The sequence below is a fragment of the Bacillus sp. RIT 809 genome (assembly GCF_016892495.1).
Lineage (GTDB): Bacteria > Bacillota > Bacilli > Bacillales > Bacillaceae_G > Bacillus_A > Bacillus_A cereus_U.
Genome location: NZ_JAFEMR010000002.1, coordinates 230,685 through 392,923, shown reverse-complemented (window position 1 = coordinate 392,923; position 162,239 = coordinate 230,685). Strand labels below are relative to the sequence as shown.

Below are 162,239 nucleotides of genomic sequence, written 5' to 3'. Positions count from 1 at the left end.
AGGAAATAAACATATAACCCCTGTTATGTAAGGAGTTTATTTAATGAGAAAAATCCCTATCGTATTCAAAGTTCCCCCGAATTCAAAGCTAAAAGTTACATTCTACGGTCCTTGTAACGAAGTAATTACAAATGTGTCTTTAATTAATCAACTACCCACCCCTACCTGCCAAACTGTATCTCAATATCCAGACTTTAAGAAATATATAACTGAAGTCCGATCATTATCAAATTGTTAATCGTATAATTTTATGATTTATCATTTCGAACAGTACGATAACAAAATAGTAAAAAGAGCCGCATCTTTCAAAAGAAACGGCTCTTTTTCATTTCACAAAAACATGACTTCATTAAAAAACTAAAATAACTCATTAATTGATATTCTATTGATATTTTGTTGATATTTTACACATATTAATGAAATGAGCATATATTATCGTATGGAGATTCTCCACTCATAAAACCTATCTTTTTTGAGCATACTTTGTTTGTATGTTCTTTTTTTATTCTTTACTTAACGGATTATCTTGTTAACATTTCCAAATATCCATCTAACTAAACATTGAATATTTCAAAAAAACATTTTCTTATAATGCACTATGAATATAAGTTTAATAATTTATCTGTAGCTACATTTTCAGTATCACTTAAATCGACAAAATAATGAAGTTGCCACAGTTGACTCTTCTTAGCTTGATTACTAACAGGTTTATCCCAAATAGGGTAAACCCTCATAGCCATTTTCCCTTTTTGGTTTTGCGTTTTTAATATTTTTTCTTTTAGAAGAATCTCTTTTGGAAAAATAAATTGTCCTAGTTTATTATCCGCTATACAAGTGATAACTAAAAGATTAGGAGCCGAATCATAAAAAAATGCCTGATTGCTCATAGAGGCATTTTTCTCCCAAAAAGAAACAAATTGTCCAATCTTATTAGGCGTAATTTTCGATACCCTAAATCGTATGCTTCTATTATTTAGCTGGAATACCCATCCTGCATATTCTGAATTTTGCTTTTCTTCTTTTCGTTTAGTAATTAATAGATTATTAGGTTTATAAATCATTTCATCTAGTTTTTCAATTATATTACTAAAATTTGTCATGTAAACGCACCTTTTTTATTTTTCAGTATACCAAGAACATTCGTTCTTGTATATCAAACTTAAACAAATGATGACTTTGAATAGTCTTTCAAAGATCATTTGATCTACTCCATCCATAACTTCAAATTTACTTTTATAGTATTTATTACATTACTCTTCCAATTTATTGTATTTTTCATTATTATATTAATATACCAATAAAAAACGAGGTACATATTACATGAATCCATCCAAAATTGACTTCGGCTCCATAGAGCAACCTTTCTTCCTATTAGTTTTATATCTTATCGCAATTCTTTTAACACTCGGCATTACATTTAATATATGTCATTCCCTTTTACTAAATTTAAATGCACCGAGATGGGTAGCAAAACTGTTAGCTATCGTATTAACTCTAGGTGTTGCTTATCAAGTATTTATGAACTTATTTTAATATATTACCTTCTAAATAACTTAAACTAAAAGGCCCTACCATAAGGTAGAGCCTTTTTTAAAAAAATAGTCCATAAATCACAAACATGTCTTTTATTTTATTGGAGATGGGAATCTTGCAGCTTCAAAATGCGTACTAATAAATCCTGGATCATTTTGTATAATCAATCCATCTACATCACTCTCAGCAAAAATTTCAACTACATCTCCTGCATGTAATTGAAGTATTGTTGAAACAGCTACGACATTTGCAAAATTGGGTGGACCAAAAAAGTCATTATCTATCGCTATAGCTGGATTATCATTTACCCGAATTTCTACACGCGCTCTATAATTCGTATTACTATCATTAGGTGCAAAGCTGATTGTACCAATAATAGAATAAACTCCTCTAGTCTTCGGAATAAACTCTGATGTTACTGGATTATATTCATTCGCTAAATCAAACTGTTCATTTGGGAATAATACTTTAACAAAAGTATTTGCAGTGACACTTTGATCTACTGTACTAACAGCTCTAAAAGCAGATGCCCTTACAAGCTTATCTTTCTCATTATCACAACACTTATCGTAATAATCTGTACTCTTCTTACAACAAGTATGCTGTAACAGCACATTTTCCATTTTGCATAGAATATCTCGACATTCTGTTATCTGTATACTCCACGCTCTGCCCTTTATTGAATGATAGCAACATCTTCTGCATTTCATTGGCAATGTTACCTTTTAGGCTTTTGATGAGTTTTTGTCTACCTTTTATAGTGTAGTTACATATGTCTTGACTGAAACTTTGAGGGAATCTTGTTTGTATGTCCGCTAGTAGGCGTTGATGACAGTTTCTTGCTTACCACGTTCCGATTGACCTAGCTATACATATATCCTTAGGTGCTTGCTGTAAGCCTGTTATCTTTACATCATCATCGTTAGATGTTCCGAATTTCATATCCTTTAATCTTACTTTTCGGTAGATAACATCGTCATTGACGACATACATATTTCTTATGTATTAATAATTTAGACCCGTATATTCGCAAGTTCGCCAGTCCGTTATTTGGACATTCTCACCATAGATATTTTGTAGCATCCCGATCTATCCATTACCATATGATTTCTCACTTAGGTTTTGTTCAGCCGACTTCACCTAGCTACATACAATTTGTGACTACTATCACGCCTTGCATGTAGGAGTATTAGATAAGTAGTTTCAGCTCAACCTGACGGCTTTCATTCCTACTTTCAGTCAATCAGTTGTTGTTATCAAATTGATGACCCTCCTATTTCGTGTTTACACACTTATAAGGAAACGTGTCGCGCAAAGGATTATTTTGTTCAGTTTTCGATACGAAAGCTTTATATTAACTTTTGTCATTATGTTGGATCATCTGTAAATTATTGATTACTTTTGTAAAACATAACATTTATCTATTAACTTATTTATCTTAATTGGTTATTATTTGTTTGAGATTAATTCTCAATTAAAAACCAAAAGGAATGTTTATCTTGAAGAAATTATTAGCTATTCCTGCAATTGCTGTATCACTTATCGGATTAGGTCAAACTGCCACATTCGCAGCAACAAAAGAAACAAATGTAAGTCAAAAAATCACTGAGCCTAACAAAGTACAGATTCCGCCAATTCAATATGCTTTAGAGGCAAATGAACCGTACGCTTTTTATGGATCAGGAGTTTTTAAGTTTTATCATAAAGGTGGAATAGACCTAAGAGTTTTCCTAAAAAACACTGGTGATGAAACTTTCAGTTATGATTTATACAATTCTAAAAATGGTTGGTTATCAAATGGAAAGCTAGCTCCTGGACAACAAACTATAAATGAATTCAGTACTAATTGGTCTGACTGGCTTCCTGATGGTGAATATAGGATTGTATTTAGAAATAATAGCGGTGCATTTTCTAAAGTCCAAATTGCTGCACGAGCATTAGATGAATAAGCGTCTTAATATTCATAATTTTTGAACTAACAATTTTATCAAGAGTAGCTAGTGAAATCTAGCTACTCTTTTCTACAAAATGAAATTTTTATACTAACTTGCTACCAACTGTCATTGCAGCATATCAAGTAACACTTCAAATATCGCTTCTAAAACATCAACTACTATACTATTACCAGCTAATGCATATAACGTTGCATTTCGTTTTCCCGGCTTAGTTGGAAATTCTTTTAACATACATCACCGAATCCTAATAACCTCCAACACTCACGCTCTGTTAAATACCGATACTGCGGATTGCTCAATCGAATAATCCCTGCATTCGGACAACGATCTTGTCTTTCAGTTATGGTGTAGCAATACTCATCAATTACATCCAGTTGCCGTTTATAACTCCCTGTAGGATTCGGATTAAACTCTTTAATTTTGTTCAGCATCGATGGAATATTAATTAAATACTGCGACGGAATTTCATCCTATGGTCCATACTCCATAAATTCTTTAATATCCCTCATTAGTTTAAATCTTAGTTTATTAAAATCTAACGCTTTGCCACCTAATGGCGAAATGCAAAATACTCGCTCTCGTGCATGCGGCACTCCAAATTTCCTAGCAATCTAGTACATCAAATGAATTTGTATAACCCAGCTTCTCCATTTCTTCCAAATAGTAATTGAATACTGGTACTACATTACGATCTAACACGCCTTTCACATTCTCCCAAATGATGACTTTAGGTCGCCATTCACCCATTTCTTTAATTATCCGCAGCGTTTCCAACATCAATTGAGATCGTGAATCTTCAGTATTACCTTTACGTGCCTTATTTGCTCTACTGTTATCTTGGCAAGGTGACCCGTGAACTAAAATATCAGGCTTTAAATTCCATCCTCTTACATCCTGCGGTTTATGCAGGTGGTCATATAGAGCGTTATATGCTTTCACTCTATTAGCTTGCCATTCTACGTAATCAATCGCTTTATGATCTATTCCTAAATTAACAAGTGACTTTCTGGGTGCTCCGATTCCCCCAAACAATTCAAGTATTTTAATCAAAGCCACCCCTCCTTTCTTTTCAAATAACGATTTTGTTTAGTTTTCTCTAAATAAATTAACTGCAGCTTACAAACAACGATACCGAGCTCTTCCTCGATGCATTCAACTGTAGTTTTAAAATACAATTAAATCCAAATAATTCATAAATAGTGATAGTATTAAATATAAATAATACGGGGGTGTTTTTATTTGGAAAAAGCGGTGAAAAAAGATTTAATTAAAGTTATATCCATAACTGTTATAGGCTGCATTCTTGTATTATTAGCCCCATTTATTTTTCAATATTTACCAGATTTTTAAAGTCATTGAAAAATGACTTTTTTATTTAAATAGCTATTTTGTTATAAAAACGCTGATAATAATTCTGCCTTCAATTTCTCTTGGAATCTCACAAACGTTTCATTTGAGAATCGAACAGCTGTACTTGGATACTTATATTGATAAAAACCATCATCGAATTGTATCTTTGTTTTGTCGTACCAATATTAAAACGCTACATCATTTGAGTACTCGTCCAAATCTACTTGTAATTCCTCAATGAGTTTCCATTCTGCCCTTGTATCCTCGTCTGTAAAGCGCCCTTCTCTACAATCGTAAAGTAAATTCTCTTTAAGATATTTAATGGTTCCTTCAATATCAACTACATCTTCATTTGCGATTTTACAAAGCATCTGATCCGGTCTTCTGCTAAGTAAGAATTCTCCTATGCTTTCGTTTTCTCTTAATCGAATTAATAATGTTTGGAAAGGGGGTGTAATATGGCAGAAATTAAAGTAGGACTTACACAATTTTTAGACTTCACACTGAAAAGTAGTGCAGCTAAAACAAACTTTGTAAAAAATCTAAAATCTCAACCTGAATACCAACCAGCTTTTGATTACTGGAAACAATTACGAGACACTGTTATTAAATTTCATCAAAACGAACTACCTTTTGAATGTTTTGAAACATTAGTACAAACGGTTGATCAGAAGAAAAAGCAAAACTACATTGATGTTATAAAGCAGTACAAAAAATTTATTAAAAACAAAGACGTCTCTTGGTTCGATCCAGGTAAATCACATTGGATATCAGATAATTTAATCGTCCGCTCATCACCTGAACTCGGTTTGCTCATTAATGATGAGCCGCATCTTATCAAACTGTTTTTCAAAGGAAAAAAAGAGCGAATTGATAAATACAACATCAACTCAACACTGACATTATTAAATGAATCAACATTTTCAAATGAACATAACGATGTGAATTATACGGTCCTTAACATCCAAAAGAACAGAATGTATACGAATAACTCTATTAACAATAATCATTTAATAGCGCTTGAATCAGAAGCTAACCAGCTTTGTTATATATGGAATAAGATGTGAAGGGTACTATTCATCTCTTTCAATACACTGTTCATGCATAATTTGGGCACAATTTTCACAACTCCAATCATTTTCGTTTATAGGAACTTTTTTTGCTGGTATGAAAGAATTCTCTAAAGTAGATAATTGGATTTCAATACTTAGAAGCATAGTAACAGTTCTACTAACACTTACTTTGGTTGTTGGATATGCATTGAGTTAACAAGCATTCCTTCAGTATCTCCCTCTGAATAAAACTCAATATTCCGTCCATACTGTAGATAAGCTGGTAAACAGCCGGAAATCTCTTGTGTGTAACCGTACTATTCGAGACTTCCTTCAAGACTGAGCAGTTAGCTTTTGCTAGCTGCTCTTTTTTCAAATACTAATTAATTTATCCCAGCACATTTTGAAAAAAAACGTATGGTATGGCGTATCCTTTCTTTGAGAAAACGAAACTCGTCACGAGAGCACTTTATTAAGTGCTCTTTTTCATATATAAATAACCCTACAAAATGAAATTTTTATATTAATCTAAATTACACATTTAATTGAATATTAATTCATCAGACACATATCATTTCTTATAAGAGCGTTCTGTACTTGCGCCCTTATATAAATACTCAAATTTATTCCCCCGTATATTTTTATAAATTGTATACAGTTCCATATGGAATTGTTGAAAAAGAAATTCCATATGGCGTAATATGATGCATTGGGTAATAATATTCCATAGATGAATAGTACGGTTGTATACCTTGCTGCATTTGCTGCTGTGCTTGTAACGCTTGTTGAACAGCGTGAATTGTACTTTGTGCTCCGCTATACGTAATACCCGCCGTACCATACGGACGCATTCTAGCTCGGGTATCAAAATATGAATAAAACATTATTATTCAACTCACTTCCATATAAGTTATTACAAAGTATGTTATGATTCTTAATTTCAGTGAGTGTTAAAAACTGGTTCACTAGCCTTTATTCAAATAGCGTTTTTGTTATAGCCTTTTTAACTTGTCTTTTCCTTTAATCTTTACTTTCCAACCCAAGATTTTAATTGATAGTACTTCCGCTTTTCTATCATTAGGAGCATAAATTTCATCTCCTACTTTCAAATCACCATCTTGTATCATTAACTCAAAATCATAGATCAATTTTTCCATTTAGTTCTCTTCCTTCTCAAATAACGATTTTGTATTAAATCTACACAACCCTAAGAAGCATACATACGATATCTTTTTCAATATTAATTTTGGTCAGAGAGCGCATTGGAAAGCGCTCTTTTATGTTTAAATAAGGATTCTGTTCTGTTTTTTTATTTACGCTGTTTTCGTAAGAATTGTTGCTATCTTGACCATACTGATAAAAGGTTGACTTTCAACTAGTAAATTGGATTTAAAGGAGGGTTAACATGAAAGATGAATTAAGTATAAATATTTATTTAGATGAAACTGATACTCCGTTTTCAAGATATTATAGCTCAGATGATGTTCACCTAAGCTCTGACCTTGAAGATTTTATTTTGTCAAAGCTGCACAGTGGCAAAATAAAAGAAGTAGAAATATTTTTTTCAGGTCAGAATGATTTTGACGAAAAGTCATTGAAGACTGCCACATTTAACACTTTTTCTAACCTCTTGAACGAAGAGGAATATACATATGAAAGAAATGTCAAAAAGGCTATTGTTTTGTTTGTGCTTGGTATTATTGTTGGGTTAATATTCTTGAAACTTTCAAGCACTCATGCCTATGTTGCAGGAGTATTAAGCATTGTGTGTTGGGTTTTTATTTGGGCAGGTACAGAGGTTTATTTTTTTGAAAATCAGCAAATCAAACGAAATATCAGAAAATGCAAGAATATTCTAAATGGTAATATGCACAAAAAATAGAATTTTAGTAAATATTTATATTTATAAAGCTGATTTTCGGATTCTACCTTGTGCATTTATTTAGGTTATTGTTTGGACTTGGAAATCGTGTTGAAGATTAATAGCGTCATACGAAGAAAGCTTTCATAAATACTTAAGACCTGGATTTAATCTAAGGTCTTATTTTCATCGCAAAAAAACAACAATCTATACGAAAAGGGCCTTTATTTAAAACATATAAATAAAGGAAAGTAATTATCTTGATCATTACGCACGCCCTATCATGTCACCTATACAAAGTGCTCTTTTTTTGTTTGTATAATTAATTAATTAATGCTTGTTTAAACTACAAATAGTTGGTCCTTTCCAAACACCAGCTTGCTTCCATTGTTGTTTCATTTCCCCTACATAAGAGGGGCTACAATCATACATAATGCTAATATCTTTATCTGGGATGCCTTGTTGATTCAATTCGCGTACACGCTCCGGAGTAAGCCCAATGGGTATATCTTTTCGTTTTCCAACTTAAACGATCATCACGAAGACCTGTATTATTGATGGTTGTATAATTTTTATCCTTACTAACTCTAAAAGTTGCCATCCCATCTACCCCCTTATGCAAATCGCGATGTAAAACTCATTTTCCTTAATGACTTTCTCTATCCGATAACCTGGATAACCAATTTGTATATAACGTGCAATCAACTGTTTTAATTCATCTGTTGATTGTGCTCTCTCCCACAACTTGCGAGAGAGAAGCACCTTTGATGTATTACTCACCTTCAATCACAAATTCAGCTTGTCCGTTACCTTCAGTTGAGTGTTCTACTTCAATTGGATCTGCTTCAATGAATACTGGTTCTTCCGTGATATCTTTGCGAACCACTTCGTCATGCTGCGCTTGTGACTGAACTTCAATACTGATTGGTAAGTATTTAAACATGTAACGAACCACTGTTTTCTTCGCCATTTCGTCATAGTCACTTGCCCATGGACTATAGCTTGAATTAGCAGCTGCAGAACGTTGACGACGTTTTTCAATTTCACTTTTTGGCATAAATTCCATTTGATGCCAACCACCCTTGAAATGAGCGACTGCGGATGTAATCCCAGTTCATATTCGAATTCATCATTTTCATATACTGCATGAGCGTAAATGCTTTGGATATGACCTGAACGTCTTGCAAGGTCAATCATCCCTTTGTAGCCAATGATGAACTGTACTTATACCAAAACTCGGAAACATTCCACTGCAAAAATTAAAAGGTGTTGATCTTGAAAAGTTTTATGGCGATCTATCTGAAACTATGAAGCCTGTTACAGTTCGAAGTATTCACCAAATTATTCGTACCGCGCTTTCTTACGCTATGAGACATGAAATTGTAAAAAAGAATGTAGCTGATGTAGTAAGCCCTCCTAGAGGTGAAGAAAAAACAGTAAATACTTGGTCCGAGGAACATGTCCTTTGCTTTTTAGACAATGCAAAAGATAGTAGGTACTATGTTGCATACCTATTAGCTATTACTTGCGGAATGCGTAAAGGAGAAATCTTAGGGCTTCAATGGAAGGATATTGATTTTGAGAGAAGAATTTTATCAGTTAACCGTTCCCTCTCTCATATCACCAAAGAATTTCATGAACCTAAAACATCTACAGGAAAGAGATTAATTGTTCTGCCTGAAATTACTTTACAGTCTCTTCAAGAACATCTCCAGAAGATAAATGAAGAAAAAGAACGGCATGGCAATGGATATAATAATTATGATTTAGTTTGCCCAACCTATAATGGTAACCCCTGCAATTTCAGAAGTTTGACACAGCTCTGGAAAAAGCTTATAAAGAAAAGTGGGGTTCCTGATATTCGGTTCCATGATCTGAGACATACCCACGCAACATTAATGTTGAAACGAGGTATTCATCCGAAGATTGTTAGTGAACGATTAGGACATAAAAGAGTAGGTATCACACTGGACACCTACTCACATGGTGTACCAGGACTTCAGGAAACTGCGGTGGATTAATTTCCAAACGAATTATTCGGAAAGAAAAACTCTCGTTAGAATTTCGTTAGAAGTTTTCGTTTCCAGGCAAAAACGCCGCCTAAATAACCCAAAATATTATAAGTGAAAAAGGAGCAACAAAACATGAGAGAAATCAAGTCTGACAAGGAATTCAAAGACATCATCGCAAGCGAGGAGCCAGTAGTTGTTAAGTTCTTTACTACATGGTGCCCAGATTGCGTGCGTATGGACAACTTTATCGGAGATGTAATGGAAGAGTTCAATAAGTTTGAATGGTATTCTATTAATAAAGATGAGTTCCCAAGTATTGCTGAAGAGTATCAAGTAATGGGTATTCCAAGCCTACTTGTATATCAAAATGGCGAAAAGTTAGGTCACTTACATAGTGCAAATGCAAAAACGGAAGAGCAAGTTACTGAGTTTTTAGAAGCATACTAAGAAACGAAAAACCTCTGAAAAATCATCAGAGGTTTTTTTCGTTTTCAAATTGGTCTTTGCCTTTGTCTCTTTCTGGAAAGTGAATATTATAATGCTTTCTCCTCTTCTTATTGAAGAATTTTTTTATCATTTCTTATATATTACTCACACGGGGAATTACAAAGAGTCATTTTGTGAAAAATATATATGAAAGAAATTATGAGAATCATTATTCTCGCCCTCTTTCCTTTTGCCATAATCAGCATTAATTGTTTAATAAATTTCCACTTTGTGCTTTTCAACATATTTTTCCTTAACGAAACTTTGTTATCCCCTTCTTAAAAAGCTATAAAACGTCAACAATGTTTGTATAGACCCACACGAGTTTCGTTTGATACTCTATGTATAGAAAGAAACTCCTTGTAGAAAGGCGAGTGATTAAAATGGATTCTCTTTCTCATAAAGAAGCTGATAAAGGTGCTATTGTCAGCATTATAGCCTACATATTTTTATCCTCTTTGAAAATCATCATCAGTTATATTACCCTCTCTAGCGCATTACGTGCTGACGGTTTGAATAACTTAACGGATATTGGTGCTTCTTTAGCAATATTAATTGGCCTAAAAATTTCTCGTAAGCCTCGTGACCCAGATCATCCATATGGGCATTCGCGTGCAGAACAAATCGCATCACTTGTTGCTTCCTTTATTATGGCAACGGTCGGATTAGAAGTTGTGATTAGTGCAATTCAATCGTTTTTAAATCCGAAACAAGCAGCGCCTAATGTACTCGCTGCGTGGGTTGCTTTATTTTCTGCCGTCGTAATGTATTTCGTATATAAATATACGAAAAAGATTGCGATTCAAACAAAGAGTAAGTCGTTAGAAGCCGCTGCAAAAGATAATTTATCAGATGCTCTCGTAAGTATTGGTACAGTAATAGGTATTGTCGGAGCACAGTTCAAAATGCCTATTTTAGACCCTATTGCTGCTTTAATTGTCGGTTTTATTATTTGTAAGACTGCATGGGAAATTTTCGTAGAAGCTTCTCATATGCTAACGGATGGAATCGATCCTGAGAAAATGGATGAATATGCTGATGCTATCGAGCATATTTCAGGTGTAGAACATATTGTAGATATTCGCGCTCGTATGTATGGGAATCAAACGTATGTAGATATTACAATTGAAGTAGATGCTCGAATGGATGTTAGCGAAAGCCATTGTATTACTGACAATATTGAAGATATGCTTCGAAAGAAATTCGGAATTTACCATGCTCATATTCATGTGGAGCCTATGCAAAAAGAACCTATTATGACATAGGTTCTTTTTTAATGAACGCCTTATGAAATATAACACATAAAACGAGCCAGCTACCGCCCGCTGCCCATCCGGCTAATATGTCAGATGGATAGTGCACGCCAAGATAAATTCGGCTAACTGAAATAGATAATACAACGAAGCTTGCTATAAAAATAAGCAGCAACTTTTTATGCAATGAAATACGATCTTCTGTAATTGTGACGTATGCAATAAATCCTAAAAAAGCAGTAGCGTTCATCGTATGACCGCTCGGAAAGCTATATCCAGTTGCTGTAACAAGCTGCGTCACATCAGGTCTTGCTCGTTCGTACCATAGTTTGAGCATACTGTTCAAATAACGTGATCCGTAATAATTAATTGTTAGAAGTAATGCACTTAATATTTTTTTTCTAAGAAGAAAATACATTACAAGTATAATGAGTAACGGGAAATATATTCTTTTTGAACCGATAAAGGATACCCAAGTAAAATAGGTTGTCAAATAATCGTTTCGGAAACTTTGAATAAAGTGTGCGACTACATTATCAAATTTTTCAATACAAGCGGTATGATACGAAAGTGATAGTGCGACAAAACAAATGAGTAGTGTACAACTTAACAAGTATAAATGTCGGTATCGTTTCACATACATAACCTCACTATGCAAAAAAATGGAGCGGTTGTTTTAGTTTTCCTCTCCATTTCTTTTTTATGCATAGTTTATTAAAAAATATTATTGTTAATTTTTTGCTGCATCGTTGGAATATCTTCGTTTGTTACTGTAAAGCGAATAACCTTCTCATCAAGATCAAGCGCTTCTGCGAATAAACCAGCCAATCCACGTGATTTTCTATCTACTTCCATAATGATTTCTAATCGGTCGTGGGCACTTGGCAAAATTAATAATTCTAATTCATCTAATTTCCCATAATACTCTCCGGAAACTGGAATAAACTCAAATTCTTGCGCGAATGGAACTTGCTTACGTAATCGATACGGTAATTCTTCGCATTCTATATGACGCGCTTTAAAACCTAATTGATTTACACTAGCTAATACACTGTTCAATAGCGCATTCGGCAATACTTGAATATAATCACGGTCACTTGGATCAATACTACGTTTAATATCAAGACCTGTATGAACCCAAACCGTTTTCATTCCAAGTGTTAGTGGTGCTTCAATTGGCATTAAAAACGAAAATGGAATTTCCACTTTTTCATTTGGCTCTACAGAAAATGGATCTGTTAAACGAACTCGCTCTAAATCATACGATGCAGTTACTTTTTTATCATCCACTTCTCTTACATATGACGTCGACAACGTTAAGTAAATGCTTTCAATTTCTTGGCTAACTGAACCTCCAGTTATATGAACCTTCCCTACTATCTCTTCTCCAACTGTATACTCATCTCTTTCAAGAACAGTATCTACTTTTGCACTTCCAATTCCAACGCTTGCTAAAAACTTTTGAAACATGGGGTCTCCATCCTTTCTAAAGCGTAAGCTACATCTTTTTTCAAATCTTGTACATTTTCATAGTATGGCGCTTTCATTTGTAACATTCGCATTAGCATGTCGCGATTATATTCTTCCAGCACTAACTCTTCATACCAAGGTTTTTCCTTTTTTTCAGTCGATTCATAACCAGCATACAATAAAAATAATACGAAATGACCGAGCGCATAAAAGTCGCTACGAAAGTGAACTTCTCGCATCAAAGCTTGTTCACCTTCATAAGTTATAGCTCGCTCATCACCCTCACCTTTCAATTTAGCCAATCCAAAATCAATAATACTAATCTGATTTTCTTTCATTAATATGTTTGGAATACGTAAATCTCGGTGAATGATACCTTTACTATGAAAATACGAAACAATTCCTAGTACTTCATATAAAATTTCAAAAACTTCACGTTCATCATATACTTGCCCATCTAAGAAAATATGATCTTCGAAATTTTCCCCCGGCATATACTCCATCACAAAAAAGTTCTTTTTCTCCCATATGAAATGATCATGTAGATTAGGAATTGACGCATGATTTAATGTTTGTAAAATCACTTTCTCTTGCTCAAATGATTTTCTACCAGACTCATATCTTTGTTTACTTTTCCTTAATTGTTTTAAGACCTTATATTTATTTATTTGTAAATCATTAACGACATATGTAACCCCATAACTGCCCATTCCAATTACTGATTCAATCTTATAACGCTCTGCAACGATTGTATTTTTTCGCAGTGGTCTATCAAATAAAGCTAGTATACGACGCCATTTCATCAGCTACTTGAAAAGAAGCTACGGCTTTTACGTTTTCTTTTATAATGCTGATGCCCATAACCAGATGAACGTCGTTTATTATCGCTACTTGAATACGAGCGCCCTCTATGACGATAATCACTACTTGAATACGAACGATGTTTTTTCTTTCCTAATAAAGAATCAATAATTTTTTTGAACATCCCTTCACCTCTTGTATAAAATTTTCTTTTAATTATACCAACAATTCTTGTCTATATTTGTGACAAGTTTGTAAAGAGCAAAAAACGACGAGTTAAGCCCGCCGTTACTTTCAATCTTCCTCTTCATCAAAAACTTCATCAATCATGCATTTCTCTAATAAATACTCAAATGTAATATCTGCCAGGTCCTCAATTTCTTCTCTTTTTGGAACGTACCCTCTTTCAATTAGTCGCTCATAAAAAAACTCCGCAATCTCTTCCGTGTCAATTACGACTTCAATTTCCTTCATGAGCATCACTCCTTTATTTCTGTTTTATGAAAAAATCTCAAAATTATGTATATGAGATTAGAAAAATAGTTTTTTCTTTTTTATAAGTCATATCATGTAGGCAAAGGGCATACGATGTTAGTACAAGCTATCCAAAGGGGGAAATAATAATGGAATACCAATACGAAGTAGAGCAAACAAAAGAAGCGTTCATGCATGAAGATCAATGGGCAGACTCTCTTATTAAATGGCTTTTTATTTTTTTAATAATTGTAGGCATACCTTATACTGCATATGTTGTTGTTCAATTTATTCTCTCTTTCTAGTTAACTATTTTTTCTCTGTCAATTTAACTAAATAATTTTGAACAACATCCATAACAATTTTATATTCTTCATCTTTAAATGTATCGAATAATAAATGATAATCATTATAAATATCTAATAACCCATCAATAATTTCTTGGCGATTCGTCTTTACACTTACTTTTTTCGAATTGTTAATTGACTTCAATTTTCCTAAATCCAATTTATTCATACCAGCTTTATCTTGTTTCATTTTCTTCAAAATTGCATTTGCCGTTTGTGCATTGGCAAGTAATGTTAAATCAGATTCATCAGCTTCTAACCATTCACCATCAGTAATTCGTGACAATTCATATATAGTATCTTCCCATGCATCATTTTTATATCTCCATACTTCTGTACGAAAACCAACAATACGAAAAACATCTTTATCATATCCAGTTACTTGCACGAGATCACCAAACGTAAAGTTATAATTTAATTCAATCCACTCTGTGTCGCCCTTTTTCATTTCTTGCTCTGTTACATGCTGTAAAGTTTGCTCAACGTAAAACCCATCGTGATTATTTACTTCGTATACGTAAACTCCATCTAAAATCTTCATATTTGTGATTTTTCCAACGGTTCCATATAGCGTAATCACGACTATGTCCCCTACGTTGTATTTAGGTTGTTTTTTTCTTGCCATCTCTATCTCTCCTTTTTTTGACGTCGTGATTTTGATAACAGTATATGCAACCTACATAAAAACGCTTATCACAGAAGCTTATATTCATAAATTTTTTCAATAAAAAAATATCACTACATAAAAATTTATGTGAAACGCAAAAAAAGCTAGTAAATAGACTAGCTTCAAATCAAGAAATTTCGTATAAAAAAACATACAGAATACATTACTTTTTTAAAGTGAAGTATTCTGTATGTTTTTTTATACTTTCTATCTCTCTTGTATATACAAATCCCATGCATCATCAAATATAGACATACTTTCTAGCATTCCACTTAACTCTAAGTATGAACTAATTACATCATAGTCTTCAGATTGCTTCGGAAAACTTAAATCATCATACATCGCCTCTGCTAAATCTGATATTTCATTTTTAAATAAAGCTGCACGGTGCTTCATCATATAATGGTAAAATGTCTTTTTCAAAAATATTCCCTACCTTTCTAACTTGGGTACATTATACAAGGCAAAAAAGAAAAAAACCAGCATAAAAGCTGGTTAAAAGTCGAAATAATTCCTTTTTAATAAACGTGGTCTTCCCATCAACTCTTCGTATGTTAGTTGTTTTGGCAAATCTTTCGTATAAATTAAAAACAACTGATCTTCAATTTCTTTTACAGTATGGTCTGCTTGATAGTCCATTCCACATGAGGAACAAGTAATACATGGTGTCTCTTGGATTTCAATGGCTTTCGTACCATCTGGTAATTCCCAATATACAGTATTCAAGCTTTCTTTCGCTTCTGTACTGTCACACCACATACAATTCATACTACGTCACCCTCATTTTTTTTGTCATCATCTAACTTTGCTATTTGTGCTTGATATTTTTTATCTTTTAATTGATCACGCTTATCACGTTTATCTTTTAAAGAAGCATGCGTTTCATTGACTTCATAATCTTTACGGCGATTCATACGTTGTAAATCATCTGGAACAAGATTAAATTTCCTATCACTCATCAATCCTGCAACGCCGATATCAGAACGTTTCTCTTCATAAGTCGGATAAATTTCTTTAAAGTAGCCTTCTGCTCTTCCTGGGATATAGTTTTCTGGTTCTGGATACGTTGTAATAACCCCTTCAAAGTTACGAAGAACAACTTTATCCGCACTTTGTGAAATTAAATAGTTTGGCTGAAGCGCAATTTTTCCGCCTCCGCCCGGTGCATCAACAACGAATGTCGGTACTGCATAACCAGATGTATGTCCACGTAAGCCTTCAATAATTTCAAGACCTTTCGAAACTGGTGCACGGAAATGACCGATACCTTCTGATAAATCACATTGATAAATATAATATGGACGAACACGAATTTTCACTAAATCATGCATAAGTTTTTTCATAATTGGAACGCTGTCATTAATTCCAGCTAAAATTACAGCTTGGTTTCCAATTGGAACACCTGCATTCGCAAGCATTTCACATGCTAGTTTCGATTCTTCTGTAATCTCAATAGAAGTGTTAAAATGCGTATTCAACCATACTGGATGGTATTTTTTAATAATGTTACACAGGTTTTCTGTAATACGCTGCGGGAATACAACTGGTGCTCTCGTTCCGATACGAATAATCTCGACATGCGGGATTGCTCGTAAATTCTTTAATACATATTCTAAAATTTTATCATTAATTAGAAGTCCATCACCGCCAGAAATTAAAACGTCACGTACTTGTGGTGTTTCACTAATATAAGCAATCGCATCATCTAATTGCTTTTTCGGTACGCCCATTCCAATTTGTCCACTAAAACGACGACGTGTACAGTAACGACAATACATAGAACATTGATTCGTTACTAAAAATAGTACGCGGTCTGGATAGCGATGCGTTAATCCTGGAACTGGTGAATCTTCATCTTCATGAAGAGGATCTTCTAAATCATATTTTGTTTTATATAACTCTTCCGAAATCGGTACTGATTGCATCCGAATCGGACAGCGTGGGTCATCAGGATTCATTAGCCAAGCATAGTACGGTGTAATGTTTAACGGGATCGTCTTCGTTGAAATTTTAACACCTTCTTCTTCTTCAGGTGTTAAGTTAATTATTTTCTTTAAATCATCTAAAGTTTTGATCGTATTCGTTAATTGCCAAACCCAGTCATTCCATTGTTCTTCTGTAACATCTTTCCATAATTCAATATCCTTCCAGTGACGATTTGGTTTGTATACATCATGTAACATTGCTATTCCCCCTTTTTATACGCTCATCCTTTATATAAGCAATAATTATGCCAACTTCATATACTTGATAAGTAAATACGAGAAATACCCTATTATATAAGAGAATAAATATTTTTAAGTGCTGTACTAAAACGATATTTACTATCATATTCATTACTCGTTATATATGTAAACGCTCTTTTATTGGTGCAAACACACAAAAACCGCCGATTATTCGGCGGTTTTGTCGTACTTGCTCAGTTTATATTGAAGCGTTTGACGCGGAATACCTAACATTTTTGCTGCTTGCAAAATATTCCCTTCCGTTTCAATTAATGCTTGATCTATTAATTCCTTTTCCGTTTGATGAAGAGCTTCCCTAAGTGGTAATATACTTTTCTTCTTCGGAAGTTTCTCTTTCCGAAATGTTCGTGGTAAGCAATTTGCTGTTAACGAATTCCCTTCCGTAATAATGACAGCATGTTCAATCGTATGTTTTAACTCACGAACATTTCCAGGCCATTGATAAGCTTGTAATCTTTCTTTCGCTTCCTTATCAATTTGAAGTACACCTTTTTTATAACTTTTATTATATTCTTTCAAAAAGTAAGACGCTAATAACAGTACATCCTCAGTTCTTTCGCGAAGCGGCGGAATATATAATGAAAACACATTTAATCGATAGTATAAATCAGTGCGAATTTTATTTTCTCTTAAACATACTTCTGGAGGCTGATTCATTGCAGTAATAACGCGAACATCTACTTTTCTCGTCTTATTATCACCAATGCGACGAATAACTCCATCTTCTAATACACGTAGCATCTTCGCTTGTAAATCAAGTGGCATTGAATTAAGTTCATCTAAAAACAATGTTCCTCCATCTACAAGTTCAAATAATCCCGCTCGTTCAATTGCCCCTGTATAGCTTCCTTTTGTAGTTCCAAACAATAAACTTTCTAATAGCGACTCTGGCAAAGCTGCGCAGTTTTGTGCAATAAATGGCTTGTTTTTCCGTTTAGAAGCTTCATGAATTGCTTGCACAAATAGCTCTTTCCCTGTTCCTGTTTCACCATATATTAAAACATTTGCATCAGTTGGAGCTACTTTTTGAGCTAACTCTTTCGTCTGTTTAAAGCGGGAATCATTTGTTACAATTGTCTCGAATGCAACATGCTTTTTTACCATTTTTTTGCTAGTCGACCGTTTTATTTTCGATTGTAAATCTACGATTGTGTCAGTAAGCGTTTGAATTGTAGAATAATCTTTCGCAATTTCAACAGCACCGGCAATATTTCCATCTATAAAAATAGGTAGCGTCGTATTTACCGTACAAACGTCTTCCCCATTTAAATTTTGATAATGCTGAACTTGATGTACAATCGGTTTTTTCGTATGTAACACTTTCATTAGTGTACTCGTTTCCCTAGATAATGAAGGGAATGCTTCTAATAAATGTTTTCCTAGCACATTCTCAATTTTCGATCCATCATGTTTTGCAGCAACTGTATTATAAAAAATTGTAATACCATTTTCATCCACTGCATGTATAGCCTCATCAATACTGCCCAAAATCGCTTCAATGACTTCTTGTGTCGAAACTGCTAGCAATGTCATCCCCCCTCTTGCCGAAAATCTGGCAAATGCATGCCGGATTTCCGGCATCCCTCTGTACGATTATAAGCATGACGATTCCGTTCTATGATTTTGATGAAATTTATATATATTTCTATTGCTTATTTATGGTTAAATGAAACTTTAATCAGTGGGGCTTTATTCATCCCCACTGATTATTAACCCGACTCCCACCTAACTTCTTTGCTTTACAGCCGAATTTTGAGGCGGGAGTCTTACTGCTTTCGAATAGCTGGATAAATCTTTCACCCATATATTCATATCTTCCAACTTATCAAAAATGTAGCAATTATTCGCAAGCCTTCCCGTATATGTATAGCCTAATTGATGAAAGGCTGCATTCATACCGAAAGATAGCGAGCGAGCAATTGTATAAGAACAAAAAATAGATTTTTCTTGGAGCTCTTCCTCCAATTTAATTAACAGACTTTTCATGAAACCATGTTTTCGATATTCAGGTAATGTAGCACAATTCGTTAATTCTGCATTTCCTTCTTTCACGTTCATTTCAGCAGATGCTGTACTAATAATTTTTCCCTCGAATTCATAAACATAGTAAATTGTATCGTCTTCCTTCATCGTCTGCTTTACATAACTCGCATCATTTAAAGGTGTCGGATAAACTTCAAATACTTTCCCAAAGACAATTGCTAATTCTTCCGCATCCTCTTCTGTCGCTTTTCTTAACACAAATTCCTCTGGGACTATTTTTTCTTTCACTTCTTTTGCTTTTACACCACTTAAAATGGTATCTTCCTCAGTCCAATGAATACTATTTCGTCTTTCATCATTATGATATTTCACGAAGAAGTGCGCATCGTGTCCTTGAAAATAATGAGGTATCGTTGCTTCCAGTAAGAAACCGAAAGAGAGCCATGTTGAAACATGCTCTCCCTTTCCTTTAATAATACATTTAGTGAAAGAATGTTTCTCTGCTAATTCATCGATTGTTTGTATAATACTTTCAACATTTCCTGTATAGTGATCAACTCTAACACGTTTATTAAAATAATCTAAAACCCCTTCTACTGTGTAATGCTTTGTCTGTTCACTAAAAGATTCATAGTATTTCATTTCTTCACCTCACACCAATCTAGTAATGTACATGCAATTATTTTTGCGGCAGCAATCATTTTATCAACTTCTATATATTCGTTTGGATAGTGTGCTACTTTCGTCTCTCCTGGACCAAATACTATCGTTGGTACGTTAGCGATTTGTGTGAACAAACCTCCATCTGTTCCCCATGGCGAAGCTTCTATAATCGGTTCGTTCCCTTCGATTTCAACAAAGTTATGTTGAAGCGTTGTAATAAGTGGATGATTTTCTTCTAGTTCACCAGGAACCCATCTCGCTCCAAACCATTCTACTTCTACAGGATTTTTTACAAACCAACTATCCACTTCTTTTAATTCACCAATCCAGCCTTCAAACTCTTCTTTTGCTGCCTCTATAGTCTCATTCGGCGCAATACCACATCTTCCTTCTAAAATTAATGAATCGGGAACAGAACTTGGCCAGCTTCCTCCTTCAATTTTCCCAACGTTAATTGGAATTGGAATCGGAATCCCCTTAAATAACGGATCTGTAATTCGACCGTTTCTCTTCTCTTCTAATTTTCTCAAATGATCTACAACAAACATACTTTTTTCAATTGCACTTACTCCTTCATAACGTGTACCACCGTGTGCTGCTTTGCCTTTTATATGTAGACGAAACCACATTGACCCTTGTTGTTTCGGGAAAAACTTCATATTCGTCGGCTCAGGAATAATAACGCCATCTGCCTTATATCCTCGTAAAATAGCGGCTAATGTTCCTGCCCCACCGCTCTCTTCTTCTATTACACTTTGAAAATGTATATCACCTTTTAGTTCAATACCAGATTCAACAATCGCTTCCATCGCAAGCATAAGTGAGACATTGCCGCCTTTCATATCTGTTGTTCCACGTCCATATATGCGGTTTCCTATTTTCTCTCCACTGTATGGATGATGATCCCACTGATTTACATCCCCTTCTGGCACGACATCAATATGCCCGTTCAAAATCATAGATTTCCCTTCGCCACTTCCTTTTAAAGTCGCTACAATGTTCGGGCTATCTGTAAAGCTTGTACGAGGTGATACGAAATAAGGGTGCTCTTTCATTTCATTAAAAGCAGGCTCCCAAATATCAAGGTCTAGACCTAACTCACGCAACTTTTCAATAACAATTGCCTGCGCACCACTTTCATCACCAGATACGCTCTTTTCTTGAATTAATCGTGTTAAAAATTTTACGCTCTCTTCTTCATGACTCTCAATATAATCACAAACTTGTTTTTTTAATTGCTCCATATATTACAACTCCCCTCATTCAATTACTAGTAAATTTGAGCTTATATGAAAATCAGCTGTCGTATGTCGTTTTACATCTTCTACAGTGTACGGACTCATTAATTCTTGTAAGACAAGTCCTCTTGGAGTCACTTCCATGACAGCCATGTCTGTAATAATTAAATCTACACATTTTTTCGAGGTTAATGGCAATGTACATTCCGAAACAATCTTTGCATTTCCGTATTTATCAACATGATTCATCACAACAACGACCCGCTTCGCTTTTTGCGCTAAATCCATCGCTCCTCCAATACCTGGAACACGTTTTCCTGGTACAATCCAGTTCGCTAAATCACCATTTTCACTTACTTGTAACGAACCAAGTATCGTAACATCAAGTAATCCTTTTCGAATCATGCCAAATGCCATGCAGCTATCAAAATAACTTGCTCCTGTAATGAGAGATGTTGGTAAACCGGCTGCGTTACATAAATTCTCATCTTCATTCCCTTTACTTGGCGTTGGTCCCATACCAACAATACCGTTTTCCGCATGAAACATAACATTCATATCTTCTGGCAAATGATTCGGTACAAGCGATGGAATCCCAATACCTAAATTTACAAGCATACCATTTTGAATTTCTTTCGCTGCACGTCTTGCAATCTTATCTCTTACTTCTATGCCCATACCCATTTCCAATTCACTCCTTCCGATGGCACGATATAATTTACAAATACACCTGGGACGACAATTTCTTCTGGATCTAAACTTCCAAGTGGAACAATTTCTTCTGCTTCTACAATCGTTATGTCACCAGCCATAGCTACGTGTGGATTCATATTACGAGCGCTTTTATCAAATACAAGATTGCCAAACGGATCCGCCTTTTTCGCGTATACAATTGCGACTTCAGCCGTTAAAGCTGTTTCAACTAAATATATCTTTCCATTCATTTCAACTGTACGCTTTCCTTCTTCTACAATCGTATCAACACCAACATCAACTAAAATACCACCAAGCCCTACACCACCAGCGCGAATACGCTCTGCGAGTGTTCCTTGCGGAGAGAATTCAATTTGCAATCTTCCTTCATTTAATTGTCTTCCCGCATTTGGATTTGAACCAATATGAGAAGTAACTAAAGATTTAACCCTTTCATTCGTAACAAGACGACCGATTCCTACATCAGGAAATCCAGTATCATTTCCTATTAAATTTAAATTTGTAATACCTTTATCTAAAACAGCTTGAATTAAAGATGGAGGGGATCCGATTCCTCCAAATCCCCCAAACATTAATGTCATATCATCATGGAACAAAGAAATTACTTCCTCTATTTCTTTTAATTTACCGAATGTATTTGTAATGGTTGTCATGCGATACTATGCCCTCCTTTTTGCATCATCTCTTCCACGCTCTGTACAAAAATTGAAAGTAATTCATCTAACTCAGAATATGTAGTTGTCATTGGTGGTGCAACAAGCAGTGCACTATCCTCTTTTCCTGCTTGCCCTGAAACAGCTTGGTATAAGAGCAGTCCATTTTTAGCAGCAACTGAAATAAGCTCCGACGCTTTTGTAAACGGTTGCAATTCTATTCCAATTAGCAATCCTTTTCCACGCACATCGGCAATGATTGTAGATTGTTGCTGAACTTTCTGCAAACCTTTTAATAAATACTCTCCCTTTTCTGCTGTTTTTTCAGGTAAATTATGTTTCTCCATATATTCAATAACAGCTAAAGCCGTTGCTGCAGACAATGGATTTGCGCTAAGCGTATGCCCGCTCATTACAGAACGTGATCCATGTAAAATCGGCTCCATAACACGGTCACTTACAATTGTCGCTGCCATTGGTGTATAACCCGCTCCTAGCCCCTTACCAAGCGTCATAATATCCGGTTCTACACCCCAGTGCTCCATAGCAAACCATGCACCAGTACGACCAAGTCCCGTCATTACTTCATCCGCAATAAATAATATATCGTAATGACTACAAATATCTTTAATTACTTTATAGTATTCTTTCGGTGGGACAACCGCGCCTCCAGCAGCTCCGATAATCGGTTCAGCAATAAAAGCTGCAATATGTTCTGCACCAATTCGTTCAATCGCTCTTTCTAGTTCAGTCGCACAAGCAAGCTGACATGTTGGATATACCTTCTGCATCGGACATCTGAAACAATATGGAGCTGGAATAGTCGGATAATCTTCCAAAATTGATACGAAACGTTGTCTACGTAACGGATGCCCCGACATAGATAAAGCTCCCATCGTAATACCATGATAGCTCATCCAGCGCGACAAAATTTTGTGTTTCCCTTGAATGCCACGCTCCTGAAAATGCTGAATTGCAATTTTCATAGCTGTTTCATTTGCTTCCGTACCACTATTCACAAAAAAGCTCCAGTTCAAATCTCCTACACTTAAATCACTCAACTTCTTCGCTAATTTTTCAGCCGGTTCACTCGTAAACTGTGATCTATAAACGAATGCAATCTCCTCTGCCTGTTTTTTAATAACTTCCGCAATCTCTGTTACGCCATGTCCAATACCTGCCGTAATCGCTCCTGACGAACCATCAAAATATTTATTTCCGTTTTGATCATATAAATAAACACCTTTTCCATGTGAAATCATTGGATACGGCTGACCAACAAGTGGTTTAATTAAGTAATCGCGCATAGCGCTCCCCCATTTCTCCAATTTGTATATATATATGAAGAAAATTGACGTTTCTTTCATAAAAAAGAACCCTCTGCGAAAGCAGTGAATTTATCAAAAAACTATTATAAAATATACAAATGAGTGCTAAACATTATTTTAAAAACAGAAAATTCAGAACTTAAAATGAAGACCAACCCTTACCTGTATGCTTAAATCCCCCTCTCTGATTTAAGATAACAACAAATTGAATGTTTTTTTAACATAATATCAGCTCCCCCTCAATTGCTGACATTGTGTAAACTTCGACGGAACTCCCGTTATTCTCCTTCCTATTATCCTACTTTATATTGCATATTTTCAAACAAAATTCGACATTTTACTTCGCCATATTTATTGTAACTATTACTTAATAAATAGTATCACCTGTTTAGAACAATAAAAAAAGAACCGATTAACCATATTAATCAGTTCGGCACGACGCTCTTTTATCGGTATTACCTTATCCAACGCATCACTAAAATTAATAGAAATACTCATAATGCAAATCCATAATTCGTCCCACAGCCTATTGCACCAAATCCTCCATAACTTCATTCCCAATAACTATTGGGATATCCCCATCCCTAGGGTTCCACTCCTTCCATAAAAGTCAAACTACCTTTCCTTTATAATTTATGTAGGACAATTATCGATTTGTATGTGTGTTTGCCTATAAATAAAAAAATCCCCATTTTAACTTTTCCTTCTAGAAAGGTAAGTTTTTTGCATAACCTCTTTCTAGCTTCGCATATATTTGTAATGATGATAAAGGAGGAATGTTCATGACTCAATCCGAAATTGAAAAGTATGGACAAGAAGCTGCACGTTACGAACAGCTCGCTCGTTACTATCAATATAGCAATCCTAAAAGATATGTAGAACTCTATATGAAATACCATGATGCAATTACAAAACTTGTACAAGCATATGAAAAGAGAGATTCACAAGAAGCAACTTTACCGTCGCATATGAGAATTTTTCACACAGCTCCCCATACACCAGCAGTTGATATTATAATAAACGGACAAAAGGTTATTAAAAATATTTCTTTTAAACAATTCAGTCCTTATTTATCATTAGTACAAGGTAAATACCGTATTGATATTGTCCCTGTCGGAAACGAAACTCCAATATTCTCAGCATTAGTACCAATAATGGGGAATCACGCTTATACCCTTGCAGCAGTCAATAGCGATAATCATCTCCAATTACAACCTATTCTTGATAATACTCATTTACCATCTGGTCAAGCAAAAATACGGTTTGCACATTTTTCACCAGACACTCCAGTAGTAAATGTAAATTTAAAAGATGGGGATCATTTATTTGAAAATGTACTCTTTAAACAAATAACAGATTTTTTACAGGTTAGCCCTGGTACAGCAGATATTGAAGTTTCACTTGCGGATACAAAAAAAGTACTATTAACCATTCCGAAATTCAACGTTGAACCAAATACAATTTACACAATTTCAATGGTAGGTTATTCAACTGAGGATCCAAAATTAGAGACCGTTATACTTACAAATTAAAACAGTCTACACCATTCGTATGGTGTAGACTGTTTACTTGTGAAACGTAATTTGAAATTCTGTCCAATCGTTATTCGAACGGCACAATATGGATCCATTATGTTTTTCTACAATTTGTTTACATACAAATAATCCGATACCAGTTCCTAGCTTTTTAGTAGTTACAAATGGCTCAAAAATAGTCTCTACATTTTCTGCTGGAATCATAGGTCCATTATTTTTTATAACAATGCGCACAGCCTGATCCTCTTCAAATACATCAATGATAATTTTCCGCTCTTCTTTCACCGATTCAAGAGCATCAATCGAATTCATTAAAATATTTAAAACTACTTGCCTCACTTCACTCCGGTAACCAACGAGTGGAATAGGATACGGCAAATTCTTTTCAATCAAAACATTTGCATTAACTAAACTTGGATATAAGAATTGTATAGTATCTTGAAATAAGTCATTTAGCCAAAAACGTTCCGATTCATTCCACATTTCTTTTTTCGATACAAGTAAAAATTGCGAAATCCTAAAATTCAATTGATCTAATTCATGTGAAATAATATCTAAATACGATAGATGAGGATGGTCTGTCTTCAATAGCTTGACAAATCCCATAATCGAAGTTAGCGGATTACGAAATTCATGCACAAAACTAGCCGACATTTGCCCTAGAATCGTAAGCCTTTCTTTATGTGTTTCATTTATATATTGCTGTTTTTCTTCTAAATTCCTCGATATAATTTCTGAGTATTTTAAAACGGTATAATAAATTAATTTGTCAAAACAAGTATGTATTTTGGCCATAATCGGTTTCAATTCACGGGCGCTTACATCCAATTCGCACATTGCTTCAAAAAGTTCATTTCTTCCCACATTTGCATTGTAAACAAAATCTCCAATATTCGCATCTGCACCTGCACGCTCAATAGCCATTTTCTCACATAATGGCTGAAGATAATTAATGTCTTTATCTTCCATAATAAGTTCGATAATTAACTCTAATAAATTTTCTCCATTTTGAACAACTTCTTGTTTAAATGGATCTTTTTCGGAAATTATCATTTTGTTTTTCCAGTTCTCTACGAATTGGTGCCTGTTGTTTTTCAAGTGCGAACAAAATACTTCTTTAATATCCTTATCGATTGGAAAAACCTCCATTCCCTCCATTTCCATACGACGAATACCCTTTATATTTTGAATATTAACACAAAAAATACATTTCGTTAATAGATTTTTGTCACATTTTGTTAATTTCTGTTGATAAAATTTATTTTTCCTTTCTTATTTAAATAAGTTGTATTCATATATCCCTTTTCCCTTCTCATTTTTTAAATTATTTTCCTGTTCAAAACTACTTTTTTTGCATCCTTTTTAATTCTTGCGTACAATAAGAAGTGAAAGGTGTGAAAAATATGGTAAATAAAAATGTGGAAGACTATCTCCAAGAAGGCATATATGGCCAAAAGCAAAACAAACCAGAAGAACGTAATATGTACTTAACTACATTACGTGAGCGTGTAGAAATCGCTTTAACCATCGGTCAAGTAATGCAAAGTAATGTGTATACAGAAGTAACAGGTAGCATGCGTTCTTCTCAATCATTACAACTATTCCTAAATGGTAGCATTGCTTACCCACATTTATCAAAATACATTAAATTAGCAAATGAAAAAAATGTTCCTTTTACAATTGTTCAAAATAAAGGCACAGAAACACCAATCGGTTTAGTACTATCTCATAGCACTGCTGTAGATAAAGAACACATTTATGCCGAAGATGATATTTTCAAACAAGAAATGAAGTAAAATAAAAAGTACACTTGATTAAAAAAGTGTACTTTTTATTTTTTAATACATATTAATTTCATTTCTGTCATTTCTTCTATTGCATATTTAATCCCTTCACGGCCTGTGCCACTCTCTTTTACACCACCATAAGGCATATGATCTACCCTGAACGTTGGAATATCATTAATCATGACACCACCGACTTCTAATTCATCAATTGCACGCATTGCTTTACATAGATTGTTTGTAAATACACCTGCTTGTAATCCATAACGTGAATTATTTACTTGTTCTAAAGCCTCATCAAATTCTTTAAATGTATTTACAGTCATAAGTGGACCGAATACTTCTTGGCACTGAACAGATACATACTCTGGAACATTTGTTAATACAGTTGGCTCAAAAATCCTTGCATCACGTTTGTTACCACCGTATACAACATTTGCTCCTTCCTTAACTGCCTCTTCCACCCATGAATTTATACGTTCTACATCGTTTTTTGAAATAAGTGCCGATACATCTGTTTCTTCATGAAGCGGGTCTCCTACTACAACGTTTTCCATTGCTTTCGTTAATTTTGTAATAAACTCCTCCATTTTGCATTCATGCACAAAAACACGTTGTACTGAAATACAAACTTGTCCATTATTCACAAACGCGCCCCATTTTACACGTTCAATTATTTCGTCTGTCAATTCAACATCTTCATCAATAATTACAGCAGCGTTCGATCCTAATTCTAACGTCACTCGTTTCAATCCAGATTTTTCCTTAATTCCAATACCTACTTTCGGACTTCCTGTAAAAGTAATACTAGCAACGTTCTCATCTTTTACTAATGCCTCACCTACAACAGATCCAGGTCCAGAAATTATATTGAAAGCTCCCTTTGGTAAACCAGCTTCTTCAAATAATTCTACCAATGCATACGACGAAAGTGGCGTTTGGTCTGCTGGCTTTAGCACAATAGTATTTCCAGCCGCAATTGCTGGACCCACTTTATGTGCTACTAAATTAAGTGGAAAATTAAACGGTGTAATAGCACCAATAACCCCGATTGGTTGTCGAATTGTATACGCTATACGACCCTCTGCTCCTGGCGCAGCATCTAATGGTAACGTCTCACCATATATTCGCTTCGCTTCTTCAGCTGCAAACTTATATGTTTGAACAGTGCGATCTACTTCTCCCCGTGCAGCACGAATTGGTTTTGCAGCTTCTTTTGCGATAATCTCTGCAAACTCTTCTCTTCTCTCATCCATTTTTTGTGCAACCTTTTCTAAAATAGTTGCACGGTCGTATGCAGATAATTTTTTCATTTCTTTCATTGCATTTTTAGCCGCAACTACTGCTTCCTTAACGTCATCTTCTGTACCTTGCGCAATCTCCGCTAATGTTTCTTCAGAATATGGTGCATACAATGGTTTATACGTTCCTACTGATTTCCATACCCCATTTATATATAAATGCTTTTTCATATTGGTTCTCCTTCCGAATATATGTATACAATAATGCATTGCATTTATTTCACCTGGTGAAAGGTCTGACTTATGTAATTGTATCATAGCCCTAATACATCAAAAAACATTTTGCTCAAAAAAACTCTGCTACAAAGCAGAGTTTACGAACTAATTTGTTCTTGGAGCGAAATCTTTTTTTCATCTCCAACAATAACAATCGATTCTGAAGGTTTCGTTACTTCTAACCTCTTAATATAGTGTCCATCTAATTTTTTCACACAAAATTTATAATTTTCAATTTTAATGGTATCGCCTTCGGAAATCTCAATATTTTTTGTTAGAATCCAACCGCCAATCGTATCGACATCATCGTCATCAATAGTCAAACCTAATAATGCGTTCACTTCACTAACAAGTACTTTCCCCTCAAAAATCGTTTTCGTCTCACTAACTTGTTGGATCTCCGGTTGTTCATCAGTATCGAACTCATCTTGAATATCCCCTACAATTTCTTCTAAAATATCTTCAACGGTTACAAGACCTGATGTACCACCATATTCATCAATTAATATAGCGATATGTGTCCTTTCTCTTTGCATTTTTAAAAATAGATCATGAATTGGGATAGATTCAATAACTAAAATAATTGGCCTAATATATTGCTCCACTGTCTTTTCACTAACAACTCGATGCTTCACAAAATCTGTAAATATATCTTTAAAATTCACAAAGCCTATTACATGGTCCTTATCACCATCAACAACCGGATACCTCGTATATTTTTCATGAGACATTTTTTGTAAAGCCTCTTCAGCAGGCATTTCTTTATTTAAAATATTCATCTCTGTTCGTGGTACCATTATTTCTTTCGCAATACGATCATCAAATTCAAATATTTTATTCACATACTTATATTCAGATTGATTAATCTCACCATTTTTATAACTTTCTGAAACTAACAACCGCAATTCTTCTTCTGAATGCACTTCATCATGCCCTTTTGGTGGTTTCAACCCAAAAAACTTTGTAATTAACCGAGCTGATCCATTTAAAATCCAAATGAATGGGAATGCAATCCGATAAAACAAAATGAGTGGCTTAGCAACAAAGAAACTCACTTGTTCTGCTTTTTGAATCGCAAATGTTTTTGGAGCTAACTCTCCTACTACCACATGGAAAAATGTGATAAACAAAAATACCAAAATTATAGCGAAAATGTCTGCGAGTTGAGTAGGGACGTTCCAATTTGCAAACAACACATCAAACATGTGCTTTAGCGCAGGTTTACCAGACCACCCAATCCCAAGAGCTGTAACAGTTATTCCTAATTGACAAGCTGATAAATATTCGTCTAAGTTTGTAATGATTGTTTTGACAGATAGTGCACGATTATTTCCTTCTGCAATTAAATAGTCAATTCGTGAACTCCTCACTTTAACAATTGCAAATTCTGCTGCAACGAAAAATGCCGTTAAGGCAATTAAAACAATCACTATACTTATACTATATATGTCCAAATACTTTTCCTTACTTACAGTGTAAGCAAGGAAGCCACCTCCTACTTAAATTTATTCAAGTGAAGTAAGCATTCTTATACTCTAATAAAATTCTACATTAGTAACCACCTTTTTATATATTATATGCATACATAAAAAAGATATTTATAATTATGATAATCTAATTAGCTTATTATCGTCAAACTATAATAAGCCCAATTTTCCGATAACTGAAAATGATTTATATACATCGTATGTGCTAAACAGCTGAACTTCGTGAAAAAACACTTTCTTTGCCGATTCCACACTTCTTTTGTCACACCTGAAGGGAACTTGCTACATAACTAGAAATCATTCAACAGGATATATATAGGAGGGATTATTTTGGAATATAAAACACCATTTATCGCAAAGAAATTAGGTGTTAGCCCAAAGGCTGTTGTCCGGATTGCACAACAATTAAATCTTACGATAAAAAAAAATAAATATGGGCATTTTATTTTTACACAAGGTGATTTAGATTTAATGTTAGAATACCATCGTTCTCAAATGGACCAACCTCAAAACTCTCAAACTACTCAAAAAACATCTTCAAATGATGTAGAAAAATTAAAAACTCAAGTAAACACAATTGTTCAAAATACATCATCGAATGATTTTAAACAATTAACAGCTCAATTAACCACAATTACAAGAAGACTAGATCGAATGGAAGAACAAATGCAAGATAAAGCAAATGATGTCGTTACATACCAACTTTTACAACATCGCCGCGAAATGGAGGAAATGTTAGAACGAATTCAAAAACTAGAAGCTGCCCTAAAAAAAGAAGAACCAATATACATTACTCCTGATGCAAAACCAACATATGAAAGAGAAAAGAAACCGAAGCGTCGTAAAATGATTTTTAGTATATTTGGACTATAACCTTTTAGACCCTTATTACAAAAATAAGGGTCTACTTTTTCGTATGAAGAAAGATGACTGTAATATGACACCCTTCTTCATACTATACATATTCATATATTTTCATTTTGTTAACATAATATTTTTACTGTATTCTGCAATAAGTACCTGCGCATGAGCATTCCCTTGAATAATATCACGGAATTCTTTCAAAGAATACAGATGTGTAGCCCCTTTTCGAGCATGAATCCGCACTGGTACACCTTGTAAAGTATCATGAAACTGGAATGGACTATCTATCGGTTCAATTGGAAAACCGAGTGTAAGTAAATACATATACATTCTTTTTGTAACTGCTGCAATATACCATTCCGCTTTCGTCTCTAACGCATGCATAAATAAAATAGCTGCCAGCCTTTTGAAATGTCCTCTCCCCCGAGACGTTTTCGCAATACTTAACTTTCCTATTTCATACACATTTTTCAAATCTTTCACTAAATCATTTTTAGAAAACGGATAGAAAAACTCAGAATTTGATTGTTCAGGTACTGTAAACTTAATACATTCTACTGTACCAATATGATGTTCATCTTCTATTAATAAAAATCGTGATGGATTTAAATTACGTTCTACAAACATTAAGTTTCTTTCTTCACAAAAATCTCCCCACAGTTGCTCGAACCAAAAATGTTCTTCCTTTGTTTGAACACGCTGGAACATATTTACCCGCCTTTCCCATCGCCTTTCTGTTTTTGATAACGTTTTTGATAACGCTTTCACTTACTATCATATAAGAACAAATCTTCGTATGCAACTAAAAATATTTATGTCTTATTATATTCTGCAAATTGAATTAAATTCCTATTTCACACTCTTTTCCCCCGCATGTACCATTTCTTACTTTCTTATACAATCATACATACAAAGAAAGTTAATTGCTCCAATGAAAAATGTTTATCCTTTCAAGTTCGACCCACGTTATGCTTCTTTCCTTATGGCATATAATTCTTCTTAACCTAAAGAAATCCTTCATTAAAAAGGATTCCTTTTACATTTTATTACTTTTTAACCATTTCTCAAAAATTTGAATCATCCCATGCTTCCCAGCCAACTTCTCTTCTCCTTGTTTCGTTTTATATGGATATAGTTGTAAAAACACTCCACAACCAGATTCAATTTTTTTACTATGCATATGGCTACCTGGATATACACAAATCACTTCATAAATCGCTCTTCGCTTAAAAATTCGTTTGCCATTCTGTTCTTCTACATACTTAATGGACCAGTATTTATACATTTGCTCAGTTGCTTTCGTATTACCGACAGGCTGAAAAATATTGTACATAGGGCTGTATTTCACTTCGATAATAATAGAAGATTTATATACATACTTTTCTTCTTCCTTTACATAACAATCTAAACGAATATCCGGCTTCTTTGTGTCCTCTCCGTTATAAAAATTACTTCCTTTGCTTAGTGCGATAAGAGGGTGTGTTTCAATTAAATCATTAAACGCGACGTGCACTTTTATATCATCTCGATGTAATATCACTGTCGTTCCATCTTGTAATCCGTCTAAATAAAAATGTTCTTGTATTTGTTCACGGATAGGATTCTTATCTTCAAATCCGATTTGTTCTAATATAGAAATAACGATAAAAAAAGCGTAATACTCATACACTAAAAACGTTGGTTTATATACGAATAATAAAGATGGGGGTTGCTCTGTATGTTGCGGTAACAATTCTAAATGGTAGATTAATTGTTGATGCGGTATAGATAAAGTGTTCGAATTAATGGTAGCTGTTTCAGAAACTTCCCTCCAAAATGGAGAATACAATAAATTTCGAAAGTATTGCACACTTTCATATACGATATGAGCTAATATTTTATATTCTTGTATTTTCACAGAACTTTTCCGTAAATCTGCTTCTTTCAGTAAATGTAAATTTCTATATTTTTGTTTTTCCCTATCCGTCACGGATCCATTTCGTTCAATCGTTTTCATAATTGTTTTAACAGCTTGAAATTCATCTGACTTTTTCTTCTTTTCTCCTTCTAGTATTTCAATAGTTTTACGTACAAAACTTTCTGCTTCAAGTAAATAATAATAGAATTGCATCGTTTTAAATTTAAGAAATGCATTTTCAATACTATTTTTTTTCTCCTTAAATTTACGGTTGTAATATTTCGCATAAAGCTTTCTTTCTGTCATAATGGCAGTTTTTCTCGTTGTCTTCCGCTCTTTCGTTTCCCATTCATATTCGTGTACAAATTCCGCATTCGATTCTACTTTCTTAAAAATTTGTTTTATTCTTTTCATTTTTTGTGGCAACTTTCTTAACAGTACCAAATAAGAAGAATCTTCAATATCGCTAAGTGCTGAGAAAGTTTTCTTGTAATAACCTCTATCTAAAATTAACTCGTTTAAAATTGACTTCACATAATCTTGAATCATTTCAAATTGGTCATCAAAAAAGTTTTTAGGAACAACTTGAAACGCACCATAATAAGTTCTATCTTCTATACGCACTTCAAAATGGTATAAGCCACAGCGCCACGGATAAAAAAATTCAGTTTTTCCATGTTCATACACTAATACTCTTTGTTTTTTTTCATTTAATTCATATTGTGACTCTTTTATATTCTTTTGTCCCTCATATACTTTATTCCATATGAATGTAATATCCATTGGATTTTGATAATGGAAATGCAATTTCAGTGGTTTTAATTCCTGTACTTTATAAATACATTGAACTAATGCTGTAGTAGACGTACAAAGCCGGTTTAAAAGGATAAAATCGCCTTTCCCCTCAGTACCAATAATTAGCTTCAATACAAACGGGAGCGTTTCTTTCGTATCGACGATTGCTGTTTCATAACGCTCCTCATTTTGCATAGCCATACAGCTCCAGTTCTCTACGCTTTTGTCTTATATAAGCTAAAGAATGTTCAAATGTAGATACACGATTTGCAAGCGGAGACTGTAAAAGTGGTATCAATGTCGCTCCCCTTTTTGCTTCTTCAGAAAGTAGAGAGCCCACTGTCATTTCTGTCCCCCTTAATTTCGTTAATACACGTTGCTTTATTTGCAAATCAAAACCTTCTTCCCTGCTAATCATATAGGATTGATTATTTTGGAACGGTATATTTTGCAAATACGTAGCGATTGCGCTTGCACATCGGAAAGAAATTCCTTTTGATATATCGTGTGATGATAATACATCATGTAACTTATCCAATAACTCTAATTCCTCTTCAGTAAACACTTCGATCATCTCTTTATTCCTAAACCAATTGAGTCGAAATTCTCCCGTTGTTACTTTCAGCGGGGGTTGCTGAACAACTTTCTCATGTTCTATACTCATCTCGCAAAACGGAATTTTTTGTAATGTAATCAAATTTGTTCGATCTAATAATCGATCGGAAAGCTCTTTCGTCGTTTCATCAAAATTTACAGTGCCTACGAAAATAATATTCTCACCAATTTCCACTGAAGGTGGAATTTGATTTTCTATTTCTTGTACTTTCTCATACAAACTCAAAATACGATTTTTCTTTTCAAGTTGAAGAACAGATAGAAACGGAGTAAACCAATGCTCAATATGTGACATGTTCATTTCATCGAATACAATTATATACAACTGATTTGGGTTTTCTTTAGCCTTTAACAATGTCCGAACTAACTTCGTTTCACTTTCAATAAAATTACCATTCGGATGAAGGTAACCGAGAATATCATGTGGTTCTTGATACGATGGTGAAATCGGAATCCAAATTAATTCTTCACCATAACGTAACCCAAGTGCTTCTGCATAAGCTTGCACAAAGCGTGATTTCCCAACACCTGGTATACCACCAACAATTGTTAACATATTGGTTTTAATACTAATGTGAAAATTATATATATCTGTATCATCCAAATATAGCCCTTTATTACGAACCATACTTCGTACATACTGCAAAAAAGAGGATTCACGCTCATCCCATTCCCAGTCCTCCTTTTGCATTTTAATATCTTCTACTTCAACTAACTTACCTTCTTCAACAATTCGTTTATTTAGTTGGGCATACACATTTTCACTTACAAAATATAAATGATCATCTACTGCTATTTCTACATGTTTCATCCACTCGTTTATTTCAATATATTTACATTCTTTTCTTTGCTCAAAATATGAAATTGAACTTATTGATGATTTTAACGATAAATTTCCATATAGCCTTCCTTCATGCCACAATAATTCTGGAGGCTCAAAGTCTTTTGGTAATTTAGGCATAAGAAATGATAAGTAACCGTTGCCTAACTTCCGTTCCAAAGACGCTCTCTTTTTATAATTTGAGACCTTTGGTGAAGGAATCAATTTATATGAAGATGCTATTTCCCGAGGCTCTTCTGTGCATATTAATTCCAGTAATAAATTTCCACGATCATAATAAAGACGAAACATAACCAGTTGCTTTTCTAATTTACGCTTCTTTAAATCAGTAAAGATTTTTTCATTCTTTTTATTACTGCATAATCCTTCAAACAAATATTTTCCAGTCGGAAATAACTCTTGTAAAGTTAAAGGTATTGGAGAAAGACATTGTACAAAGAAATTTTCCCCATTCTTCTCTCCCTCAGCTTTTGCAAACTTCCCAATAAACCTCATATAATACATTCGCTTTATAAAACTTGGATGAAGAGCTTTATGTAACTTCAACGTAGTCACCTTCTTTTTTTCATACTATTCTTAGTGTATGAACTACAATCTAAAACTAGAAATAAAAAACCTGACGTCATCCGTCAGGTTCAAAATTAAAACGTATATTAATGAGAAGGAAATGCTTTTTTTTCTTGTAAAATGGCATTATGAGCGATTTTCATTTTAGCAAGTACGTACCGTAATCGATCTTCGGCATTTTCATCTTTATTTTGCTGCAAACTCGCCAAATTCTCTACAGAACTCGCTAAATTTTCAATCACGCCTCGAAGTTCAGGATGATGATTAAAAAAAGATTCTTGTACTAATACTTTCCTTAAATCACTAGCTAAATCCATAATTCTAGACAACTGTTCTTTTTCTTCCATTTTCATCCCTCCTGAATATCTTATGTATTAAATATTCTCTAGACAAGGAAAAAAGCCCTTTAAATTAAAAGGACTTTTACATTTTTATATTTCCTGTCAGTAACATATAAAGTGATGTGATAGCTGCAATAACAATTGCCCACATCACATATCTCTCTATACCTACAAAACAACGATTCCCTTTTTCTTTTCTTGCAAAAACGTACACGATAATCCCGATTCCATATACAATTGAAACAAGTAATAAATTCTTTAAACCAGCTGCATAAATGAGCCATACAGAATATACACAAGCAATTAAAGCTAATAAGCCATTTTTTACTCTCGCAACTTTCAGCTCTTTCGTAATGACTAATTTCAATTGAAATAGCGCTGATAATAAATACGGTAATAAAATTGATGTTGACGCAATAAAATACATAATTTGATATGTCGATTCTGAAAACAGAACGATTATAAATATAATTTGGGCAACGATATTTGAAATCCATAATGCCATATGCGGCGTTTGCTTCTTATTTGTTTTCGTAAAGATTTTCGGAAACACGCCATCTTTTCCTGCTACATGCGAAATTTCAGAAACAAGTAAAAACCAACCAATCAATGTCCCTACAAGTGAAGCAACTAAACCGATGTTAATCGCAACTGCCCCCCATGGTCCAACAACATGTTCTAATACATGTCCCATTGAAGGAGTTTCTAAAACCGAAAGTTCATTTCTCGTCATAGCTCCCATTGACAGAACAGAAATTAAAATATAAATAGACATAACTAAAATTAACCCAAGTACTGTCGCTTTTCCAACATCTCTGCTATTTTTAGCTCTTCCTGATAATACAACTGCTCCTTCAACCCCAATGAACACCCAAAGAGTTACAAGCATTGTATTTTTCACTTGACCTAGTACAGAGGAAACTGAGATTGTTCCTTCGCCCCAAAAGTCATGTGTAAATGTATCCCAGCGAAACGCCGTTACCATCACAACAATAAATAATAAGATCGGAACCAATTTCCCAATTGTTGCGATAACATTCATAATGGAAGCTTCACGAATTCCAAATAATATAAGAAAATGAAGTGACCATAATAAAAGAGAGGCACCAATGATAGACGCAGCATTATTTCCTCCTTTAAAAATCGGGAAGAAATAACCTAATGTACTAAACAGTAACATAATTGTTGCGACATTTCCTAAAATTCCTGCCAGCCAGTACCCCCACGCACTGTTAAAACCAATATATTCACCGAAACCAGCTCGTGCATAACTATAAATTCCGCCCTCAAGCTCCGGTTTTTGTCTTGCTAACGTTTGATATACGAGCGCAAGCGGAATCATTCCCATCGCTGTAATACACCAACCAATTATTGTTGCACCACTATTTGCTCCTACTGCTAAATCATGCGGTAAACTAAAAACACCGCCACCAACCATTGTTCCAACTACTAATGCGATTAACGGAAAAAACCCTAACTTCTTTTCTATTTGTACCACCCCATCTGTCATTCTAGGTGTTATGTTCGTTCAACTATTAAAGTCACCTTTTCTCTAATAGACGTTTCTCTTATATTTTTTCAGGAAAACATTACTTATTCTAAAATAAAATGAAGAAAAATGGAATACTTTTTTGAAAAAATGTATAAGTATGCACAAAAAAACCGTTCATTTTGTAATAAACGGTTATTTCAAACATATAAAGTTGTATATTTCTTGTAAAATCAACGAAGTAAATTCTCTTTTTGTAAAAATTGTTTTGCTACTTCTTCACTACTTTTCCCATTCACATTTACTTCGTAATTCATTTTTCGCATTTCTTCATCTGTAATCTTTCCAGATAATTTATTCAATGTTTTTTCAAGCTCAGGATATTTCTGTAACGTCTCTTTTCTTAATAATGGCGCTCCTTGATAAGGCGGGAATAGTCCTTTATCATCTTTTAGCACTTTAAGTCCATATTGCTCAAGTTCACTATCTGTTGAATATGCATCGATTACGTTAACATCCCCCGATTGAATTGCGCTATAGCGTAGTTTCGGTTCCATCGTTTTAACATTTAAAAACTTATAGTTATATAATTTTTGCATACCTTTATAACCATCTTCACGATCAGCAAATTCTAATGTAAATCCTACCTTAGCTTCCTGTGCAATATTTCCTAAATCAGAAATTGTATTTATATTATTTTGATCTGCTATTTTTTTCGGCATAGCTAGTGCGTATGTATTGTTATACTCCATTGGCTTTAACATAACCATATTATATTTCTTTTCCATTCCCATACGCGCTTGTTCATATACTTCATCACGATTTGTACTTTTCGGTTCTTCTTTCACGAAAGTAGATAAAGCTGTTCCTGAAAATTCTGGGTATATATCTACTTCACCTGATTTTAACGCTTCAAATACAAATGCTGTTTTCCCAAGGCCTGGTTTTAATTCTACTTGTAAATCTGTATCCTGTTCAATAAGTTGCTTGTACATTTGAATTAAAATTTCTGGTTCAGATCCAAGTTTTCCAGCGATAACTATATCTTTCTTTTGTGTATTCCAAAGAAATGGCGAAGCGATCATTACGACAACTATACATATCGTTAATATAACGCGCTTATATGAGCGTTTGGGCCTCTCAAGCATGCGAAGTACTATATCAAAGAATAAAGCGAGTAACGCAGCTGGTACGGCCCCTAAAATGATAAGCGCATGATCATTCCGATCGATACCGAGTAGTATGAGCTTACCGAGTCCACCAGCGCCTATTAAAGCAGCTAATGTAGCCGTTCCAACAATTAATACCATCGCTGTCCGAATACCAGCCATAATAATTGGCAATGCGAGAGGAAGCTCTACCTTCCATAATCTTCTCCAGCTATTCATTCCCATAGCTCTCGCCGCTTCTATAAGTGATTCATCTAATTCCCGTATTCCTGTATAAGTATTTCGCAAAATAGGTAATAGTGCATACACAACTAATGCGATAATGGCTGGAAGTTTTCCGATTCCTACTAATGGAATTAAAAGTCCAAGTAATGCAAGTGATGGCACAGTCTGCATAACAGCAGAAGTCCCTATTATAAATTCAGCCATCCGTTCTTTTCTCGTTAATAGAATGCCAAGAGGCACCGCAATAATTACTGCAAAAAATAATGAAATAAGCGATATTTGTAAATGTTCACTTAATGCACTTAGCAATTCTACTTTTCGTTCTTGAAACGTTTGAATAAAATCAATCACTGTTTAGCCTCTCTCCTTCATTTGTTCAACAATGTAATTGACAATATGACGACTTGTTAACGCTCCAACATATTGACCATTTTCTTCAACCGGCACTGACTCTTCAGTTTGTAAGCGGACTAGCGCTTCTTGTAAAGTCGAATGTAAAGATAGAGCCTTCCCTTCTACTCGTATACGATTGTCTAGCGGCAATACCGCTTCTATACTCTTCCCCTCATACCAAGGTCGTCCACGATTTCCAATGAACTCCTCTACAAACTCATTTTTCGGATTATGTATAATACCTTCTGGTGTATCTAATTGAACAACTTTCCCTTCTTTCATTACACAAATGCGATCACCAAGTGATAAAGCCTCTTGCATATCATGCGTTACAAATACTATCGTTTTTTGAATTTTTTTTTGCAATTGCACTATATCCTGCTGAAGTTGTTCCCTGCTTAATGGATCTAACGCACTAAATGGTTCATCCATAAGAACGATTTTCGGATTTGCAGCTAATGCCCTAACGACACCAACGCGCTGCTTCTGTCCTCCCGACAATTCATCTGGCATACGATCACGATATACATCTGGTTCTAATCCAACCATATGTAACAGTTCATCAACACGCGTTTTTATTTTCTCCTTACTCCACTTTCTCATTTCAGGGACAACTGCAATATTTTCAGCAATTGTCATATGTGGAAACAGCGCAATCTGCTGCAACACGTACCCTATATTCCAACGCAGTTCGTTTATGTTATATTCTTGAATATCTTTTCCATCGATTAAAATTGATCCTTCCGTCGTTTCAATTAAACGATTAATCATCTTCATTGTCGTTGTTTTCCCGCAACCACTCGGACCAATGAGAACAAAAAATTCTCCTTTTTTAATTTCTAAATGCAATGAATCCACTGCTTTTGTGCCATCTTCATACGCTTTTGACACATGATTAAATTGAATCACAGACACAACTCCTTTCATGTTGTTTCCTTTATTTTGATGGAATATAGAATTCATTTCAAATGATACGCTTTATTATACAAAAAAAGAGCTCTCATTTGAGCTCTAACGGTCGAACAATATCGTTTTCATAATTGCAGCATATTCACGCACATACGCTTTTTTCTTAGAACGACTCGGTGTTTCAGCAGCTAGTGCTTCCATCTTTATCCCTAAACGCTTTGCAATTATTTTCGTTCGATATAAATGATACGTATTACTTACAACTACCGCATGCTTTACATCATATAAATCCATACTAAACTTTAAATTTTCATACGTATTTGTAGAGCGGTCTTCAATTAAAATACGGTTCTCATCTATACCATGTACCATTAAATAGTTTCGCATACTGTGAGCTTCCGGTATATCTTCATCTTCCCCTTGACCACCTGAAACAATTACTTTCACCTCAGAGTGAGAATATAAATATTCTAGCGCCACATCCAAACGGTTTTGAAGAGATAAAGAAGGCCTATCTCCAAATAACTTTGCACCTAATATAAGAACGTATGGAGAGTGATTACTCAATTTTTCACGAGCAACTTTATTCATTCGAAACGTCATATAAATGATGTATAGCGGAGGTAGTAATAAGATTATAAGCAATATCCATTTGTTCATAAATAAGTTAACACTCCCTTTCTTTTTATTATATAGAAAAAGAAAAGGAGGCAGAAGTATTTTTTAAACAATTGATTTATTAGACACATTCGCTTTCATTTTACGTTTTGAAATTACATAATAAAAAGCAATCCCTAATGATAGGATCAATATAAAGCTTAGTACGTAAAACGGGATCATTACCCCGGCTTTAGATACGCCTGCCGTAAACAACATTAATAATACAATTCGAATTCCTGTACCAATTAGTCGAAATAAGCTGTCCACACGTCCCATTAATTCATTTGGGATTTCTTCCATCATCAATACATTTCTCGCCACTCTCGTTCCAGCATTTCCAATCGCATGAAAAATCGCGAGTCCATATAATAACATAATGGAAGGCTCAATAATCATTGCGGTAATTGAAATTACATAAATAAACATCGTCATAACGATTGAAACTTCTATTTTGACATATTTCATCATGATTGGAATACTTATTCCCGCAATAACAGCCCCTACACCATACATCATACCTTCTATCGCGTATACAGAGGCACTAGCTTTGAGTATATCTGAAATATAAACTGGGATTAAATAATTTGCCATCATAACACCGATAAACGGCATATAAGTGGCAAGTAAAAACCAAAAGAACTTAGGACGTTTTTTCATAAAATGAATACCTTCGAACAATTGCTTCTTAAATGTTACTTTCCGTTTTACTTCTTTTTTCTTTACATACGGTATACATAAGAAAAGAAAAAATGCTCCTGCAAAAGTTAACATATCTACTAACAAGATCCATTTCAAAGAAATGATCTCAATTAAAAAGCTAGCAGCTGCCCCTGAAATAACTTGCGTTAATTGTCCTTGTATTTCCATCGTGCCGCTTAAACTTTTATAATGCTCAGATTGAAATATTTCTTGGTTGAATGCAAAAATTGTAGGATAGAATAATAGATAATAGAAAGAACCCGCTATATAAATAATAATGTAATGAATAGAATTATATGATTGCCCAGCAAATCCCCAAATAGCCATCATTCCTATAATCGCTATCCCGATACCTTCGTTACATAACAACAAATATTTTCTTGAAAAACGATCTATACTTTGCCCAATAAATGGCGTTAATAAAAACATTATGAGAGTTGCAACGATAGAAACATAACCAAATGTCGTCTCTCCTCCACTTTCCCTAATCAATAGCCATGGAATCGTAATCATAACAATCCCAGAACCAATAGCAGATAAACTATTGGCTCCTAGAATGTAATACAAACGAGAATCATGATAAAGAGAGGACATATCACTCAACTCCTAATTGTTTTTTCACCTCTTTATATACGCTCATATATGCTTTTAATTCTTTAACTAAATCATGAATTAATGGTTTTGCATCTTCTCCAAGTTCACCATCTTGCACATGTAATCCATCAAGCACGACTTGTTTTGGAATTGCGTTTGCGTAAACGCCTCTAGCAACAATGCGCATACTATTTAATGCGTTAATTCCCCCTTTACCTCCTCCAGCAACCGCTAATAATGCGACAGGCTTATGGATGAATTCACTGCTACTTAAGTAATCTAACGAATTTTTCAGCGCTCCGCTCATCGCATTATGATATTCTGGTGTACATAGTACTACTCCATCCGCAGCTTTCACTAAAGCTTTTAATTTTTTTACTGCCTCTAATTCACGTTGTGATTCTTCTCCATTATATAAAGGCAATTCCGCTACTGCTAAATCGTATAACTCCCCTTCAAATTGCTCTGCAATATATTTTGCCACCACGCGAGTTCTTCCAAACTTTCTTGGTGTACCATTAATTACGACTAGTTTCATAATCATTTCTCCCCTTTGTTTTCAAATTCTACCTTTATATTATCAGAAATTTCTATACAAAATACAGCAAAAAGAGGTAAAAGCTTTCATAAAATAGTATGAGAAATAAAAAAGAACTCATACTTTCGTATGAGTTTCACAAAACTAATTTTTCACAACCTCATGTCCACCGAATTGATTACGAAGAGCTGAAACAACTTTCCCATGGAATGTATCATCTTCTTGAGAACGATAGCGCATAAATAATGACATTGCGATAACTGGTGCCGCTGCTTGTAGTTCAAGCGCAGTTTCAACAGTCCATTTTCCTTCCCCGGAAGAGTTCATTACACCTTTAATACCATCAAGTTTCGGATCATCTGCAAATGCCTTTTCAGTTAAGTCCATTAACCAACCACGGATAACCGATCCGTTTGCCCATACTTTTGCAACATCTTCATAATTGAAATCAAAATCACTTTTATCTAACACTTCAAATCCTTCAGCGATTGCTTGCATCATTCCATATTCAATACCGTTATGAACCATTTTTAAGAAATGACCACTTCCAACGCGGCCTGCATAAGAATAACCGTTTTCTACTGCTAAGTCTTTAAATAACGGTTCTAATTGATCATAGATTTCTTTTTCTCCACCAACCATTAAGCACGCACCATATCTAGCTCCTTCTACACCACCTGATGTACCGATATCTACGTAATGTAAGCCAAAGCTTTTCGCTTCTTCAGCACGGCGCAACGTATCCTTATAGAATGAATTTCCACCTTCAATAACGATATCGCCTTCCTCTAATAATGGATATACATCTTTTAGTACTGACTCAACAACTTCTCCTGCAGGTACCATTACCCAAATTGTACGAGGTGCTTCTAGTTCAGCGATCATTTCTTTTAATGTATGACGTGCAGTAATCCCTAGTTTTCCTGCCTTTTCAACAAGCTCATTATTTACATCGTATACAACTACTTCATGCTTGTCTTCATGTAAGTGTTCAGCTAACGGGAATCCCATTTTTCCTAATCCAATTAAACCTAGTTTCATATTAATCAATCTCCCATTCTATACAAATATATTTAATATCGAAATTAGTCCAAGTGCTACAACAGATAGTATTGTCTCCATTGCAGTCCATGTTAATAATGTTTCTTTCACAGTCATTCCGAAATACTCTTTAATCATCCAAAATCCAGAATCGTTCACATGTGATAATATTAATGACCCTGCTCCTGTTGCAAGTGCCAGTAACTCTACATTCACTCCTGGTGTACTTGCCGCAATCGGTGCCACTATTCCTGCTGCTGTCATCATGGAAACAGTAGCAGAGCCAGTCGCGATTCGAATAAGTGCAGCAATTCCCCACCCTAATAATATTGGTGAAATATGTGATTCTTTCGCCATCTCCGCAATTGTAGTTCCAATTCCAGAATCTAATAACACTTTATTAAAGGCGCCACCTGCACCGATAACTAACAGTATGTTTGCAATTGGGCCTAAACAATCATTTGTGACTTGTAAGACTTTGTCTTTAGAAAACCCTTTTGCATAGCCAAGACTAAAGAAAGAATATATCGTTGCAATTAATAATGCGACTATTGGATCTCCAATAAAGTGCAATACTTGTGCAAGTTGGCTTGTTTTATTTAATGCTACTTCCGCTATCGATGCACCTAGCATAAGAAATACTGGAAGTAAAATAGTAAACAATGTATTTCCAAAGCTAGGAAGTTCCTTCTTCTTATCTCTTTCAATAAATTGCTCCGCTATATCTAATGGTACTTCTTTATGTATACGAGCACCGATCCATTTCCCGTAAAGCGGACCTGCAATTATTGCAGTTGGAAGTCCGACAATTAATGCATATAAAATTGTCTTCCCTACATCTGCTTTAAATATACCTACCGCTGCCATAGCTGCTGGATGCGGTGGAACAAGTCCGTGTACAACCGAAAGACCTGCTACTAGCGGAATACCGATTGTAATAAGTGATACCCCTGTTTCTAACGCAATTGTAAATACTAACGGAATTAATAGTACAAATCCAACTTGGAAAAATACCGGAATCCCTACTATAAATGCAACGAACATCATTGCCCAGTGAACACGCTTTTTCCCAAAACGTCCAATTAATGTGTTAGCAATTCGTTCAGCACCGCCAGACTCAGCCATCATTTTTCCAAGCATTGTTCCTAAAGCTAAAACAATCGCCAAAAATCCTAACGTATTACCAAGACCTAATTTAATAGAATCGATAATCCCTGGATGTTGTGGTGAAGTTCCAATTAAGGGCATCCCCATTGCTAGCCCTACACCGATTGCTGTTAAAATTAACGCGACAAATGGATGCCATTTTACTACCGTAATTAGTAAAAGTAATATGACAACAGCCGCAAGTATGATCCCAACTACCATTTCTCCCAATCCCCCTATTGTTTACGTTGGAAAGCAGCTATACAATCAAATTCTTCTTTCAAACGATTGTAAAGTCGTTCATACATATAAAACATCTCTAAATATAAAGCCGTATTTTCTTTATTCGGTACATGGTGATGGACAATATCAATCCAATCCTTCACCTCTTCAAGCGAATCAATTTTCCCAATTGCATACAAAGCAAGTGCCGCTGCCCCAAGCGCAGATGCTTCATGACTTTCTGGAACAAGCAATTCTTTCCCCATCATGTCAGATAACATTTGTCTCCAAAATGCAGACTTTGCAAAGCCTCCTGAAACACGTATTTCAGAAAGTGGCCCCGTACAATCACGAATGGCAAGTGCAACTGAATACACACTCATACAAACTCCTTCCATGACAGCTCGTATGAAATGTTCACGTTTATGCTGAAGGTTTATACCGAAGAATGTACCACGAGCATTTGCATTCCAGTAGGGTGCACGTTCTCCAGATAAAAACGGTAAAAATAGCAATCCCTCTGCTCCAGCTGGTACACTTTCTGCATACTTAATTAATAAATCATAAGGATCAATCCCAAGCTTCCTTGCAACTTCTTGCTCTGGACTACCGAATTCATCACGTAGCCATCTTAATAAAATCCCGCCATTATTCGTCGGTCCACCGATTACCCAGTGCTCATCTGTTAATGCGTAGCAAAAAGTTCTTCCTTTTTCATCTGTATTAACACTTGATGAAATTGTTCGAACTGCTCCACTTGTTCCAATCGTAATTGCAGCTGAGCCAGGTGATATTGCACCGACACCTACATTTGCAAGAACACCATCACTTGCACCAATAACAACTGGAGTATCCTCACTAATCCCCATCTTTTGTGCTAATTCCGGCTTCATTCCCGATAAAATATATGTAGTCGGTACAGGTGTTGATAATTGTTCTGGTGACATATTTAACATAGTTAAAACATCTTCATCCCAGTTTAATGTTTCTAAATTAAATAACCCAGTAGCAGATGCGATAGAATAATCAACTACATAGCGTGAGAACAATTGATAAATGACATACTCTTTAATAGAAATAAATTTGTGAGCAGTTCTGAATAAATCCGATTCTTCTTCTTTCATCCACAGTAACTTAGAAAGTGGTGACATCGGATGAATTGGTGTACCAGTTCTTCTATAAATGTCATGACCATTCATTTGTTGTAAAAGTTTTTCTGATTGTTTTGTGCTTCGATTATCTGCCCAAATGATAGAGCGCGTTAACGGCGCACCGTTTTCATCTACTGCAATTAAGGCATGCATTGCTGTACTAATCCCGATAGAAGAAATATCTTCCGGTAACACATTACTCTTCTCGATGGCAACGCTTACAGTTTTGTATACAGCAGCACATATTACATCAGGATCTTGCTCCGCCCATCCGACGTTCGGTTGAATGATTGGATAATCAATTGCATGTGAAGCAACGACTTTTCCCTTTTCAGTGAATACAACCGTCTTCGTACTAGTGGTACCGATGTCAATCCCGATTACTCTCCCCCTTGTTTCCATGCGAATCTTCCCTTCGTTTCTAGCAAAATGCGATCTAGTAAACCGTTTACATGAATTAGTATATAAAATATTTTTTCATAAATCAAGTTTTAGAAAGAAAATTTTTTTCATAACAAAAAAATAAATCCCTTCATTCCATTTCATTTACAAACTAAAATTAGCTTTTCCGTGCGGTAAAGTTGCATTATATTCGTTTCGCAGCACACTCTTTTCCTCTCATTAACAACACATACATAGTCCTTCCATACTTTCTACTCATTTGCATGAAAAAGGAGTTGAAAAGCAATTACCACCAATACGTAAATTTTGTGCATTTTGCTCTTTTTATTGCTTTAGGTTCACTAGTCCTTTTATCTTGATGGACATAGAGCACGGCTCCCTACTATCACTTTTTTACCTTGTAAATATATGTTCCATACTATAAAATCTAATAGTATTTATATTTTTCAGAAAAATCAAAACAAAATATAAACTTTATTGTATAATGTTGTAAAAAGATGTCGGAGGGATTTAATGTTAAATAAAATATCTCAATTCACAATAAAACTTTCATCAATTCTTTTATCACTCTTACTATTATTAAATTTACCTTATTTATTTATCACTCAACAGGGATTCACTTTTCAACCAATTCATTTTTTTAATCAGATCGTTACTATGTTAAAACAGGTTTTCTCACCTGAATCATTAGTGGTTATAGGATCAGACCCGAAATTTGGTCATTTCAAAAAGACACCATTATTTCCAACTGTTTTAGAACCTTACCTCTATTCATTTACTGTATTATTTGTAGCCTTTTTGCTTGCACTCTTTCTATCATCTAGTATGGCATTTTTTTATTTTTTAGCAAAAGATTATATAAAAAAATGGATAAACCGAATTGTATTCATATTAGAAGCTGTCCCTGATATGATGATGATGATTTGTTTGCAAATATTTTTCATATGGATACTTCAGAAATTCGGGGAATCTCCTGTCACCATTATTTCTTTTAATGAAAATCGAGCTTATTTACTCCCTATTTTATCTTTAGCAGTCTTACCTACATTACAAATGTTTCGGATGATGGTGTTATACATAAAAGAAGAACATGAAAAACATTACGTAGAGGTTGCATATGGAAAAGGACTTTCATCAAGTTATATACTATGCATTCATTTATTCAAAAATATATCTATCCACTTCTTTCACCATTTAAAAACGATTTTTGTTTTCTTACTTTCTAACTTATTCATTTTAGAATTTGTTTTTAATATGGAAGGCATTATTCAATTTTTATTTAAAAAGGCGTTTATTTCACCTCCAGCTGCATTTATCATACTTGTAATGATTATTTTACCGTTTTATGCCATTTTTCAAATAATCTCTCTCATGATGAATAGATGGCAAAAGCAATTGAAAGGAGCAGCATTATGAAATCTATTTGGAAATCAAAACGCTTTTTAATCGGCTTTACTTATCTATTCATACTTGTTTCAGCTAGTTTTATTTATAGTTGGTTCTTTAAAGATAACATCCCAAAACCGCCTCAGTTACTTTACAATGACAATAACGAATTACTTGGAAAGGCCCCCTTTTCGCCATCGTTAATGCCGCCTTTTGGATCTGATCGTTTTGGAGAGTCTGTTTTCTTACAAATTGTAGAAGGAGCAAAATTCACCATTTTATTAGCCGTGGCAATTAGCTTCTTTCGAATTTTATGCGGAACATGTATAGGAATCCTCTTGAGTTTATACGCTCCAAGATTCAAGAGATTTTTCCAGGCATGCTCAGAAGTTTTTTATTATATCCCAACTCTATTTATCGCATTCATACTCATCACGCCCGTTAATATTGTAATTACATCAAATGCTGATAGATTAGATCCAAATATTTCATTTACGTTTTATCAAGTTCTCGTACTTATTTTCGTCGCTCTACCTACACTTTCTTTATATATCTCCTCAGAGGTTGATGAATTTATGAAACGAGATTACATTTTAAGTTCACAATTACTGGGTGCTAGCCGTTTTCATATTATCAAAAAACACTTACGAGTCTTATTACTTGATCGCTTATTTGTGTTATTTATGGAACATATCGTCCAAACACTCATACTCGTTATCCATTTAGCGTTGCTTAACATTGTAATTGGCGGGATACAAATGCGGGAACTCTATGACGGAGTGCCCAAACCTGTTTCTCTATCTAATGATTGGGCAGGTCTTATTGGATTAAATCGTTATGAAATGAATCTTTCATGGTGGATTATTTTTTATACTCTCATTTCATTCTTTATTACGATTCTTTTTATTAAGCTTATGACAATCGGGATTCAAGATGCACTGAAAGCAAGAGATTCGCAAGTTGTAGCAATTCAAACCGTTCCAGATCATAAAAAATTTGTTGAAAATAAAGATTCTTTTTCGTTTGCAAATAAAGTGAACTTTTAATCATGTCTCATCAATCAAGTATTAATTGGCATTGATATTAGTAGAATATAAAAAAGATGATCCCTATTGAATACGAGGGATCATCTTTTTTATGCCGTCTAACTTTTTTAAATGTCCTTTGCTAGACTCATGCTTTTTATATTTAAAGTGAATTATTTACAATCACAATTATGCTGTTTAAAATCGATTACCATACGTCCTTGAATTCTACCTTGTTCCATTTCTTCGAATACATTTTGTACTTTATCTAGAGAACACGTTTGAACAACTGGCACTACTTTTCCTTCTGCGCCGAACATAAATGCCTCCTCCAGATCCTTACGAGTACCAACTAGAGAACCAACTACTTCAATCCCGTCTAATACAAGTCGTGGAATGTTTAAATCCATAGTTTCTACTGGTAAACCTACCGCAACTACTTTACCGCAAGCACGTACTGCATCAACTGCTGAGTTGAAGGCTACTTTAGAAACCGCTGTTACTACAGCAGCATAAGCACCACCAAACTCCTCTTGAACAATTTTATCAGCAGGACCTTGAGAAATCGGATTGATAGTCATATCAGCACCAACTTCTTTTGCTAAGGCTAATTTGTCGTCATTGATATCTACTGCAATTACCTTTGCACCAAATACGTTTTTAGCATATTGAATAGCTAGGTTACCTAATCCACCACAACCATAGATTACGATAGGTTGACCAGGTTTAATGTCTGATACTTTTATAGCTTTATATGTAGTTACGCCCGCACATGTGATTGATGATGCTTGAGCAGGATCTAATCCTTCTGGTACCTTCACCGCATAATCAGCTGTAACAATACATTGTTCAGCCATACCACCATCTACTGAATAACCAGCATTTTTCACTTCACGGCAGAATGTTTCTCTCCCCGTTACGCAATATTCACAACGTCCACAAGATTGGAACATCCATGCAATACTTACACGGTCACCTATCTTTAGTGAAGTAACATCATCAGCAATTTTAGTAACAATACCTACACCCTCATGACCAAGGATGCGGCCATCGGTGTTTCCAAAATCATGATTCGCAACGTGTAAATCAGTGTGGCAAACTCCACAATACTCTACATCTACTAGCGCTTCACCCGAGTGTAACGGACGTAATTCTTTTTCAATAACTTCAATATTTGCTTTGCTGTTTTTATTAACTACTACTGCTTTCATATGTGATCTCCCCTTTAGTGTTTTAGAGTTTTAATGAGTTTATCTCACAACTACTGTCCTCACTATTTTGGCTAATTATTGTACCAAATTTAAGTGTTCAATCATCATTACAGGTTCATCATAACATGGAATTTTATAAACAAATCGCGAAATATTGAACAATATTTGAATTATTACATAAAGGCTTTTTGATGTATTTAAAAGGAAAATCTGAAACTTTATTATATCTACATTTGAATTTATCAAGCTATTCTTTTGATTTTAAATGTGAAGTAATATGATGAAAAAATATAAAGAGTATAGAGGTTGAAAAAATGAATGGTTGTAAAGATGGGAGATTATGACTATAAGTAAAACGTTTCAAACAATTTTTTTGTAGTTCATCTTGGGGTATTTACTTTTCTTAGCTTGATTGTGATGGGATATCACCGATTTGGCTTTTACGGGCAGTTAATCTCATACCTAACTTCCTCGCCTGTGCCTAATTTTGAGGCGGGAGTCTTACTGCCCACAAATAGCGGGATAAAACTAATTAAAAGGCTAAAGATGAACATGTTGCGTATTTCTACGGACAAGTAGATCTTGAGGATACATCAACAAACTAAAAAGCTCTTCATTTGAAGAGCTTTTTATATTCGCTTCATTGAAATTGTTTCACGTATGCTTTGTAAATTTTGCAGTGTTTCCTCCTGTCGTTGCAACGACAAACCCACATACAAAGTATCTAATAAACTAAGCTGCGCTAATCGTGATGAACTTGCTTCTGTACGAAATTCAGTCTCACGCGTCGAAGTATATAGCGTTATATGAGCAAGTTGGCTTAATGCCGATTTTTGATAGCTCGTAATCGCAATAATGCGAGCTCCTCTTGCTTTTGCTACTTCTAATGCTTCAAGTAATCCTTTATTACTGCCTGAATGAGAAATTGCAATGACCACTGCTTCTTTTGTCAGCAAGCCAGCTCCCATAATTTGAAAATGAGAATCCGTATGGGCAATACAAGAAATACCCGTTCTCATAAACTTATGATAAGCATCCATCGCAATAATACCCGACCCACCATTTCCATAAAACTCAATTCGTTTTGCTTCATTCAGCGCACTTACTGCCTGTTCCAACGCGTTATCATTTAACAAATGTAATGTATCTTGCAGTCCTGTAATATGTGAATGAAAAACTTTTTTAGCAACAGTGACCATATTATCTTCTACCGATACTTCCTCATGAATGTTTTGCATCGGAGTATGTACAATCTCACGAGCTAATGTAATTTTCAGGTCTTGAAACCCTTGAAAACCTAGGTGTTTGCATAAGCGGAATATCGTTGCTTCGGAACTATTCGTAACTTCCGCTAATTCCGTAATCGATTTATGTACAACATCTTGTGGATGTTTCAAAATATGTTCGGCAATACTTCGTAATTTCGGTGATAAACCATTTACCGAAGCCTGAATCTTTCCAATCCCACTTTTTGTACCAGGCATAGTGTATCTTCCCCTTCCATAGTAGCTTTATCCCGTATTAACGGGCAGTAAGACTCCCACCTCAAAATTCGATGAATGCAAGGGATTTAGGTGGGAGATCAACTGCCCGTAAAAACCCGATTGGTTCAACTAATAATCAGTGGGGATGGCCCCCCCACTGATTAAAGTTTCACTTTATTGTACCTAATTATCGAAAGAAGAAAAACCTTTATTCGGCATCTCTATACATTTTAATTTCTCCTATGTATTCTACCGTAACATATGACACAATTATTCATACTTATTTTTAGTTTTCCCCATGCTTTACTGCGTATAATGCAGCTTGTGTGCGGTCATCTACTTCCAATTTAGCCAATACGTTGGAAACATGTGTTTTAACCGTTTGTTCTGTAATATGAAGCGCCGCTGCAATCTCCTTATTGCTTCTTCCTTTCGCAATTTCACGAAGTACTTCTTGCTCCCTTTTCGTTAACATGGAAAAAGGATTCTCTTTTTCTTTCTTGACTGCTGACCGTCCTAATAGTGCAGGTGTTACTTTCGGGTGAAAATTCGCATTTCCTTGATATACCGCAACAATTGACGCAACGAGTTGATCTGGCTGCACCTCTTTTAATTGATAACCATCTGCCCCAGCTTTTAATGCTGGTAAAACGTAATCTTGTTCTGAAAAACTACTGAGCATAAGTATTTTTATTGTCTCATCGTATTGTTTTATGCGTTTTGTCGCTTCAATACCATCCATTTTCGGCATTGATAAATCCATTAATACTACATCTGGCCTTTCTGTTTGGACGAATGTTAATGCTTCTTCACCATTTTCTGCTTCCCCAATAATTTCAAATTCTTCTCTCGTCTTCAAAAAGAATACGAGTCCCCTTCGAACGATATGATGATCTTCTACAAGTAATAATTTAATTTTCACTGACGTTCTCCCTCTCAAACCGGTAATTGAATTTCTATCTTTGTCCCCTTTTCCGGTTCTGTTTTTATTCGAAAAATTCCCCTCATTAATTCAATTCGTTCTTTCATACTTTTCAAACCAAGTGCTGACTCTCTTACTTGATCCTGTATAAATCCTATTCCGTTATCCTCTATGTAAAAGTGCAGCTTATTATCTTCAATCCTTAAATGAACACATACTTTTTCACACGAAGCATGCTTTTTACAATTATGTAATGCCTCTTGGCTTATACGCCATAAAACTTCTTCTATTTCATCTTCAATTAAAACCATTCCATCAATTCGAACTTCCACTTGAATCCCTAACAGTTTTCCGTAATTTTGAATCGCTTCTGCTAAACCTTTCTCTAATCCTTCAGGCCTTAATTGCCAAATCAAAAGTGTCATCTCCTGCAATGCTTCCTGTGATAATTCTCCAATATAACTTAACATCTCTTGCAAGTCTCTATCCTTCGTCATATTTAGAGTCCCTTTCGCTGTTAGCATAATTGAAAATAACAATTGTTTAACGGAATCATGTAGGTCGCGTGCAAGTCGATTTCTTTCAGCTACTACTACATATTTTCGTTCTTTCTCAACTAATTGAATACGTTGTATTGTCGTTCCAATTTGAAATGCAATCGCTTCTAATAACGCTAACTCTTCCTCAGAAAAATGTGTTTTATGGGGCGAGGCTACATTTAATAAACCAAATTTCTCTGATCCCGATCTTAGCGGGATTGTCGCATGATGTGTAACATCTTCGGTCTCTCCCCAATTACATTCAATCGCATCCTCTATTCGTTTACATTCAATAATATTTGTCGCTTTTTCCAATCTTCCATTCACAAAACGTTCTACACACCAACAATCTCCTTCACACATCGGCTTCTTTTCCTGCCACGTAAGAGCTAGGGGTAAGTTTTCGTCTACAAGCATACGATGCTTTCCACTTTCATCAATAAAGAATATCCACCCTGTTTGTAAATTCATAACTTGTAATAATGTATGTAACACTTTTCCTAACATTTCCTGTAAGTTTGTTGCTTCATTTAGTAACTCAGCAATTTCTTTTAATGCTTCTAAACGATGCATCTCTTTTTCATCTATGTTCATTCTCATCACCAACTATCATTATAACATTAAGAAATTTCTAAATACTACAAACAAAAAAAGAACTGAATTCCTTCAGCTCTTTTTTAGGAGATATCCCATACAGTTCATTCAAGTCTGCTGATTTGCAAATCTAAATTCTAAACCAAAACAGAAATTAGCTAGTTTTCATTAACTGTCTGATAAAGATTGTCCCACATGGATATTTTGTAAACTTTCAGTAGTAACGAACATATTCGCTGCTGGCATTTGTACTTGATTTTTATGGAACATAGACATTAATTCAAATCTTACTTGTCTAGAAGTTTCAAAATAATCTTCCGGTTTAATCAAACCTGTAATACAAAATTCATATCCAACATATTTAAGGTTAGGATTTAAGTCTGTAACACCAACATATTTAAATGGTTCAACAACCTCATCCTCTACTCTATAAAGACTTTGATCCAATTCTTCATTACACATAACACAGACCTCTTCTAACAATTCCTTAACTCTTGTAGGATCTTCCTGATAACTTACCGTGATGCGTTCAATAACTCGCATCCATCCTTTATTAAAATTTTGTATCGTTCTAATCTCTCCGTGTGGTATGGTAAGGAGTTTTCCTGACCATTCACGAATTTGCATAAAACGAATACTAATTTCCTCAATAGTTCCTGAATTTGTTCCGTTAAAAGTAACAAAATCGCCAACACGAAACTCTTTGTCCGCTAATCTTGCAAAGCCTAATATGACATCTTTTAGCATCTGTTGTGCAGCAAAACCGATGACAACTCCCGCTATCCCTGCGCCTGCAATAATACTTTTTATATCTACAAATTGACTAATTAAATATATGATCAGACTGATGATAATGATATACCTAAAAATAGATCGAATTACACTTTGAATCGTCTGCTCTACCTCTTCATCAAAAAAGCTTGATTTTCTAAAAAACCAATCAATAATGCGGTTTATGACAAAAGAAATAATCATAAGAACTAAAGCAAATAGTAAAAATCTTAAAAGTAAAAACTCCCTTACATAATTAAAAAACTCCTCAGTATACGTTAATAAACTCATCTATCCACTTCCTTACTAATGAAAATTTCATGCAGAGCTAATCTATTGTAAATACTTATTGATTATCTCAAAACTTGTTTTCAAAACATCTTTCATCCTGATCTTAAATCGTACTTTCTTAACTATGTATTTGTATTCATTGTTCATCTTCAACAATATAACCCTTTAATCAATCTTTCAACTTCAGATGTTCTTTTCTATTTACTATAAATATACCCTTTTTAATAATCTAAAGGGAGATTACAATAGAAATTTTTATAAACAACTTTGTAATACTCACCTCGTTCAAAGGAATACATTCACATAACACCGAATAGTTCATTTGATACTTTTTTCACGGAGGTTACAATTAATGGGATATATCGAAGAACTAAGAGAGATTGTTGGATCAAGGCCACTCAATTTAGCAGGAGTTGCTGTAGCTGTTTTAAATGATCAAGAACAAATATTACTACAACAAAGACGAAATGGCATGTGGGGTGTTCCTGGAGGTTTTGTGGAACTTGGTGAATCCACAGAAGAAGCCGGAAGACGAGAAGTGCTTGAAGAAACAGGTATTGAAATTGGTACACTTCAGTTAGTAAGTGTATTTTCAGGTAAAGAGTTTTTTGTGAAATTAGCGAACGGAGATGAATTTTATCCTATAACAATCGCTTACCTTTGCAAAGACATTAAAGGTGGCTTGCTAAAAGCTGATGGAGTTGAATCATTACATGTACAATTTTTTGATTTAAATGGGCTACCAGAAAACATTAGCCCGTTCATTAAAAAGTTAATTCAACAGCAAGTCGTCTCTATTTAAATGTGAAAAAGAGACCTTTTTGAAGGCCTCTTTTTTTCACTTCACTTCTGCATGTAAACAAGATTTAAAATGTCCAAGTGCATATTCATGTCCTTGCGCATTAAAAGATGCAACTGCTTTTTCATAAACCACAATTTGAAACCCTTTGTTATAAGCATCTACTGCTGTATGAAGGACACAAATATCTGTACATACACCTACAAGATGCACTTCCTCTATTCCTCTTTCTCTTAGCTTCATTTCTAAATCCGTTCCTGCAAAAGCACTGTAACGTGTTTTGTCCATATAGTATACATTCTCAGCATTTTTATATTTTTCGTATACATCTTGTAATTCACCAAACAAGTCTCTTCCATTTGTACCTGCTATATTATGAGGTGGGAATAACTTAGCTTCAGGATGATATACATCATTGTCTTCATGTTTATCGATCGCAAATACTACGTAATCACCTTTTTCAATAAATTGTTTCGTTACACTCACAAGTTCCTTCTCAATTTCTTGACCTGGTTTTCCGCAAGTTAAAGCACCTTTTTCAGCTACAAAATCATATGTATAATCAATATTTATAAGAGCTCTTTTCATAACTACAATCTCTCCTTCTTCTGTTTCACAGTAAACAATAGAAAATTTGTTATTACGACATCGTATGTACTATTCGACATTACAAATGAAATACCTACATTTCCCTCTCAATACTTACCTTAATCCGAGTTTATCCTACAATCGGTACACAATGACAAAACATACAGTTCCTATTATCAAGTCATGGATTTGATAACTTAACTTAATTTAGATACGAACAAACCGATTCACATCTTCAACCTCTTTCACTTTCGTAGTAGTAAAGAGTAATTTCTTACTATTCATACGTACTAGAAAGTGAAACAAATTATTCTCAACAACCTAATTCTATCCAAATTAAAAAGTACACTACCACTTTAAGTAATGTACTTTTTATCCATAATTAAGACGCAGGCTTCGTTTCAAACGTCGCTTGATTAAAGCTAATGACTTTTCCTTTCGGGTCATTGTTTTCAAACTGAGCTGCAGTAATCGTATGACTACCTGTCTCAAGTGTCTTTTCTTTTAATTGTACTGTTGTCTGTGTTGTACTAGTTACTTGATGTTTATCTGCAAATATTTGATCTACAAATACGAATGTTTCTTTATCGTTTTGAAAATTAGAAAGTTCTAATTCAACTTGCTGAATTAAAGTATCTTTTTTGATAAATACAGTCGGTATATTGCCATTTTCAGAAGTACCATCTGGCGTAGTTACTTTTACTTTCCCTTCTCCGATTGGCACTGCTCCTTCCGGAAATACGACCATATTCTCATCACTTGCATTTACAACTTGTTCTTCCTGATTTGACTGTGCATCTTCTTTTTCCTTTGGAGCACCACAGCCTACTAATAACAATACAGACAATCCAGTGATTATGAATTTCTTCAAAATTCATCCCCCCTGTTATTTCATTATACTTTATTATACAAAAATAACTTCTTAATTTTAAAACTAGTTTTTAACACTTTCATGAACAAATATTAGCTTGCTCACGATTACTGTACCATACTTTCATTTTAAGAACATTAATTTTTTTTAAGAAATAAATAGTAATTCCACCTTATTCATCATTTTAGCCCAATTCACTAAAGAAATATTCATTCAAAATAAAAAGACATTGGCATTTCAATGTCTTTTCTACATAACATTTAGAAAATAAATGTTGTAATCTCATCAACTTCTTTTCGAGAAAGTTTCTTCGGCTTATCTTTCGGATAGCCGAGTGAAATTACCATATTAATTTGTTTTTGAGGCTCAATTTGTAAATATTTTCGCAGTTCATCTTGAGCTAATAATACAGGTCCTGTCATTGGACAAGTGCCAAGTCCTCTCGCATGTGCAGCCAACATTAAGTTTTGTGCTGCTAAACAGCTACTCTTAATTCCTTCCTCTTCCCATACTGAATCAGGAACGAAGGCAATTGGATCAAATATCTTTTCACGAAACTTTGATTCATATGGTGTTGCCAAACATACGATTAATACTGGCGCCTCAGAGAAAGCTGTCGCATATGGACCGAAAGAACGTGTAAGTAATTTCCCTGCTTTCTCTTCTCCATTTTCTGCCGCCCTTGCTGCGAGTTTATGTAATGCATCCCATGTCATTTGTTCAATTTCTTTAATTTTCTCTCGATTCATAATGACCAAGAACTCCCACGTTTGTGAGTTCGTATCACTCGGTGCATAACGAGCACAATCAATAATTTCTTTTATATCACTAGTGGATACTTCTTGTTCTGTAAACTTTCTAACACTTCTTCTACCGTGAATTACTTCTTTAAAATCTTCATAATTCATACATTAAATCCCCTTTTTACAGCGTTTTCAAAATTTGTCCTACGGTTGAATTATATCATGAAAAAAAGCTGGGGGAATACCAGCTGTTTTCCTCATTATTAATTTCTCACTTTAAACAAACTAATACTTTCTTCATATGCAGCTTGTAGTTTTTTCGTAATAGGTCCTCTTTCGCCGCTTCCAAACTTCTCATCACCAATTTGAACAACAGGGAATATTTCAAGTGGTGTCGCTGTAAAGAAACATTCATCAGCCTCGTATACTTCTTGCAATGAGAATTCACGCTCTTCTACTTCAATATGTAAAACTTTTGCTAATGTAATAACGTAGTGGCGAGTAATACCGTGTAGAATGAAATTATCGGCCGGATGTGTAACTAATTTATTATTTTTCACCATAAAGAAATTCGAATGACACCCTTCTGTTACAACTCCATCTCGTACTAATATCGCTTCTTGATACCCTTGCTCGTTTATTTTATTTTTAATCATGATATTAGGTAGAAGGTTTAAAGATTTTATATGGCAGAACTTCCAGCGTATATCCTCTTCTACAGTAACCTTTATTCCTTGTTCCATAGTAGCGGTAGGCCTTAGAAACGAAACAATATTCGCAAAATATGTTGGCTGTAAATCTTTTTCATACACATGATTTCGAGCTTGAGCTCCACGTGATATTTGAAGATACACATTCCCATCCTCTTGAAATTGATTTCTTTCAATCATTTGATGAAGTTCTTCAACTAACTCTTCCTTTGTAAACGGCGGAACAATATTTATTTCCCTCATAGATTTAAAAAAGCGTTCCAAATGTAAGTCTAATAAATGAGGCTTCCCATCGTATAGCCTAAATACTTCATATATGCCATCACCAAATTGGAGTCCTCGCTCTTCTAACGCAACCATTGGCTGTTCTTCTTTCGTATTTATAAGTCTTCCGTTAAACAAAATCCAATCTTTATGAGTAGCTTTCATTCCTTCCCACTCCTTTATTCCATGATTGGTTTTATTGTACAACTTATCCACACTTAAAAGAAGGAATTTTCTGTATTTAATTCAACAAAAAAGTACATCACCTATTTAAAGTGATGCACTCAACCATTCATTTATTTCAAAAAATATTTTTCAATATCATCTAGCATTAAGTTTGCAGCTTTAATACCGCCTGCTGTATTCCAAATTACTTCATCCACTTGGAATACTTTATTGTCTTTAGAAGCCTGTAGCTGCTTAAAGAGTGGGTCTTCTGTCCATTCTTTTGCTAACGTGGTTCCTTCGTTATTCTTATCTGCATCTTTATCAGATGTGAAGTAAAATAAGTAGTCCCCATCCATATTCGGAATTTGCTCTTTTGTAATTCCTTTTATCGCAAATTCATCTTTATCTTGTAGTGGTGGTCGCTTAAATCCAATATCATTTAAAACAGCACCTGAGAATGAGTTTTTCTGATAAATCCGAACATCACCTGGTACAAAGCGAATAATAGAAACTTTAGAATTCAATTTATCTCCTAACTTCTCTTTCATTCCTTCAATACGCTTTTTATAATCTTCAATTGCCTTTTGCCCTTCTTTTTCTTTATTTACAGCTTTTGTATAGAGCGTAAAGTTTTCCTTCCAATCCCCGCGCAATGTTTCAGCATATACAGTTGGCGCTATTTCGTTCAATTGCTCATATATTTTTTCATGACGCATTTTATTCCCGATAATTAAATCCGGCTTAAGCTTCATAACTGCCTCTAAATTAATATCACGCTCAGTTCCTACAACTTTCGTATCTTTTAACTCTTTCGCTAAATGAGGATACCATTCATCACCAGCACGTGGTTTTGTAGTTCCAACTGGCGTTACTCCGACAGCTAAAAGTGCCTCCGCACCTTCATTTGTTAAAACAACAACTTTTTTCGGTGTCCCATTTACTGTCGTTTCGCCCATTGCATGCTTGATACTATATGAATCTTTTGCCTTTACCGATGTATCGTTTTCTTTCTTCTCTTCTTTACCACACCCTGCGATTATGACCATTAGTAACATAATACAAAGTATAAGCATATTTTTAGTTCGTGTCATATGTCCCCCTAGTTGAAAGTGATTATCAATAACATTTAAAAGAGTAATGTATATCTTACATATTGTCAATACATATATCAGAAAACTTTTTAAATATATATAATTTAGACACTCTTCCCCATTCGAAATACATATATATCCGTCTTTAACCCTCATTTTTTCATTCGAAACATTTGAAAAATCAATGACCATAAGAAAGTAATTATTATTCCAGTCAACAAATAACATAAGTAATACAAAAACATGTCTCCATCTTATCATTTCAGCAATAAGATGGAGACATGTTCAATTATATTTTTCAATATTGATTATATTTAATATATGATGGATCATTATACACCCACTGATTTCCACCAAGGTTCAACCAACCGTTTTGATTAATAAATACTAAATAAGATTCTGGTTTATTTAATTGACGAATAACTGAAGAAGATGTTGATGGACCACTTCTTAAATTCACATTCGTTCCTTGAATATATGCGACACCAATTGCGCTTCCATCACTATTGCTCGTCTTTACAAAATTAATGTACGAAGGGTCATTATACACCCATTGTCCATTTCCTAAGTCTAACCATCCGTTACTTTCCTGATATACGACATACGATTCTGGGGAGTTTAGTTGACGAATAACTGAAGAAGACGTTGATGGACCACTTCTTAAATTTACATTTTTTCCAAGGATATAAGCAATCCCCTTCGTTTGTGGTGTTGGCTGCGGGTTTGGAGGTTGTGGATTTGGAGGATTCGGATTTGGAGCTACTCCAAAAATAGCTGCTATTCCGTTTGCATACGCTTGACTTAGATCTTCAATAAATTGTGAGTTTTTCAATAAATTAGCATCAAATGTAGTATCAATAAAGGCAGTCTCTGTTAATATTGCATCCATTGCAGTCTCTCTTAGTACCGCATAATTTGCTTTTTTGGCTCCTCGGTCACGAAGGCCGTATTTTGTTAATACAGGATTGACTGCTGCATGCATTTTTTGTTGCTTTTCATATGCGGAACTACTATTAGATAGCGCGTTGTAAATATAACTTTCAAATCCAGTGCCACCGCCACTATTAATGTGAAATGAGATAAAATAATCTGCACCAAATGAATTAGCAATATTAGCACGTTCTGATAAAGAGATAAACACATCACTATCACGTGTCATTTTAATATTGATTGGATAATTTGCAGATAAAATATCTCGTACACGTCTAGCAATTTGAAGTGTTAACTCTTTTTCCACTAACCCATTACCAACAGCACCCGAATCATATCCACCATGCCCTGCGTCTATAACAAGTTTCATATATCTTTTTCGTTCCTTTCTTTATTGTAATAAGCTTTCATTTCTACTCGTCCTATTTTATGTTAATTGTACAAGTTTCGTTACAAGTACAAATAAAAAAACCCCTTATGTAAGGGGGGTTCTATCACTTTTTTTTAACCAATTTAAAATGAATATGTATGATTGATAGTGGATGTAGCGTACGCAAAATAAAAGAAATAAAAGAAATGTTCCAACGCCGCTATATAGCAAACCAAACTTCAAAAAGATGTTCAAAAGAGGCGGGAAATGAGATGCGTTTTGTAATACAAATAACATGCAAAACAAAATTACAAACACAGGTATATATTGTAATTCATATGGTCTTCTCTTCTTATACATTCTTTTTCGAATGAAAATCTGGCATAATTCTGCTACAATAAAGCAACTTCCAACTAATGCAAGACCAGCAGTCATTGTCATACGTTCACCTACCCCATATTCATTTCATCAAGCAATCAATATTCACTATATTTTCTTTACATATATTCCATTTTCCTCAATAAAACCAGATCCCTCTATGAAAGATTTAGCTTGTTCCGTAAATACCTCATGCAATACTTTTATTTCTTTCACATTTCTCTGTTTCATCATTTCTTCAAATGTAAAATACGTATTTGTCCCGTATCCATAACCTTGATAATCAAAATGAATAATTAACTGTGACAAAATAGCACTCTCTTCTTGAACGCTATAATCTATTACACCAATATATGTATCATCAACTTTTACACAATACTGAACCTTTTTCTCATCTAAGCTGTGTGAGTGAAACATTTCTTTTACAGCGCTTTCATTTTCTATATTTACTTTCTCAAACGTAATCATATGTTGTCCATCCTTTTACTATTATTGTATCAATAATAAATGCAATTTATGAAAAAAACCTTAAGATCGAATGCGACCTTAAGGTTTTTTATTAAACTAAGCTATACGCACGCTTTGTTTCTTCGTGGAACTTATTCGTATCGTATTTATGCTCAACATAAATTTGATGCCATACCATAAACGCAAGTACAGTCCAAATTTTACGGCTATAATCGCCTTTATCTGCACAATGTGCTTCCAGTAAGTTTAATACATACTGTTTTTCGATTAAATGCTCAGTTTTGCTTTCTTTAATAATATTTACAGCCCAATCGTGCATTTCATCTTTTAACCAATGACGAATTGGTACTGGGAATCCAAGCTTTTTACGATCTAACACGTGATCCGGGACAATTCCACGGGCAGCTTCACGTAATATAGCTTTCGTTGTTCCGTTTGCAATTTTAAATTCTGTCGGAATTTTAGATGCAACGTCAAATACTTCTTTATCTAAGAACGGTACACGAAGTTCTAATGAATTTGCCATCGTCATTTTATCAGCTTTTAATAAAATATCGCCGCGTAACCATGTGAACATATCAATGTACTGCATTTTACTTACATCATCATAATCTTTAATTTCGTTATACAATGGTTTCGTGATATCCATATAGTTAACACTTTCATCGTAATACTTCATTAATTCAGCTTTCTCTTCTTCACGGAAGATTTTCGCATTTCCATAGTAACGCTCTTCGATTGGCGTACATCCACGCTCTAAGAAGCTTTTTCCTTTAAACCCTTCTTTAAGAGCACCACTTAATGCCTTTAGAACACTCTTTCCTGGGCTAGGAATGTAAGAGAACATTTTTAAAGAGTTTGGCTCACGATAAATGTTATATCCACCAAATAGCTCGTCTGCACCTTCACCAGAAAGAACAACCGTTACATGTTTACGCGCTTCTTTCGCAACGAAATACAATGGTACAGCTGCTGGATCCGCTAAAGGATCATCCATATGCCAAATAATTTTTGGGAACTCATCCATAAATTCTTGCGCTGTAATGAATACGTTATGGTTTTTAACTCCTAATTTCTCAGCAGTTTCTTTCGCAACATCAACTTCACTGAAACCGCGTTGTTCGAAACCAATAGAGAATGTTAATAGATTTGGATTCATTTCTCTTGCGATAGAAGCAATAATAGATGAATCGATACCACCAGATAAGAAAGAACCTACTGGTACATCACTACGCATATGTACTTTTACAGAATCGTATAATACATCACGAATTGCTTGGATATGCTCCTCTTTCGTTGCGCTTGAAGCGTTGAAATAAGGATTCCAGTAACGATGGATTTCCATCTCTTTACCGATTTCTTTTACGAAGTAATGACCAGGCTCAATTTTGTTAACATCAATTGTTAATGTTTCTGGCTCTGGACCATATTGGTACGTAAAGTAGTGTTGTAGTGACTTTGGGTTTACCCCTTTGTCTTCCATTACATGCATAATACTTTTCTTCTCAGATGCGAAGAATGTAGTATCACCTTGTTGTGCGATGTATAAAGGCTTAATACCGAAGTGGTCACGTGCACCGAAAAGTTTCTTTTCTTCACGATCCCAAATCATAAATGCGAACATACCACGAAGGTAGTCTACACATTTTTCTTTCATATGTGCATACAATGCAATAATAACTTCTGTATCAGATTGTGTAGCAAAAGTTGCACCTTTTTCAAGTAACATTTCACGTAGTTCTACATAATTGTAAATTTCACCATTAAAAATAATTACATATCGATCATTTTCATAAGTTAGCGGCTGATGTCCTGCCTCTAAGTCAATGATACTTAAACGGCGGAAGCCAAATTGTACATGTTCATCACGAAAATATCCTTCGTCATCTGGACCGCGGTGGAAAATCATCGTGTTCATATTTTCAAATTGATGTTTTTCTGTTTCTGAAAACCCTCTAGGGTTTTCACATAAACATCCTACAAAACCACACATACTTCTTACCCTCTTTCAGTTTTCATTCTGTCTCAATACTACTATATCAACCCTATTTATACTAGCATAACCAACTGAATATGGCGACCAAAAACTATAAAAAAACTCACTCCATTTCACATTTTTAACATTTTTTTATGAAAACATGAAAACTAGGCACTCACCTTTCTCCGCTTTTGTCATATGATATTGCAAATTGATTTCTAGGAGGTAATACCATGAGTGAAGAAAAAAAAGATTCTTCTCGCCCACCGGTTCGTAATTATTTAAAGCAAATTGATGATTTTTTCGAACAAACACCTCTTCGTGGCGTAATTGCTGATTTAAATCATTTTTTCCAAAAAGGAAACCGTTTATTAACATTCCCAGTAGATTTATACGAAGTTGGTGACGAACTCGTCGTTACAGCCGAACTACCAGGTATACAAAAAGAACAAATTCAAATTGAAATACAAAGCGAATACTTAAAAGTCTCTGTAAAAGAAGATATACTTGAAGAGACAGAAGAAGAATCTTCTCACAATTATTATCGCCGAGAACGTTCCATTTCAGAAGCGTCAAGAATTATTAAGTTACCATATTTAATTAATAAAAAAACAGCGAAAGCTTCTTATCAAAACGGTGTGTTAGAAATTCGCGCACCGAAACTACCACAACAGCATGACATATTATCCATAGACTAAAAGACAAAAAAGAAGGGTGCTAAGCACCCTTCTTTTTAATCAGCTAATCGCTTCATATCACGTATAATATCTTCGTATGGTGTATTACTAATACCACTATATTTTTTCATTACTTTTCCATTTTGATCGACTAAGAAAAATGATGTTCCGTGAATAACTTGCCCATTCTCTGGTTTATCTACAAGCGATTGGAAGTTATCTTTTGAAAACTTTGTAATATCCTCTAGTGAATAACCTGTTAACAAGTTCCAGTTACTTGTATCTTCTGTAAACTTTTGAATGAAAGCTTTCAAATTTTCTGGTTTATCAAGGTCAGGATCTACACTAAACGAAACAAACTGAACATCCAATTTCTCTTCCTTAGCCATTTTTTGTAATTTAGCCATATTAGCAGTCATTGGCGGACAAACCGTTTGACAGTTTGTAAACATGAAATCAGCTACCCAGACTTTCCCTTTTAAATCTTTTGTACCAAACGGCTTTCCTTCTTGATTTGTGTATTGGAAAGTTTCCAAATCCCAGTTTAACGGTTTACGTAATTTTGACCCTGAGCTGCTACAACCGGCAAGTACAAAGAGACAAAATACAACCATAAGACCAATTAATTTTTGATAACGCTTCATTATTAAACCTCTTTTCTCTATCCTTAATTTATGTAAGTTATGTATATCATAACAAAAGTAAATACTATGAGAAAATTGTTTACTTCATTTGTTCACGAAATCGTACGAATTTACGTATGTTACTTCTTTATTTCAAGCTAATTACTAGACAAAATATATTTTACTACTATTATTTCTCTAACCATTATTTGCGAAACAAAGTTCATTGTTAAATTTGTAAAAAAATCTCCCTATTTTTTTACAATTACTTAAACATTAATCCATGTTAAACACTGTATTCCTTAACAACATTTCGGTACAATACAACTACAACGATTTTAAATGAGGTGATGTTCATGGCTAAGCGCTATGAAAATATGGATAATGTAAGTACAAAAAAATCAATTCGCTCCTTCTTACGCTGGCGTAAAGAGAGAAAGCAAAACAAAAAAGACTTTTCTTTCCTAGTAGAACAATCACCTGTTAAACAAAGTAAATTTCTGCTAAATAACTTTGAAAAAACGACTGTCACATGGATTGGTCATTCAACTTTTCTCATTCAAACGAACGGCTTAAATATTTTAACAGATCCAGTATGGGCTAATAAATTAAAGTTAGTTCCACGACTTACTGAGCCTGGGCTCACTATAAAAGAACTACCTAAAATCGATATCGTTCTTATTTCACACGGTCATTACGATCATGTAGACTTTTCATCTCTTCGTCAACTAAACGATGATACTTTATACCTAGTTCCTATTGGGCTAAAAAAATTATTTACTCGTAAAAAATTCACCAATGTAGAAGAATACAATTGGTGGGAAAGTACAACAATTGATGAAGTCTCTTTTCACTTCGTACCTGCCCAGCACTGGACGAGAAGAACATTATTTGATATGAATACCTCTCACTGGGGAGGATGGATCATTGATAATATGACTTCTTCAGAAACCATTTATTTTTGTGGTGATAGTGGTTATTTCCAAGGATTTAAAGAAATCGGCAAACGTTTTTCAATCGATATTGCACTTATGCCAATTGGTGCCTATGAACCAGAATGGTTTATGAAAGTGTCTCACGTTTCACCAGAAGAAGCTGTGCAAGCCTATCTAGATATAAAAGCTACACATTTCATTCCAATGCACTACGGTACTTTTGCTTTAGCAGATGAAACACCAAGGGAAGCCGTAACACGACTACGAAATAACTGGAATTTACGAATGCTACCGTGGGAACAACTACATGTTCTCTTTTTAGGCCAAACTTTCACTTATAGCCCTATTGTCTCAGATAAAGAACCCGTAAAAATTACAGAAACCTCTCCTGTATAATAGAACTAATTTTTCCGAGTAATTTATCATATACTTTAAAAAATCGAAAAGGGTGTTTTCCATGAAAGATTATTTACAGACTCGCTATATCATTAGCGGAAGCGCCTGTATTGCCCTTCTCATTTCTTACTTCATATACACATAAAAAAGCTACTTGAAAATTCATTTCAAGTAGCTTTTTTATTACTCTGCTAAATACATAAAACCAATTGCTCCTGGTCCTGTATGAGTACTGATAACTGGTGTTGTATAGAAAATCTCTGATTGAGTGAATCCATTCACTTTTTCAACAGCAGCTTTTACACTTTCTGCTAAAGGAATTGCTTTAGCATGTGGAATTGCAACAGCCTTCACCACTTTTCCAGCAGTATCTTCCTCGAATATTTTAGCCAATGTTTTTACAATCTGCCCTTGGCTACGTACTTTCGTTACCGGATTATATACGCCGCCCTCTAAACTTGCGATTGGTTTAATATTAAGTAAAGAACCAATAAGTGCTTTACCTTTACCAATGCGCCCACCTTTTACTAAGTTTTCTAATGTATCTACGATTACGTATAAACGAGTATTTTTTCTCACTTCATCAATACGTTTTAAAATAGCTTCTAATGAACTTCCTTCTCTTGCCATTTTAGCAGCCTCAATTACTTGATATGCTAATGCATGGCTAATGAATTGAGAGTCAACAACTGTTACTTTCGTATCTGTCATTGATGCAGCACTATTTGCTGTTGCAACTGTGCCACTCATTCCACCTGTCATATGAATGGAAAGTACTTCACTTCCATCTTCCCCTAACTTTTCATACATTTCTACAAATGTACCCATAGCTGGTTGTGATGTTTTTGGTAATTCTTCTGATTTCGCCATTTCTTCAATAAATTCATCTGGTTGTAAATCAACGCGATCTAAGTATGTTTGTCCATTTACAGAAATAGATAATGGTAAAACATGAATATCATACTTCTCAATCACTTCTTGAGTTAAATCTGCCGTTGAATCTGTTACAATTTTAATTTTTTGCATATTATATTCTTCCCTTTCGAATACGCTCTCCCTGTTATTATACTAGCATTCCTGATGCTTTCAACAATTTCGAATAAATTTCACCAAATTAATTATATTTTTATACCTAAAATGAAAAAGACAGAGCCTACCTAACTCTGTCCCTGCTGTGTATTATGCATTCTTTTCAAGAGTATTTGTTTTATATACATTTGAATAATCATTCCACTTCAAACAACTTTGTAAATATTCACGGAAAGAGTACGAGACTCTTGGGTTTTTATGTTTTTGAATTTTTGCAATAAACAATTGAAGACGAGACTGAATTAGAAACGCTAATGGATGCTGTGTTTGTAGGACAGGGATTTCAAATATTTTAATACAATTCCCTGTTGCATGAGTGAAATAAAAACTTTTCGTAATCACAATATCAATCCTCTTTTTCGTTGGATTTTTGAACTTCCTCCACTTTATTCTTTAACACGTTTTTTAGTGTAGGTTTCCTATGAATACTAAAATATCCTTAAACTGCCCCCGTTTAGAAGTTAATACTTCATTTATATCCACCTAATTCGAACCCTGTCCTATATATACTTTAAGACGGGAGTCTTATTACCCATATATAGCTTGATAACTTCAGTATAAACTTATAAAAATGAAAAGTTTGTCTAAATTTTGGAGATTCTATAATTTTTTTCTTCTATATATTGTATACAATTATAGCTAGAGTATAACAAATAAAGTGAAACTTTAATCAGTTGGGGGTTTTGTCCACCCCCACTGATTATTAGCCTTCACCAATCGAGCTTTTACGGGTAGTTATCTCCCACCTAACTTCCTCGCATTCGCCGAATTTTGAGGTGGGAGTCTTACTGCCCACAAATAGCGGGATAAATTAAAAAGTGCCTTTATAACGAGGCACTTTTCGACTGTGTTTCTTCTTCTCTTTTCTGTTTTCGTTTACTAACTATCCTTGATAAAGCGATACTAATTTCATAAATACAAATAAGCGGTACCGCTACTAAACTATGTGATAAAAAATCTGGCGGCGATATACACGATGCAATTATAATCAACACGACATAAGCATATCTTCTTATTTTCTGAAGAAATTCTGCCGTCAGAAGACCTATACTCGTTAAAAACATAACAACTACAGGTAATTCAAATATAACAGCAAACGGAACTGTTAAATTTAATACGAAATGAAAATATTTTTCCGTTGTAAACATTGTATTAAACATCTCATTACCAATTGTAGTTAGGAAATGAAATAAAAATGGCATAACGATAAAATAACCGAAAGATAGGCCTGCTATAAATAATATAGACAATACCGGTATATACATTAATGTCATTTTTTGTTCATTGGGATGTAAACCTGGTTTTACAAATAACCAAATTTGTATCGCAGCAAAAGGAATTGTACAAACGATAGCAAATACTGTAGCAATCAAGAAAAAAATCCACAACACATCACTTGGACCGAGAACAGTTAATTTCATTGGTAAATCTTTTACAAGCCAAAAATAAATATCCTTCGTAAAAGTAAATCCAATAATTAAAAATAATACAAAGGATAATACTGTATATATTACTCGTTTGCGAAGCTCAACAATATGTTCTACTACGCTCATTTCCCGATCTTCCATCTCGTTCACCACACTTTATTTATCCATTCCTAGAAAAACTTCATCATATTCTTTTATTTATTTTTTTCTTTCTCTTGAAATGCCTCATCAGTCAATTCTTTTGTTGATTTTTTAAATTCTTTTAACGTTTCCCCTAAAGCTTTCCCAATTTCCGGTAACTTTTTTGGTCCGAATAAAATTAACACTGCTACTAAAATTAAAATTAACCCTGGAAAGCCAATATTTGAAAACATTTCCCCATCCCCTTCATAAGTAGATTCTTGTCCTACTATTCCATAAGTTCATTTTGTCAAAAAATTTTGTAAACGTCAATGTATCCGTTGTCTTTTGTCAAAAAAATTCAAAAATAAAATCAATTATACAAATATCATTTTCTATTCCTTTTGTATATGATATGGTTAAGGAAAATATAACTTATCTCAATACAGTGAAAGGGATTAACATTATGACGCAAAAAATTACAAGAATGACCCAATTTGTAAAAGAAGAAATTGCGAATGCAATTACCCATGGTATCGGTGCCATTTTAAGCATCCCTGCCTTAATCATATTAATTATTCATGCTTCCAAACATGGTACAGCATCTGCTGTTGTTGGTTTTACCGTTTATGGCGTAAGCATGTTCTTGCTATACTTATTTTCTACACTGCTACATAGTATCCATCATCCAAAAGTAGAAAAGTTATTTACCATTTTAGATCACTCCGCCATATATTTATTAATTGCCGGCACGTATACACCATTTCTACTCATTACACTGCGTGGCCCGCTCGGTTGGACTTTACTCGCAATTATTTGGACCCTTGCGATTGGTGGAATTATTTTCAAAATCTTCTTTGTTCGTCGCTTTATTAAAACATCAACATTATGTTATATCATTATGGGTTGGCTCATCATCGTTGCCATTAAACCCCTTTATGAAAATTTAACCGGTCACGGCTTCTCACTACTATTAATAGGCGGCATTTTGTATTCTGTCGGAGCTATATTCTTCCTTTGGGAAAAGCTTCCGTTCAATCATGCCATTTGGCATCTCTTCGTACTAGGCGGTAGTACAATGATGTTTTTCTGCGTACTGTTTTATGTCTTACCCGCAGCATAAAAAAAGTTTCAGCTTGTTTAAGCTGAAACTTTTTTTATTACTTATGTAATTGAGATGCAATAATATCTTTTGTATGCTGGGTTAACTCTTTAGCATCCATACTTGCATATTCTTCAGGTGTAATTGGCTTAGAAATTGTTAATGTTGCATGAGCTGGTTTCATACGATTTCCATTAGCCTCAAACATCTTATATGTACCATCTAAAGTTACTGGTAATATAGATACGCCAGATTTTACAGCAAGGTGAAAACTCCCTGCTTTAAACTCACCGATTTCGCCACCCTTACTTCTCGTTCCCTCTGGAAAAATTACGATAGAATGCCCGTTCTTTAACAGTTCAATTCCATCTTTAATTGCCTTAAGAGATTGACGGCGATCGCTGCGGTCCATAAACACACAATTCATTAGTTCCATCCATGTTGGTACAACCGGAAACTTTTTAATTTCCGCTTTTGAAACGAATCCAATTGGCTTATTTAAGTAACCTAGTAAAACAGGAATATCCATATTACTTTGATGATTACTTACAACTAGCACTGGCTTGTCTTTCGGAACATTTTCAAGTCCCTTTACTTCTACAGTCGATCCAGTTACACCCACCATTTTCTTACCAAACCAGTTTGTGGTTTTATACACAACACTATCTTTTTCTTGCGGTGACATCGCATTTGCTTTTCTTTTTATACGCCACAATCTTGGTGTAATCGCAATTACGATTAAAATTAAATAAAAGATTTTAAAAAACGTTTGAATCATACAGAACCCCCACCTATTATCATTCCGACCTTCATTATACTAGACAAACGAAGGAAAAAGAAGAAAAAATGTCCAAACAACAAGTGTTTGGACATTTTGAAGTTTTCTATATTAGAAACGTTTTGCTAATTCGCGTGCATTTACAATTGCTGCTTCTTTAATGTCTTGTGCTTTTTCAGGATTTGCATTCATTCCTTCAACTGCAATATATTCAGTGTCTGATACACCCATGAATCCTAATAATGCATTTAAGTGATTGCGACCGAAGTCCATAGATGCGTATGCTCCTTCAGAGTAAACGCCGCCTGTAGCTTGAATATGAAGTGCTTTTTTGCCTTCTAGTAAGCCAACTGGACCATTTTCAGTATATTTGAATGTTTTGCCTGCAATTGATAAGTTATCTAAGTATGCTTTCACTACTGCTGGGTAGCTGAAGTTCCACATTGGAGTCACGAATACATAACGGTCTGCATGCATAAATGTTTCTAAGTTATTGTTCATTGCTGCAACTTTTTGTTGCTGATTTTCACTTAAAGTTTCGAATCCTTCGCCTGCTGCAAATTTACCCCAAGCAGCGAATACGTCTGCATCGATTGCTGGTACAGTTGTATTGAATAAATCAATTGTTACAACTTCGTCTTGTGGATGTTCGTTTTTATATGCTTCGATGAAAGCTTCCCCTACTGCCATACTGAAAGAACCTTCTGCTGAATTTGGATTTGCTGTAATAAATAGTACTTTTGTCATTGTATTATCTCCCTTTTTCAAATTTATCTTTAATTTGAGATTTATTATTTTATAGTAAATAACTTACCTTATGTAAGTATAATACAAAAAGTTTTAATGGCTGTCAATAAAAAAATAGCTGCTTTTTTTTCGTAAGTTAATAAGTTATATTATTTCAGTTAGTTTTTGTATATAAATATTAAGGTTTTAATCAAATAAAAAAACTACCTCCATATTTCATGGAGATAGTCTTCATCAATTACTACTTTTGAAAAACATGTTTCACTTTTTCAGCCGGAATATTACTTCCACCTCTACCTTTTACATCTTCAATCATCATTGTAATGACCATATCAGGTGAATTTAAATCAAACGCAGCGAACCAACCTAGTTCTTTTCCTTCTGCCTCTTTTGATACTTTTAATTCTGCTGTTCCTGTTTTACCAGCAAGAGTCATACCATCAATTTTTGCAATTTTCCCCGTACCATCTGGATCGTTAATTACTTTCGTTAAAGCCATTTTCAATATATCTTGAGTTCCTTTAGAAATCACATTTTCTTTCCAGGCCTTTGGTTGTTTATCTGTTTTAATAAGATATGGCGACGGAATCGTTCCATCATTTACAATCGGTGCATACGTTAAAGCTAAATGAAGAGGGGTCATTAAGACTTGTCCTTGTCCATATCCTGTATCTGCCATTTGAATATCATTTTTTATGCCATCACTTGCGATTTTAGAAACTGGGAATCCGTATTCAATTGGTAATTTCTCATCAAATCCGAATTTTTTCGCCTCAGCCATAAATTTATCTTTTCCAATTTTCAAAGCTTCTTGTGCAAAGTAAATATTATCCGAGTATTTCATTGCCTTATCAAAATCAATCGGATTTGCATCTTTTACACGTGTTACGTAATAATTGCCCCAAGAAGAATCTTTCGTCCATTTCAATCCTTCAATTTTCAATTCTTCTTTCGGATCGATTGTTTTTGTTTCAAGTCCAATTGCACCTGTAATTGGCTTAAATACAGAACCCGGAACCGATAATTGTGTAAATCGATTCGTCATCGGTTTTTTCGGGTCATTATTCCAAGCTTCACGTTGAGCTTTTGATGTCCCTCTTGCAATAAGATTAGGATCGTAAGCTGGACTACTTACAAGTGCAATCGTTTCCCCGCTTTTCGGATTAATTGCAGCACTAGATCCAGCCTCTCCTTTCATTTCATTATAAATTTTTTCTTGAGTAGCACTATCAATAGTTAAAGTTACATTTTCTCCATCAACAGCATCTGTTTTCGCTAAATTTTTAATCTCTTTTCCTTGCGCATCTTCCATGAAGACACGACCACCTTTTTTCCCGCGCAGCTGTTCTTCCAATACTTGCTCTAAACCAGCTTTACCAACTGGATCATCGGCTTGATAACCTTTCTTTTGAAGCGTCTTTAAATCTTCAGCATTTACCTTTCCGATATAACCAGTTAGATGAGCTGCCGCTTCCCCTAACGGATATGTACGAACATTTACAGGCTTTGTTGCAACACCTGGTAAATCAATGTACGTATTTTGCGTTGCTCCCTCAGGCAAAATTCCAATTGGTACGAGATACCCTGGTTTTACCCATTTAGCAGCTAGTTTTTGATCAATCTCTTCTACAGACATATTTAACAACTTCGCTACTGTTTCTTTCGTTTGTGGAGCAGTATCATCTAATTTTTCTGGAATGATTCCAATTTCAGAAGCTTTCCCATTCGTTGCAAGACCTTTTCCATTACGATCGTAAACTTCACCACGTTTTGGTTGTGTTGTTTGCATACGCACTTTACTATCTTTTGTCATGCCAGGGAAAATGAAATCAGGAGTCCAATCTATTTTCCAAGATTCTTTATCTCCATCTTTTTCTTTCACCATTTTTGCTTCATGTCCAAAAGTAATTTTACCACCAACTGTATCCATGCTTACCTTAAAAGGAACAGGGCCTTCATCTTTTTTATCTTCTTTTACTTCCCCTGTTTCTACCTTTAAGTCTTTCACTTCAATGCCAGAATAAATCTTTTCATATTTCTCAGTAAACTCTTTCTTTGAAATATCTTTTTTTGCATTTTCTGACAATTGATCATACATATCTGCAAATTTTTGTTTATTCCATGCTTTTACATATGTATCAAACGCTTCTTGTGGTTTTTCTTCTTTACCGCATCCAACTAGCATGAATGTTAAGCAAAGAAAAAGAATCCCCCATATTTTTCTCAACCGATTCTCCTCCTTTTATCACATAGCGTACTTCTAAAGATTTATAGCATTCTATACATGCTAACTCTCATTATAGCACTATCGAATCCCCTCTATAAAGATACATTTAATAATATAAATAAAAAGATTGATGTGAATGCTCACATCAATCTTTTTTTATTGTTGCTTTTCATAAATATGATAATAGTACGTGTACGGATTTTTTTCATCCGTTAAGCCCTTCTCCACAAAAACTTCTTTCCAATCAGTCATATCTATTTCCGGGAAGAATGTATCTCCATCAAACGCATGATGAATCTTTGTTATATACAATTTCTCCACATACGGTAAGAATAAATCATAAATTTGCGCTCCTCCAAAAATAAAGATTTCTTCTTCATCTTTGCATAGCTCAAACACTTCTTCCGCAGAATGAGTAACTTCACAACCTTCAACATGATACTCTCCATTGCGAGTTACGATAATATTACGTCTTCCTGGCAGTGGTCTACCAATCGCTTCGTAGTTCTTTCTTCCCATAATAAGCGGGTGACCCATTGTCGTTTTCTTCACATACTGTAATTCACTTGGCAAATGCCAAGGCAATTTATTATCTTTACCAATTACTCTATTTTCGTCCATTGCGACCATAAATGAAATAATCATCTTTTCATCTCCTCTACAATTACACTGCAACTGGTGCTTTAATTGCTGGATGTGGATCATATCCTTCAATAGTTAAATCGTCCATTTCAAAATCAAACACAGATTTCACATCTGGATTTAATGTAAGTTTAGGGAACGGACGTGGTTCACGTGCCAACTGCTTTTCTACTTGTTCAAAATGATTTGTATAAATATGTGCATCACCAATTGTATGAACAAACTCTCCTACTTCGAGACCACATTCATGTGCAATTAAATGTGTTAAAAGTGAATAGCTTGCAATGTTAAATGGAATGCCAAGGAAAATATCACCGCTTCTTTGATATAACTGACAAGAAAGCTTTCCATCTGCTACATAAAACTGGAATAGCGTATGACAAGGCGGTAAAGCCATACTCGGTACATCTTCAGGATTCCAAGCAGAAACAATTAGGCGACGTGAATCTGGCGTTTTTTTAATCATATCAATTACATCTTTTAGCTGATCAAGCGTCTCACCAGCTGTCGTTTTCCAAGCTCGCCACTGCTTTCCGTATACATCTCCTAAATAACCATATTTATTCGAAAAATCATCATCTTCTAGAACGTTCTTTTTAAACAATTCCATTTGCTCATCGTATTGCTTCTTAAATTCCTCATCTTGTTGAGAGCGAAGACCGAAATCTGTCATATCAGGGCCATTATACTCGTCACTTTCTACCCAGCTCTTAAACGCCCATTCATTCCAAATATTATTATTATGTTGTAATAAATAACGAATATTTGTATCACCTTTCATAAACCAAAGCAGTTCACTTGCTACAAGGCGAAATGGGACTCTCTTGGTAGTTAATAAAGGGAATCCTTTACTTAGATCGAAACGCATTTGATATCCAAATACAGATACAGTACCTGTCCCTGTACGATCTTCTTTCTTCGTACCGTGCTCCATTACATGACGGCATAAATTTAAGTATTCATATTCAGCATGTTTCATATGTAGGAAAACCTTCTTTCAATCTTATATGAGATTTATCATAACATGAAAAACAGTGAATTTAATAATCCAAATTAATAAAAATTCTTTCAATATTTCTTACAAAATTATTAACTTTCAATATTAAAAAAGGTTTTCACTTTTCTATTACAGAAAGTATAGTGCGGAACATAAAAATTATATTTGGAGGTTGGAAGCATGTCTAAAATCAAAACTCCTGTTTTAAGTACGTTACAACATAAGGTTGAGAAGATGATGAGGGATTTACACGTTCCTGGCGCTGCTGTAGCTGTTATCAAAGACGGTGAAGTTATTATTTCGGAAGGTTTCGGCTATCGTAATATAGAGACAAAAGAGGCTGTTACACCGAGTACTCGGTTCGCAATTGGTTCCTCAACGAAAGCTTTTGGCACACTTTCATTAAGTTTATTAGCACAGCAAAAAAAGTTTAATTGGGATACTCCTGTCCAGAGTTATATACCTAACTTCTCTTTATCTGAACTACTTGCTAGCTCACAAGTTACAGGACGAGACTTAGCTTCTCATCGTACTGGGGTAAGTCGTCATGATGCTCTTTGGTACAGCTCTTCTTTAACTCGAAAAGATATAGTAGAAAAAATAAAACATTTATCACTTGATGCACCGTTCCGCACAGCATTTCTTTATAACAACTTAATGTATGCGACAATTAGTTATATTGTGGAAAGCATTACGAATCAAACGTGGGAGCAATACGTTACAGAACATATTTTAGAACCTTTAAATATGAGGCATACAAACTTCTCTGTTACAGACTCACAACATACAGATGATTACGCATTACCTTACACTGAAGATAATGGTGAAATGAAAGAAATTCCATTCCGAAATATCGATACCGTTGGAGCAGCTGGATGTATTAACTCTACCATTGAAGATATGGCAAAATGGGTTCTACTTCATTTAAACAAAGGAAAAACAGAAAATCATGATTTGATTTCTACTGAACTACTCCAAGAAATGTATACACCGCATACTCCAATTCCAGATCAGCCAATGTTATCAACGACTGAATCACCATTAAATAGCTACGGACTCGGTTGGTTTATTAGCGCTTACCGCGGTTATAAACTGATTCATCACGGCGGTAATATTGATGGATTTTCTGCACTTGCGTCATTTATGCCCAACGAGAATATCGGTGTTATCGTGCTAACAAATTCTGGACAAACTTTACTCCCTACTTATATTACAAAACATATTTACGACGAACTTCTCGGACTAGAATATATCGACTGGCATGAACGTGCTATAGAAGATAGTGAAAAAATGAAAGAAATGATGAAAGAGGCAACTGAATCACTTCCTGAAGCAATAAATGGGACTACCCCTTCTCATACATTAGATGACTACACTGGAACTTTTGAGCACCCTGCTTATGGAACACTGAAAATATACAAACAAGATGATTCCTTACATGTACAATTCATGGATACGGAAATTAAACTACAGCACCATCATTACGACATCTTCTCAGCATCAATTAGTTTGTTCCAAATGAAAATGGGGCTTTTATTCGCTTATGATATGAATGTAAATGGTGAATTCCCGGCTCTTCAATTACATGTACCTGCAACTTTAAGTACTCAGCCTCTTACATTTACGAAAATTAAATAACAAATTAAATAGAGGAAAGATTACTCTTCCCTCTATTATTTTGAAATTAGAAATCCACCCTGAAACCTATAATCCTATTATTGAATTTAATAAATGAAATGAGGATAACCCAAATACTAACTCATTTATCAAAACAGCTTAATGAACAAGCGATGCATTAATTATTATATATTCCCTCAACGGACAAGACTTTCTTATCACCGATTCAATGAATGTGGAAGAACATCATTATTATTGGTGCGTTTATTTTTCTTATCTCTCCATATAAATTTTTTCAAACACATAAACACAGTTACTGAAATAGCGACTCCAACTGTAACATCTGAAGCAAAATGAGCTCCTACCATAATACGACTCATTGGTACTAGTATCATCCATAAAAGAATGAGAATCCAAACACCTATTTTTTTTCTTTTTAGTGAAGCGAAATATTCTGGTAATAAACTAAACCAAATGACCAACGCTGCATTAGCACTATGGCCTGAAGGGAATGACATAAACTCATCACTTTTAGCAATTCCTTGAGGTATAAACCATTTTGAAAATCCTTCAAATGATCCAATAGAAATCATATGACGATAGCGTTCTCTACCCCATCCTAGTTTTATTAGATTAAATGTAATTAACACAATAACTACACTTAATAATCCAATTAATGCAATGTCTCTCAATTTTGCATCATCGTATTTACTCCATGATTTAGAAATCATATAACAAGCTACAATAAAGCAAAGCATAAAAATTGGAATCGATATTTTTGAAATAGTTAAATAATGTACTAGCATAAATGAAGCTATGAAAGCGAACAAAAGAATGATTACTCCATAGCCAATTCCAGATAGATAATACCCTCTTGAACCTTTATTCTTTCTAGTTTTAAATAAATACATACTAGAAAATAAGGCAATAAGCATCGCTGGAATTTCTCCTATAGCTTGTAAAAAAAGAGCGATTTTATTAGTTGGTTCATATAAACTATGGGATATCTGTAGGTCTGCAAATGCGAATATGCATAGTAAAATAGCGAAAGTTAGACTTACTATCACTTTTTTATTTTTCATCATTTCCCCTACTTCCCACTATGTTTTAATATAAAACTCCCCATCTCAATCGCTAAATCTTCACTTTGAGGATAGACACCTACATTATCTCCATATGCGTGCCCTAAACCACGATAGAGGACTGTTTCAGTATCCACTCCTTTTTTAGTCAATTTAGCTGCATACGCCAAACATTCTATCATTAAAAAATCATGTTCTCCTACCGTAATAAATGTACATGGATAGTCTGGAGATACATCAACATATGGACTTAAATACTTCGAATTAATTTCTTGCGTCCCAAGTATTTCTGCCATCCCTCCGGCCATTGAATGCATCACATTAAGCATTTTTTCTAATCCTTTTTTATATTTCGGAGCAATCTCATACTTATCTATACTCCAAGAATAAAACTCGTCTTCATAGTCACACATATTAAGTGTAGGATACAGAAGCAGTTGTCCTTTAACGAGGTTTCTACCATCTTCCATATCTTTAGTTGTACAATACTGTGTTAAGTTCCCACCTGCACTATCACCTGCCACAAAGATATTATTCTTATCCCCGCCTAATGTATCAGCATTTTCATAAATCCACTTTAAAGTAGTGTAGCAATCTGTATGCCCAGTTGGAAAAGGATTTTCCGGAGCTAATCGATAATCCACAGAAACGGCTAATATATCTGTTTTTTCTACTATCAATTTCACAAGTTCTTCCACTACATCTGGTGATCCTGCCATGAATCCACCACCATGAATAAAGTATAAAACTGGCGCATTTTCCTGTTTAGAAACACTGTTATAAATTCTTATCGGAATATCATATCCATCTTCCGCTTTCACTGTTTTATACGTAATATTAATGTCTTTAGTGACAATTGGAACACTTTTAATCCCATTAAATTGTTTTCGCATATTCCTTACCGATTTTTCAGAAGCGTCCATTTTCATCATATTTTTAGGCATAAACCTCATTACATTCATTTGAACCTTCGTGTCCTTATAAAGGCGTGAATCCATCGCTCCTTTTTCATCACAATCTGGTATATTTTTTACTAAAACTTTTGCCCCCTGTACATTGATGGTTTCTTGTTTTTCTTGAATTTTTTCTAATAGGCTTAAGTCATATTTTCTAGTCATCTAGTATTCATCCTCCCTTGTTTTAAACGCTTTCATTTCTTCGGATTAGATATATCTCTATTGAATCTCACTTCATTTACTATTACTAAATAAAAAAACGTTCCATGTACAAAATGTAACATGGAACGTTTTTTTATTGTTGTTTATATTTGATGCAATTATAGGCATTTTTTGATATGATATTTTTTCTATACTGTAATGGTGTATATCCATATTTCTCTTTAAACTGTGAAATAAATGATTTTACATTTGGAAATCCGTGTTTTACTGCTATATCTTGTATAGAATTTTTACTTCTAATAATATCTTCATACGCTTTATAGAGCCTGTATCTCGTTAAAAAAGTGGTGAAATTTGATCCGAATGATTTTTTGAACATACGTGAAAAATGTTCTTCACTTACAAAAAAATGTTTAGCCACATCTTTCAGTTTAAGCTCTTCATCATAATGTTTATAAATATACGTAATCATTTCTTTCTGTTTATTTCCAAGTTGATAATGATTGTCTATACTCTCTCCATCTTTGCAATATCGCAATAGAATATAAACAATTTCATAAATTAAACTATTAATTTTTATGTAACTTAAATCATCAGAATTTGTGACTAACTCCTTTAATTCATAAAACATTTGCTGGAGGCTAGTTTTCTGAACAACTGATTCTTTTATATTAAATCTATATTTTTCAAAATCTCCATTTACCTCTTTAAGAAATTCATAAGAAATAATTAACATCATTACTGCACAACTTGTATTTTTAACTTTTTCGAATTCATGAACATCGCCACTATTTACAAAAATAAATTCGCCAGCGGATACTTTCTTTTTTTGCCCATTCACATACAAGAAAACTTCTCCATATACGACTAGGCTAATTTCAATACTTCTATGCCAGTGAGGAGGAATGTAATAGTGAAAACCAGTAGGTAGCATTGTGTCCTCTATATATTCAACCATTCCTGGAATTCTATCGCGTAATTTTATTTCTTCATATTTGCCTTGCCTGATTTTCAATAGTCCACCCCCTTTTTATATTATAAAGTAGACGTCAAGGTTTTCATTCCTTCATAAAAAAACTACATATATAGTATGTAAAGAGATTATCTCATGAGTTATTTACAAATAGCAGGTGTGAGATCTCCCACCTGCTATCCTTATTTTCTATTCATTATTTCACCATCAAACCAAATTGGCTTTGATAACTCAAAGTCTTTATGATCCTCTAAAACTATAGTAAGACGTTCTAACGTATCATCTAACATATGCGGCGCTGCTCGTAAACACCAAACAACTGAAGAGAAAACCGTCATGCCAACGTACACCGCATATAATTTCCAAAACTCCTCTGGTATTCTACCATTAAAGTATCCTTCTATTTGTCCGATTGAATACGGGATACTAATGTCCCTTGCAAATAGTGCAATTTTTACGAAATCATGAAGTGGGTCGCCCCAATCATAACCATTAAAATCAATAACACCTACATATTTCCCATCCCGCACAATTATATTTTCTAAATGAAAATCATCGTGTTGAAATCGATTTGGGCGATTTTGTACATACATTTCATTTTCATCTATAAACTTAATAATTTTATCATCATTTTTTATTTTTATTCCACATGTTTTATATGCCTCTAAATATTTTCTATGTTTTTTCATTGCTCTTTCATACCATGGGAGTATATCCTTAGGAGCTTCATGTGTATGCATTGTTGCTAAGTCTTTTCCTGCTTCTATACCAATATTATATTGTTCTCTTGGCGTATATGTAGGTAACAGATTTTTCGCATCTTCCCCTTCTAAATATGAAAAAACACTATAGCATAAACCTACTTCTTCCAACATACCGAGTTCAATCGGTCTTTGTGCTTGTACGTTTCGTTTTTGCATTTCTTTTAAAATTTGAAACTCTATTTTCTTTCTTTCATACTCTTTTATATTGCCTGCCCGTAATAAATATTTTTCATCATCAGTAGTCGTAATAATATATTTTTTATCAGGAGAGAAACCTTTAGAGATTTCTTCAATGTTTGCGGCATTTTTTACTATTTGTATACTGTTTTTCCACGTTGTAATTATCTTCATGTCTATTCTCCTTACATTTCTGTATTCGGTGTATACGCAACCTCTACAATAAAGCCATTCGGGTCATAAAAGTCTATTGTATAACCATCCGAATAATGATTCATTTCAATAGGACTACGTATAACCTTCACCTTATTACCCGCAAGAAACTTTGCAACCCAAAATTCAATATGATGAATACCTGCTCGAAGTTTATTTATATTAAGAATGTGCTGCCTGTACTACTTGCACAATTTCCCCTGGCGTATTAACCATGTAATCTGGCGCGTCTCCTTTTACCGTCTCAATTACGTCATACCCCCACGAAACCCAAATGACATTCACACCAGCTTTTTTACAAGCTGCAATATCACGTTGTTCATCACCGACATACAACATATCTTGTTCTGTTAGCTTTTTCGACTTTAAAAATCTTTTTATCATTTTATCTTTACCAAACAAATTTTTAGAACAATACACTTCTTGAATATTTTCTATTCTATTATTACGTAAAAATGCCCTAATATGCTCTTCTGAGTTCGAAGATATAACCGCAATCCCGTAGCCTTTTTTATGTAATTCATCTAAAACATCCTTCATCCCATGGAATAAAACGAGATCTTTTATAGCAGGTTGATATAATTTATAAAACTCTAACGCTAATATCGGTAATTTATACAGTGGTACATCGAGTTGTTTACATCTTTCAGCAATAGTCAGTTTTCGTAAAGGCTCGATTTCTTCCTCACTAACTGTCTTATATCCATGCTTTTCCGCAAGTTGATTATAAATTGGTACAAATATATTTTGTGAATCTACTAACGTGCCATCAAAGTCAAAAACAATGTATTTTTGCATTCCCAGACTCCCTTTGTTTTTTTCCTAAACCTATGTTATTCAACAGCATAAATGTCTTACCCTTTCATACACATAAAAAAAGAACAAGATTTTCTCTTGTTCTTCATTAAGACAACCATTTCGGCGGTACATTCGTATTCCAATAAATATTTCCTAACTCATGGTGTCCTGAGTATCCATCATCAAAACGATGATAGTGGAAATTAAAATAATATCCATCTTGCGGTGGATGATCTCTCCTTACATGAAATCGCAGTAAGTCATTTCCTGATTTCGTGTCATAAACATGAAAAATCTTTTCATTATTTCCGCCAGCTGGTCTTTGAGAAATCGCTAATGATTGTAACGATTCTTCTGGTACATCATTTGCAAGTTCCGCAATTGCCTCTTCAATTTTAGGTAATACAACATCTTTAAATTCATCTTCAATTACAGGCCCAATTTTAGAGCCAAATTTTTGCATAGATTGCTTCTCTGCTTCTTGCATCGCATAGTTAACAAAAGTATCGGTGGTTAACCTATCATTCGTTTCTTCATATGTATAGGACGTACTCTCCAAATTTTGTTGCCCAGCTGTGCTCGTAGGCTTGTCCGCAGCTTTAGCATTATCAAGTAATATGGAAGGAGGCGTCACTAAACCAAACGTAAATACGGTAATTAATGCGACTAAGGTTTTTCTAAACCAATTTGGCATTTATGTTCCCTCCCCTTTCACTCATTATATTTTATTTAACGGTTGTTTCTTCTATTATACAAAATGATTGTAATTTTTGCACTTTACAAATTTGTTAACGTTCACATATTTTTCACTTGAATATGAAATTGTAAGATTTCATACACTAGAAATACAACAACAATGAGGAGGCGATCAAATGACTTTAGATGTCATATATTCCGCCGCAAGCATACTCGTTTTAGTATATTTTATTTATCAGTGTGTTACAGACTAGAAAAAGAGCCATTTCCGGCTCTTTTTCTATGGTAAAAATACAATCCAACCAATGAATACTATAAAAATAACTCCAATAATTACTGCTGGCAATAAATAAAACTGTGAGAGGATGACTGTTCCGTACATAAATACGACTGGAAGGAGCAAATAACGATCCGCCTTCCACCTTAATAATAGTAATTCTCCTTCATCACAATATAAATGTAGAAACATTTTCTTCGTAAATTCATTCCAATAATCACGCGCATAGCGAGAAATAGCAACTATAGCAAATACAAGAATAATAGCTGTTATCCACTGCGGAGTCACGATAATACTTACAGTACTTATACATACAATTTGAACATAAAACATTAAAGCACTACTTGTACGCAAAAATTCTTTTAAAAAAGCTTCTACAATACGTGAATCAGATTTTTTTCCTAATATCTTTTTAGAACGAGGGAACATCCACGGTTTTTTATTCGAACTACTCGGCTTCGCAGCATGGCCACCAACTTGCATAATCCCTACCGTCCAACGCATACTTTCTTCTTTCTCTTTCTCAACTTCTTTAAAAAAGAAATTTTTATAATTCATCTTTTCTTTTACCAAGACTATAGTAAATAAAGCTGCTAGACCGATAAATAATATGGAATACAATGGATTTTTATAAATAAAAAATACACTGATTCCAAAAAAAATCAAACTAAAAGAAAATATAACATCTTTTATAATCAATAAAACCCATCGTTTCCCCACACGTACATTTATGAATCTCGTCAACAACGATAGCATAAATCGAGAAACAGTAAAGAAAATCCAGAACAGTACGATTTGTATAATTGTCGCTCCCATACTTTTCATCAATATAGGCAGCATAATGAATACTACAATTGCGTTCGTTATTGCAATCCGAATTAACGTATATATCATGCCAAGCTTCATTAATCTTCGCATATGATTTGGGTACGAAATTAAAAATAAGCTATCTGCTTGTTCAAAAAATGAGCGAACTCCTCTTGAAAATGTAACAAAGTAAAATGCAAGTAAACCTAATCCAAAATAAACGGTCTCTTCCATTGATAGTTCTTTTATCCATAATGAACGATAATACATTACAATAAATATAAGTGCGGGAATAACAATATATAATGCTACTGTCCAATCTGTTACAGAACGAATCGCTTTCCATTTTCTTTGCAATTCATGACGTAACCTTTTATTAAACTGTTGTTTAATCATTTTGTTCCCGCCTTACAATTGCATCGAAACAATCTAACAGTGTACTTCCTGGCATTTCTGCTAACGATTGGATCGCCTCTAAATGCCCATCTGCTACTAATGTACCTTGCGAAATGAGTAAAAATCTTTCACAAATTCTTTCAGCTGTATCCAGCACGTGCGTACAAAGTAATATACCTGCTCCTCGCTCTTTTTCTTTATATAAGTAATTCAAAAAGTCTTTCGTGGCTACTGGATCTAAACCGATAAAAGGCTCATCGATAATATAGAAATCTAGCTCTGTTAAAAATGCTAATATTAGCATCGATTTTTGTTTCATACCTTTTGAAAACTTTGATATGTATTCGTGTATATGTTTTTCCATTCGAAACGTATGTAATAATTCCCTTGCTTTGTCCTCCCAATTTCCCTCTTCATTTCCACGGGCAGCCATTAACAATTCAATATGCTCCCACAAAGTTAAATAATCATAATAAGTGGGATGCTCTGGTACATATGCATATGGATTTTTCTTTTCACCAAACGAGATTTCACCATCCGTATTGACAAGCAAACCGAGTATCGATTTAATTGTCGTACTCTTTCCTGCGCCATTCGCGCCAATAAGAGCAACTAACTCGCCTTTTTCAATTGCAAATGCAATATCATGAACTGTCTTTTCACCAATTTCATATCCTGCTGAGCGGATATTCACCTCTAGCATAATACTTACCTGCTTTCCATTTACATTGCAATCAAGGAAAATTATAGCATATTTTCTCGTGACATTGTTCTGAACAGTTTGCTATTAAGGCAGGAAAAAACATATTTTAGCAGAATATTTAATGTTTGGTGTTTTTATATTTATTAAATGAAGTTGAACATATTTTAATGGCTTACGCAGAACAATTAGCAAAAGAGCATAACTGTATTGGTACTTGGCTTGTTAGTGGAATGAACCGCAAAGAAGCACACCCCTTCTATGAAAAATTGGGCTATGAAGTAAATGGGTATCGATTTGTAAAACATTTTTAAACTACTGGTACAAAGAAAGGACTATAACTATGAAAAACATTGAAGCAATATTCATTGATCGTGACGGAACAATTGGCGGTGATACTACAATACATTATCCAGGTTCTTTCACATTATTTCCTTTTACAAAGGAATCTTTACAAAAGTTAAAAGCTCAAAATATTAAACTATTCTCTTTTACGAATCAACCAGGTATCGCGGATGGAAAAGCAACTGCGAATGATTTTGTGCAAGAATTAAAAGGGTTTGGTTTTGATGATATTTACCTTTGTCCTCATAAACATGGTGGCGGATGTGAATGCCGCAAACCGAGCACAGGTATGCTCCTGCAAGCAGCAGAAAAACATAGGCTTGATTTAACAAAATGCGCTGTAATCGGTGATCGCTGGACTGATATTGTTGCTGGTGCAAAAGTAAATGCAACAACAATATTAGTTCGAACTGGTGCTGGATATGATGCTTTACATACGTTCCGAGACAAATGGGCACATATTGAACCGAATTACATTGCAGAAAACTTTGAAGACGCTACAAATTGGATTTTAAATCATCAATAAAAAAATTAAATGAGACGTCTTCACTTTGAAAACGTCTCATTTAACTATATATATTTCAAAAAGTTAATTCATAATGGAAATAACGATTATCTCTCAAGTATCCATTTTCAGCGTATAATCGCTGAGCTGATAAATTATCAATCTCTGTTTGTAATTTTACACCTTTTGCGCCATTTTCTAAGGCGAATTCTTTAGCAGCTTCTAATAATTTTTTACCTGTTCCGGCTCCGCGCTTTGCCTCTTGTACAAACAGATCATTTAAAATCCATAATTCTTTCATCGAAATGGAAGAAAATGAAGGATATAGTTGCGTGAATCCAATATATTCACCGTCTTCAACTGCGACGAAAATAATGGATTCTTTTCTCTCGATTCGATTTCGTAAAAACACTTTTGCTCCTTCAATATCGGAATCTTGTCGATAAAATACTCGATAGTTATTAAAAACAGATGCTAGTCCATCTAAATCTGCAATTGTTGCTTCATATATTCTCATTTTACTCCATTCCCCTTCCAATACTGTTTCATAATATCTGTTGCCCATTTAGGCTGCTTTATTTCTTCCCTCGGTATAAATTCTTTCATAACAGGCTTAATATCCAATATAGGTGTACCATCGATTGCGTCTAATCCTTCAACAACAATTGTTTTTCCATCTCTTCTTATCACATTAACAATTGTCGCTCCTATTCGGTTCGGACGATTTTTTCCACGCTGTGCAAAAATCCCTACTTTCGGATACTTACTATTATTTCTAGGGTGTCTAGCAGAATACTGAATTTGTTCATCTGTTACTTTATGAAAATAGAAAATAACTTCAATATGAGAAAACTCTTCGATCCCTTGTATACTTTCCTCTGTAAACGACTCGCTTAAAGTAATAAGTGATCTTACTTCTCCCCACTCATCATCCGCAATTTCCATTCTTTCATTATGTACAAATGCGATTGGTCGAACTGAAAACATCCGCATTCCCCCTTAAATGTAACCACTTACATTATAAGATATTTTCTGAATGTTTTCCACACATACGATTGTTGTTTACATAATAAAATTATATATTATTTTTACTTCTTCATTTATCATTTTGTAATACTCAGTAGATGACTCCCAGCTCATTCCACCAATAAGACCTATTAATTTCATATATTCACCTTTAAGATAATATTTTTTTAGTCAACACTAATACTGTAATTTATACATAATGAATATTGTTTTATGACAATGAAAACATTTTCTTTATCACATAAACCCTCTACATGATTTAAAGTTATTTTTCATTTCCACGGAAATAATTAAAGAATATTCAGAAAATAACTTTTGTAGTAGACTCATATTTATAATCAAAGCATTTTCGATAGAGCTCTTTTATTTCATCACAAGATGGAACTCGCGGATTGTTACTTGGACTCCCACTTTCGATAGCATCTTTCGCCATTTTAGAAATAGCATTTTCAAATTCTACTTCATCAATTCCGTATTCTCTTAAATTAGGAATACGAAGATCAAAACAAAGTTTCTTAATTTCAGCAATCGTGTAGTTCGCTACTTCTTCATTAGAATGAGAATACAAATCTTTGTTTAAGCTACGTCCTACTTCCGCTAACCTTTTTATTGCACTCATTTTTGTAAACTCTAAAACTGCAGGTAATAGTATTGCATTCGATATTCCATGTGGCACATGAAATAATGCCCCCACTGGACGAGACATACCATGCACTAATGTAACAGATGCATTTGAAAAAGCAATCCCAGCTTGTAATGAAGCAATCATCATTGCTTCCCTTGCTTCCATATTATCTCCATCTTCATATGCGATACGTAAATATTTCATAATGCTTTCAATAGCTGAAAGAGCAAGAACATCTGTAAGAGGTTGTGAAACTTTAGAAATATAAGCTTCAATTGCATGGCATAATGCATCTACTCCCGTTGCTGCAGTAATATGAGGTGGTACCGAACTTGTAAAAATCGGGTCTATTATCGCAACATGAGGGATAAAGCTTGGATGTTTTATCATCATTTTCACATCTGTTTTTTTATTCGTAATTACTGCTACACTTGTTACTTCCGATCCAGTACCAGAAGTCGTTGGGATTGCGATTAGCGGTAGTGGATTGTATTCTATTTCTATATCCTTTTGGACGTAATCTTCAATTTCTCCACCATTTGTATATAACACTGCTACTGCTTTCGCAACATCAATACAACTTCCTCCGCCAATACCTATGATAAAATCGCATTTTCCTTCTTTACAAATAGATAACGCTTCTAATACGTGTAAATTTGTAGGCTCAGTATTTACTTCATTGTACGTAATAACAGTAATCCCTTTCGCATTTAAGTGATCCACACATCTTTCAACATAACCCAACTTCTCCATAATTGTATCACTTACAATAAAAGCCCTTTTCCCTAACTTTCTTGATTGATCCCCTAGTTTTTCAAACGAATTTCTCCCATATAATACAGACTTCGGCATACGAAACTCAGCAACTTCTTGCAAGTACTCCACCCCTTCTATCTATAATAAATATTTGCAACTACTTAGCCATGCATTTCATTCAGAAGTTTGATAAAGTGTATTATTCCAGTTAAAATAAGCCCCCTTATTAACTATAGAAAGTTGTTTTCATTTTTCAGCATATAGATTGCTGCCATGAAGATAAAAATGGACCTACACCTTGCTACCTTTCTTTGTTTTAAAACTTTGCGCGTGGCAGGAAAGGCCCTGACCGCTCCTATACATAGCCAGGTCCTCTCTCGACCAACTAAAAAAACTTTTCTGCCGGTTTTTCATAGAGTGACTGAGTAGTTAGAATAAATATTTTATTATATAAAATATCAATCTGATAAATCTTTTCTTTTCGTATACTAACTAGTATTAATAGATTCCTGTTAAAGTATAGAACGCGATGACTGCAAATACAGCAACCGTTTTCAAAATTGTAATAGCAAATATATCTTTATATGACTGTTTATGTGTTAAACCTGTTACCGTTAGAATAGTAATAATTGCACCATTATGCGGTAATGTATCCATTCCACCTGATGCCATTGATACAATGCGGTGCATAACTTCTAACGGAATATCATATTGATTGGCCGCTGCAATAAATTTATCTCCCATCGCACTTAAAACAATCCCCATTCCGCCTGATGCTGACCCTGTAATTCCAGCTAAAATATTCGTCGTTACTGCCCCATTCACTAATGGATTCGTGAAAGTTGCAGAGATGCTATCTCTCATAATTGCAAAACCTGGAAGTGCTGCAATAACACCACCAAATCCAAATTCAGCTCCTGTATTCATTGTTGCAAGTAGCGCTCCACCAATACTTGTATTCAATCCAGCTTGAAATCCAGTTACTACTCGTTTCCAATATAATAAAAGCGTTGATAAAATCCCTATAATAAGTGCCAATTCTACAGACCAAATTCCAACTACCGCACTTAATTCTACTTTTCCAAATGCTTTCATACCAATAGCTGAGAAATCAAAACCATTTGGATACCACTTTGGTATCATGATTGTGAAAACTTTATTCATTACACCTACTAAAATAAGTGGTACAAACGCAATTACTTGCTGTACTCTTGTGATTTCAATACTGCTTAGTATCGGTATATCTTTTTGTTCTAATTGTAAAGATGCTGCCATTTCAGACTTTCCATCGTTAAAACCAAAATACCCTTCTCCTGCTGCTTTTGCCTTCTTACGCCTACTCTCTAAATAAAGTAAACCTAACGTTAAAACAAAAATTGCGCCTAAAATACCAAGTATCGGTGCTGCATAAATATCAGTTTTAAAAAAAGTTGTAGGTATTACATTTTGAATTTGTGGTGATCCAGGAAGCGCATCCATTGTAAATGTTGCTGCTCCAAGAACGATTGTGCCAGGGATTAAACGCTTTGGGATATCCGCTTGTCGAAACAACTTAGCCGCAAACGGAAATATAGCGAATACCACTACATACACACTAACACCGCTATACGTTAAAATAGCTCCCATTAAAACAATCGCTAAAATTGTACGTTTTTCTCCAACTAACTCTACAATCGTCTTTGCGATGGAATCAGCGATTCCTGACATTTCTACTACTTTCCCAAATATTGCTCCAAGTAAAAACACAGGGAAATATAATTTAATAAACCCTACCATTTTCTCCATAAAAATATTTGAAAAGAAAGGTAATACAAAACTAGGCTCTGTCAAAAATACCGCAAATAATGCAAAAATCGGTGCGAATAATATTACAGAAAATCCTTTATATGCTACAAACATGAGTAAACTAAGTGCTAATAAAATAATAACTAGCTCCAATTATAACCCTCCTTTTAAACTGAAAATTCAATCTTTTGACAACGAACTTTCACTAGTATTTCGAAACCTTTTATTTCATGACATTCCTCCTCTTTTTATCCCGCTATTTGCGGGCAGTATGACTCCCATCTTAAAATTCGGCGAATGCGCGGAAGCTAGGCGAGAGATCAACTGCCCGTAAAAGCCCGATTGGTGAGGGCTGATAATCAGTGGAGGATGGACAAAACCTCCACTGATTAAAGTTTCACTTTATTACAAATTTTTCATGCTAAAATTGTCTAATTATAGTATTCGATTACATATGTAAAATCCCTTTAAACAAAAACGATTTCATCGTCATATGTTATAAAGGGATTTCTAGGTTCTATTTCTATAGTTTTATCGTACTATTCTCTATACAAAAGCTTTGTAACTCTTCGACATCTTTCACTATATGACTCGCCCCAGCATCACTCAATTCATTCTCATTACCATATCCATACAATACACCTATTGAAGCAATTCCGTTACTGTTCGCACCGATTACGTCATGCTTTCTATCACCAATCATCACCATTTCTTCTTTTTGAAGTTCTTCATTTGTTTGTAAAATATGAGCAATTATTTCTTCCTTTTTTATTCTTGTCCCATCTAAATTGCTCCCAACAATCTCTTCAAAAAAAGATGTTAACTGAAAGTGCTCTATTACTTGTTTCGCAAATACAGTAGGCTTTGAAGTTGCTACAAACAAACGATTGCCAGCATCCTTTAATTCTTGCAATAGGGCCCCAATTCCATCGTATACTTTATTCTCTAATAAACCACTTTGCTTTAAATATTCCCGAAAATAAAACACTGCTCGTTCTACTTCTATTTCATTCATATTATATCTATCTACAAAAGATTGTTGTATTGGTGGGCCGATAAATGAATCTAACTCGCTTATATTTACTTCTTCGATCCCGATTTTTTCTAACGCGTATAGAACAGAATTTATAATCCCTTTTTTCGGATCAGTTAATGTTCCATCTAAATCAAATAGAAATGTTGTATACATATTTCATTCCCCCACTGATTTTATATGTACCCCATTAAGGCCATTCTCCTACTTACACCTTTACTATACTATCACCATTCAACTTTTCAGAAAATTACTTTTTCTACCCCTTATACTTTCAGTTACAAAATCACAAAAGATATGATAAAGTGAAAAAGTTATAATTAATTTAATAGAAACTGGTGAAACACATGTCAATTACGTTAATTTTTATAATGGCTTTCACAATTGTTATCCACGCAGTTGAAACTAGCTCTTATAGTATTCGATTAGCTGGTGTACGTTTAAAAAAGATTGTCGTTGCCTTATCCATCGTAGGAATGGTACTACTTATTTCAAGAACATCTAACTTACTACAAGCTTTTTTAATTGGTGGTATTGTCGATGAAGCAAAGCTAGATTCTTCTATTGATTTAGAGCATATTATACGGCTCGTTCTATTATCTGCTTCTGTCGGTACATTGCTCGCGATTATACTCTATCCAACTTTGACAAAGCTATTTGGATACGTTATTCAAAACTTTGAAACGGATGGTTCATTCATTCGAATGATGAAGACGAATAACATTCAAAGATTAAAATACACAAAAAAGTATGTACGCTTTCCAAAATTCGAAATGATTCATCGAATGCGGATCGGTGGCATCCCAAAGCGTATTATGCTTATCAACATGTTTGCTACTGCAATTTATACAGCGGGTGTCCTTTCAGCCCTTTACGCTTCCTTTTTAAACCCAGATTACGCAACAAATGCAAGTACAGCTTCTGGCCTTGTTAATGGTTTTGCTACCATTTTATTAACAGTGCTACTCGATCCACGCATTGCTCTTTTAACAGAACGAGCTTTACAATCAGAAAAGGGTGCTGAAGCAATGAGTAAAATGTATGGCTGGCTAATGATTTCTAGACTTCTCGGCACCTTATTAGCACAACTTTTATTTGTACCAGGTGCTTACTGGATTTTATGGATTATTGAGCTTATGCATTAATTCACTCTCTAAAAAAGTAGGTGTACTATCAAATGACTATTAAAACCGAACAAGATATTATCCACTTGATACAAAATGATCCGTGGATGATGAATGTATTACAAATTGCAAGATCACTAGAGCTACCTGATTGGTGGATTTGCGCTGGGTTTGTTCGTTCTAAAATTTGGGATACTTTACATAACTACGAAGTACGGACAGCTACACCAGATGTTGATGTCATCTATTTTGATCAATTACATAAAGATGAGACATACGAACAATCGTTAGAAACGAAACTAATGAATATGGATACTACTATCCCTTGGTCAGTAAAGAATCAAGCTCGTATGCATGTGGTGAATAACATGCCACCATATTCTTCTGCTGTTGATGCTATTTCTAAATTTCCTGAAACAGCAACCGCACTTGGTGTTACATTAGACGAGAAGAATAATGTCATATTAACATCCCCGTGCGGAATTGAAGATGTACTTTCATTACAAGTGCAGCCTACAGCCCATTTTCGTGAAACGAAAGAACGAATACATATGTACAAAAATAGGGTTAATCAAAAGAATTGGCAAAGCAAATGGCCTAACATTACAATCACTTATCCAGAAATTTAAAAAAGGTGCTTCTCATTATTAGAAGCACCCTTTCTTTTTTATTTCAAAAAATGAATGACTGTTTCAGCAAATTGATCTGCTTCTTCATAATGTGGTGTATGACCACTTTCTTCGAATATGATATACTTTCCATTTAGAGAATCTCGATTGAATATTTCAATTTGCTTTTCACACGTTACTACATCATGTTTTCCTACAATTAATAACATTGGGTTCTGTACATCTTTTATTTTTGATAATAATGACGTATGACATAATCCCTCTGATTTTAATCTATCAAAATGGGTTTTTGAACGATTTGAAAATTGTTCCCACTCTTCGTCACTATATAAACTATCGTCTGTCTCATCTTCCTTATAATTGTAAATCTCCATTCTCTTCTCTTCTAATTCAGAGCTTAATCTTATATAAGCTTCTAGCAATTTTTCTGAACTAGCATTACTAGATGAATAAGCTAGGCACTCTTCTGCTGCTTCTTCTTTTCCATACTTTATTAATAAATCTCCTGTCTTTTGTAACAAAGCTCTACTTGTTAATGCAAAATCGAAAGTCGGACCTTCAAATATTATTTTCTCTATTGAATTTGGATACATCGCTACATATAACAATGCTAAATACCCACCGAAAGAATGTCCTATTACAGACCATTTATCAATTTTTAATACTTTTCTTAGTTCTTCACAATCTTGAATTAAATCACCTAGTCCAAAAGGTTCTTCCTCAGTAATTACTTCCGAACGACAAACTCCTCGTTGGTCTAACATAATTACATACAATGATTCTTTTAATCGTTCCGCTTGATGAAATGAAAAATCATAACAGCTCTCTCCTGGTCCGCCGTGCAAATATAATACTGGTTTATTTTTAGGACTTCCATGTGTTTCAACATATAGCTTTTTCCCTCTAATGTTTATGTATTTCCCAACTTCAATCAAATTCGTTTTTATTATCATCACCTTCTTTTTTTACTGAATATTATAACACTTTACCTTAAATAATCCCTATTACATTTAAAAAGACGATAATTATTGCAAGTGGAGCTATAAATCGAAGTAAAAATACCCAGGTAGTAAATACTTTCTTTCCGTAATTTCCACCTATAAAAAATTCAGCTTCTAACACTTTCTTTTCCATTTTGAATGATACGAAAATACTAATAAATAATGCTCCGAGTGGCATTAATATATTACTAGATAAGAAGTCTATCGCATCAAAAATATTCTTCCCAAAAATCGTAATATCACTCCATACTCCAAATGATAACGCAGATGGTATACCTACTAGGAAAATGCAGAAACCGATGATCCATGATAGTTTATTTCTTCTTTCTTGCTCGCCATTTGCTAATGCTGAAACGACCGTCTCTAGTAGTGAAAATGCCGATGTTAATGTCGCAAATGTAAATAACGCAAGAAATACTGTTAAGAATAGTCCACCGAATGGAATTTGACTAAATACAGATGGCAATACGATAAATAGTAATCCAGGTCCTTCTGTTGGCTCCATTCCTAATGAAAATACTGCTGGAAATATAGCAAGTCCCGCAAATAAAGAAACGAATAAATTCAATCCAACAATCGTAACTGCTGATTTTGGTAAACTTTCTTTTTTATTTAAATACGAGCTATACGTAACCATAATCGAAATTCCTATACTAATCGCAAAGAATGATTGCCCCATTGCGAACAAAATACTTTCTGAAGTAATTTTTGAGAAATCCGGCTGTAAGAAAAACTTCACACCTTGCATCGCATCATCAAGTGTTAATGAACGAATAATAAGAGCGACAAATAATACGAACAACGCTGGTAACATATATTTACTTGCTTTTTCAATCCCATTTTGTACACCTTTTGATACAACCCATATCGTAATGAACATAAATGCAAAATGACCGATAATGGCCCAAGTCGGATTTCCAATTGTCTCTGTGAATAATGCACTATAATTTTGTCCTGGAGTAATAAGCTGTCCTGTCACTCCTCTGAATAAATAAATTAATACCCATCCACCTACAACACTATAAAATGATAGTAATATAAAACAAGTTCCAACGCCAAGACGGCCAATCCAGTGCCATCCTGTATTTGGTGCGATACTTTTAAATGCTCCAACTGCTTGTTTCTGTGTACTGCGTCCAATCATAAATTCAGCAATAAGTAGTGGTAGTCCAATTAATACAGTAAATAATATAAAGATTAAAAAGAATGCTCCTCCCCCGCTCTTTCCAGCGATATAAGGAAACTTCCATATTGCGCCAAGTCCAATTGCTGATCCTGCTGCTGCCATTATAAAACCTAATTTCGAAGTCCATTGCTCCGTCTGTTTCATCTTATTTTCCTCCTATTTAAATCTTTTTATATAAATAAATAAATTTTATATACCTATCCGAATAAACCCTCCATTTCTTTTTCTATAAAATAAAAAATGGCCTAGCATCTCTTTATATAAAGAGACGCTAAGCCATTTACTTAACGCGGTACCACCCTTATTGATTCCATTATGAATCCACCTTAGTAGTAATCGTTTGATTACAGACCTAATATCGAAGGTTAACCGTTAAGATTTACTAAGAATGTGATTCCGTTCCACCTTACTGCTCCTAGGCGAGTTCAGGATGTCATTTGACTATGTCACACCAACCCATAGCTCTCTGTACAAATACATGACCTTACTACTCCTATTCAACGCACTTTAATATTCTGAATATATCTTCTTTTGAAATTAATATGAAGTATATCGGTTATATTTATAACTGTCAAGGTATATATTAATTATTTTGTCGAAAAGGATTTTTATAGACTTATATAGAAAATATTTACAAATGAAATATAAAGAACATTAAAAAAGAATCTTCGCGATAATCGCGAAGATTCTTTTTTACGGTATAAGACGAGTACAATCTCTCGGAAAAGCACTCGCTTCCCTCACGTTGGATAATTCTAAAAGTCGATACACAACCCTTTCTAATCCTATCCCAAAACCACCATGTGGTGGACAACCGTATCGGAATGTATCTAAATAAGATTGAAATTTCTCTGGATGTAATCCTTTTTCTTTAAAAGAAGCAAGTAACATTTCATAGTTATGAATTCGCTGTGCACCTGACGTAATCTCTAGCCCTTTATACAATAAGTCAAAAGAATCAGTAATAGCTGAATTCTCTTTATTTGGCATCGTATACATTGGTCTCGCTTCTCTCGGATAATGTGTAATGAATACAAATTCACTATTATACGTTTCTTTCACATATTTCCCTAGTAACTTTTCACCTTCTGTATCTAAATCCCCTATGGGAGATTCTTTTCGATACTGACTTTTCAAAACTTCTTGTGCTTCTGATAATGTGATTTTAGGAATTTCCGCAATAACAGGTACTGTTACTTGTAATAGTTGTAGTTCTCTTTCACATTTTTCTCCTACTTGTTGAAACATATATCGTAAAACATCTGTTTCTAATTGCATCACTTCATGAAAATCATGAATAAATCCAAGTTCTACGTCTAACGATATATATTCATTTAAATGTCGTGACGAGTTATGATGTTCAGCCCGGTACACAGGAGCAATTTCAAAAACACATTCGAGTCCTCCCGCTACCATCATTTGTTTATAAAACTGTGGTGATTGAGCTAAATACGCTTCTTTTTGGAAATATGGAAGCTTAAAAACATTCGCTCCTCCTTCTGCCCCTTGCGAGACAATTTTCGGAGTAAATATACGTGTGAAATCGTTCTCTATTAGGAATTCACTAAAACTTTGAACGAGTGTCGATTTCACTTTAAAAACCGCCGCGATTCGCTCATGCCTTAATGATAATACACGCTCATTCAACAGTTGATCTAAGCCAACTTGTAGCTTCTTTTTATTTATCTCAAATGGAAGTGGCTCTGCACCATTTAATACTTTCACTTTACGTGCAAGTACTTCAATACCTAATTCTGTTTTCGGTGTCTCTACTATTTCTCCAATTATTTGGACGACACTTTCAACATCAACTTTGTATCCGGATAACTCGTTTTCTAATACACATTGAATAACTCCCGTTCGGTCCCTTAATAATAAAAAGCTAACATTTCCTAGATGACGAATCTTTTTTACCCACCCTTGTAGTAATACAACCTTCCCGCTATGCTCCGTACATTCTCGTGTGAGTGAGCGCTTCATTATTTGATCCATTATATTTCCCTCCATTAATTTTATTTTTATTTACTTTATTGTTGTTGTCGTCGTCATCATCATCCACGGTCACTCACCTCCTTTCAAAGAATACAAAAATCCGCCCCTATAAATAGGGACGGATTTTTCCGCGGTACCACCCAAATTGTCATAATGACCATCTTAGCCCTGATAACGGTAGGTACCGTTTGCTTTTACTAATTATCACGTTCAAAGCAACACTCACAGGTGTCTTTCCATCATGCGGTATCGCAATCTTCCCAGCAACCGATTGCTCTCTGTAGACCCTTGCATCATGTACTTTTCCTAATCATCACTTTTTATATTTACAGAGTATTCTATCTCTTTGTTTTGTAAAACGCAAGCCCTTTTAAAAAAATATTACGATTTTTCGCTAAACAGACCCCTTCTAAAGATATGTAATACGAACATTGAACTCTATACAATTATCATTTGAAAGCTTAGAAATATTTTATTCTTCTCAAATTCTCCTAACTTAATTTTCCATTTCATTACATAAACCCCACGTTTCCCACGCATATTATTATTAAAGTTTTATCGGAGGTGTACATATGAAAAAAACAATTAGTTTCTTTCTCCTATTATTGTGCTTAGTTGTAGTTAATGAAACATACGCATATTCACCAAAATCTTTACCAATCTCTCAAAATTCTGATCAATGGCAAGTGAATATTGATGAAGTAAAAAGAACGAGTGAAAAATTGTTGCAACCCAAAAAAGGTGTATTTCAAACATATCATTTCTCTGTAAAAAATCTTGGAAAAAGTGAAGTGTATAATGTACAAGTTGAAGTTTTTCGGAATGAACCACATACGAAAACAAAATATGAACTCTTTTCCCTAAAAGAAAGTCGTCTAGCGGGCGAAAAAACTGGATTTGAACACGCTAATTTTCCAGTTTCTACAAAAGCGGATAAGATTGACGTGATCATTACGTGGCAAGAACATCCTTTCCTCTCCATGAGAAACGGTCAAAAATTTGAATCTAGAAAATTTAAAGAGCATTTTGTTTTTAAAGAAGCAGTAAAGTAAATTTATCGGTATATGTATATTATTACCGATACCAATAAATTTTCCAGTACCAGTTCTTAAGCAAATTAAAAACGTCGTGGCTTATAAATGCCACGACGTTTTTAATTAATTCGTACTAATCCCTCTCGCTGCCCAAATGCGATCAATTTCAGCCGCGTGTTGTCCGCCGTATAAAAGAGCATCCGCTTGCTTAATTGCTTTCGCTCCATCACGGAATTTCGCATTTGGCGTTAATGACCAATGTGATTGTAAAATAATTTTCGTTGCTACATCACGCCCAAAAGCTTTCGCCATTTCATATTGACCTTGAGCCCAAATTTCCCCATCATTATGCACTTCATTCGTTATATCTTTCGGATATACTTTATTCGTATCTAATCGGCGTAAGCACGTCGGATCTGAACTAGAATAAGCGGTCGCATCCCATTCTCCAATACATGCTTTACCGTAACCTGTTGTCGATACTGCATCTTCATAAGTAGCACCTAAGAAGTCTCCAAACCCTTCTCCCATCGCTCCACCTTCTGGTGAACTTCCGAAGCCTGGTACTTGATTATCTTGAATAGAATGTCCATATTCATGCGCGATAATGCCCGCATCTTCTGCATCATCTACTCCGCCAGTACCGAAAGTTAAGGCTTTCGTTGATGGTGAATAAAATGAGTTATCATCAGTTGTACCATTTACATTCACTTTAATAGAACGATTATTAATATTGTTAATGCCCAATCCTTGAATGTAACGCTGCAATGTATCGATATGATAATACGACATAACATCTTCAAAGCTATCATTTGCACGTGTATAGTTAAATTGTAAGTTTGTAGATTTCGTCTTCGCTTTTGAAGAAATTGTAACATACTCACCAATTAAAAATCCTGTACCATCTAAACCTTTTAACGTAACAGTTTTCAGTTGATTCGTTAGTGCTGTTGAATCTGCATCATTACTATCTTTTAATCCTGTTTTACTACCACTAGATACGACAGGATTAGGTAAAAATACTTTTCCTGTTCCTTCTGCTTTTCGGTTTATATCAACCTTTTTAATTAACTTTCCATTTTCTGCATCAATGAATGTTTCCCATGCACCGAATGGATTATTAGAATGGACTACCACTTTATATACTGGAAGAGCGACACCTTCTTCAACAATATATCCGAATTCTTTTTCTGTAGGAGCCCATAGATTTTGCTCACTTTCTCCTCCAACATACGCCATCGATTTTTGTTCTGCATCTTTTTCACTAATTTTTTTCGTAACTTCCTTCACACCTGTAACAGGCTGATAATCAGAAACGGCAAGTAATCCTTTTCCCTCACCGTTAAGAGTAACTGTAATTTGTTTTGAAAATACAGGAGCACCATTAACTACTTGTTGGAACCTAACATATGAAGCTACTGATGTTTCTGTTGTAGAAATATATTGTAAGTCTGAAAGGTCCGCCTTCAATCCATATTCCGTAGCATGTCCCTTTAAATATTCAATTGCTTTTTTCTGTGGTGAATAAGCTTCTAACTTTACTTGCTGTTGTTTTTCCAGTGCCGAAACAGTAGAAATTGTCCCCATTACTAATGGCACAGTCATTGCCATTGCCACCATTTTTTTGTTTAACATAGAACCACTCCCCCTAATAAATTGAAACCTTTACCCCATTCCTATAAGGCTATTACTGTCCACAAGTAACGAAATAAAGTGAATCTACGAGTATTTCTATACGAGCAATTCTATTACCTTTCCATTTAGGGTGAGTGAAATTTTCTCAATATTTATGTATAAAATGAGAAAAATACTTTAGAAATATATTTCTTTTACCAATTTCCTTCACCTTATATTATTTTAAATAATGTATTGAAAAATAGGATATTTTTTACCTAACGGTAGGTTGAAAAAGTTACTGATGAATGCTACACTATATATAACCTGTTTTATTAGGAGGACTTATCATGAGCAAAAGTGAAGAAACACTCTCTTCCATAGTTGGAGCAAGTTATCGACTATTTGCCAGACACGGCATTGCCAAAACGACCTATACAATGATTGCTGAAGAAGTTGGTATCGCCAAGCCATCTATTTATTATTACTTTAAATCTAAAGATGCATTAATCGAAAGTATTTTCAATGAATTATGCGAAGCGATGCAGTTCTCCTCTTTCTTCCATACAGAAGAGTTTACGAAAGAGAATTTCATTGAGAAATGTATTGAAATTGGCTTTAAAATGATAGACGAACAACAGAAAGATCCTTATTTTAATCGTGTATTACAAGAATATGTATTACTATCTTCAAGAAACGATATGTACAAAGATCGATTACTAACTGTACAAACAGAATATTTAAACGGATTTGAATCACTGCTCACAAAAGCAAATGAACTTCAACTCATTCAAAATAAAAATCTAGTTTCAAAAGCTCATATGTTGGCATTAGTACTTGATAATATCGGAAACTTCATGATGTTTGATGTAAATATGAATTATAAACAAATATGGATTGAAGCTGTCCACAGCATATTCGAAAGAAGTGATTCATATAAAAACTAAAAAACGAATTATCGGCTTAGATTTTGCTAGAGCGTGGGCGATGTTTGGAATGTTACTAGTTAATTTCATGGTGATAACAGGGGCGGAAGGAAATGGGCCTCCTCTGTTAAAAACCTTTATGTCACTTTTTGAAGGTAGAGCTTCTGCCTTGTTTGTTATACTTGCTGGGATTGGCATAACTTTAATGACTAAATCATCTGTTGCTAGCCAAGAGAAAATAAAAATCAATACCAGCCGAATATTGATTTGGAAACGATCACTATTCTTATTTATTTTAGGATTATTATTGTATGTAATGGAGTGGACGGGTGATATTTTACACTACTACGGCGTTTACCTTTTCATCGCTGCATTACTAATTACTGTACGAAGAACTATACTAATATGGCTTTCTATCATTATTTTACTTGCTGCACAATATCTCCAACTTACTTTCAACGCCTTCGAAGGATGGGGAGGCACAATCCCATTTATAAACTATATAGACTTTTGGACCTTAAAAGGATTTCTTCGCAACTTACTTTTTAATGGCTATCACCCTATTTTTCCGTGGTTTTCTTTCTTCTTAATCGGTATGATAATTGGCAGGTTAGATCTTCATAATAGACAAATTAGGCATAGATTGCTCTTGCTCGGTTTAACAGTAACGTTAATTATAGAGCTATTATCCAAAGCGTTAACTCACCTTTTCATCCCATACATTGGTGAGGAAGCATCTACATTTTTATTTAATACAGGACCGATTTTACCAAATATATTATACGTCGCATCCGCTACAGGATCTGCTATTGCTATATTAATAATCTGCCTCCATCTTACTGAAAAATATGAAAAGAATTGGTTTATTACATCCATTGTACAAACCGGTCAATTAACATTAACTCATTATGTAAGTCATGTATTTATCGGTATTGGGCTATTGATTCTATTAAATAGGATCGAATATCAAACACTATTATTCGTTTTACTATTTGCTACTGGATTTTTCATTTTCAGTGTTTTATTTAGCGTGTTATGGAGAAAGAAATTTCCTAGAGGTCCTATCGAATGGATTATGAGAAAATTAGCCGGATAATCTCTTAGCATGCAAAAAGGAAGTTGGCATGATTCCAACTTCCTTTTTTCTTTAATTAGCCGCGTTTAATTTAATTCGGACTTTTGTCTCACCTAAAGAAATTTCATCGTCCTCATTTGTTAAGTGACCAAATGTAAATTGCTTGACGAGTAAGTTTTCTTCTAATAAATCTTTATGACTCGTTAACGTTTGCTGTAGTTCTTCTTCTGTATCAAGAATTACATCCACTCGTAAATTAACCGGTAAATTCAACTGCTTACGATATTCTTGAACTGCACGAATAAATTCACGTGCTACTCCTTCTTGTAACAATTCCTCAGTTACATTCGTATCTAACATAACCGTATATTGTCCGTTAGTCGTATTTGAGAATCCTGATTTCGCAACTTTCTCTATCAATACATCTTCAGCCGTTACAACTACTTCATCTCCTGATGCTGCTTCGTAAACTGCTCTTTCTGTAGATACAAAGTTTTGTACTTCTTCTTGTGATAATTGTTTTAGCCAACCATTTACTGCATTCACATTCTTACCGAATTTCGGCCCCGCCGTTTTAAAATTCAGCTTTAATTGATAGGATGTATACTTCGTTTCATCGAGTTCAACATGGAACGCTTTCACATTTAGCTCATCCATTACGATATCACGATAAGATTCCCAATTGATATCATTTTCGTTATGCTCAAGTAATACAAGCTCTGCTAACGGCTGTTTTACTTTTAATGAATGTTGATTACGATTACTTCTTCCAAGTTCAACAACTTGTAAAACAGCATCCATTTCCGCTTCTAACTCAGGCTGGATAAGTGATTCGTTTACAACCGGATAATCTGCTAAATGAACGCTGCTTCCTTCTAAATTCAGATGAATATCCTCAGCTACAAACGGTGTAAATGGTGCGATTAATTTACTAATGGTTACAAGCACTTCATGAAGTGTTTCATACGCAGCTGCTTTTTCAGGATTCATACCAGATTCCCAAAAACGATTGCGTGAACGTCTTACATACCAGTTACTTACTTCATCTACAAGCGCTGCAATTTCACGAGCTGCATTTGTGAATTGATAATCATCAAGTGCAGTTCTTACCTTTCTGGTTGTGCTATGCAATCTTGATAACACCCATTCATCTAATTTCGTACGTTTAACTTCATACTTTTCTTTCGGATTATATTCATCTAAACTTGCATATAAAACATAGAAGCTATATACATTGACTAACGTATCTATAAATTTAGATTTCGCTTCTTGTACTGTTCTTTCAGAAAAACGTTTCGCATTCCACGGAGCACTGTCCACGAGTAGAGCCCACCTTAGAGCGTCGGCACCAAACTTCTCTACTAAATCAACAGGATCTAGTGCGTTACCTTTACTTTTAGACATTTTCTGTCCTTCTTCATCTAGAACATGCCCAAGTGATAATACTCGTTTATATGGTACTTTCCCTGTATATAGTGCCGATACCGCTAATAAACTATAAAACCAGCCGCGTGTTTGATCAATTCCCTCCGCAATTACATCTGCTGGAAACTGTTCTTCAAATAACTCTTTATTTTCAAACGGATAATGATATTGCGCAAAAGGCATGGAACCACTATCAAACCAAACATCAATTACTTCTGGTGTACGGTTCATTGTACTTCCGCATTTTTCACAGCATACTTTTACTTCATCCACATATGGCTTATGCAATTCTAAATCTTCAGGTGTTTCTTTCGTACTATGCTTTCTTAATTCGGCAATGCTTTTCGGTGCGAATTGATGATCACAGCTTTCACATTCCCATACGTTTAACGGTGTTCCCCAATATCTATTTCGGCTAATATTCCAGTCCACCATATTTTCTAAAAACTTACCAAAGCGTCCATGTTTCATATGATCTGGATACCACGTGACAGTATCATTATTTTGTAAAAATGTTTCTTTAATCTCAGTTGTTCGGATTAACCAACTTTCTCCTGCATAATAAAGTAATGGTGAATCACAGCGCCAACAATGTGGATAGCTATGCTCATATTTTTCTTTATGATATAGTAAACCTTCCTTCGCTAAATAACGAACGATATCAACGTCACATTCTTTTACAAACTTACCTTCAAGAAATGGTACCGCTTCTGTATACTCACCTTTTTCATCTACAACATGTAAGAACGATAACCCTTCACTTTGAACGACTTTATAATCGTCCTCCCCATATGCTGGAGCGATATGAACGAGTCCTGTACCACTATCTGCAGTAACAAAATCTGCCGCAATAACACGGTATCCATTTGTAACTTCCTTCATCGGAAACGGTGCTGTGTACGATGTATTTAATAATTCTTCACCTTTATGAACAGATAGTAGTTCATAGTTTTCTTTTAGTACTTCTTGTACACGTTCTTTCGCAACAATGTACACATACCCTTCTTGTTTCACTTTAACGTATTCCATATTCGGATGTACGGCAAGTGCAACATTCGCTGGGAGTGTCCACGGTGTTGTCGTCCATCCAAGGAAATATTCATTTTCACTATCTTTCACTTTAAACTTAACTGTCGCGCTTAAATCTTTCACTGTTTTATATCCTTGTGCAACTTCATGTGAACTAAGAGATGTTTGACAGCTTGGGCAGTACGGTGAAACTCTATGCCCTTTATATAACAAGCCTTTTTCATGAATCGTCCCTAAAATATTCCATACACTTTCGATATATGGATTCTCTAAAGTAACGTACGGATCATCCATATCTACCCAATATCCAATACTCTCCGTAAATTCACGCCACTGCTTCTCATATGTGAATACACTTTCTTTACACTTTTGAATAAATGGTTCAATGCCGTACTCTTCGATTTCATGTTTACCTGAAATACCAAGTTGTTTTTCAACGCCTAATTCTACAGGTAATCCATGTGTATCCCATCCGGCTTTTCTTAAAACTTTATATCCAGCCATCGTTTTATATCTCGCTACTAAATCTTTAATCGCCCGTCCAAGTGCATGGCCGACGTGTGGTAATCCGTTCGCAGTTGGTGGCCCTTCATAAAACACAAAAGATTGTGCGCCTTCTCGATTCTGAATTGATTGCTCGAAAATACTTTGTTCGTTCCACTGCTTACGAATACGTGTTTCTCTCCCTACAGCTGACTCTTTGACATCTACTTTTTTCATGTACAATCACTCCTTTGAATTTTTTAAAAAGCACACAAAAAACCCGTCCCTATGAAGTAGGGACGGGTTTACCCGCGTTACCACCCTAATTCTATTAGCTTTTCACTAATAGCACTTAGCAACGTACTAACATACGCGTTCTTTGTAACGGTAGACATCCGTCCGAGCTTACTTTATTCAGCCACGGCTCCTCGGAGATGATTTTCAAATAACGTCTGCACACCGGATTTCAGCAATACACCGGCTCTCTGGGGAACAGCTCACTATTTTACTCTTTCTCGTCTTCAGATTTGTATACTTTATTAAAAGTTATTTTATGCCATTGGGCAATTAATTGTCAACTAATTCAAAATATATTTTCATTTATACCCTTTTTCTCTATTCTTATACAATTACTTTTCAAACTCTCGCAATCCTGCTAAATCTTCATCTTCCTCTGCAAGTTCAGCGAAAAATCTTGTTTCATCTTCACGAAGTACAATTTCAAGTTCTTCTTTCGCTTCTTCATTTCTATTTAATAACGCTAAGTAACAAGCATGATCGTATCTTGCTAACAAGTCAGTAGCATCAATTGCTAATATTTCACTTGTTATTTCTTCTGCCTTTGTCGTTTGCCTAGCTTTATGATACGAAGATGCTAAAGCAAGAAGAATTGCCGTTTCATTCGGATGATGCACAGAAGCACCTTCTAATAAATGAATCGCATCCTCATACCTCTCTTGACTTTGATATAATTCTGCTAAAGCAAGGAATCCTCTACTTACAAATGGTGTTTTCTCAATTAATTGTAAGCAAATTTTCTCCGCTTTTCTTTCTTCTCCGGTTTTACATAATACACTCGCCTGTAAAAGAAGAGTATCATAATCATCCGGTAGCTCTCGAACCATTTGTTTCGTTAATTCCAAAGCATCTCGTAACATATCCTCTTCCTCACACTCAATGAAAAGATTTACAAGTTGCTTCGCTACATCATAATCCCACTTATGTTCTAACGATGTTTGTAATACCTCTATCGCTTCTTTATTCATCGCTGCATTCTCGTAAAATAGTGCAAAACGCTTCGCTGCCGTACTATTTTTCGGATTTAACTTTAAGGAAATCTCAAATAAATCAATAATAACTGTAATCATTGAAATTTCCTTCGCACGATTTTTCATGCGATAAAATGCTCTTGTAAATAAAGATTTTTTCGGTTGCTCATTTTGCTGCCTTTCTACTAATCTTTCGGCAACCGCAGTAGCTGCATACATAAACGCTGTACTTCTTTCTGCTTTTTTCACCTTTAGCGTATGAAGTACGTCTCGTATTTGGGATAATTTTTTATGTTGTTCCATTGCTTTTACGTACACACCAAATATACGTTCACTTTCCAAATCTTTATGCATTACTTTCAGCGCAACTTCGATTGCTTCTGCACTCTGCTTTTTAACTAGTACTTTCGCATAATGATATAGTACTTCCACATGCGCTTCATCTATTTTCATTGCGCATTCAATATATTCTTTTTCTTTATTTACCTCATTCATCGCACCATATACGTATGCAATTGCATCTAAACGCCATATTTCTGGTACCTCTTCTGCTAATTGTTCTAGTTCAACTAGCAATTCTTCATGAAGATTCAAATCTACTGAAAGCTGTGCCAAATATTCCATATTAATATGCAAAGGCTCTTCTTTCATTGCCTGGACCATATGACTTTGTTCTTTAGAACTATTTTCTTCTTTTTCATATATTTCTGCTAGTTGCACATGTACACCTGTGAAATTCTTATCCATTTCTAGACATGTTTCATACGCATGCTTCGCTTCTTGAAATTGCCCTAACGCCATGAATGTTTCACCGATTCGGAAATACGGCAATGAATCCTGTTTTTTCTTAAGTGCATCATTATACCGTTTTATTGCTTGATCATACTGTCCAATAGATTCATATAAAACACCAGCGTAACAACCGTATTCAATTACTTCCGTTTTCTCTTTTTCTAACGTTCTTAAAAACGCTATGCCTCGTTGCACAAAAGCTGTGTCTTTTATTCGATTTACATACTCATCCAACACGCTCGCTATATTAGCGTATACACTTCGTATACCGCTCTCTAATTTAGAAAGTGCAAGTTTTAACTCTTTTTCATCCCCACCTAATGCCATTTCAGCATCCCATAGCACCATGCCAGCATTCATAAGGAAATCTTGATTGTCTTCAAATTGCTCATTAATACTAACAATATAGTTTTTTGCATCCTCATATTGTTCCTTTGCCATATAAACTTGAGTTAAACCGAAATGGGCATATACATCTTCATTATTTTCTTCTAAAGAACGCTTATATATATTTTCCGCTTCTTCAAGTTCATCATTTTGAAAATGCACATCTCCTAAACGAACATATAAAGATGCCTGATCTTCACAATTTTGAATTCCTTGTAATAAAATTTCCTTCGCATTATTCCCATCATCCAAATCTGATTCATAGATTTCCGAAAGCTTCGTATATAAATACGCTGCCGTTTTATCTAATTGAATTGCTACTTTAAGTCCTTTTACCGCCAAATACACTTTTCCTAAATGCTGAGCACATCTTGCACGTTCATACCATATGTGCGCTTCATACTTATATTCTTTTAATAAATCATTAAAGAATATATATGCTTCTTCATATCGTTCTAAATCTATTAAAATCAAACCGTGATTTACAAGTGTAAACCTTTCTGGGCTACGTTCTATAGCTGTTAGAGAATACTCTAGCCCCTTTTCGGATTGATCCATATACATGTATGATAATGCTAAGAAACTCCACGCAACTGGTTGATCTGCATCCAATTGTAATGATGAACGAAAACTAGAAATCGCTTCTGCATAATTATCTTGCTCAAAAGAATAACGTCCATTTATAAGATGATACAACGCTTGACTATTTTTCTTCTCCACACTTTGAATCATATGTCCTGCTTTTTCCATATCTTGCAGACGAATAAAACACTGTGCACTATGCAATTTCACAAAGTCAGAGCTCGGAAACTTTTCCATTAATTTTTCTATACAAAACTGAATAAAATCTTTATCTACTTCAGCATCTAAATGTTTAATCGTATATAGCCAAGTGTTTGGATTTTCACTTGTTTCTTTTAAAAATAGTACTAACTTTTCAATCCCCTCTTTATCTTGCTCAGCTAAATGATCTGTAAGAGAAAAGATTGTTTTATAATAAGTGTGTTCTTCCTCATTTAAAAATGAAAGTTGTTCTATTCTATCTTTCGGTATAAACGTAATAGCTAAACAATCTGTATAACGATATTTTTCTTGCAACTTATCATATTCCACAAGAATCGGTTCCAAGAAATTCGGATCTTGAATATAAAAAGCTTGCAGTACATCGTCATAACCAGAAAGCACTTGTACATGGGAAGCGTGCTCAATATCTATACTTAATAAAACGGGAATACCTTGATTGAGTAATCTCTTATAATTTTCCGCATTCCCTTGAAAATAACGATATTCGTAACCTTGCTCTTCTATATATGTAACTGTATCTGAAAACTTAGAACCTGTTACATCAAAAATATATTGTGCAATTTCATCTTGCGTACGTTTTTCTCCCCATACCCCTAACATCATTTCCAAACTTGTCGGAACGCAATAGTTATCCTTTTGTACAACCGGAACTATCGGTAAACGAACCTTTTTCCCATCAGGATTTTTTTCTATATGATGATATAGAGAATTCTTCAAACTCTTTTCACTTTTCAATAGTGCTTGCAAATCGTGAATACTATTCGTTTTATAAAATGCTTCTGCACGTAAATGTATAAAATAAGTTGTATATGCATGATGCGGAAGCATATGATTAATTTTATCTATTACCGCTAACATTTCTTCATAGCGCTCTAAATCTAATAAATATTTTACTTTTTCAAAATAGAAATATGGTACTTGAGGGAACTTTGCAATCGCATCATTAATGAGTTGTAATGCTCGCTGCTGTTCACCTTTATATGCATATAATTGCGCCAATAAGTACGTAGCTAACTCTTCACAATCTTTATGCTGCTGACCGGATAAAAGTTGTTCCTCTGCCTTCTCCCACTCACCAGTCTGTATATATAAGTAACCCCATTTATCAAAAACTGCACGTGTACTATACTTTTCCGCCTTTTGCATATAGGCATAGGCCTCTTCATTTCGCTTCATATCTAACAAACATCTAACTAACGTAAAATATGCTTTCGTTAAAACATCCGCATCAGTTTCCTCTTCATTTACCTCTTCCAAAGAATCTTTTAACAATTGTTCAGCATCAAGAATTTTACGCTCATCAATTAACTCATCACAATATAAAGAGAGCGTTCTCATATTCGGGAATTTTTTATACGTATACCGAATTAAAAAGGAGCTATATTGATGCATCAAACCTTCATCAGCAAGACGAATTAATGTATCAAACTCCTTGGGTGACGAGACGTTAGAAAGCCAGTTCTTCACGTATGATAACTTATTCGTTTCTTTTATATGTGCAATTTCATTATTTATCTCATGTAATCCATCTACAAATCTCTTTTCTTTCAAACAAATTTCTAATTGTTTAAAATCTAGCATGTATTCACCTCAAATAATTATTTATACTGCCATTTGCAAGCAGTATTCTAACCTACTTGCTTAGATTTTACACATCATATAGTATGCATTCAACTAAAACCTCATATAATGAACGATATTATTTAATATTATTCAAGTTTTTAACTAAATATCTTAAAAACGATACTTTTTCTCGTTATTTTGTTTAATTTGATGTAATAATGTATGTTCTTAAGAGATCATTCTCAGTAAATGAAATTATATTAATGATTTTTTAAATATATCTATCATAATTCATAATATATCAACGATCCGACAAGGAATATCGATTTATCGACAAAACAACAATTGCCCTACCTTCTATTTCATATATTAGAGAGGTCGTTTCACTTATCAAATTTTATATCCACAAAAACACCGTAATGATCACTCGGAAATACGCATGATACTCTTTAAATATACAAAATGGATAACCTATTTGATTCGCGATATATTGTGCTACATTTATCTTCTTTTCATCATCCATATGACTCCTAACTTCTTGAATAGCTAGAATATGAGGAGCAACATTTTGAACTTCCTCACAAATAGCCTCTAATCTCTCTGACCACAAAGTTTGATGATTCCAAATGTTGAGGGTAGCAATTCTCATTATATCCCTACTTTTCTAATATTAGATTTATCTCCTTATTTCACCGTATGTAATTTTCATATTAGGAGCGTACACCAAAGAAGAATGTATATGAAACGCTTCAAAAAATAAAAAGGATTACATACCTAAAACGATATATAATCCTTTTTATAAAAATATCAAAACAAATGGAGGTTTAGTTAGTACAATCACAATCTGAGCAATCGGTACAATCTATTACGTCACAATCTAAATTTCTCCTTTTTTTGTTTCTTTTAAGATAAAAATATAGTAGTACCATAAATAATAGGCAAATAACAAAGGCTATTATTGCTTCTATATATTTTTCATGAATAATAAAACCAATTCCGCTTCCCCCTGAAATAAAAATTAGAATTAAGTAGATCCAAAACATGTATGTAGGTACCTCCGTTAGTATATGTTTTAAGACAATATCCATATAATGCCAGATGAAATGAATAATCCCATACCATTACCGCTTAATAAACCGGTCGTTACTCTTAGTAAATTTGTGCTGCTTCTCCATTTCCACTTTTGGGTGAATCCATCGATTAATAATGGAATTTGAGCAAAAAAGGATAGTATTAATGAAAGACTAAACGAAGGCGTTATTAAAAAATATATTGGGAATATACAGAAACCAATAAACATACCTGTGCATCGTGCACATAAAGGTATGTATTTTTGTAGTTTCAGGAAACTCCTTTCCTGTATTCTATGACAAGGAATATTTAAAATGAAACTTCGAATCAATACGAACCATCCTCTCTAAAAATATTTTAATTGATTTCGTAACAAAATTATAGAATTCTTACACTTCGTAGCGTATAACACTTTATAGATAAGAATTTATTCAAGAAAATACAAAAAGACAAATCAGGTTAATGACCGCCTGATTTGCCTTTTTGTTACAAAATTATTATTTTACATCTCCTCAGGCGCCCCCACCCCAAGTAAACGTAATCCCTCTTTTAATACAACCGTCACAGCGTAAGCTAATGCGAGTCTACTGTCCTTCTCTTCGCTCTCTTCTAAAATACGAACATTTCCATAATATTTATTGAACGCTTGTGCTACATCTAATACGTATTTTGAAATAATAGATGGCTCATTTTTGTTGAAGGCCGCTTCAATTACTTGCGGGAATTTATTGAGTAATTTTACTACACTCCAGCTGTAATCGTCTTTTAATTCAAAATTACACGTTTCAAATTCCACACTTTCTTTTCTTAAAATAGAGCAAGCACGCGCATGCGTGTACTGTACATACGGTCCTGTTTCTCCTTCAAATTTCAACATATTTTCTAATGAAAATTCGATATTATGCATACGCTCATTTTTTAAATCGTGGAAGATAACTGCTCCAACACCTACTTGCTTTGCCACTTCTTCTTTTTGTTTTAAATCCGGATTTTTCTCTTCAATATTTTGTTCCGCAAGTGCAACAGCTTCTTCTAGCACTTCTTCTAATAAAATAATTCTACCCTTACGTGTCGACATTTTCTTACCATCTTTTAATATGAACCCGAACGGCACATGTTCCATACCACCCACCCAGTTATAGCCAAGCTTTTTTAATACAGTGAAAAATTGATTAAAATGCAAGCTTTGTTCGGGTCCTACTACATATAAAGCTTTATCAAATTCGTATGTGTTTTGACGATACAATGCCGCTGTTAAATCACGTGTTGCGTAAATGGTAGCACCATCTGATTTTCTAATTAAACATGGCGGCATACCTTCTTCTTCTAAATTAACGACTAATGCCCCTTCTGATTCTTCCAGTAAGTCGTGCTCTTCTAAAATCCCAATAAAGTCTTCCATTTTATCGTTATAGAAAGCTTCTCCTTGAAAGTTTGTAAATTCCACACCGAGAAGTTCATAAATACGAGAAAATTCTTTTAAAGACTCATGACGGAACCAATTCCAAAGTTCGACTGCTTCTTCATTTCCTTCTTCTAGTTTTTTAAACCATGATCGCCCTTCTTCTTCTAGTTCTTTGTTCTCTTTTACTTCTTCATGAAACTGAACATATAACTTAAATAACTCACGAATTGGATCCTCTTTAACTACTTCTTCATTTCCCCATTTTTTATATGCGGTAATTAACTTTCCAAACTGTGTTCCCCAATCCCCAATATAATTAATTCCGACAACTTCATATCCACATTTTTCGGCGATATGTTTCAGCGAATTACCGATCATTGTAGAACGTAAATGCCCCATTGAAAAAGGTTTCGCGATATTAGGAGAGGAATAATCGATAACTACTGTTTTTTCACATCCAAAATGATTTTGACCGTACTCTTCTTTCTCCGTTAAAATTGTTTTTAATACTTCATCACTTACTGTTTGACGATTAAAAAAGATGTTTACATACGGGCCAACAGCCTCTATTTTCATGAAAAATGGGTCATTTAATTTCTCCGCAACTTCCTTTGCGATAGCAGCTGGTGATTTTTTATATTGCTTCGCTAGTGAAAAACATGGGAACGCTGCATCTCCGAATTCATCTTGTTTTGGTGTTTCGATTAAATCTAAAATTTGATTTTGCGTTAATTCATTCGTAAAAATATTCAATAAACTTTTCGCAAACTGCGTTTTATAATCCATACTACAACCTCCTTATTTTTTAAACACAAAAAACTCGTCTCTAAAAAAGAGACGAGTTTTAACCCGTGGTACCACCCTTGTTGTTCATTCCGAACCACTTTCCCGTTTATAACGAGGACAGGGGGCCTCGGCTTACTCTACTATTCGTTCAAGAAGCGTCTCCGAAGTGCGCTTCATCTTTTTCTTCTGCACTAGGCTCACACCATCCCTAGCTCGCTTTCCTTCTGAAAAAGACTACTCTCTTCATCACAGACAGTATATTTAATTAATTATTGCTTATTATACATCTTTTCAAACAATTAGCAAGGGTCAATTACACCAAAATGAAATTTTGCACTTTTTCTTTTGTATACGTGAAAATTGTGCTTTTCAAATCTAGAACTACGGAAATGATCTTTCAGAACGACACGTTTTCTCGCCACACGCTTCGCTTCCGCAATTGTTTCGTCAGTAATATCATGATACAAAGCGAAATGTTTTAACCCTTTTATTCCATCTGATTCGATGACAGTTTCTTCAAACATCGGATCCAGGTATACGACGTCATAACTATTATCTTCACATTGCGTTAAAAATGCGAAATGCTCAGTTTGTTTTACATCGATTCTTTGCATTGCTTCATCGATTTCAGAAACGGATGAAGACCATGTTTTCAAGCCTTTTCCCATGATGTACGCCATATATTCGTTTCCTTCAAGCCCTGTTACTTTTCCATCTTCACCAACAATATAGCTAGCAACAATACTATCTGATGCCATACCGAGCGTACAATCTAATACTGTCATTCCGCTCTCTAGTTTAGCAGCTTGTACAAAGGGATCGTGTTCTCCGCGCATTAACCTTTTCACACGAAACATTGCTGAGTTTGGATGAAAGAAAAACGACTCTTCCGTACCTTTTGGATAAATGGCTAATCGATTTTTCCCTACGACAAGTACATCTTGTTCATACTGCTCATGCAGTTTATGTACTGGTATGTCATTACGTTTAATGAAAGAAAGATTTAATTCTGCTGCTACCTTGTTTGCATAATCTTTCATTTCTTTATTTGTTCTTCCTGCTGTTGTTACTATCATTTTTTCACCTCTATATAAAGAAAAGAGGGAGATTCACTCTCCCCCTACTTTAGCAATTCTTTTCGAAAGCTTGTTCTAAGTTTGTAATAATTTCGTCCATTGTTGCGCCTTCAATTTCATGACGGTGAATGAAATGAACAACTTCTTTTCCTTTTAGTAATGCCATAGATGGTGAAGATGGAGGAATTTCTCCGAAGTATTCACGCATTTTTACAGTAGCATCTTTATCTTGACCTGCAAATACAGTTACAAGATGATCAGGTTGTTTTTCAGCACGTACAACCGCTTGACCTGCTGATGGGCGTGCTAAACCAGCTGCACAACCACAAACAGAGTTTACAACTACTAAAGTTGTACCTGATGCATTCTCCATAAATTCTGTTACAGCTTCTTCTGTAGTTAACTCTTCAAATCCAGAACGCACTAACTCTTGGCGCATTGGAATTACCATTTGACGCATGTATTCTTCATATGCATTTGACATCTTGTATCTCTCCTTCAACTTTCATTCCAAATTTATCATATCACGCTCTATTAATAGGTGCAAAAGAAAGATAACGATGATTTCATTTTTTTGTAGGGATTTCACAAACCCCTTCACGACAGTGTCCAACTGGGACAAGTTTTCTATTGTTGGCAATATAATCGTATACTTTACTTCCAAATCCAAGTACGATAGATAGTTTTATAAAAGGTACTGCAAACCAATAAGATGGAACGGCCTTTGCTAATACGTTAATGCTATGAATTCCGTCATACCACTTATTATTTTTTAAAATATACAATCTTTGTTCCATCTTACTTTGTAATTCTTGAGAAAGTTCATACTTCTCAACTACATCTTCATCTCGAAATGAAACAAATTTCATCTTACCCTTTTTATCTAATCTTTTCGTACGTTCTGCAACTGCCGTACACATCGGGCACCAACTATCATAGAAAACAATCATAAACTATTCCCCTTTACGAGACTCCGTCATTTGCTTCCATACTGATCCTTTTGCTTCTTCGCCGCCTTCAATACGTTCTAAAGCTAAACGTGCTTGCATCGCCACTTCAAACTCCGGATCATCTTCTGCTGCTTTTAGTGCCGGAATTGCACTTTCATCACCAAGTTCAAATAAGAACATTGCTGCACGCCAGCGTACTAATTTACTTGAATCTTTCAAAGATTTAATCATAACGAACATCGCTGCTGGATCACCTACGTCTGATAAGCAATCTCCTGCTGTACGACGAACGCTTACTGAACGATCTAATAACGCTTTATATAATAACGGCAATACTCCTTCACCTTTTACCATACCTAAATAAGCTGTTGCTAAACGGCGGATAGATACTTTCTCATCATCTAATGCCATTTTCAATACCATCATATCTTCTTCCGTTGGATCCATTTGTTCTAAAGCTGCAAAACGGTTTTTCCAGTCAGAATCTTTCATCATCTCTTCTGTTACTTTATATGGCTCACGCTTTTGAATCGTTACTTCAACAGCACCTGCTTGATCTAATAATTCTTTAACCGTTTCATTTACACGTTCTTCTGAATAAGCAGCAATAATTTCTTCTACTACTTCTTTCCCGATTTCTTCAAAATTACCGTAACGTGTACTTTGCTCTACCCACTTACGCTCTTTCACAACGTTAGGTGCAGACATTTGCACTTTCATAATTGATTCTTTAAAACGATCAGGTAAACCAACACGCTCTTCTGAGGTCCCATCTGTTAACTTCACTTGCATCGGAATTGTAAAGAACATTTGAACAAACACTTTCACTTCTCCAAAATGAGAAAGTTGTTGTTCTTCGCTTTCTTCCACTATTTCTTCACCAAAAACGGCACGAACTTGTTGTAATAAAACTTTCCAGTCATATTTCGCATTACGCTCTACTGCTAAAAAGTCTGCAACATGGTACACACCTTTAATACCTTCAATTTTCAAAATTTCTTGCACTTGCATTGGTGCTTGTTCTTTATTTTCATTTGTATAATTATTTCGCGCTCCTGATGGTAATACTTCATTTAAAATAACTTTCATTGTATTTGGACTTGGCGTCGGTTCAATTGCTTTAATCTTCACGTAAAAAACTCTCCTTTATTGCGTGTTCTTAGCTGTATTGTAACATGTTATCACTCTATACTCCTACTCGGATGCTTAATTTTACTAATTCCTTTTCTACATTTCTTAGAAGTTTAATTATTCTTATTTGCACCTACTGATCCCGAAACTATAGTTAAAAGTATAATTGACAATAACATAAAAAGGGATTAACCTTAACTCATAAAATGACCACAGTCACTTTATGATCAAAGTCACTTTATGATGGAGGGATAATAAATGAATAATGTCATAATTATTGGTGGCGGTATTGCTGGTCTTTGCGCAGCAATCTCCTTACAAAAAATAGGAGTAGATGTAAAAGTGTATGACAAAAATATTGAACCTACTGTTGCTGGTGCTGGTATTATCATTGCCCCAAATGCGATGCAAGCACTTGAACCATACGGAATTTCTAAGAAGATAAAAAAATTCGGCAACGAAAGTGATGGCTTTAACCTCGTATCCGAAAAAGGAGATATTTTCAATCAATTGATTATTCCAGCTTGCTATCCAAAAATGTACTCCATCCATAGAAAAGATTTACATCAATTGCTTCTTTCTGAACTACGAGAAGGTACTGTCGAATGGGGAAAAGAATGCGTAGAAATAGAACAAAATGAAGAAAACGCCTTGAAAATATTATTTCAAGATGGTAGTGAAGCATTCGGCAATATACTCATTGCTGCTGATGGTATTCATTCTATCGTCCGAAAACAAGCAACACAACGCGATGGTTATCGTTATGCCGGATATACGTGTTGGCGCGGCGTAACTCCAACTCATAATCTATCTTTAACAAACGATTTTATTGAAACTTGGGGAGCAAACGGTAGATTCGGTATCGTTCCTCTTCCCAACAACGAAGTATACTGGTATGCACTCATAAACGCTAAAGCTAGAGATCCAAAATACAAAGCTTATACAACAGCTGATTTATATAGTCATTTCAAAAATTATCATAATCCCATTCCAGCTATTTTAAAAAACGCATCTGACGTTAATATGATTCATCGTGATATTGTAGACATCACTCCAATGAAACATTTTTTTGACAAACGCATCGTATTTATTGGAGATGCTGCCCATGCACTTACACCTAATTTAGGTCAAGGGGCTTGTCAGGCAATTGAAGATGCTATTATTCTTGCTGAATGTATCAAAAATAACGCCCACTATCGTCAAGCATTTATAGAATACGAACAAAAAAGACGAAATAGAATTAAAAAAATCTCAACCACTGCATGGAACATTGGAAAAATGGCACAAATGGAAAGTAAACCTTTAATTATACTAAGAAACCAAGTAATGAAACGTATCCCGAAATGGATTTCTGAAAAGCAAGCTCATGAACTATACAGTTTTCATTTATAACACGAAACTACAACGAAAAGTATGAACAGAATTCTCTCTATCCTTCTTTCAACTGTATTATTTATTAATTTACTTGGATGCACTTCTTCCGCCTCAAATAAAGAAGACTCAAAACTCACATTAAAAACAACAGATGTAGTGAACTTTATTAAACCGTAAACTTAAGCATGAAATAAGATTTTATTTGAGATAATCTAATAAACAGATATAATTGTTTGTGTTAGGGGTAGATTATATGCTTAGAGAAACGAGAAAAAAGGAATTAAAAGAACTTATATTCCTAAAAGCAGTACAGCTCTTTCAAGAACGTGGGTACGAAAATGTAACGGTTCAAGATATTACTACTGCATGCGGGATTGCAAAAGGAACTTTCTTCAACTACTTTCCGAAAAAAGAAAACATATTATTATTTTTAGGTGATTCTCAAATTGAACTATGGAATGAAAGTTTAAAAACGTATGAAAATGTGGAACATCCGAAAGAGCGGATCAAACTTGTTTTAGGAGATTTACTGGACCGATTTACTGGACATGGCGAATTAATGAATCATGCTGTCTTTGAAATTATTAAATCTAACTACTTAGTAGAAAATGAATTAAAAAGTATACAACAGCTACAAGAAAGTTTGTCTTCTATTATTACAGAAGCGAAAGAGACAGGAAAATTACACAGTCCATGGGATACAAATATCATCACTTCTACTATTATGAGTACTTATTTCTATACACTAATGTCCCATTCTTTATTACATGCTAATGAAACAAATGCGAAAAATATACTTAATCAACAGTTAGATGTTATTTGGGAAGGTATTAATCAAAAATAATAGAGGGCTATGCTACATAGCCCTCTTAATTTTTAATGCTCTTTTACGTTTCCCCCCGATGCCCCCTCCCGCCTTCTCTCTAAAAATGTAATACTCTCAATCACAACTTCAGTTCTATATACTCTCTTTCCTTGCTCATCATCGTAATTACTCGTATGAATACGCCCGGTAATCCCAACAAGTGAGCCCTTCATACAATATTCTGTTACATTTTCAGCCGATTTTCGCCAAACAATACAATTTATAAAATCGACTTGTTGTTCACCTAAACTATTTCGAAAACCTCTATTCACCGCAACACATATTCGTGCATAAGCGACTCCTTGTTTTGTGTAGTATAATTCTGGCTCCTTTGTCAATCTACCGATTAATACAACTCGATTCATCATAAGTTATACCACCTCACATATTTTTCTTCATTGTAAAGAAAAATGTTGGAAGGGTAAAAAGTACAAAACGGCATGTTTGTAAATAAAAAATATTACTTTATATCTTACAAAACTAAAAAAGAAACCCTACATAGTTTAAACATGTAAGGTTTCCAAAAATATTATACTTCACTGCAAGATATGTAATATCCTCCGCGATCCATTTTTATTTCAGCGCAGTACATTACATTTTCCAAGTTAAAAATAATCGGTTTAACTTTACTCTCAAATTTTAATTCCCCATTACATTCAGCCGCATATCCTTCAATAGCTGAACGAATGACTTCTGCTGATGGATATGTTAAAGCGTCATCTAGTTCTATGAAAAAACTTTTAGAAAATAGTTTTTTCATAATCCTTTTTTCTCTTTCATCATATTCCATCCCCCTTCAATTTAAGTCGCCAACATCCATATTTTCAATTTATCTTTGAAAACAAAAAAATCCTGCACATTTCATGCAGGATTTTTTTATTAGTCATTTTTCGTAAAGTAAGAAACAAAACGAAGAATTTCTAAGTATAGCCATACTAGAGTCATCATTAGACCCATTGCACCGTACCACTCCATATATTTTGGAGCTTGGCTACGTGCACCGCTTTCGATTAAATCGAAATCTAGTAATAGATTTAATGCAGCAACTACGATAACAACTGCACTAATGATAATACCAATTGTACCACCTTGGTGAATATACGGAACAGTTACACCGAACATGTTTAGTAAGAATACGATTAAATACATTACCGCAATTCCCATTGTCGCCGCAATTACACCTGTACGGAATTTATCAGTTACTTTTACTACGCGCGTTGCATACAACACTAGCATTGCAAATAGAATTGAAATTGTTAGTAAGACAGCGTTTAAAACGATAGTATCGCCAAATTTCATTGTATAAATCGCTGAAATACTTCCTAATACAATCCCTTCTACCGCTGCATAAATCGGTGCACCAATTGGTGATATACGCGGGAAGAAGATAGATGCAAATGCGACGATTGCCGCAATAACTAAAGCACCAATTAATACTGGCATTTTCATCGTATTATTTGTCATCTGTATGTATGAATAGACAGACGTTGCAAGAAGCAAGATAAGCATGATAAACGTTTTGCCTACTGTTCCACCAATAGTCATCGCAGAAGCACTTGCTCCCTCTTTACGAAATGCGTCTTTTTTCAACATTGGATTAGATGTTCTCATTTTTTCCCCTCCTAAAATAGGTTCTACCAATAGTGTAAAGTTTTTCTCTTTACTTTTCAATATATGCAGCTTGTTTTTATTTTAATCCTTCAACAATGTCTGATAGTTCGCTCCATCTTTCCATCGTTTTTTCTAGCTCTTCTTCTGTTTTCTGCTGTGCTTCAGATAATTCTTGTGCCTTTGTGAAGTCAGATCCAACTTTCGCAAGTTCTTCTCCAATTGACTCAATTTTCTCTTCTAGTTCGGCAATTGTATCTTCAATTGTTTCCCATTCACGCTGCTCATTGTATGAAAGTTTACGTTTACGTTGTTGTTTTGGAGCTTCTTCTACTACTTTTTTCTCTTTTTGAACTTCCGCCTTCTCAATAAGTTCTTTCGTCTTTTCCATTTCTAAATAGTCCGTATAACTACCTAGGAATTCACGCACTTCGCCCTCGCCACTAAAGATGAACAATTCATCTACTACTTTATCTAAGAAGTAGCGGTCATGCGATACAGTTAAAACGACACCTGGGAAATCTTCTAAATAATCTTCTAGTACTGTTAATGTTTGTGTATCTAGATCATTCGTAGGTTCATCAAGTAATAGTACGTTTGGTTCTCCCATTAAAATACGTAATAAATATAAACGTCTTCTTTCACCACCAGATAGTTTACCAAGCGGTGTACCATGTGAATGCGTCGGGAATAAGAAACGTTCTAACATTTGAGATGCACCAATTACTTTTCCGTCTGTCGTATGAATAACTTCTGCAATCTCTTTAATGTATTCAATCATACGCTGATTTAAATTCATCTCTTCATTTTCTTGCGTATAATAAGCAACTTTTACAGTTTGTCCTACTTCAACTTCACCACTATCAGGAGATAACTTGCCTGCAAGCATATTTAATAGCGAAGATTTCCCGCTTCCATTCGCCCCAATAATTCCGATACGATCGCCTGGTTTCACAATATGATTAAAATTATGTAGTACCGTCTTATCACCAAATTTTTTCGTTACATCTTTTAACTCAAGTACTTTCTTTCCTAGACGACTTCCACTTAGTGCAATATCAACTGATTGCTTCGCTGCTGGTCCTTCTTGTCCCTTTAGCTCATCAAAACGCTGAATACGCGCCTTTTGTTTCGTAGAACGGGCTTTTGCACCACGGCGAATCCAAGCAAGTTCACGACGATATAAATTTTGGCGTTTGGATTCTTGTGCCGATTCTTGCTCTTCACGAAGTGCTTTCGCTTCTAAAAATGTACTATAGTTTCCTTCGTAGCTATATAGTTTACCGTTATCTAATTCAAAAATACGGTTTGTCACACGATCTAAGAAATAACGATCATGGGTTACAAGTAATACCGCACCTGTATATCTTGCTAAATATTCTTCTAACCATTCAACTGTCTCATGGTCAAGATGGTTGGTAGGCTCGTCTAAAATTAATAGATCAGGTGTTTCAATAAAACATTGTGCCATTGCGATACGTTTTTTCTGTCCACCAGATAGGTTTCCAACAGTTGCAGTAAAATCTGTAATTCCTAATTTCGTTAAAAGAGATTTCGCATTTGCATTTGCTTCCCATGCACTCATTGCATCCATACGTTGCTGTACGGCAAATAATTGTTCCTGTACTTTTTCATTACTTGGATCTTTTTCGATATTTAATAACGATTGTTCATAATCACGAAGAAGACGAATTAAAGGTGTATCACCATGGAACACTTGCTCTAATACTGTTAGTTTTTCATCAAACTCTGGTTGCTGTGATAAATAACTAATTGTATAACCACGTGAATGCGTCATATCACCTGTATCAGGAGTTTCTAATCCTGCAATTATTTTTAATAATGTCGATTTACCAGTACCGTTTACACCAATAATTCCGACACGTTGTCCTTCTGTAATACTACATGATAATCCATCAAATAACGGTTTTTCTCCGTATGATTTCGATAAGTTCTCCACAGTTAACATTTTCATATTTGTGCATTCCACTCTTTCATAAATTGTTCAATAAACTCTTCCATATAACGATGACGAACTTCAGCCTCTTGTTTTGCTGCGTTCGTGTTCATTAAATCTTTTAGTTTTAAAAGTTTTTCATAAAAATGATTTAAAGATGGATCATTATTTTTTCTATATTCATCTTTCGTCATCACTTCTCGAGGAGGGATAGTTGGATCATACATTAATCTCCCTTTCGCTCCTCCGTATGCAAATGTACGAGCTATTCCAATTGCACCAAGAGCATCTAAACGATCCGCATCTTGAACAATTCTACCTTCAAGTGACTCAACTGTGCCACCATGACCACCCTTATAAGACATATTGGCGATGATATGAAGAACATGTTTACTTTCCTCTTCTTCAACACGTAACTCTTCTAACCAATCAGAAACTTTTTTCATTCCTGCTTCTTCACTCTCATTTAACTTCTCATCTGCTACATCGTGAAGTAATGCTGCCATTTCAATTATAAAACGATTTCCCCCTTCTTGCTCAGATAAAGAAATCGCCAATTTATGTACGCGTTCAATATGATACCAATCATGCCCACTCGCATCTTTTTCTAAAATATGCTTTACGAAAGTTATTGTTTTTTGAATTTTTTCTTGTTTTATCATTTTATCTTCACCCAGTTACTTATTGTAACACGCCCGCATTTTTTCATCACATATTTTCTTGTCTGCCCATACACTAGGTGGTAGGCATCATTATGAAGGAGGAATAAACATGTTCTATAATAATCAACCGCCTTACCCACAACAACCTTTTTCCCCTCAACATCAGGAACAAAGATATGCTGAACAGTATGGGGAGGAAGAGACACAACATCAAGAGCCTCAATACGAACAAAATCCATACGCAACACCGCAAACTCAAGAAACTGAATATCAACAAAATCCATATGACACACGTCCAAATTATGAATATCCTCAAAATCCATATGCAGCACCACCAACTCAAGAACAACAATATCAGCAAAATCCATACACAACTCAGTACACTCAAGAACAACAATATCAACAAAATCCATACACAACTCAGCCACAACAACCGCAATACCAACAACAAATGTATCAGCCAAACTATGACCCACGTGTCTCACCGCCAGCACCGCAAACTATCGATCCTACGCAACCGCAAATTTTACCGCCTGGGCCAACACTCGATATTACACAGCCACAAATTTTACCGCCTGGACCAACACTCGATATTACGCAGCCACAAATTTTACCACCAGGACCTATTACAGAACCAACGCAACAACAAATCCAACAAGTTGTCGGTACACAGTTTTTACCTTTAAAAAAACCTGTACTTGATTTCGTAAAACCTTGGGTAGATTACGGTTTAAATGAAGCGAAACATACATCACACAAACATGCTTTAACAGAAGTTGCTGCGATTATGTTCTTAGTTGGTAAAGGATTCAACCCAACGATTGCTCATTATATTGTAGAATCTTGGGAGAAGAATGAGCAGTTTTAAAATTGTTGATTTTAAAAAACATAAAAACCTCAAAAATGCCAAATCCCTTATGTCACAAAGGATTTGGCATTTTTAAGGTTCTAGAAAAAACCGCTAAATATAAGGGGAAATTAAAAGTCATGAATCCGGTACAATACTGTGTCCACGCCCAAGGAACTGCCAAATGAAATAACGTGTCTAACTTTTTGGAGTCTATTGGCCTTTTCAAATCCCCTTATATTAGTGTTCGCTATTAAGATCTTTTCCTTCTAGGACCTACAATTAATTTGATTGCTGTTCTTTCTTGATTATCGATAGTAACCTCTTGAAACGCTGGAACAAGAACCAAATCAATTCCACTTGGAGCGACAAAACCTCTTGCAATCGCAATTGCTTTAATCGCTTGATTTAAAGAACCCGCTCCAATTACTTGAATTTCTACCTTGCCACTTGCTCTTAGTACACCGGCTATTGCACCTGCCACTGAATTTGGACTTGATTTTGAGGATACCTTTAATATATTTTCCATGTACGTTGCTCCCTCTATTATTTAATCTCTCTTTTCTTACGGTTTGCAATATAACTAACGTATCTTTAACTACTATTCATACCAAAAGCAAACAATTCTGTATAATTACATTCATTCGATATCTTTTGTCTTCTTCCTGCTCAATTGCATAAATAAAAAGCGATGACTAAGCTGGAAACTTAATCATCGCTTTATCCATTTCTCTGTTTCACTAAGATGCTTTCCTTTAAATACTTCTCTTGTTTACTTTGGCGATATACTATCTTAAAGTTTAAATACTTCAACATTTTAAAACCTCGGATAGAGTTATCTGCTAAATTTTCAGCCTTTTTCGTCTTCAAAAGTCATTACATATAATATTCTAGTTCTATTCTTTTGAAAACTGTATCTCCTCATTAGAGCACTTTATATTATGCCAGCTTTTTATCCCAAATCTATCACCTTATATATGGACAAGTATACACGCCAATTACTTTTCAATTACATAAACTACTATATATTATACATTTATTAATAATAGGAGGTAATATATTGGGTTCATACTATCATTCTTCAAGCTCATATAAAAAATGTTCATGCCACTCTTCTTCTAGTTCATATAAAAAGTGTTCGTGCCATCAATCTTCCAGCTCGTATAAAAAATGTTCATGCGACCATTCACATAAACCATCCTGCTCAGCTTACGGAACTTTTTGGCAAACTGAGTTTATAACTGTCCCTTTTGGCGATTCTTTTCCATTTAATCACGTTGGCCCTTTGGCGGGAGGAGTTTCTTTACTAAATCCTACTACTATACAATTTAGTCAAGCAGGTGATTATCGAATCTCATTCATTTCAAGCATTAACACTACTTTAAATCCTGTATTTCCCCATATTCCAGTCATAACTATATTTTTAAATAACAATCCACTTGCTAATAGTCAAGGTGATTTCGCTTTTCAAATGAATACTTCATCAAATAACGAATGCCTTCAACTAGTTGGCGAAACTATTGTTACGGTTCCAGCTAATTCAAAACTTCAACTTAGAAATAATAGTGGTTTCAATCATCAAAGTATTATAACTTGTGATAATGGTATAAATTCAGTTGAATTAACAGTTACAAAACTAAGTTAATACTATTCCCTCACATTCAGATGCTAATTCCGCATCTTTTTTTATTGCATAACGTTTTTTTGATTCCTATCGTCCTCTTATAAAACATAAACTCCCATTTCACTTTTCTATTCATCTAATAAACATGAAAAGTGCCGAAATCCTTCTACCACAAGAATTCGGCACTTTTTTTATTAAAACAGATTCCTTCTTTCCTACTTCTCTACATAAACCGATTTAACTATCGTACGATTATAAGGTTGTCCTTCCTTATTCATCCCTTTCATATCAATTGTAACGTTATATACACCTGGCTGTTCTATATTTTTCAAAGCACCTGTGAATGTAGTTGTATTAATATTTTGCGATTCATTTGATTCAGAAACTAATTTTCCATCTTTATTAATTACTCTTACTGTTACTGAAAGATTGCCTTTCATTTCTGGAGCTGCAGGTGATTTTTTGAGTTTATACTCTGCTTTATTTACTTTAACTTTTGCCGGCATTTGAAGGACGAACGGAGCATCTTTTTTGTAATCGGTTACGATTAAATATGCATCTTTTGGCTGCTTTGCCATCATTTTAACTTGCCATTCTCCTGCTTCCATTTTATCAAATTTAAATATTCTTATAGTCGCTCCTTTAAAGAGAGATTCACCTTCACCAGTAGATACAGCACTATCTTTATTTGTATAAACTTTTCCTTTTGGAGATATTAGTTGTATTTCTACATCCGAAGAAGCTGTTAAAACAGAGACTACCCCTTCTGCTTTTTTATCAACTGCGACAGTTTGCCCTACCCACTGATTTTGTGACAACTCTCCTCCTAAAATAGCTTGATTAGAAGTTGAGTTTAATTGTTCTACCTTTTCCTCTGAACTATTACTCGGGGCTAATAAAGCCGGTACTGGTAAATTTGCTGTCCGTAAATATGGCTCAATTCGTGCGAAAACAGCTGAACCTTTTCGTATATTATCATGATCAAATCGTGCATCCGTAAATAAATGTGTTCCATATGGTAACTTAGCACTCCATTCGTTCACTAATCCATCATTAGAACCGTATGATGACAAGTACAACCCGCCCATAGATAATGCTGAAAAAACAGGTCCCCAGCTTGTCCCAGTAGCCGTATAGTAACGGTTTAATTTAGCTGCAGGATTATTATCTATTGTAGAACGAAACTTTGCCATTTCACCTATTTGCAATGAATATGTCCCATCATCTTTTTGACCTAATATAGAGGCGAGCCACCCTGCCCACCAACTATATGATAAATCCGCTAAATTTGATCCGTAATGCGGAGTGGCAAGTGTAATAACATTTCCAACAAATCGATTCGCTCCATATCCAACTAACGCAGCTTGTGTATCGATACCACCTTTACTATGAGCTACAACATTTACTTTTTTACCAAAATGATTATAAATTTCTTCAAGCTTTTGTGCTAACAATTTTCCATTGTCCCATTGGCTAGCTGATCCTTTCCCCGCAGCATCGTATAATTGAATAAATACAGTTTGATAGCCTGCTTTCAAGGCGTAGTCGTACATATCATTCATATCATGATATACTGTCTTTCCATACCAACTATCCGCATTACCATTTCTTCCTTGCACAAAGAGAATTGGTGGTTTATTCTCATCATAATTAGCAGGTTTCTGACCTAAAAACCATTCTCCAGGAGTAAATACTTCTTTGTCTGGAAAACCAGTCTTAAGCTCTGTTACAACCTCCGCGTGTACATTTGTACTAAAAACCAGCGGACTCATAAAACAAAGTACAATAAATAATGCGATACTCCTTTTCATAATTCCCATTAACATCCCCCTTTTCCGCCAGAAAGAAAACGCTACCATTCCGTTGGACACCAATTGTTTTAAATTCCATTTAATCAATTACTTTTACGATACAATATAATAAGTAATTAATAGCGCATTCCTTTCTTATCAAACGTTATTCTCTCAACATTCATTCATTCCTTTTTACAATAAGCGTTTTGAATATTTCTCAATAAAGCTTTCTCTTCACAAAAAAACTGCGTATAAAAGGTCTCTTTAATAACCTTTTATACGCAGCTTCTTTGTTTAAAATCCGATGATATACTCATCATCATATTTATCGTATTGCAAACCAGCTCCTATTCTCAATTCTGTAACTTGATCTCTAAGGAATGGTGCATCTTCTATTTTACTAGTTGCAATTTCGATTCCATATTTTTTTGTTAAATGCGCTAACTCTATTAAAAACCATTCTCTTCGCAATGCGATTGGAATTTCATACGTTCGTCTTTTCATATATACTAGCACCTCTTCTATTTTCATTAATAAAAAGAGTACCACTTCTACTTTCGATACACTTTTTAAAACTATCGTTCATCATCAAAGGCCAATGAAACATTATAGTATATGCATGTCCATTTTAAACGTGCTATGGCAAAAATAATATTAAAAAACTGAAAAAACCTCATTTAGTTTACATAAAAAAATTATGTAATAGTAAAAGGGTAAGGCTTGTCCCTCATCCTTTTACTATAGAAATCTAAATTAAGAACACCTTGGTACACCTAAAGCTAAAAATAAACTCGCTACTCCTGCTGTAATTGGCACCTTCAACGTAATAACATCATCTACTTTTGTTACTAAAAAGTAAGCATTCCCTTCTTGTAACACGCAATTCACTAATAATTGAAATTCCATTCAAATCTCCTCCTTTCAAATGAGATACTATAATCTATGAAAATCTTTTCAAAATGTAATAGGAACTAAATCTATTTTTCCTTATATATAAAATATATGTTTATTTATCTATTAAAAATATTATAAATCTTTTTATTTTATTAAAAACCCTGTAATTTCCAATGAATTCTTATATAATCAATAAAGAAAATCTTACAAATGGAGGTATGAAAATGACTATTTTGAGTAATATTGGTGTAGCTTTATTTTTGATTGCTATCATTCTTTTAATCTTATGTATCATTTCATTCTTTAAGAAAAATGGAAAAGCAAAACAATATGGTCGTCCAACTGTTATTCTTTTTATGATTTCAATTATGTTAATAATGACCGGCACAACAAAATCTGAACACCCAGTCGTCGAATTTTTTTCTACTTTAAGTTTCATTTTATTTATATTTTTCCTTGTTCTTGCAATATTATCTGTTATTAAGAAAACAGGTGTAGCAAAAAAACAATTTATAATTACAGCTGTTTTATTTGTCATCTTTGTTGCGCTATCAGGTATTTCAAGTCCTTCTTCTGAAAAAACGAAAGCAACTAATAAACAAGTCGCTTCTAATAGTGAAGAGAAAAAAGATGACGCAAAGAAAAAGGAATTAGAAAATAAAGAAGCGGACGAAAAAACTCGTAAGCAAGAAGATGAGAAACGTCAAGCTGAGGAACTAGCTCGTAAGCAAGAGGATGAGAAACGTCAAGCTGAGGAACTAGCTCGTAAGCAAGAAGATGAGAAACGTCAAGCTGAAGAACTAGCTCGTAAACAACAAGAAGAGCAACAGCGTCAAGCTGAAGAACAGGCCCGTAAACAACAAGAAGAGCAACAACGTCAAGCTGAAGAACAGGCCCGCAAACAACAAGAAGAGCAACAACGTCAAGCTGCTGAGCAAGCTCGCAAACAACAAGAAGAGCAACAACGTCAAGCTGCTGAGCAAGCTCGCAAACAACAAGAAGAGCAACAACGTCAAGCTGCTGAACAAGCTCGCGTACAACAGGAACAACAAAAAGCACAGCAAACTCGAACACAACCGGCTGCTGGAAGCAATAGTAATACATATTTCAAAAATTGTACTGAAGTTAAAAATGCTGGGAAAGCCCCATTATATAGAGACCAACCAGGATATAGCTCTAAACTTGATCGTGATGGCGATGGAGTTGCGTGTGAAAGATAGTAATAAAAAAGAAGCTTCTACTAAGCTTCTTTTTTTATTACCGTAAAGTATTGCGACGAATTACGCTTCCTCTTACTTAAATAAAACTCCTTTTATTATTCTCAAAAATGACACATAATAAGTGATTTAAATCACCACATTGATTTTAATTTATCGCTATTCTTGATTTAGATATTACATTTAAACTTTATGGAGGTCTTCATATGGAACATACATTTACTGAAACTTCAATTATCGGTGAGATTGTAACACAATTTCCGAAAGCTAGTGATCTTTTTAAATCATATAGAATAGATTTTTGTTGTGGTGGAAATAGACCACTTATTGATGCAATTAATGAAAGAAATTTATCAGCATCAGAGGTAATCACAGAGTTAAATACGCTTTATCATAAAACGAAGCTATTAAACGAATCTGAAATTGATTGGAAAAATGCTTCTTATCAAGAATTGATTGATTATGTTATAAATAAGCATCATCGCTATTTAAATGAAGAATTGCCACAGTTAACCCCATATGTGACGAAAGTATTACGCGTTCATGGGGCTAGTCAGCCTCATTTAGCTCAAATTCATAAGCTATTTCATGAACTTAAAATTGAATTAGAACAGCATTTAATTAAAGAAGAAACCGAAGATTTCCCATTAATTTTAGAATTCGAGCACAATCCAACTGATGAAAACTATGCAAAGTTACGTAAAGTAGTAGATGAGTTGGAGAATGCACATAGCCACGCTGGCAATATTATTAAAGAACTTCGTAAGGTGACAAATGACTTTACTCCTCCAGAAGGAGCTTGCGGCACTTATCGTCTTGTTTACCAGCGCCTTGAAGCTCTTGAATCTGACTTGTTTGAACATATTCATTTAGAAAATAACATTTTATTTCCACGTGCTATCGCAAAAGCTTAATTACGGCGCAGGACATGAGCATTTTTACTCATGTCCTGCTTTTCATTTTGTAAAAAATATTCACACGTTCCCCCACCGTTTCACTGGACAGCTTGATATAATTTAATTTATCAAAGGAATATATCAGGTAGCATTAAGGAGTTGTATTTATGAAAGAAAATATGATTTAAAAACATTTACGAGAGTTCTTCCTCTTTAAAGAACTTTCAGAAGAAGAACTACAGCTTGTTATGGAGGGTTCTTCATTCCCAACTGATTATTCCTCCTTCCTCTCTTCTTTAATCTCACTAAAAAACAAGTCCTCTCATAAAGTAAAACTTCTAATTTGCGGGGGGTTGTTCATTTCCCGCAGACTATTAAGCGTCCCTCTCTCCTTTCACTTCCACTACAATCTAGTTATCTGCCCACATAACCAAATATCTCTTTCGCTTCTCCCTTCACATAAACCCGAATTTTAACAATTTGTGAATCATTATAAATATGTGATAAATATCACATCTCCCTCTTTTTTAATTTTCTATAATAGAAATATAATTCTTTGTTCAACTTTTCACATAGAAAGGGAAATGAATATGAAAAAACGTTTAGTTATGATCGGGAATGGTATGGCTGGCATACGCTGTATGGAAGAAATATTAAAACATGATAGTGATTTATATAATATTACTATTTTTGGAGATGAACCACATCCAAACTACAATCGCATTATGCTCTCTCATGTTCTGCAGGGAAAAACAAATATGCAAGATATCATTATGAACGAATATAGTTGGTACGAAGAAAATGAAATAACTTTATATACAAACGAGAGAGTTCAAAGTATTGACCGAGAAGAAAAAGTCATTGTCACAGAAAAAAATCGTACTCTTACATATGACAAACTCATTATCGCAACAGGATCTAGTGCTTTTATATTACCTGTTGAAGGTTCCACCCTTCCTGGTGTGACTGGATTCCGAACAATTGAAGATACACAATTTATGATTAATACTGCTAAACATAAGAAAAAGGCCGTTGTCATTGGTGGTGGATTACTTGGTTTAGAAGCCGCAAGAGGTCTTATTGACTTAGGAATGGACGTACATATTGTTCATTTAATGCCGAGCTTAATGGAGCAACAATTAGATGCCAAAGCTGCTTCTCTATTGCGTGAAGATTTAGAAGCGCAAGGCATGAAATTTCTAATGGAAAAGAAAACTGTGAAGATTCTTGGTACCGATCATGTTGAGGGTATTCAATTTGAAGATGGTGAAATTGTAAATTGTGATTTAATCGTAATGGCTGTCGGAATACGTCCAAATACTCAAATAGCAAAAGATGCTGACTTAATTGTAAATCGCGGCATTGTAGTCAACGACTATATGCAAACAAATGATGAATCCATTTATGCAGTTGGAGAATGTGCAGAACATGATGGTATCACATATGGACTTGTTGCTCCTCTTTATGAACAAGGTGCAATATTAGCAAAACAAATAACGAATTTACAAACGGATGGATATACAGGCAGTATCGTCGGTACGCAATTAAAAGTTGCAGGTTGTGATTTATTCTCTGCTGGCCAAATTTATGAAGATGATATAACGAAAGCAATATCAATCTTTGATGAATGTAAACGTTCCTATAAAAAAGTATTAATTCGTGACAATAAAGTCGTTGGTATCGTTTTATATGGTGATACTGCTGATGGTACACGCCTCTTTAGCATGTTAAAGAAAGAAGAAGACATACAAGAATATACAGCCGCTTCCCTTCTTCACAAAGCTGGTGAAGAAAGTGAACTTAACGTAGCTACTATGAGTGCGGATGACACTATTTGCGGATGTAACGGTGTTACTAAAGGAGCAATTGTTCACGCAATTTTAGAACAAGACTTAACAACTTTTGATGAAGTAAAAGGATGTACGAAAGCCGCAGGGTCTTGTGGTAAATGTCGTCCGCTTGTTGAACAAATTTTATCTCATACACTTGGAGATGCTTTTGATGCCTCAACGCAATCTGCCGGTATGTGTGGATGTACAACTTTATCACGTGATGAAGTCGTAGCGGCAATTCACGAGAAAGGTTTAAAATCTCCAAAAGAAGTACGAAATGTCCTTGGTTTTGCACATGAAGACGGCTGTTCGAAATGTCGCCCTGCTTTAAACTACTATTTACGTATGGCGATTCCAGAAGAATATGCAGATGATAAATCATCCCGTTACGTTAATGAAAGAATGAATGGTAACATCCAACATGATGGTACATTTTCTGTTATTCCACGTATGTACGGAGGCGTTACAACCGCAGATGATTTAATGAAAATTGCTGAAGTTGCGAAAAAATATGACGTTCCTCTCGTAAAAATTACAGGTGCGAGTCGAATCGGCTTATATGGTGTTAAGAAACAAGATTTACCTAACGTATGGGCTGACTTACATATGACTTCTGGATATGCGTACTCAAAATCGCTTCGTAATGTAAAATCATGTGTTGGTTCTCGTTTCTGTCGTTTCGGTACGAAAGATTCATTAGGACTTGGTATGTTCCTTGAACAGTCATTAGAAATGGTAGATACACCTCATAAAATGAAAATGGGTGTAACAGGTTGTCCACGTAACTGTGCGGAAGTACTTACGAAAGATTTCGGCGTTGTGTGTGTTGAAAATGGATTCCAACTGTATATCGGTGGAAATGGTGGTACGGAAGTACGCGAGGCTGATTTTGTAATGATCGTCCCTACTGAAGACGATGTCCTTCGCATCGCTACAGCTTACATGCAATATTATCGTGAAACTGGTATTTACGGAGAGCGTACTGCCTACTGGACAGAACGTTTAGGCTTCGATCACATAAAAGAAATACTACAAGATGCAAGTATGGTTACTACGCTAAATGATCGTTTCCAAACAGCTCGTAGCACATATACGGAAGCTTGGGGACAAGCACTAGAAACGAAGTCTTTAAAAGCGATGTATGAAGTAGAAACTGTGAAATAAGGAGCTGTGATCTATATGATACAAACGAAAGAAAAAATAAAAGTTATGCGTGCGGAAGACCTTCCTATTCAAATCGGTAAAGAGGTGCAAATAAAAGGTATGTCTATCGCCCTATTCCGCCTTTCAAATGGTGATATTCGAGCTGTAGAAAATCGGTGCCCTCATAAAAATGGACCGTTAGCGGAAGGAATTGTATCTGGGGAATTCGTCTTTTGCCCACTACATGATTGGAAAATTTCATTACTAACAGGTGAAGTCCAAAAACCTGATGACGGCTGTATTCAAACGTACGAAGTAGAAGTTATTGATGGTGACATTTATATAAAGTGAAACTTTAATCAGCGGGGATTGGTTCATCCCCCGCTGATTATTAGCCCTCACCAATCGGGCTTTTACGGGCAGTTGATCCCCACCTAACTACTTTGCTTTCGCTGAATTTTGAGGTAGGGGTCTTACTGCCCGGCAAATAGCGGGAGAAACATGTAATTTACGAAAGGAAGCCTCCCTGGCTTCCTTTTAAATAAAAATAAACGAGGTGCGAATATGAACGGATATGTATATTTAGTTGGTGCAGGACCAGGTGATGAAGGGCTTATTACAAAAAAAGCGATAGATTGCTTAAAGCGTGCCGATATTGTCTTATATGACCGCTTATTGAACCCTAACTTTCTTAGCTATACAAAGCCAACTTGTGAACTTATTTATTGCGGTAAAATGCCAAAGAATCATACTATGCGTCAAGAAATGATTAACGCCCACCTCCTTCAATTTGCGAAAGAAGGAAAAATCGTTGTCCGCTTAAAGGGCGGAGATCCATCTATTTTTGGCCGTGTTGGTGAAGAAGCAGAAACTTTAGCAGCAGCGGACATTCCATATGAAATTGTACCAGGTATTACAGCTAGCATCGCCGCTAGTAGTTATGCAGGTATCCCCCTCACCCACCGTGACTATAGTAATAGTGTAACTTTACTAACTGGGCATGCAAAAGGTCCTTTAACCGATCATGGAAAATACAATTCATCCCACAATAGCGACACGATCGCCTACTACATGGGTATAAAGAACTTACCTACAATTTGTGAAAATTTACTACAAGCAGGAAAACAAGAAAATACACCCGTAGCAGTCATTGAGTGGGGTACAACTGGAAAGCAACGCGTTGTCACAGGAACACTTTCAACCATTGTTCCTATCGTCAAAAACGCAAATATTTCTAATCCATCAATGACAATTGTTGGTGATGTCGTTTCCTTACGTAATCAAATCGCTTGGAAAGAACGTAAACCATTGCATGGTAAAAAAGTTTTATTTGCATCCGCAACAAATAAAACCAGTTTCATAAAGCAAAAGTTACAAGAATGCGGTGCAGAAACATATCAAATTCCAACTTTCAAAAGGGAAGAATACACATTAACATCTGAACAAATCAATGAAATTTTTAACGTTGATCGCCTTGTATTTTGTTCAGATGAAAGTGTAGAAATCTTGATGCGATCATGTAGTAAACACCAGAAAGATATTCGTTCCTTACAGGCGAAACTGCAGTATATGAACGTTGCCACTCAAGAAAAACTTATGCAATATGGGCTACTAAGTAAACAAGCAGAGTTCTCTTCCGATACAACTGTTTATTTAGGCAGAAATATTAATCGAATTGGTTTTATTCAAGAAAAAATTGGTGCTGGGTCTTATATGATGACTCATGAGTATACAATTGATCATCGTTTCGATGAAGTCCATTCTCGTATGCTTTCTGAATTCTCATGGGATAGCATTGTATTTGAAGGACGTGCTTCTATTGATACGTTTCTAGCAGAAATAAAACGACTTGGCTTTATCGATATTCTTACTCTTCCCTTCTCGTATACCGACATTCCAACGTTACACTATGCGAATAAAGTTGGTTTTCATAATGTAGATGAGCAATTACAAGACATGATTATGAAGAAAGATTTGGTGGTACGATGAAAGGAATTGTATATGTTGGACACGGTAGTCGCCTGCGAGAAGGTAATGAACAATTCATTCACTTTATTCAATCTGTTATGAAAGAACGTAACGAAAGGAGTCAAAAAATAGCTTTTCTAGAACTAACGACACCTACCATTTCGGATGCAGTTACAGAAGCAATACTAGAGGGTGCAACTGAAATAATGATTGTACCTGTTTTATTATTTGCAGCAGCTCACTATAAACGTGATATTCCTTTTGAAATAGAGCAACTACAAAAGAAATATCCACAAATAACATTTTCAGTTGTACCACCTTTTAGTACGCATCCACATATGGTTGAACTTGTAGTGAAAAGAATACTTGAAACTATGCCAAAGCAAGATAGTAGCGTTTTACTCGTAGGACGAGGCAGTAGTGATCCACAGCCGATACATGAGTTACAACAAATCGGAGCAGCGGTCGAACGAAAACTCGGTATGCCAGTATCGTGCTCCTTTTTAACGAAAGGAGCGCCCTCTTTTACTGCTGAGCTCAAGGCTATAACATCGACTGCGTCCCATGTATATGTCATGCCGTACCTTCTCTTTACCGGATTGTTGCTTCAAAAAATTAAGTTGCATACAAAAAAATATGATCACGTTACGACTTGTAATTGTCTTCAATTTGATACATATATGAAGTTAGCATTATTAGAACGAATGGAGGAATGTGTGTATGTATAATATGTATCCTCTTATGTTTAATTTAGATAAAAAAATTGTTGTTATAGTTGGTGGTGGTAAAATCGCATATCGGAAAGCGTCTGGATTAAAAGATACAGGCGCTTTTGTCACCGTTATCAGCCCAGAGATTTGCGAGGAAATGAAGGAACTTCCTTATATTACTTGGAAGCAAAAAACTTTTACTAATGATGATATTAAAGATGCTCATCTTATTTATGCAGCTACAAATCAACATGATGTCAATATGATGGTCAAACAAGCCGCACATGATTTCCAATGGGTTAACGTTGTAAGTGATGGCACAGAATCATCCTTTCACACACCTGGTGTCATCCGAAATGATGAATATATTGTAACGATTTCAACTTCCGGTAAGGATCCATCGTTTACAAAGCGTTTGAAGCAGGAACTAGCATCTATATTTCCTAAACTTATAAAAAAGCTTTCTCGTACTCACAAATAATAATCTATTTCTTAGCTAAAATAGTAATTACCTTTGGACAAACGTTTTTTAGAAGCGTTTGTTCTTTTTGTTTTGGTTCCTTTTTTGAATTAAGCCGCTTGATTATCAGACATGGTACAATTGTAAACGACACCCAATATATCAAAGACTGTTTTCTTCTCATATCGATGGGATTTCCGTCCATCATTTACCGCCTCAATTCTATCCGTTTTTGCACGTATATTCAAAACAAAATATATGACAAATAAATAACGACAGTTACTGTAATAATGCTGAAAAGTGTTGAAAATAAAACGATTTGTGCATGTAGTTCAGGCTCTATTTGATACTCCATAGCAATAATTGCTGTATTTCTTGAAGTAGGAAAAGAACTTGCAATAAATAATGATTGTGCAACAATACCATCAATGTTTAGTAGGTATATCATGGCAAGTGCTAATAATGGTCCCATCAATAATCTTCCAATTAAAGCCCATGTTATGACTCGATTGAAAAAATTAAGCTTAATGTTGGATAATTGCGCTCCTAGCAATATGAGTGCTATTGCAACAAAACTATTCGCAAGCTGATTAAGAGGTAGAAAGATAGAATTAGGTATTTGAATTGTAAAAGATTGAAAGAGAACCCCTAATATGAGTGCATGAAATACAGGCAGTCTTAGAAATGATTGAATAATACTTCCGATTGTTTTTGTTGCTGATAGTAAGTTATATATCCCATATGAATAAGTTAAAAGATTCTGGAAAATCACAATGAAAATCTGAATGGAAACCCCCACTGGATTGTGACTGAAAATCAATTGACTTACTGGTAATCCATAATTACCGGAATTCATTAACGAAATGCTATTTTTTAGAGCTGCACTTTCTCCTTTTTCTAACTTTAATGTTTTTGAAATGAAATGACTTACTATCATCACACTCAGACTGTAAAGTATTAACTAGTATATTATCTGGAGCAACAAACCTGTTTCTATACTAATATCATATATATTCACAAATACAGCCGCTGGCATCAAGCAATAAGTAATAAGTGTAGATAGCTGCTTTAAGTTAAATTGGAACTTTCTTTGTAAGATTGCACCAATTAGAATCAATATTAATATTGGTAATATCACGTCTAATATAATAAAAACAAACATTTAATACCCCATTCTAAATACATTATAGTTGGATTAAACTCTTTACTAAATATGGATACAGTTAATTCAAATATAGCCCCTGACGCTACCCAAAATACCATTTGAAAGCATTCGTATACAGGATTTTATCGGTAGCTTGTTCATCAAATAGCTGTTGAATCAATTTGATATCTCCATACTCAAAAGGTCTTTTTGCTCTTGTAGATGGTAAATCTGTTCCAAACATAAGTGCATCTGGGTTAACTTCATAAATCGACTTTAAGGCATTCTCAACATCTAATTCGACACGACCAAAACCAGTAGCTTTCACATGTACCCCTTTATCAACTAGTTTTAATAAATGTGGTAAACCTTCTTCTGATAACCCTAAATGGTCAATTGATATAGCTGGTAATTTTTCTATAGTGGATGCAATTTCGGGCAACTCTTTTGCATCCATATAAAGCTCACTATGCCATCCTACTAAATCATGAACTCTTCTAGCAAAGTAATCCAGCTTCGATAAATCTTCTGAACCACCTCTTTTAATATTAAAGCGTAATGCTTTTACCCCATTTTCATTTAAATTTAGTATTTCTTCATCCGTCACTGTAAAAGGTAATTGTGTTACACCACAAAATGTTGAACCCAACTGTTTTAGTGCCTTTAATAAATATTCTTGATCAAACCCTTGGAAAGAACCAGATACGATCGCTCCACCAATTACATTCAAATTAGGAGTTTCATTCTGATAATCTTCTACAACAAAGTTGGGTGGAAAATACCCTTGGTTCTCAATAATCGGAAAATTAAAATCAATAATATGAAAATGTGCATCAAAAATTCTCATTTCATTTCCCTCCCCTCTCTTTTCTTTAACATATCAAATATGACTCATAAAGAAAATTATGGATTATTTATACAAATTCATAATTTTATCTTATCGATCCAAACTTTATTCTTTATTTTAAGTGTACTTTTTCACAATATCCATTAGCCTTACGAAAAAATCTGGCCCTAAAAAATATGAAGTTTTTTCTTGTTATAAATACCGTCATATGTTTTTGGAATTTCAGAATATTTAAATGTACCAATATATTTTTATACAGATTAATAGATATCTTTTAGAAAGGAGCGACTATTTATCGATTCGTTAGCGATCAATAGTCATCGTTTAATTCAAAAGTTATTATTTTCGTTCTCGATATATTCCGAATGTTTTATGAGGATTTTTCGTTTGTTCATTTCAGTCTTATAACAATCGTACTGTTGCTTTTACTTTGGAAACTTTCAATAGACAAAAAACAGAGTTCTCGATTGTGGAATTAGATTTAAGTTCATACATTTATCTCTTAATATCTTTATCTGTAGGCAAAACAATTGCAGCTATTATATAAAGTAACACCGTAAATCCACTAGTAAAAACGGCTGATAATGCAGTGACTATGCGAAGGATACTTACATCAATTCCATACTTATCGCTTAAGCCACCTAATACACCTGATACTTGTTTATCTTGAGTGGACTTATATAATTTTTTCATCTAAACACCCCGATCCAATTAAGTATTTGTATGCTAAAAATTAGTTCTATCTTCGGAAGAGATTTAAACTTTCTTTAACTAACCCTTTAATTGAATAACATCTGATATCTATATTTTAACATAAAATTCCATAAAACTTCTGTTTTTCATTTTTAAACCACATTATTTTAGAATACAAGTGTTTGTTAAGTTAGCAATAAAAAACATATCGAAGCCTATTACTAAAAGAACCCTCCTAGATTACTTTAGGAGGGTTCTTTTTCTTTATTAATGATTCTTTAACATCACTAACAGCTTCTCTTGGCTATACATCCATACTGTAATGATTAAACAAGCAAGAGCGACTTCTGATAACGCCATAAATCCAATTGCATAATGACCTGTTAGTTGGAATAGTAACGTTAAAATTAATGGTGGGAAGAACCCTCCTAATCCACCTAAAGCTGACACAACCCCATTTACAATCCCTGCTTGCTCAGAGAAGTACATTGGAACAAGCTTAAAGATTGTACCATTTCCAATACCTGCACAGAATGCGACTAGTAAGCAACCAAACGTATACACGTTCATACTAGGCATGAATGATAAAACAATACCAGATAGTGTTAAGCCGATAAATACGAAGATTAATATTTTAAATGGATTAAACTTATCCCCGAGCCAGCCACCAATTGGGCGCATCATTGTTGCTAATACGATGAATCCAGCTGTCCGCATGCCTGCATCTACTTTCTCTAATCCGAAGTGAGATACTAAAAAGTTTGGTAAATATACTGTAAATGCAACAAATGATCCAAATGTTAAAAAGTAAAAGATACATAGAAACCAAAGTTTTTCATTTTTATATACACCTTTTATTTGTTCCATTAATGGTGTATTCACCTTTTTTTCCTTACGATCGCCTAATAAAAAGTTCATAAGTGCAAATGCTGCAAGTAAAACTAAATAACACTGTACTGTTGTTCTCCAGCCAACTGATGTCGCAATTACAGGTGCTAAAAATGAAGTAATTGCTGTTCCAGCATTACCCACACCGTAAATACCATTTACAAAACCGTGACTCTCTTTCGGGAAGTATTTCGGTAGAGAAGTTACTCCTACAGAGAATACAGCACCACCAATCCCTACAAATAATCCACCAATAATTAAATCCATCATAGAATTGGCAACACTAATGTAAAAGACAGGGAATAATAAAAGTATAAAACTAATAAAGAACAATTTTCTTGCTCCGTAACGATTTGTCCAATAACCAATTGGAATGCGAAGAATAGAACCTAAAATAACCGGTACTGCTGTGACCATAGAAATTTGTCCCGCAGTTAATGGAATATCCGCTTTAATATACGGCATTAATGATGATAAGATGACCCATACCATAAAACCGATAACTAGATTAGAAGTTTGTAAACTTAATTGAAAATTAGGACTTTTCATCCTGTTCCCTCCTATGTATGCATAGTTATATTAATTCCCTCCAGTCTAATCACGTACTAACATGATTAGACTGAAAAGAATCAACCACCACTTACTGGCGGAATCATCGCTACAACATCGCCAGTTTGAATGATGTCATCCTCATTTGCGTATTCTTCATTTACAGCGACCATAATCTGGTTTGAAATTGTTATGTTGTATTCTTTAACAAGAATATCTTTTAGCTCAGTAACAGTAATATTTCCATAATCTATTTGCAACGCTGGCTTATTTGCTTCTTCTTGCAAATTTGCAAATAATAATACTTCAATCATCTTCTCATCTCCCTTTCAGGCTCACCATTTGCATATGCTATTTTCTCTAACTGATCACCTATCCATGACTCACCATCTTCCCAAAACTCTTTCTTCCAAATCGGAACAATTTGTTTTATACGCTCCATAATATATTCGTTCGCCTCATAGGCTGCTTTCCGGTGTGGTGTTGAAACGGCGACAACAACAGCAAAATCAGAAATTTCCAATGTACCAATGCGATGTGTAATTGCTACATATGTCCCAGGCCACTTCTCTTCTACTTCATTACCAATTTTCTCAAGCTGTTTTTCCGCCATTGTTTTATATGCTACATACTCTAAATATAGCGTACGACGTCCTTTCGTAAATTCTCTGACGGTACCAATGAAAGTAGTAACCGCACCACACTCACACCGAATTACTTTGTTTGTAACTTCTTCAATTGAAATAGGTGTATCAATTACTTCATAATACGTATGTGTCATTTTGCACCTCTTACCTTTGTATAAGTTAGCAATCTATTTTTCTATTACTTATATGATCGAAGTGGTTCTTTCCACGGCCACTCACTTCCTATGTTCGATTCCAATAATAATACCGAAACAATTATTCCTGCTTCAAATCCTTTTGTTCCTCCCGGCAGGACGATAAATGCATTCGCCTCTGCAAGTGAAGAAATTGCACTAGATTTATCTAAACCAACTGGTGTAGCTTGCAATTTGCCATCTACAATTTCTACTCTCCCTCTTACAAAACGAGTAAATGGGTTTGCTTTTGGAAAGTCTTTCTGTAAAATTGCTTCTGCTCGATATATGTGCGGATCTTTTCTATGCAAATATGTTCCAATGACTGGCCGAACATATAATTCACATCCGACATAACAAGCTGAAGGATTACCAGATAGACCAAATAATAGTTTTCCTTCTAGCTCAGCTACAGTTGTCACACTTCCTGGTCGCATCGCTATTTTGTTGAAAAGTACATTAGCTCGTAATCTCTCATAAATAGCAGGTAAATAGTCATAGTCTCCTACCGAAACGCCACCAGTTGTAATTAAAATATCGACTTCTTTTATTGCTCTTTTTACGGTCTCATAACACGTCTCTAAATCGTCAGCAAATTGTCCATAATAGCGTACAATTCCACCTGCTCGCTCAATTTGAGCAGCAATCATATAGGAATTACTATTTCGAATCTTCCCCGGTTTAAGCTGTTCATGTACTTCTAAAAGTTCACTTCCTGTCGTTACAATTCCAATAACTGGCTGTTTTATAACATGTACTGAACTATAACCAAACGTAGCAAGAAGTGCTGCTACTCCAGGGTTAATAGAAGTCCCTTTTTTCACGAGTATGGCATTTTCTTTTACATCTTCCCCTTTAAAAGAAATGTTATCACTAGAGGCGAAAGGACGTTTTAATTTCATATAAGTCTTTTCATTTTCTTCAAATCCTTCCGTTAGCTCTAACATAACAACAGCATTACACCCCTCTGGAATTGCGGCTCCTGTCATAATACGGACAGCTTGAAATGTTTTCACTTCTTCTGTAAAAACAAAACCTGCTCCAATTTCACCAATCACTTCAAACTGAATAGGGTTACTGCTACTTGCTTCTTTTGTATCTTCCGCTCGAATTGCAAACCCGTCGTATGGAGAGCGATCAAAATGCGGGACATCATGATCTGCAATAACATCTTCTCCAAGCGTTCTACCGTAGCTGTCTATAAGAGAAACCTTTTCTATTTCACCTTGATGAGCATACTCCATTATGCGTGCAACTGCTTCTGCTACTGGAATTGGTTTACGTTTTTCTAGCATTCTTTTATCACCTCGTTTTGATAAGGATAAACTCTCTTTCTGTTCATCCTATATATTTTGCGTATAATCGTTTTGCCATTTTCATATCATTTGTCCCATGAATAAATGCCCTACCGTCTGTAAATAAAACAAAACGATATTCATCTACTAGAAACGATAGTAAATATGGATTTTTTTGACACTCACGCTTTTTTGTAAGCGATTTCGAACTTCTTCTAAATTAAGAACTCGCTTTATCCCTGGACGGATTTGAACTGTATTCCGCCCGCATAGCACTTCAGTTTTCATCTGTGATCCAAATGTTAAATTTGGGTAAGTGCGTACATTCCCACAAGATGGACATGTACTTTTCTTCTGCCTATTTACTTTTAATGAGAGATATTGATTGTTCCAAATATCAAATGATAACATCGTTCCCCTTAGCGCCTGAAAATCATTCACCAATATTTTCATCGCTTCTGTCACTTGGTGAGCAACGACCATTTGTACAGCCGGCTGAATGATTCCTGCTGTATCACATGTTGCACCGCCCATAGGATGATCCATTAGACAGCGAAAGCATGGTGTTTCCCCCGGAAGAATTGTATACGTTACACCGTAACTTCCAATGCATCCACCGTATATCCAAGGTATATTTTCTTTTTGCGAAATGTCATTTATAAGTAGGCGCGTATCGAAATTGTCAGTCGCATCTAATATAAGATCCACTTCTTTTGTTAACTCTTCTATTTCTTGCATTGTGACATCCGTTACAATTGGTACAATTTCTACTTCAGAATTAATCTTTCTTAAATGTTCTGCCGCTGCAATTGCTTTTGGTTTACACTGCTGTGCATCTTCTTCTATATATAACTGTTGCCGCTGTAAATTACTCCATTCGACGTAGTCACGGTCAGCAATTGTCAACTTCCCAATCCCCATCCTAACGAGCGCTTCCGCATTTGCAGCTCCTAGTGCACCCGCACCGATTAGGAGCACATGTTTTTTTCTTATTTTTCTTTGTCCCATTTCACCAATTCCAGAAAACAATACTTGCCTTGAATATCGCTCTTGCATAGGGAATCCTCCTTTCGCTATCCACCAATATAAGACATTTCAACTTTTGGACGTTTATTTGTACTTTCAGCCGTTCTTTCATCCGAATACCGATCTGTTCTGCACTCCCATGTATGTTGGAGAATTTTTAATAATGAAGCATCAGAAATATTTTCTCGAAGAAGCGTTCGCAAATCAGTTCCTTTCGTTCCAAATAAGCACGTAAAAAACTTACCGTCTGCCGATATACGAGCTCTCGTACAAGAGGAACAAAAAGATTCAGAAACAGAAGTAATAAATCCAACTTCTGCATCGCTCCCTACATATCGATACAATTTCGCAACTTCTCCAAAGTAACGAGGTTTAACAGGCTCAATCGGATATACACGATTAATTTTCTCTATTAATTGTTCCTTCGTAATAACTTGTTCAAAGTTCCATCCGTTCGTACTGCCCACATCCATAAATTCGATAAAACGAAGCTGAATTTCTTGTTCTTTAAAATAACGAGCCATAAGAAGAATTTGACTATCATTCATCCCTTTTTTTACGACCATATTTACTTTTACTTCTAATCCAGCTGCCTTTGCTGCTTCAATTCCTTTCAATACAGGTTTTGTACTTACATTTCGTCCATTAATTTTTCGGAAGACATGATCTTCTATCGCATCTAAACTAATGTTTACACGTTTTAATCCCGCTTCTTTTAATGCCCTTGCCTGTTTTGCTAAATGAATACCGTTTGTTGTGAGTCCAATATCCTTTAAGCCTTCTAGCTTTGCAAGCCTTGCAATTAACTTCGGTAAATCTTTACGCAATAAAGGTTCACCGCCAGTAAGTCTAATTTTATTGACTCCAATACTTATAAATAATCTAGCTAATCTTTCTATTTCATCGAATGTTAATAAAAACTCTTCCTGTAAAAAAGCATAATCAGGTCCGAACACTTCAGCTGGCATACAGTACGTGCACCTAAAATTACAACGATCAATAACTGAAATACGTAAATCTTGAAGTGGCCGCTCTAACGAATCCCTCATCTTCTCGTGCATCTATATCCCTTCTTTTCTACTGCAATCATTAGTAAGCTTTCAAATTTTTTATTTGCCTTCATTATAAAAAAGAAGCTACATATTCAATGTGACTTTTCTCACATTACTTTCCCCATTCAAAAATTCTTCACAAATCTGTTCGCATTTTGTTCACATCTTCAGTCCCTACTCCTTACGGTCATTGAAATTTTACAACAATTTTGAAATAGCTCTTGCATTTTCAGCATACTTACACTCAAAATAGGAAATGTATTGCTTATCCCGCATTAACGGGCAGTAAGACCCCCACCTCAAAATTCGGCTGGGACAAAGAAGTTAGGTGGGGGATCAACTGCCCTTAAAAGCCCGATTGGTTCAACTAATAATCAGTGGGGAATGAACAAAATCCCCCACTGATTAAAGTTTCACTTTATGAGAAGAAAGGTGATCGCTGTGGCAAACAGTATGACATTATCTCAAGATTTAAAGGAATTACTTGCATCTGTTGAATATAAAATGCAGATAAAAAAAGGAAGTTTTATTTTCCAAGAAGGTATGGAAGCAACAGATCTCTATATCATCCACTCAGGAAAAGTACAAATTAGTAAACTAAGTGCTGACGGGCAAGAATTAACACTCCGTATTTGTTCGCAATATGACATTATTGGAGAACTAACATTGTTCACGGACAATGCAAAGTATTTATTAAATTCAAAATGCCTTGAAGATGTTGAAGTAGGCGTTATAAAGCGTGAAGCCTTAGAAAAAGCATTACTCCAAAAACCCGCTCTTGTATTTGAATTTATGAAATGGATTAGTGAACATTTAAGAAGAATGCAAACGAAGTTCCGTGATTTAGTATTACACGGCAAAAAAGGTGCCCTATATTCTACTCTCATTCGAATGACAAATAGTTATGGTGTGTTAAAAGAAAATGGGATTCTCATCGATTTACCATTAACGAATCAAGAACTTGCAAACTTTTGTGCAACTTCGCGTGAAAGTGTAAATCGAATGTTAAATGATTTGAAAAAAAAAGGTACGATTTCTATTCATAAAGGAAAGATTACAATCCATGATTTACAATTTTTAAAATATGAAATTGCTTGTGAAGATTGTTCTGCCTCTGTTTGTAGCATAGAGTAGCATCGTATTTAGATGCTACTCTTTTTTCATATTAAGCTACTTATTAATTTTCACGTACACGGTCATCCCTCTATATAAACAAAGACGAGACCTTCCATATTAGGCCTCGCTTCATTTTAGCCGCTAGCTCTTATCCGTTTACAGGGGCATTATTTTTTCAATTCATTAGGAATACGTCTTCTGTAAATCACATAACTACGGCTTAAGTATTTAATTGGGGCACTAAATACATGGACAAGTCTAGTAAATGGCCATACTGCGAATAGACCCATACCTGCAATTATATGAATTTTAAACCATACTGGTACTTCTATCATATATTCAACTTTCGGTTGGAAAATAAAGAGACTTCGGAACCACGGACCGATTGTTGTACGATAATCAAATCCTTTTGAGTCGATATTTAAAAAGGTTGAAGAAAGTCCTGCTAGCATTACGATTAGTAATAAAATAAGCGCAATATAATCTCCCTTTGTACTCGTTGCAATGATGCGTTTTACTGTTACACGGCGGTACGTTAATATAATTAAACCGATGATAGAAGCAACACCTGCCGGAAGCCCGAAACTAATTGCTACTACATGATACATATGCTCAGAAATACCTATTGAACGGTATACAGACTCTGGAATTAAAATCCCCATAACATGACCACCAATGACGAACATGATCCCAAAGTGGAATAATAGACTTCCGATTCGGAGCATTTTCTTTTCTAATAGTTCACTAGATTTTGACGTCCATCCAAATTGATCATAGTTGTATCTGAAAATATGTCCACCGATAAAGATTGCAAAAATGATATAGGGAAACAATACCCATAGAAATTGATCCATCATTTTGACAACTCTCCTTTCTAATTTTCCTGTACACCCCATGTATTGATAGCGAGTAGAACAGCGGCGAGAATTGGTTCATACATACAGTTTGCTTCTTTTAATTGCCCGTGCAGCGCTTGTATATTTTCCGTGTATTTACTCATAATTGGCTCGCTATCTTTTTCATTCGCGTTTGCAAGAAACTCAAGTAGAAGCGGTAAATAATCAGGTAGTTCTTTATCTGTTACGTTAAAACCAGATTTTTGATAATGCTGTTTTAACTCTAATAATTCAATTCCACGCTCTCTTTGTTCACCTGTTTTCATGTAGGTAAGATACATATTTGTCTTCTTTCCAAAGTCGAATGTATAGACGTAAGAATCAATAAGTTGATTGTCTGTTTTATTTAGCGCTTCTTTTATAAATGTTGTAAGTGATGCTCTGATTTCTTCCTGTTCAATTTCTTGAATCTCTTCCTGTAATTCTAGTAAAGCTTCCCTCCAACCTAGTTCAGGATAGGAGAGAAGAAAAGAAGAACAAGAAAAAGCTGTTTGTAAACTTTGTTTCATAGTTTTCTGCCCCCTTTTTTTAAGAAATTGTCGTACAAGAGCCTGGCCCACCTGCGAAAGATAAACCACAACTTCCTTGCTCGCTATATAAATCTGCAACTTGTTCGCGGTGAGACGTCGGGATAACAAAGCGATCTTTATATTTCGCAATAGCAAGAAGACGATACATATCTTCTACATCTTCTTTCGTTAAACCGAGTTCTTTTAATACAGCTTCATTTGGTTCTTTATTAATTTGCAATGCTCTCATATGTGTTCGCATGACAGCCAATTTTTTCAATGTAAGACGAATATGTGATTCATCTCCTGCAGTGAGTAAATTCGCTAAATATTGAATTGGAATACGCATATTATCAATAGCAGGGAAAATCTCTTCTGCTTGCCAGTTACTACCTTTCCCCTCCACCATGTTCATAATTGGGCTAAGCGGCGGGATATACCAAACCATTGGCATTGTACGATACTCTGGATGAAGAGGTAGAGCGATTTTCCAATCGATAATCATTTTATAGATTGGTGACTGTTGTGCTGCTTTAATCCACTCTTCAGGAATGCCTTGTTTTTTCGCTTCAGCTGCTACTTCTGGATCATTTGGATCTAGGAAAACAGTAAGCTGAGATTCATATAAATCTTTTTCATTTTCAACAGAAGCCGCTTCTTTTACTTTGTCAGCGTCATATAGCATTACCCCAATATATCGAATACGTCCTACACATGTTTCAGAACAAATTGTTGGCATACCAGCTTCAATACGAGGGAAACACATTGTACATTTTTCAGCTTTATTTGTTTGCCAGTTAAAATATACTTTTTTATACGGACAAGACGATACACAAAATCTCCATGCACGACATGCATTTTGATCCACAAGAACAATCCCATCTTCTTCACGTTTATACATCGCACCCGATGGACAAGAAGAAACGCAAGATGGATTCATACAATGTTCGCAAATACGTGGTAAATACATCATAAAGACATTTTCAAAATCCGTTTTAATTCCTTCTTCCATTTTCTTGACGTTCGGATCTTGTAACCCTGTTATATGTCCGCCTGCTAAATCATCTTCCCAGTTTGGACCCCATTCAATTTTGTCGATAAATTCACCCGTAATTGCTGATTTCGGACGAGCAACTGGTTGATGCTTACGCTGCGGGCTATTTGTTAATGTTTCATAATCATAATTCCAAGGTTCAAAGTAATCATCAATTGTTGGTTGATCTGGATTGTGAAAAATATTCATAAGACGCTTCATTTTCGAACCGGATTTCAGCTGAATTTCACCATTTTTCAATTCCCAGCCGCCTTTGTATTTCTCCTGATTTTCCCATTGTTTCGGATAACCAATTCCAGGTTTCGTTTCTACGTTATTGAAGTACATATATTCAGCACCTGGACGATTCGTCCAGGTGTTTTTGCATGTTACGCTACAAGTATGGCAGCCGATGCATTTATCTAAGTTCATTACCATTCCGACTTGCGCTTTAATCTTCAAGCCAATCTACCTCCTTCAGTTTACGGATTACAACGTTTAAGTCACGCTGGTTCCCAGTCGGACCATAATAGTTAAATCCATAGCTTAATTGGCCATATCCACCAATCATATGTGTTGGTTTAACGTGAATACGGGTTGGACTATTATGTGTTCCCCCGCGGGTGCTTGTTAATTTCGTACCAGGCACGTTAATGTGACGATCTTGCGCATGGTGCATAAATGCCATTCCCCTCGGTATACGGTGCGTTACAACAGCACGTGCTACGACAACGCCGTTACGATTAAAGCATTCAATCCAATCATTATCGGCAACTCCAGCTTCATTCGCGTCATCTTTGTTCATCCAAACAGTTGGACCGCCTCTAAACAGCGTTAACATCGGCAATGAATCGAAGTACATACTATGAATCGACCACTTATTATGCGGTGTTAAATAGTTTAGTGTAATTTCCTTCCCTTCTACTTCAGGTCGTGATTTACGAAACGGTTTATGTTGCAGAATTGGTTTAAATGTTGCCATCGTTTCACCAAATTCTTTCATCATGTCGTGATCTAAGTAGAAAGATTGTCGACCGGTTATCGTTCTCCAAGGGATGAGACGCTCAACATTGGTTGTAAATGGTGAGTAACGTCGTCCACCTTTTTCAGAACCCGTAAAGGCCGGAGAAGTAATTACTGTTTTAGGCTGCGCTGTAATTTGTTCAAATGTGAAGCATTCTTCTTCACGTTCTTCTGCTAAATCACGTAGTTTTAAATCGGTTTGTTTTTCAAGTGCTTCCCATGCTTTTACAGCCATATGACCGTTTGTTGTAGAAGAAAGTGTTAATACCGCCTCTGCAGCATTGATTGCTTCTTTTATGTCTGGGCACCCTTTCGCAATAGAATCCGTTCGAATAACTCCTAATCGACTCTTTAATTGCTCATATTCTTTTTCTGCTGACCAAGAAATCCCTTTCGTACCAATCGGTTGTTTTCCGGTATTTGGTCCAAGCGCTGTCATTTTGTCATAAATCGTTTTATAATCCCTTTCGACAACATGAATTTGCGGCATTGTTTTACCTGGGATCGGTTCACACTCACCTTTGCTCCAATCTTTAATCTTGCCAAGTGGTTGCGCTAATTCTTGCGGTGTATCGTGAAGAAGTGGTGTTGCAACAACTTCTTTCATTGGCTCAAGATCAATTTTCTTCGCTAAATCCGACACAGCTTTAGAAAGAGCGGTGAAAATATCCCAGTCAGAGCGTGCTTCCCACGGTGAACCGATTGCTGGATTAAATGGATGTACAAATGGATGCATATCTGTACTACTTAAATCATGTTTTTCATACCAAGTTGAAGCAGGTAAGACGATATCAGAATAAAGCGCCGTTCCAGCCATACGGAAATCTAAATTAATGAGTAAATCTAACTTCCCTTCAGGTGCATCTTCATGCCACTTAATTTCTTCTGGTCGTAATGAATCACTATCGTCATTCATTAATCCGTTTGTTGTACCTAATAAATGTTTTAAGAAATATTCGTGACCTTTACCGGAACTTGAAATTAAGTTTGCACGCCATACGAATAAGTTACGCGGGAAGTTGTTTTTATTATCTGGATCTTCAATTGCAAATTTCAGTTCTTTTTCTTTTAATTTTTGTGCAACGTATTTTCCGATTTCTTCTTGCGTTGTTGCACCAGCAGCAACAGCTTCTTTATATAATTCAATTCCATTCTTCTCGAATGTTGGATACGAAGGTAGCCAGCCAAGTCGTGCCGCTAATACATTGTAATCACCGTGATGTTGATAACGTGAATTGCGCTCAATTGGTGATGCTAAATGTCCAACAGGTGTATCTTCATAGCGCCATTGATCTGTTACGAAATAGAAGAATGAAGTACCATTTTGTAATTTCGGTGGCCCTTGCCAATCTTTTGCCATCGCGATTGTTTGCCACCCTTCTGCTGGTCGCAGCTTTTCTTGACCAACATAATGTGCCCAACCACCCCCGTTGACACCTTGTGCCCCGACGAGAAGAACAAGATTTAAAACTGCACGATAAATCGTATCAGAGTTAAACCAATGATTAATACCAGCTCCGACAATAATCATCGAGCGACCATTCGTATCAACTGCATTTTGCGCGAACTCACGAGCAATTTGAATAATAAGCTCTCGTTTTACTCCAGTCATTTTCTCTTGCCATGCAGGTGTAAACGGTACATCATCATTGAAATCTTTCGGTTCTTGCCCGCCAAGACCTCGGTTCACACCGTAATTTGCTAACGTTAAATCGTATACAGTTGTAACGAACACTTCGCCTTCTTCTGTCATAACTTTTTTCACTGGAATTGTGCGTTCTAATATTGTATTTCCATCATCAGAGAAGTATGGGATTTGTACCGTCCCAACATTATCTTCCATTCCAAGTAAAGAAAGACGTGGATCAATCTTTTCACCTGTTTCTTCATCTTCTAAACGTAAGTTCCATTTCTTTTCGTTATCCCAACGTGATCCTATTGTGCCGTGAGGTGTTGCAAAATCATTCGTATTCTCGTTCCAAAGTACAGGTTTCCATTCCCCTAACTTCGTTTCGCGTCCAATATCAGAAGCATTTAAGAAACGATCAGCAACGAATTGATCTCCTTTTTCTTTCAATGTGACAAAGAAAGGAAAATCAGTATATTGCTTCGCATACTTTATGAAGTATTCCACTTGATTATCTACGTAAAATTCTTGTAAGATCACATGCCCCATTGCCATCGCAAGTGCACCATCTGTACCTTGTTTCACACTAATCCAATCATCAGCAAACTTTGTAGACTCGGCAAAGTCAGGACTTACAGAAACGACTTTCGTTCCTTTATATCGAACCTCTGCTAAAAAGTGAGCATCTGGTGTTCTCGTCATCGGTACATTTGAACCCCATGTCATAATGTAACCAGAGTTATACCAGTCACTACTTTCTGGTACATCAGTTTGATCACCCCAAATTTGCGGAGAAGCTGGTGGTAAATCTGCGTACCAATCATAGAAACTAAGCATTGGTCCACCCATAAGTTGCATAAAGCGGCTACCAGCTGCATGACTTAACATCGACATAGCTGGAATTGGTGAAAAACCAACATTTCGGTCTGGACCGTATTTAATTACTGTGTATAGTAATGAAGCAGAAACGAGTTGTAATACTTCATCCCAATTCGCACGAATGAATCCCCCTTTACCACGCGCCTGCTTATACGTACGTGCTTTTTCAGGGTTTTCCACAATGCTTTTCCAAGCGTCTAGTGGTGACTCGTTATTTTGTAGTTCCTCTTGCCACATACTCCATAGAACACCACGTACATACGGATATTTCACACGAAGCGGACTGTAAATGTACCAAGAAAAACTCGCTCCACGCGGACATCCTCGTGGTTCAAAATCAGGCATATCAGGACCTGTTGTTGGATAGTTAAGCTCTTGACCCTCCCATGTTACAATTCCATCTTTCACATAAATGTTCCAGCTACAAGAACCAGTACAGTTCACACCGTGTGTAGAACGGATTACTTTATCATGCTGCCAACGCTTTCTATACACATTTTCCCATTCACGATCTTCATATGTTTCTTGTGTATGATTATCGTTATAACGATCTATTGGTGAAAAATATTTTAAACGTCTCATTAGTGCTGAAGGTTTCTTCTTCATACTGTTCACTCCTTTAATACGTCTCTCTTACATACCCTTACTATAAGAGAGGTTGTAAAATACAGATGTGACATTTCGCACAGTTCAAGAGATTGTCAAAAATTCCGGAACAAATATAAAAAAGTGAAAATCTAATCATTGTGGAGGGTTCACATCCTTCACTGACTGTTAAATTACTTCCTTGCTTCTAGCAAAGTTTAAGATGAAGTACAGATTATAATGAGCGTGCAAAAAATTTCTTATATAATAGCGGAAGTAATTTGGGAATAGTTAAATTTGATTTGCCTAAATCGTAAGATAAGTTTATAAATGAAAATACAATACTTTCAATCCAACATACTAAGGGTAAATATCCTGAAAATAGTTGAATAAAAAACGCCAGGAAACCCATATGATTTGCCAGCAACTTGGATTGAATGAAGAGAAGAATACACCAGAATGGTAGGATATTAAGATAATAATAAAAGGAGTAGATTATGATATTAGAACCGCTTTATGCAGAAAACATTATAGTAGCCGTCATATATAAAAATGAGTTTAGGTGGTATGTAACAGATAAAGAACTATGGTTTTTAGATTATAATAAATTAGATAATGCATATAAAAATTTAGGTATAAGCATTGAAGATAATGATGAAACGGAAGAAAGAAATGGAATAAAAGTATTAGATCCTGAAAATGTAGAAGTATTTTTAGTAAGGATTAATCAATATAAAACAACTAAAGAAGAATTAAATTATTTACTACTTGAAAATATTAAAAGGAAGAATGCAGTAGAAGATCTATTAGATTATAGTCCAGTCTTATTAATTAACTTTGATAATAAAATACTATATTCAATGTTTCCAGAACCGGCATCATACGAAAACTATGTACCAAAAGATTGGATAGGTACATATGAAGATTTCACTGAACTCATACCTACATCAGAGAAATATTGGATAAATAAGTTTAATAACAATCTACTTTTACTATAAATGTAAGTAAGACAAGAGTAATGATAGTATAAGAATTTATTACCTTAATAGAGAAGTAAATAGAGTCACTAAAGCCAGAAATAAAGGAGTAAAATAGTCATGAAATATCCATATAGTTTTGAAGTACTTAACAGTAGTGATTTAGTTATGAGACTTCCTCAAGAAATAAAACTTGTTGAAACTTTTTTAGGAATTGAAGTTTCAGCTTTTGGAGATTGGATTTTAGAAGAAATACATAGTGTTTTAAACGGAGAAAAAAATTATGTAGTAGTAAATGGCAACATTTGCGGTTTAGAAATCCGGAACGACACAACTACTGTGTTAGACAATTTAGCCGAAGATGGGAAAGGAGAATATTGTGAGATTGAAACAATGGAATTGGTAGAATTGATTCATATTTGGTTAAATAAACGAAAAGAATATAAAAAAGATAAAAAATAAAGGAGTGTAATAATTTAAATAGATGGCCTCTTCATGTGAAGCCGACTTTATTTTATTCATATATATTTTAATCACAAGGCGTATTAATATATGTTCCAAACTTTACGCGTAGGGTTTCCTACGCTATTTATTTTGCTCATTGAGGTCAATCTTTTCTGTCCTTCCCCTCTTCTACTTTTACCGACGATACTATTCTATATCAAAACGTATTTCACATAAAACGAGAAATCATTCTTTACCATATTGCCCTTAGTTACGGAAACAATTATACTGGATGTAACCAGATAAATAATCTGAATATTCTTAGAATTAAAGATAAAAGTTTCACTACTCGCAAATAGAAAGATAAATTCTATTTTCCACTAAATAGATTAGAAAACGATAATAACATTAGGAGGATTACGATGCACCAGCTTGATTCATTACATCCCATTATAGAAAAAATAATTAACAATATTGAAAAGTTAATGGTCGGAAAGCGAAAAGAAACGATCTTAGCTTTGACAGCTCTCTTAGCTGAAGGTCATGTACTATTAGAAGATGTTCCTGGCGTTGGGAAAACAATGTTAGTACGTGCTCTTTCTAAATCTATTGATGCTGATTACAAGCGCATTCAATTTACACCTGATTTACTGCCGTCAGATGTAACAGGAGTTTCTATTTATAATCCGAAAGAGCTCCAATTTGAGTTCAAGCCTGGACCAATCATAGGGAATTTTATACTTGCTGATGAAATTAATCGTACATCTCCCAAAACACAATCTGCCTTACTTGAAAGTATGGAAGAAGGCAATATTACAATAGATGGCATGACAAGACCGTTACCAAAACCGTTCTTTGTAATGGCTACACAAAATCCGGTCGAATATGAGGGAACATATCCTTTACCAGAAGCACAGCTCGATCGTTTCTTATTGAAACTAAAAATGGGATATCCTACACCAGAAGAAGAGTTTGAAATTTTAAACCGGATGGAAAAAACAAATCCACTCTCTCATTTACAAGCTATTACTACAATAAAAGAATTACTTTATTTACAACAAAGCGTACGGGAAGTAAGCATGGACAAAGCAATCAAGCATTACATTGTAAAACTTGTTACTCAGACGCGTTCTTATATTTCTATACAGCTAGGTGCAAGTCCACGCGGCTCAATCGCTTTAATGAAAGCTTCACAAGCTTATGCATTCATCCATGGCAGAAATTATGTTATTCCAGACGATGTTAAATTTTTAGCTCCTTACGTTTTAGCTCACAGACTCATTCTAAAAATGGAAGCAAGATTTGAAGGAATAACAGGAGAACAAGTTATCGCCAAAATCGTTGCACGAACTACCGTGCCGACTCAAAGGACGAAAAACCTTTGATGAAACGACTACTACGAGCACTATATCACGTTACGAAGTTATTGCTAATCCCTTTATGCCTAGTCTTAACATTTGTGTACGCTATGCTTCAAGGAGGATTTGTAAGTTGGTTTTTGTTTTACAGTACGATTCCTATTGGTCTTTATTCACTACTACTTCCCTTCCACGCTTTACGAGACGCTGAAGTAAAACGAATAACAAACCAAAATGAATATGCAGCAGGAGAACAATTTTTAAGCACCATTACAATAAAAAGAAGATTTCCTTTTCCCTTACTTTATTTAATTATAGAAGATGAACTGCCATCACAATTTACAAATTGTAGACAAACGAAGGTGAATAAGGTAATACTCTTTCCAGGATTGAAACGAAATATTTCATTTCAATATGCAATTGACACAATCCCTAGAGGAGAGCACACTTTTTCAAGCGTACGTGTCAAAACTGGTGATCTATTCGGTATGATGGAGAAAGAAGTAACTTTTTCAGTTCTAGATACATTTTTAGTCTATCCCCAGTACGTAGATATAACGTATCGACAATTGGAAAATCATTTCGAACAAGGAGCGCTTTCAGCAAATATAAATTTAGCAAAAGACTCTACAATCTCTGTCGGTGTCAGAGACTATAAACCTGGTGACCGCTTTTCATGGATTGATTGGAAAGCAACTGCCCGAACAAACAATATTATGACGAAAGAGTTTGAACAACAGCGCAGCCATAATATCATGATATTTATGGACAGAACTGAGTCCCCTCTATTCGAATCAGTCGTAACATTTTCCGCCTCTATTGTAAGGGCTGTCTTGAAGCAAAATTCACCAGCGTCATTCGTGTCTGTCGGAAAAGAACGAACTTTTTTCCCTTTAGACAATGGTGATACGCAGTTACAACAAATCTTTTGTCATCTAGCAAAAGTACAAGCAGACAGTGTATTCCCGCTCTCCCGGAGTGTAGAAATGGAATTAAGAAAAATTTATGAGCCCGTAACGATTATACTCGTAACAAGCGATCTTTCTCCCGATATTCAAAAGGCGGCTGACTTTGCTGCTATAAAAAACAGAAAATTAATGGTGTTTGTCGTGAAAGAAAAAGCAAATCAACTCTCACATCGAGAACTAAGTATTCTAGAAACTCTACAAAAACGAAAAATATTTGTAAATGTGGTTTATGGGAACCGGTATACAAACGTGTTTTTTGAGGTGAGCAAATGATAACATTACGAACAAAATACAAATGGGATATGAGCAGATTCTTCATGCATGTATGTGCATTTCTACTTTTACTAGAATGGCTAAGACCCCTTATAGGTATTACAAACGTAGGTAGATTAGATATTTTTGTAATATTTATAGGAATTTGCTTCACTCTCTCTTTTTTTCAAACAAGGTGGCAGATTCCAATAAAGATCGTCACGATCTTATTCATCATTCATTTCCTGTATTATAAAAATGCTTTTATAAATCCATCTTGGCTAACGAAATTTTTTGCTGATATTTCTCGAAATTCCTCTCTGTTTTTCCAGGGGAATTTGCTAGATATTTCTCCCGTTTTTCCAACACTTTTATTTTTTTTATCCTTTTGGTTTTTGAGTGCTTTCATCTCTTTTTGGATGATTCATAAAAAACGTGGGTTGTTATTTCTTATATTGACTATTATTTATATCACCATTTTTCATAACTTACATTTATACAATGCAAACTACGCTATTATTCGTACTATTGTCATCGGCTTTTTTATGCTTAGTCTTCTTCGCATAGAACGAATAAGAGAGATGGAACACTTACAAAATTTTGCTAAAGAAATCTCAAAATTACTTAGACCTCTTACAATATTTATTGTATTGTCAGCAACTATCGCATACTTTGCTCCAAAATTTGGCCCTCAATGGCCAAACCCAATGGATTTTTTAAAATTCAACACATCCGAAGCAAGTAAAAAACAAGAAGTTTCTAAAATTGGATATGGTTTAGATGACTCGCGATTAGGCGGTCCTTTTAAGGCAGATCCTACAATTGTTTTCACAGCACAAACGCAAAACAAACAATATTGGAGAGTCGAAACGAAAGATTTTTATACAGGAAAAGGCTGGGAAGTTTCTGAAAATCAAAAAAAGATTTCTTTTAAAAATAAAAACGACGTCGTGAGCTGGTACGAACCAAATACAAAAACGGAGATAACTGAGGCAACAATCACCATGCAAAAAAGTTATCCACACCTTACCTATCCAGCAGGATTAGTATCAGTTGAGGCTTCTTCTAATGTATCATACAGCGTTGACCCCTTTTCAGAAAAAATCTATACGATGGACGGAGATTCTTCTACTATTTTAAATTCATATAAAGTAACATATGGGGTCCCAGAGTTTTCCATAGAAAACTTGAAAGCTGTAAAAACAAATGAAGGTCAAGAATCAAATCCTTATTTCATGACAAAGTACACGCAACTTCCCGAATCATTACCACAGCGAGTAAAAGACTTAGCTGTAAATCTAACAAATGATAAAGACAACCGATATGATAAAGTATTAGCTATTGAAAACTACTTTACCGACCATTCTTTTGTATATGAAACAATGAATGTGTTGTTCCCTTCCAAAAACCAAGATTATGTAGATCAATTCCTTTTCGATACAAAAAGCGGCTACTGTAATAATTTCTCGACGTCTATGATCGTGTTACTTCGTTCTGCCGGGATTCCTGCTCGCTGGGTAAAAGGTTATACAGAAGGAACTCTTGATAATACACTTGCCTCTGCAGAAGGTGAGGATGTTTATAAAATCGCGAACGATAACGCACACTCTTGGGTCGAAGTATATTTCCCAGGATACGGATGGATTCCATTCGAACCAACAAAAGGATTTACCAATCCCTATAATTTTACAAATAATACTCCTGCTTCTACTTCACAAAATAACGAAGTAAATAATTCTAATAACGAGCCAATACACCAACGGAACAATGAAGCAAAGCTCAAAAGTTTAATAGAAAATACAGAAGAAGCCTCTACTAAAAAGATCACAAATTCCAAAAATGATTTTTCTTGGTGGTACGTATTCCTCTCTACGATACCGATTAGTATCATCGGATACATTCTCTTCACCACTAGAATGAAATGGATTACATTTTTTATTATTCTTTTCTATAAATACCGAAAAGATGATGCTGTTTATAGAAAAGCTTACGGTGCACTTTTAAAACAATTTGCGAGAATTGGCATACCACGGGGTGAAAGTCAAACATTCCGAGAATACGCTCTCCACATCGATACACTTTACAATTCGGCCGATATGCAACAACTTACTTTCAGTTATGAGAACGCTATGTATCAAAAGGAACAGGCCGCAGCCGAATGGAAGACATCCGTACACTTATGGGAAGTGCTTATGAAAAAAGCAGCTTCTCTGCCTAAATCAAACGACTACGATAGAGTGATTTAATCTTGATAATGTGAGTTTAAAGAAAACACCTCAAAGAACTACATTGTTCTTTGAGGCGTTTGTTAATAAAGTGAAACTCCTAATTATTCCCCAAGTACCTTCTCAATCTCAACCTCTAAATCCATCGGCTTCGTCTGTGGTGCAAAACGCCCTACTATTTTCCCGTCTTTTCCAATTAGAAACTTAGTAAAGTTCCATTTCACTGCTTTCATACCGAGTAAACCTGGCGCTTGTTCTGTCATGTATGTATAGAGAGGATGAGCCTTGTCACCTTTTACATCAATCTTTGCAAACATTGGGAAGTTCACACCGTAGTTCAATTCACAAAAACTAGTAATATCAGCTTCTGTTCCTGGTTCTTGTCCCCAAAATTGATTACAAGGGAAACCGAGTATTTCTAGTCCTTGGTCTTTATATTTATCATATAAAGACGTATTGGAGGTTAAGCGTTTGCTAAGTGGATGAGCGCGGTATTGTAATTGAATGGTGACCAAAGTAGTGACTAACTAATTAATCGTAATATTAACTAGTAAATTTTAGTCACAAGACGTATGATATATGTTTCCAACCTTTACGCGTAGGGATTCCTACGCTATTTATTTTGGTCACCGAGGTCACTCTTTCATTCTCCACCTCTCATTTACCGACTGTACTCTAGATTGTCTACATTAATTCCTGTCCTCTTTCCCTTACTATCCAACCGTAATTCCTCCTCCAATTTATCAATGTATTGTCTCGTTATTTTCTCTTCAACTTCTGCAACATATATTTAATCCCTTATTTCCTTCTAACCTGAAATATTTATTTAGCTTTATTAATTTCTTCATTTTATTTATCCTCTATATAATTACACATTAACAATTATTGACGAAGTAATTGCGAAACTGTAATATGAAATTAAGGATAATTAATATAGAGGTACTACTATGAAAGTTAAACCACTTTTGTCCGAGATTTTAGCTGAACATAACTTACGACAAAAGAATTTGGCCGAAATGGCCGAAACAACAAAAGCTACAATTAGTCGAGCACTAGATTTAAAAATTGAAGATTTATTTAATATAGAAGCTTAAAAGCCGTTCCTTTAATTGGATCGGTTCTTTTTATTAAATTTAAATTGAGGATATATTATGGAGGTATTTTAATGATTGTTGGTTGTTTAAATTGTTGTCACCCTGAATTATTTAAAGTATTTGATGATCTTAATATAGAAACGATCCCTGGTACTTTATTAGCATCAGATTTTGGGGACGATTTAGAAACTTGCTCTAAATGTAATAGTATTTTGTTATCTGACGACCATGTCATAATTGACAAGGATGATTTTCTTGCAGAGACTACTGATTTCCTAGCAGAAAAAATTAATGATGAAATTACGGAATGTCAATCTTGCAATGATAACATAATTTTATACAAGCAACGTACTGGTGAACAATTAGACTTAAACACTATTGGAGAATTAGTCTCGACTTTCAATTTACCAAAGGAAATTGAATCCTTAGTCTATGAAAAAATACAATGCCGTTGCGGAAATTCTTTGAACTCTGACGATCCTTATGTTACGAAAGAAGAGTTAAACGATTGGTTTGGTGAAGAAATAGATTTTGTAATTAACACATTCGATATTTCCGCAGAGGACACTCAAGACTTTATTAAATTTTTACAAGACAACCCTATGCTAGGACTCGAACACAAAGTCGGAAAAACAATTCTTAAAAAAATTAAAGAAGAAACCCTTGATGAAATTGAAGTATTAGAGGAAAAATTAATATTTTACAGAGGCCGAAAAAGAAATAAATATGAGAGGTTAGTTCCGTTCATAGAAGATGAATTATGGCATCCCCCTTTAGGATTACCTAAACAAGGCAGATATAATCCACCAGGGGTAGCGTACTTATATCTAGCTGACAGTACTGATGTAGTCATAAATGAAATTGCGCCATCTAATAATGATATTGTAGAAATTGGTGAACTTGAAACATTAAAGTCACTTAAAGTATTTAACTCAACAAAAGCAGATATTGATATTTTTGCTGCACTAGAAAGACACGATGATGGTCACGTCTTTGCCTATGAATATATCTTTCCAAACTTTTTGTCTCAATGTTTAGCATACTGTAATTTTAATGGCATATTATATCAAAGTATCAAATCCAACACAGGCGTTAATTTATGTTTGTTTAATTTCAAACGAAATATTGATATAAAAATGAAAGCAGTCCATGTAGATGTGAAAAAGAAGACCAAAAATCCTTTTATAGATTTGCCATTTTAAACATTCTAATAAGCAGTGTCACACTCCTGATACCTTCCATATTTTTTGTAAACGTGGTATACTATAACCAATTAACATCTAGGAGAGATAGCGCCAACTATCTACTCCGAGAATTGCAGTTACTTAATTAGTTGTTAATATTTGAGATTGAGTTGTTCGCTTCGGGTGTTCTAGTTGTAACATTTGAAGTAGCACTTACTTGCAAAGACTGGTTAACTTGTTGTTCTAGCAACAAGTTAACCAGTCTTTTTTGTCATTCCTCTTTTAGAACACACACTATCTAATAATATTCACTCTGTATCCACAATAAAGCTACAAAACAAATGAAAACAAAAAAGAGTAGTTTATCACTACCCTCTTTAAACTTTATTTCCACTTCCAGTTTACCCAGTTGATTTTACCTACACATAAATTCTCAGTGGTCCATTTTAAATACATTAGAAAGTTGTCGCAGGATTCAAAGTCTCCAGTTAGGCAACCACTAGTAAATTGATGACAATTATCGAATACTAAATTGTAGTCTCTTGATTTGCCAACGCTATTTAACGCCCTATAGTAAGCAGACTCAAAAGATATTGGCATACAGAAATCTCTGTCTAGTGGTATTACTATTTCTTTGAGTGTTGATGTCACATTGCTAGTAAACTCATGTAGGCTTACTTTTTCGATTTGACCTTTTCCATTCAACTGAACAGCTTCATTGTTCCCAACATAAATACCTGAATGTTCCATGGTTGTAAATCCTAAGTCGCAGTATATCGGTGAACCTAACCCTGGTTCTAGCTTTGTCCGAGGATTCATAATGATCTTAGGAAAAATACCTGTCTGAAATGGAGAAATAATACTTTTCTCTAAATTACTAGTACTGAGTTCTTTCTGAAATTTCCTTTGTTTGATGGCTTCTTTCGTTGAATGAGTAGCATCTGCGATTTTGTCTTTTACATCACTTACTGCCCATCCTACTTTACTGTATCTTACCGCATCTTTTGTTTCCGTGATTTTGCATCCTAGCTTTGAGTTTTGTACATTATACAAGAAATCTCTAAATCCCATTTTCAATTGCTCCTTTTATTAATTGTCACATTAATCTATTCAAAGTGATTAGCTTACAAATAATATAGAAGAATACATTTAC

At 34.8% G+C, this 162,239-nt stretch carries 155 protein-coding genes, 9 pseudogenes and 4 other annotated features; of the genes and pseudogenes, 45 read left to right on the top strand and 119 right to left on the bottom strand.

All coding sequences use genetic code 11. The features are described 5' to 3' along the window. Positions 1–43 precede the first annotated feature (43 nt). Positions 44–238 carry a hypothetical protein gene (locus JTF23_RS04325; protein WP_016104771.1) on the top strand — a complete coding sequence of 65 codons (195 nt, stop codon included), beginning with the start codon at positions 44–46 and terminating at the stop codon, positions 236–238. Between the two features lie 358 nt (positions 239–596). Here the strand turns inward: JTF23_RS04325 and JTF23_RS04320 are convergent, their stop codons facing one another. Next, on the bottom strand, positions 597–1,100 hold the full coding sequence (locus JTF23_RS04320) for a MepB family protein (RefSeq protein WP_016104770.1): 504 nt from the start codon (positions 1,098–1,100) through the stop codon (positions 597–599). 220 nt (positions 1,101–1,320) lie between these two features. On the opposite strand from JTF23_RS04320, the gene JTF23_RS04315 reads away from it, so the two are divergent. Beyond that, the gene (locus tag JTF23_RS04315; RefSeq protein ID WP_002157952.1) at positions 1,321–1,533 is read left to right on the top strand and encodes a hypothetical protein; all 213 of its coding nucleotides are present in this window, start codon (positions 1,321–1,323) and stop codon (positions 1,531–1,533) included. Between the two features lie 92 nt (positions 1,534–1,625). Here JTF23_RS04315 and JTF23_RS04310 read toward each other — a convergent pair whose 3' ends face one another. Both JTF23_RS04310 and JTF23_RS27700 read right to left on the bottom strand, forming a co-directional pair. After that, positions 1,626–2,156 (bottom strand): complement C1q domain-containing protein, encoded by a 531-nt coding sequence (locus JTF23_RS04310; RefSeq protein WP_204208181.1) that lies wholly within the window; start codon positions 2,154–2,156, stop codon positions 1,626–1,628. Then, positions 2,125–2,364, bottom strand: a pseudogene (locus JTF23_RS27700) (group II intron reverse transcriptase/maturase); the annotation flags it as partial. The pseudogene JTF23_RS27700 and the gene JTF23_RS04310, both read right to left, overlap by 32 nt. 668 nt (positions 2,365–3,032) lie before the next feature. Between JTF23_RS27700 and JTF23_RS04305 the strand changes: the two are divergent. Beyond that, positions 3,033–3,482 (top strand): hypothetical protein, encoded by a 450-nt coding sequence (locus JTF23_RS04305; protein ID WP_204208180.1) that lies wholly within the window; start codon positions 3,033–3,035, stop codon positions 3,480–3,482. 111 nt (positions 3,483–3,593) lie between these two features. Here the strand turns inward: JTF23_RS04305 and JTF23_RS28450 are convergent, their stop codons facing one another. The 4 genes from JTF23_RS28450 to JTF23_RS28435 all read right to left on the bottom strand — a co-directional run bounded on the left by JTF23_RS28450 (position 3,594) and on the right by JTF23_RS28435 (position 5,326). Next, complete coding sequence (locus tag JTF23_RS28450; protein ID WP_483862066.1) at positions 3,594–3,719, bottom strand: hypothetical protein; 126 nt, start codon at positions 3,717–3,719, stop codon at positions 3,594–3,596. Then, complete coding sequence (locus tag JTF23_RS28445) at positions 3,713–3,919, bottom strand: hypothetical protein (protein ID WP_483862065.1); 207 nt, start codon at positions 3,917–3,919, stop codon at positions 3,713–3,715. Before JTF23_RS28445 ends, JTF23_RS28450 begins: the two co-directional genes overlap by 7 nt. A 172-nt stretch (positions 3,920–4,091) precedes the next feature. Further along, positions 4,092–4,538 carry a DNA cytosine methyltransferase gene (locus tag JTF23_RS28440; RefSeq protein WP_483862064.1) on the bottom strand — a complete coding sequence of 149 codons (447 nt, stop codon included), beginning with the start codon at positions 4,536–4,538 and terminating at the stop codon, positions 4,092–4,094. Positions 4,539–5,023: 485 nt separating this feature from the next. Continuing rightward, the gene (locus tag JTF23_RS28435) at positions 5,024–5,326 is read right to left on the bottom strand and encodes a phiTE_072 family protein (protein ID WP_483862063.1); all 303 of its coding nucleotides are present in this window, start codon (positions 5,324–5,326) and stop codon (positions 5,024–5,026) included. Here JTF23_RS28435 and JTF23_RS04290 point away from each other — a divergent pair. Further along, a complete protein-coding gene (locus JTF23_RS04290; protein WP_204208179.1) occupies positions 5,297–5,905 on the top strand; it encodes a hypothetical protein in 609 nt (202 codons plus the stop codon). The two genes, JTF23_RS28435 and JTF23_RS04290, sit on opposite strands and share 30 nt — an antisense overlap. A gap of 626 nt (positions 5,906–6,531) precedes the next feature. Here JTF23_RS04290 and JTF23_RS04285 read toward each other — a convergent pair. After that, entirely contained in the window at positions 6,532–6,774 is a 243-nt protein-coding gene (locus JTF23_RS04285) for a DUF3947 family protein (RefSeq protein WP_002119188.1), read from the bottom strand. Between the two features lie 108 nt (positions 6,775–6,882). Beyond that, a complete protein-coding gene (locus tag JTF23_RS04280) occupies positions 6,883–7,047 on the bottom strand; it encodes a hypothetical protein (RefSeq protein WP_164881549.1) in 165 nt (54 codons plus the stop codon). 248 nt (positions 7,048–7,295) lie between these two features. Between JTF23_RS04280 and JTF23_RS04275 the strand changes: the two genes are divergently transcribed. Further along, positions 7,296–7,772, top strand: a complete 477-nt coding sequence (locus tag JTF23_RS04275; protein WP_204208178.1) for a hypothetical protein — start codon at positions 7,296–7,298, stop codon at positions 7,770–7,772. Between the two features lie 309 nt (positions 7,773–8,081). Here the strand turns inward: JTF23_RS04275 and JTF23_RS04270 are convergent, their stop codons facing one another. Beyond that, positions 8,082–8,222, bottom strand: coding sequence for a hypothetical protein (locus JTF23_RS04270; RefSeq protein ID WP_252187996.1), 141 nt, complete (start codon positions 8,220–8,222; stop codon positions 8,082–8,084). 301 nt (positions 8,223–8,523) lie between these two features. Continuing rightward, a pseudogene (locus JTF23_RS04260) lies at positions 8,524–8,969 on the bottom strand (recombinase RecT); the annotation flags it as partial. 161 nt (positions 8,970–9,130) lie between these two features. Between JTF23_RS04260 and JTF23_RS04255 the strand changes: the two are divergent. From JTF23_RS04255 to JTF23_RS04245, 3 genes are all read left to right on the top strand, one after another. Further along, complete coding sequence (locus tag JTF23_RS04255; RefSeq protein ID WP_374100888.1) at positions 9,131–9,772, top strand: site-specific integrase; 642 nt, start codon at positions 9,131–9,133, stop codon at positions 9,770–9,772. Between the two features lie 123 nt (positions 9,773–9,895). Further along, on the top strand, positions 9,896–10,210 hold the full coding sequence (locus JTF23_RS04250) for a thioredoxin family protein (protein ID WP_001206934.1): 315 nt from the start codon (positions 9,896–9,898) through the stop codon (positions 10,208–10,210). Positions 10,211–10,632: 422 nt separating this feature from the next. Continuing rightward, positions 10,633–11,514: a cation diffusion facilitator family transporter gene (locus JTF23_RS04245; RefSeq protein ID WP_002157961.1), complete on the top strand. Its 882-nt coding sequence runs from the start codon at positions 10,633–10,635 to the stop codon at positions 11,512–11,514. Here the strand turns inward: JTF23_RS04245 and JTF23_RS04240 are convergent. The 5 genes from JTF23_RS04240 to JTF23_RS04220 form a co-directional block, all read right to left on the bottom strand. Continuing rightward, positions 11,504–12,139 carry a phosphatase PAP2 family protein gene (locus JTF23_RS04240; protein WP_002157962.1) on the bottom strand — a complete coding sequence of 212 codons (636 nt, stop codon included), beginning with the start codon at positions 12,137–12,139 and terminating at the stop codon, positions 11,504–11,506. The two genes, JTF23_RS04245 and JTF23_RS04240, sit on opposite strands and share 11 nt — an antisense overlap. A gap of 77 nt (positions 12,140–12,216) precedes the next feature. Further along, on the bottom strand, positions 12,217–12,972 hold the full coding sequence (locus JTF23_RS04235) for a sporulation protein (RefSeq protein ID WP_002157963.1): 756 nt from the start codon (positions 12,970–12,972) through the stop codon (positions 12,217–12,219). Beyond that, positions 12,954–13,775: a serine/threonine protein kinase gene (locus JTF23_RS04230; RefSeq protein WP_204208176.1), complete on the bottom strand. Its 822-nt coding sequence runs from the start codon at positions 13,773–13,775 to the stop codon at positions 12,954–12,956. The genes JTF23_RS04235 and JTF23_RS04230 overlap by 19 nt, the downstream gene beginning before the upstream one ends. Continuing rightward, the gene (locus JTF23_RS04225; protein ID WP_002141661.1) at positions 13,775–13,957 is read right to left on the bottom strand and encodes a hypothetical protein; all 183 of its coding nucleotides are present in this window, start codon (positions 13,955–13,957) and stop codon (positions 13,775–13,777) included. Before JTF23_RS04225 ends, JTF23_RS04230 begins: the two co-directional genes overlap by 1 nt. 110 nt (positions 13,958–14,067) lie before the next feature. Beyond that, complete coding sequence (locus JTF23_RS04220) at positions 14,068–14,247, bottom strand: YozD family protein (RefSeq protein WP_002012644.1); 180 nt, start codon at positions 14,245–14,247, stop codon at positions 14,068–14,070. Between the two features lie 149 nt (positions 14,248–14,396). Between JTF23_RS04220 and JTF23_RS04215 the strand changes: the two genes are divergently transcribed. Next, the gene (locus JTF23_RS04215) at positions 14,397–14,552 is read left to right on the top strand and encodes a DUF3930 family protein (protein WP_204208175.1); all 156 of its coding nucleotides are present in this window, start codon (positions 14,397–14,399) and stop codon (positions 14,550–14,552) included. Between the two features lie 4 nt (positions 14,553–14,556). Here the strand turns inward: JTF23_RS04215 and JTF23_RS04210 are convergent, their stop codons facing one another. The 10 genes from JTF23_RS04210 to JTF23_RS04165 all read right to left on the bottom strand — a co-directional run bounded on the left by JTF23_RS04210 (position 14,557) and on the right by JTF23_RS04165 (position 24,065). Continuing rightward, positions 14,557–15,219 carry a hypothetical protein gene (locus JTF23_RS04210; protein WP_002119090.1) on the bottom strand — a complete coding sequence of 221 codons (663 nt, stop codon included), beginning with the start codon at positions 15,217–15,219 and terminating at the stop codon, positions 14,557–14,559. 249 nt (positions 15,220–15,468) lie between these two features. Further along, the gene (locus JTF23_RS04205; RefSeq protein ID WP_002085796.1) at positions 15,469–15,684 is read right to left on the bottom strand and encodes a YozE family protein; all 216 of its coding nucleotides are present in this window, start codon (positions 15,682–15,684) and stop codon (positions 15,469–15,471) included. Positions 15,685–15,756: 72 nt separating this feature from the next. Beyond that, entirely contained in the window at positions 15,757–16,029 is a 273-nt protein-coding gene (locus JTF23_RS04200; protein ID WP_002085797.1) for a YokU family protein, read from the bottom strand. Beyond that, positions 16,026–17,444 carry a lysine 2,3-aminomutase gene (kamA, locus tag JTF23_RS04195; protein WP_204208174.1) on the bottom strand — a complete coding sequence of 473 codons (1,419 nt, stop codon included), beginning with the start codon at positions 17,442–17,444 and terminating at the stop codon, positions 16,026–16,028. Before kamA ends, JTF23_RS04200 begins: the two co-directional genes overlap by 4 nt. A gap of 210 nt (positions 17,445–17,654) precedes the next feature. Further along, positions 17,655–19,040 (bottom strand): arginine utilization transcriptional regulator RocR, encoded by a 1,386-nt coding sequence (gene rocR, locus JTF23_RS04190; RefSeq protein WP_087952667.1) that lies wholly within the window; start codon positions 19,038–19,040, stop codon positions 17,655–17,657. 192 nt (positions 19,041–19,232) lie between these two features. After that, entirely contained in the window at positions 19,233–20,132 is a 900-nt protein-coding gene (ablB, locus tag JTF23_RS04185; RefSeq protein ID WP_002200607.1) for a putative beta-lysine N-acetyltransferase, read from the bottom strand. Continuing rightward, positions 20,129–21,397 (bottom strand): peptidase, encoded by a 1,269-nt coding sequence (locus JTF23_RS04180; RefSeq protein ID WP_204208173.1) that lies wholly within the window; start codon positions 21,395–21,397, stop codon positions 20,129–20,131. The genes ablB and JTF23_RS04180 overlap by 4 nt, the downstream gene beginning before the upstream one ends. 15 nt (positions 21,398–21,412) lie before the next feature. After that, positions 21,413–22,075, bottom strand: a complete 663-nt coding sequence (locus JTF23_RS04175) for a CoA transferase subunit B (RefSeq protein WP_204208172.1) — start codon at positions 22,073–22,075, stop codon at positions 21,413–21,415. Continuing rightward, positions 22,060–22,758, bottom strand: coding sequence for an acetate CoA-transferase subunit alpha (atoD, locus tag JTF23_RS04170; protein WP_002202119.1), 699 nt, complete (start codon positions 22,756–22,758; stop codon positions 22,060–22,062). Before atoD ends, JTF23_RS04175 begins: the two co-directional genes overlap by 16 nt. Beyond that, a complete protein-coding gene (locus tag JTF23_RS04165; protein WP_002148184.1) occupies positions 22,755–24,065 on the bottom strand; it encodes an aspartate aminotransferase family protein in 1,311 nt (436 codons plus the stop codon). The genes atoD and JTF23_RS04165 overlap by 4 nt, the downstream gene beginning before the upstream one ends. Before the next feature lie 803 nt (positions 24,066–24,868). Between JTF23_RS04165 and JTF23_RS04160 the strand changes: the two genes are divergently transcribed. After that, the gene (locus tag JTF23_RS04160; RefSeq protein WP_002148186.1) at positions 24,869–25,618 is read left to right on the top strand and encodes a DUF4397 domain-containing protein; all 750 of its coding nucleotides are present in this window, start codon (positions 24,869–24,871) and stop codon (positions 25,616–25,618) included. Positions 25,619–25,651: 33 nt separating this feature from the next. Here JTF23_RS04160 and JTF23_RS04155 read toward each other — a convergent pair whose 3' ends face one another. After that, positions 25,652–26,785 carry a BA2291 family sporulation histidine kinase gene (locus JTF23_RS04155; RefSeq protein WP_324287228.1) on the bottom strand — a complete coding sequence of 378 codons (1,134 nt, stop codon included), beginning with the start codon at positions 26,783–26,785 and terminating at the stop codon, positions 25,652–25,654. 239 nt (positions 26,786–27,024) lie between these two features. On the opposite strand from JTF23_RS04155, the gene JTF23_RS04150 reads away from it, so the two are divergent. Beyond that, entirely contained in the window at positions 27,025–27,417 is a 393-nt protein-coding gene (locus JTF23_RS04150) for a YueI family protein (protein ID WP_002157973.1), read from the top strand. 35 nt (positions 27,418–27,452) lie between these two features. Here the strand turns inward: JTF23_RS04150 and JTF23_RS04145 are convergent, their stop codons facing one another. Then, positions 27,453–28,877: an aldehyde dehydrogenase family protein gene (locus JTF23_RS04145; RefSeq protein ID WP_204208171.1), complete on the bottom strand. Its 1,425-nt coding sequence runs from the start codon at positions 28,875–28,877 to the stop codon at positions 27,453–27,455. 143 nt (positions 28,878–29,020) lie between these two features. Beyond that, positions 29,021–30,376 (bottom strand): hemolysin family protein, encoded by a 1,356-nt coding sequence (locus JTF23_RS04140; RefSeq protein ID WP_204208170.1) that lies wholly within the window; start codon positions 30,374–30,376, stop codon positions 29,021–29,023. Positions 30,377–30,739: 363 nt separating this feature from the next. On the opposite strand from JTF23_RS04140, the gene racA reads away from it, so the two are divergent. Then, positions 30,740–31,282, top strand: coding sequence for a chromosome-anchoring protein RacA (racA, locus tag JTF23_RS04135; RefSeq protein WP_002157976.1), 543 nt, complete (start codon positions 30,740–30,742; stop codon positions 31,280–31,282). 102 nt (positions 31,283–31,384) lie between these two features. Here the strand turns inward: racA and JTF23_RS04130 are convergent, their stop codons facing one another. From JTF23_RS04130 to gntK, 13 genes are all read right to left on the bottom strand, one after another. Beyond that, on the bottom strand, positions 31,385–31,981 hold the full coding sequence (locus JTF23_RS04130) for a hypothetical protein (RefSeq protein ID WP_002157977.1): 597 nt from the start codon (positions 31,979–31,981) through the stop codon (positions 31,385–31,387). 328 nt (positions 31,982–32,309) lie between these two features. Beyond that, the gene (locus JTF23_RS04125; RefSeq protein ID WP_016104753.1) at positions 32,310–34,160 is read right to left on the bottom strand and encodes a hypothetical protein; all 1,851 of its coding nucleotides are present in this window, start codon (positions 34,158–34,160) and stop codon (positions 32,310–32,312) included. Then, on the bottom strand, positions 34,150–35,967 hold the full coding sequence (locus JTF23_RS04120; protein WP_016104752.1) for an AAA family ATPase: 1,818 nt from the start codon (positions 35,965–35,967) through the stop codon (positions 34,150–34,152). Before JTF23_RS04120 ends, JTF23_RS04125 begins: the two co-directional genes overlap by 11 nt. A gap of 107 nt (positions 35,968–36,074) precedes the next feature. After that, positions 36,075–36,335, bottom strand: coding sequence for a hypothetical protein (locus tag JTF23_RS04115; protein WP_002085825.1), 261 nt, complete (start codon positions 36,333–36,335; stop codon positions 36,075–36,077). A 76-nt stretch (positions 36,336–36,411) separates the two neighbouring features. After that, a complete protein-coding gene (locus JTF23_RS04110; RefSeq protein ID WP_204208169.1) occupies positions 36,412–37,839 on the bottom strand; it encodes a basic amino acid/polyamine antiporter in 1,428 nt (475 codons plus the stop codon). A gap of 212 nt (positions 37,840–38,051) precedes the next feature. Next, complete coding sequence (locus JTF23_RS04105) at positions 38,052–39,563, bottom strand: ABC transporter permease/substrate-binding protein (RefSeq protein ID WP_204208168.1); 1,512 nt, start codon at positions 39,561–39,563, stop codon at positions 38,052–38,054. Positions 39,564–39,566: 3 nt separating this feature from the next. Further along, positions 39,567–40,514, bottom strand: a complete 948-nt coding sequence (locus JTF23_RS04100; protein ID WP_033711815.1) for an ABC transporter ATP-binding protein — start codon at positions 40,512–40,514, stop codon at positions 39,567–39,569. Positions 40,515–40,616: 102 nt separating this feature from the next. Next, positions 40,617–41,174, bottom strand: a complete 558-nt coding sequence (locus tag JTF23_RS04095) for a YdcF family protein (protein ID WP_002119043.1) — start codon at positions 41,172–41,174, stop codon at positions 40,617–40,619. Between the two features lie 63 nt (positions 41,175–41,237). After that, positions 41,238–42,467: an MFS transporter gene (locus JTF23_RS04090; protein ID WP_002200621.1), complete on the bottom strand. Its 1,230-nt coding sequence runs from the start codon at positions 42,465–42,467 to the stop codon at positions 41,238–41,240. 1 nt (position 42,468) lies between these two features. Next, positions 42,469–43,005: an NADPH-dependent FMN reductase gene (locus tag JTF23_RS04085; protein ID WP_000780366.1), complete on the bottom strand. Its 537-nt coding sequence runs from the start codon at positions 43,003–43,005 to the stop codon at positions 42,469–42,471. 144 nt (positions 43,006–43,149) lie between these two features. Then, the gene (gnd, locus tag JTF23_RS04080; protein WP_002119040.1) at positions 43,150–44,046 is read right to left on the bottom strand and encodes a phosphogluconate dehydrogenase (NAD(+)-dependent, decarboxylating); all 897 of its coding nucleotides are present in this window, start codon (positions 44,044–44,046) and stop codon (positions 43,150–43,152) included. 18 nt (positions 44,047–44,064) lie between these two features. Continuing rightward, a complete protein-coding gene (locus tag JTF23_RS04075) occupies positions 44,065–45,414 on the bottom strand; it encodes a GntP family permease (protein ID WP_204208167.1) in 1,350 nt (449 codons plus the stop codon). Between the two features lie 14 nt (positions 45,415–45,428). After that, positions 45,429–46,967: a gluconokinase gene (gene gntK / locus JTF23_RS04070; RefSeq protein ID WP_016104748.1), complete on the bottom strand. Its 1,539-nt coding sequence runs from the start codon at positions 46,965–46,967 to the stop codon at positions 45,429–45,431. A gap of 513 nt (positions 46,968–47,480) precedes the next feature. Between gntK and JTF23_RS04065 the strand changes: the two genes are divergently transcribed. Beyond that, positions 47,481–48,383: an ABC transporter permease subunit gene (locus tag JTF23_RS04065; protein WP_204208166.1), complete on the top strand. Its 903-nt coding sequence runs from the start codon at positions 47,481–47,483 to the stop codon at positions 48,381–48,383. Then, on the top strand, positions 48,380–49,399 hold the full coding sequence (locus JTF23_RS04060; RefSeq protein ID WP_016104746.1) for an ABC transporter permease: 1,020 nt from the start codon (positions 48,380–48,382) through the stop codon (positions 49,397–49,399). Before JTF23_RS04065 ends, JTF23_RS04060 begins: the two co-directional genes overlap by 4 nt. Positions 49,400–49,551: 152 nt before the next feature. Here JTF23_RS04060 and adhP read toward each other — a convergent pair whose 3' ends face one another. From adhP to JTF23_RS04035, 5 genes are all read right to left on the bottom strand, one after another. Beyond that, positions 49,552–50,589 carry an alcohol dehydrogenase AdhP gene (gene adhP, locus JTF23_RS04055; RefSeq protein ID WP_002012687.1) on the bottom strand — a complete coding sequence of 346 codons (1,038 nt, stop codon included), beginning with the start codon at positions 50,587–50,589 and terminating at the stop codon, positions 49,552–49,554. Positions 50,590–51,218: 629 nt separating this feature from the next. Continuing rightward, on the bottom strand, positions 51,219–52,073 hold the full coding sequence (locus tag JTF23_RS04050) for a MurR/RpiR family transcriptional regulator (RefSeq protein WP_016104744.1): 855 nt from the start codon (positions 52,071–52,073) through the stop codon (positions 51,219–51,221). Between the two features lie 286 nt (positions 52,074–52,359). Further along, on the bottom strand, positions 52,360–52,995 hold the full coding sequence (locus JTF23_RS04045; protein ID WP_204208165.1) for a response regulator: 636 nt from the start codon (positions 52,993–52,995) through the stop codon (positions 52,360–52,362). 14 nt (positions 52,996–53,009) lie between these two features. Continuing rightward, positions 53,010–54,128, bottom strand: a complete 1,119-nt coding sequence (locus JTF23_RS04040) for a GAF domain-containing sensor histidine kinase (protein ID WP_204208164.1) — start codon at positions 54,126–54,128, stop codon at positions 53,010–53,012. Between the two features lie 168 nt (positions 54,129–54,296). Next, positions 54,297–55,190 (bottom strand): mechanosensitive ion channel family protein, encoded by an 894-nt coding sequence (locus JTF23_RS04035; RefSeq protein ID WP_070128316.1) that lies wholly within the window; start codon positions 55,188–55,190, stop codon positions 54,297–54,299. Between the two features lie 352 nt (positions 55,191–55,542). On the opposite strand from JTF23_RS04035, the gene JTF23_RS04030 reads away from it, so the two are divergent. After that, positions 55,543–55,992, top strand: a complete 450-nt coding sequence (locus JTF23_RS04030) for an NUDIX hydrolase (protein ID WP_070128315.1) — start codon at positions 55,543–55,545, stop codon at positions 55,990–55,992. A 36-nt stretch (positions 55,993–56,028) separates the two neighbouring features. On the opposite strand, the gene JTF23_RS04025 is transcribed toward JTF23_RS04030, so the two are convergent. The 9 genes from JTF23_RS04025 to asnB form a co-directional block, all read right to left on the bottom strand. Then, positions 56,029–56,577 (bottom strand): cysteine hydrolase family protein, encoded by a 549-nt coding sequence (locus tag JTF23_RS04025; protein ID WP_070139236.1) that lies wholly within the window; start codon positions 56,575–56,577, stop codon positions 56,029–56,031. A gap of 382 nt (positions 56,578–56,959) precedes the next feature. Further along, the gene (locus tag JTF23_RS04020; RefSeq protein WP_002157997.1) at positions 56,960–57,448 is read right to left on the bottom strand and encodes a putative periplasmic lipoprotein; all 489 of its coding nucleotides are present in this window, start codon (positions 57,446–57,448) and stop codon (positions 56,960–56,962) included. Positions 57,449–57,708: 260 nt separating this feature from the next. Continuing rightward, a complete protein-coding gene (locus tag JTF23_RS04015; RefSeq protein ID WP_002157999.1) occupies positions 57,709–58,356 on the bottom strand; it encodes a nitroreductase family protein in 648 nt (215 codons plus the stop codon). Between the two features lie 98 nt (positions 58,357–58,454). Then, positions 58,455–59,330, bottom strand: coding sequence for a D-amino-acid transaminase (gene dat / locus JTF23_RS04010; protein ID WP_204208163.1), 876 nt, complete (start codon positions 59,328–59,330; stop codon positions 58,455–58,457). A 131-nt stretch (positions 59,331–59,461) separates the two neighbouring features. Next, complete coding sequence (locus tag JTF23_RS04005; protein WP_204208162.1) at positions 59,462–60,424, bottom strand: ABC transporter substrate-binding protein; 963 nt, start codon at positions 60,422–60,424, stop codon at positions 59,462–59,464. Positions 60,425–60,722: 298 nt separating this feature from the next. Continuing rightward, on the bottom strand, positions 60,723–61,724 hold the full coding sequence (locus tag JTF23_RS04000) for an N-acetylmuramoyl-L-alanine amidase (RefSeq protein ID WP_204208161.1): 1,002 nt from the start codon (positions 61,722–61,724) through the stop codon (positions 60,723–60,725). A gap of 105 nt (positions 61,725–61,829) precedes the next feature. Further along, on the bottom strand, positions 61,830–62,165 hold the full coding sequence (locus JTF23_RS03995) for a hypothetical protein (protein WP_204208160.1): 336 nt from the start codon (positions 62,163–62,165) through the stop codon (positions 61,830–61,832). A gap of 45 nt (positions 62,166–62,210) precedes the next feature. Next, a complete protein-coding gene (locus JTF23_RS03990; protein WP_002158004.1) occupies positions 62,211–62,570 on the bottom strand; it encodes a GNAT family N-acetyltransferase in 360 nt (119 codons plus the stop codon). A 91-nt stretch (positions 62,571–62,661) separates the two neighbouring features. After that, positions 62,662–64,563: an asparagine synthase (glutamine-hydrolyzing) gene (gene asnB / locus JTF23_RS03985; RefSeq protein WP_002148240.1), complete on the bottom strand. Its 1,902-nt coding sequence runs from the start codon at positions 64,561–64,563 to the stop codon at positions 62,662–62,664. 218 nt (positions 64,564–64,781) lie between these two features. Between asnB and JTF23_RS03980 the strand changes: the two genes are divergently transcribed. Then, complete coding sequence (locus JTF23_RS03980; protein WP_144506186.1) at positions 64,782–65,246, top strand: Hsp20/alpha crystallin family protein; 465 nt, start codon at positions 64,782–64,784, stop codon at positions 65,244–65,246. Between the two features lie 35 nt (positions 65,247–65,281). Here JTF23_RS03980 and JTF23_RS03975 read toward each other — a convergent pair whose 3' ends face one another. Beyond that, the gene (locus JTF23_RS03975; RefSeq protein WP_002202146.1) at positions 65,282–65,869 is read right to left on the bottom strand and encodes an SCO family protein; all 588 of its coding nucleotides are present in this window, start codon (positions 65,867–65,869) and stop codon (positions 65,282–65,284) included. 335 nt (positions 65,870–66,204) lie between these two features. Between JTF23_RS03975 and JTF23_RS03970 the strand changes: the two genes are divergently transcribed. Continuing rightward, positions 66,205–67,179, top strand: a complete 975-nt coding sequence (locus JTF23_RS03970; protein WP_002158008.1) for an MBL fold metallo-hydrolase — start codon at positions 66,205–66,207, stop codon at positions 67,177–67,179. A 183-nt stretch (positions 67,180–67,362) separates the two neighbouring features. Here JTF23_RS03970 and JTF23_RS03965 read toward each other — a convergent pair whose 3' ends face one another. The 4 genes from JTF23_RS03965 to JTF23_RS03950 form a co-directional block, all read right to left on the bottom strand. Then, positions 67,363–68,205 (bottom strand): DegV family protein, encoded by an 843-nt coding sequence (locus JTF23_RS03965; RefSeq protein ID WP_002158009.1) that lies wholly within the window; start codon positions 68,203–68,205, stop codon positions 67,363–67,365. 153 nt (positions 68,206–68,358) lie between these two features. Further along, positions 68,359–68,610, bottom strand: coding sequence for a DUF2535 family protein (locus JTF23_RS03960; protein ID WP_002158010.1), 252 nt, complete (start codon positions 68,608–68,610; stop codon positions 68,359–68,361). 482 nt (positions 68,611–69,092) lie between these two features. After that, a complete protein-coding gene (tatC, locus tag JTF23_RS03955) occupies positions 69,093–69,836 on the bottom strand; it encodes a twin-arginine translocase subunit TatC (protein WP_033716731.1) in 744 nt (247 codons plus the stop codon). Positions 69,837–69,889: 53 nt separating this feature from the next. Beyond that, a complete protein-coding gene (locus JTF23_RS03950) occupies positions 69,890–70,069 on the bottom strand; it encodes a twin-arginine translocase TatA/TatE family subunit (protein ID WP_002012719.1) in 180 nt (59 codons plus the stop codon). 212 nt (positions 70,070–70,281) lie between these two features. On the opposite strand from JTF23_RS03950, the gene trhA reads away from it, so the two are divergent. Beyond that, positions 70,282–70,938, top strand: a complete 657-nt coding sequence (gene trhA / locus JTF23_RS03945; RefSeq protein ID WP_002118985.1) for a PAQR family membrane homeostasis protein TrhA — start codon at positions 70,282–70,284, stop codon at positions 70,936–70,938. A 37-nt stretch (positions 70,939–70,975) separates the two neighbouring features. On the opposite strand, the gene JTF23_RS03940 is transcribed toward trhA, so the two are convergent. The 5 genes from JTF23_RS03940 to JTF23_RS03920 all read right to left on the bottom strand — a co-directional run bounded on the left by JTF23_RS03940 (position 70,976) and on the right by JTF23_RS03920 (position 76,290). Further along, positions 70,976–71,695, bottom strand: a complete 720-nt coding sequence (locus JTF23_RS03940) for a lysophospholipid acyltransferase family protein (protein ID WP_002158013.1) — start codon at positions 71,693–71,695, stop codon at positions 70,976–70,978. A gap of 111 nt (positions 71,696–71,806) precedes the next feature. Beyond that, positions 71,807–72,442, bottom strand: a complete 636-nt coding sequence (locus JTF23_RS03935; protein WP_204208159.1) for an FMN-dependent NADH-azoreductase — start codon at positions 72,440–72,442, stop codon at positions 71,807–71,809. 241 nt (positions 72,443–72,683) lie between these two features. Further along, a complete protein-coding gene (gene pbpC / locus JTF23_RS03930) occupies positions 72,684–74,669 on the bottom strand; it encodes a penicillin-binding transpeptidase domain-containing protein (RefSeq protein ID WP_204208158.1) in 1,986 nt (661 codons plus the stop codon). 156 nt (positions 74,670–74,825) lie between these two features. Continuing rightward, positions 74,826–75,314, bottom strand: a complete 489-nt coding sequence (locus tag JTF23_RS03925; protein ID WP_204208157.1) for a dihydrofolate reductase — start codon at positions 75,312–75,314, stop codon at positions 74,826–74,828. Positions 75,315–75,333: 19 nt separating this feature from the next. After that, entirely contained in the window at positions 75,334–76,290 is a 957-nt protein-coding gene (locus tag JTF23_RS03920; protein WP_016104733.1) for a thymidylate synthase, read from the bottom strand. Positions 76,291–76,488: 198 nt separating this feature from the next. On the opposite strand from JTF23_RS03920, the gene JTF23_RS03915 reads away from it, so the two are divergent. Next, positions 76,489–77,946 carry a serine hydrolase gene (locus tag JTF23_RS03915; RefSeq protein WP_204208156.1) on the top strand — a complete coding sequence of 486 codons (1,458 nt, stop codon included), beginning with the start codon at positions 76,489–76,491 and terminating at the stop codon, positions 77,944–77,946. 197 nt (positions 77,947–78,143) lie between these two features. Here JTF23_RS03915 and JTF23_RS03910 read toward each other — a convergent pair whose 3' ends face one another. From JTF23_RS03910 to JTF23_RS03870, 9 genes and pseudogenes are all read right to left on the bottom strand, one after another. Then, positions 78,144–79,007 carry a phosphatase PAP2 family protein gene (locus tag JTF23_RS03910; RefSeq protein ID WP_204208189.1) on the bottom strand — a complete coding sequence of 288 codons (864 nt, stop codon included), beginning with the start codon at positions 79,005–79,007 and terminating at the stop codon, positions 78,144–78,146. An 8-nt stretch (positions 79,008–79,015) separates the two neighbouring features. Continuing rightward, complete coding sequence (locus tag JTF23_RS03905) at positions 79,016–80,125, bottom strand: alpha/beta hydrolase (protein WP_204208155.1); 1,110 nt, start codon at positions 80,123–80,125, stop codon at positions 79,016–79,018. A 133-nt stretch (positions 80,126–80,258) separates the two neighbouring features. Next, a complete protein-coding gene (locus tag JTF23_RS03900; RefSeq protein ID WP_204208154.1) occupies positions 80,259–81,140 on the bottom strand; it encodes an AraC family transcriptional regulator in 882 nt (293 codons plus the stop codon). 140 nt (positions 81,141–81,280) lie between these two features. Beyond that, positions 81,281–82,213, bottom strand: a complete 933-nt coding sequence (locus JTF23_RS03895; protein ID WP_016104730.1) for an aminoglycoside phosphotransferase family protein — start codon at positions 82,211–82,213, stop codon at positions 81,281–81,283. Positions 82,214–82,224: 11 nt separating this feature from the next. Beyond that, positions 82,225–82,371, bottom strand: a pseudogene (locus JTF23_RS28430) (VOC family protein); the annotation flags it as partial. A 43-nt stretch (positions 82,372–82,414) separates the two neighbouring features. Continuing rightward, positions 82,415–83,050 (bottom strand): HAD family hydrolase, encoded by a 636-nt coding sequence (locus JTF23_RS03885; RefSeq protein WP_002158023.1) that lies wholly within the window; start codon positions 83,048–83,050, stop codon positions 82,415–82,417. A gap of 106 nt (positions 83,051–83,156) precedes the next feature. Then, positions 83,157–83,744 carry a YpjP family protein gene (locus tag JTF23_RS03880; RefSeq protein ID WP_002031682.1) on the bottom strand — a complete coding sequence of 196 codons (588 nt, stop codon included), beginning with the start codon at positions 83,742–83,744 and terminating at the stop codon, positions 83,157–83,159. A 282-nt stretch (positions 83,745–84,026) separates the two neighbouring features. Further along, positions 84,027–85,226: an ABC transporter permease gene (locus JTF23_RS03875; RefSeq protein ID WP_204208153.1), complete on the bottom strand. Its 1,200-nt coding sequence runs from the start codon at positions 85,224–85,226 to the stop codon at positions 84,027–84,029. Further along, on the bottom strand, positions 85,219–85,929 hold the full coding sequence (locus tag JTF23_RS03870; RefSeq protein WP_204208152.1) for an ABC transporter ATP-binding protein: 711 nt from the start codon (positions 85,927–85,929) through the stop codon (positions 85,219–85,221). The genes JTF23_RS03875 and JTF23_RS03870 overlap by 8 nt, the downstream gene beginning before the upstream one ends. A gap of 164 nt (positions 85,930–86,093) precedes the next feature. Here JTF23_RS03870 and JTF23_RS03865 point away from each other — a divergent pair. Both JTF23_RS03865 and JTF23_RS03860 read left to right on the top strand, forming a co-directional pair. Beyond that, a pseudogene (locus JTF23_RS03865) lies at positions 86,094–86,240 on the top strand (GNAT family N-acetyltransferase); the annotation flags it as partial. A 29-nt stretch (positions 86,241–86,269) separates the two neighbouring features. Next, a complete protein-coding gene (locus JTF23_RS03860; protein ID WP_002202162.1) occupies positions 86,270–86,797 on the top strand; it encodes an HAD-IIIA family hydrolase in 528 nt (175 codons plus the stop codon). 55 nt (positions 86,798–86,852) lie between these two features. On the opposite strand, the gene JTF23_RS03855 is transcribed toward JTF23_RS03860, so the two are convergent. The 6 genes and pseudogenes from JTF23_RS03855 to JTF23_RS03835 all read right to left on the bottom strand — a co-directional run bounded on the left by JTF23_RS03855 (position 86,853) and on the right by JTF23_RS03835 (position 92,157). Beyond that, on the bottom strand, positions 86,853–87,293 hold the full coding sequence (locus tag JTF23_RS03855) for a GNAT family N-acetyltransferase (RefSeq protein WP_033710381.1): 441 nt from the start codon (positions 87,291–87,293) through the stop codon (positions 86,853–86,855). Continuing rightward, positions 87,290–87,763 carry an SAM-dependent methyltransferase gene (locus JTF23_RS03850; RefSeq protein ID WP_016104727.1) on the bottom strand — a complete coding sequence of 158 codons (474 nt, stop codon included), beginning with the start codon at positions 87,761–87,763 and terminating at the stop codon, positions 87,290–87,292. The genes JTF23_RS03855 and JTF23_RS03850 overlap by 4 nt, the downstream gene beginning before the upstream one ends. Before the next feature lie 99 nt (positions 87,764–87,862). Further along, positions 87,863–87,943, bottom strand: a pseudogene (locus JTF23_RS27690) (aspartate racemase); the annotation flags it as partial. Positions 87,944–88,103: 160 nt separating this feature from the next. Beyond that, positions 88,104–89,303, bottom strand: coding sequence for an iron-containing alcohol dehydrogenase (locus tag JTF23_RS03845; RefSeq protein ID WP_002202165.1), 1,200 nt, complete (start codon positions 89,301–89,303; stop codon positions 88,104–88,106). A 378-nt stretch (positions 89,304–89,681) separates the two neighbouring features. Continuing rightward, positions 89,682–91,121, bottom strand: a complete 1,440-nt coding sequence (locus JTF23_RS03840; RefSeq protein WP_204208151.1) for a GntP family permease — start codon at positions 91,119–91,121, stop codon at positions 89,682–89,684. A gap of 370 nt (positions 91,122–91,491) precedes the next feature. Beyond that, positions 91,492–92,157, bottom strand: a complete 666-nt coding sequence (locus JTF23_RS03835) for an HAD family hydrolase (RefSeq protein ID WP_204208150.1) — start codon at positions 92,155–92,157, stop codon at positions 91,492–91,494. A gap of 191 nt (positions 92,158–92,348) precedes the next feature. On the opposite strand from JTF23_RS03835, the gene JTF23_RS03830 reads away from it, so the two are divergent. Continuing rightward, complete coding sequence (locus JTF23_RS03830; RefSeq protein WP_002158032.1) at positions 92,349–93,146, top strand: lipid II flippase family protein; 798 nt, start codon at positions 92,349–92,351, stop codon at positions 93,144–93,146. Between the two features lie 32 nt (positions 93,147–93,178). Then, positions 93,179–93,754, top strand: coding sequence for a nucleotidyltransferase family protein (locus tag JTF23_RS03825; protein ID WP_016104723.1), 576 nt, complete (start codon positions 93,179–93,181; stop codon positions 93,752–93,754). 38 nt (positions 93,755–93,792) lie between these two features. Here JTF23_RS03825 and JTF23_RS03820 read toward each other — a convergent pair whose 3' ends face one another. The 3 genes from JTF23_RS03820 to aspS form a co-directional block, all read right to left on the bottom strand. Further along, positions 93,793–94,707 (bottom strand): alpha/beta fold hydrolase, encoded by a 915-nt coding sequence (locus JTF23_RS03820; RefSeq protein WP_016104722.1) that lies wholly within the window; start codon positions 94,705–94,707, stop codon positions 93,793–93,795. Positions 94,708–94,744: 37 nt separating this feature from the next. Then, complete coding sequence (locus JTF23_RS03815) at positions 94,745–96,085, bottom strand: sodium-dependent transporter (protein WP_016104721.1); 1,341 nt, start codon at positions 96,083–96,085, stop codon at positions 94,745–94,747. A 117-nt stretch (positions 96,086–96,202) separates the two neighbouring features. Beyond that, positions 96,203–96,451: a binding site (T-box leader), on the bottom strand. Positions 96,452–96,634: 183 nt separating this feature from the next. Further along, positions 96,635–97,933, bottom strand: coding sequence for an aspartate--tRNA(Asn) ligase (aspS, locus tag JTF23_RS03810; RefSeq protein ID WP_199715463.1), 1,299 nt, complete (start codon positions 97,931–97,933; stop codon positions 96,635–96,637). 111 nt (positions 97,934–98,044) lie between these two features. Further along, positions 98,045–98,256, bottom strand: a binding site (T-box leader). Positions 98,257–98,505: 249 nt separating this feature from the next. On the opposite strand from aspS, the gene JTF23_RS03805 reads away from it, so the two are divergent. Next, positions 98,506–98,985: a hypothetical protein gene (locus tag JTF23_RS03805; protein ID WP_016104719.1), complete on the top strand. Its 480-nt coding sequence runs from the start codon at positions 98,506–98,508 to the stop codon at positions 98,983–98,985. A gap of 105 nt (positions 98,986–99,090) precedes the next feature. On the opposite strand, the gene JTF23_RS03800 is transcribed toward JTF23_RS03805, so the two are convergent. Then, positions 99,091–100,602 (bottom strand): M36 family metallopeptidase, encoded by a 1,512-nt coding sequence (locus JTF23_RS03800; protein WP_088099024.1) that lies wholly within the window; start codon positions 100,600–100,602, stop codon positions 99,091–99,093. A gap of 329 nt (positions 100,603–100,931) precedes the next feature. On the opposite strand from JTF23_RS03800, the gene JTF23_RS03795 reads away from it, so the two are divergent. Continuing rightward, complete coding sequence (locus tag JTF23_RS03795; RefSeq protein ID WP_204208149.1) at positions 100,932–101,528, top strand: TetR/AcrR family transcriptional regulator; 597 nt, start codon at positions 100,932–100,934, stop codon at positions 101,526–101,528. Next, positions 101,518–102,603, top strand: coding sequence for a DUF418 domain-containing protein (locus JTF23_RS03790; protein ID WP_204208188.1), 1,086 nt, complete (start codon positions 101,518–101,520; stop codon positions 102,601–102,603). Before JTF23_RS03795 ends, JTF23_RS03790 begins: the two co-directional genes overlap by 11 nt. Positions 102,604–102,654: 51 nt before the next feature. On the opposite strand, the gene ileS is transcribed toward JTF23_RS03790, so the two are convergent. The 10 genes from ileS to JTF23_RS03740 all read right to left on the bottom strand — a co-directional run bounded on the left by ileS (position 102,655) and on the right by JTF23_RS03740 (position 116,752). Further along, positions 102,655–105,756, bottom strand: a complete 3,102-nt coding sequence (gene ileS, locus JTF23_RS03785) for an isoleucine--tRNA ligase (protein WP_204208148.1) — start codon at positions 105,754–105,756, stop codon at positions 102,655–102,657. Positions 105,757–105,811: 55 nt separating this feature from the next. After that, positions 105,812–106,050 (bottom strand) — a binding site (T-box leader). Positions 106,051–106,148: 98 nt separating this feature from the next. Further along, entirely contained in the window at positions 106,149–110,351 is a 4,203-nt protein-coding gene (locus tag JTF23_RS03780; protein ID WP_204208147.1) for a tetratricopeptide repeat protein, read from the bottom strand. Positions 110,352–110,730: 379 nt separating this feature from the next. After that, entirely contained in the window at positions 110,731–110,982 is a 252-nt protein-coding gene (locus tag JTF23_RS03775) for a hypothetical protein (protein WP_002148351.1), read from the bottom strand. Between the two features lie 175 nt (positions 110,983–111,157). Then, positions 111,158–111,376, bottom strand: coding sequence for a hypothetical protein (locus tag JTF23_RS03770; protein ID WP_080025011.1), 219 nt, complete (start codon positions 111,374–111,376; stop codon positions 111,158–111,160). A 29-nt stretch (positions 111,377–111,405) separates the two neighbouring features. Then, positions 111,406–111,735 carry a DUF2085 domain-containing protein gene (locus JTF23_RS03765; RefSeq protein WP_204208146.1) on the bottom strand — a complete coding sequence of 110 codons (330 nt, stop codon included), beginning with the start codon at positions 111,733–111,735 and terminating at the stop codon, positions 111,406–111,408. 171 nt (positions 111,736–111,906) lie between these two features. Then, positions 111,907–113,595, bottom strand: coding sequence for an arginine--tRNA ligase (gene argS / locus JTF23_RS03760; RefSeq protein ID WP_204208145.1), 1,689 nt, complete (start codon positions 113,593–113,595; stop codon positions 111,907–111,909). Between the two features lie 44 nt (positions 113,596–113,639). Then, positions 113,640–113,854, bottom strand: a binding site (T-box leader). A gap of 40 nt (positions 113,855–113,894) precedes the next feature. Next, complete coding sequence (locus tag JTF23_RS03755) at positions 113,895–114,671, bottom strand: class I SAM-dependent methyltransferase (RefSeq protein WP_204208144.1); 777 nt, start codon at positions 114,669–114,671, stop codon at positions 113,895–113,897. A gap of 49 nt (positions 114,672–114,720) precedes the next feature. Beyond that, complete coding sequence (locus JTF23_RS03750; protein WP_002012568.1) at positions 114,721–115,155, bottom strand: BrxA/BrxB family bacilliredoxin; 435 nt, start codon at positions 115,153–115,155, stop codon at positions 114,721–114,723. An 82-nt stretch (positions 115,156–115,237) separates the two neighbouring features. Continuing rightward, complete coding sequence (locus tag JTF23_RS03745; protein WP_002085930.1) at positions 115,238–115,621, bottom strand: thiol-disulfide oxidoreductase DCC family protein; 384 nt, start codon at positions 115,619–115,621, stop codon at positions 115,238–115,240. A gap of 3 nt (positions 115,622–115,624) precedes the next feature. Next, positions 115,625–116,752 (bottom strand): conserved virulence factor C family protein, encoded by a 1,128-nt coding sequence (locus JTF23_RS03740; protein WP_204208143.1) that lies wholly within the window; start codon positions 116,750–116,752, stop codon positions 115,625–115,627. Between the two features lie 258 nt (positions 116,753–117,010). Here JTF23_RS03740 and JTF23_RS03735 point away from each other — a divergent pair, with 258 nt between their 5' ends. Next, positions 117,011–118,144 (top strand): FAD-dependent monooxygenase, encoded by a 1,134-nt coding sequence (locus tag JTF23_RS03735; RefSeq protein WP_204208142.1) that lies wholly within the window; start codon positions 117,011–117,013, stop codon positions 118,142–118,144. A 235-nt stretch (positions 118,145–118,379) separates the two neighbouring features. Further along, positions 118,380–118,970, top strand: coding sequence for a TetR/AcrR family transcriptional regulator (locus JTF23_RS03730; RefSeq protein ID WP_002200680.1), 591 nt, complete (start codon positions 118,380–118,382; stop codon positions 118,968–118,970). 32 nt (positions 118,971–119,002) lie between these two features. On the opposite strand, the gene JTF23_RS03725 is transcribed toward JTF23_RS03730, so the two are convergent. The 5 genes and pseudogenes from JTF23_RS03725 to JTF23_RS03705 form a co-directional block, all read right to left on the bottom strand. Further along, on the bottom strand, positions 119,003–119,359 hold the full coding sequence (locus JTF23_RS03725; RefSeq protein ID WP_078181759.1) for a single-stranded DNA-binding protein: 357 nt from the start codon (positions 119,357–119,359) through the stop codon (positions 119,003–119,005). Between the two features lie 161 nt (positions 119,360–119,520). Beyond that, positions 119,521–119,774 (bottom strand): annotated as a pseudogene (locus JTF23_RS03720) (DUF4318 domain-containing protein). Positions 119,775–119,870: 96 nt separating this feature from the next. Next, a complete protein-coding gene (locus tag JTF23_RS03715) occupies positions 119,871–120,602 on the bottom strand; it encodes a Bax inhibitor-1/YccA family protein (protein ID WP_002200683.1) in 732 nt (243 codons plus the stop codon). 76 nt (positions 120,603–120,678) lie between these two features. Next, entirely contained in the window at positions 120,679–122,574 is a 1,896-nt protein-coding gene (locus JTF23_RS03710) for an ABC-F family ATP-binding cassette domain-containing protein (RefSeq protein WP_002158067.1), read from the bottom strand. Further along, positions 122,571–123,218 (bottom strand): HD domain-containing protein, encoded by a 648-nt coding sequence (locus tag JTF23_RS03705; protein ID WP_002202190.1) that lies wholly within the window; start codon positions 123,216–123,218, stop codon positions 122,571–122,573. The genes JTF23_RS03710 and JTF23_RS03705 overlap by 4 nt, the downstream gene beginning before the upstream one ends. Positions 123,219–123,327: 109 nt before the next feature. On the opposite strand from JTF23_RS03705, the gene JTF23_RS03700 reads away from it, so the two are divergent. Continuing rightward, a complete protein-coding gene (locus tag JTF23_RS03700) occupies positions 123,328–124,086 on the top strand; it encodes a hypothetical protein (protein ID WP_204208141.1) in 759 nt (252 codons plus the stop codon). 232 nt (positions 124,087–124,318) lie between these two features. Here the strand turns inward: JTF23_RS03700 and JTF23_RS03695 are convergent, their stop codons facing one another. Beyond that, complete coding sequence (locus JTF23_RS03695) at positions 124,319–124,594, bottom strand: stage V sporulation protein S (RefSeq protein WP_002148380.1); 276 nt, start codon at positions 124,592–124,594, stop codon at positions 124,319–124,321. A 531-nt stretch (positions 124,595–125,125) separates the two neighbouring features. Here JTF23_RS03695 and JTF23_RS03690 point away from each other — a divergent pair. After that, on the top strand, positions 125,126–125,710 hold the full coding sequence (locus tag JTF23_RS03690) for a preprotein translocase (RefSeq protein ID WP_204208140.1): 585 nt from the start codon (positions 125,126–125,128) through the stop codon (positions 125,708–125,710). Between the two features lie 194 nt (positions 125,711–125,904). Here JTF23_RS03690 and JTF23_RS03685 read toward each other — a convergent pair whose 3' ends face one another. The 3 genes from JTF23_RS03685 to exsG all read right to left on the bottom strand — a co-directional run bounded on the left by JTF23_RS03685 (position 125,905) and on the right by exsG (position 128,388). Then, positions 125,905–127,515, bottom strand: a complete 1,611-nt coding sequence (locus JTF23_RS03685; RefSeq protein ID WP_374100887.1) for a lipase family alpha/beta hydrolase — start codon at positions 127,513–127,515, stop codon at positions 125,905–125,907. Positions 127,516–127,776: 261 nt separating this feature from the next. Next, positions 127,777–127,986, bottom strand: coding sequence for a hypothetical protein (locus JTF23_RS03680; protein ID WP_002158072.1), 210 nt, complete (start codon positions 127,984–127,986; stop codon positions 127,777–127,779). A 249-nt stretch (positions 127,987–128,235) separates the two neighbouring features. Further along, positions 128,236–128,388 (bottom strand): exosporium protein ExsG, encoded by a 153-nt coding sequence (gene exsG / locus JTF23_RS03675; RefSeq protein WP_204208138.1) that lies wholly within the window; start codon positions 128,386–128,388, stop codon positions 128,236–128,238. Between the two features lie 212 nt (positions 128,389–128,600). Between exsG and JTF23_RS03670 the strand changes: the two genes are divergently transcribed. From JTF23_RS03670 to JTF23_RS03640, 7 genes are all read left to right on the top strand, one after another. Then, complete coding sequence (locus tag JTF23_RS03670) at positions 128,601–129,596, top strand: excalibur calcium-binding domain-containing protein (protein ID WP_204208137.1); 996 nt, start codon at positions 128,601–128,603, stop codon at positions 129,594–129,596. Between the two features lie 203 nt (positions 129,597–129,799). Next, on the top strand, positions 129,800–130,507 hold the full coding sequence (gene ric / locus JTF23_RS03665; RefSeq protein WP_204208136.1) for an iron-sulfur cluster repair di-iron protein: 708 nt from the start codon (positions 129,800–129,802) through the stop codon (positions 130,505–130,507). A 572-nt stretch (positions 130,508–131,079) separates the two neighbouring features. After that, positions 131,080–133,485: a nitrite reductase large subunit NirB gene (gene nirB / locus JTF23_RS03660; RefSeq protein WP_204208135.1), complete on the top strand. Its 2,406-nt coding sequence runs from the start codon at positions 131,080–131,082 to the stop codon at positions 133,483–133,485. A 15-nt stretch (positions 133,486–133,500) separates the two neighbouring features. Next, positions 133,501–133,815 carry a nitrite reductase small subunit NirD gene (gene nirD, locus JTF23_RS03655; protein WP_002168518.1) on the top strand — a complete coding sequence of 105 codons (315 nt, stop codon included), beginning with the start codon at positions 133,501–133,503 and terminating at the stop codon, positions 133,813–133,815. 213 nt (positions 133,816–134,028) lie between these two features. After that, positions 134,029–135,453 (top strand): uroporphyrin-III C-methyltransferase, encoded by a 1,425-nt coding sequence (locus tag JTF23_RS03650; protein WP_204208134.1) that lies wholly within the window; start codon positions 134,029–134,031, stop codon positions 135,451–135,453. Further along, positions 135,450–136,160 (top strand): sirohydrochlorin chelatase, encoded by a 711-nt coding sequence (locus JTF23_RS03645; protein WP_204208133.1) that lies wholly within the window; start codon positions 135,450–135,452, stop codon positions 136,158–136,160. The genes JTF23_RS03650 and JTF23_RS03645 overlap by 4 nt, the downstream gene beginning before the upstream one ends. Further along, positions 136,153–136,623 carry a precorrin-2 dehydrogenase gene (locus JTF23_RS03640; protein ID WP_204208132.1) on the top strand — a complete coding sequence of 157 codons (471 nt, stop codon included), beginning with the start codon at positions 136,153–136,155 and terminating at the stop codon, positions 136,621–136,623. The genes JTF23_RS03645 and JTF23_RS03640 overlap by 8 nt, the downstream gene beginning before the upstream one ends. 223 nt (positions 136,624–136,846) lie before the next feature. On the opposite strand, the pseudogene JTF23_RS03635 reads toward JTF23_RS03640, so the two are convergent. The 9 genes and pseudogenes from JTF23_RS03635 to moaA form a co-directional block, all read right to left on the bottom strand. Then, positions 136,847–137,764 (bottom strand): annotated as a pseudogene (locus tag JTF23_RS03635) (AEC family transporter). A gap of 85 nt (positions 137,765–137,849) precedes the next feature. Then, positions 137,850–138,593 (bottom strand): amidohydrolase family protein, encoded by a 744-nt coding sequence (locus tag JTF23_RS03630; RefSeq protein WP_002085952.1) that lies wholly within the window; start codon positions 138,591–138,593, stop codon positions 137,850–137,852. A gap of 495 nt (positions 138,594–139,088) precedes the next feature. Further along, a complete protein-coding gene (locus JTF23_RS03625; protein WP_002193043.1) occupies positions 139,089–139,286 on the bottom strand; it encodes a PspC domain-containing protein in 198 nt (65 codons plus the stop codon). Positions 139,287–139,553: 267 nt separating this feature from the next. After that, on the bottom strand, positions 139,554–140,723 hold the full coding sequence (narK, locus tag JTF23_RS03620) for a nitrate transporter NarK (RefSeq protein WP_002031603.1): 1,170 nt from the start codon (positions 140,721–140,723) through the stop codon (positions 139,554–139,556). An 80-nt stretch (positions 140,724–140,803) separates the two neighbouring features. Further along, complete coding sequence (gene moaD / locus JTF23_RS03615) at positions 140,804–141,037, bottom strand: molybdopterin converting factor subunit 1 (protein ID WP_204208131.1); 234 nt, start codon at positions 141,035–141,037, stop codon at positions 140,804–140,806. Continuing rightward, positions 141,034–141,504, bottom strand: coding sequence for a molybdenum cofactor biosynthesis protein MoaE (locus JTF23_RS03610; protein WP_204208130.1), 471 nt, complete (start codon positions 141,502–141,504; stop codon positions 141,034–141,036). The genes moaD and JTF23_RS03610 overlap by 4 nt, the downstream gene beginning before the upstream one ends. 44 nt (positions 141,505–141,548) lie before the next feature. After that, the gene (locus tag JTF23_RS03605; protein ID WP_002141461.1) at positions 141,549–142,838 is read right to left on the bottom strand and encodes a molybdopterin molybdotransferase MoeA; all 1,290 of its coding nucleotides are present in this window, start codon (positions 142,836–142,838) and stop codon (positions 141,549–141,551) included. Between the two features lie 43 nt (positions 142,839–142,881). Next, positions 142,882–143,894 (bottom strand): annotated as a pseudogene (locus JTF23_RS03600) (molybdopterin-synthase adenylyltransferase MoeB). Positions 143,895–143,911: 17 nt separating this feature from the next. Then, a complete protein-coding gene (gene moaA, locus JTF23_RS03595; protein ID WP_204208129.1) occupies positions 143,912–144,925 on the bottom strand; it encodes a GTP 3',8-cyclase MoaA in 1,014 nt (337 codons plus the stop codon). A 432-nt stretch (positions 144,926–145,357) separates the two neighbouring features. Here moaA and JTF23_RS03590 point away from each other — a divergent pair, with 432 nt between their 5' ends. After that, positions 145,358–146,050, top strand: a complete 693-nt coding sequence (locus JTF23_RS03590; RefSeq protein WP_204208128.1) for a Crp/Fnr family transcriptional regulator — start codon at positions 145,358–145,360, stop codon at positions 146,048–146,050. Between the two features lie 149 nt (positions 146,051–146,199). On the opposite strand, the gene narI is transcribed toward JTF23_RS03590, so the two are convergent. The 4 genes from narI to JTF23_RS03570 are packed head-to-tail and all read right to left on the bottom strand — an operon-like array spanning position 146,200 to position 152,605. Then, the gene (gene narI / locus JTF23_RS03585; RefSeq protein ID WP_204208127.1) at positions 146,200–146,889 is read right to left on the bottom strand and encodes a respiratory nitrate reductase subunit gamma; all 690 of its coding nucleotides are present in this window, start codon (positions 146,887–146,889) and stop codon (positions 146,200–146,202) included. Between the two features lie 17 nt (positions 146,890–146,906). Beyond that, the gene (narJ, locus tag JTF23_RS03580) at positions 146,907–147,437 is read right to left on the bottom strand and encodes a nitrate reductase molybdenum cofactor assembly chaperone (RefSeq protein WP_098635331.1); all 531 of its coding nucleotides are present in this window, start codon (positions 147,435–147,437) and stop codon (positions 146,907–146,909) included. Between the two features lie 19 nt (positions 147,438–147,456). After that, a complete protein-coding gene (narH, locus tag JTF23_RS03575; protein WP_002141456.1) occupies positions 147,457–148,932 on the bottom strand; it encodes a nitrate reductase subunit beta in 1,476 nt (491 codons plus the stop codon). After that, complete coding sequence (locus tag JTF23_RS03570; RefSeq protein WP_204208126.1) at positions 148,922–152,605, bottom strand: nitrate reductase subunit alpha; 3,684 nt, start codon at positions 152,603–152,605, stop codon at positions 148,922–148,924. Before JTF23_RS03570 ends, narH begins: the two co-directional genes overlap by 11 nt. 476 nt (positions 152,606–153,081) lie before the next feature. Here JTF23_RS03570 and JTF23_RS03565 point away from each other — a divergent pair, with 476 nt between their 5' ends. The 5 genes from JTF23_RS03565 to JTF23_RS03545 all read left to right on the top strand — a co-directional run bounded on the left by JTF23_RS03565 (position 153,082) and on the right by JTF23_RS03545 (position 158,829). Next, on the top strand, positions 153,082–153,582 hold the full coding sequence (locus tag JTF23_RS03565) for a hypothetical protein (RefSeq protein WP_204208125.1): 501 nt from the start codon (positions 153,082–153,084) through the stop codon (positions 153,580–153,582). A 99-nt stretch (positions 153,583–153,681) separates the two neighbouring features. After that, a complete protein-coding gene (locus JTF23_RS03560) occupies positions 153,682–154,023 on the top strand; it encodes a hypothetical protein (RefSeq protein WP_002031584.1) in 342 nt (113 codons plus the stop codon). Positions 154,024–154,427: 404 nt separating this feature from the next. Continuing rightward, entirely contained in the window at positions 154,428–155,390 is a 963-nt protein-coding gene (locus JTF23_RS03555) for an AAA family ATPase (RefSeq protein ID WP_204208124.1), read from the top strand. Next, the gene (locus JTF23_RS03550) at positions 155,390–156,604 is read left to right on the top strand and encodes a DUF58 domain-containing protein (RefSeq protein WP_204208123.1); all 1,215 of its coding nucleotides are present in this window, start codon (positions 155,390–155,392) and stop codon (positions 156,602–156,604) included. Before JTF23_RS03555 ends, JTF23_RS03550 begins: the two co-directional genes overlap by 1 nt. Beyond that, on the top strand, positions 156,601–158,829 hold the full coding sequence (locus JTF23_RS03545) for a transglutaminase TgpA family protein (RefSeq protein ID WP_204208122.1): 2,229 nt from the start codon (positions 156,601–156,603) through the stop codon (positions 158,827–158,829). The genes JTF23_RS03550 and JTF23_RS03545 overlap by 4 nt, the downstream gene beginning before the upstream one ends. Positions 158,830–158,912: 83 nt before the next feature. Here the strand turns inward: JTF23_RS03545 and JTF23_RS03540 are convergent. Further along, positions 158,913–159,257, bottom strand: a pseudogene (locus JTF23_RS03540) (glutathione peroxidase); the annotation flags it as partial. Between the two features lie 498 nt (positions 159,258–159,755). Here JTF23_RS03540 and JTF23_RS03535 point away from each other — a divergent pair. Further along, complete coding sequence (locus JTF23_RS03535; RefSeq protein WP_204208121.1) at positions 159,756–159,902, top strand: XRE family transcriptional regulator; 147 nt, start codon at positions 159,756–159,758, stop codon at positions 159,900–159,902. 71 nt (positions 159,903–159,973) lie between these two features. Continuing rightward, the gene (locus JTF23_RS03530; RefSeq protein ID WP_204208120.1) at positions 159,974–161,104 is read left to right on the top strand and encodes an RES family NAD+ phosphorylase; all 1,131 of its coding nucleotides are present in this window, start codon (positions 159,974–159,976) and stop codon (positions 161,102–161,104) included. 366 nt (positions 161,105–161,470) lie between these two features. On the opposite strand, the gene JTF23_RS03525 is transcribed toward JTF23_RS03530, so the two are convergent. Then, entirely contained in the window at positions 161,471–162,157 is a 687-nt protein-coding gene (locus JTF23_RS03525; RefSeq protein WP_204208119.1) for a lecithin retinol acyltransferase family protein, read from the bottom strand. Positions 162,158–162,239 lie beyond the last annotated feature (82 nt).

Bases quoted from the DNA above. Each gene is read 5' to 3' on its own strand.
- JTF23_RS04325 (WP_016104771.1), top strand. From the start codon at position 44: ATGAGAAAAATCCCTATCGTATTCAAAGTTCCCCCGAATTCAAAGCTA.
- JTF23_RS04320 (WP_016104770.1), bottom strand. From the start codon at position 1,100: ATGACAAATTTTAGTAATATAATTGAAAAACTAGATGAAATGATTTAT.
- JTF23_RS04315 (WP_002157952.1), top strand. From the start codon at position 1,321: ATGAATCCATCCAAAATTGACTTCGGCTCCATAGAGCAACCTTTCTTC.
- JTF23_RS04310 (WP_204208181.1), bottom strand. From the start codon at position 2,156: ATGGAAAATGTGCTGTTACAGCATACTTGTTGTAAGAAGAGTACAGAT.
- JTF23_RS28450 (WP_483862066.1), bottom strand. From the start codon at position 3,719: ATGTTAAAAGAATTTCCAACTAAGCCGGGAAAACGAAATGCAACGTTA.
- JTF23_RS28445 (WP_483862065.1), bottom strand. From the start codon at position 3,919: ATGCTGAACAAAATTAAAGAGTTTAATCCGAATCCTACAGGGAGTTAT.
- JTF23_RS04290 (WP_204208179.1), top strand. From the start codon at position 5,297: ATGGCAGAAATTAAAGTAGGACTTACACAATTTTTAGACTTCACACTG.
- JTF23_RS04285 (WP_002119188.1), bottom strand. From the start codon at position 6,774: ATGTTTTATTCATATTTTGATACCCGAGCTAGAATGCGTCCGTATGGT.
- JTF23_RS04280 (WP_164881549.1), bottom strand. From the start codon at position 7,047: ATGGAAAAATTGATCTATGATTTTGAGTTAATGATACAAGATGGTGAT.
- JTF23_RS04275 (WP_204208178.1), top strand. From the start codon at position 7,296: ATGAAAGATGAATTAAGTATAAATATTTATTTAGATGAAACTGATACT.
- JTF23_RS04250 (WP_001206934.1), top strand. From the start codon at position 9,896: ATGAGAGAAATCAAGTCTGACAAGGAATTCAAAGACATCATCGCAAGC.
- JTF23_RS04245 (WP_002157961.1), top strand. From the start codon at position 10,633: ATGGATTCTCTTTCTCATAAAGAAGCTGATAAAGGTGCTATTGTCAGC.
- JTF23_RS04235 (WP_002157963.1), bottom strand. From the start codon at position 12,972: ATGTTTCAAAAGTTTTTAGCAAGCGTTGGAATTGGAAGTGCAAAAGTA.
- JTF23_RS04230 (WP_204208176.1), bottom strand. From the start codon at position 13,775: ATGAAATGGCGTCGTATACTAGCTTTATTTGATAGACCACTGCGAAAA.
- JTF23_RS04225 (WP_002141661.1), bottom strand. From the start codon at position 13,957: ATGTTCAAAAAAATTATTGATTCTTTATTAGGAAAGAAAAAACATCGT.
- JTF23_RS04220 (WP_002012644.1), bottom strand. From the start codon at position 14,247: ATGAAGGAAATTGAAGTCGTAATTGACACGGAAGAGATTGCGGAGTTT.
- JTF23_RS04215 (WP_204208175.1), top strand. From the start codon at position 14,397: ATGGAATACCAATACGAAGTAGAGCAAACAAAAGAAGCGTTCATGCAT.
- JTF23_RS04210 (WP_002119090.1), bottom strand. From the start codon at position 15,219: ATGGCAAGAAAAAAACAACCTAAATACAACGTAGGGGACATAGTCGTG.
- JTF23_RS04200 (WP_002085797.1), bottom strand. From the start codon at position 16,029: ATGAATTGTATGTGGTGTGACAGTACAGAAGCGAAAGAAAGCTTGAAT.
- kamA (WP_204208174.1), bottom strand. From the start codon at position 17,444: ATGTTACATGATGTATACAAACCAAATCGTCACTGGAAGGATATTGAA.
- rocR (WP_087952667.1), bottom strand. From the start codon at position 19,040: ATGACATTGCTAGCAGTTTCGACACAAGAAGTCATTGAAGCGATTTTG.
- ablB (WP_002200607.1), bottom strand. From the start codon at position 20,132: ATGAAATACTATGAATCTTTTAGTGAACAGACAAAGCATTACACAGTA.
- JTF23_RS04180 (WP_204208173.1), bottom strand. From the start codon at position 21,397: ATGGAGCAATTAAAAAAACAAGTTTGTGATTATATTGAGAGTCATGAA.
- JTF23_RS04175 (WP_204208172.1), bottom strand. From the start codon at position 22,075: ATGGGTATGGGCATAGAAGTAAGAGATAAGATTGCAAGACGTGCAGCG.
- atoD (WP_002202119.1), bottom strand. From the start codon at position 22,758: ATGACAACCATTACAAATACATTCGGTAAATTAAAAGAAATAGAGGAA.
- JTF23_RS04165 (WP_002148184.1), bottom strand. From the start codon at position 24,065: ATGCGCGATTACTTAATTAAACCACTTGTTGGTCAGCCGTATCCAATG.
- JTF23_RS04160 (WP_002148186.1), top strand. From the start codon at position 24,869: ATGACTCAATCCGAAATTGAAAAGTATGGACAAGAAGCTGCACGTTAC.
- JTF23_RS04155 (WP_324287228.1), bottom strand. From the start codon at position 26,785: ATGGAAATGGAGGGAATGGAGGTTTTTCCAATCGATAAGGATATTAAA.
- JTF23_RS04150 (WP_002157973.1), top strand. From the start codon at position 27,025: ATGGTAAATAAAAATGTGGAAGACTATCTCCAAGAAGGCATATATGGC.
- JTF23_RS04145 (WP_204208171.1), bottom strand. From the start codon at position 28,877: ATGAAAAAGCATTTATATATAAATGGGGTATGGAAATCAGTAGGAACG.
- JTF23_RS04130 (WP_002157977.1), bottom strand. From the start codon at position 31,981: ATGTTCCAGCGTGTTCAAACAAAGGAAGAACATTTTTGGTTCGAGCAA.
- JTF23_RS04125 (WP_016104753.1), bottom strand. From the start codon at position 34,160: ATGCAAAATGAGGAGCGTTATGAAACAGCAATCGTCGATACGAAAGAA.
- JTF23_RS04115 (WP_002085825.1), bottom strand. From the start codon at position 36,335: ATGGAAGAAAAAGAACAGTTGTCTAGAATTATGGATTTAGCTAGTGAT.
- JTF23_RS04110 (WP_204208169.1), bottom strand. From the start codon at position 37,839: ATGACAGATGGGGTGGTACAAATAGAAAAGAAGTTAGGGTTTTTTCCG.
- JTF23_RS04095 (WP_002119043.1), bottom strand. From the start codon at position 41,174: ATGAACAAATGGATATTGCTTATAATCTTATTACTACCTCCGCTATAC.
- JTF23_RS04090 (WP_002200621.1), bottom strand. From the start codon at position 42,467: ATGTCCTCTCTTTATCATGATTCTCGTTTGTATTACATTCTAGGAGCC.
- JTF23_RS04085 (WP_000780366.1), bottom strand. From the start codon at position 43,005: ATGAAACTAGTCGTAATTAATGGTACACCAAGAAAGTTTGGAAGAACT.
- gnd (WP_002119040.1), bottom strand. From the start codon at position 44,046: ATGAAACTAGGTTTAATTGGATTAGGAAAAATGGGATTCCCGTTAGCT.
- JTF23_RS04075 (WP_204208167.1), bottom strand. From the start codon at position 45,414: ATGGTAGTTGGGATCATACTTGCGGCTGTTGTCATATTACTTTTACTA.
- gntK (WP_016104748.1), bottom strand. From the start codon at position 46,967: ATGGAAACAAGGGGGAGAGTAATCGGGATTGACATCGGTACCACTAGT.
- JTF23_RS04065 (WP_204208166.1), top strand. From the start codon at position 47,481: ATGTTAAATAAAATATCTCAATTCACAATAAAACTTTCATCAATTCTT.
- JTF23_RS04060 (WP_016104746.1), top strand. From the start codon at position 48,380: ATGAAATCTATTTGGAAATCAAAACGCTTTTTAATCGGCTTTACTTAT.
- adhP (WP_002012687.1), bottom strand. From the start codon at position 50,589: ATGAAAGCAGTAGTAGTTAATAAAAACAGCAAAGCAAATATTGAAGTT.
- JTF23_RS04050 (WP_016104744.1), bottom strand. From the start codon at position 52,073: ATGCCTGGTACAAAAAGTGGGATTGGAAAGATTCAGGCTTCGGTAAAT.
- JTF23_RS04040 (WP_204208164.1), bottom strand. From the start codon at position 54,128: ATGAACATAGATGAAAAAGAGATGCATCGTTTAGAAGCATTAAAAGAA.
- JTF23_RS04035 (WP_070128316.1), bottom strand. From the start codon at position 55,190: ATGAGTTTATTAACGTATACTGAGGAGTTTTTTAATTATGTAAGGGAG.
- JTF23_RS04030 (WP_070128315.1), top strand. From the start codon at position 55,543: ATGGGATATATCGAAGAACTAAGAGAGATTGTTGGATCAAGGCCACTC.
- JTF23_RS04025 (WP_070139236.1), bottom strand. From the start codon at position 56,577: ATGAAAAGAGCTCTTATAAATATTGATTATACATATGATTTTGTAGCT.
- JTF23_RS04015 (WP_002157999.1), bottom strand. From the start codon at position 58,356: ATGAATTATGAAGATTTTAAAGAAGTAATTCACGGTAGAAGAAGTGTT.
- dat (WP_204208163.1), bottom strand. From the start codon at position 59,330: ATGAAAGCTACTCATAAAGATTGGATTTTGTTTAACGGAAGACTTATA.
- JTF23_RS04005 (WP_204208162.1), bottom strand. From the start codon at position 60,424: ATGACACGAACTAAAAATATGCTTATACTTTGTATTATGTTACTAATG.
- JTF23_RS04000 (WP_204208161.1), bottom strand. From the start codon at position 61,724: ATGAAACTTGTTATAGACGCAGGGCATGGTGGATATGATTCGGGTGCT.
- JTF23_RS03995 (WP_204208160.1), bottom strand. From the start codon at position 62,165: ATGACAATGACTGCTGGTCTTGCATTAGTTGGAAGTTGCTTTATTGTA.
- JTF23_RS03990 (WP_002158004.1), bottom strand. From the start codon at position 62,570: ATGATTACGTTTGAGAAAGTAAATATAGAAAATGAAAGCGCTGTAAAA.
- asnB (WP_002148240.1), bottom strand. From the start codon at position 64,563: ATGTGTGGTTTTGTAGGATGTTTATGTGAAAACCCTAGAGGGTTTTCA.
- JTF23_RS03980 (WP_144506186.1), top strand. From the start codon at position 64,782: ATGAGTGAAGAAAAAAAAGATTCTTCTCGCCCACCGGTTCGTAATTAT.
- JTF23_RS03975 (WP_002202146.1), bottom strand. From the start codon at position 65,869: ATGAAGCGTTATCAAAAATTAATTGGTCTTATGGTTGTATTTTGTCTC.
- JTF23_RS03970 (WP_002158008.1), top strand. From the start codon at position 66,205: ATGGCTAAGCGCTATGAAAATATGGATAATGTAAGTACAAAAAAATCA.
- JTF23_RS03965 (WP_002158009.1), bottom strand. From the start codon at position 68,205: ATGCAAAAAATTAAAATTGTAACAGATTCAACGGCAGATTTAACTCAA.
- tatC (WP_033716731.1), bottom strand. From the start codon at position 69,836: ATGGAAGATCGGGAAATGAGCGTAGTAGAACATATTGTTGAGCTTCGC.
- JTF23_RS03950 (WP_002012719.1), bottom strand. From the start codon at position 70,069: ATGTTTTCAAATATTGGCTTTCCAGGGTTAATTTTAATTTTAGTAGCA.
- trhA (WP_002118985.1), top strand. From the start codon at position 70,282: ATGACGCAAAAAATTACAAGAATGACCCAATTTGTAAAAGAAGAAATT.
- JTF23_RS03940 (WP_002158013.1), bottom strand. From the start codon at position 71,695: ATGATTCAAACGTTTTTTAAAATCTTTTATTTAATTTTAATCGTAATT.
- JTF23_RS03935 (WP_204208159.1), bottom strand. From the start codon at position 72,442: ATGACAAAAGTACTATTTATTACAGCAAATCCAAATTCAGCAGAAGGT.
- JTF23_RS03925 (WP_204208157.1), bottom strand. From the start codon at position 75,314: ATGATTATTTCATTTATGGTCGCAATGGACGAAAATAGAGTAATTGGT.
- JTF23_RS03920 (WP_016104733.1), bottom strand. From the start codon at position 76,290: ATGAAACATGCTGAATATGAATACTTAAATTTATGCCGTCATGTAATG.
- JTF23_RS03915 (WP_204208156.1), top strand. From the start codon at position 76,489: ATGTCTAAAATCAAAACTCCTGTTTTAAGTACGTTACAACATAAGGTT.
- JTF23_RS03910 (WP_204208189.1), bottom strand. From the start codon at position 79,007: ATGAAAAATAAAAAAGTGATAGTAAGTCTAACTTTCGCTATTTTACTA.
- JTF23_RS03905 (WP_204208155.1), bottom strand. From the start codon at position 80,125: ATGACTAGAAAATATGACTTAAGCCTATTAGAAAAAATTCAAGAAAAA.
- JTF23_RS03895 (WP_016104730.1), bottom strand. From the start codon at position 82,213: ATGAAGATAATTACAACGTGGAAAAACAGTATACAAATAGTAAAAAAT.
- JTF23_RS03885 (WP_002158023.1), bottom strand. From the start codon at position 83,050: ATGCAAAAATACATTGTTTTTGACTTTGATGGCACGTTAGTAGATTCA.
- JTF23_RS03880 (WP_002031682.1), bottom strand. From the start codon at position 83,744: ATGCCAAATTGGTTTAGAAAAACCTTAGTCGCATTAATTACCGTATTT.
- JTF23_RS03875 (WP_204208153.1), bottom strand. From the start codon at position 85,226: ATGATTAAACAACAGTTTAATAAAAGGTTACGTCATGAATTGCAAAGA.
- JTF23_RS03870 (WP_204208152.1), bottom strand. From the start codon at position 85,929: ATGCTAGAGGTGAATATCCGCTCAGCAGGATATGAAATTGGTGAAAAG.
- JTF23_RS03860 (WP_002202162.1), top strand. From the start codon at position 86,270: ATGAAAAACATTGAAGCAATATTCATTGATCGTGACGGAACAATTGGC.
- JTF23_RS03855 (WP_033710381.1), bottom strand. From the start codon at position 87,293: ATGAGAATATATGAAGCAACAATTGCAGATTTAGATGGACTAGCATCT.
- JTF23_RS03850 (WP_016104727.1), bottom strand. From the start codon at position 87,763: ATGTTTTCAGTTCGACCAATCGCATTTGTACATAATGAAAGAATGGAA.
- JTF23_RS03835 (WP_204208150.1), bottom strand. From the start codon at position 92,157: ATGTATACAACATTTCTATTTGATTTAGATGGAACATTAACTGATCCG.
- JTF23_RS03830 (WP_002158032.1), top strand. From the start codon at position 92,349: ATGTCAATTACGTTAATTTTTATAATGGCTTTCACAATTGTTATCCAC.
- JTF23_RS03825 (WP_016104723.1), top strand. From the start codon at position 93,179: ATGACTATTAAAACCGAACAAGATATTATCCACTTGATACAAAATGAT.
- JTF23_RS03820 (WP_016104722.1), bottom strand. From the start codon at position 94,707: ATGATAATAAAAACGAATTTGATTGAAGTTGGGAAATACATAAACATT.
- JTF23_RS03815 (WP_016104721.1), bottom strand. From the start codon at position 96,085: ATGAAACAGACGGAGCAATGGACTTCGAAATTAGGTTTTATAATGGCA.
- aspS (WP_199715463.1), bottom strand. From the start codon at position 97,933: ATGGATCAAATAATGAAGCGCTCACTCACACGAGAATGTACGGAGCAT.
- JTF23_RS03805 (WP_016104719.1), top strand. From the start codon at position 98,506: ATGAAAAAAACAATTAGTTTCTTTCTCCTATTATTGTGCTTAGTTGTA.
- JTF23_RS03800 (WP_088099024.1), bottom strand. From the start codon at position 100,602: ATGTTAAACAAAAAAATGGTGGCAATGGCAATGACTGTGCCATTAGTA.
- JTF23_RS03795 (WP_204208149.1), top strand. From the start codon at position 100,932: ATGAGCAAAAGTGAAGAAACACTCTCTTCCATAGTTGGAGCAAGTTAT.
- ileS (WP_204208148.1), bottom strand. From the start codon at position 105,756: ATGAAAAAAGTAGATGTCAAAGAGTCAGCTGTAGGGAGAGAAACACGT.
- JTF23_RS03780 (WP_204208147.1), bottom strand. From the start codon at position 110,351: ATGCTAGATTTTAAACAATTAGAAATTTGTTTGAAAGAAAAGAGATTT.
- JTF23_RS03775 (WP_002148351.1), bottom strand. From the start codon at position 110,982: ATGAGAATTGCTACCCTCAACATTTGGAATCATCAAACTTTGTGGTCA.
- JTF23_RS03770 (WP_080025011.1), bottom strand. From the start codon at position 111,376: ATGTTTTGGATCTACTTAATTCTAATTTTTATTTCAGGGGGAAGCGGA.
- argS (WP_204208145.1), bottom strand. From the start codon at position 113,595: ATGGATTATAAAACGCAGTTTGCGAAAAGTTTATTGAATATTTTTACG.
- JTF23_RS03755 (WP_204208144.1), bottom strand. From the start codon at position 114,671: ATGATAGTAACAACAGCAGGAAGAACAAATAAAGAAATGAAAGATTAT.
- JTF23_RS03750 (WP_002012568.1), bottom strand. From the start codon at position 115,155: ATGTCAAATGCATATGAAGAATACATGCGTCAAATGGTAATTCCAATG.
- JTF23_RS03745 (WP_002085930.1), bottom strand. From the start codon at position 115,621: ATGATTGTTTTCTATGATAGTTGGTGCCCGATGTGTACGGCAGTTGCA.
- JTF23_RS03735 (WP_204208142.1), top strand. From the start codon at position 117,011: ATGAATAATGTCATAATTATTGGTGGCGGTATTGCTGGTCTTTGCGCA.
- JTF23_RS03730 (WP_002200680.1), top strand. From the start codon at position 118,380: ATGCTTAGAGAAACGAGAAAAAAGGAATTAAAAGAACTTATATTCCTA.
- JTF23_RS03725 (WP_078181759.1), bottom strand. From the start codon at position 119,359: ATGATGAATCGAGTTGTATTAATCGGTAGATTGACAAAGGAGCCAGAA.
- JTF23_RS03715 (WP_002200683.1), bottom strand. From the start codon at position 120,602: ATGAGAACATCTAATCCAATGTTGAAAAAAGACGCATTTCGTAAAGAG.
- JTF23_RS03710 (WP_002158067.1), bottom strand. From the start codon at position 122,574: ATGAAAATGTTAACTGTGGAGAACTTATCGAAATCATACGGAGAAAAA.
- JTF23_RS03705 (WP_002202190.1), bottom strand. From the start codon at position 123,218: ATGATAAAACAAGAAAAAATTCAAAAAACAATAACTTTCGTAAAGCAT.
- JTF23_RS03700 (WP_204208141.1), top strand. From the start codon at position 123,328: ATGTTCTATAATAATCAACCGCCTTACCCACAACAACCTTTTTCCCCT.
- JTF23_RS03695 (WP_002148380.1), bottom strand. From the start codon at position 124,594: ATGGAAAATATATTAAAGGTATCCTCAAAATCAAGTCCAAATTCAGTG.
- JTF23_RS03685 (WP_374100887.1), bottom strand. From the start codon at position 127,515: ATGTTAATGGGAATTATGAAAAGGAGTATCGCATTATTTATTGTACTT.
- JTF23_RS03680 (WP_002158072.1), bottom strand. From the start codon at position 127,986: ATGAAAAGACGAACGTATGAAATTCCAATCGCATTGCGAAGAGAATGG.
- exsG (WP_204208138.1), bottom strand. From the start codon at position 128,388: ATGGAATTTCAATTATTAGTGAATTGCGTGTTACAAGAAGGGAATGCT.
- JTF23_RS03670 (WP_204208137.1), top strand. From the start codon at position 128,601: ATGACTATTTTGAGTAATATTGGTGTAGCTTTATTTTTGATTGCTATC.
- ric (WP_204208136.1), top strand. From the start codon at position 129,800: ATGGAACATACATTTACTGAAACTTCAATTATCGGTGAGATTGTAACA.
- nirB (WP_204208135.1), top strand. From the start codon at position 131,080: ATGAAAAAACGTTTAGTTATGATCGGGAATGGTATGGCTGGCATACGC.
- nirD (WP_002168518.1), top strand. From the start codon at position 133,501: ATGATACAAACGAAAGAAAAAATAAAAGTTATGCGTGCGGAAGACCTT.
- JTF23_RS03650 (WP_204208134.1), top strand. From the start codon at position 134,029: ATGAACGGATATGTATATTTAGTTGGTGCAGGACCAGGTGATGAAGGG.
- JTF23_RS03645 (WP_204208133.1), top strand. From the start codon at position 135,450: ATGAAAGGAATTGTATATGTTGGACACGGTAGTCGCCTGCGAGAAGGT.
- JTF23_RS03640 (WP_204208132.1), top strand. From the start codon at position 136,153: ATGTATAATATGTATCCTCTTATGTTTAATTTAGATAAAAAAATTGTT.
- JTF23_RS03630 (WP_002085952.1), bottom strand. From the start codon at position 138,593: ATGAGAATTTTTGATGCACATTTTCATATTATTGATTTTAATTTTCCG.
- JTF23_RS03625 (WP_002193043.1), bottom strand. From the start codon at position 139,286: ATGAAAAAATTATATAAGTCCACTCAAGATAAACAAGTATCAGGTGTA.
- narK (WP_002031603.1), bottom strand. From the start codon at position 140,723: ATGAAAAGTCCTAATTTTCAATTAAGTTTACAAACTTCTAATCTAGTT.
- moaD (WP_204208131.1), bottom strand. From the start codon at position 141,037: ATGATTGAAGTATTATTATTTGCAAATTTGCAAGAAGAAGCAAATAAG.
- JTF23_RS03610 (WP_204208130.1), bottom strand. From the start codon at position 141,504: ATGACACATACGTATTATGAAGTAATTGATACACCTATTTCAATTGAA.
- JTF23_RS03605 (WP_002141461.1), bottom strand. From the start codon at position 142,838: ATGCTAGAAAAACGTAAACCAATTCCAGTAGCAGAAGCAGTTGCACGC.
- moaA (WP_204208129.1), bottom strand. From the start codon at position 144,925: ATGCACGAGAAGATGAGGGATTCGTTAGAGCGGCCACTTCAAGATTTA.
- narI (WP_204208127.1), bottom strand. From the start codon at position 146,889: ATGATGGATCAATTTCTATGGGTATTGTTTCCCTATATCATTTTTGCA.
- narJ (WP_098635331.1), bottom strand. From the start codon at position 147,437: ATGAAACAAAGTTTACAAACAGCTTTTTCTTGTTCTTCTTTTCTTCTC.
- JTF23_RS03570 (WP_204208126.1), bottom strand. From the start codon at position 152,605: ATGAAGAAGAAACCTTCAGCACTAATGAGACGTTTAAAATATTTTTCA.
- JTF23_RS03565 (WP_204208125.1), top strand. From the start codon at position 153,082: ATGATATTAGAACCGCTTTATGCAGAAAACATTATAGTAGCCGTCATA.
- JTF23_RS03560 (WP_002031584.1), top strand. From the start codon at position 153,682: ATGAAATATCCATATAGTTTTGAAGTACTTAACAGTAGTGATTTAGTT.
- JTF23_RS03555 (WP_204208124.1), top strand. From the start codon at position 154,428: ATGCACCAGCTTGATTCATTACATCCCATTATAGAAAAAATAATTAAC.
- JTF23_RS03550 (WP_204208123.1), top strand. From the start codon at position 155,390: ATGAAACGACTACTACGAGCACTATATCACGTTACGAAGTTATTGCTA.
- JTF23_RS03545 (WP_204208122.1), top strand. From the start codon at position 156,601: ATGATAACATTACGAACAAAATACAAATGGGATATGAGCAGATTCTTC.
- JTF23_RS03535 (WP_204208121.1), top strand. From the start codon at position 159,756: ATGAAAGTTAAACCACTTTTGTCCGAGATTTTAGCTGAACATAACTTA.
- JTF23_RS03530 (WP_204208120.1), top strand. From the start codon at position 159,974: ATGATTGTTGGTTGTTTAAATTGTTGTCACCCTGAATTATTTAAAGTA.
- JTF23_RS03525 (WP_204208119.1), bottom strand. From the start codon at position 162,157: ATGGGATTTAGAGATTTCTTGTATAATGTACAAAACTCAAAGCTAGGA.